Here is a 230,686-nt window from a genome sequence, read left to right on the forward strand (position 1 = left end):
GTTGTGAGAAACAGTTGTTGCGTAGTCACCACGGATTGTACCTGGGTTAGATTCTTCAGGTTTTGTTGCACCCATCATTGTACGAGCAAGCTTGATTACGTTCTCGCCTTCCCATACCATAGCGAATACAGGACCAGAAGTGATGAAATCAACTAATTCACCAAAGAATGGACGCTCAGCATGCTCAGCATAGTGCTTTTCAGCTAATTCTTTAGGAATTACCATTAATTTAGCACCTTTCATTACAAAACCGCGACGTTCAAAACGATCAACGATGTCTCCTACTACTTGACGTTCAACGCCGTCAGGCTTAACCATTAAAAAAGTTTGTTCAATTGCCATGTTTAAAACACTCCTTAAATTCGTCTAACAGGTTTTACACCTACCGATAAATATTAACAAAAAATGAGCCTTTGTACAACAAAAAGCTAGAATTTGCGCTTACCCATGAACAATGCAACATCACGTAATTTTTTCTTAACGGGATGTTTTGGTAAAGCATCAATTTCCTGTAAGGCTTTTTTCAAATATTTATCACTCATACGATTAGCTTGCTCAATTGCATGAGATTTACGCACATATTGCAACATATTTTGACGTTCCGATTCTGTTAACGTGCCTGCAAACACTTTAACTAAGTAAGGCTGCATCTCCGGATCATCTTTCAATAATAAAATCGGTAAAGTAATATTGCCCTGCAGTAAATCACTACCTGCTGGCTTCCCTAGTTCTTTATCGGTTGCCATAATATCTAAAACATCATCGATAATTTGGAAGCTCATGCCCACAAAGTAGCCGAAGCGCTTTAAATGCCGAACTGTTTTAGCATCAACCCCAGCTGCCACAGCCCCTAGCTCACAGCTTGAAGAAATAAGTAATGCTGTTTTGCGTTTGATTCTTCTAAAATAATCTTTTAAACCTTGATCTAATCTAAATTTATCTTCTATTTGAATGACTTCACCGTTACAAATCTCCACCATCGTACGGGCTAAAATTTGATGAACAAGTGGGTCTTCTAACTTTGTTATATATTCTAGCGCACGTGCGAAAATAAAATCGCCTGTGTACATCGCTACCCTGTTATTCCACTGTGATTTGACAGTCGGGCGCCCTCTTCGCATATTGGAGTCGTCAATGACATCATCATGTACAAGCGATGCCATATGAATGAGTTCTAAAGGTACTGCTACATCCTTCATCTTCTCAATGTCATAATCACCAAATTTTGCGCCTAGTAACACAAAAATTGGTCGTATCCGTTTGCCACCAGCTTGTAATAAATGGAGAGAAGCATCGTTGATCAAATATGAAGACGAGTCCACCGCTTTTTCTAACTCTCGTTCAATGATATCGATATCTGATTTCAAATCGGAATAGAGTAGTTTTAACTTCATCTTTTCCACGTGTGAAAACCTTCCCCCATTAACGTACCTTTTTAAAGCCCATATGCATTGCCGCAGCCCCGCCACTGTATGCTTTGTACGTTACTTTTTCTAATCCTGCCTGCTGAAACAATGCCGCTAACTTCTTCATACCTGGGAAATCATTCGCAGATTCCTGAAGCCAAGAATACTCCTTATAGCTTTTCGCAAATATTTTACCAAATATCGGCATTATATATTTAAAATAAAAACGGAACAGTTGACGATAACCAGGAATTTCAGATTGAGATGTTTCTAAACATACCACCATACCACCTGGTTTAACAACACGATGCATTTCCTTCAATACTTGTAAATAATCAGGTACATTACGAAGACCAAAGCCAATCGTCACATAATCAAACGTATCATCTGGGAAAGGTAATTCCATCGCATTTCCATGAATTAGTTCAATTTGTGGGTATGGCTCTACCTTTTTCTCGCCAACTTTTAGCATGTTTTGACTAAAGTCAAGCCCTTTTACTTCTCCACTTTCACCAACAGCCTCTGCCAATGCGATCGTCCAGTCTGCCGTGCCACAGCATACATCAAGTGCTTTTGATCCAGGTTTGACTGCCATGTGCTTCATCGTATCGTTACGCCAGCCAACATGCATCTGGAAACTAATTACACCATTCATTTTATCGTAGTTTTCCGAAATACTTTCAAATACTTCGTGAACGTGTTCTTCTTTCGTTTTAGCCATTTTGAAAAACCTCTCTTATCCGTTAGTAGAAGCAATGGATGCCTCTACATGTGCATGTAAAGCTTGTTTGATATCACTTTGTAAAAAGGTTGCCTGATTAATAATCTGTGATAGCTCTGTTTTTAAATGCACAATTTTCCTTTGGATGACGCTATTAAAGGTTGCGCCATTACGTCTGACACTTTCTTCTAGTGCCTTACCCATTAAAGACATTTGACCACGTTGATAAGCTGTCCATTCTTTTTCTAAACGCAAGATTAATAAGCTTTTTTCTACAAGCGGTATATATTTACCGAAAGAATAAAGATCAAAAAATTGAGCAATTAACCCAGATTCTATCGTACTCATCGATGCATACCACTGTTCGATTGTTCGTTGTTCATTTTCATAAACTTTAATTTGTTGTTCACAACGTACCACAATACCTTGTGACAGGTTTCGAATCAATGCGACATTCCCTGACATCGCTAATATTTCATAATAACGACCACTATAAAAATCCCCAGCTAAAACGGTAAGCTGCTGTTCTTTTGATGTTGCGTCTAATTCTTTTATATGATCGTGAGCCGCTAATGCTGCGTACACTATGCCAACAGTAATTGCAGCCTCTTGTTGCTCTTGTTGCCACTCTTCACCATTCAAAAACGGGATTAGCAAATAAAACAATTGATTTTCATCTAGCACAGGTACACCTGTGTATTTTTGCAAAGTTCTATGACGAACATCCATGAAAATCTCTGTTTTTAACTGTGCAATTGAATTTTGAATGTATGTTGCATTCATAGACCTTACTCCATTTCACTTTCAGATACGTTAGCCCTATACAAGGCTGAACGCTTGCTTACTGAGTCATTATAGCATACGCAACGATGCGGAATAAAAAAAATTTGCTTTCTTCATAGGACAGGCAGTAAAGCTTTCCCATAATTAAATGTAGGAATGCTAACTGCCCATAAACCTTATACTCAGTTTTTCACATCTAGTGTTTTTATATGTGCTTGTTGTACGCTAAACAAAATTAAAACTATCGTCAGAAACAAATTTTCTTATTTTTTCGCTTCGCTATTGATCACGCCATGTGCTGTATGAATTTGCGCTTTACCGCGTATTTTCATGGCAGACGTGTGTTCTGTAAATTGTGCAATCATTACTTCGCCGGCATCTAATTTCTCTGAATGATGGAATTTCGTATCTGTTCCACGTGTTAATCCAATGACATGTACACCATCTTCTTCTGCTTGTATAACAATATAATCTTGTGACATCTTTGTACACTCCTTAAATCCGACAAATTCTTAGTTCATCATAACATAATTAGACACGCAATTTAAGACATTTGAATAAATGACAGCACTTCTCTACGTTTCACTTCATCTTCCTCATAAATACCGCGTGCAACAGAGGTCACCGTTTTGGAACCAGGTTTTTTCAATCCACGCATTGTCATACACATATGCTCAGCCTCGATCACAACATAAACACCCTTTGGCGCAAGCATCTCCATAATCGTGTCCGCTACTGAAGAGGTAATACGCTCTTGTAGTTGTGGTCTGCGGGCAATCGTCTCCACTGCACGTCCTAATTTACTCAGCCCAGCAACAACACCGTCATTTGGTATGTATGCAACATGTGCTTTGCCATAGAAAGGAACTAGATGATGCTCACACATCGAATAAAATGGAATATCTTTGACAAGCACTAATTCTTCATGTTCCTCATGAAACACCGTTTTAAAATAATCCTTAGCATCCTCATGTAAGCCGCTGAACATTTCAGCATACATTTTTGCTACACGCTTCGGCGTATCCAATAAACCTTCACGATTTACATCTTCACCTACTGCTTCTAAAATCATTTTTACCGCTTCTTCTATTTTCAATAAATCAATATTCGACATTCAAAAAACCCTCCTGCGTATCAAAACATTACACATTTCCCTATGCATCGTAGCACATCCAAAAGGTAAGCGCAAAATGACTTACCTGATTCATCAGAAATTCGTTTCTAGATTAGCAAATCACTGTATATTATTATGTAAAATTTAAATTTGAAGTTAAAAAGAGCAGCCTTCATGTTCGTTAACATGAAGGCTGCTCTATGTAACTACTAGACGTGTATTATTTTACCGCGTCTTTAAGCGCTTTACCTGGTTTGAAAGCAGGCACCTTGCTAGCAGCGATTTCGATTTCTTTACCAGTTTGTGGGTTACGACCTTTACGAGCCGCACGTTCACGTACTTCAAAGTTACCAAAACCAATTAATTGTACTTTGTCACCCTTTGCAAGAGCATCTTGAATTGTATCAAATACAGCTTCAACTGCTTTAGAAGCGTCTTTTTTAGAAAGACCTGCAGCTTCAGCAACAGAGTTTACTAATTCTGTTTTATTCACACCATTCACCTCCTCTCAAAGGGTCATGAACCAATTCTGTAAAAAGAGTAACACATAGAAAACCGCTACGCAACTGTATTCATACATGATTATAACCAAAAAATCAGTTTTTCACCCAAAAAACAAAAATAAAAGGACTTTTCGCATAAAAACGAAAAGCCCTGCGTATATTTTTTGCATTTTTTCTGAATTTTATCACTATAAAATAAATGTTACTAAACCACGATCTCCTTCGTTGACCATACGTTCAATCGTCTGACGCATACGTTTTTTGGCAGTAGGTGGAACTGCATCCATTTTATAACGAATTCCTTCTTTTAATACTTCATGTAATGGTGTGCCAAAAAGTTGTGTATTCCAAAGGGCATCACGATCATGTAAATAAGCATGATTTAAATCTTTTAGAAGTTGCTGACTATGGAACTCTGAGCCAATTAACGGTGCAAATTCTGACTCCATGTCAACTCGAATAATATGATAGGATGGTGCTTTCGCCTTCATTCGTACGCCAAAGAAATTATTCTGTTTAATGAGCTCTGGGGCTGTTGGCTCAAATTCCTGCATCATTGGCAATGTCACACCATAGCCTGTCGTATCAGCATCGTGAATAGCACTTTTAAAGCGTTTTTGGGCCTCTTTTGCCTCTGCTGCCTCTTTGATAAAGAGTAACCAATCTTTTTTCGTTTCAATTGGTTCCTCTAGCCATTCATTACAAACTGATTTATACAGTTCACCCTGGAGGGATACCCGAATCACTGCCGTTCCAACACCTGCATCTACATGAACTACTTCACTTTGGTCAATAAAGTCAATGGCTTTAAAGGCATCCGATGCCTGTTGCACATCTCGAATTTTCATTACAGAGGAAAGGACTTCCTCCATTGAATCAATCAATGCAACATTTAATGGATGTGTGGCATCTAATACATCCAGCCAGTCTGGTTTCTCCACCTCAATTGTACGAATTGGGAATTCAAATAACGCCTCTTGTAAAATATATTGAATATCCGTTTCTCTCATTTGATCAATGGACATTGCAATAACAGGAACATTGTAACGTTCAAACAATTCATTACGAAGCTGAACTGTTTCTTCTCTTGCGGGCATTTGGCAATTGAGTAGGATGACAAATGGCTTGCCGATGTCTTTTAATTGCTCTACAATTTCCTCTTCTGCCTTTTCTGCTGCCCGGCGACTGATTCCGTTCACTGTACCATCAGTCGTCACGACAATACCAATATTCGCATGGTCGCGAATCACCTTATCTGTTCCAATTTTAGCGGCTTCCTGAAATGGAATAGGCTCCGTATGCCAAGGCGTATGAACAAATTTTGGTCCATTTTCGTCCTCATAGCCTTTTGTGCCATCAATAATATAACCAACACAATCTGCTAATCGAATTTGGAATGGCATTTCATCTTCACCGACCACAATACGGGTTGCTTGGGCAGGCACAAACTTCGGCTCAGCAGTCATAATGACTGGCCCCGGAGAACTTTGTGGCAACTCATCTTGTGCTCGCATTCTTTCCGTTTCATCCACAATGTTTGGTAACACGACTGATTCCATTACCTTTTTTACAAATGTTGATTTACCTACACGTACTGGACCGACAACACCAATATAAACATCGCCATTTGTGCGCTCTGCAATTTCTCTAAATACTGCTTCACTCAAGGTTTCTGCCTCCTTTATCTACGCTTTTTCACTATATGCGAGCCTGTAGACAAATATGAAAAAGCCCCTCACAAATGTAAGGAGCTTGTTTGCTATTTTTCTTTTTTCTCGGCGGCTTCTGCCTCTTGTTTTTGTCGTTCTTTCGCTTTTTTGACATCCGCATTATACGTTTCCATATCATAGATTGGCTCTCCATTCTCGTCCACTGTATATGGAATCGAATAGGCAGGTACTACAGGATATTTGTCGACAAGCAATTGGCGAATATCATCACCAGGCTTTACATTCGGCTTATCCTCTTTTAAAAGCTGGCCTAAATCCACAGCATAGTCTACATGTAATTCACCATCACCAGTCATGAAAAGCGGTAACTCGACGCCAGAATAGGGACTTTTTACAGTTACCTCTGTTTTATAACCCAAATCTTTATAGTTGATCTGATAAACATTATCCGAAATTGACCCTTTTATTGGTAAATACTGTGTAGATAGTTTACGAATACCTATTTCCCGTATACGCTCTGCCGCGTTTAAATCTACTAATTTGACTGATGCCTCATTTTCCGGATCCCAAATGATATATTGATATATTCCACCTTTTTCATAGGCATTCCCAGGAATTGTCGTCAAATACTTCGGCATAAGTTTTTCAAAATCGATTAAATATTTGATATAGATATCCGTATCTAGCTCACTATTTTTAATTGGTACTAGCCCACCTGTTGCTTCACGGTATTCGTCTACGGCACGTTGAACTGCCGCTAGTTGATCGACATCAGGCGTGACCTTAGCCCTTTTTTCGTCTTCTGGGTACGCACATCCTACTAGCAATATGGCGGTTGCAAATACCAACAGCAAAGCACTTAGTTTTTTCATGTTACTGACACCTCATTATTTTTTATGCTGGCCAAGTGGCAACTACAAGTACCATTAAAAATGTGCCAAGTCCAAACAGTATGTATGCACATAAATTTACGACTGTTCGTAAAAATACATTTGAAATCTTATTTCGAGCTAAATAAATTAAGCCGACTGATATAATCATAAATGCGATGCAATAAAACGACACCCACATTACATCAAGTGCAGGCATATGAGCTAACGGGCCCATTTCAAATAACCACCTTTCTTTGAATGTCAAGACACAATCAAAGTATATTATACTATGTGCTTTTGCTAAAAAGAAATAGTTGTCCCATAACTATCAAGAAATGGACAACTCTTTTAGCATGTATTTCTATTCAACTAGTTGCACACAATAAGGCGTCTCAACAGATTCGTTGAGACACCTTATTTATGTCCGTTTTATGACAAGTCTAATCAAAAAATTAATATTAATGCTTCATATCGTCTATTTCTCGTTTTTTCATACGCATCATTAAGGCATCTACTGCCACTTTCGGTTCAACATCATTAAATAGCACACTATAGAGCTCTGTTGAAATCGGCATGGCTACATCATATTTTTCTGCTAATTGATAGGCTGCCTTCGTGGTACGGACACCTTCTACGACCATGCCCATTTGATCCAGTACTTCTTGTAGCTTCATACCTTGCCCTAACATATTTCCTGCACGCCAGTTTCGTGAGTGGACACTTGTACAGGTTACAATTAAATCCCCCATACCTGTAAGCCCTGAGAACGTAAATGGATTACCACCCATTTTTACACCTAACCGTGAAATCTCTGCAAGACCTCGTGTAATAAGTGCCGCTTTCGCATTGTCTCCATAATTTAAGCCATCAGTAATACCTGCCGCTAAAGCAATGACGTTTTTCAACGCTCCCCCTATTTCCACACCAATGATATCCTCATTTGTATAGACGCGGAAGAACTGATTCATAAATAAATCCTGTACCTTTTCAGCAGCATCAATATTGGCACACGCTGCCGTAACCGTTGTAGGATGATGCAACACCACTTCTTCTGCATGACTTGGCCCAGAAAGAACAACAATTTCTTCCACATACATAGCAGGTAAGCTCTCTGCTATAATTTCAGATATTCGTTTTAAAGAGTCAGGCTCAATTCCTTTCGAAACATGGACAAACAACACTTTTTTTGTTAATTCAGCCGTTAGTTTCTCGCATACTTCACGAATCGCTTTTGTTGGAACAGCCACAACAATGGTCTCTGCATGAGAAGCTACCTTCGCCATATCACTCGTCGCATGTAAATTTACAGGTAGAATGGTTTCTGGTAAATATTTTTTATTCGTATGCAGTTGATTGATTTCTTCTGCCTGCTCAGCTCTATGTGTCCATACAAGCGTATCATGTCCATTTTCCGCTAGTACCATTGCCAGTGCAGTACCCCATGACCCTGCCCCTAACACACAAACTTTTTCCATAACAAAATCCTCCCTTTGTTGGGTTGTCTATAAGTAAGTTCTTTCTTGTAAAAAGACGCCACCCAACAATAATGTCGGGTTGGCGTATTGTATGTGTATAGCTATTGCCTTAAGCACGCGCACGTGTAATTAAACGAATTGGCGTTCCTTCAAAGTCAAATGTTTCGCGAATGCGATTTTCTAAGAAGCGTTCGTATGAGAAATGCATAAGCTCAGGTTCATTCACAAAAACAACGAATGTTGGTGGCTTAATTGCTACCTGCGTAGCATAGTAAATACGTAAACGACGCCCTTTATCTGTCGGTGCAGGATTACGTGCCACTGAGTCCTCAATCACTTCATTTAAAATAGAGGACTGAATACGCATCGCATGATTCTCGCTGACACGTTGGATAATCGGTAAAATTTGATGCACACGCTGTTTTGTATTCGCCGACACAAAAATAATTGGTGCATAGTCTAAAAATAGGAAGTGCTCACGAATTTGCTGTGTAAAGACATTCATTGTTTTTTCATCTTTTTCAATGGCATCCCATTTATTCACAACGATGATTACAGCTTTTCCAGCCTCGTGCGCATAGCCAGCAATTTTCTTATCTTGCTCCTGAATGCCTTCTTCTGCATTCAGTACCACTAAAACAACATCTGAGCGTTCAATGGCACGGAGCGCACGTAACACAGAATATTTCTCTGTTGTTTCATAGATCTTTCCTTTTTTACGCATACCCGCCGTATCAATAATGACATATTCCTGTCCATCATACGCATAAGGCGTATCAATTGCATCACGTGTTGTCCCAGCAATATTACTTACAATAACACGTTCCTGCCCTAAGAAAGCATTCACTAAAGAGGATTTCCCAACATTCGGACGACCAATTAAAGAGAATTTAATGACATCATCGCCATATTGCTCTTCATCTTCTTGCGGGAAATGTTTCGCACATTCGTCCAATAAATCCCCTAAGCCTAAGCCGTGGGAACCTGAGATTGGCCAAGGTTCACCGAAGCCAAGTGCATAAAAATCATAAATCATTTCACGCATATCAGGATTATCAATTTTATTGACCGCTAATACGACTGGTTTTTTAGTTTTGTATAAAATTTTAGCAACTTGCTCATCTGCTGCCGTTACTCCCTCACGACCATTTGTCATAAAAATAATAACGTCCGCTTCTTCAATGGCGATTTCAGCTTGTTGACGAATTTGCTCTAAAAACGGCTCGTCTCCAATTTCAATCCCACCTGTATCAATAATATTAAAATCATGTGTCAACCACTCTGCCGAACTATAAATACGATCACGTGTTACGCCTGGGATATCCTCCACAATCGAAACACGTTCTCCAACGATACGATTAAAAATCGTCGACTTACCTACGTTCGGACGACCTACGATGGCTACTACTGGTTTCGTCATCTGTACTTCATCCTTCCAACTTCTTGTCTTTCGCTATTATACACGAAAAATGCCATTATATCATATCATATCCATAATGTAGAACGCTATGTATGGCGATAAAAGGTGTTACCTCTTTTTTTGAGCGTGCTATCAGGTGTTCTAAAGGTTTTATCGCCTTTTTAATTACTATCCTCTATTTTGAGAATCTTATCCGCTACTTTTAGAGTTTTATCCTTCATTTCTAAGATTTTATCCTATTCTTAATTGCTATCCTTCAATTCGGGTATCTTATCCGCTACTTTTAAAGTTTTATCCTTCATTTCTGAAATCTTATCCGCTACTTTTAAAGTTGTATCCTTCAATTTAAAGATTTTATACTCTTCTAAATTGTTATCCTTCACTTCGGGTATCTTATCCACTACTTTTAAAGTTTTATCCTTCATTTCTGAAATCTTATCCGCTACTTTTAAAGTTTTAACCGTCATTTCAAAGACTTTATCCTCTCCTCAATCGCTATCCTTCACTTTCAAAATCCTATCAGCCATAAAAATAGCGAGGATACATTCATGCATCCTCGCTTTATACATTATTTAAAGTTTTTCAGTTTATCGCCAATGACATCACCGAATGAGAAGCCTGTGTTCTCTTCAGGTAATTCATAGTCGATTACTTCTTCTGCTTCTGGATTTTCTAGTAATTCTTTAATACTTAGGGCTAGACGGCCTTCTTCAGCATTGACATCAAGGACCTTCACCTGTACTTCTTGTCCCTCTTTTAATGCTTCATGTGGCGTGTTAATGTGCTTATGCGCAATTTGCGATATATGCACTAAACCTTCAACGCCTGGGAATACTTCCACAAATGCGCCGAATGAAGTAAGTCGCTTCACTCTGCCGTCTAAAATAGTGCCTTTTGCTGCACGTTCTTCAATATTTGACCATGGTCCAGGAATAGTTTCTTTAATAGATAAAGAAATACGTTCATTTTCTGGGTCCACTGACAGAACTTTTACTTTTACATCTTGTCCTTCAGCTAAAACCTCACTCACATCACTCACATGCTCATGTGATACCTGTGAGATGTGTACAAGGCCATCAATACCACCTAGGTCGATGAATGCACCAAATGACGCGAGACGCTGTACTTTACCATCCAATACATCGCCAGCTTTTATTTGATTAATAACATTTTTCTTTTGTGAAGCTTTCTCTGCTTCAACTACTGCACGATGAGATAAAATAAGGCGATTCTTGTCTTTATCAAGCTCAACAATTTTAAAGCTTAATGTTTGTCCCTTATAGCCTTCAAAATCATCGACAAAATAGTCCTCCACAAGCGATGCTGGTACAAAGCCACGTACACCTAAATCTACGACAAGACCACCTTTAACAATATCCTTAACTTCCGCTTCAAAAATTTCCTCAGCGGCAAATTGCTGCTCCAGTGTATCCCATGCTTTTAAAGCATCCACTTTACGTTTTGATAGGACAAAGTTTTCTTCTTCTACCTTTGTAATCATCAACTCTAATTCATCTCCAACTGAGATGACATCAGACGCTTTCTCAATGTGTAAGCTTGATAATTCACTAATCGGTACAATACCATCAAATGGAGCACCTGGAATTGATACAGATACTGCCTTTTCATCAACCTGCGCGGCAATGCCTTTGACGATATCACCCTCGTTAAACGTTTGTTCTGCATAGTTCATTTCTTCAGACATATGTAACCCTCCTTCGCATCTTCCCTTACTATTTTATTCGATATTGAAGACAAAGACAAAAATAAATCCTTTAAATTCAAAAAATGTCTGAAATTTTAGGATTTATAGCATTTTTTCTTCTGCTAATTTTAAAATAGCTTGTGCTGCATCATCAATGGACAATGCTGTTGTATCTAAAAATATAGCATCTTCAGCTTGAATCAGTGGCGATGCTTCACGCTCACTATCCTTTTTATCACGTAATGCAATTTCTTCCTGAAGTTTTTCAAGAGAGGAGTCAATTCCTCTTTTTTGATTATCAATCAAGCGTCGTCTAGCACGCTCCTCTACAGTTGCAGACATGAAAATCTTTAGCTCTGCATCCTTCAAGACATGTGTAGCAATATCGCGGCCATCCATGACAACACCACCATTAGCTGCAAGCTTTTGCTGTTGGGCAACTAATAGCTCACGAACCTTCGCATGGGCGGCTACTTGTGAGACTGATGAAGTGACCTCATTAGAGCGTATTTCCGCTGAGACGTTGTGACCATCTAAATAGACAAGCTGTCCTTGTGGGGATGGTTTTAATTCAATTGTGCTTACTTCAAGCATCTCTGCTAATTTTGCTTCATCATCTAAATGTATGTTTTGTTGCATCGCTTTATACGTAACTGCTCGATACATTGCACCTGTGTCAATGTAAGTAAATCCAAGTGCTTCAGCAACAATTTTCGCGATTGTACTTTTGCCTGCACCAGCTGGCCCGTCTATCGCAATTTGAATGTTTTTCTTCATATTCTTCCCTACTTTCTGCACCTCTTATTGTATCATATAACCTCAAAAAAGCCCTCTACTAGGAGAGGGCATCATCAAAATATTCGTAGGACATTAAACATGGAAAGGATTCATTTCTTTCCGTCGATTAACTAATTGACGTTCAAAGCAAAAACGGACAATATGCTGTTGATCGACATCATCTGTATCTGTTAATTGGATTGTCGCAATGCGCTTATCCTCTTTTTCAAAAATACGGACGATCAGCGCTTCTGTAATGACATATTTAACATCTCCATTGGCAAATGGCAATACAATCGTTAATTTTACTTCATCACCCTCATTGAAAGCTACCTGACCTTTCAACAAGACTGCGAGGCCTCCTGCACTAATATCCACAGTCACGAGCTGATATTTATAATCTTTCAACTGAATAGCCACATCTACTGGTGTCTCCACACGAACGTATTCTCGTCGTTGAATTTTTATAAACTCTTCTGGTGTTGGACAATGCAACATAATCATTGGGATATTACCTGCTTTACGGCCAACTACCTCTGTATTAAAGGCAAAGGATTGCTTATCCTCAGTGCGAAAAGTTGCTCTAAATTCTGAGCCATCTATTAAAAATGCCGTTTTCTTTGTTGCCATATTAACAGGATAATCAATATAGAGAATATTATCTTTTTGCTCTACAACTTTACAGCGGAATTTCTCCAAACGCTCTGTATAAGTTGGTTCAAGTTGTAATTGTGTACCAATTTTTATTTCCATGAGCATCTCCCCGTTGCGAAAAATATAGTTTAATTATCTCATGAGAAGCTGATTTTGGCTATAAAAATTGGTAGTATTTTCATGTCCAATTGATACAAAGCGGAGGTATCCTTGATTAAGTTAAATATTCCACTTTTAATACATTATGGTTTTCCGCATCAATGACAATTCTAAATGTTTCCTGCGTATTACCATCTCGCAATGCAATAACCTCATAGCAAAGACGTTGCTCAAACTGCCCATTATCTGTGTAGATATTTTTTACCTCTTGTACTTGAATGTCGTCTTGGAAGAATGTTTTCCAATCAATCGGCTTAGCTGTTTGCTTTTTAATATTCTCTTCTTGAATATACTCCATTGCATTTGCACCCAACAGCTCACCTGTATCTTTCGCTACTTTCAATTGAACACCATCGGCATAGATTAACGCATTATCTCCAGGATGGACACGAGCAAATGTCACATGCCAAGCCTGATGATTTTCACGTGATTCCACATAGGCTACATCTTTCATGCCTAATCTCTTCACATATTCCTGCGCTTTTTTCAAGACTTCCTCTTGTGATAACTTGGCTTCATCAACAGGACGTTCTACTAAATAGGATAATAAATGTCCGCCCTTTTCTGTTAAATCAACATAGCCTAATCGAATCCCTTGGTGGAATTGGATATGATAAAAAGGATATGGGGCTGTATCACTACTTTTTGTAACTGTAAATGTAGCATCTTTAATGACTGGGAATAAGTATTTCACTTTTTCTAGTGCTTCTTTTTCGGTAATAACCGCATCCTGTAAAGCCTTTAACTCAATTTTTTTCTGCCAATCAGATTCAGATAAAGTTAATGGGAAATCCTTTTCACCGTAGCCTTTTAATGTATCTTTTACAGTATCAAATTGGGTATTTGGATTTTTATTATCTACTTGCTGTAGCCAAACATCCATTTTCCCATCATGCTTATAAAAATCGACGGTTGCAGCAGTCCATTCATCGGAAAGGGATTGTAAATTCGTTGAAACCTGGGGCATTTTTTTACGCCAAGCCTCATAATCACCTGTTTTTGCTGTCCTTTTTGCTTCATCGCCTAGTCGCCCTAGATAGTTCATCCATTCACTTGATAGTTCTTGTCCAATTGGAATATTCGCAATAGAAGAACGAACTTCTGAGCTTAAACGCCAAACCGAGTCTAGTTCATTGTGAATCGCCTGCTCGTCTTGAAACAACAGGGATTGTGATACTGAGCGTTGAAGATGGGAAAGCTTCTCAGATGCATCCGTCAACTTATCTGTATATTGTGCTAGCACGGTACGTTGTAAATCTTCTTTATCTCCATGTAAATCAATGCTGTATGCCCCTAACCCAATAACGGCAATCGTTAAGACCACGAGCCAAGTTTTCATCTAGTTTCCTCCTTTCTATGAACAGAAAATATGCTCTCCAATTTGTTTGATTTGTGGACGTGACCAAATCCATTTGCTCGTTGCTGTTTTTGGATTGAAATAATACAATGCATTTTCAGAAGGGTCCCAGCCGTTCATTGCATCAATAACTGCCTCTTTTGCTCGTTCATTTGGCTCAAGCCAAATTTGTCCATCTGCAACGGCCGTAAATGCTAACGGTTGGAAAATGATACCTGAAATCGTATTTGGGAAATCTGGGCTTTCCAAACGATTCAAAATAACTGCAGCAACTGCTACTTGTCCTTCATAAGGTTCTCCCCTTGCCTCTCCATATACTGCATTCGCCATTAGCTGTAAATCACGTTCCGTATATTTAGGAGGAACTTGTGTCTGTGTTCCATTATTATTGCTACTTCCACTGCTATTGCTATTGCCACTGCCACCGCCACCACTAGTATTCTTTTTCACTTGTTGATCAAGTGGCTTACCACCATAATAAGTAAATTGATTTCCTGCATTTAATTGAGCTTTCACCCATTTTTCATCATAATCTGAAAAGCCTGCTAACGCTTTCTTTGTCTTAGCGCCTGCAATCCCGTCTACTGGTAACCCATAATTTTCTTGGAAATTACGTAAAGCCCAGTATGTGTTGTAGCCAAATTTGCCATCAATTTTACTCTTATAAAAACCTAAGTATTGTAGCCTTGCTTGCAATTCAATGACATCATCTCCATAGGCACCTCGAGTAATTTGCTGATCGCTAAATGCATTCGCATCATTTTGAGGAATCGCAATTATACTAATTCCTAATATCAAAGCAAAAAGTATGCTTACTAAACGCACTTTTATCACTCCTTTTTTTTATAGCTTGAAACAAAAGGATGAATTTATACATGGAAAAAAAGAAATAAAGCGTAGAAATCTTTGACGATTTCTACGCTTTATATTTTCTTTTGCATATGCAGATGTTGCACCAGATGATAATGTGCGAGCTTCACTTTGCGCAAGCCAAACCACCATAAAAACAACATAAAAGGAATCATTAAATAAACCCAGTGACCTTTGAATGATAATATTGTATTGTATAGAATGTGAAGTACGACTGGCGCACATAGTGCCATAGCAATCATTTCTTTTGTCTTCACAAGTTTCGAAAACTTAGCCCGTCCATAATAATAGCCCATTACGACACCGAACAAAGCATGACTTGATACGGGTAATAAGGCTCGCATAAATGCCGTGTCCAAGCCAAATGAAAGTAAATAAAGAACATTTTCAATCGTAGCAAACCCAAGTGAAATGCTTGCCCCATACAAGATCCCATCGTAAGGGTCATCAAATTCTATATGATTATAGATGGCAATTAATAGCACAAACCATTTAAAAAACTCTTCAATGACACTTGAAAATAGGACGTCTTGAAGATAAAGATATCGAAAAACCCCTTCCTCTGTTAATACATACTGTAAAAACATGATTGGGAACGTTAAAAATGCGCCGTATAAAAACGTTTGTAGTAAAGTTCTTCTTGGCTCCGTAGCCATCTGATTGCGCAAATAGAAATAACTAAAAAGCGCTAGACCGGGAGCAATGGCAGCAGATAATAAAATGATCATGATGCCGGCTCCTTTCAACAATAGACTGCTATTATTATACCATGTAATGACAAAAAATTTTTTTAAAAGGAGATTTATTTTTTATGAAAAAATCAATTTTATTAATTCATACTGGCGGCACAATCTCCATGGCAATGAGTGCTGAAGGAGCGGTCATGCCAAATAAGGAAAATCCTCTAATGAAGGAAAGTAATAAACTAGCTTCCCTAGCAAGCATTATCGAAATAGAAGCTTTTAACCTTCCTTCTCCACATATCACACCGAAAGAGATGCTTTTACTGCGTAACTTGATTTTGGAACAAATTGACGCACAGCCAATTGACGGTGTGGTCATCACACACGGTACGGATACATTGGAAGAAACCGCCTATTTCTTAGAGCTAACAACAAACTTAGCCATTCCTATTGTGCTAACAGGAGCAATGCGTTCATCTAACGAACTTGGAGCAGATGGGATTTATAATTTAGTGGAGGCAGTCCGAGTAGCTGTTGATGAAGAAGCACGTGATAAAGGTGTGCTTGTCGTGATGAATGATGAGGTTCATCTTGCTGTAAATACAACAAAAACAAGCACAAGTTCAGTAAATACTTTTCAATCTCCACAATATGGACCGATTGGACTTATTACAAAATCTCGAATCTTATTCCATCACGCACCAATTCGTCGACAATATGTAGATGTTAACAATTTATCCAAGCGTGTCGCAATGCTAAAAGTATATGCTGGTATGGAAGAAGATTTATTGGATGTCGTGCTTGCGTGCAAATATGATGGCGTTGTGCTAGAAGGACTAGGTCAAGGGAATGTCCCACCATCTGTTGTAAAGGGAATTGAAAGCCTTATACAGCGAGACATCCCAGTTGTACTTGTTTCCCGTTGCTTTAATGGTATCGCAGAAGGTGTTTATGGCTATGTGGGTGGTGGTAAAATGCTAGAAGACTTAGGCGCCATATTTGCCACAGGTATTAATGGCCAAAAGGCACGCTTAAAATTATTAATAGGCCTTAACACAACTGGCTCGCCTTTAAATTTAAAGGACTTTTTCCTGTAACGTTAAAGTAGCTTTCCTCATACCTCGATCACCTGTTCATAATAGCTCAGTATCTCACTAAGCCGAGCAAAAGCTTCATCAAAATCTGGTTGTATCACAGAAAATTGAATGAAATTCTTTTGGCGTAAATACTGGCTTTCACCATGAACGAATAGTCCGTTTAATGCTAAATCAATAAGTACGTTAGCATAAGTATGAGGCAATTGAACCGTTATCAGCATCGGATATTGAATTGTTGGATATTGAAATTGCATGATTGGTAGCTGCAGCAGTGATTGAAAGCGTTGCTGTAGCTGCTCATAACGTGCTGGATAGGCTTGCAATGCCGTCTCCACATTGCTCAGTAATACAGCAGGTAATGTAAATGGTATGGCACCTTGCTGATAATTTGCTAAATCAAGATAAGCGGGTAGAGTAGCAGATGAGGGTACCAGTGATTGCGAAAATACAAATGCTAGCCCACTTAATGCACCAATGGCCTTACCACTCACAGCCGTAGCTAAATAGCAGTCCTGTAAAGAAAACGGCATGGCACCGAACGAACTAATACAATCTATACATAACTTTACATTGTATTGTTTAGCAAGCTTTTTAAGAATGTCTAAGTTATTACAAGTTCCCGTGGAAGTCTCACCATGTACGGCCAACATCCACTGATAAGACCCCGTCTCAAGCTGTGAAGCCAGTTCTTTGTCATCAAATACCGTTCCCCACTCTTTTTCTACGACCTCAAAATGTAATGACCAACGAGCGGCTTGCTTCCGTAAACGCTCACCAAATTCTCCATTTGTTAGAATAAGCCCTATTCCTAATTGCTGTGCCTTTAGTTGCGCAAGCATCACTTCATTTGCTAGCGTTCCTGTCCCTACGATTACACCAACATGATTGGCATTCGATAGATGTAGCAACTTCTTCTGTACTCGTTCATAAAGCGCATTAAAAGGTAGTGAACGATGTGATAAATCTGAATGAGCGATTGTCTCTAATTGCTTCACTGGCCCAGGATAAAATGTAGAGGGTTCCGTCGTTAGTCTATGTTGTAAAGATTGCTCAAATTCATGTCTAGTGAGCACCATCGGTAAAAACATCGCACCCTCTTCCCCGACAGCTGGCGCAAACTGCTGAAAACCCATCTGCTTATATAGTTTTTCCTCTCTCGTTGTACCTGAAATCACTGCCGCAGAATAGCCTTTTTCGTAGGCAAATGTAGTTAAGGCTTGAGTAAGCTTCAATAGAACTCGACCCGTTCGATAACCTTTTTTCACAGAAAGCAAACGAATTTCACAAAGCTTCTCACAATTTTCCTTCGATAAATACTGTTCGACCTTACCAATCTTTTCATTAATAGAAAATGGTCGTTGATCTCTAAACGCCACCATGCCAATTAATTCTGTTTGCTTATAAACAACGACATAGGTATTCTCCTGATGAAATCGGTCAACTTTTTTTCGCGATGCATTCGCATCATGCTGAGGAATTTCTTCTACAAATGTTTCATAATTCAATCGAGCAATCGCCTCAAATTCTTCATCTGTCTTGGCAATTTTACACCAATACATTTCCTTCACTTCCCTCTTTTCAATGATTCCTGAATATTAGACATATGCTTTATAAGCATAAACACGATTGCCATGATTAAAAGTCCATATGACTCTACTTCCCCCGCTTGTATAATTGCGGCTATATAGAAAACAAAGCCCCCAACCATGCCAAGTGTCAGACTTCTAGTAAATGCAGATATAAGTGCAGTACCAAGGATCATCCATAAAAAAAGACTTGGCGATAAGGCGAGACCCACACCAATAAACGTAGCTACACCTTTCCCTCCATTCAATTTCAGCCACATCGGAAATAGATGCCCTATTATCACCCACGCAGCTCCGCCAATCACGACCCATTCATCCAATTGCCACATGCGTCCTAATCCAACAACAAGTACACCTTTTAATGAATCGCCAAGAAGAGTCAAAATAAACGCAGTTTTCCCAATCACACTTCCCGCATTACGTGCGCCTAAATTTTTACTACGCTCTTCCTGCAAATTGACACCGTATATCTTACCAACGAAATAAGCCGTCAAGATGTTTCCTATTAAATAACTTAAGAGCCAATACAAGCCAATCATTGAGTTGCCTCCTTGCTAAAAAGGCTGTATAAGCTACATGCCTATACAGCCTCGATCATTATTTTTTTCTCTGCTCAATAATTCGAGCGATACATTCGCCATGGAAACGACCATTTTCAATAAAAATTTCATTGGCATTATTTCCTGCTGCAATAACTCCTGCAATGAATAATCCTTCAACATTGGTTTCCATCGTTTCAGGTGTAACATAAGGACGACCTGTTGCTTCCTCTATCTGTACGCCCATTGCTTTGATAAAGGAGTGATCAGGATGATAACCCGTCATAGCAAAAACGAAATCATTTTTTACTACTTTCTCTTGGCCTTCTACTTCTAAAACAACTTCATGCTCTCGTATTTCTACTACATTTGTATTAAAAAGCATGTCAACTTCTCCAGTTTTGACTACCCCTTCAAATTCTGGCAATACCCATGGCTTGATGCTTGGAGAGTATTCGCTGCCACGATAGGCTACGGTTACACGAGCGCCGGCTTTATTTAATTCTAATGCGGCATCTATCGCTGAATTTTTGCCACCTATAACTAGAACATCCGTATCAAAAAATTCATGGCCCTCTTTAAAGTAATGGAATACTTTAGGTAACTGTTCACCTTGGATATTTAAATAATTTGGATGATCATAATATCCTGTTGCAATGACAACATAGGGCGTTATATACGTATCCTTATCAGATGTAACAGTGAATAAATCATTATTTTTTACAACACTTTGTACTTTTTCGAAGCGATTAACTTGTATATTCTTTAAACGGACGACCTCTCGATAATAGACAAGGGCTTGATTGCGTTTCGGCTTACGTCCTTCAATAATAAATGGTACATCACCAATGGCTAACCGTTCACTCGTACTAAAAAATGTTTGATGTGTAGGGTAATGATAGATGGCATTGACGATATTTCCTTTTTCAATCACGATAGGTTGTAAACCAATATTTTGCAAAGCTATTGCTGCTGCTAAGCCACATGGGCCTCCTCCAACAATAATTGCATCTGCTTGCTGCATTTCTTGACACTCCAATCGAATTTGAACAGCAAAAATTGCTGCTCCATGCTTTCACATTATCATAGAATAGACGATACCTTTTTATTATACGCCTTCTCACACGTTTTGGTTGTTTATTTACTCGAAATATCAATGTCAATTATATGACATTGGGGCTTTGCACCAAATCGAAAAGGCACTAATGTCGTCCCATAGCCATTGCTTACTAAAGTCATAACACCATCACGTCGACGATAGGAACCATTTGGATGGACACCATATGGGCCGAATCGGATTTGCCCTCCGTGTAAATGTCCCCCCATCATTAAATCCGCACGGAACTTTGTACGAACTTTCGCAAAAACCCCTGGATTATGGGCGATGAAAACAACTAAATCCTGATCTCCTATCTTTGCAAAAGCTTTTTCAAAACTATATTCTTTTACGGTTGTATCCTCAATAGCACTTAACCAAAAGCGATTTTTAAGCGGAAGTTGAACGGCATCATTGACAATGATTTGAACATGGTATGCCTGTAAAATGTCCTTCAGTCTTTCTTCCCCAATTTCTCTGTCATTATTGCCCCAAATAAAATAGGTTGGTCCAAGGGACGTTAATAATGTTAAATTTTCATGAATACGTTCAATCGGTGTACGGCTATCCGCAAAATCACCGCCAATAATTACTGCATCAAAATGATGTCCCTGTAACTGTGCAATCATTTTCTTACTTATTTTACGTAAATGAACATCTGAAATAAAAAATAATCGTACCTTCTCCTGTTCACCCTGTAATGAAAGCTGGTGAGACAATACATTATTTTCATGTGCCACCTTCCACATATAAAGTAGAAGGGCGATGACTACCAAAAGAAATAGCCCTAAATATAGCATTTTCTCACTTCTCCTTACGACAGCAAAAAGGCGATTCGTTTTTTAAGAAGAATCGCCTTTTTGCTAAATCAGACGTACGTTTTGGTGTGAACGTTTGTCTGTAATTTTATACTAGAAAAACTATATAACGATAAAAAAATTCTATTAAGGTAGCTTAATGACTTGCCCAACCATTACAGTATTAGAGGACATCCCATTAGCAGCACGAATTTTAGCTAAAGTCGCTTCACTGCCATCGCCATAGTGATTTAATGCAATTCGGTATAAGTTCTCATTTGCTTTTACAGTATGTGTCGTTGCTTTAGCATTCTGTTTTGCTTCTTCCGCTTTTCTAGCCTCTTCTGCTTTTCTTGCTGCCTCTGCTTGTTGTTGAGCTATTCTTGCTTCTTCAGCTTTTCGAGCTTCTTCGGCTTTTTTTGCTTCCTCTGCCTTTTTCGCCTCTTGAGCCTTTTTCGCTTCTTCAGCAGCTTTTTGCTCAGCTGCTAATTTTTCAGCATCTTTTTGAGACTGCTCCTGAGCCTTCTTATCCCCCTGAGCGTCTTGACCCTTATCTTCTTTATCCTTATCTTTATCTGACGCAGATGCTTCTGAAGGATCTAATTCGACAACCTGTTCAGCTGTATCCTTTTCTGCTTGTTCAATCGTTTTTCCTGGTTCATAAAATTTCCAAAAATAGATAAGAATCGTTAATGGTATCAGGATAAAAATAACAAAAAGAATCGTCATTAATGGTGTTTTACGTTTCGAATCTTTTGGCTTTTTGTTTTTATTACCGTTTTTATTCATTCTTGAAACTCTAGATAAGGATTGCTGTTCTTTTTGCTCATCTTCAAATGATTGACGATGCTCTTCTATTTTATCGCGATAATCTTCTTTATTCATTCGCCTTTCCCCCAACCTTACTACGCTTTCTATCATCTCTATTATGACGAATTTTACGAAAAAAGTAAATGACCGTCAGTTTTAGTCTAATTACCCATTAATAATTGTTGCAATCGACTTTCCCACGTTGCCATTTCTACTTTCTTTTTCTCTTTTAAGCGTACTTTCTTGATTACATCATAATGGATTCCACAATTTTCACAACAGTTTTCCGGTTTTTTCTGCAATTTTTGCCCAAAATACCCGACTAAATGTTCACGAATACAGTCTTTTGTCTGTATGATTTGAAGCATTTCATTCACTGCATTGTATTTCTCTAGTGCTAAATGATTTAATCGGACCTTCACTTGTTCCGAAGACTCTCGTTGTAGCCAATAATCTAACACACGGAAGGCTGTCTCACTTAACTCCCCATTTTTCAGCATTTGGATTGGCTGTATTTGCTGAGATAGCAGTTCCTGATAGCGGTCAACATGATGTAAAGTTGGTAAATCACCTGTCACAACAAATTTAGCCAGCTCCTCATCACCTTCAGCATACAGTAAAATAGCAAGTGCAGAGTGACCATCCCGCCCTGCTCGTCCAATCTCCTGCATATAATTCGCGATATTGGCTGGCATTGATTCATGAATAACCTGCCGTATATCAAGCTTATTAATGCCCATGCCAAAAGCATTTGTTGCAACGATCCAATCAAGTTCTCCAGCTATAAATTGCTGTTGAATAAATTGACGGTCCTCCGCCCCATAGCCAGCATGATAGGCAGCAACACGAACGCCAGCTTGTAATAAGGCTTCGCTATATTGTTGCGCACGTTTACGTGAGGAAACGTATAAAATACCAGGTCCTGCCGTTTCCGTAACATGGTGCAGGAGCCATCTAGCTTTATCAGTCTTATCCTCCACTACTACACGACCTAGATGAATATTCGGGCGGTCAACATTATACATAAACTCGAATGGAGCTTTGAGAGATAAAGTTTCCCGTATATCTCGAACAACCTTCTTTGTTGCCGTAGCAGATAATGCCAAAATTGGCGGACGATTTTCTCTCGATAGCCAGTCACCTATTCGTAAATAATCTGGTCGAAAATCAAAGCCCCATTGGGAGATACAATGTGCTTCATCTACTACGATTAAACCTAGCTTCATCTGTGCCAGTTTCTCTTGTACCTGTTGCTGGAGTAGCATCTCTGGGGAAGTAAAAATAAAACGATATTGCTCTAAATAATGTAATACATAACGTTTCTCTGTTAGTGATAAAAAGGAATTTAAAGCTACCACCCTCTTTTCCCCAAAACGCTTCAGCTCTTCAACTTGATCCTGCATTAATGACAGTAAAGGTGAAACAATTAGTACAGGTTTCTCTAATGTATAGGCTGGTAGCTGGTAGCAGAGTGATTTTCCCATTCCTGTTGGCAATAACGCAATAACATCTTGTTCTTGCAGTAAAGCCTCAATGACTTCTTTTTGTCCTGGTCGAAATGATGAATAACCAAAATGCTTATGCAATAATTGTTCAAGTTCCATTTATACTTCTCCTTTCGCAAGGACAAGCCTTAATTGAAAATAACTTATATCGTTTAAAGCTTCATGTAATATTTTCAATTTTTTTGTTTGATACTGCTTCGATGCCTGCCACACTTTTTGGGCTTCATCATAGGAGACGAATGGGCCAATAGAAAAGTTCGGTTCATACATGGCTAATTCTACAAAATGATCTTCAATTGTACTTTGTTTTAGTTTTCTCATTTGGACAATTTGCTCCATTGAATAACCTTGTTCATATAATTGTGCGGTTTGTTGTGCAGAATCTGTTAGCAATATTTTAACTTTTAATCCTTCTGCCACGTGCCCTAGTAATGGATAATCATCGATTTTTTGATGCACTTCATTTAATAATATATGTAGGGTTTCAATAAAAGCTAATTGACTATCTAGTACGGTTTCCTTCCGTTTATCTGCAAGTTGTTGCCATGTCCATCCTGGTAATTGATAACCACTTAAACGATACAGAACAAGCTGTTTGCTTGCATCTGACACAGGGAGAATAGTTAGCAAATGAGTACATTCTGTCAATAATTGCTGCTGTAAATGACCTTCCTTATAATGATGCTCCTGTAAAAATGATCGCACCCACGCTTGAATCATTGTATCTCTACTAATCGGTGAAAAGGTACGAATGGCTGCGGCTTGATGTGATAAACTTTGTACAATGAGAGAGAGTCTCGCAAAAAACACATGCTCATTTCCCCGATAGTGCCAACCATCAAAGAAAAAGGTTGGCGTTTGTTGTGCATGTTGTAATCCGAGCGTTTCCATGTAAAAATGACCAGATTCCTGCACGTTTAACCAACTATTCTGCATAAATAAGTTGACAGCCTCATCAAAAGTAGTACGAGATAGTTTTGGCAATAGGCCAAAATATTGATGCAATTGAAAAAGACCAATATCTTGAATTGTCTGGCCTGAACGCTTCCCTCTTAGGACATGATAGGCAGCCGAAATCGTCCGCTCTTTATTGAGTTTTTGAAAGATTTGCAATAGAATTTGATGAAACATTGACGCAAATTCCTCCAATTTAATAGTATTTAAGTTGAAATGTAAGATAAACATCTTTAAAATGAGTATGAAGCTTTGTAGGAACATCATTAAAGGAGAGAATAAAATGGCTAAATACACAATAGTTGATAAAGATACATGCATCGCTTGTGGCGCATGTGGAGCCGCAGCGCCAGACATTTATGATTATGATGATGAAGGCATTGCCTTCGTTATTTTAGATGATAACATGGGAACTGCTGAAGTTCCAGAAGATCTATTAGAAGATATGCAGGACGCTTTTGAAGGTTGTCCAACAGACTCTATCAAAGTAGCAGATGAAACATTCGATGGTGACTCATTAAAATTTGAATAGTCTTCAGTAGATGTATATCTTAAATGGCATCCTTCAGGGGATGCCTTCTTATTGATTAAAATATTGGCTAACTTTTGCATCAAGATAATAGGCATATGGTCCATTGCTATACATACCAATCTACTGGAGGAATGCGAATGTTTGAGCAGTTACAAGTTGAGCATAGTTTATTTTATATTGATCAAGACCATATGAATAGATTTAAAAGTCTTGCAGCAAAGTGGCAATCAATATTTCCAGATGTTTGTGCAAAATGTTTGAATACAGTGGACGCATGGGCAAACGTGTTAAATAACTGGGTTTTCTTAAAATCACAGCAGACCGATGAGCTCATTCTCAACCCTTCTAAGGCTATCTATTATTCCATCAATACATTCTTAATAGATGAGCTCCAAAAAGTTCAAATAATTCAAAAAATAAAAGAATGTGACAATGATGATTTTCAGTATTTTGCTGCCTTTCACTTAGGAAATGCCATCGATTTATGGGTGTACAATACACTTGAAAAAAGTGCAGAATCTGATTTATTACAGCCACAAAATCGAATACCTTATTATCTTGCCTTTTTAGACGATGATTTTCAAACTGACAATGCTTTATTCCATAAGAATCAAACAAGAGCAATCAAAATATTGGCACAGGTCATTCGGTCAAAGAATTGCTTTAGAATTACTGTCAGTAGTGCTGTTAATCGAGCAGTAGATATGTATGATCATTATGTAACACAATAAAATAGCACACTTTTCAATTCGTCTCTACTGTCAAGAGATGAATTTTTTTTTTCTCTCTAAACTACTTCTCTTATCATCTTGTTATTGCAACGATATTTTATGTATGATAAGATTTTAGTAGTTGGTACTAATAACAGATATTATCTCACAAAGGAGTTCTTCATAATGATGGATAATTTATTACAATTAAAAGATAAGAACATTGTTGTCATGGGCGTAGCAAATGATCGCAGTATTGCTTGGGGCATTGCAAAACGTTTATTTGACGTCGGGGCAAATGTCATCTTCACGTATCGTCAAGAACGCTCATTAAAAAAATTACAAAAACAATTAGAAAATATCGGACAATCTGATTCTCTTGTTGTTCAATGTGATGTGAATAGTGATGACAGCACAAAAGCAGCTTTTGATGAAATCGGCTCAAAGGTTGGCGTTATTCATGGAATTGTCCATTCAGTGGCTTTTGCACATGCAGAAGATTTACACAACCGCTTCCTTGAAACAACTCGAGAAGGCTATGCATTTGCACAAGATACAAGCGCCTATTCACTTATTTCGACGGCAAAAGCAGCTCATCCATACATGACAGAGGGTGGCTCTATCGTTACGATGAGTTACTTAGGTGCAGAACGAGTACTTGATGGCTACAATGTGATGGGCGTAGCAAAAGCTGCTTTAGAGGCTTCTATGCGCTATCTTGCTGCTGATATCGGCCAAGATAATATTCGCGTCAATGCTATTTCAGCTGGCGCTATTCGTACACTAGCTGCAAAAGGTGTCCCTTCCTTTAACACAATTTTACACAAAATCGAAGAAACAGCTCCTTTAAAACGGAATGTTCAACAAGACGAAGTAGCAGATATGACGATTGTCATGCTATCTCACCTATCCCGTGGTGTCACTGGTGAAACAATCTACATCGACGCTGGCTACAATATTATGGGTTAACAAATAAGAAGTATGGAGGATGTATCATCCCCCATACTTCTTTTTGTTGTTTATAGCATTGTCCATAAACTTTGGATCAACAAAATTAAGCCTGCTGCTACTAGTAGAATATAAATTAATGTTCTAAACAACTTTTGATTTAATCGAGTAAATAGCATTTGTCCAAAAATAAGCCCTAAGAAAACAATGGGCAAGGCGTACATACTATATACCCAAACCATTTTACTTGTACCCTCAAAAATAACTTGAGAAAGTAGGCTAATAAGATAGATAAAAATATAATAGGCTAGTGAAACAGCTCTAATGGTTTCTTTATCTCTATGTGTGCTCGCAAAATAGAGTAACAGTGGTGGTCCAGCCATCCCAATACTGGTTGTGAACATACCTGATATAAAACCAACGCCATAATCTCTACTCCCTGTTTGTTGAATAGAGAGATTTTTAATCAACAGAATCGTAAGCCCTATAAGAAGGATAGCGATGAGCAGCTTAAATGTCGTCACATCGACTAAGGCAAAGAGTAGACTACCAAATGGAGCACCCACAACACTACCGATCATCACCTTTTTAAGCAAAGCTACATCAATATCATGTCTCACCTTCCATACGAGAGAGAACGAAATAGCAAGGGACAGAATTATATTTATTTGCATCGCCTCTTGTGGAGTAAATAGCAACAGTAAAAAAGGCGTTGCCATAACAGAAAAACCAAATCCTGTACTTGTTTGTAAAATAGAAGCTGCTAGAATAATGAAAAAATAGAAAAGTAATTCCTGCAAAATGACACCTCATATCATGTTGTGATACGTTGTCTAACAATAAATCTTTTTAATAAAAATGATAGGACACAAGCAATGAATAAAAACAGCGCAATCATCGCTATAACACCCATCCACCCATATTTCATCCAAAAAAGGCCACCTACTGTTCCTCCAACACTTGAACCAAAATAATAGAAAAATAAATAGAGAGAAGATGCTTGTGCTTTATCGTGGGATGCTCGTTTGCTCACCCAGCCACTTGCGATTGAATGAGCTGCAAAAAAGCCAAAGGTAAAAACTGTTATCCCTATAATCTTTAAAGTAAGGAGCCCGTTGAGCGTTACTATAGCTCCTGCTAACATAATAGCAATGGCCAGTAAAAGCATTCGTTGGCGACCAAAACGATCGGCTAAACTGCCAAACCATGCTGAGCTAAATGTCCCAACTAAATAAATGACAAATATCCATCCTACAATTGTGGCACTTAAATTATAGGGAGGAGCCATTAATTTAAAGCCAATATAATTATAAAGCGTGACAAAGCTTCCCATTAAAAGAAACCCCATCCCATAAAGACACAGCATAGAAGGATCTCTTAAATGTTGCAGTAGGGTTTTGGTCAATGCTTTTAATTGTAAAGGTCGCGCGCTGAAATGTTTGGAGCTTGGTAACATCCAGACAAACAATAAACTAACTAGCAGGCTGATTCCTCCTAGTACTATCATACCTGTATGCCAGTTATAATGGTCCGTTAAGGTACCAATAATAACTCGTCCACTAAGTCCCCCAACTGAATTACCGCTAATATATAAGCCCATGGCAACCCCTAAGCTTGCTGGTTCCATCTCTTCTCCCAAATAAGCCATAGCGATTGCTGGTAAACCTGCAAAAACGATGCCTTGTACAACACGTAAAACTAAAATTGTTTCAAAGTTAGGTGAAAATGCAAGAGCTAGTGTCAGGACAGAAGCTGCAAAAATAGAAATCGTCATCAATGATTTTCTTCCCCATGCTTCTGATAACGAACTGACAATTATTAAACTCACCGCTAATGCAAAGGTAGTTACTGAAAGAGATAAACTTGCTACAGCTGGTGAGACGTGAAATGCTTCTGAAAATGTTGGTAGTAATGGCTGCGTTACATATAGGTTAGCAAACGTAATAAAGCCTGCTAAAAATAAGGCCCAATTCGCTTTATGAAACGCACTCGTTCCCTTTTGTATATAGTCCATGAAACTCTCTCCTTAACTTCTTCCCCATGCTACTATTATTCTAATACAATATTTCGCAAAACACACGTCTCCTCGTCAAAAATTAGACAAAAAAGCTATTATTTTCACCTATGAATCACAAAAAATAATTGACAAATAAAAGCATGTCAAATTTGTATAAACGTCTTTTAATAAAAAATAAATAGCTATTTTGACTTGGCAAATATTGTGCTACAGTAAAAGTAATCATCTAGAACCATTGTCACAATGATGACAGATGACACAACCATTTTCATTGACTAGACTTGGAGGAATTTTTATGAAAATTATTGAAGCATTAGCCCTTGCAACACCTTATATTCATCTAGCATTAAAGCAAGAAGCCATTGTAGCTGTTGTCGAAAAGGAAAGTGAGACAGTCGTTAAATATTTAGCAGGTAAACGTGTGGATTCCGGTTATCACGATGGACAAAAAGTTAATGCCAATGACCAGAATGTTTTCATCGCCTTTAATGGCCAAAATGCAGATGTGGTGATTCCAGAGGATGTTTACGGCGTAGCAATCAATGCTTTTTCATTCCCCATTCGTGAAAATGGTCAAGTAGTTGGTGCATTAGCTTTTGGCTTACCAATAGATAATGAGCTCAAACTTGAAGATTATATGGCTACGATGGATAAGATCGTCAACAGTCTACAGGATAAAGTACATACAATTGCTTCCCATTCCGAGGAGTTAGCGGCCACTAGTGAGGAAATTAATAAGCAAGCACAGCATGCCCTAGAGGATTCTGAAAAAACAAATGCCGTGACTGATTTAATTAAAAGTATTTCTCGCCAAACTAATTTACTAGGTTTAAATGCATCCATCGAGGCTGCACGTGCTGGACAGCATGGTGCAGGCTTTAATATTGTGGCACAGGAAGTTCGAAAATTGTCCTTCGAGACATCTAGCGCAACGGAAAATATAGAGTCATCCTTACGGAATATCAATAGAAATCTAGATAATTTAAAACAAAATATGGGACAAATCAATGATGCCACAAATGAGCAAGCACAGCTCGTCCAAGATTTCAGCGAAATTATAGAAGAATTAACCCTACTTAGCCGAGAAATGAAAGGCTTTATGCATGATGCGTTAAAATAATAATGAGGTGAACAACATGCAAATTACCATTAACCAAGATTTAGCTTTACGGATGATCGCACTTGAGGATGCAGAAAAGGTTTTTGCATTAACGGATGCCTCAAGGGAATACCTGAAAGAATGGCTACCATGGCTAGATAATACGAAAGAGCTCGCAGATACAAAAGCCTATATTGAGGGCTGTATGAAGGGGCATGAAGCGAACAGTAGCCTCTCCCTAGTCATTCTCTTTAAAAATGAAATTGTTGGCATTGCAGGCTTTAACGCGATTAACCCGAGCAATAAAATCGGCACTATTGGCTATTGGTTGAGCGAAGGAGCACAAGGACATGGCATCATGACGAAAACGGTAAAAGCTTTATTGCAATATGCCTTTGAAACATTGAAGCTTCATAAAGTTGAAATTCGTGTTGCGGAAGCCAATCACAAAAGTCGCGCAATCCCAGAACGTCTTGGATTCATGCAAGAAGGAACCATTCGAGCTGCAGAATGGCTCTACGATCATTATGTAAATCACGTGATTTATGGCATGCTTGTCAGTGAATGGCAGCAACAACAATAACAAAAGCGACCTGATGAAATATCTCATCAGGTCGCTTTTTGTTAGGATTGCTCTACCGCTTCTTTCGTTTCTTCAGGTGCTTGCTTTTTTTCAAGTCCTAAAGCAATCTGCTCTAATTCTGGACGCAATGTGTGCTTCCCAGCATAGCTTTCAATTAATTCCTTCACATCTATACCTGAAGTCTCTTTCAATGTCTCTTGTAGTGTAGACATTAAATTGGTAGCATAAGATGTCACTTTATTAGCACCACTGCCTTCTCCACCACCAGTATCGACCACAGTAATCTTATCGATATTGCCAAGTGGACTTGCAAGCTCTTTTGCATACTCTGGCATCATGCGTACAACCATATCTAGTACAGCTGCTTGACCATAGTATTCAAAGGCTTCGGCAATCTTACGTTTAGCTTCAGCTTCAGCCAGACCGCGAAGACGAATGATATCAGCCTCTGTCTCCCCTTGTGCCCGCTCTGCATCTGCTTTGGCAAGACCATCCAAACGAATTTTCTCTGCTTCTGCTTTTGCCAATGATTCAATACGATATTTCTCCGCATCAGCCTGTGCAAGCTCGCGCATCTTTTCAGCTGCGGCATTTTGCTCCACTGCATAGCGGTCTGCATCTGCTTTCTTTTTAACCTCAGAATCATATTGCTTTTCTCTACGTAAAATCTCTTTTTCTTCTAATTCAATTTGCTTTTGACGCTCGATAATGCGAATTTGCATTTCTTGCTCTGTTACTTCCTGCTTTGCACGAGCAGTTTCAAGCTCATACGCTTGGTCAGCACGGGCTTTCGCAATATCCTGCTCACGTCGGAACTCAGCTACTTTTAATTGATTTTCTTTTTCTGCTTCAGCAATTTCCGTCGCACGCTCTAGTTCTGCCTTTTGTGCTTCCTTAGACGCTTCTGCACGTTTAATACGTGTTTCTTTTTCTGCATCTGCTGTCGCAATATCAGCATCGCGTTTTACCTGTGCGATTCTCGGTTTCCCCAGTGAATCTAAATAGCCATTTTTATCTCGTACATCCTTAATCGTAAAGGATACAATGACAAGACCCATCTTCGCTAAATCTTGTGAAGCAACACGTTGAACTTCCTGGGAGAATTTATCACGATTTTTATAGATTTCTTCAACCGTCATGGATCCTAAAATCGAACGTAAATGACCTTCTAGCACCTCACGTGCTTCCCCTTCGCGCTCCGCCTTTTGCTTTCCTAAAAACTGCTCTGCTGCTGTCGCAATTTCTGAAATGGAACCGCCAATTTTAATAATAGCTGTACCATCTGCCATAACAGGAACACCTTGCTCTGTATACACCTCAGGCGTTGTCACTTCTAGTTTACTAGAAAGTAAGCTTAACGGCTGTGCTTGTTGGAAAATAGGGAAGACAAATGTACCGCCCCCACGAATGATTTTAATACGATTTCCCGACTCATCCTTATGTACATTTTTAGAGCCGAGATAGCTACCTGTCACAATCAGTGCTTCATCAGGACCCGCCGTACGATACTTTGTCACATATAAGCCAACTAGGGCAATTAAAACAAATGCTACAATTCCTAAAACAATTAAAATATCGGTTGACATAGACATATCTCTCCTTTAAACAAATTTTTTCTCGTACGTTCTAACAAAAAGTGTTCCGTCCTTCACATCCACAACAAGTACGGTTTCATCATAGTCAATGGCTTCATTATCATAGCCCGTTGCTCGTTTTGAAATCATACCACTTGTCGTTTCGATAACAACCTCGCCAAAACCATCTACTGGAATTGGCACAATAACTCTTCCTAATTGGCCGCCCAGCGATTCCTCTGTGTAAGCTAATGAAACATCAGCTGAACGTAGCGGAACGAGGACAAATAAATAAAAGATGGAACTTAAAATAGCGCCGATGATACATGCAGCAATGATGTTCCAAACGCTAGAGAACCAGGCTAGTTTTTCTAAGATAAAACCTGCTGCTGACATCAACGTAATGAAAGATAGAATGACACTCGGATTAAAAATGGGCAGTCCTTCCCCAATACCTTCGACTGCATCACCAAAAAACATAACCAATACTGTGGCAAGGCCGGCGAAAATCAAAACCACCAAAAAGATCTGCTCGAGTGAATAGCCAAATAGCGTCAAGTTGCTCACCCCTTTTCATCATATTACCTACTATACGGATGTACCTCAGGAAAAGTTTCAAAATTTTTCAAACTCTTCTTTAAAGTATTATTTTTTGCTTTCATTAGAACCATGTTACAATAGAAAAGTATTCTGACAACTAAGGAGAAATGGCATGAAGCTTTCGACATTCTTAAATTTTGTTATTCTATTATTTTTCACATTATTATTCGTTAATGATTTCTTCCCTGAAACAGCTATTGCTGCGATGCTGACTAAAAAAATAATATTGCTTATATTAGTTGGGCTTGTCATCATTCAGCTAGCCTTCGACAAGGGTAGATATAAAAGATTATCAAAAAAGGCTTATATCGGATTAACATTGTATACAGTTGGATTATGGATTGTTTTAACATTACTTGGCGGTCAGTCACAAATTGGCTTATCGTTCACAAGTCCTCTATTCTATATTATTGTTGTGCTGCTTGGATTGGATTTAATCCGCCTTTCACGCCAAACTAAGCGAGATCAAACAGAGGGGAAAGCGAAGTAAAGCATAGCTATCCGTCAATCTTACGAAGCTATCCACCACTTTCGCATTGCTAACCGCTACATTCACAGCACTATCCGTCACTTTTGTCCTTCTATCCGACAACAACATAAAAAGCATGTCTCCGATTTTGACAGAGACATGCTTTTCTTATGATTCTAATACATTTAAAATGGCATCCAGTTCATGGACAGCTAGATCTAAGCGTTCCTTCGCTTCGATATTTTGCTGTTTTAAGTGACTAAACTCTAGTAAATTTTTCTCATGCTTTAACTTAATAGAAGATAAACGTTCGATTCGTGCTTCTACTTTTTCTATTGCTTGCTCACAGACTGTTGTCCATAGCTTTTCTGATTGTTGCATTTCCGTAGTAGATGGGTTGTGCTGACGCATAATTCGTGCGTAAACCATTTCTATTTGTTCTATAAGTTCCGAATAAAAATGGCGCTCGACGCGTGTTGTTTGGAATGTTGGATGCTCTACCTCTTTGGCATACGGCGTTATTTGACGTAAGAGCTTTCCAGCATTTTCTCCAAAAGCATGGGATAAATTCAAGACATTCATTAATTGCAATAATAAGCGTATTTCTTCTAGATTAATAAGTTGTGAATCGATGCTTTCCTTTAACTTTAATGATTCCATATAGCGTCGATCAAAATGTTCAATTTCACCGTTGCGCTGCTCTACTAAATGGACACTTGCATTGTCTTTCAAGCTTTTAATATAGCGAATTGCATGGCTTTTTAGCTCCTCTTTTGACAGCAAGTTATCATTGTCTTGTTGTGGTTTTCCTCGTTGAACATACGCAAATGCATCCATTTTTTTGGGCCATTGTGCTGCTTGGGTTTCATCTGAGACATTATAGCGTATATAAATTCCGTGCATTTCATATCCTCCAAGTCCATTAAACAAGTATCTCTAAAGACAATAAATCGAATACGTCATTTTTTCAAGTAAAAAACTTTTAATAATTGAAAATCCTTCTTTTTAACAATAAAACAAAAATCGTGAATAGTCGATACTATTCACGATTTTACTAGTTTTCATTTATTCCTACTTATCCTTTAACACCTATCCACCTGCTCCAAAAACCCATGTATGGTTGCATCTCGCAAATTCATATCAAAACAATAGATGACAATGGATTAAAAACAATGCTGTTAACTGAGGCCTGAGGAATTTGATGTCGTAATGAGCAGCTATCGTGCTACAGGAGCAGGAAAATAATTTTTGCTGATTATATTTTAAAGCATCCCTTCATCAAAGCAACTTGTATCAATATTGGCAAGTACAGATCTAAAAAATCGCCAAATTCCTTGTAAGCACTACAGGAATTTGGCGAGCTTTATGTGTAGCTATTTAAGCCTGTTGGCGGATGTCTTGAATGCTTTTTCCTTCAGTAAACGCATGAATCGATGCAATGGAGCCCACCGATTTAAAATTCGCCTTCTCATAGACTTTGGCAACCTGTTCACTAATCGGTAATATCCAAAGATCGTCCAATCCCAGCTCGACCGATTGCTGTTGGATATGTTGCAGCATATAGCCGATTAAACCACGACCACGATAGCTTTCAGTTGTTGCAACACTTTCAATCCTTCCTTGATTTCCTGACACAAAAATAGATGCTGAGCAGCACGCCACCCCATCTAGTCTTAATAGATAATACGTAAAAAGTGGCGAATGATAGGTTTGCTCAAAGGCCTTTTTTATTAATGAAGGATCCCCAAATGCAGCAATGCTCATTTCTACTGCTAATGCTTCCTCCCTATTTGCATCCGTTACACGCTCAATTTGAATGGCAGGATTAGGTGGAAGTATCGCATATTCACCGTCCCAGTACTGAATTTCGTTGACAAAATGCTCATATTGAAAGCCGTGCGTCTCTAATGCCTCTATACATAGCTGGTTTTCTTCCAGATTATATAAATAAATCCGCGGAATCAGAGACTTTGATTGGTAGAAATCTTTGATGCCTTGTAAAAATAAATCAGGTTGTGCAATCTTTCTCCAAATCTGTGCATGATTTGCATCGTAATAGGTTGGGATAGCCTGATTGTAAAATAAGACCCCCTCCTTACAAACCTCCACTTCACTGAAACTCTTCACATACTCTATATCAAGTTGCATAATGCGTTCTAAATTAAACATGCTCTGTACCCCCTTCTAACCATCTTTCATATAAATGTTCTAATTGCAGTTCAAGCTTCTGCCGTTGTTCTTTAGCAAGCGATGGTTGTTGTAGTTTTGTCTCTAATTTTTCAATTTGTTGTTCAATCGGTAATTCTTTTTTAGGTGGCTGCGTTTTATTGACTGGTTGTTTTTCAATCATTTTCATTGCAAGTTCCTGTCGTTTTCCTCTAGCCCACTCGTAATCTCCCTCAAAAACCTGAATAGCCTGGTTTTCAATCCACGCCGTTTTCGTAAAAATTTTCTGTAAGAAATAGCGGTCATGCGACACCCCAATAATCGTGCCTTCAAAGGATTCTAGTGTCTCTTCCAATACTTCTCTTGCTTCAATATCTAAATGGTTCGTTGGCTCATCTAAAATTAAAACATTGATATCCTCATGCATTAATTGTGCTAAACGAAGACGCATTTTTTCTCCACCACTTAGGTCCTTCACTTTTTTAAAGACATCATAGCCATAGAACAAAAATCGTGCGAGTATATGGCGAGCTTCCGCCTCTGATACGGCGACACTTTCACGGAAGGCATCAATTAATCGTATAGCAGGATTTTGATGTTCAAATTGCTGGGAAAGGTAGCCAAATTTCACATTGCTTCCAATCTGACACACTCCCTGATTAGGAATGATTTCCCCTAACATCATTTTTAATAATGTTGATTTTCCACTACCATTGCTCCCAACAATTGCTAATCTTTCGCCAAAATAAACAGCTAGATTGCTGTCCTTCAATAAAGGCTTATCAAAGCCATGATCAATGGCTTGCAAGAGCACAACCTCTTTACCACTGCGTTCAGCCATCGTTAACGCTAAATTCATTTTCTTTTTAGCGAGAGGCTTCTTTACTCGCTCGATACGTGCTAATGCTTTTTCCATACTCTTAGCACGTCGATGCATCGATGCGTTTGGTGGATTCGCCTCATTTGCCCACTGCTTTAATCGTTTAATTGTTTCTTGCATCTTTTTAATTTTCTTTTGCTGCTCTTCATAATTTGCAAACTGTTGCTCAATTTTTGCTTCTTTTTGTGCTATATAAGCATCATAATGGCCGTTATACGTAAAAGCCTCCCCATCCTCGATTTCTATAATCTTCTGGGCTACTTGATTCATGAATTGACGATCATGGGATACGACAATGACAATCCCCTCAAAGTTTCGCACATAATGTTCAAGCCACTCAATGGCTTGCATATCCAGATGGTTCGTTGGTTCATCCAATAACAAAATAGTGGGCTTTTTCAATAAAATTTGTCCAAGCATAACCTTTGTTTTTTCCCCACCACTTAAACTACTAAATGGCTGCTCTAGCATATCTGAAATACCCAGTCCATTTGCAATCATTGCCAGCTGCGCATCTACTTCATAGCCCCCTAATAGCATAAATTGCTCCTGCAATTGCCCATATTGCAGTAATATTTTATCCGTGACCGTCGACTGCATCTCTTGCTCAAGTACCGTCATTTTTGCCTTTATTGCATAAATATCCGCAAATGCTTCCTCCAGCACTTCTTTCACAGCATGTAGTGGATAATGTGGAATTTGATGTAAATAGCCAATCGTCGCTTCTTTACTTTTAATAATTCGTCCCTTGTCTGGTATCTCTACCCCTGCAAGCAGTTGTAATAAAGTCGTTTTACCACTGCCATTTACACCAACAATCGCCACGTGTTCGCCACTATTTACCTCAAGCTGTAAGTTCTCGAATAATATATTCCCACCCATAATTTTTTGGATTTGTTCAGCTTTCATTTGCATCGTTTTTTCCTCCAATGAAACGTGCGAAAACATCTTTACAACACAAAAAAGACTGCTCATTAACAAGCAGTCCTCTTCTCAATTAAATGTGTGAAAAAGAATGGTTAATTCGCTACGTTTGTTATTTGATTTTGCTTAAAAATGGACAGACCTATCCCGTTGTTCGCAAAATCGAAAGTAATCACACGTGCAAAATACATAGCCGTATCCACTTTTACACATGTTTTCGTAGCGTTTTTATTCATTCCTTTTCACCTCCGTTCATAATAGTTATGACTATCATAGCATTATTCGAATTATTTGGAAAGGGAAAATTTAACGTTCATTTATCATTATTCCAAAGTTCTATTTGAAATTCGCACAAAGAAAAACATGAGAGGTTGATTCATAGCCCCTCATGTTTTCACTTTTTTCACAAATATTTTTACCACAGGCACCAGGAAAATCGAGACAACTAGGACACGAAAAAGCTGAAAGGCCGTGACAATCGTGACATTTGCATGGACTGAAGCGGCAATAATCCCCATTTGATCAAGACCACCAGGAACAATACTTAAAAAGCTTGTCCTAAAATCAAGGCTGTACAACGCTGCCATCACAAATGTTAAACCATAGGCTGCCCCTATAAAAATGCCCGCTGAAACAAACGCATAAAAGATATGCTTCTTCGATAAATGTAAATCCTCTTTTTTCAATAATAATCCGATATAAATTCCTAGCATGAGTTGAGCAATATGCAGAAGTGATAATGGTAATTTTGGTACTTCTATCCCTGCCATATTAACGCCCATTAGTAAAAACACGGGGCCTAGCATATAGCCTGTTGGAATTTTTAGCTTTTGTGCTAGCCACCCTGCGCCACCACATACCACAAGTATACCAACAAGGTTCCATGTGTATGTTCCATCAATCATAGAACTATTGCCACCCGCTCCTGCCACCATTAAAGGAACAAAGCCAACGATTAAAAGGACGCGGAGGATTTGAAAGAATGTGATGACCACCATATCCATCTCTTGTTGCTCTTCCGCAAATGCCACAACCTGCGACATGCCCCCAGGAACACAGCATGTTAAGGCAGTCGCAAAATCCAAATCTGTACGCTTGGCAACAAGGAAACTTACTGCAAAAAATAACAAAATAAATATGATATTTAACACGACCATGCTTCCTAAAAAAAGCTTGATGTCCTGTACTGCTTCTGGTGTAAAGGCATAGCCGATAGAATAACCCGCTACGACTAAACCAAAATTGCGGAAAGAATGATGCCATTTTAATTGGACGTTGGTGGATAGCTGCACGGTGAGCACCGCTGTAATCGCTCCTAACAGCCAAGGCATCGGTATATGTAAAAATTGAAAAACTACAGCACCTATTAATCCAATGCATAATGTGATGAACATATGCTTATCAAAAACAAACATGGTAGCAACCCCTTCAACTCGATAAACCTATTATGACCTTTATAATCCGCATTTTCTAGTGGACTGACTTTGAGCTGTATGCTATCGCTTAAAATGAACCTGTTATCCATCAAATAAAACCTCTTATCGAACAATTTATCCTTGTTAAAAACATCTATGCTACATTAGTAATACCTGATTCAGCGTTTTTAAAGGAGGCCTCCTATGAAAATTCATTTAACCATCAATCATGAGCTCGAAGAAACAGAGGTTCATATTCATGCCAAGGAGTATAATGAGCAAATTGAAAGATTGATGAAACAGCTTCAAGCAGCCCAAACGACGATGCTAGATGGGTATGATCAACAGGAAATTCATCTATTAAAAATTTCCGATATTTATTCCATTTACGCAGAGGATGCTAAAGTATTTTTGCAGACAGATGAGCAAGAGTTTGAGTCAAAGCGAAAATTATATGAGCTAGAGGCTCAGCTAGCCAAAGATTTTGTGCGCGTGAGTAAGTCTACACTCGTCAATATCCATAAAATATCCTCTATTCAAATGGGCAAAATTGGCACTACACAACTATTACTTGAAAATGACGTAGCCATTCATGTCAGCCGAAAATATTTAAAAGAATTAAAGAGACACTTAGGTATTGGGAGGGATTCATAGCATGAAGTATTTACGCATGATGATTATCGGTCTACTCATTTCTCTCAGCTCTTCTTATGTCTTAGTGACGTTAAGTGTACTATCAAACAATGGGGTTATGTCAGGAACAGAGTTATTGGAGCAAATTGTGATCGCAGCCATTCTTGGAATTGCTATTGGTTTGCTATCCTTCATTTTTGATATTGAGCCACTGCCTTTTACAGTTCAGCTTCTTTTACATTTCATGGCTGTAACAGCATGCGTGCTAACCGCAGGCTATTTTGGTAATTGGTTTGAACATTCAGGAGTGTCCTATGTGCTTATAAGTGAAGTTATTATTTATGCTATTGTTTGGTGTATTCTTTACGTATTTCAATTAAGGGATATTGAAAAAATCAATAAAGAAATTCAAAAGAGAAGGGATTAACCACTTATGACGTTTGCGATAAAAGTTGAAAATTTATGTAAACAGTATGGAGAACAGCAAGCTGTCAAAGGTATTTCTTTTACAGTCGAACAAGGCACCCTCTTCGCTTTTTTAGGTGAAAACGGTGCAGGTAAATCTACAACGATTGAAATACTATGTACTTTACTAAAAAAATCGAGTGGTCAAGTAACTATTAATGGTTTCACACTCGACGCAAGCAATGATAACGCGGATATCCGTAAATCTATTGGTGTCGTTTTCCAGCAAAGTCTATTAGATGAGCGATTAACTGTACGTGAAAATATCCTCCATCGAGGGAAAACATATGGTTTATCGAAAGCACAGCTTACCGATAACTATCAATTTGTTTCCACCTATTTGCATTTAGAGGATATTGAAAAGAAAAAATATGGAACATTATCAGGGGGACAAAAAAGGCGAGCAGATATTGCTCGTGCACTGATTCATCGTCCAAGTATTTTATTTCTGGATGAACCTACAACGGGTTTAGATCCACAAACACGTCAATTTGTTTGGCAGGCAATCAAGCAGCTTCAACTGGAAACTAATATGACTGTTTTTTTAACGACCCATTATATGGAGGAAGCGGCAGTCGCTCACCAAGTCACGGTCTTAAAGCAAGGTAAAATTGTCGCACAGGGAACGCCCGATGCACTAAAAACAAAATATGCCTATGATTCAATGGCTCTCGTTTTTCAAAATGCACAGGAGGGTGTGAAGTTTCTTGAGGAAAATGCGATCTCCTACACAGAGAATCAAGGGATATACACCATCCGTTTAACATCTACCTTACAAGCGCTTCCCCTTTTAAAAGAGGCTGAACCACTTATCGCCTCCTTCGAAGTCATTAAAGGATCAATGGATGATGTCTTTCTTCATATTATGGCAGAGGAGGAGGTTGCGTAGTGGAGGCATTAATTAGTTTAGTTCTGCGTAATAACAAAATATTTAGACGGGATAAAACACAGGTGTTCTTCTCCCTACTGTCTGTCATTATTGTCATTGTGCTGTACGCTGTCTTTCTCCAAAAAATGCAGGTAGATGCCATTGAACAACTAACAGAAGCTACTCCTGAATTGATCACCATGGTCAATGAGTGGCTTGTAGCAGGCTTACTATCCATGATTGCTGTTTCGACTACACTTGGTGCCTATGGTATCGCTGTTAAAGACCAAGAATCCAAGGTACAAGCCGACTTTTTAACAGCTCCTCTTTCTCGTGCAACCATTCAGTTGAGCTATGTACTCAATGCATTTATTATCGGCTGTATTTTTTCCTTTATCGCGCTCATTGGCTGTGAAATCTTTATTGTCACAACAGGAGGTAAGCTTCTAAGTTTTGGGGATTTTATTCAGGTATTGAGCATACTGTTTTTATCTGTCTTGCTTGCAAGTGTTTTTAATTTATTTCTTTCGTTATTTGTGTCGACCCAAAATGCTTTCTCAACACTCGGCACAATTGTTGGTACATTACTTGGATTTTTATGTGGTGTTTATGTACCTCTTGGGGCTCTACCAAGCTTTGCTCAACATGTAATCATGTACTTTCCAATTAGCCATACAACACTATTATTACGCAATGCTTTTATGGAGAGCTCTATTGCAAATGTTTTTGATGGTGTGCCCGTTTCTTATGTGGAAGATTATAAAATGAATTATGGCATTGTTTATGAACTAAATGGACATATACTTAGCTCCACAACAAGTCTAATTGTGATTGCCTGTACAATCGTAGTTCTTTCTCTAGCATCTATGATTCTATTTAAAAGAAAATATAATTAAATATTAGGTAACAATTATACACATCGTTTAGAAGACGATGTGTTTTTTATTGCATTCAAACAAACATTTTGTTATTTTAAATATAAAATAGCAAACAAAAATAAAATTCGTTTGTTTTAATAAGGAGAGGTTGCAATGGATGTAAATGAATTATTTTGGCAAGCTCCTATCGATGATCTTAAAAAGGGATATATTGATCAATCGACACACTTCACCTGTCTACTATGCGGAGAAAAAGTAGAAAAAGGCATTATTTATCCTCAAGAGGGCTTATTATATGAAGCAGAAAAAATGATGCAGCACCATATCATATTGTCTCACCAATCTGTTTTTCATTATTTAAACGGTCTCAATAAAAAAATGACAGGCTTAACAGAACATCAAAGCCATATTTTACGCTTATTTTACGAGGGAAAATCAGATCAGGAGATAAAAGAAGAATTAGAGATTGGCAGTGCCACAACGATTCGCCACCACCGTTTTGCTTTAAAAGAAAAGGAACGCCAAGCCAAAACATTGATGGTGATGATGGAGTTACTAAAAGAACAAGATCAGAAGGAGGAACCATTTGTGCCTATTCATAAAACAGCTACTATGGTCGACGATCGCTATAACGTAACCCTCACGGAAGAACAGCAATTATTAGCAAAATTATTTCCAAATGGCGTTGGAAAGGAACTGGTACGCTTTCCAAAGCGTGAAAAGCAGAAAATTGTAGTACTGCGTGCTATCGCAAATCTTTTTGACAAGGAAAAGCATTATACTGAAAAAGAATTAAATGAAGTGATCAAGCCGATGTATGAAGACTATGTTCATATACGTCGTTACTTAATTGAATACGGTTTTCTGGACCGCAAAGCAGATGGTAGTGCCTATTGGGTAAAAAATTAAGAAAGCAGGTTATTAAAATGGATCATAAAAAAGAGTTAAAAGAAATGTATAAAGAGATGAAAATTGAAGCTGGCGTTTTTACAATGACCAATACACAAACAGACAAAGTATTTGTGGGGAGCTTTAATAATTTAAAGCGTTTAAACGGCTTTCAATTTATGCTAAAAACCAATACACATACGAACAAGGAGCTTCAGGCAGATTACAATTTATATGGTCAAGAAGCCTTTGAGGTGGAAATCGTTGAGTATTTAAAGAAGAAGGAAGAGGGTTATTTCGATGCCAAAAAAGAGCTTGAAAAGCTAGAGCAAAAATGGCTCGACACGCTAAATCCTTATGGTGAGCGCGGTTATAATTAGTCATAATAGAATAGCGCATATGCCAAAAAGGTAAATGCGCTATTCATTACTTGTTTGATGCATTGCCAATCAATTGAATTTGAATTTCCTGCTGTGCTTTCTTCGTTAATTTATTGAAAACAAGCTCATAGGAATGTTGGATAAGATGCTCTACCAACTCCATCGGGACATCCTCAGCATCCATATAAATGGAATTCCAATGGGTTTTATTCATATAGTAACCAGGTATAATGCTTGCATAGGCTTCTCGTAATTCCTCCGCTCGAGAAGGCTCACATTTCAATGTAAGCACAGGCTTACCCGTTCTGTTTCCTCCAAGCATGGCATACATTTTTCCACCGATATGATAGCGATCTGCTTGCCACTCCTCTTGATAGTCATACGTTGTTCCATGAAGCTGTATACAGTAAGCATGAATTATTTCTTTTTCCATCTTTACGATCCCCTCCTCAAAATAAAAACACACGTTCGATTATGGTAAGTATAATCTAAAACGTGTGTAGAGAATAGCATTATTTAGTTGTACCACGATCAAACATCCCGATTACTTCCGTCGTCTGTAAAATATTCACAAACGACTTTGGATCAGTCTCCTTAATCGTGCTTTTCACATCAGCTAGCTGGTAACGCGTAATCACTGTAATTAATACTTTCCGACCCTCGCCTGAATACGCTCCCTTTGCATCGATAATTGTTACCCCACGATGTAGCTTTTCTAATAGCTGCTGTTTGACCTCTTCCCCTTTACTCGTAATAATCATTAGCGTTAATTTAATATGGCTTGTATGAATTGTATCCACTACTTTTCCAGTTGCATAAATGGACACAAGGGTTAACAATGCTGCATCCCAGCTAAAGACAAAGCCAGAAGCAGCCACTACAATTCCATTCATAGCGGCAATTAACGTACCGAGTGGAAAATCGCGTTTGCGACTAAGTAGCATAGCAATAATATCAAAGCCCCCTGAAGAGCCAGCTGCTCGGAAAATCATGCCCATTGCAAAGCCTACAATAACACCACCAAATAAGGACGCGAGGATCGGCTCTTGTGTCGCTTTGTGTATTGGAATAATATATAAACTCACTGACAACACAGCGACCGAAAGAATGGTGTAGCTAATAAATCGCTTGCCGAGCTTCATCACACCTAAAATCAGTAAAGGCAGGTTAAGCAGTAAATTTAACACGCCTGTATTCAAAGGGGTAATAATGCCAAGCATGATGGCAATACCACTCAAACCACCACTCAAGATTTCATGGGGAATCAATAAATAATTATAGGCAAAGGCCACTAAAATGGAAGAAAGTGTAATTATAATCACATTTCGCATAATGCTATCCCCTATCAATCAACGACCAAATTTTGATACATCTTTGTCATAGACTACCCAATTTCTCCTCATGAAAAACCTATCCTCTTACTTTTTCTTCTGTTCTTCCTTTAAAGGCATATTTTGTTTATGTTCCCCGGTATCCGCAACTTTATAGATTCGCTCTAGCATCGGTGGATGTGTATAACGGAACCACTTCACTAAGAGTGGCGGGTTCACTTCACTTAAGCCTGAAATCGTTAGCTTTTGAAAGGCTGTTACAGCCGCTTCTCGATCATTCATAAGGTTAATCGCATATTGGTCGGCTCTCGTTTCCTGATACCTTGATATAAAATTGGATACTGGATTGGAGGCAAATAGTAAAATAGAGGTAATGAGTAAAAATAATGGATAGGAACGAATGCTACTGATTTTATTAATTTTTAAAACCTGCCCATACCGTGAAATCAAGCGACGCATAATTTTCGCCGTGAGCCATAGCCCTATCAGTATTAGCAATAAATAGCCTGCAATGCCAAAATAAATATGCTTTTCTACATAATGTCCCATTTCATGTGCCATGATAAATAAAATTTCATTGTCCGTTAGCCTATTTAATGTAGTATCCCATAGCACAATTCTCGAATTGCTCCCAATTCCTGTCACATAAGCATTTAAGGCATTTGTCTTTTCTGCCATATTAACCTCATAAACATGCTCTGCCGGAATATTGGCCTGTGTAGCAAGTGAAAGTATCTTTGTTTCCAGCTCTTTATTTTTTAATGGATAAAAATCATTATACAAAGGATCAATGACAACTGGCTGAATGAACATCACAAAGATTGTAAAAGGGATGGTTAAAAGCCAAGCATAGAGCCACCACCTTTTTTCACTCTTTTTAATGAGCCAATAAATCACCGTAACAATAATCAAGCTAGTGCCAAAGTTCACCCAAAAATCAATGACACCATCCTTCATCCAAGATGCAAATGCTTGTGTACTGATACCATAGCTTTTGCTAAGATGATAGCGATAATAGTCAAGCGGGAATAGCACGATATAGAGTAATAAAGATAATAGGAATAAGTAGCCTGCATTTTGCAATAGCTTCCACTTCGTTTGGGAGGTCGTCACTTTTTCGAAATACCGGGAAACACCCATTAGTAAAATAAAGAAGTAAATAAGCCATTCTAAAGGGGTGGCTACAAAGAATAAAAAGTTCCGTATTTTTGAATATTCACCACTTAAAAAAAGCTCCTTGCCAGACATAAACATCACTGGATCTGCAGCCGTTCCTTGTAAGGCACTCGGTATTTTACCACCGCCGCTCTGGAATATATACCAGTACATACAAAGCACGTAAACACCGAAAAGTAGTAGTGTAACAATGCCCATTTTTTTCGCTATGTTATTTCCCCCTCATATCACCCAAAGTTTGTCCTATAGTAAGTGTAAGCGAAATTATCAAAGTTAGAACAAACATTGACCTACTTTTTTAATCTCTCTGTGGCCAAAGAAAAATTTCGCCTCATTTCTATATGAGGCGAAATCATTACCGTCCTATTCATTTATCCATAACAAATGCCGTTTTACCACGTTGATCCCCACTTAGATAGCCAGTGGATAATAGCTGCTCATACCATTGCTTTTCTATAGTAGCTGCTTGAGCCGCATCATCTACCTTCGTAGAAAGTTCAACCATAATGTCTCCTTTGTACTGCCATACCTCTATATCCGCTTCATGTCCTAAAAAGCTTCCTTTATAGGTCATAGCACTAGCAGGCCCATATACGACAACTTGAGACAACGTATTTTTATACCATGCTTCGGAGTTCCAATTTACAATTTTCTTTGGCGCATTTTCAAGAATGAGTTTTTTAGCAACATTTGTATCTACTGAATCATAAGAGACCTCAGCAGAAGTCTTCAAGGATTCCTTCCGGCTAATCGTAAATGTACGATGATCTCCCTTAATATCTAGCTCAAACTTATAATTTGACTCAGAACCAGTAAAACCATGATTCATAGTTTCTGCCATTGCTTCACTTAAAGGTGTGTTTAAAAAACGCTTTTTGTAGGTTACATCCATTTTATTACTACCCTTATATACACGTAAGCGATGTATATAATCATTATGGAGAAACGATTGGTCAAGCGTATCATAAAAATAAACTTTTACGTCATCCTTTTTAGTTGCTTGAAAAACCTGGACAATAGTTGATTCCTTAAAAATCTCAGGTTTAATATTGAATTTAATTTCATGGCCTGGCTCAATGGCTGCTTTCGCTTGTGTTGTATTCACACTCATCATACTCATCACTATCAAGCCCAAGACACATATATATAATGCCCAATTTTTTAGTTTAGTCATGCTTTAATTCCTCCTTCGGAAATGTTGTTGTTAAATTTGTATGTGTACTGTGAAAATAGATCGTTTGTCGTGCACGAAGACTCTGCGACAGTGCCACTACATCCCAATAGTCTGGATGTGTTTTATAGAAGAATTCCTCAGAGATATGCTTTAAGCTAGCTGGATTGTAAGCATGACGAGAATAACCTGTATGAACAAAAATTGCCGTCGGATAATCCTTTGCAAGCTCCTCCACTTGAGCCGCATCCTGCTCTGAGACAAAATACAATACATGGTCACTGTCCTGTTTTTGCTTGAGTCGTTCTAAAAGCATCACTTTATTCGGCCAAATATTTTCATGCTCTTCCTCATAATGCGCCAATAAAGATTGTAGCTTTGCATCTACACGAATGGCTCGAGTTGTATGTTCGGATAGATACGTCATAATATCAACTGTTTTGCCCGAAAAAGAGGAGGGGAATATAAATGAATGATTGGGATGAGCCTTTACATACATAGCCATTTGCTGTAACACCTCAAGATTTCGAATGCATTTTTCCGCATGTCCACTATCAATAAACGCTACATCATAAACCGTTCCATCCTCCTCTGGCAAGGTCGCCTTTAATAAATACGAATCGACTACATAATCACCAGAGAAAAAAATCATTTCATCAAAGAAACGAATTTTGTACCACACGCTTCCAATTAAATGCCCACTATATCCCCATTGAAAGGCAAGATATTCATTGACCTCTATCCATTTTCCAACCGTATCTGGATAGAAAGTTCGGACTTGTGGAAGAGGCAGTGGAAGCTGCTGAGCAGTTGTATGACTCATTAGTATCGGTCCCGTATAGCCCATGTTCTGTAGTAATGGCAATGCCCCTACATGATCAATATGCGAATGAGAAATAAAGACAGCAGCTAGCTTTTCAATATGATTAGATGTAATATTTGGTGGCGTTTTTTGTGTATCTTTCATAATGCCACAATCCAATAAAATGGCCTGCCTCTGATTTTCAATATAAAAACAATTGCGCCCATATTCGCCTACACCACCTAAAATTTCAACACTAAGCATTGGCCTGCCCTCCTCGTTTTTGCAGCCAACCTAATAGGAACATAAAAATAACTGTCATAAGGACGGTTATAACAGCTACTGCCATCCCAACCCCTACATTACCTTGCTCAAATTGGCTATAAATAAAGGTTGCCCCTGTCTCTACTGATGGTGGCAAAATTAAAAGGCCAGCTACAAGCTCTCGCATTGAAATAATAAAGGTCATCATCATTCCCGTTAAAATACCCTGCATCAAAAGTGGTAGGATGATACGACGATAAACAGCCATGTTACTACGTCCAAAAATAGCGGCTGATTGAAAGATAGAGGCATCTAATTGTGAAAAAGAAGACTTTATATACTGCACCGAATAAGGCAAAAACAATACACAGTATGTGACTACTACCATTGCCTTTGTGTTATAAATCGTTGCGGGAAGCCAAGGAGCATTCCAAAACATAATTAAACCTACAACAAAGACAATCCCCGGAATAATATTAGGCATTAAACTAAAGAAGTCTAATATTTGCTGCTTTCTCGTTTCACCTTTTTTAATATAAAGAGCGATGAATAATCCTATTATGGCGGTTATCAAGGCCGTCATGATAGAGAAAACGAGGCTATTTAAAAATGCTGTCAATCCTGCGCTTCCACTAGTGAAGACCTCTTGATAAGAAGCCAAACTGAAATTCCCTGCCTGTAAACCATCTCCCCGTACCTTTTGCAAAGAGGTCACGATAATAGAGAAATAAGGAATGCCGATAGATAGCAATACGACAAGCCCTACAAAAGTCCACGAAGCTGTTTTTATATACCATTTGTCTTTGATCTCACGTCTAGCAGGTGTTTTTCCTGATAGCACACCATATGTGTATTTGCGTCCAATGAGATTTTGGAAATACCAAATGACTAAGCAAACAGACAATAAGAATAAGGATAGCGAGGTTGCCATGCGAATATCGACTGGCCATCTTGATAAATAGGAATGAATTTCGGTTGTAAACACTTGAAACCCAATTCGACTGCCGAATGTAGCTGGCGTTCCAAATTCAGCAAGCGTCTTAATAAAAATAAGCAGACTTCCCAAAACATAGCTTGAAAATAAAAGGGGTAACACAACCTTTAGCCAATTTTGCGAAGAGCTTCGCCCAAAAATCAGCGCTGCATCTAAAAATGAGCCATTTATGCGAAGCAATGTATTTTTCAGCATTAAATACAAAAATGGAAACAGGTGTAAGCACATGATCACTACCATGCCAAATAAGGAAAAGAAGGAATCTGTCATCCAAGCAGCACTTGGAATAAGCTGCTGTAAAAAACCATTGTGCTGCATAAACAAAATCCAGCCCATTGAACCAATATAGGGAGGTGTCATAAATGGAATTGTTAACACTATATCGAGCCATTCATATTGAGATAAACTTGTTTTCGTGCGAATGAAAGCCATAGGTAATGCGATAATTGTTGTCCCAATAATAACGAAAACCCCTAAAACCATCGAATTCCCAAGTGTTTTCCATATTCTATCGTGTGCAAACATTCGACTAAACTGTGAAATATCAACATGTCCCTCTTTTATAAAGGTATAAAATAAAATGGCCATCAACGGTGCGATAGCAAATATGATGACAATTGTTAGTAAAAATCCAAAAGCTCGTCTTCCTTCCATTATCATGACGATTTCAACCCTTCTCTATGAAAACTAGAAGGAGGTATATTAACCTCCCTTTATTTAACGAAATAAATCCGTAAACTTTGTTAGTACTTCCAGCTGTTTCGCTTCCGCACCCATCCAATCAACTGTTAACTGTGGAATTTCATCTAATGCTGCACGATTTTTCACAGCAATATCTTTATTCCCTGGTAATAAGTAAGCATCTGCTACTAGCTTTTGCCCTTCATCTGACAATAAAAAATCAACATAGGCTTGTGCAGATTCTACATGTTGTGCATCCTTTAAAATACCTACTGCTCTTGGACTAACAACTGTCCCACTCGTCGGATAAATGATTTCCACTGGCTCACCGTCTGCTTTTGCTTTATAAGCCATATAGTCTACACCTGCAATCGTGGCATTTTTCTCGCCTGTAATAACCGCATCCAAGGCTTCTTTATTCGCACCATTGACTTGTAAGCCATTTTTCTTCCAACTATCAATCGTGCTCCAAGCTGTTTTTTCTGCTGCTGTGTAGCCAAATAAGAAATCAACAGCAGATCCTGACAGACTTGGATCGGGAATATTTATTTTATTTTGCCAATCAGCTTTTGCTAAATCAGACCAATCCGTAGGCGCCTGTGTCGTATTTTTCGTATTATAGGCAATACCTAAAGCAGAGGCACTGTAGCCATAAAAATATCCATCTTGATCCGACCAATCACTGTTGATTTTGTCCTTGTTTTTAGCCGCTTCGTAGCTTTGCAATTGATCTGTTGCTTTTAATCCATCCATTGAGGCGACAGAGGCAAGTACAACAATATCAGCTACAGGATTATTTTTTTCCGCTTCTAAACGAGAGAGAATTTTACCCGTAGTTCCTTGAAACATTTCCACTTTAATCCCTGTTTTTTCTTCAAATGCTTGCTGAATATTTGCAGCTAAACCATCTGGCCCAGCAGAATACACTGTCAGTACTTTCTCCTCCTGTGTCTTTGCACTTGCTTCATTCGTCTCTTTTGCCTCTTTATTACCACAGCCAGCTAATGCTAAGGTCAATAAAATGCCAGCAGTTGCCCATAATTTAAAATGTCGTTTCTTCAATGTAAACCCTCCAATTGATAGATTTGTTCTTCATCAATAAAAACTTGCAATCTTTTTCCTTGCTCTAATGGCTGCTTCTCATAAAAGCTCCAAGACTGTCCATCTACCTGTGCTTGTACTAAATAACGATCGCCAACAAATGTACTTTTCACAATCTGCGCTTGTTTGGCAATCGTACCAGGACGCGATACCCTCGAAACCCCTTCAGGTCGCACAATTGATTGTCGATTGTGAAGCCAATTCACTTTGCCAATAAAATCTGCCACATAGGGCGTTGCTGGTGCACGATAAATTTCCTCAGGCGAGCCAATTTGAGCAATCCTCCCTGCCTCCATAACAATAATTTGATCAGACATTGTCATGGCCTCTGTTTGATCATGTGTTACGAAAATGGCTTGGCAATTAAGCTCATGAATGAGGTGCATAATTTCATCTTGCATTTGCTCTCTTAAAACAGCATCGAGAGCGGATAAAGGCTCATCAAATAAAATTAATTGCGGTTTGGTCGCTAAAGCTCTAGCTAATGCCACTCGCTGCTGCTGTCCACCCGATAATTCACCTGGCTTTCGTTTCTCATAGCCTTGCATTTTTACCAATCGCATCACATGCTCGACTCGTTCAGGAATAGCTGATTTCGGAATAATGCCCTTTAAACCAAAGGCAATATTTTGGAAGATGGTCATATGTGGCCATAGAGCAAAATCTTGAAAAACCATGGCAATATTACGTTTATTTGGTTTGACATTTTTACGAGACGCCGAAGAATAAATGACGGTGTCATCAAATCGTATTTCTCCTTTTGTTGGCTGTTCAAGACCAGCTATCAACTTTAATAAGGTTGTTTTGCCACAGCCTGATTGTCCGAGAATCGTAATAAATTGCTGATCTAACTCCACATCGATCGGCCATAATGCTTGAGACTGCCCATATTTTTTCTCGATATTTTTTAATGAGATTTTCATAAATGTCCTCCTCGTTACTTACAACTATAAATTCCAGATATTTAGAAAATATTAATCTACTATTAATAACACGTTAAAAAAAATCTAATAAACTAAAGCAAATACAAGATTTTTTCTAATTTCCTTTAGGAGGATAAAATGAACAATAGTAAATTACAGGCATTTTGCTTACTTGTAGAATTAAAAAAATTAGCCCCTGTCGCCAAAGCACTTGGCATTACAGCCCCCACCGTATCCTTTCATATTCGCTCTATAGAGGAGGAATACGGTATTCGTTTATTTCGAACAAATGCTGGAGGATACCGTTTAACAGAAGCGGGCGAAGGTGTGTATCATTACGCTCGTCAAATGGTTCAACTTCAAAAGGATATGGATCGTTTTATTGAAAATCTTTTAGCTGGCCATATCGGTTCATTACGATTTGGGGCGAGTGGCTTACCTGCCCATATTTTTATGCCAGATTTAATTCATCAAGTTTCAACGACCTATCCTGAGATTCGCATTTCATTAGAAGTAAAAACAGCACCCGAAATTGAAAAAAAGGTAGCACTACAAGAATTAGATTTCGGGCTCATCATGGAGACTAAGCAGGAAAATCCTTTACTTCAATACGAAACGATCGGTGAAGATGCACTTGTATTGGCATTCAGCCCATCACACGAGCTAGCAGCACAAAAAGACATCACTAAAGAAGATATTCTTAAGTACAAGCTATTGTTGCATACATCCTCTAGCTCCACGAATCACTTCATTGAAAAGTGGATGGACCCTTTTCAGCCTTCTATTTACACAATTGAGTTGGATTCTGTGAGCACGATTAAAAAGATGCTGACCTTTGGCAAAAACTTGGCGTTTCTATCTGTTTCCTTAATAGAAGAAGAATTAAAATCAGGTGTACTGCTGAAGAAAGATCTACATGATGTAACACTAAATAGAAAAATTCAATTGATTTATCCGAAAACGCGCTTAGATCATAAAATGGATGAATTTGTAAAAATGTCGGTTTATGAAATAGCAAAGCAATTAAAAATGTCTTCTACGATGACATAATTCCACATACCGTCGTAATAACATGGAATGGGAAGATATTTTTATGAAAGGAGGGTTGTCCTTGCTAACCAAGCTGTTGACAAAAGATTGTATACAGCTTGCAAACTTTGTCCAATCATGGCAAGAAGCAATTCATTTAGCGGCTAGCCCATTAGTACAGCAACACAAAATTGAACAGCGCTATGTCGAAGCCATGATTCGATCTATTGAACACTATGGTCCTTATGTTGTCATCACACCCAAAGTAGCTATTCCTCATGCACGGCCATCTGATGGGGTTCATGAACTAGCCATAAGTTTGCTACGGTTACAAAAGCCTGTTTTTTTCAGCCCTAATCAGCCTGTCTACCTACTGATTGTGCTAGCTGCCGTTGACAATGCTTCACATCTACAGGTGTTGGCTGATTTGACATCAGTACTACAAGAACCCGATCAGATTGATGACCTAATCGCCTGTCAACATGCGGACACGATATGGGAGAAAATCAAACAATATACGACAAAGGAGTCAACAGAATGAAAATTTTAGTCGTGTGTGGGAGCGGTTTAGGAAGTAGCTTTATTTTAGAATTGAATGTTAAAAAAGCATTAGAAGGATTGGGGAAAGATGCAGAGGTAACGCATACAGATTTAGCGTCTGCCAAGGCGGAGAAAGCAGATATTTATTTAGGGGCAGCAGATATCGTGAATGAATTAGCGAAAGACAAAGGAATCATTGTGAGCATCGTTAATATGATGAGTATTGCAGAAATAAAAGAAAAGCTTGAACCATTGCTTTAGCATAAAAAAATTGGATAGGATGAGGTGTTGATATGTTAGATGTTATCATGCATGACATTTTAGGAACACCAGCTATATTAGTCGGCCTATTCGCTTTTATTGGTTTACTCATTCAAAAAAAATCAAGTTCCACTGTTCTGTCAGGTACATTAAAAACGATAATGGGCTTCGTCATCCTCGGAGCAGGGGCCACTGTCTTGATTGGCTCCTTAGATCATTTTAGTAAAATGTTTGATCATGCCTTTCAGGTACAGGGAGTCATTCCCAACAATGAGGCCATCGTGGCAGCTGCTCAGACTAATTTTGGTACAGCTACTGCATTAATCATGGTATTTGGTATGATTATGAATCTACTATTTGCGCGATTTACGCCATTAAAATATATCTTTTTAACTGGACATCATACATTATTTATGGCTTGTTTAATCGCTGCTTCATTGTCAGTTGGGGGGATGAATGGGACACCTCTTATTATTGTCGGGTCTATTATTCTTGGGCTTTGTATGGTCGTGTTCCCTGCCATTTTGCAGCCGACGGTTCGACAAATAACAGGTAGTGACGACTTTGCAGTTGGTCACTTTGGCAGTGTTGGCTATTATGTTTCTGCAAAGATTGGTAAGCTCTTTGGCAATAAAACGAAATCCACAGAGGATATACAGGTTCCGAAATCATTAGGCTTTTTACGAGATACCTCAGTGGCTATTTCTTTAACAATGAGTGTGTTCTTTGTGATTGTTGCCCTTTTTGCTGGCCCTTCCTATATTGAGACACAATTATCAGCTGGCTCAAATTTTATTATTTTCGCTATTATGCAAGCGATTACATTTGCAGCGGGTGTGTATATTATTTTAGCAGGTGTACGGATGTTAATTGCTGAAATTATTCCAGCCTTCAAAGGCATTGCAGATAAACTTGTTCCAAACACAAAACCAGCGCTTGATTGTCCAACCATTTTCCCCTTTGCCCCAAATGCTGTTATCATTGGTTTCATTTTTAGTTTTGTAGCAGGACTGATTTCCATGTTTATACTCCCCTTCATCGGACTTAAAGTGATCGTACCAGGTCTTGTTCCCCATTTCTTCACAGGTGCTGCAGCGGGTGTCTTTGGAAATGCTACTGGCGGTAGAATTGGTGCGATGTCCGGAGCCTTTGCCAATGGTTTATTAATTAGCTTTATTCCAGCCATACTCCTTATCTTTATGGGGGATATTGGTTATGAAGGCACAACATTCGGCGATTCAGACTTTGGCGTAATCGGCATTATTATTATTAATTTATTAAAATTATTCGGCGCTGTTTAGAACATGTAGTAAGCCTAACGCTATTTGCGTTAGGCTGTTCTTGAGCTGTACATTCAAGAAGTGCTACGGAAACCTTAATAAATCCATTACTTTATTAGTAATCTAGCTTTATATTTTTAACTTATTATGTATATTGAAATGAATCATTATTCTTAGATATCCTAAGAAATTTATTTTAACCGATGTCTGACATCAGACTAAAAATATTAATTTTTTGCCGATATATATTTTATACACAACAGGAGGTACACATAATTTGAAGAAATTAATCATTAGTTTTCTTTTGATTACGCTGTTGATAGCAGGCTGTTCCTCAGCACCAACAGAAACATCAACTGAAGGATATAAGATAGGAATTCTACTATCAGATGCAGGACTAGGTGATGAATCTTTTAATGATTCCGCTTTTAAAGGATTAGAAAAGGCGCGAGATGAGCTAGGTATTTTGTTTGATTACAAAGAGGCTCCTGATGGTAATTACGAGGAGAAGCTAAATGAGCTTGTAGCAGAAAAATATGATATCATCATTGGTCTCGGTTTTTCTGTACAAGAAGCACTAGAAAAAACAGCGAAGCAATATCCAAGCCAACAATTTATACTGATTGACGGACAATCTGAAATGGACAACATCATTTCGATTACCTTTAAAGAACAAGAAGGTAGCTTTTTAGTTGGAATGATTGCCGCTATGACAAGCAAAACAGGAAAAGTTGGCTTCATTGGTGGAGCAGATGCTCCTGTTATCCATCACTTTGAAAATGGTTTTATTGAAGGAGCTCGTTATGTACAGCCATCAATTGAAATTATGAGTGACTATGCTGGAACCTTTGACGATACCCAGGCTGGTGCAGCAATAGCAGAAAGGTATATCAAAAATAACGTTGATTTTATTTACCATGCAGCGGGCTTTACTGGCTTTGGAGCGATTAAAAAGGCCGAAGAAATGGGGATTTATGCAGCAGGTGTTGATATTGATCAGTTTTTCGTTGCGGAAAAAACAGTTGTCACATCCATGCTTAAAAATGTTGACCTCGCCGTCTACCAGCTTACTAAGACATTAGTGGAAAATGGGAAAATTGCTGAGAAATCATTTGCATTAGGTTTAGCGGATCAAGGCGTGGGACTAGCAGATATTCGGGTAATTCAACTGACAGCTGAGCAACAGGCTACCCTTGAAAAAGCCAAAGAAGCTATTATTTCAGGTACGATAAAAGTTACTGCAGAAAAGAGGAATGGCCAGTGACACTACGGAAGAAATTATTTATGAACACACTGATTCCAATCGTACTGGCTATGGCTATGATTGGCTTTATTATCATTCAAACATTCACGATCCAGACAACAGCACAGGACGATACTAAACTTTTACTTGCAGTGAAAGAACTAGAGCAAAGCTTAGTTGTTGCCAGTCAATCTTTAAATAATTTTACCTACTTAGATAGTGAAGCCAATAAAAACGAAGCGCTCGCTATTTTGCAAGAAACAAAAAGTAATATAGAGGCATTAGCCTCCCTAACGAGAATGCCTGAGCATCAGACAATCGTCGAAAAAATAGCTAGTAAATTTGAAAATCTAGAAAAAGCGACTGAAAGCGGCTTTCAAGAAAACAATCGCTCTGAAATTAAAAAGCAGTCCATCAGAATAAAAGGGATTTTAAACGATATGCATTTGCTCAAAAAAGAAACGAACGAATGGTATCAAGACATGATACAGGTAACAAAGCAAAAAATAGGTTTCATTACAACCACTACTATCATAGGTAGTGTGTTATTAATTATTGCTACGATACTTTATTCCTATGTGGCTGCGAAAAGAATTACCAAACCCATTAATCAGATTGTAGATTGTGCACAGGCCGCAGCAACAGGAAACTTAACCATTGATACATCTACCCTTTCCTATCAAGCAAACAGTCGATATGAGATTGATCAACTAACAAAAAGCTTTTCAGAGATGATGAATAATTTAAAAAGTACCGTACAATCCATCGATTATATTGGAAAGGATGTTAATTTGTTTACACAAGAAGTGACGAGCCATATGAATAATATTCATGAAAGTAGTAATCAAATCGCTACCTCAACAGACGAATTAGCAAAAGGCAGCTATACGATGTCTGAAGACATTCAATCAGTGGCAATGAAAATGAATAATATGGCAGATCAATTTAAGGATGTAATGCGTACAAGTGAGCAATCGGCTGACACTGGCAAACAAGCTCTGGAGGCTGTTCAAAATGGTCAGTATTCTTTAGAAAAACAATCTTCTATTGCAAAGGATATTTCAACTACCTCACTTGATATTAAAGAAGCTGTTACCCAATTCTCTCAATTTACTTCAGAGATTGAAGGAGCAGCCAATGCTGTCCATACGATTGCCAGCCAAACAAATTTATTAGCCCTAAATGCTGCCATCGAGGCTGCACGAGCTGGAGAAGCAGGCAAAGGGTTCGCCATTGTCGCCGAGGAGGTTAAAAAGCTCTCTTCTGAAACGGAGAATGCAACGAATTTAATCACTTCCATGGTCACGCATATTCAAGATGGCATTACGCACATCCTTACTACGGCTGAACGAGGTTATCAGCTATCAAATGAGCAATCACAGTCGATGGTAGAAACAGAACAATCATTTGCTGTTATTGCCATGCATATAACAGATATCCATCACGATTTACAAAACCTCACAAAGGAAATGGCGCAAACGAATGAAGTGAGCCAGCAAGTAAATAGTACCATTGAAAATATTTCAGCCATTACTGAAGAAACGGCTGCAGGTACAGAAGAAATATCCGCATCAACACAAGAACAGTTACTGTCCTTCCAAAAAATCAGTGCTAAAATAGACGAGCTTCAGGCTATGACGGATACGTTGATGAATGAGCTCAAAAAATTCACCCTATAGTGATTCGGTTCTTTACCGCAAGAAATCCAGTGAAATGATTCACTGGATTTCTTCTTAGGGTTGAAAAACAAAACAGTCAATTAAAAGGTAGAAATGGATTTCCGTTGCAGGCTACTTGCTTTATTGTGGGCGAGCACCGAGTCGTTTTACTCCGCTACCGCTCCGTTTAGTGGCTCCCCTGTTTCGCTATCCCACGGGAGTCAAGTAGCCTTCCATTTGAACCTCCAAAAATGTTACCTTTTTAGCGAAGGTGTTCACTACTCTTTATGAAGAGGTGTTGTCACGCATCACTTCTCCACATTGAATTGAAAATATGAGCTTATCCCCTCTAAGAATACGGATAATAGACTCTTTGATCGCTATGCTACTAGTTGATTGGAGTGGAGCGGCTCATCGGACGCCCCCTGGAAAGGACGCTGGCGGAACGGAAATCAACCTCTCACCTTGCAAAGTTTCTTCTGCCGTTGACATCATCTTTTTCAACAACAAGAAGAAATCCAATGAAAATGATTCACTGGATTTCTTCTTTCATTATAAAGTTAAGCCACCATCAACTAACACGATGGAGCCTGTCATATAGCTTGCTTTGTCCGATGCTAGGAACACAACCATTTCTGCTAATTCCTCTGGTTTCGCATAGCGTCCCATTCTCATGTTTGGAATTTCCTCTGGCACATAGCCACCTGTTTCAAACATGGCCGTTACACTGTTTGTTAATGCCGTTTCTACTCCACCTGGACAAATACCATTGATACGGATACCTTTTTTTACATACTCTAAAGAGGCAGATTTTGTTAAACCAACTACTGCATGCTTACTTGCTGAATAGACAGCCATACTATGCTCACTACGAACACCCGCTGTCGAAGCTGTATTAATAATAGAGCCGCTTCCTTGTCCCTCCATTTAAACATGTTTTAAGCCAAGGAATACACCCTTCACATTGATTGACATAATACGGTCATATTCTGCATCTTCAATCTCTGTTAGTGGAGAAATTTTCTGAATAACCCCAGCATTATTGAAAAATATATCAATGCGTCCATACGTATCAACAGCCGCATTGACATATTTCTGAACGTCTTCACTTTTTGAAACGTCAGCCTGAACGAAGATACCTTCTCCACCTTGTTCTTTAATCAAGCTTACTGTTTCTTCTCCTGTTTCTTTGTTGAAATCCACTACTACCACTTTTGCGCCATTGCTAGCAAGTTTCAAACTACTGGCTCTTCCAATACCGCTTCCTGCGCCCGTTACTACTGCAATTTTATTTAAAAGATCCATCTTCTCTTCCTCCCTAACATTTTGAAGTCACTATCTATTTTATTGCTACTTCCCCTTCATTTATTGTATTATTCTACACAAAATAGTACTTTCTCAATGTCTATCCAATAAAAATGTAAATGCTTTCATTTTGATAGCACCATTACGAACTGAGGTATAGGAACATGAAAATTACCACTATCGATCTTCAATACATAAGCCAATTAATCTATGAAACACACCATCTTCCAGTCACTTATATTAATTCATTGGGGGAAATAATTTTTGACTATTCATCAACAAATAATTCATCTTACATTTCTTTAAAGGAGCAGCTCAAAACATACCCTTACCATACAAATTCAAATGATTATCCAATTTTTTTCTCTTATGCTGAATTTAATTTCTTCTATATTAACTTGAAGACTGATGATCAATATTTAGGGGCAATTGTAGTTGGTCCTTCCTTTTCTGCAGAAGTGGAAGACATAAAGGCAAATGTTAATCAAGAGCTGATCCCTATTCTTCATTATCAGCAATGTTTAGCCATTAGTTTATTTGTGTATTACTCCATCTATCAAAAGAAATTAAATAAAACAGCTGTCATTTATCACAACCAAGCATTAAAACCTCTCATTCGTCATGAGGAAAATACGGCGCTTGAGCTCTCCCATGCTAGAAGAAATGATATTATTCATACAAATCTTTACTACGAAAAAATATTGTTAGACAATGTGAAAAATGGGCGTATGGAGAAATTAAATGAAGTTTTGAATTATTCCATTGTCGAGCAAGCAGAACTTGGAATACTTTCAAAACGTAATAATTTAAGAAGTATTCAATATTTAATGATTACAGGAATTGCACTTATTTGCCGTGCAGCGATTGAGGGTGGATTAAATGAAGAAACAGCCTTTACATTAAATGATTTTTACATTCAAAAGCTAGAGGATCAAAACAGCTTAATCGATATTCTTTCGTTAATGGAGGAGGCTATTTACGACTTTACAAGCCGAGTATCGCAAGCCAATAAAATGAAATATTCAGCACCCATTACAACCTGTATCCATTATATTGAAAATCAATTATATGGGGATCTAACACTCGACCAGCTTTCAGTTATTTGCCATCTAAGCCCCAACTATCTTTCATCTTTATTTAAAAAGGAAGTAGGGACTTCCTTTAGTGAATACATTCAGCAGCAAAGGATTGATGAGGCGAAAAAACTCTTAACATTTACCAACTATCCAATCCTAGATATCGGCTCATTACTTAATTTCACAGATCAAAGCTATTTCATTAAAGTTTTCAAAAAATTTACAGGGATCACTCCTAAACAATATAGAACTAAGTATTCTCATAAATAATTCGTTATAGAGGGAAAGTAAAAAGAAGGTAGGAATCAACTTTTACTTTCTCTTTCCTTTTTTGAAGTACTAACCATATCCTCTATGTCATACCCTGTATTAAAACGTAACCATTACACTTTAAGGAGGTCTATGTGGAACGTCTCCATTTTTCTAAATATGTATTGAATTTTTGGTTCCTTTTCATTTTATTCATAGGCATGCTACCACTACTGTTATTCAACGTCTCAGCACTAAACGACCTTAGTTCCTCTCTACTCAATTTAAATACGATATTTTTAAGTATTTTAATTGAAGCATTACCATTTGTCTTAATTGGAATACTGATTGCAGGCTTTATTCAGATTTTTATTACAGAGGAACATATCCAAAGGTGGATTCCTCGAAATCCTGTGATGGCTGTTATCATGAGTTGTTTTGTAGGTGCATTATTTCCAGCCTGTGAATGTGGGATTGTTCCGATTGTTAGAAGATTGATTGCCAAAGGCGTACCAATACATGCAGCTATGGGTTTTATGTTAACTGGTCCACTTATTAACCCTATTGTTATTCTTTCTACCTATATGGCATTTGGCAATGATTTAAGAATAGCGAGCCTTCGAATGCTCGTTGGCTTTGTCATTGCTATTGTAGTAGCATTACTTATCAGCTTTTTTTTCAAAGGCTCACAATTTAAGGTCTCCTTACAGTCCTACTCATTGACAACCACTAGTCAACAAACATCCTTCATCACTAAACTAGTAAATATGGTCAAGCATGCCATCGATGAATTTTTTGATATGGGCAAATACTTAATAATTGGGGCATTTTTAGCTGCCTTTGTACAAACCTATGTATCTACGAAAACACTCGTAGCCATTGGAGATGGTGATTCCTCCTCCATTCTAGTTATGATGGGCTTAGCCTTCATTCTGTCACTTTGTTCAGAGGCAGATGCCTTTATTGGCGCATCCTTTAGAGCTATTTTCTCCACTCCATCCATTCTGGCCTTTCTTATTTTTGGCCCTATGATCGATTTGAAAAATACCATTATGTTGATGAGCGTATTTCGCTTAAAATTTGTATTTTGGTTAATCGCCTTAGTGGCTACAGTCGTCTACATTAGTATATGGATTCTTTCAGCGTATCTCTAAGGGGGAAAACCATGAAATTTCATGTTCAACTAGCGATAAGAGCCTTACTGTTACTTGCCTTTTCAGCTATGATAGCCAACCTGCATTGGACCGGTGAACTAACAAAATTCATCAACCCGAAATATGAAGGGCTGAGTAAAACAGCCGCCATTTTGTTTTTTATACTATTTCTTGTTCAAGTGACAAGAGTAATATCTTTTTCAAAGGCTCCCCACTCATGTGATCAAGCAGGACAAGCTTGCTGCTCCCATCACGACCATGGTCACTCAGCCTTTACACGTAAAAAAATGATTGCCTACCTTATTATCATGACACCAATAATGACAGGCTTCTTCGTGCCAGCAAAAATTTTAGATGCTGCCATCGCTGATAAAAAAGGGGGTGCCTTTATTCTCACCCAGCAAAATCAATCAGCTAAAATAGAGGATTACCTCACTTCAAATGAAACGATTGATGAAAACATCTCTGATGAGCATGAAGCTGATCCCCGACTGACGGAGGAAAAACTGGAAATGACAAAAAAGCAATATGACAAATTAAAGCAACAGCTATCCCAACAATCTATGCTGAAAATGACCGATGAGGACTATACAATCTACTATGAGGAAATTAACCAAAATTTAGAAAACTATTTAGGGAAGAAAATACAGCTGAAGGGCTTTGTTTTAAAAGAAGAAAGTTTTACAGAAAACCAACTAGTTATTTCAAGATTTCTTATTACGCATTGTGTTGCCGATGCAAGTATCGTCGGCTTTCTGACAGAATTTCTGGAGGCTCCCATTCTCACAGAAGATACATGGATTGAAGTAGTTGGTACAATTAGTCAAACAACATATGAGGGTGCAAGCTTACCTGTTATCCATATTGATGATTGGGTAACAATTGAACAACCCGAATCCCCTTATCTTTATCCTATCAATATTCGAATGAGTTTCTAGCAATAAAAGGGCAAAGCTTATGGCTTGCCCTTTTTCAGCTATTAATGGGGGATCGCCCATCTAAGCCTAAATGGGAACGTAATGTGCTACCTTCATATTCTGCTCTGAATAACCCCCGCTTTACTAACAGGGGAATAACGTCGCTAAAGAACAAATCTAAAGATTTCGCAGGGCCACCTGGTACAGCAATAAAGCCATCCAATGCACCCTCTTCATAAAAAGTAACGATTTGATCGACAATATCCTGTGGTGTACCGATTGCTACAAGGTGGGCTGAGCCAATTACCTCTGGACGTGCTAACAATACCGCGACAGTTGGTTCATTATTTAAAATATAACGACGTACCAAATCTGCATGTGTTTTACTACGTACTTTTTGATCTTGTGGTGGTAGCATATCAACCGTTACCTTATCTTCAAGTGACAAATGACGAATATCCATACCAATCACAGATTCTAACGCACTGTAGCGTCGCTCAAGTGTTACATGTGCATGTGCTTGTCGGTGCATTTCGTTTGCTTCTTCATATGTATCACCTATAAAGAAATAGAGCCCCGGTAATACGCGAATATCGTCGGCTGAACGACCTACTTCTATAGCACGCTGACGCAAATCATTCCGCATCTCAATGCCCACCTCCATAGCTGGTGTAGCAGCGAAAATCGCATTGGAAACAGTAGCCGCAAATTGACGCCCAACATCCGACGCGCCTGCTTGGAAGAGCGGAATCTCTCCTGCTGGATGCATTGGGAGATTTAAGGGACCTTTTATATGGAAAAATTCGCCTTCATGCTCAATTGCCTTGACAAGCTCTTTTATTTTTTCTATATTCCCATCCGTTTCTACCACTTCATAGGGATGACTATGCCATAGCTGCTTGACCACCTCTGTACATTCTGCCGCTTTAGCATAACGCGCCTCTGAAGAAGGCATAGGCTCATTGCTGAAATTATGTGCTCCATCTATAGAGGTCACGATATTCCATCCCACTCGCCCATCACTAATCCAATTCAAAGACTGCAATTGACGTGCAATCAGATAAGGTGGCGTAAATGATGTGGAAATCGTTGTTACTAAGCCAATCTGTTTCGTTTCTCTTGCCACCATCGCCATTAAAAAGCTAGGATCTATGCCAACTGTACCTTTCATTTTAGCCATTAATTCTGGATGAGCTATTAAATAATCGGCCTTAAATACAAAATCTAATTTCGCTGCCTCAGCACGCTGTGCAAATGCGATATGATCATCTATTAACGCGCCCTTTTTGGCATGATTACTGTGAACAGCTAAATGCATTCCAATAATAAGATGTCTTTTCATTGCTACTCCCCTCCAATTGAAAATGATTATCATTTTCATAATAATCATTCGTGGCAGAGATTGCAATGAAATACTTTTTAAGTTTTGAAGGTCATTTACAAATGAAAAATAGGCACTCCATTTTAACGAGCACCCAAACTAATATTTGCCAGTAAGTTAGATAAAGGTATTATTGAGATAACTTAAAAATATTTAAGCGGAGGAACCATGAGAAAATTTGCCTCTTTTTTATATTTCCGCTTGATGAGCACCTTATATAGCTGATCATATAAACAGTTTGTCTATTCCGCCTACCCTAGCTGCTACTGCTGAAGAACCTCATTCTACTAACACAGCTGTCAAAGTGATGGAATGGATGATGGTTCTCCCATGCTTCTTTCAACACCTGCTACTCTTCCAACAGGTCAGGGTTCAATGAGCTTTAATTACAGTAGATATAACCCTTTAGCTTTTTTCTATTCAAATAGGTGATGCAAAAATTTGTTTTTCCGTTGGGTCCCAGAGAACAATTCCAACATCCTGCTTCTGATCGATTACCCGAATGGTAATGGGAATATAGTCAAATAAAATTGTATTTATTTTTGTACTAGTGAGCTGTAACAAGCCAATTAATTCAATATCATTAACCAGTGGAACATGTATTTCTAGATTAATATCTGTTAATTTACCATCTTCATAACGAAGTTTTCCCATGATTTTAGGATTTAAATGTTTAAATCCACCTTGAATATCCTCTTTAAAAATTAATAATTTATTATACATATTTTGGTCCAAACTATATAAAGCATCTGATGGGAATATATAATGCTTTTTATCTATATCAAACCATTTTGTTATGGTATCTGCATCTTTCGGAATAAAGGTTTCAGCTAAAAATATGCCTGGCATAATATCGTTTATATTAGATTCTTGATATAAAGCTAAATAAATAGGAACTCTCGGATACTTTTCATTTTTTCTAATATCCTCAAGAATCCTTTTAGCTGCTTCCTTCCCATAATTTTTAACATCGTTGATATCATCATTATTTTGGTCTACTTTCACTTGGCCTGTGTAAATTAAACCATTGGCATCGGAAACTCGTATATCATAAAATTCATTTAACGAGATCGCGATCGATAGTCCCTCTACTTTGTTATTTTCTTTATTAATAAAATTTTGTTCTAATACATGTGAGAGAATCAAAGGATACTTTTTTTCATCCTCTAGCACATTGTCACTGCTCGTTTCGATGGCTGGGTTTAACCCAATACCTTCATCTGTTTTTCTGCTTAACCATTGACTGATCGTTTTCTCTTCCAGATATTGACCTTCCTGCATATAAAACTTTTCTGTTGAAAAATGATTCACCGATAAATTCATGAGTCCTCTTTCAATTTCATTAATATTTAAAGCATTATTCATATTTTTGATGATTGAACCTCTAGCAATATTGACTTTTGCAGGCTGTTGAATCTCATAGACTTCCTTTTTCTGAATCGATGAAATATACTTTTTCTCATTAGCAGTAACATTTTCGTCCTCACTACTACAAGATGCTAAAATCAATATTGGTGCGAATAAAAATAACATAAGCCTACTTTTTTTCATTGCCATTTCTCCTTGAATGCTATGTATCGCTTGATAACTTCTCTATTTCAACCATACCAAATTTACCAAAATAAAACATTACATATTTACAATTCTCCCCATGTACCTATCAGGTGTTCAAAAAAGACCTATGCTCGCTTTCTCGAACATAGGTCTTTCTGCTTTCTAGTTTTTTCATCTGATTAAGAGCGGCTCTAACCTTATTAGGAGCGAATGCCCTTCCAGTCAAGGCGATTCACCCCTCAATACTATTTGGCATTTTTATCAGGCTGGTGAATACCAAATACATTGCCTTCTGTATCAATATAGTAGCCTTGCCATGCCATCCCTGGTAATGCATACTTAGGCATGGCTACTTTACCACCGTTTTCAAGAATTTTTGCTTCCGTTACATCATAGCTTTCAACACCCATTGTACAAGCAAAGCCATTCAATGCTTGGTTTGTTTCTGGTGGAGGACCCTGGCGTTGCATTAAAGCACCGTTAATGCCAAGTTCATCATCTTCACCTGTCACGGCACCGAAGTAAGGCATGCCTGCATATTCACTCCAGTCCTGAAATGACCATCCAAATACTTTCCTATAAAAATCCTTTGCCCGTTCCATATCACTTACATGAATTTCAAAATGAACTAATCTCCCCATAATATCCTCCTTAAAGATGAAAGTTTTGATCATATTTACTATATATCATTTTTCTGAAGATTAAAATTAATAAATTATTTTTGTAATACCAACAACACGTTGGTTTATAGAGAATTATATGGAATCTCCCAAATATTAATCAATTCTATTATTTCTATAAAAACAATAGAAATTTTCTATAATATAACTACAAAAATGCGTGATTAGAAAATGAAATATTCTCCAATCACACACTATTAGGGGCTAGCCATTTAGTAATGAAGTTATAATTGACTATATACCGACATAGCATCAGTAATATTATATTGCTCCGTTCTCGGGTTGCCGTCCGCTCCTACTGTCACTAACACATATTCTTGTCCATTTATAAGAGCTAAGCTTGCTAAACATAAGCCTGCATCTTCTGTATAGCCAGTTTTCCCACCTAAGATTTCTCCTCCTGGCAATATACTTGACGGCATATGTTGAAACATGCGACTTGTAAAAGTAATGCCTTCAGGATGAAGGTTTGTTGATTTTATAGAATATCTTTCTGCTGTATAAACATTTCGAAACTCATCGTTTGTTAAGGCGTATTGTAAAAGTAAAGACATATCCTTTACAGTTGTATAATGATCTGAATGGTGCAGTCCAGTTGTATTCACAAAGTGCGTATTTTTCATGCCTAGCTGCTGCGCCTTTTCGTTCATCAGTTTCACGAATCCACGTTCTGACCCCGCAACATATTCAGCTAAACCTAGTGATGCCTCTGCACCTGATGGCAACATGGAGCCATACAATAAATCTTCTAATGTCAGCTTTTCATTTGGGAGAAATCCAGCTACTGAAGCATTTTCCTCTATTAAATCCTGAAAGATATGTTTAGGTAAAATGATTTCTTCTTGTAAATTGGAGATCTGCTCAATCGCGACTAGTACCGTCATCATTTTTGTCAAAGAAGCCGGATAAATCTTTTCCTCACTTTTTTTATCTAAGAGAATTTGATTTTCATCCAAATTCACTAAAATTGCATTCGAACTGTATATATCAAGATCAAGCATATGCTGACTGGAAGTTTGTACTACTTTTGGTGCATGATCTATTTCCTGACGTAAAGCCATTGGCGATTCTTTCAATAGTAAATAAATAAATATCATCACGAATAAAAACAATAAACTCAATATACCTTTTCTCTTGAACATAAAAACAACTCCTTCTCTTTATGCTTTTATTCAACCATAAAAAAAGGAGCTTATTTTTAATTTACTATTAGTGAATTCTTAAGGTTTCTTAAGAATTGGTGGGAATCATCACGGTGAATACGGTTGTATCATTACTAGAAGTTGCGGTAATCGTTCCGCCATGGGCCTGTACAATTTCATTAGAAATGGCTAAACCAAGCCCAGCACCTCCTGTTTGGGTAGACCTTGCACTATCTAAGCGGTAAAACTTCTCAAATATCATTTTTAATTTTTCAGGAGGGATCGTCTTCCCTGTATTCGTAAACGAAATAAATGTCTGATTATTTTCGCTTTGCGCACTAATTTCAATTGTACTATTTGGATCACTGTAGGCAATTGCATTTTTTAAAATATTATTAAATACCCTTGCTAATTTATTACCGTCTGCATAGATAGTAATATCTTCATCTATTTTGACGATGGCTTTTTGCCCCTTTGGTGCCAGCAATGGATAAAACTCGTCGGCCACTTGCATTAACATATGATGTAAAGGAATAGGATCTTTCTCTAAAATGATAGATTGTAAATTAAATCGGGTTATTTCAAAAAATTCATTGATTAGTTGTTCCAGTCTATAAGATTTTTCTAATGTAATCGTCACATATTTTTCTTTCTGCTCTACAGGCATATCCCTCGCTTCATCTAAAAGACTTAAGTAGCCAATAATGGAGGTTAAGGGTGTTTTAATATCATGCGCTAAATAGACAACTAAATCATTCTTTCGTTGCTCCGCTTCTTGCGCATCCCTTGCACGCTTTTCTAATTTATATTTGACGTTATTTAATTTTTTCTCCAAAAAGTCGAGTTCAGCTGGGAGCTCAATTTCCTTCCCTGACTCATCTGCAAGCATCGTGATACTTGAACTAATTTGATGAAAATATCGGGTAAATCGAGACAAGGCGATATAAAAAATAATCAACAATAATAAAATAAATCCTATTGCTAGCCAAAGCGGTTTATTTTGTCGAAATAACACATGATAGGCACTACTTGCGGCATAATAATCAAGCTGCAAGACATTTTCACAAAAGGCAATAAAAGCATCTGCAAAGGGAGCTTGCAAGACCCCATCAATAAATGCAAAATTAATAAAAAAGCCTATGATGCTTGCGATGACAAGTATCGAAATAATTTGTAGAACCATTTTCCTTTTCAGTTTACCAAACTCATTTTTCAATGGTATACCCCACTCCCCAAACCGTTTTAATATACTTTGGGTTCTCCGCAGAATCTTTCATTTTTTCCCGTAAATGTCGAATATGAACCATTACCGTATTATTGCTGCTAAAGTACTTTTCCCCCCATATTTCTTGGAATAATTGCTCTGAGCTAATAACTGTTCCTCGATTTGCACATAAATACCAAAGAATAGCGAATTCCGTAGGTGTAAGGGATATAGGCCTTTCATTTAAAAAGACTTGCCGTGTGTTTTTGTTAATCACCAGGCCAGCAAAATCAATGATATCTTCATGTTGCTTCGAGCCCTGGTTGTACAAGGTAAATCTTCGTATTTGCGCCTTTACACGAGCAACCAACTCCAATGGACGAAACGGCTTTGTTATATAATCATCTGCTCCTAGAGAGAACCCATTAATTTTATCAATTTCTTCTTCCTTTGCCGTAAGCATTATCACTGGAAAATTCAATGTTTCTCGTATTTTTCTTAAAATAGTAAAGCCATCTATATCAGGCATCATAATATCAAGCACAGCTAGATCTACATTTTCATGCTCGATACAAGCCAAAGCCTCTTGCGCTGTATAATATTTAAATACATGATAGTTTTCATTTTTCAAGTAAAGTTCTATTAAATCTGCAATTTCCTTTTCATCGTCAACAACTAATATATTCAACTGTATTGCCCTCTCCTTCTCCCCACTTGTTTTCCAATGATTTTTCACAGGCATTATAGCACTTACGTATGACTATATCTATTAATAAGGTAGTACCTTTGAAAGCTAATGAAAAAAGTAGAGATGGAATACTTCTTTCCAACTCTACTTGCGATAGTTTATGTTAGCAAAGGGGCTACACGAAAAAAATATTCAAGTTATTTTCCTCAGGATACGCTATAGCTTAATAATGAACGATTACTACACAAACAATAGGCTTAGCCTTTCATGTTTCTCGTGATTCATTTGTTGGATTGATTGCTGTAGCAGTAGATTTTCTACTCATATCCTGTGTTACCACTCTGCCTGAGTAATATAGCATTTGTTTATTTAATTTATTCTCTTTTGCAGTTAAATTGGTTGGCTTCACTTTCAGAACAAGCGTTTTGCTCCCTAAAGATGATTGATATTTATCGATATGCTTTTTTGACAAAGGCGCTTGGTAATAATCTGGTACATATTTATCAAGCATGGCCTGCATAGCAGCAGTAGCTTCATTTAAATCTGTGACAATTTCCACCAAGCCATTTGCGATTATGCTCATATAAGCCGTATCAGTCTTAGCTGGAATGGGATCTACCATTGTTCCATAATTTTCACTTACTGTGATACATGCATTTTGATTGGTTGCTAGAATGTCTATTTTTCTTCCCTCGTTGGCACCGTGGAAATAAAAACTTCCGTCTTTGTAGACATAATTTAGCGGAATAACATATGGCATATGTTGTTCCACTAAACCAAGAAATGCAGTTTGGGCACCTTCTAAAAATTGCTTAATTTGTTTGTCGTCTGTACAAGCTCTATTGATCATCCGAATATTTGTTACCATGATCATTCCCCCCATCCTCTTCTAAAAAGGAGTCTACAGCAGTATTGCACACTAAAAAAGGGACAGTTTGATGAAAGGGAATGGGTACAAAGGTAAAAATACTAGTTTATCAGAAACCCATACTATTTCACTTAGAAGCTTTGCAAATCTCTAAGTGTTATATTTAATAGTTCATCGCAAATATCATTCAACAAATGAATGTCATATAGTGAATTATTATTTCTCCAAATTTTCACCTGCATCACGATAGAATAATTTAAGTTGTGCAACAATCATAATGCTAATGACTACAAGTAAAAACCATGAACTGATTTTACCGAAATGAACAATCGACCAAGACACCTCCTGATTCGGATATGACCATGCTCCAAAAAACGTTGCAATATTCTCCGCAATCCAAATGAAAAAGCCAATCAAAAAGAACGATACAACGATGGGCATTTTAAAGACTTTGTTCCGTACGGTAAATTTTACAATAGTACGATAAAACACAATAAATAGTAGTGCCATTAACAGCCATCTGAAATCATAAATAAAATGGTGTGTGAAAAAATTTAAGTAGATAACGGCTCCAAGTGGAATAGCTACATAACTTTTTGGCCAACTTACAATTTTTAAATCAAACCTACGCCAGGCTTGGCAAATATAACTTGCCACACTCGCATACATAAATCCACTATATAAAGGCACACCCCCTATTTTTGTCCACGCTTCTTCAGGATATGACCATGAATTGAAATTCACTTTATATAGTTCGAGCACGAGCCCAATAATGTGAAACAAGCAAATGACTTTTATTTCATCCTTTGTTTCTAAACCAAATTTATACATCAAGTACTGAGTCAATAGACAGATAACCAGAATAAAGTCATATCTTCCTACCCCAGGTATTTGAATGGCTTTAGAGAATGCAAGTGTAGCAAATATCACAACAGGAAAAATACAAGATAATGATTGATGATACGTAAAGACTCCTAAGTCTTTAATAAAATTCTTCAACATGAATCCACCTCAAATGAACTTGTTCATAATTTAATGCTTCTTGTATGAAGAATAAACGATAAATTATCTAATTTCAATATTTATTTATTGAAAAACGATAAATTTTTTCTTTTAATATCGAAACTATTTCTAGTTAAATACGTCTTTGTTGTTCTTTATTCATGAAGAAAAGAGTAGCCACATAAGCAGCTACTCTTTGAAATTAAAGATATATTTTTTGATTTAATTTTAATTGGACTTCTTGTTGGTTTATTTCTAAGTTCGTCACTTTTTTCACTTTTAAATAATAAACGATATAACATCCAATGAAGAATGCACCACCACAGTAGAGTGCTAAACGTTGTGCTGGATCAAAAGCCAAGCTTACCATTACAATACAGTTCGCTAATAAACCTAATATAGGGATCACTGGATACAATGGCGCTTTGAATTTTAAATCCTCTACTTTTCCTCCTTGACGTATATAGGAGCGTCTAAATGCAATTTGAGATGCTGTAATCGCAATCCAACCAATTTGTGCACCTAAGCCTGCTAGAGATAATAACCACACAAAGACTGTATTAGCAGCGAAGACACTTGACAGTAATGATAGACCTGCTACAGCGAGTGTGATTAGTAATGCATTCATTGGGATACCTCTTTTATTAACCTTCCCTAAAACGGGACTTGCCATCTTTTCGACAGATAGTGAGAACAGCATACGTGTTGCAGCATAAAGACCAGAGTTTGCGACAGATAATAAGGCTGTTAGGATAACAAAATTCATAATATCTGCTGCATATGGAATACCTATGCTATCTAATACAACTACAAATGGACTTTCCACAACCCCTGCTTTATCCATTGGTATCATAGCTGCAAGTACAAATACCGATAACACAAAGAAGAACAACGTACGCCAAACAGTTTGCTTAATAGATTTAGGGATAGTCTTTTCAGGATTTTCACTCTCCCCAGCAGCAATACCAATTAATTCTGTACCTTGGAATGAAAAATTCACGGTAATCATTGTAATAAGCAGTGCTGTTACGCCATTCGGAAATAGTCCACCCTCATAAAAATGAGTAAGGAAAGGTGCATTTGTTCCATCTTTCATATCGATTAGCCCAAACATAGCTGCTCCACCAACCGCAAGGAACATAATAATTGCTAATATCTTAATGCTGGAGAAAACAAATTCTGCTTCACCAAATGCTTTTGCTGATAAACCATTCAATACAAAGAGCAGTGCAGCAAATATTAGGCACCACATCCATACTGGTGAATCAGGGAACCATCTTTGCATAAGTTGTCCAGCTCCTAAAAATTCAAGAGCAACAGTTACTGCCCAACCTAGCCAGTATAGCCATCCAACGGCAAAACCAGTAGCAGGACCGATAAATTTCGTCGTGTACGTTTGGAACGAGCCTGATACCGGCATAGCAACAGACAATTCACCCAAACATAGCATTGTTAAATACATAACTGCTCCGCCTACTAAGTAAGCGAGGATGGCACCAGTTGGCCCAGCTTGGTTAATCGTGTAGCCTGATCCAAGAAAGAAACCAGTTCCAATACATCCGCCAAGTGAAATCATAAATAAGTGTCTTGCTTTCATACTTCTTTTTAATTCATATTGTTCTGCTGCCATAAAAAACTCCTTACATTCATTATCTTGTAAGCACTTTCTTTTTTTCGTGCAAAACAGATAACAATCTAAAATTTGAGTGATTAATAGATAAACTGTTTTATATATTTTATGAACTGTCAATTTTCTGACAAAATAAAGGCTATTGATTAGCTAAATTGTATTGTAAACTTAATATAGGGAGAGCTACTTTCTTATAGTTGGTTGTCGCGACCTAATTTTTTAAGAAAGTTCTTCCTTTTGGGATACAAAATGACTTCTATTCATGGCTTAAAGTAATGTATCGCCAAATAGTGAGCTGATTAAAGCTACTGCAGCAATAGCCGTTTTATTGTATTGATCTAATACTGGGTTAGTCTCAACAAATTCTGCTGAAGTAATAATATTTGCTTCTGACAGCATTTCCATAGCCAAATGACTTTCACGATAGCTAATACCACCTGCTACGGGCGTACCTACACCTGGTGCATCATTTGGATCAAGTCCATCTAAATCTAATGATAGGTGAACACCGTCTGTACGCTCCTTTAAATAGTCAATCGTTTCTGACATCACTTTCGTCATTCCTAAACGATCAATTTCATGCATCGTGTATACTTTAATACCAATTTCCTTAATAAGTTTTTTTTCTCCTGGATCTAAATCACGAGCACCAATAATAACAACGTTTTCAGGCTTTACCTTTGGAGCATAGCCTCCGATATTTGTAAGTGCTGGATGCCCAAGGCCTAAGCTTACAGCTAAAGACATGCCATGGATATTTCCTGAAGGAGATGTTTCACCAGTATTTAAATCGCCATGGGCATCATACCAAATGACCCCTAGATTCTCATAATGCTTGGAAACTCCTGCTAATGTTCCAATAGCAATACTATGATCTCCACCTAATACTAAAGGAAAACGGTTTAAAGAAATTTCATGGTCTACTTTTTGGCCTAGCTTCTCGTTACTTTCTGTGACAGTTTTTAAATTTTTTAAGTTTGTCTTTCCTTCTGCGTCTTTATCTTCGTGTACGAAGTCAATAGTTAAATCTCCTTCGTCATAAATCGAATAACCAAGGCCCTCAAGTCGTTCAGTTACCCCCGCATATCTGATAGCACTTGGTCCCATGTCTACGCCTCTTCTTGTTTGACCTAAATCCATGGGCACCCCAATAATTGTCACTTCTTTATTCATGATGTTTTCTCCTCTCCACTAATTACTTTCACAGTATAAAGAATTTGCAACATTGACTCAACTCGACATTTTTTTAAATTTTTATACAGTTTAAATTATTAAAAACATAGATTTATTCCTGTATAAACGAATGCATAAACGCTATTTCAATGCATACCAAAACATTTTTTTCCTTTTAAACGTGTTTTTTTGTAAGAAATTACTAAACAAAATATTAAAACTGTTCTTTTTTTATAGTTTTTTCCGAAAATTTCGTCGGTAATTTTATCTATAAATGCTATATATTAATAAATAATCTCTAAAACCATCCAATTTTTCTTCTTTTTTACGGCAAAAAAAGCCTTACTACAATAGTAATAAGGCTTTTCAATTGCCTATTTTAATAATCGCACAATACTATTCAAACAGGTTTCTTTATAAAATTTATGTTGTTCTTCTAAATCGCAGGTTAACCACTGAATTAATGAACCATCAATCATTGCCCTCATCATTTTTGCATAGGTTAAGGAATCAATGTCTGAACTAAAGACACCTTCTCTTTTTCCTAATTCAATAATTTCTTGTCCAATTCTCCAGCAATTCTCATAAAATTTTAAGTTAATTTTTTTGTACTCTTCATTGCTATTTGCCTGAGCTAAAAAATCTAAATAAACTCTGTAAAATTTTTTATTTTCTATAGGGGATACAAAAACAGCATTTAAGTAGGCCTGGAGCTTGTCTATAGCTGTTTGATGCTTGCCTATTTCTTGTATTTCATAGCTGTAGATTTTGCTCGTAGTGGATTCCAGTAATTCTAATAAAATGTTTTGTTTGCTTGTAAAGTAGTAGTGAACTACCCCTTTTGAGACACTGGCATGATTGGCTATGTCTTGTAGTGTAACCTTATCATACCCTAATTGTGAAACAGCGTTAAAGGCTGCTTTCATAATCTGTTTTTTACGTTCTTCCTCTTTCTTTTTCATAGGAGCCTCCGATGATTTGATAGAAGTTATTATACATGAAGAGTAGCAACAATCCAATTTTATGTTGACCGGTCAGAATAATTTTGTTACTGTTTAATGGAATAAAATTATAGGGGGACGTTTACGATGACGGTAGAAAATTTTAGTGCGTTAGTAGTCAATAAAGACGATGCATTTACAGTGAAAGTGAACGAGTTAACTTTAGAAGATCTACCAAAAGGTGAGGTTTTAATTAAAGTTAGTTATTCAGGTATTAATTATAAAGATAGTCTTGCCTCTATTCCTGATGGTAAAATCGTTACGTCTTATCCTTTTGTTCCTGGCATTGATTTAGCTGGGACTGTTGTTTCTTCTGAGGATCCTCGCTTTAAAATTGGTGACGAGGTCATCGCAACTAGCTATGAAATAGGTGTCTCTCATTTTGGTGGTTTTAGTGAATATGCTCGCATCCCAGCACAATGGATTGTACCGCTTCCAAAAGGACTTTCCCTCAAAGAGGCTATGGTAATTGGTACTGCAGGATTTACAGCTGCATTATCTGTTCAAAAGTTAGAGGAAAATGGTATTCCTCCTGAAAAGGGAAAAATTCTTGTGACAGGGGCTACAGGTGGTGTAGGTAGCTTTGCTGTCTCTATTCTTTCAACACTGGGTTATCAAGTTGAAGCGAGCACAGGAAAAGAATCTGAACATGAATATTTACAATCACTCGGAGCTACTACAATAGTAAATCGTGAAGAGGTTTATGATGGAAAGATTAGAGCATTAGGAAAACAAAAATGGGCTGCTGCTGTTGATTCTGTTGGTGGAGAGCCACTTGCCTCTTTATTAAGCCAAATTCAATATGGTGGGGCTGTTGCAAGTAGTGGTTTAACAGCAGGTACACAGCTTCCTACAAGTGTATTTCCCTTCATTTTAAGAGGCGTGAGTTTACTTGGAGTTGATTCTGTTTATTGCCCAATGGACATTCGATTGAACATTTGGCATCGATTAGCGACTGATTTCAAACCAGCAAACCTTAATGATTTCATTCAGCAAGAGGTAACACTACAACAACTTCCTGATGTTTTACCTATCTTACTAAAGGGTCAAGCAAGAGGCAGAATCCTTGTTGCATTATAAGGGGGTTCATCAAGCTTCCTTCTCCATTGTATTTCCCAGAAAATAATTCTAGTTGTCAAATAAGCTACTACGCATAGCGAGCGTGGTAGCTTTTTTTTATGGTTGACATCTCCCTGACATATAAGCACTTTATAGTAACTCATGAACGACCCACCTGTTTCCTTTAGACAAATTTAGGCACCTAAACTTGTCTAAATTAGTACTACCAAGCATACCAATAGAGTATGTAGACAGTGTTCTGGGAATTCAATACTATAATTAAAATTTTGGAGATGAGCGTATGAAGCGAGCACATATTAATGAATTAAATATTACACGAGCATTAGCCATTCTAGCTGTCCTTCTTATTCATTCTACTAGTACCCCTGTAACGGCTTTATCTAGTGACTCAAAACTATATCCATTTTATGTATTTTTTAATATTTCCCCTAAATTCGCTGTTCCTGTTTTTATTTTCTTAAGTGGATTTGTATTATTTTACAATTATATACAAAAGGATTTAACAAAGGAGCTTATTAAAAATTTTTATAAAAAAAGAGTGACACAAATTCTCATTCCTTACCTCTTTTTTTCTATCTTTTATTATGTAGCGATGCAATTTTATGTGACATATGATTTAGCAGAAACTTGGCGCTCCCTATTTAGTATCGAATTTCTGGAAAAACTATTATTAGGCAAAGCGTATACCCATCTATACTATATTTTTATTATTGTCCAATTCTATCTTTTGTTCCCATTACTCCTATATATTTTAAAGAAAAAACCAGCCCTATCTCCTCATTTAATTTTGATTGGCTTTGCTCTTCAATGGGTCTTTATTCTATTAAATGCGGAGTTTTGGCAGTATCCCTATAGAGGGAGTATCGCTTTCTCTTATCTCTTTTATTTCTTAACAGGGGCATTTTTAGGAATCTATTTTGAAAAATACAAAGGATGGCTTCAACTAAAAAAAGAAAATTTTCCTATCACGATACTTTTTTTGTGGTGTATATGGCTAAGTTCTACGATATATAATGTATATTTATATTACTATGTTTATTCATCACAAACCTATCTAGTGAACAGCACCATATTTGAGCTAGTTTTTCAGCTACAATCTTTTACAGCCTGTATTGTCTTATTACAGCTTTCTTTCTGGATCTATGATAAATGGAACCAAGCTATTGTAAATGGCTTAATCAATCTAGGAACAGTATCATTTGGCATCTATCTACTACATCCATTTTTCCTTTTCCTTTATAGACAATTAAGTACTGGCGGTAATAGTATTATCTATCACCTTTGGAGCATTGGGGGCTTTATCTTTTCTCTCTTCGTTCCATGGATGGTCGTACTATTGATGGGCAGATTCTTTAAGTACCATTGGATTGCCTTTGGTCTTATCCCAAGCAAATTCCCTTACAAATAGCCGTTCTATATACACAGCCAGTTGTCGATTAGTTTCCGTCAACCGGCTATGTATTTCTTTGAGAGCCTATTTACCCTTGCTATATTTTTTAAAAAAATTTGGGTTTCTTCAGGGGTACATTATTAATAAGAAGAAACTAATAAAAAAAGCCCTGTAGAGACCTCTCCACAGGGCATTTCAATGAACGATTTAATTATTTTGCAATTGAACCGTCTTTTACTTTGTTGTTATTAGCATCAACTAAGTTTGTAGATTTGAATTCAACTACAATACTATCCGTTAAAGCGTAATCCGCTTTAGTTGTCACAGTTAATTTACCATTAGCTACAGCAGCTGAAGCAACCTCTACAGTTGAACCAGCAATTTTAACTGTTAAACCTGTTGGTGCAACTTGGTCAGCAATACTTTCAGTGAAGTCAACAGTAAATGTTTTGCTATCTACTACCGTTACTTTAGATGCTACAGGCACAATATTTTCTTTAAGCGCTACTAGAATTGTAGCTTTTCCACCTTTAAGTGTATTACCTTTTGTATCTACTACATTTTTAGCTTCAAGTACATAACTACCATTAGCAGTGATAGAACCTTCTGGTAAAGTGAATCGTACTTTTTTAGTACCATCTACAAATTGAAGTTGAGTGCCAGCAGGTAGCTCTTTTCCTCCAATTGTGTAGTTAGCAGGATTTGTTGCTGTTGCAGTCACATCTTTAGCATACTCAACTGTGAATACGTTATTGTCAGTTACAACAACTGGAGTAGCTCCGAATACTAATGAATCTGTTGGTGTTTCAGGTGTAGCTTCAAATACGCCTGTTGTTACATTGAAAGTAACAGTATCAGCAGTTACATTGCCAGCTAAATCTGAAACTGCTTTAGCAGATAATTCAAATGTGTATGTTGAATTGCTATCTAAATCAATGTCCACTTTTACAGTGTTTTTCTCTGCACCCTCGATTTTACCGTTACCATCTACATCGAAACCAGCAACAGCTTTTACTGCTGTTTCTTTCCCAGTAGTGTAAGCAATACCATTTTGAGTTTTAACTGTTAATTTACCATCTACTTTTACTGGTTCACTAAAAGTAAGGTATAAAGCATCTACGTCTGTAGTAGCATTTACATCATCAGCCACTAACATTTTAGAAGAAGCAGCTACTAAAGAAGCAGGCGTTAAATCTTTAGAAAGAATAGCATTGAACTCAAATGCATCTCCAGCATTACCAGCTAAATCTTTTTGTCCTTCTACCTTAACATTTGTATTGATGAATGTAGCAGTACCTAATGCAGTTTTTGCATCAATTGTAAATACAGTTTTATCCTCTGTATCTTTAATATCAGCATCTGTTAAATAGAAAACAGTTGATCCAACAGTTACTTTTGCATACCCTTTAACTGTATTATCTTTATCAACAACAAAATCTTGTTTCTTTAATTCTTCTGAGAAATCGAAAGTGATTTCAGTACCGTTCACTGCTGTTGAAACAGTTGGTTTTGAGTTATCAACGTCTGCTTTAAGAACTGTGAAGTTAACAGCAATCGGATTTGCGATATTATTAGCAAAGTCAGTTGCGCCAACGATGTCTACTTTGTAAGTTTGTTCAGCAGTTAAACCATTGATTGTTAATGTTTTACCAGATAACGTGTAGCGATCCTTAGCAAGTTCAGCACCATTTAAGCTTACAGTTCCTTCACTTTGTACAAGCTCATCGAAAGTGATAACTGCTGTAGTACCTTTTGCTTCAACCGTATTTACACTTACAGGAGTAGTGTCTGCAAATGTGATCAATTTGTTAAACTCTTCTGTTAGAACTTTTGCATCTGCTTTTGTTTTGATTGGCTTTACAGTCACTTTGCCATTTGTTAATTTAATCTCTTTATCAGTTGTTAAAGTAACAGTCATTCCATCTTCAGATACTTTTGCATTCGTAATAGCTACACCTTCAATAGCATATTTCGCTGTCACTGCAGCATCTTTAGCATCAACAGCTGTATTGAACTTCACTTCCAATTCTTTTGCATTAAGTCCTTTTACTGAATCTACAGCTGGTGTTACCTCTTTAGTTGTTGCATCAATTGTACGTTTTACCATTGTAGCGAATTCTTCACGGCTGATTTTATCCTGTGGTGCTAATAATGCCCCTTTACCATTGATTACACCATTTTCTACAGCTGTTTCTAAGTAAGATACAGCCCATTTAGAAGCTTTAGAAGCATCTGCAAATTGGCTAAGATCTGCTTTACCTGTTAATTGGTAACCTTGAACGATCACTTTAGCAGCTTGTTCTCTTGTTAATTGAGCTTTAGGCTCAAATTTACCATTGCCCATACCATCAAATAATTCTGGTGAAGTTGCAAGTACTGCGTTATAGAACCAGTCATTTTCATTTACATCAGAAAAATCTTCTGTGCCTGTAGCTTTTAAATCTAATGCTTTAGATAAAATTTCAGCAGCTTCTGCACGTGTAAGTGTACCAGCTGGGTTGAAGTTTCCTTTTTCATCGCCTTGGATGTAGCCTTTATCAGTTAAAAATTGTACAGCTTCTTTTGCCCAAGATGAAATGCTAGCTGCATCTTGAAATTCAGCAGCTGATGCTACTGGTACGATTGCTGATGCTACAAGTGCTGCTGTAGCTGTAGTTGCGAAAAATTTACGACCCTTGTTTTGTTTTGTCATAGTATATTCCTCCAGAATTTAAATAAATTATATTATTCTGTGAGAACAATATTATCGCGCTATTTAATTATAAAATTATAAAAATATGTATAAATCGTTCCCACAAATAATAATTTAACCAATTATATGTAAAGCAATCTTCTAAATTTTCCATGATTAAATATCCCAATCAAACTGTAATTTGCTTTACAACACAATAATATAACTTCATTACCAATAAATAAACGCTAAAAATAAGGTAATATTAATACTACATTGGCTATGTAGGGAATCTTTTCATAAAAAATTTCTAAAATAAGGAAACATTATGCTGAAGTGCGACAAAACAATCCATTTGGATGAATTTTACAGACACCTATTTTTTTCTTCAATTTTGTTCTAGTATTTTTTTAATATAATAATAATAATTCCTTTAAACGCTTATTTTTATACTCCTTAAATTTCATCAGGATTCAAATATATGCAATTACTTATATAGATAAACTCATCTTTAGCGAAATTAGATTAAATGGATGGTATAGAAGAAAAATACTGATGCTTGAATAACCGAGGCTCAAGTTTGGGAACAACAAAAGGAGATCGTTTAGGGGCTCTCACTATCTCAAAATTATCGATAATTAGTGGAAAACTACGGATATTTATCTAGTAGAAGAATGAAAAGTGTGAGCTTTATCTTTGCTCAATCGTTTTTTAGGTTAGGGCAATTGTTTGTAATCAACACTTCGATGAATGTCGAAATATTTATCTTTTACAATGGGTTCTGATAGTGAAAATATTTTGCGGGAGGAACTTATAATGAAAATAATGAAACAAATACCAAATACAAAAATAATAAATCCTAAAATTCTATATTATGGATTTCCTGTAATTTTACTGAGTACGTTAAATGAGGATGGTACAGTGAATATTAGCCCTTTATCTTCTTCTTGGGTATTAGGAGACTGTATTGTCTTAGGCATTGGACTTGGTGGAAAAGCAATTGAAAATTTAGAGCGACATCCTGAATGTGTCATTAATATTCCTGACCCCTCTCTATGGGAGAACGTGGAACAGTTAGCTCCATACACAGGAAAAAATCCAGTTCCAGAATTTAAGAAACGGATTGGCTTTACATTCAGAAAAGAGAAACTTGATAGTAGTGGTTTAACACCTATTGGATCTACAACGGTTATTCCTACTCGAATTATGGAGTGTCCAATTCAAATCGAAGCCCAGGTAAAACATATTCGCATCCCAGATTATTCTCCTAATTTTGCTATTGTTGAGACCCAAACGATACATGTTCATGCCCATGAGGATATAATTATAGAAGAAAATCATATTGATCCAAATAAATGGAGTCCTCTCATTTATAATTTTCGTCATTATTTTGGTTTGGGTAGCAACCTTGGTAACAACTTCCGTTCTGAGATCTAAACATTGGCATTAAAACATATGGTTCACAAATAGTAAAAAAAGACCAGGTTCTCATTTAAGCGCCTGGTTAGTTGTTTCATTAACTAATTGTGGTCAAGATAAAATACTTGCTGTTCAGAGGGATATACTATCCAATGACAAAATGCTGATCAGGGCTATCGTTTGATAATTGGTCTTTTGCACTCAGTTGAGAATCACTTCAGTTTATTCTGTTCAAAAAAATTCTCTAAAGTTTTTAACGATTTCCTTTGCTTTTGTACGATATAAATAGTGATTAAGGATAGCTTATACAATGAAGGTGTACTGCCTATGACAACCATATGAACGGAGTATGAACAAAAAAATAGTACGTCGTTATATAAAATATAGAGAGGGCCCAAGGATCCATTTGTTATGGCACTACTTAATTGATATGAAAAAAAGGATCTTCAAATCGAAGATCCTTTGGCGAATTTTTTGCTGGATTTTTTGTATTTCGTTTTGACGTTTTTTAACAATCCATCTTTATCAAGCAATGTAGGTAAGCTGATGCCGATAACGATTGTTACGATACCTGCTATTTGCAAAGTTGTAACCGTTTCGCTTAAGAGAATAACGGATACCATCACCGCGATTGGCAATTCAACAGCACTCAATATGGATGACATACCTAATCCCACTTTAGGCACTGCAATTGTGAATAAGAAAACTGGTATAATCATGCCAAATAACCCTAATGCTAAACCATAAATCCACAGTCCCTCGTTAAACAAGGTGCCATTCCAAATAATTTCTGGAGACTGAAAAGCCGCCGTCGTCATGAATGCAAAGAAAGAAACCAAAACTAAACGGTTGGAGGTTGTCATACTTGCGGTTGTCTTTCCGTTTACATATAAAAATAAGGAGTAACAAAGAGCAGCTGCTAAACCCCATAACCACCCTTGAAAAGGTATTTGAGACAAATCAACATCAATTATACCAGCGGCTGGTATGGTTCCAGCTACTAATATAATTAAAGAGATGAATTCAATTCTGCTTGGAAATTGTCGTTTTGTGATACAAGAAATCAACATACCGATCCATGTAAATTGAAACAGTAATACTACTGCTAAGGACGCAGGCAAAAAGTTTAATGAATGACCATATAAAATATTTGTTAACCCTGTTAACAAGCCTGCAAATAAAAGGATTTTAACGCCTTTAAAGCTAAAGTTTGATCTATTTGTAACTAAGGAAATACATACTGCTATACAAAACCCGATAAAAAACTGACTTGTAACTGCCTCAGCTACAGAAAAGCCACTACGCATTGCCAGTTTTATAATAGTTGAAACGATACCAAAACTACTAGCTGCAATCACTACTAATAGGGGATAAAGATACATCTTGATTATTCACTTCCCTCTCAAAATTTGTCTTGATGAAATTTTGTTTATGATTTTGAGATGTCGAAAAAAATCATAATCTCCAATATATATCACTGATTGTTATTTTACAATCTTTTTTTTCGTTCATAAGGAATTCTCCCGTAGCGAAAATGACAAAAAAAGCCAAAACTCATATATATAAAGGGTTTGGCTTTTTTCTATGTATTTTTTATTAAAGTATGTTAAATTGAATGTTTTTTCTCAATTTTCTTCAGCATATTACAATCTTATTCTGTAATAATCCAATCAAAAAACACCTCCCTCTATAAAAAATATAGAAGTGAGATGTTTTTAATGTTCACTAATATTATTATTAATGAACGGCCGCAAAATGTTTAGCGTGACTCTTTTGGCGGTTGGCATACATCACATTTTCGTTGGTTTTTATTTTTAAATTTTGTAAATGTTTTTTCAAAGTTACTACCACATGCACATTTAAATAGTAGCTTTTGAGAAAAACCATGATATTCTGTCGTTAACAACTTACTTTCTGAATTGTTCTCAACAAATTTCTGAATATCACCAATCGTCCAACGTTTATTCATTCACTTACACCTCCATATTTGATCGTTCTGCGGAGGCTTTTCCTGGCATCCGTTATAAGTACCTTAAGTGCCTCATTATAACATGAGCTGACTCACAATAAAATAGATTTTGACAAGCCTTTGACTCGTGCTAGGAAGCGGAATTCTTGCCTGTTACGATTCGAGCAAGCCTCCCAGCACTTGGCATTCTAAGGAGCTTCCATCTTTAATCAATCTTTTTAAAATTCAAAGCTTTTGAATCTGCTCTTTAATATCCACCTTGCATAATCCACCGTGATAACAAATCACAGATTCAATGTCTAGGTCTGCATATTTCTTTAAAGATTGTTGAGCAACCTCTATATCCAAAGTGGTTGGAACATGAATCCCTCCCAGTGTACCATTTATACTATACATCGAATCGCCTGCAACAAGCGTTTTAATTTGCTTTAAATATAAACTGATATGGCCAGGCGTATGTCCTGGTGTATGGATAACTCGTATTCCCCCACAATATGGTAGTTCTTGACCGTCTTTCAAGATCTCATCTACTTTGCTCTTGGGTGGATTTGCTAGATGCCCGTCTTTCAACAATGGTAATTCCCCCTGAATATAAGGCTTATCTAATTCATGCGCATATACTTTTATATGACTTCCACAATATTGTAATATCTCAGGAAGACTGCCTATATGATCGATATCCTGATGTGTCAATATCACAACTTTTAGTTGGTCGAACGACACGCCTACCTTATCCATTGCTATACGTAGATCTTCCATTTGTCCTGAACATCCAGTATCAATTAAAACAGCCATCTCCTGATCCCATAATAGCGTTGGATGAATGAAGGCCCCATTAAATTCAAGCTCCAGAATCTCTACTCCATTAGAAATTTTCATTTTCTTCCCCTTTATAATTAGATTTTATTATTCAGGAACAAGTTAATTTTTCATATCCTGAAGAACAGTCCCCTTCCGCCAAAGTAACTCTCTCAACGTTTCGAAATTGACTAGAATCGTTCCAACAATAATTGTCATAGTACCTATTCCTGTTAGCCACGAAATATATTCATGATAGAAGGTAACACCTAATATAACTGCAATTGCTGGTGAGATATACAGCCATGTGGAGGGAAAAACAGGATTTGTTCGTGAAACAAGCCAATAATAAATAGTGTGACCGATCATTGAACCAAAAATAATCAAATAAAAAAGAGAACCCATTGAAGCTGGACTTAATAGATAATGAAGCTGAATGTTCTCAGTAAAAAGTGACAAAATGATTAATAAAATCCCTCCATGCATCATTTGTGCTGCATTTAAAGCAATTGGGGATGTTGTTGCGAATTTTTGGATAACATGCTTTGTATAAATCGTTCCAGATGCGTAAAATACTTCACCTAAAATAATAGCGAAACAACCAACCATCCAGAGAGGACTAATCTCAATTGCAAAACTAGGTAAGATTAAGCACGTAACACCAATGACTCCGACGACACAGCCAATGAATGATTTCCGATTTCCTTTTTGCTTCAATAGGAATGTCTGAATCACAATAATCATCATCGGACCTGTAGCAGATAAGACAGCCGCGATTCCAGATGTCACATACTGTTCTGCCCAGTATAATGTGGCAAACGTTCCAAAGGTTAAGCCCACTCCTGTAAAAAACATTTCTTTCCGAAATAATAACCGGATTGTCGTTTTTTTGCGCCAAACCATAAAACTAAATAGTAGTAAACCAGCAATGAGAAAACGAAGACCAGCTGATAAAAACGGAGGAACTCCTGCATCAACCCCAACTTTAATTGCTAAAAATGTTGTCCCAAAAATCAAACACATAAAGAAATAATTAAAAATTACCATATCATACTCCTCCTCTTTTTCTATCATAAAAGAAGGAGGATAGAACAGATTGAAAAGGATAGAACAGATTAGAGCAGTTCGTGGTACAATCGTTTTGAATAGGAGGGATCGATGTGGGCAAAGCAATTCAAAATGAAGATTATCTTTTTAAGAAAATCTATGATAATGTACTGCACAGAATAGAGCGTAAAGAATGGAAAGAAGATGAAAAGCTTCCCTCCGTCCGGCAATTAGCATCTGAAATGAATGTTCATCGGCTAACGGTTTTAAAGGCTTATCAATTATTGAAACAGCATGACAAAGTTTATGTAAAAGATAAATCAGGCTATTTTGTCCAATCAACTGTATCGAAAAATCTTGAATATCTAAATCAGGAGAATCCAATTATTTCAGCATACGTAAAAAAAAATCATTTATCCGAAATCCATCAACCATCTTTTTCTTATCACTTTTCTCAGGCATTGATTGATCCTAATCTTTTGCCAAATCATTATTTTTCTGATTACGTAAAGGAAGTGTTTGACCTTTATCCAAAAGTACTGGCAACCTACTCCACTGTGCAAGGTGATTTAGAGCTGCGTGAAACACTTACCCAATATTTTATCAACCAGTATAAAACTCATCTCAGTGCAGATGATCTGTTAATAACGTCTGGCTCACAGCAAGCCATTCACTTAGTTGCGCAAGCTTTTATTAAGCCAAGAGACGTCGTTTTATTGGAACGTCCAAGCTATAGTGCTGCGATTGATATTTTTAGCGCACAAGGAGCACAAATTGTAACCGTGGATATCCATCCTGAGGGCTACGATTTAGAACAGGTTGAATACTATATTAAACAATACAAACCTCGCCTATTTTATCTCAACCCCACCTTCCATAATCCTACTGGTTATACGGTTTCAATCGAGCAGCGCAAAAAGTTAGTAGAATTAGCTGAGCACTATCGGTTTCTATTAATTGAAGACGATGCCTATCACGACATTTATTTTGATGAAGCCCCACCTCCACCGATTTACACATATGATAGTGCTGGGACAGTCATTTATATCCGAAGCTTTTGCAAATACATCTCTCCTGGTTTGAGAATTGCGACTGTTATTTGTCCATCATCATTGATGAAATCACTATTAACAGAAAAATCGCTAGCTGATAATGGCTCACCACTTCTCAACCAAAAAATTTTTCTCCATTACTTCTCCTCACTAAGATTGCAGCAGCATTTGGAGAAAATTCGGATCGCCCTGCAGATTCGGAAGGAAATTATGGAGGAGGAGCTAGCTGTAACAGGCTGGCGTTGGATCAGCCCAAAAGGCGGTCTGAATTTATGGGTACAGCTCCCAGATGATGTTCCAACTGAATTATTATTATCTAAAAGTATCGAACAATCGATATCCTTTGTCCCAGGTCAAGTTTGTGATCCACTAAAACAGCTATCATCCTGGATACGTTTAAGCTATTCTTATGCTAATGAAAAACAGCTAAGTGAAGGAGTAAAAAAATTGGTTACAGTGGCGCAATCGCTTTCTAAGTGATCGGACCGTCGAATGAACTTTGGCTAATTCATGTTCCTTAACTTATTGTTGGAAACTGGGACTACCGATTATTTTATCTATAAACGATGGTTCATAGCTTTATCAACCATTTTTAATTATCCGTTCATAGTTGACGCGAATTGTAAAAAGCAGTGAACAAAGTAACTCAGGCAGTCACACAGACCTAACATATTTAGCTGTCAAGATGAATAATATGAAAAAAAGCTATACACCTAGCTCTTATCTGTATCAAAATCATTGCAACGAAGGACAGATCCTTCAGATTCGATGAACCCATATTGACGCTATACCCCCAGCAAAATAACAGTCAAATTAAAGCAGCCTCTGTTAAGGAGAATTACTTTTATTATTGAAGAGCGAGATTTAGAGAAATTTCTATTCTCATAACCTCCCTATAGAATGATAGAATGTTTTTATACAGTGATAGAAGGAGGAGAAAGATATTGTCTAATCAAAATGAGTCTTCATTAGATAAGGAAAAACAGCCTGATCCGAAAGTTAAAGTAGAAAGAAAAGAGGGAGAACCTACTGCTGCTTTCAAGGGGGCTTCCTGGGCAGCATTGTTAGTAGGTGTGACGGCTTATTTTATAGGCTTGTTTAATGCAACGATGCAACTAAACGAAAAAGGATATTACCTAGCTGTTTTAGTATTTGGACTCTATTCAGCAGTATCCTTACAAAAAGCTGTAAGAGATAAAGAAGAGGGAATACCAGTTACGAATATTTATTATGGTATTAGTTGGGTTGCACTTATTGTGTCGATTTCATTAATGGGCATTGGGCTATATAATGCTGGAAGTATTGTTTTAAGCGAAAAAGGGTTTTATGGTATGTCATTTGTTCTAAGTTTATTTGCATCCATCACGGTTCAAAAGAATATTAGAGACACACAGCAGGCAAGAGAAAGAGATTAAGTTCTGAAAGAGTCGAGAAGTTCATTCTCGATTCCTTTTGTCATTTTTTCTTAAGCTCCATGCTCCACCAGACTATAAAAAAGAGCATGGCTGTCATCAGCCATACTCCTCTCAATTTTATTAATTTTCTCCGCTTATCTCGACTAAAATTTTAGATTGCGTTTTGTCATTTGTTAACGTTTTGAATCCTTTTTCAACAATCTCATCTAATTCAATTTGACTTGTGATGATCCCTTGAGGATTTAGTTGACCAGCGCTCATTGCATCAATTGTTCGTTGGAAGATTGACGGTGTATAAACAATGGATGATAATACATTAACACCTGTGTTTGTAAGCTGCATTGGATTCCATTCGATTGGTCTTGCAAAAATCGAAACAATCATCATGTTACCACGAGGTTTTGTTACATCAATTGCTTGTTTAAAGGTTGGGGCAACCCCCGCAACCTCAAAGGATACATCAACCCCATCTGCAACAATCGCGCGAACTGCTTGTACAGGATTTTCTTTCCCTGAATTAATAGCATGGGTTGCACCTAATTCTTTTGCCTTTTCTAATCGATCATCGGATAAATCTAATACAATAACTTTACTAGCACCTGATGCTTTTGCAGCGATGACAGTTAATAATCCAATAGGTCCAGCCCCAAATACAGCAACAGAATCACCTAATGTAACCCCAGCATCTTTGACAGCTTGTACAGCAACAGCCATTGGTTCTACCAATGCACCATCTTGTAATGTTAAGTTATCTGCTAATCGATGTATATTCGTTACAGGGACATTAACATATTCCGCAAATCCACCGTTTCCATGTAAGCCAATGAAGTTAAATCCATCATAACGATCGACTTCTTCATGTTTTTTTCTATATGTTAATGTAGGATTGATGACAACTCGGTCCCCAGCCTTAAAGTCAGTAACCTTAGAGCCAACTTCTTCGATGATACCAGCAAATTCATGTCCCATTGTAAGTGGGGCAACTTCACCTGTTAAATCAGCTTTTTCATCAACTGGTACGAAAACCGGACCTTCTTCGTATTCATGCAAATCACTTCCGCAAATACCAGCCCACGCTACTTTTACTTTCACTTCTTCTTCTCTTAAAGCGCGTAATTCAACCTCTTCAACTCTAATATCTTTCACACCATGCCAAACTGCAGCTTTCATTTATGTTACCCCCATAAAATTATTTAAATTGGTACCATAAAATAACATCCTTAATAGCTACTCGTGCATGATCAAAATCCGACACTTCTATACACTTGATAAAAGTATTGATGGACATATGATAGGATTCAACTAGATTCATCTTCCATTTTGTTTGTGCAGCTACATTTGTAACAAATATTGTTTCTTTAAAGAATCGTAGCATCGCAATATTTCCTGTAACATCAAAAAACAATTGTAACAAGTGGGCAAACGAAACAACATATTCATAAATATTTTCAGCAGACTTTCTTTGTTTCATCGCTTCAAAACGATGTAATAGTTCATTTTGCAAATCAGCAGTCCATTTAGATTCACATTTGGTAAGTGCAATATCCAATAGATGATAAAGCGCTTCCAAATAATCCTTTAATTCCTGATCCGTTATAATCTTCACTCTTACACCTTTATGTTGTACTTTTTCAACTACACCATCTTTTTGTAAAAGATAAAGGGCCTCACGGACAGGTGCATGACTTACTTGTAACTCCTTTGCAATTTCCGCCTCTATTAAGCGCTGACCTTGTTCATAGTAACCAGAAAATATACGAAATAATAATCGTTCAGCTATTTGCTCAGAAATTGTTTTTTTTGAAATTGAATTTTCATCAAACCCCATTAAACCACTCCAATAAATTTATATCTTTTTATTTTAACATAGTTCAGTGTATAGGGTGATTAGCTAAAAGTGTTATATATTATGGATTATAGATTATCGATAATCTATAAAAGTATTCTAATCTATAAATTCATTTCTTTCAATTATCTTGTTTCGATTATAACTATTCCCAGAAAATTGGATATAAAATCACTATAGTCTTCAAGGTCAAAATTTTTCAAAATCATCACCATCTTTTTTTCTCTTCATATTCTATAGAATCAGAATATTGAGGGGGAAACGTATGGGGATTGAATTCACAGCTCTCCATTGGATTTACGTGGTTTTTATTGTGCTCATCATCGGATTTATGGTTAAACGTCGCGATACCACCCTCATTTGTGTAGTAGGCATCTTTATGCTAGCAATTGTTGCGACAGGTGATTTTACTTCGTCTATAAGTGGTGTGTTTAACAGCTTTATTTATGCCATAACTGAGCTGCTATCAACGATTCTTATTATTTCGATTATCGTAGCGATGAGTCGGGTCATGATGTCTTCAGGTATTAATGAGGTTATGGTGGCCCCTTTCACAAAGATCATTAAAACACCCGCACTCGCTTATTGGACAATTGGACTATTAATGATGCTTATTTCTTGGTTTTTCTGGCCATCACCTGCCGTTGCACTTTTAGGAGCTGTTCTTTTACCTGTAGCCATTCGAGCAGGTTTACCTGCATTGGGTGTTGCCATGGCGATGAATTTATTTGGGCACGGTATTGCGTTATCGAGTGATTTTGTCATTCAAGGGGCTCCAAAATTAACGGCTGATGCTGCGGGTATTCCTGTTGGAGATGTTGTTTCAGCTAGTATTCCACTTGTTATCACAATGGGTGTTGTAACGACAATTGTTGCTTATATTTTTTTACGACGTGATATGAAACGAGGAACGCTACTTTTAAATACTGGCAACAATGAGGAGATGGATGTTGAACAAGAAACTGCAGAAAACTTACTGTCAATTGGGCAAAAACGATTCTTCGCCGTACTTATTCCTATTGCCTTTATCTTAGACGTTATCGCTATGTCAGTATTCGATTTAACGGGCGGCGATGCAACGGCTTTAATCGGGGGAACCTCTGTTTTTATTTTATTGTTGCTTAGTATGGTTGCTCATAAATCAGCGGGTTTAGAAAAGACAACAAGTTATTTGATTCAAGGATTTCAATTCGGCTTTAAAGTCTTCGGACCCGTAATTCCAATTGCTGCTTTCTTCTATCTTGGAGATGCTGGCTTTACACAAATTCTTGGAGATCACCTCCCCGCTACTTCACACGGTATTGTCAATGATCTTGGTGTCGGTCTTGCAGCAATAGTTCCGTTAACAAAGGAAATTGCTGTTGTCACGCTAGCAGTTGTTGGTGCTATTACAGGATTAGATGGTTCTGGCTTCTCAGGCATTTCTCTTGCTGGCTCTGTCGGTAGTTTGTTCGGCAATGCCATTGGTGGAGGAACAGCCACTTTAACTGCTTTAGGGCAAATTACAGCCATTTGGGTTGGTGGTGGTACATTAATTCCATGGGCATTAATTCCAGCTGCTGCAATTTGTAATGTCAGCCCATTTGAGCTAGCACGACGAAACTTGATCCCTGTAGTCATTGGACTGATTGTGACGACAATTGTGGCGGTGTTTTTAATTTAGTTTCAACCACCAAAGGAAAAGAGATGGTCACTATATTAGTAACCATCTCCTTCGCTCTCTGTATAATACTTTTTTAAAATGTCATAAAACATTTCTTTTAGTTGGGATTTTTTCATTCCTAAAATATAAGCCTCTATTAATAGTTGCTCCATATTCATAGTTATTTGTTGAAATGAAATAGTCGTTGCTTTACTAGGATCTACGATAACAAATGCTCTAGAATGAGGTTTAATGGTGATGATCCCCTTTTTTTGAAGCTCTTTGTAGCTTTTATGAACCGTATGCAGATTGAGATTTGTTTGTGCCGCTAAATTGCGAATGGAAGGCAAATGGTCTCCCTTATTTAAATTTCCAGTCACTATTGCTAAAAGCACCTGCTGTGTGAGTTGCTGATAATATGGCGTTTTGCTTCTTCGATTTATTGTTACATTCATTTGTCGAGAATTTCCTCTATATTAAAATTTCTTTTTGGCAATAAAATGATGCATGTTAGCCATCATGAATAGTACAAGTAACAGTGTGATAACAATAGTGAAGCCATACCATGTTTCAACGTCACCTGTCATTAATATCGTTGTAGCATGCAAACTATTACTAGCAGGATTAATGACATCTAAGAATGGATGTAAGCCAGCACAGAAACGACTAATAAATAAGACACCAATACTGATTAATGCAATAAATGGTGCACTATTAAAAAATGTACTAATCATGGCAACAAATGTAATGACAAACAACAGCCAAATACAATAAAATGCTAAAGCTATCAATGCACGAGTTATCGGTACAGAGGTAAATAAATAAGATGTATAGCCAAAGGACATTGCATAGCCAAGCGTAATACATAGAACAGCTAAAACATAATGAGTAAGAAGCTTGCTATTTAAGTAGGATGAGATAGATACTGGCCTTGTTAAAATGAATGCCATCATCCCATTGGCTTTTTCTCCCTGAATAATACCCATCGTTGCAATGGCAAGTATGATTATACCTAATTGATCAAATTGCGAATTCAGTGTTGAGGCGAGCACTTCTTCTCCCCCTGGCTTTGCCATTGTAGGATCAATCATAATCCCTTCAATACCACCCATTAATTGTAAAATAGTAGGTAAGAAATACATCATGATTGGCTGAGTTAAGCCTAGTAGGATATAGACAATCGGTAGCCAAACGACTTTATATTCCTTTGTCATTTGATTCATTTCTTTTTTACTTAATGCTATAAACGTATTCACTCCAGGTTACACCACCAATTCTAAAAATATTTCTTCTAAGCTTTCCTGCATGCCTAGATCATACTTTGTAAATATTACGTTTGAATCCAATCCATACTGCAGCAATCGATGGGCATCCGCTTCCAAGTGATTGACATATACTTTAAAACCATCACCACAACTTTCGATTTTCTTTACATAAGGTAAATGTTCAATCGTTGTTAGCCACTTAACATCTTTCTTTTGAACCATTAAAAAGATAGCTGGATCCTGATAGCGATTAAGTAACTCTAATTTTGTTGCATCTTCTATTTTGTAACCATTTTTAATGACTACAAAGCGCTCACAAACTTCCTCCGCATCGCCTAATATATGCGTAGAAAGTAAAATGGTCGTTTCTTTTTTTATGTCTTTTAATAGATTCAGTACTTCACGCCTACCAATTGGATCTAGTGCTGATACTGGCTCATCCATAATGATGAAAGCTGGCTTGTGTAATAAAGCTTGTGCGATGCCAAGACGCTGTTTCATACCACCTGAAAATGTTCCAACATGAGCATGTGCTTCCTTCCCTAAGCCCACCTTTTCTAAAAGAAGTGGAACATCTTTTTGTAATTGGTTTTTCGAAATACCAGAAAGCGTCCCCATAAAGGATAAGGTTTGAGATGCTGTCATCCATGAGTAGAAATTAGGATACTGCGGTAAATAACCAATATGATTTTTCATCTTTGAAATTTTTTGTCCATCAAGGACAATGTCCCCTTCATCTGCATAAAGAATATCAGCAATGATCTGAATTAATGTGGATTTCCCTGCCCCGTTTGGTCCAATAAGCCCTACACATTCATTCGAATCTATAACCATTGAAAAACTACTTACGGCCGTTTTCTGATTAAATTTTTTCGTAATATTGTTAATTTCTAAGCGCACGTTTATTGACATCCTTTCTCCCCATCACGAAATATAGAACAGAACCAATTGTATTAAAGAACAAAATAATAATTGCCCACATTAGTATGTTTTCTCTGCTATCTCGATGTTTATATAAATCAATTAGTGCAACAGTGATAAGTAAAAAACCTACGAGTACAAATGGTAAAAGAATTGGCAGTATGCTTGCCCAATCAATTTGATTTAAGTCTTCAAAACCATAGTGTAATTTCATTGTAATAGCCTCCTTCATTATCATTATCAATAATGATAACAAAAAGATAAAAAAATTTCATTACCTTTTTACTGTACATCTATAAAAAAACGCTATAGTATATTTTTTGATAATGTTCTCAAATTGATAACATTTGAATGCTTCCCTTGATACTATCTCATTTTCTGGTAGGAGGATCGGTTTATGCGCAATAAAGCAGAGGTATTAATGCACCCTGTGAGAATGAAAATTTTACAAGCTCTGATGCACAATAAAGAAGAGGGTTTAAGCACATTAGAGATGATTTCTGTCATTAAGGATGTACCACAAGCCACTCTATATCGTCATATCCAAATTTTAGTCGATGAAAATATCATAAAAATTGTGAAAGAGCGAAAAGTTCGTTCTGTTACAGAGAAGTTTTATGCATTAAATGAAGGAGCAGCAAAACTTAGTAAGGAGGATTGGACTCAACTCACAACCAAGCAAAAATTAAATTATATTTCCTACTATCAATTGGCTTTACTATCTCAATATCAAAATTATTTGCATTCACTTGATGAAAAAGAAAGCACGACAGATTTAGCAACATTTTCTTTAATCGACCTAACATTAACGAACGATCAATTCAAGAATTTTGAAAATGAATTAAACGATTTATTTACTAAATACTATAATATGACCGACTCAAATAAAGGTTTTGAGACTAAAACAATTGCTCTAAATATTATTCCAAAACCTTAGGTACTATTGACGTAAAGAAATGGAGAAGATTTATGAAAAAAAGAAAGTCACTAGAAAATACACGAAAATTAATTATGATCATTATTGGCGCTGTTATTGCCGCTTACGGACTAGAGGCAGTACTAATTCCTAATGCTGTCATTGATGGCGGTGTAACGGGTCTTAGTATTATGGGAGCACACCTCTTTGGAATCCCGTTAGGCGTACTGCTCTTTGTATTAAACATTCCGTTCATTTATATCGGCTATAAGCAAGTTGGAAAAACGTTTGCCTTAATGAGTAGTGCTGGTATTGCAGCTTTATCGATCTCGACCGTTCTTTTACATGACGTCAAAACCATTTTAGGCCCAAATGATCCCCTCCTAATTGTTTTATCGGGTGGTATGCTGCTTGGTGTTGGGATTGGGATTGTCCTACGAAATGGTGGCGCTTTAGATGGCTCAGAGGTTTTAGCAGTATTATTATCACGTAAGATCCCATTTTCAGTCGGCGATATTATATTATTTATTAATGCCTTTATTTTCTTAGGGGCAAGCTTTATCTTTGGCTTAGAGAGTGCTCTTTACTCAGCGTTAACTTACTATATTGCCAAAAACGTTATTGATATTATCCAAGTTGGTTTAGAGAAATCAAAAGAAGTTCGTGTGGTTAGTGGAAAATCTGAGGAGATTGGAGACGCTATCCAAGCTCGCTTAGGACGTGGTGTTACCTATACACATGGACGTGGCGGTTTCTCCAATGAACCAACAGAAATCTTAAACTGTGTCATTAACCGTATGGAAGAAAATAAATTAGTTTCGATCATTAAGGACATCGACGAGGGCGCTTTTGTTGTCATTTCTGATGTGTCAGAAGTTCGTGGTGGTAACTTTAAGAAACGAGATATCCATTAATTTCAAAGTAAGTAAGGCGCACTATACCTTACTTACTTTTTTTAGTTGCTTCTATCATATTTTACGCCACCTATTAAACATAATCCTCCCAGCATTACGACGAAGGAAGCCCCGACTAAGGCATACTGATAGCTATTTGTATAATTTGCAAGTGTTCCCGCAATGGATGGACCAATCATTTGTCCGAGTGCATAGCCAGCCGTTAAATAGCCTATCATTTGATGACTATTCACTGGTGCAATTTCCCTTGCTAATGTTGTACAAACAGTCGTGATTCCCATAAAGGTTGCCCCAAAAATAAAGGCACTCGCATAAAGAGTCGCCGAATTTGTAGCTAGCGCAGGTAAAACAATGCCTATCGCTTGCAGTAGCATAGAGATGAGCAAAATTTTCACATAGCCATAACGCTGTGCTAGCTTAGACCATACGATACAGGAGGGAATTGCTGCAACACCCACAACAAACCATACAAAGGCGGCATCTCCATGAAAGCTTGTCGACTCCTGTGCAATCGATACTATAAATGTACCTGTGACAATATAGCCAAGCCCCTCTAAGCTATAAGCGATGATTAACCATTTCATCCAAGACCCAGGAAGCGTTTTCTGTGAAATAATTTTCTGGCTTTCTACTCGTTGTTTACTTTGTGGAATGGGTTTGATAAATAGCACTACCAAGACAAACATTACAATACAAAATAGAGCTAATACGACCCAAGTGCCATTCCAATGGAAAATTGCTTGGATTGGTGAAACAATCACCGCACTTAATGCAATCCCTATCCCCACCCCACTATAGAACAGCCCTGATAGATGCATATGACTACTGCTGGCTAATTGGTCTAATACAAGGCTTGTTATAACAACAAAAATAAAAGCACTCATAACACCTGAGATAAACCGTAATATGTACCAAATGATGATTGCATTTGTAAAGCCCATGAAGGCTGTTGTTAAAATGCTGACAACAAGTGTAATTTGCAAAAAGAGAATACGTTTATTCCCTATTGGTAAACGGCCTGCCACCCAGGCGCCAACCAAGTAGCCTAAGTAATTACTCGTTGCTAAGTAACCTGCTGTTGATCGGCTAAATTCAAGAGCTTCTTGCATATAAGGTAAAATAACCGTATACGAAAAACGGCCGATGCCCATAGCGATTACTAAAGCAAAAATGCCCCCGATTAAATATCGTACGGTTTGCTTGTGCATATTATCACTCCTTCAATTTCACTATATCGAATATCTAGGTATCATAAATAGACCCAATTCTTTATAATAAGTATCAATAAAATTGATAGCTGGAGGGCATATGAATATTAATGATTTAACGATTTTTCGAACAGTCGTCCAAACAGGTAGCTTTTCTAAAGCTGCCACAGCACTTAATTACACGCAATCCAACATCTCTATGAAAATACAAAGTCTTGAGGCACTCTACGAAACAACCTTTTTTTATCGTGGACATCGAGGGATACGGCTAACACCAAAAGGAGAACAATTTTATGAATTAGTCCTAAAAATGCTTCATCTCTATGAAAAGTCTTTTGAAGTCATGCAAGATACGGAGGAACAACGAGGCGTTTTACGAATTGGTTCGATGGAAACAACTGCTGCATTGCATTTACCAACTCTTTTAACAACATTTCATCAAGCACATGAACAGGTGGATATCACGATACTAACAGGCCCTTCTCTGCACAATATTGAACGGGTAGAAAACTATGAACTAGATGGTGCATTTGTTACAGGACCTGTTTATAAAGAAAATATAATGATGAAAGAGTTTGTCTGTGAAGAGCTTGTTATTCTCACTTCTAGCAAGCATAAATCTATTAAGCATCTACAGGATTTAGAGGGAAGCACCATGATTACATTCCGCCATGGCTGTTCCTATCGAGCCATCTTGGAACATTGGTTACATGAAGAAGGGGTTCGACCACAAAATCGCATGGAGCTTGGTACGCTTGACGGTATTATTGGCTGTGTTGCTGCTGGGTTAGGTATTACCTTGCTACCACGTGCCATTGCGGAAAAATATATGGCAACACAAGCATTAACATTGCACAAGATAAAGAACAAGCAAGCACATATTCCTACATGGTTTATTTATCGTAAGGATGAAGTACAATCTCCCATCCTAACGCATTTTTTAGAAGCCATAGAAGCTTATGACTATCCAACGGTTTGAGGGTTCTATCCGTCAGTTTTGAAATTCTATCCTTCAATTTTTGGAATCTATCCGTCAGTTTAATAAAACTATCCTTCCCCTAATAAAAAAGCTGTTCAGCAGATTCTCCACTGAACAGCTTTTTCTCTGTTTTCTTTTGACGACTGCATGCATTTCCATTAGGCTGTAATTAGACACTGAAGGGAGTTTTCTATGGATATTTTTATCGCCAGTAACCGCCAATTACCGATCCGCTACTATGTGCAGGAAGCAATTTGGATTCGACGTGGTGGCAGTATAAAGCTGCCAGATTTAACACTGCCATTTTTCGTTGAGGTAGAGATTAAAAACCAATATAATTTACATATCATTGCAGATTATATTATGGACTTTCAACGACAATACAAGCAGACAGAAATCCAATTATTAGTCCGAAACACAGCTACCCTAGCAACCCTACAAGATATGCTTTCACAACATGTACAAACACAACATGCCATTAGTATTGTTCCATTGTAGTCAGTTATGAAGCTGCTAATGGCAATGTGATAATAAAGTACAGTGTCTCGTTTTTGTATTTTGCGTGAATGGTTCCTCCGTGAAGCTCCACTATGCTTTTGGCTATCGCTAGTCCAAGCCCTGAACCCTCGGTTACATTTGTTCTCGATTGATCTTTTTTATAAAACCTCTCAAATAAACTAGCAAGCTCCACCGGTGTAAAGGCATCACTTTGATTCGCTACACAAATTCGCACATGGTTTGCTTGTCCTTCAAGGGAAACCATAATTTTTCCTTCAGCTGTACTATAATTGATCGCATTGATGAGTAGATTATCAAATACTCGTACAATCTTTTCCGAATCCAGTGCAGCAAAAATTCGTTTCTCTGGAAAATGTTTTATAAAAATACGTTGTTTCTCTTCTGCTAATGGTACTAATTCCTCCATTAGTTGTTCGAGCAGCTCATTTACACAAACTTGTTGTCGCATTAAAGTATTTTTATCATTCGTGAGCTTAGTATATTCAAATAAATCGTCTATTAAATTTTTTAATTGCTCGGATTTAGAGAAGGCTATTTTCAAGTATTCGTCATATTGCTCTTTCGTCTCATACTTCTCTTCTCTTAATAAACGCAAATAACCCATAATTGAGGTAAGAGGTGTTCTAAGGTCATGTGAAACATTTGTAATAAGCTCGTTTTTTTGTTGCTCAATTTTTCTCTCCATCTCGATACTTGTCATAATTTCTTCTGCCATTTGATTAACATTATCCGTTAGTAAAGCAATTTCATCCTGACCTTTTTTCTCAATACGAAAGGCTAAATTTCCTTTTGCGATTTCCATAACCCCCTCCGCTAATGCCTCAATTTGATTCATTTTCCGTTTTGTTATAGAGAAAAATGATACGATAAACAGCATAACCCCAATGAAAAAAGGTATGGGCCCTTCATTCGTACTTGTGATGGCTTCTCCTTGTGGAAGCCCACTAACAAAGAAATAATAATTTTTATCTTGTAAAGTTAGTGGCACTAATGTAGTAAATTCCTCCCGAGAAGTTTCGATTACATGATAGGCATTTTCAAAAGGTTGATTCATTGTAAAGCCCATGACATGTCTCATTTCTTCATGCAAATCGATTTGTTGCTCTTTTACCTGCTTTGTTTTATATAGGATCTTTCCTGCCTCATCTGTCACGACAATTTTTAATGCATTGTCCTCATTTTCTATTTTTTCATTTTCTTGATCAATCAATTCTCTCAATGCTTCAACACTATTTTCTTGGGTTGCCAATTCTGCTGTATCCTGTGCATGATAATACATCATCTTCATACTGCCACTATAATCCACAATCACTGTTTCATTGATACTCTCAAAAAATGGCACAACCGCACGTGCCACTAAAAAGCTGCCAAGCGCACATAATAAAAACGTTGTAAATAGTTGAATACGAATGCTCCGCTGAATATTATTTTTTATTTTCGCACCAATATGCTTTAGAAATCTTGGGAACTTTAAAAGCCTAAAGATCTTTTTCAACTTTATACCCTACTCCCCATACGGTTTTAATATATTGAGGATTTCTTGGATTTGTCTCAATTCGCTCTCGAATTTTTCGAATATGTACCATTACAGTATTTTCCGATTGAAATGCCCCCTCTTTCCAAACTTTTTCATAGATTTGCTCTGCACTCATGACGATGCCTGGATTACTAACAAGCAACTCCAATATAGCAAACTCTCTAGGTGTCAGCTTCACTCTTTCATTGTTAACAAAAACTTCATGTGTCGCTGTATTGATACGTAAATCACCCACTTCTTTCTCCTCATTATTAGTACTATTTATACCACTCATTTTCAAATAGCGACGAAGCTGTGATTTAATACGGGCAATTAGCTCTAACGGATTAAAGGGCTTTGTTACATAATCATCGGCACCTATCGTTAAACCAACAATCTTATCCATATCTTGAGATTTCGCAGTCAGCATAATAATTGGCATTTCTGCTATTTCTCTTACCTTCATACACATTTCAATGCCATCTACTTTAGGCATCATTAAATCCAATACAATTAAATGTACTTTATGCATCTTTACTAACTGTAAGCCCTCTTCTCCATCACATGCCTCTAACACATGAAAACCCTCATTTTTCAAATAAATGGAAATCAGATTTCTTATCTCTTTTTCATCATCTACAATTAAAATTGTTTCATTACTCATCTAATCCCACCATTAATCAAATATTTTCCATTCATAATGTTCCTCTATTTTATCTATTTTTTTATTTTCCGTATATAAAAATAATAAATACAGCTAATAGTGACGAGGAATAGCCCAAAGTAAATACCATATTTCGTTGCAATCATAGAAAAATATTCAATTTGACTGCCAAATAATAAACCTAGTGTAAAATAAATCAATGTCCAGACAAAGCCTGTTGTATAGGAAAATAAAGCATATGTTCTAAAAGGCATCTTATTCATTCCCACCAAGTAAGGGAGGATATGTCGAACAATTGGAATAAAGTAACTCAGGACTAATGCAAAGTGTCCATATTGATCTAACAATTCTTTTGACTTGGATAAGTACTTTGCCTTTTTCTTTTTCACAAGTTTATCGAGTACACGATGACCAAATAGTTTTCCAAGAATAAACCCTAGAGAAAGCCCTGAAACAACGCCTAAATAAGTAAGTAAGAAAGACTTCCATATGACCAATTTTCCTAGCGACGATAGAAAACCACCACTCATGACAATCATTTCATCTGGTAGCGGCATGCCTATGATTCCTAGCCATAAACTAAAAAACAAAGCAAAATAGCCATATTGTTCAATAAATAATAAAAGATCCTGTAGCTCCATTAGCTGACCCTCGTATCTCCTAGCCTACAGCTCAATACATAGGCTGGTGGCATATTGAGCCATACTTTCTCATGTGAAATATCCTGAAAATAGGTATGAAAAAATGACTTTTTCACAAGTGAATATTGGAAAGTAATGAATTTTCCATTGTCCAAACAATCCTTCACATTTCTTAAAACACAACATGATACTTCTGCCTTCAACGATGTAAATGGCAGTCCAGAAATAACATAATCTATTTTTTCGATATTCAAGTCCTTCAAATATTGCTTCAAATTTTCTGCTGAACCATGGATCACTACAACATTGGCTACATGAGCAAATTGCCTACGCAGTTTCTCACAAAAAATCGCATTATGTTCAATGAGAACAAGTAATGTAGCTGGCTTTTTTCTTTTCACAAGCTCCTTTGTAAAGGCCCCCATCCCAGGGCCAAGCTCTATAATGCATTGAGCCGTCTCAAAGCAAATAGGTTGCACCATTTTATGCGCTAATTTCTTAGAACTAGGTGATATGGCGCCTATTGTTTTTGGATGCTTTATAAATTCAGTAAGGAAGGTGATGAGCTGCATTTCGTTGTCTCCTCGCTTTGCTTTCATTATTGATGGTTTTAACTATAAAGAGACTTTCTTAAAGATTTGCAAGGAGAATTCTTAACTTTTTCTTAATAATTTACATTATTTAGCTAGTAGATCAACACGATCTCATATGGTGAAAAGCAAAATATTCTTTTATCTATAAAAAATAAATTGTAAAGGACGGTAATTCTTCTGTATTAACTTCCTCCTGAACATCAGTACAATTTCCCTTAAGATTCATAAAAGATTAAAAGGTACTTCGTTCTAATGACTATTTCCTACATAAAATAGGCATACAATTGCTGCCAATCGAATAGAAACCTATATAGGGAACATTTAGTCATGGGAAAAATAAAGTGGGGTGTGTAAGGATGCTTAAAGTAAATGATGCAAAAGAAATGGTACTTGAAATTGTGCAAGATGACCCATTGTTTGTGGCACTGCAACATACACCTTTAGAGGAAAACCTCTATAATGATGGGTATTTAGCAGAGATCGATGAATCGAAACACTATACAATTGCAGAAGTCGCGGGCTGGTTTGATATTACAGACGCCATGCTGCGCTACTATTTAAAACCGTTTGAACAGTATATTTTTGACAATGCTTCGCCCAATACAAATAGCAATATTCGTTTAAACCTACCTGCTATATTGAGATTGCGCATGATTTTATTATTGAAGGATGAGTATCGTGTAAGGGGGATTAAATTATTGCTAGGTATTGATGATAACGGTCAGTTGCTGAAACACCAAATTACCGCAACGACCATGGATTCTGAGGATTTATCACATAAAATCGATTTGCTTGGAAACGTCCTACAGCAGATGATTCAAACAGGTCTTTTTCAGATTTTGCCGAATGAAGAGCAAGGGACATTACAAGTTAACATTAATCAGGACTTTCTTGACAAAAACATTCAACGTCTTTCGACCGATTCTGTCCTTCAAGTGGAAGAAATTCAAAAAGAAACGTTGGAGCTAAAGCAGGAAAATGAGCATCTACAAAATCAAATTACCGAGCTGCAAGAAAATAGCGTGAAGGACATTGTCCAAAAGATTAGAGAGCGTCATATAGAAAATGAAATCGTCTCCACATTACGTACAGAAGCATTACAGCAATACTCCCAACAAAATAAAATCGGTTTTTTCACCAAATTTTTTAAGTCCGCACAAATTGAAATGGACAAAGAGCAATACGTTCTCAGCTATATTTCAAAGCATCTAGAAGAACGTCTAGAAATTGCATTGAACGATTATTATGATAAGTAAACTAGAGCAATGGAGAGCATGAGTGAGACTATTGGAAATGGTCACAATCATGTTCTTTTTTATTTTCCCAAATTACATTGACCACAGTAGTCAATTTCAATATAATGGCATAAAATATGACGAAAAGGAGTAAAAAATTGTACCAAGCTTTTATGAATTTAGCAGAAGATAAACGTCAAGCAATCATTAATGCTGCCTTAAAGGAATTTTCAATCAATCACTATGCTACCGCTTCAACAAATAGAATTGTGAGCAATGCCAGAATTTCAAAAGGCATTTTATATCACTATTTTGGTAGTAAAAAAAATTTGTATCTTTTCTTATATGACTATACAACTACTATATTTTCCGAGGCACTTAATCGCCAAATTGATTTAGCAGAGCCTGATATTTTTAAGCGTTATCAACAGATTATGAAAATTAAAGTTGATCTCATGAAGCAATATCATGCTCTGTTTGATTTTTTGAAAAAGACCTTTGCTGAAACAAGCTCTGAGGTACGAGATGAACTAAATCATTATAATGCCACTATTCAAAAAAATGCTTATGCAAAGGCGTTTGAAGGAATTGATATTAGTTTATTCCGAGAAAATTTGGATATAAAAAAGGCAATCGATACTATTCAATGGGTAACAGATGGCATCAGTCATCGTTATGAGGAAAGATTAAAAGCGCATGTAGATAATCAAGAGCTCTTTAACGAATTAATCGAGCAATGCATGGAAGAGGCTAGTGAATATTTTCTATTTTTGAAAACATTATTGTATCAATAAAATGGGGTGAGTGACATGTCCATGATTGAAGTAAACCATTTAACCAAAAAGTTTGGCGATTTTTATAGTATACAAAATGTTCATCTACAAATTCCAAAGGGAGAAGTGTTCGGTTTTTTAGGACCAAATGGGGCAGGAAAGTCCACAACCATTCGCCATTTAATGGGTTTTTTACAGCCAACTGAGGGCTCTTGCTTCATTAACGGTTTAAATTGTCGGGAAGCATCTGCAACCATTCAACAGTTTGTTGGCTATTTACCTGGAGAAATTGCGTTTATTGATAAAATGACCGGGAAGCAATTTATTCACTTTATTGCTCAGTTAAGAGGTATGAACGATTACACGCATGCTGAGAAATTAATGCATTTCTTTGAATTAGATGCTTCTAGGCTCATAAAGAAAATGTCGAAAGGTATGAAGCAGAAGGTTGGCTTAGTTTGTGCCTTCATGCATCATCCCGAAATTGTCATTTTAGATGAACCTACTAGTGGTTTAGACCCGCTCATGCAAACAAAATTTATTGAATTCATTTTAGCTGAAAAGGACAAAGGAACGACCATTTTCATGTCCTCCCATATGATTGAAGAAGTAGAGAAAACTTGTGATCGTGTAGCGATTATTAATGCAGGTAAAATCGTGGCGACTGAAACCATTACAGATTTAAAGAAACGTAAATCTAAAAAATACATGCTTGAGTTTCAAGATGAGCAAGAGCTCACTCGCTTCCTTGATGAGGAATATGTACTCGAACGAATCTCTTCTACCAAAGTTATGATTACTATAACTGGAGACCTTCAAGCATTTCTTCATACTCTATCTAACTATAAAATTATAGATTTAGACGTTATTTCCCAATCACTAGAAGATATTTTTATGCATTATTACGAAAATGGAGGTGCTCAATCATGAATTTTACCTTATTCAAGCATGAGCTATTTGCCTCTCTTAAACTATTTATCATTATTCTAGCTGTGCTAATGCTATATATTGTCAGTGTGATTTACATGTATAACCCAGAAATGACGGACACGCTAAAAAAATTAACGGAAACAATGCCTGAGATGATGGCAGCCTTTGGTATGACCAGCATTGGCGATACCTTGATAGAATTTCTCTCCACCTATTTATATGGATTTTTATTCATGATTCTACCTATGGTATTTTCTATCATGTTAGCCAATAAGCTCATCATGGGCTATATTGATAATGGTTCAATGGCATACTTAATCGCTACACCGAATACACGCTTTAAAATTGTCCTTACACAAGCACTATTTTTAATTATTAGTCTTTTTACATTACTTGCCGTTACTACGTTGGTCATGATTGTCTTTGCAGAAGTATTATTCCCTAATGAGCTGGACATAACGGCCCTACTGCTGTTAAATTTCGGGCTATTTTTATTGCACTTTGCCATTAGTGGATTCTGTTTTCTTATGTCTTGCAGCACGAAAGATTTAAGAACATCCTATGCCTATAGTGCTGGCATTCCCATTGCCTTTTATCTGATTGAGGCACTGAGCAATATGGGTGGTTCACTAGACAAATTACAATACATTACAATCTATTCATTGTTCGATTCCGTTCAATTAATCCAACAAAATAGCTCTTGCTGGTGGATGCTAGGTACACTTTTCTTCATTGGCTTGCTTTGCTATAGTCTAGCAATTCGTTTTTTTGTAAAACGAGATTTACATCTCTAATTTCTAGCCGCTACAGATCCAGTGCTGTAGCGGTTTTCATTAAATAGTACCTACTACATTTCCTAAAAAACGTATTAATCGAAAATGTAGAGCGACCATTTCTTCTACCGGTAAGTTCTCGTTCCCCTTGTCCAACCACTCCTGAATCACCCCTAAAATGGCAGATGCTATAAAGGCTTGTAAGTATTGTTGAAACTCTGGATCTTGTGCTTCCTTGCGTATAAGCGATAATCTGTCCAAAATATGACTCCCAAAGATCATTTTCACCTTTTGTGTAAAGCTAGGGCTCCCCTGCTCTCCTAATAACATACGAAAAGCTGGTGCATGCTCTTTTATACACGTTATTACCTTGATAAATGGCTGATAGAGTTGCCCCATTTTTAACGTTTGAAAAGCATCCAACGGCTGAACATGTTTGACATAGCGTTCTAACTCCATTAATAGCTCTTGCTGCAAATCCTCCATCACATCATATTTATCTGAATAATGTAAGTAAAACGTACCACGATTGATTTCAGCTACTAACGCTAAATTTTTTACAGTCACACGCTCAAAGCCTACCTCCTCTACTTGTTGGATAAAAGCATTTTTAATGGCTTGCTTCGTTTCAAAATTCATTTTCTCATGTACAGACACCTATTTCCCTCCATTTACTTAACACTTGCTGGCAAACTGTTGATTGTATTTGCTCACATGCTACCGTAAAATTTTTATCAAATCAACATTGTGTTCAGTGAAGGAGTGAGGACCATATGGGCAACCAGGCAATCTCTATTAAATCTCTCGAAAAACGATTTCAACATAAGCAAGTAATTGCCCCCCTATCTTTGGATGTTCCTAAGGGACAGTTAATGGGCTTACTCGGTCCGTCAGGCTGTGGTAAAACAACACTCATCAAAATGATTATGGGAATGCTGAAACCTGATAGTGGTACTATTCAAGTGTTAGATTTGACTGTTCCTCATAAGCAATTATTAAATGATATTGGCTATATGGCACAATCAGATGCACTTTATACAGATTTAACTGGGGAAGAAAATCTACATTTTTTTGCAAAGCTTTATTCATTATCCAAGGCGGAACGAATAGAAAGAGTAGCCTATGCGGCAAGACTCGTTCGTTTAACTGATGACTTACAACTTAAAGTGGAAAATTATTCAGGGGGAATGAAACGTCGCTTATCTCTTGCTATTGCCCTTATACAGAATCCTAAACTACTCATTTTGGATGAACCCACGGTGGGGATAGATCCTGTCTTAAAAAAGGAAATTTGGCAGGAACTTATTCGTTTAAAAGAGCAAGAACAAAAAACCATATTAGTGACGACGCATGCGATGGATGAAGCGGAAAGATGTGATCAATTGGCCATGCTGAGAAGTGGACATATTATTGCACAGGGTACCCCACAAGAGTTAAAAGAGCATTATCAAGCAAAAGACTTTGATGAAGTGTTTGTAAAAGCTGGAGGTGAGGTTCAATGAGAATAGGTGCTATCGTCACAAGAATCATCCAACAAATGAAAAGAGATAAACGGACTCTTGCTTTATTATTTTTAGCCCCACTTCTTGTCTTGTCCCTAATGTCTTTTATTTTCAATAGTAACGAGGCTTCTTCTGTTACACTTGTGATCTCTAATGCGCCCGCCCCATTGATCGACAAATTGAAAGAGACTGATTTTATAATTATCGAGGACAATGCTTTTTCTAAAAAACAGCTACATGATAAAGAGTATGATGGTTGGCTAGCAATAGAACAAAATGCTAGTAAGTTAACTTTATTAAATGATGATCCTTCCCTGGCAAAGACATTAGCAATGCAACTGGCACAAGTTTTACAACCTTCACAAGCTGCTATGGGCAGTTTTGAAACAGACTATGTTTATGGTGATGAAGATACAGCCATTTTCGATATTTTTAGTCCTATGCTAATTGGTTTCTTCGTGTTCTTCTTTGTCTTTTTAATTACGGGCATTGCCTTATTAAAGGAGCGTACTTCTGGAACATTGGAGCGTTTACTGGCGACACCGATTAAACGCTCAGAAATTGTAGCTGGCTATATGGTTGGCTATGGTTTATTTGCGTTCCTGCAAACAATTATTATCGTCCTGTTTGGTATTTATGTGCTCGATATTGTCCATGTAGGCTCCATCTGGCTTGTCCTACTTATTAATATGATGGTCGCTCTTGTATCGTTATCCTTAGGTGCGTTGCTATCTAGCTTTGCCGCTTCAGAATTTCAAATGATGCAATTTATTCCGCTTGTTATTGTTCCTCAAGTGTTCTTTTCGGGTATTTTCCCGCTCGATAGTATGGCGGAATGGCTTCAAAATATTGGGCGAATCATGCCTCTATACTATGCTGCGGACGCATTGAATGGTGTAATGTATAAAGGTTATTCACTTCCTGATATTATAGTGAATCTCAGCATTCTTGCTTGTTTCGCCATTGTTTTCATTACATTAAATATGATCAGTTTAAAAAAATATCGTTCTTTGTAATCAAACCTTAAAAGTTCTGCTATTTGAGAAGCAGAGCTTTTTTATGTAATTGAAATGACTAAAAACAGGAAATATAACCAATTTAATTGAAGTGAACGGTGGATTTTCATTATAATTATTTTGTGGTGAAGAATTAACCTAAAAGGTGTGTGAAGATGACAACTATTTTGGAAGTACAAAACATCTGTAAACAATATAATAGGAAAAAAATTTTAGAGAATGTATCGTTTTCAATTGCGTCCAATCAAATCATTGCTCTAGTGGGGAAAAATGGTTCTGGAAAAAGCACTTTACTCAAGATGATTTCATCATTCATGAAACCAGACAGTGGTTCTATTGTGAAGCATAAAACGTCTTTAAAAGTTGGCTATGTACCAGAAACAACTCCTTCTCATATTTTATTTACCCCTCAAGAATATCTTTATCACATGGGCTGTATACGAGGTATGGCTAAAAAGCAGCTTTTACAGAAGATAGAAGAATTACTTGAAATGTTTCAGCTAAAAGAGGAAAAAAATACAAGGATTATCCATTTCTCTAAAGGAATGAAGCAAAAGGTAATGATTATGCAGGCGATGCTAGAAGAAACTGATCTACTGATAATGGATGAACCATTGTCAGGACTTGATGCCAAGGCACAAAATGATTTCGAACAAATCTTAGCTAGAGTAAGAAGCAAAGGACTAAGTATCCTCTTAACCTGTCATGAAACCAAATTACTTGAAAACCTTGTAGACTCCGTTTTACTTATTCAAGAGAATACGGTCATTCAGATAAAAGAATTCGATAGTAGCCCAACTCATCGATTAATTTTTGAGATTGCTAGCCTATCATTACTCGATGAACTCATACCTTCTATGGATATTCAACAAAAACAACTTTTAGTGAATGGACATTATGAAATAGTGACGATTGTTCCAGCAAAGGATTCAGATCAAATTTTACTGAAATTATTACAACAAAATGCTTCAATTAAATATTTAGCTACTGTCCACCACAAAAAAGAACAATTCTCTTCTCATTTTTGAAAGGAGGAATCGAAAAAGATGAGCAGTTTATTGCGCTATCAATTGATAAATTATTTAAGAACCTATCACTACGTTCCACCTTTTACAATCTTCATTCTATGTCTTATCGTTAATTATACTTTTGTCCCTAATCCAATATTAGATAGCTATTCATTTACATCGCTTTTGCTCTTTTTTTTAATGGGCTGGTTTACTGTTACATTATTTCATGCTGAAGATGAAGGACAAAAAATGATTACTACCCTTCATACGAAAAAAACAATAGACTACAATTTAGGGATATTCATTATTTGTGGTCTACTCGCCTTTAGCCTAAGCTGTGTTTCTGTCATCTACCCAATTTTAATAGAGGCATTTTTTGAGAAGCCCAAACTATTACATATTTTACTAGGTTTCTTGTCTCATTTCAGTTTATCGTTACTTGCCATTGCACTCACTGCTTTATTTACTAGGGAACTCGTGAAAAATAGACGAAATACGTGGTGGGGTGTAATAGGCATCCTTATTATTTCTGTCGCTATCGCTACTTTAAAGGATTCTATTCTAACTGGACTACTTTGGTTACTTCCACCTCTTCATTTTTCATTAGAAATGATGAGTGTTGGCGATCAAATTGACGTTATACCCAACGTTTTTTACTGGCAATACGCATGGATTATAATTTATGCATTCCTTATCATTGTTTTGTTTTTTTTCCTAGTCAACCGAAGAAAATGATTGAGACATCTTACTGAGGAGAGATAGTATGTATGCGCAACAGGAACATCAAAGTACTAATTGTTGAAGACGAAAATGATATAGCTAATATTATAAAGGACTACTTAAGTGTTAATCAGTTCGATTCACATATTGTGCGAACAGGTCATGAGGCAATCCATTATTTGCAAGAATCTAAACCTGATTTCATTATCCTTGATCTTTCTCTACCAGATTGTGATGGCATTGAATTATGTCGTAAAATCCGTGAAAATAGCAATGTTGCCATTCTTATTTTAAGTGCTCGAGGAAGTGATACAGATAAAGTACTGGGATTAGGCTTTGGAGCAGATGATTATATGACAAAACCATTCTCTTTAAGTGAACTTGTCGCAAGAATAAACGCTCATTTACGAAGACAAGATAGATGGCTTCAGGATAATGGTGGTCATAGAGGCGTAGATGTAATTCATATAGATAATATGGTCATAAATAAACAGGAATATATTTTTTTACGCGATAGCAAGCCAATACCACTATCTGCCAAAGAGTTTGAACTACTATTTTTCCTAGCTAAAAATAGAAACCAAGTTTTCTCTAAAGGTCAGTTACTTGATGCCGTTTGGGGTTATGAGACCTATGGAGATGAAAATACAATTACGGTTTATATTAGAAGACTTCGTGAAAAAATTGAAGTCAACCCTTCTCATCCAGTTTATCTTCAAACGGTTTGGGGAGTTGGTTATAAATTCAGTACAACCAATCACTCATAGGAGAATCAAATGTACCTAAAAAATTGGATGAATAAATGGGTATGGGCCCTAGTAATCTGTGTTGTACTATTGTTTATCGGTGTTCTTTCACTATTTTTTGCAACAGAGACTTCTCAAAAAGAATCACAAGATAACTATGTTATTAATCAAATTCGTATATCAGTAAATCCATTATTATTGTACATAGAAGATCATTTTCCAAATTTAGCATTAGATTCAGCTATACGTAGCACGCTACAGCAAATGAGTAATGACAGGAATATTGATATTACAGTAGTTCAACTAGATGGAACAGTAAGTTACTCTTCAATTAAAAATGATGTTTCAACTACTATTCATCTTAAACATGCTATACATTATGATTTATTTACCTCACAACAAGAGCCTGGAAAGATTAAAATAGCCTTTCCGATTATGAATGGAGAAAGCAATGAACAGATAGGTAATGCTATTTTTTCCCTGAACAAAAACATTCTCTTTCCTTTAAAACAGACTAATTCCAGCTCGACTCTTTTATTAGTCTTTATTGGCTTCTTGAGCCTTTTGATCATTTGCCTTGCCCTATTCTTAGTAAGGAAAGTTCATAAAGATATTTTAAAGCCTTTACATGAGCTGAGGAGCAACACAGAGGAAATTGTAAAAGGAAATTACGAACAAATTACCATCCATTCGAAAAAGGATGAGATTGGTGAATTGTATGCAGTATTTGATCAAATGCGATTAGAGATTAAACAGTTAGCCATCCAGTACAATGAACAAGAGCAAACTCAAAAGAAGCTCATATCTAATATATCTCATGAAGTGAGGACTCCCTTAACCACAATCAAAGCATATTTAGACGCTATTTCAGAGGGAGTTTGTCGAGATGAAGATTCACTTATGGCCTATATTCAAATCATGCAGTCTAATACGGATAAGATGTCGAGGCTAGTTGATGATTTATTTATTCATACCTTAAAGGAGCTTGGTCATATCCCAATCCATTTAAAAGAACAATATAGCCAAGACGTTCTTACAAACATTCTGAAACCAATTCAATATTATGTCCAAACAACAAATATTCATTTTATAAGACCTACTAGGATTCCTAATGTCCTTATTCTAGTAGATGCTGATCGACTAGAGCAGGTGATCTCCAACCTTATTACCAATGCGTTAAAGCACTCTTCTAATGAAGATACCATCACCATTACTACTTATATCGAAAATCAATCACTCTATATCCAAGTAATAGATACTGGAAATGGGATGCTTCCCGAAGATATGCCTTTTATTTTTGAACGTTACTTTAGAGGGCGGCAACCTGGAAGTGAATCAGTCATTAAAAATGAAGGAGCAGGACTTGGCCTATCCATTTGTCAGCATATTATGGAAGCACACCATGGGTCCATTTCATTTCATAGTAAGCCCAATGAAGGCACTACCTTTACACTTATACTCCCAATCTCGTAAAAAGACTCCCATTTTAGGAAGTCTTTTTTTCCTTCAACGTTCTTTTCTTATATGCTAAAAAGAAAGAAAGTGTAAGTATACTACCAAAAAATGAATCGATAATACGGACAACCCATATTCCATAACTTCTTAAAGGAATGCCGTTAATAAGCTGCCATAGACATACATATCCAAGCGTTAAAACAGCTAGTAAACTCCAAAAAATGATCTTCTTTCGTGGCGATAGAGCTGGTGTTTTTTTATCTTTGCTTAAAGATGCTCTGTAGTATATATAGCCAAAGATTAACATAATACCAAACATTGTACTCCCGTGTTGTAGAAATTTATAAATCGGTATTTGATAGCCAAAGATAGTATATGTTTGAGTAAGAACTCGAAGTTTTGTCACCATCAGCCCGTTTTGATGAGTAAATGAATCCCATATGACATGCGTTAACATACCCAGCAATGCAGAGTAGCCAAAAACGAATATTTTCCACATGTTATTTCCTGCAATTTGATGGCTATCTGTATCTTGTAAAAACTCTGGTAAATGGCTCATGATTGGCTGTTGAATAAACCTTTGATAAATCAAGTAGATGAATAGAACGAGCGGGAGATTGAATAAAAAGAACCCTGCAAATGTATGGCCAATCTCCCCTATTGGCCTTCCTCTTAAAAAGTATTCAAAATCTGGAGCCATACTTCCTAAAACCAATGCAGAAAAATGAATATATTTACTTTTTCGAGAAAAAGGTAAGACTGCCGCTGGATGAGCAAATGTTAAGGGCATATCTCTAACCTCCTTATTTATTCCATCTATTAAATCGCATATTATAACGTTTACTATTAAGAAAGGTTACTCTGTCTGTAAGAATTTATTAATAATTTCATAAGAACTTACTAATAATTACATATTACACTAAAAAAAAATGAGTCTAGGAGGCCTTATCATGGAAAAAGAGATACTGATTCGAGCCCAAAATTTATGTAAAACCTATTCAACTGGCAGCGAACAATTCCATGCTATTAAGAATATGAATGTCGACATTTATAAAGGGGATTTCACCGTTATTATGGGGAATTCGGGTTCTGGTAAATCAACGCTTCTTTATCTTTTAAGTGGGCTTGATGCCCTTACAGCAGGTGAAGTTTATTTTCAAGGAGAAAAACTTGATACCTTTTCTGAACGAAAGTTAGCTACCTTTCGTTCACAGCAGGTTGGCTATATCTATCAAAGTAGTAATCTCATTCCAGATATGACGCTACTAGAGAATATTGCTCTTCCTGGATTCATCGCGAAAAAAAATAAAAAGGAAGTCATACAAAAAGCGGAGCAACTACTAAGTTTAATGGGACTTGAAAAGCAAAGAAATCGATTACCCTCTCAAACATCAGGTGGACAGCAACAAAGAGCTGCCATTGCTAGAGCGTTGGTCAACAATCCTGAAGTGTTATTTGCAGATGAACCTACTGGTAGTTTAAATTTTGATCAAGGTGTAGCAGTATTAGATACCTTAACGAATTTAAATAGAAATGGGCAATCCATTGTCATGATTACACATGATATGAAGGCAGCTTGTCGTGCGAATCGCCTAATCATCATTCAGGATGGAAAAATAGATGGGATCTTAAACTTTGAAAAATATGATCATACCAACATACAAGAACGGGAACACATTATCTTTTCTTATGTTGCCGGGAAGGAGTAAAAAATGTACGCGATTATAACCCTTTGTTCTTCCTATATAAGAAAACGGAAAATACAAAATGGACTGATGATTGTCCTTATTTTTCTATCAACACTTTTACTGGCGACTTCTGTCACTATACTGACTAATACAAACAATATTTTTGAAAAAGCCCATCATGATTCAAATGGTGCCCATCAAATTTTAACAATGGGTAACAATATTCATAACCCATTCGCTGTAAACGATTGGTGGCAGGAGCAACCAGGCGTAACTACTTCTAGTCTCATACCCTATAGAAATTTATCTAGATTTACCTTCAATGGGAAAGAAGTATCCAATATCTATTTATTTATGATGAATACGCCAAATACACCGTTTATGATTGATCAATTACTATTTTCTGAGGGTGAAAAGCAACTCTCTCCTCCTGAGGGTACGATTTGGATTCCCACATCATTGGCATCAAGCGCTACCATTTCGCTCGGTGATGCAATTGAATTTCATACAGGTGAGAGCACGTTTAACTTAACAGTGTCAGGTATTGTGGTTGATATGCCATACGGAGCCCTTTTACAACAAATGCTCGTATTTGGATGAACAATACTGACTATCAACAGCATTTAGCAACCATGACAGGTTCAGATCAGTACATGATGGCATTACGCTTTAATGACTATCAGCAAAACTCCAATTATTGGGGTGATTTTGAAAAATATCTGCAGGGACCTTATCTAGAATCTAAAATGGAATATGAAGAAATAGCTTCTTTTTATTTGATCATTAATAAAATCATTGGCTTTATTATGATCGCCTTTGGTATAGCTATGCTTCTGGTTTCCTTGTTTGTTATTGGTTTTAGCATTTCCGATGCCATTTTAACAAATTACAGAACAATAGGCGTTATAAAATCTTTGGGTCTTTCTTCTAGAGAGATAAGTATCACTTATGTATTACAATTCGGATTGTTATCCGCTGTCGCGATTATACCTGGTATCATCATTAGTAAGTTCCTTTCTAGAATAATTATAGAAAGCTCCTTATCCTATATGAAGGCAGGAAATCACTTAACCATACATCAAGATACTCTACTCAATATGGTGATTGCTCTCATCTTATTTGGCATTGTGCTACTCACTGCCTATTTCTACTCACACAAGGCGCGAAATGTAGAGCCTGTTCAAGCCATCAAATATGGGATGTCAGAAAGTGCAAATAGTAAAATGAATCGGCGCAGAAACAGCTCGAATAGATTATTTCGATTAAGTAGTCTACCGATTCAACTTCAAATTGGTCTTAAAAGTATCATAAAAAACATAAAAAGTTCCATTCTTGTTATGGCACTTACTTCCATTACGTCTGCCATACTAGTCTTTAGTGTAGTCATATTAAATAGTTTTACTTCCATCAAAGAAACATCTCCTTCATGGGGATATGATGCCTCACATGTAGTAGTAACGGTATCTAATAAAGAAACCTTTACAAAACAACAATTTGAAGATTTTTTAATGGCTGATGAACGGGTTAAAGATCATGCATGGCTTGATCAATTCACAGGAGTCCTCCCTAATGACAGCCATCCCCCTTTAAATATTAATGTCAATGTGATTGAGGGTAGTTTTGATGCCGCTGGCTATGTGACATTGTCTGGCCGTAATCCAAACAGTAAGAACGAAATTGCGATTGGGCTCAATGTTGCGCGCGCTTTAAATAAAAATATAGGCGATATTGTCGAAGTTTATCTTGAGGGGAAACCGCATTTTCTTATTGTGACCGGAATCTATCAATCGATAGCAAATATGTCGAATTCAGCAAGGATTACAGCAGATGCTATTAAAGTGAATAACACAACCTACACTACTTCAGAAGTAAGTATGATTAATCTATTAGATGAAACAGTCGCTACGCCATTCGTTGAGGATTTAAATACGCACTTTAAAAGTTCTGTATCAGCTGTCACACAGCAGCTATTATTAGATGCCGTCTTTAAAGAAGTCGTGGCAGTTTTAGTCATTCCGCTTTCAATCGTTGGTATTTTATTTATCATCGTAACCTGCATCATTATTTTTAGTGTATCACGAATTAATGTTAGAAAAGAAAGTAGCACGTATGGCATTTATAAATCCATTGGCATGACCTCTACAAATATTAGATGGTCGATTACAATAGGTATTTTCATTCTATCCATAATGGGTGCATTAGCAGGAATCTTTATCGGGATAAAATTAATTCCTCTAGCTCTTCAGTCGATTATTTTAGATTATGGCTTACGCGAACTACCGCTTGTTATAAACTGGCCAATAAGTATCGGTATAAGCTTTGTAAGTGTGATAGCTGCCATTTCTGGCGGCTGGATTTCGACCAACGTCATTGCTAAAACGTCACCTCGCATATTAATTGTTGAATAATTAAATTTGGCCCCTACTAGTTAGGGGCCTCTTCTTTAATGTTAGTATTAACTATTCAAAAAAATTCTCTTCAGATAGCACGACAATATTGTTTCTTCGCAGCAAAGCCGTAGTTACTCCTTCGCCAGCTAATTTTGTTCCATTAAACGCACCGTTATAAATCTTTGCACTGCCACAGGATGGGCTATATTCCTTTAAAATGACATGAGTTGCCCCTACCTCAAGCGCTTTTTGTAAAGTTGCATAGGCTCCCTTCAGATATAAATCTGTGACATCTCGTCCAGAACTTTCAACCACTGTTGCGTTGCCATCAAGTACATCTTGTCCATTGCCACCTATAATTTCAGCAGGTTCACGAGGCGTTGAAAAGCCTCCCATCAGCTCTGGGCAAACCGTGACAGCTTTTTTTTCTAACACAAGCTTTTGTATTTTTTCATCTAGACTGTTTGTGCCATTATAACGAACATTTAAACCTGCTAAGCAAGCACTTATTAAAATCATCGTTTTCTCACTCCCTCTACTATCTTTATTTCACTATAACACGCGTGCTACACTATTTTTATGAAGATTAAGGGAGGAGATAAAATGCCTGATCCTATTTTGATTTTACCTTATACAGATGAGTGGGCTAAGGAATTTCATAGCATAGGCTGTCAATTACGGGAGGCCTTAGGAAACATAGCGCTGAGAATTGATCATATTGGCTCAACCGCTGTAACAGGATTAGCAGCAAAGCCTGTAATTGATATACAAATATCCGTCACATCGTTTACACCATTAGCAGCATTTAAAGCTCCATTAGAATCTCTAGGTTTTAGTTATCGAGCAGAAAATCCAGACAAGTCTAAACGCTATTTTCGAGAGGCTCCAGGAGATAGACGAGTACATATTCATGTTCGACAGGCTGGTAGTTGGGCAGAGCAGCTAGCCTTATTATTTCGAGATTTTTTGCGCTGTCATCCAGATTACTGTCGTCGCTATGAGCAGGTAAAATATGAATTGGCTAAGAAATATCAACATAATCGTCAACTTTATACAAAATCTAAAGAATCAATCATATGGGAAATTTTAAAACAAGCAAATCATTGGAGTCAGCAGACTGGCTGGTCTCCTGCCAATTCAGATAACTAAAGAAAAAGGAGGAACAAACTTGGCTGAATTTACAATTTGTTTTCTGAAGAAGGGTGATTATATCCTTTTATTGAATAGAGATAAGCCTCAGTGGATGGGCGCATGGAATGGTGTTGGTGGCAAAATTGAACAGGATGAAACACCATTAGCTGGTGCCTTGCGAGAAATTAAAGAAGAAACAGGCATTACGGTTGAGGATATTACCTATAAGGGTAAGATTACCTGGACAGATGGCGTTGTGAACTATGGCTGTATGTATGCGTTTATAGCGGAACTACCTGAATCTTTTACATTTGAAACACCGATAAAGGTTGCTGAGGGCATTCTTGATTGGAAAGAGCTTACTTGGATTTTCCACCCTGAAAATGTAGGTATTGCGGACTTAAAATATTATTTACCTACCATGCTCAATGAAACAGCAAACTATGATTATATTTTTACATATCAAGACAAGAAATTAGTCAATATCTCTTCCGCACCAATTGAACAAACATCTACTGTCTAATAAAAAATAAGCCTCGTTCATGCAATAGGTGCATAACGAGGCTTGTTTTTAGAATCTTGGTTGTGCAAAGCGCATTCTGCACATTGACCAATTTAAGCTTGTATTTTGGATGTCATCATGTATTTCCCATAAGCTATCCACGATTCGCAATTCAACATTGCGCTCCAATAATGCTTTAGCTATATCATTGATCTCTGAGACATTGATGGGCATTTGTGTTATTTCACTCGTATAATAGCCCGCAATATCATCCTGTAAAGTGAATCCATTACTATCAAACTCATATAGGTAAAGACTTGTAGTTTTCAATACTTCCAACCACTTGTTTTCTATGACTACTACATGTGAAGCTTGAGGTAGATATTGCTGTCTGTCCTGCTCTGTTGTTTGATCTCCTGCATGGAAGCAAACACGCGGACAATCTCTAGGCGTTAAATAGTTTGGCAGGCATCTTTCGTTGATTGCCCATACTAGCCCTTTTTTGGCATCTAAATCTGGTCGCTCAGGCAGTCGAGGATGAAAAATCATAATAGTAGGGTCTTCACTGACATGAAATAAACGCATGTTACTTCTCCTTTATTTCTTTAATTTAAAAACAATAAAATCTGCACAATGCAAATCTTCCACAAATTGAGGATACTTCTTTAGCATGTCTTGTGATGGCTTGGGCTCTACAATAGTCTCAATAGTAAATCCAGCTTGCCTAATTGCTTGCACATAGCTTGTTAATGTTCGATGGTATAGAACGATCGGTGGGTCAGCATCTAGCTGGTGATACTCCCCTTCATAAAAATAACGTTGGACTTTCCAATACTGTTGATCTAGCTGCTCATGTCTCAACCATCCACTATTAGGTGTCACAAAGCATGGGTGTAAAATCGAAAAAATAAAAGTGCGATTAGGTTTTAATAATCGATACATCTCACATAGAGCAGTCTGATAATCCTCTAAATCTTGGAGAACCATATTTGAAACAATACCATCAAATTGTTCATCTGCTAAAAATGGTAAATTTTCACAATTGCCATGTAAAAATTGAATAGCTTCCTGCTGTTGTGTTCTTTCCATAGCAATGTCTAGCATTTTTTGTGAAAAATCAACGGCTGTTACTCTTGCACCCTTCTTTACTAGTAATCTGCTTAAATAGCCTTCTCCACATCCTGCATCTAATAGATGCTTTCCATCTACCTCTCCTAGCAAAGGAAAGATAGTGGGATTTAACAGTACAACACGATGAATGTCACCCTGCTCATCGTAGTTTGCTGTATACCTTTCCGCATATCGATTCCAGCGTTGAATGGCTTGTTCTGTGTTCATATAAAGTCCCCATTTCAAAGTAAAATCGTAACGTTACGTCCTTTGTGCACTTGTCTATTTTTCCATATAAAGAAAAAAATATATAGACTTTTATTTTATTTTTTAATATCATGTAGATAGAGGCACGGCTTCTTTAAGTAAATGATAAAGCCAGAAATCCAAATAGGATTTCTGGCTTTTATGCGTTATATAGAAAATGTCTGTTCAGCAACAGCTTCTTTTTTTACAGTGAGCCATCTACCAATTACCATAACAAGTAATGCAAGAAACACAACGACACCAGCAAATACAAGTGCTGCTTTATAGCTGCTATAAACTTCAACCAGTTTTCCTGCGACGATCGGTCCGATAATTTGTCCAAAAGCATAAAAGGTTGTTAATAAAGATACAACGAATCCACTCTGTGTCGGGAAAAGCTGTCGTGCATAGGAAGTAGTTAGCGTAACAATTCCTACAAAGGTTAGACCGAATAAAAACGATGCTAGTAAAACGCTCCATACCGTTTGTGCAAAAACAGGTAATAGGATACCAACCACTTGCAGTATGTACGCCACAAACAAAATTTTTATAGCTGAAAACTTTTCTAATAAGACCGTCCAAACAGGAGCTGATGGAATAGCCGCTAGCCCCACAATGACCCAGCTATAGGAGGAGTAAGCTTGAAGAGAAGGAATATTATGAATAATATCGACTAAAAAAGTACCTGTAATAATATAGCCTAACCCCTCTAAGCCATAGGATAAAATCAGCCATGGCATAAAACCCTTTGTCATTTTTGTATCAAGAGATTTCGTAACTTTTGTGCTGTCCGGCACTGCTAAACCTCTCCACAGATAATAGGTAATAAGTAAAAATACTGCTGATAAAATCCCTAAGCCTAACCATGTACCCTGCCAAGCAAATCTTGCTTCTATAGCAGGTACACATAAACCTGAAATAGCAATCCCTAAGCCTATTCCACTAAATACATAGCCAGACCATCGTGATAATGAATGCTTCGCCAAGTAATCCATAATAATACTCGATGTTAACACAAAAATAAGGCCCCCTGTAATGCCAGCAATTAAACGCAGAACTAGCCAGACACTATACACTTCTATTAAGCCCATTAATAGAACAGATAGGACATTGGTAACAACACTTGCCATTAAAACATTTTTACGTTGACGATAAATGAACCCTGCCCATAATGCGCCAATGAAATAACCAATATAATTGCTTGAAGCTAAAAAACCAGCCACTTCCAATGAAAATCCTACATCATGACGCATAAAGGGAAGAATTGGTGTGAAGGCAAATCGACTAATCCCCATTGCAACAACTAATAATAAAATTCCTCCTAAGACAATTCCTATATGTTGTCGATTCATGATGAACCCCCCTCTCATATTATTCTACTGTAATTAAAAGGATACAGAGCGCAAATTAATAAATCTAATATATAATGTATATAAAAGCATAAAAAAAATTTATGAAAGGTGTAACGACATGAATTTACATGCTCTACGTTTATTTACAAAGGTGGCTGAACTCAATAGTGTTTCCAAAGCGGCACAGACGCTTATGATTAGTCAGCCTGCTGTAACCATTCAAATTCGAAATTTAGAGAAAGAACTAGGTTTGACATTGCTAGAATCCAAAGGTAGGGGCATTTCGCTAACACAAAATGGTACTTTTTTATACAAACAGGCACAGCGCTTATTTGATCTAGAAACTGATATTGAAAATAAAGTTGAACAGCTTAAAAATACGGGCAATGAAGAATTGCAAATTGCCTCCACACATGTTCCCTCTCATTTTTTACTACCTAAATGGTTAGCTCAATTTAAACAAGTTTATCCAGCAACACATATTCATTTAAAGACCGCCAATTCCCAGCAAGTAATTGAGGATTTACTCCATTATAAAGCTGATTTAGCTTTTATCGTCAAAGAAGATGGACATCATGCTGATATTAATTATCAATTTCTAATGAATTTGGATTATTGGTTTATTGTGCCGTACAATCATCATCTGGCAGGTCAAACAGTATCCCTTGCAGAACTTATGCAGCAGCCCTTCGTCACAAGGGAGGATGGTAGTTCCACAAAAGAATACTTAAATGCCCTATGTAAAGTGCATAAAATTCCTCCACCGAAAGTAGGTTTACAACTAGATGGGATTAATGAATCCATACATGCCATTGCAGCAGGTTTTGGTACAATGCTAGCACCATCCATAGCAGCTTCTAGCTTTATTCTACAGCAGCAAGTTGCCCGCGTTTTTATTAAGGACATTGATATTCAACGTCCGATCTACCTTTGTACAAGAAAAAATGAATTGCATCACTCCACATCCTTTAATAATTTTCTTCACATCATCAATGAATCGATCATGTAGAAAGAAGGCACTCTCAAATAGGTGCCTTCTTTTGTTATCTATCAACGCTTGTCAAAGCTGTAAAAATGTAGTTAAAAAGGTGCATATATTTCTTTAGTCACCATACTAATATTCGTTTTTTTATAGACTTAATAGTTTTTATAGCCTATAATAATCCGTGTTATTATCAATAAACGAACATTAAGGTGGTTTTTATGTCTGAATATACGCATATTTTTAAAGGAACAGCTTTTACTAGTAAATCTGCTACTGACGTTCACATTTTAAAGGATTATTTATTTTTCATTAATGCTGACGGCATGATTGTTAAAACTGTCGCTCCTGAACAAGCTGATTACCAACAACTATTAATTACATATCAAGATCAAAATAACTTCCATGCATTAGCTGAAGGGCAATATTTCCTACCAGGATTTGTCGATTTGCATGTACATGCACCTCAATGGGCACAATCTGGGACAGCTTTAGACATTCCTCTTTACGATTGGTTAAATACATATACTTTCCCTATCGAATCAAAATTCTCCGATTTAGCATTTGCTCAAGAAGTTTATGAGGATTTAGTAAGCACACTTCTTGCCAATGGTACAACTACATCATTATATTTTGCGACGGTTCATAAGGACGCCAGTGTACTTTTAGCGAAAATCTGTGCTGAAAAGGGACAGCGAGGACTAGTCGGAAAAGTAGTCATGGATGACCCTGAGCAGAATCCTGATTTTTATCGAGATGAAAATACAAAAACCGCATTAGAAGATACGGAAGAATTTATTTTAGCTGTAAAAGATTTAGCCAAAACGACTAAACAGGGTGTTTATCCTGTTGTCACGCCTCGCTTTATTCCAAGCTGTACGGACGGTGCCTTAAAGGGCTTAGGTGAACTGGCTGCGAAATACGATACACATATTCAATCACATTGTAGTGAAAGTGACTGGGAGCACGGCTACGTCAAAGAACGATTCAACAAAAATGATGCCGTTGCCTTACATGACTTTGGTTTGTTAGGTGATAAATCTGTCATGGCTCATTGTAATTTCTTAAGTGATGAGGATGCCCGATTATTTGCTGAAACTGGCACTGCCATTGGCCATTGTCCAATCTCTAATGCCTATTTTGCAAACAGCGTGATTCCAATCGCCCGCTTCCATGCAATGGGCGTTGATATTGGATTGGGCTCAGATGTTTCAGGTGGATTTTCTCCTAGTCTTTTTGATAATGCAAGACAAGCTGTTATGTCATCGAGAATGTTAGAGGATGGTGTAGATACAGCTATTGTAGCTGAAAAGCGTGGTGTGCCAAATTCACGCATTACCATTAATGAGGCCTTCTATCTCGCGACAGCTGGTGGTGGAGAAAGCTTAAGTCTTCCAATTGGCCGTTTACAGGAAAACTATACATGGGATGTACAAATTATCGATACAAAAATCTCTACTGCTAAGCTTCCGATTTTTGATCAAAATGAAGATTTACACGATATATTCCAAAAAATCATGTATCTTGTACGCCCAGAAAATATCCGCGAGGTTTGGGTGCAAGGAAATAAAGTTCATACGAGAGACTAATCATTCTCTTATTCTCTACTAAAAATCTATCATTTTGAGGTGTACAACTTCGTGGAAACACAACATAGAAAACTAACTAATCAAACAAAACAAACACAATTAACCGTATTACCAGATGAAAAAATTTCGTTCGGTCAGTCTGCTCTACTCGGTTTACAGCATGTTATGGCTATGGATGTATACGTGGTGCCCTTTTTAATTGCCATGCTAATCGGCTTACAAACTGGTCAGGCAAGCGCATTGATTCAATCAACCTTTATTGCAGCTGGGATCGCGACGATTGTGCAAACACATTTTTGTATGAAATTACCGATGGCACAAGGTCCATCCTATGTTCCACTTGGTGCCATTATTGGGATCTATGCAGCAAGTGGTAGTGGTGATCTAGGTTGGAGTACTGTGCTAGGTGCTAGTTTAATTGGAGCCATTTTGGTTATCATTTTAGGCTATACAGGCATCTTCAATAAAATTGTCCAAACATTTATTCCACCAATTGTTGGTGGAACAATTATCTTTGTGGTAGGGCTGTCCTTAATGCCTGTTGGTTTAAGTGATAATATTTTTAATGGAGCAGGTGCATCTATTAATCAAAACATCTATTTAGCGCTGATCACAGCATTCGTGTTAATTATTTGTGTCATGTTAGGCACAGTCTTCCATCAAAAAGGACGTCTATTCCGAATAGCTTCTGTCATCATTGCCTTAATTGCTGGTAGTATTGCAGCAAATATAATGGGTGTTTTAGATTTATCTCCTATATCGCAAGCCAAATGGTTTAGTATGCCACAAATTCCATTTGCAGATTTTAGTTTTAGCTTTAATATTTCTGCTATTATCACAATGATCATTATATATATTGTCTTAATGGCAGAAACAACAGGAACTTGGTTTGCTATTAGCAATGTCATCGACCAACCTTTAACAAATAGACAAATTAATCGTGGGGTTATTGGTGAAGGAATAGGCTGCTTTATTGCTTCTTTACTTGGTTCCACTCCTGTTACTGGTTACTCCACAAATGCAGGTGTTATTTCTATTACTGGAATTGCGAGCCGTCGAGTATTTATAGCAGCAGGTATTTGGTTTATCGTCTTCGGCTTCTCTGGTAAATTAGCAGCACTTATTTCAGCGATTCCTTCAGCCGTTATTGGCGGTGTATTTGTGATCGTCTGCGGCATCATTGCCATTAGTGGCTTACAGGTCATGAAAAATGAACACATTGGTGAAAAGGAAATGTATGTTATTGCAATTCCTGTTATTTTAACGTTAGCTTTGACATTATTGCCTGATGATTTCCTCTATTCATTACCTACAACCGTTCAATATTTATTTGGTTCGCCTATTGCGACCGCCGCGCTCGTAGCGATTTTCCTTCATAAAATTCTACCAAGCTCAAAATAGTAGCTATCTACATCAAACAGCACCTCTAGTCCATTCGGGTTAGAGGTGCTGTGTCTATTTATTTTCTAAAATTTCTGTTTCCTTCTCTATAAATCTGTTATACTAGAGCAAAAAAGTAGGGATTAAAATGGACTATGATGTCATTATAGTTGGTGCTGGCTCCATGGGGATGGCGGCTGGTTATTATTTAGCAAAGGAAGGCAAAAATGTACTTATGCTAGACGCCTTTACTCCCCCACATGAAGAAGGTAGTCATCATGGGGATACAAGAATCATTCGCTTTGCTTATGGTGAAGGAGCTAGCTATGTACCTTTCGTAAAAAGAGCTGGCGAGCTTTGGCAAGAGCTAGAGTCTTTAGCAAATGAAAGCTTATTTTTACAAACTGGTGTAGTTAATATTGGAGAGCCAACATGTGCTTTTATTCAAAATGTGAAGGCGAGTGCTGTGCTCTATGATTTAGCGCTTGAACACTATTCAGCTGATGAAGCGATGAACAAATGGCCAGGGCTATCCTTGCCAAAAAATTTAGTTGCTTGCTTTGAACCAACAGCTGGTGTCCTTCGTGTTGAAGCATGTATCCAAGCCTATAAGAAATTAGCCTTAGAGGCGGGTGCAAGCCTTCGAACAAATGAAAAAGTATTGGCTATCCAGGCTGGTGAAATTGTACAGGTACAAACAGTACATAATAGCTATAAAGCAAAGCAATTAATAGTAACTGCAGGTGCATGGGCGACAGAGTTACTGCAAACAGTAGACGTGAGCATACCCGTCACACCAACGCGGAAAACCTTTGCATGGTTTGAGGCAGATGAGCAGCTGTATCGGGATGAAATTTTTCCAGCCTATTGCTTTGAATTTGCTGATTCAACCTACTACGGTTTTCCAAGTATTGATGGATCGGGGTTAAAACTTGGTCGACACGATGGTGGTGATGTGGTTAATCCAAACGACCCTCTACGTCCGTTTGATGCATCTGATGCTGTTGACTTACAAAACTTCATTGAGCAGTTTATGCCTCAGCATGGAGCACTTAAATATGGAAAAACATGTAAGTATTCGATGACACCAGATGAAGATTTCATTATCGACTTTTTACCTGAACATCAGAATATTGTGATTGCTGCAGGTTTTTCGGGTCATGGCTTTAAATTTAGTAGTGCCGTTGGGGAAGCTCTTGCAGATTTAATTGTAGAAGGAAAAAGTAAACAAGATTTATCTACCTTTAAGCTTAGTCGATTTTAGCAAAAAAGGATTGGTGCAACGACTAACCGTTGCACCAATCCTTTATTTTATTAACATCATTTGAAACTCTTGCCAATCATCTAAACGTGGAAGATTTACATGCTGGTTATAAGATTGATTCTTTAATATTACCTTAGTTGTCACATCATGAAGCGTTTCAAGTACTGCAGGTTTATCATCTACATAAATATCTAAAGCAAGCTCTTTTATAATGGCTACTTTTTCTGCATCTTGCATGCCACAGAAAAAATGACCGTCTGTTATTGGAAAGCCCTGTGCTTCCATCCAAGCTTTTGTTTGCGCACAATATTGTTTTGGACGAGATGTAATATAGTAAATGTCATGTCCCTGCTCCGCTAAAGTTTGGAGGGTTTTTAAAGCACCTTCAAAAGAAGGACAATCCGTAAAATAGATCTCTTCTAATACGCTATTCCACATGGCTGAACCTTCCTCATCTGTTAATCCAAATGGTTCATGAATTTCTACTCGTTGTATTGCTTGAAAGGTTTCAAAGGAAACATTTTTGCCAAGCTTTTTATTATAAAGTGAAAAGGCATGTGCGCGTAAATCAATTAATGTGTCATCTATATCAAAGCCAAACTTCATCTAGTTGTTCGTCCTTTCACGAAGCCTTGTTTATAAAATTAGAAGCAAATGTTTGCTCTTTTTCAATTTGTTTTGCTAATACTTCCTCAATGGCTTGCTCACGCATTTGTTGAAAATATTGTACGTTAAATTGTCCTAGCGTGTCTTTATTTAGCAATGCTGCAAGACAATCTGCATCTTTTAGTGCACTATTTAGCCCAAAAGCGCCTGTTGGTGTCATTGTGTGAACGGCGTCCCCTAGCAAGACAAGGCCCTTTGTCCCCCAACTATTACAATGGCTACTAAAGACATCAAGCAAAACAAAATCCTGCCAGGATGTTATTTGTGCCTGTACTGTTTTCGTTAATTGTGGAAATGCCTCCACAAGCTGCTGGATAAAGGGTGTAAATGCTAGTTTTCGAAGCTGAGGGAAACTACCTTGCTCAATATTCCAGCCTATTTGAATATAACCACCAACTTGTGTAAACAATGACAGCTGCTTATCATCGATGAGTGCCATTTTTATAGATGGCTCCCAATCAGCGGGTGCGGGAATTTTAGCCCACAGTAAATCAAAGCCATGCTTCTGTTTCTGAACATCAATTTGTGCTTGCTTACGAATAGTAGAATAACGACCATCCGCACCGATAATTAACTGACTATCGATTTTTATAGGGTCTCCATTTTTTATCGCCATAACGCCACTATAATGACCTGTAGCATCCACAATCAGCTTGGTAACCTTTGTATGTAGCAGGCATGTAAAGTTAGGGAACGGTTGTGCTTTTTGTAAAATTGCTTTTAATAAATTTGCCTGTGGTACATGAATGCCTAAATGTCCTATTGCTTCATCTGGAAGAATCGTTTTAAATGCTCTGCCACCAACATAATACTCAAGCTTCTCCATTCGTAATATACCGAGTGCCTCGACTGCTTCGAAAAGATGATGGCTTTTTAAAACAGCCTCCCCCTCCTCATTTAAATGCTCGCCACGAAATGCCTGACCAAGTGCTATGTTTTGCTCTAGTAGAATCACCGACAGCCCTTTTTTAGCAAGGAGGTAGGATAACAATACACCAGCAGGCCCTGCCCCTACTATACAGACATCTGCTTGATAGTTCACTTTTCTTCACCCTGCTTTGGATAAGCAATAATACGCAAATCCTCACCTATTTTATCAAATGAAGCAAATTCAACATTCCATGCCTCATGCATGAGAGAGGGGTTATAGCCAGCAAACGGTGTTAATGATAGATTTCCACCTAAAACTTTAGGCGCTATATATACCACATATTTATCGATTGCACCTTGCTGTAAAAAGGAAGCATTTATTTTACTTCCACCTTCTAGCAAAATATCTGTTATGCCATGTGTATAAAGTTTTTCCAGCATCTCATCAATCTGTAGTCCATATTCATTTTTTTGTACAGGTAAAACTGTAACGCCTTTTTCTGTAAATAAAGCAATCTTTTCTTGGCTTACATCATCACTACAAACAAGAATCGTTGGTGCATCCTCTGTATTTAATACATTTGCATTGTCGGGTGTACGTAGAGAACTATCCATAATAATACGTGTTGGGCTTTTTCCGTATCCTTCTTTTAATCTCGTTGTTAAAGAAGGATTGTCAGCAATGACTGTACCCACGCCAACTAGAATTCCATCCACTTCATGACGAAGATGGTGAACATCCTCACGTGCAGCCTCACCAGTTACCCATTTTGAATGCCCTGTATGCGTGGCAATTTTCCCATCTAAAGTCATAGCAAATTTTGAAATAACAAAAGGGCGTTGTGAAAGCATATTGTGAATAAAACGCTCATTTAAGCGGCGCGCTTGTTGCTCTAAAACACCAACTTCTACCACTATTCCCGCATCTTTCAGCAATTGAATACCACGACCTGCTACAGTTGGGTTCGGATCTTGCATAGCAACTACCACTCGACTGACACCAGATTCCTTCACTAAATTTGCACAAGGCGGTGTCTTACCATAATGTGAACAAGGCTCTAACGTTACATATAACGTAGCACCCTTTGCATGCTCTCCAGCCATTCGAAAAGCATGCACCTCAGCATGTGGTTCTCCTGCTTTTCTGTGTAAACCTGTGCCTACAATCATGTCATTCTTCACGATTACAGCCCCAACAAGTGGATTAGGGTTCGTATTTCCTTTGGCACTAGCAGCTAAATCTAATGCTAGTTGCATATACTTTTCATCTACATTCATCATCCTTGCAACCTCCACCTATTGCTTTTCACGTATATGTCCAGATTTTTCAACTTTCGTTTCTAAATAAAAACGATTCGTCTCTGTCAAACCGCCCCATAAAGGAACATGCCCTTCCGCAGCCATGCCACGAGCCTGTAATGCAGCCAGTTTCTTCGGATTATTTGTAATAAGTGTTACAGGTTTTGTACGCAGTGTAGCTAATACAGCAAGTGCTTCTTCATAAGATCGTGTGTCATCTGGGAAGCCAAGTGCATGGTTTGCTTCAACTGTATCTAGCCCCTCCTCTTGCAATAAGTAAGCAAGAGATTTTGAGAATAGTCCAATACCACGGCCTTCATGATCGGCTAAATAAAATATAGCACCACAGCCATGCTCAACAATCATTTTCATAGACTCATGCAACTGGTATCCACAATCACAACGCTGACTGCCAAATATGTCGCCCGTGTGACAAATACTATGCATTCGGATTAAAGCATCTTCTGAATGGGTAAAATCACCATATACAAGCACTGAAGATTGTTGCAAAAATGCTAAATTGGCAGTGGCTAATCCATCAATGATTTCTTCTTTTGTTAAATCTGCATCAATTTTAAGCCAGTTATACCATTGAAAAGTTGCAGAAAAATCACCTTGTTTTACAGGTAATTTCACTGGTCCAACTAGGCAAATATTCTCTGTATTTGTATGCTTTACTATCGTCATTTTATCTTTCACTATGTCCATCACTTTAGTCGTAATTGTCATATTAATCTCCAACCTTCTATAGAAACAGTTAGTGAAATTCACCAACTGAGCACATGTATTTTCACATCACTTACATAATGTAACTTAGTTTATAATAATAACTAAAAAGTGTCAAACAACAGCTATTACTCTAATAATTATAATTATAAGTGATGGGAATTTTATTATTACTTTTTCATCATATACTACTAGCTTATGGAGATGCTATTTTTTCTGTGCAGGCTAGTCTATAATAAGCTGTGGTACTGTAATGACGAAAGGAAGTTTAACATGAACTTAGAAAAAACTGTTCAACTAAAGCAACCAAAATATCAACAAATAGCCATTGATCTCGCCTCCAAGATTGTTGAAAGAAAATACCGCATTGGCGATAAAATATATGCAAGATCCTCTCTTGCCAGTCAATATAATGTTTCCGCTGAGACTGCAAGAAGAGCTATTGCCGTTTTGCAAGACTTAGAAATCGTGGAAGCTTCTAAAGGTAGCGGCGTAATTATAAAATCGTATGAAAAAGCGGCTCAATTCGTCAGACAGTTTCATGATGTACAATCGATTCATGAAATACAAAATGAACTTTTGACAAGTATTCAAAAGCAACATCATGAATTAATTAATTTACAAGATAAGGCAAAGCAACTAATTAGCCGCACGGAGCATTACCGATCAGTCAATCCGTTCATTCCCTATCAATTAGAAATGACAGCGGATAGTCCATGCATTCATCAAACTGTCCAAGCTTTAAATTTTTGGCAAAATACTTCTAGCACCATCGTTGGTATTAGACGCGGTAATGAATTATTACTATCCCCTGGTCCTTATGTCTCATTTGAAGAAGGTGACATAATTTATTTTGTTGGAAATGATGAAAGTTTCGCTAGAGTTCAAAGCTTTTTATACCCAAATTAAAATCCGTTTAAGCGCTGATATAACAGCGTTTAAGCGGGTTTTTTCTTATTTGTCGATTTGACAAAAGTAACAACCCTTTGCTACAGTAAGGTTGTTACTTGTTTATTTTTGGGTATCATTATCCTCACATAGTAATAATCTACGAAAGGAGTGCTTCTATGGAAAAAATTAAAATAGAACACGTATCGAAAGTGTTTGGCAAACATATTCCCCAAGCACTAGAACTCGTTAAGCAACAAAAAAGTAAGACTGATATCTTAAAAGAAACAGGTGCAACTGTTGGTGTATACGATGCAAGCTTTACTGTCAACGAAGGAGAAATCTTCGTTATCATGGGATTGTCAGGAAGTGGCAAATCCACGCTTATACGGCTTTTAAACCGCCTAATTGAACCAACGAGCGGAAATATATATATCGATGGAGAAAATATTTCTACCATGGGAAAAGAAAGTCTACGGTCTGTAAGAAGAAACAAAATGAGCATGGTTTTCCAAAACTTCGGTTTATTCCCCCATCGAACATTACTTCAAAACACCGAATATGGCCTTGAGATTCGAGGTATTTCAAAAGAAGAACGGCAAGCAAAAGCTGAACAGGCTTTAGAAAATGCTGGATTACTCGCTTATAAAGACCAGTATCCGAGTCAATTATCAGGTGGTATGCAACAGCGTGTTGGTTTAGCACGAGCCCTCGCTAATGATCCTGAAATATTGCTAATGGATGAAGCATTTTCTGCACTCGATCCATTGATTCGCAAGGAAATGCAAGATGAGCTACTCGATCTACAACAGACATTGAAAAAAACGATCTTATTTATCACACATGATTTAAATGAAGCATTACGCATTGGGGATCGCATTGCCATTATGAAGGATGGCTCTATCATTCAGATTGGTACGGGAGAAGAAATATTAACCAACCCAGCAAATGATTATGTCAAAACATTCGTGGAAGATGTGGATCGTTCTAAAGTATTGACAGCTGAAAATGTCATGGTACGACCAGTTTCTGTCAATACAGACCTAGATGGCCCTAAAGTGGCACTAAAACGTATGCGTCAGGAAGCTGTTAGTTTATTAATGGCTGTTGATAAAAATAGACATTTAAAAGGCTATATCACTGCAGACGATGCACTAGCTGCAGCAAAGAAACAAGAGCAAACCGTCCATTCTATTGTGCAATCAGAAGTATTAACAGTTCCACCAGATATGCTACTACAGGATATTTTAGGGATGATTTATAATTCTCCTACTCCTATTGCCGTTGTGAAAGATGGTCGCTTGCTTGGTGTACTAATTAGGGGCGTTGTCATCCAAGCACTGTCAACGAGCGATGAGGAGGCCGAAGCACATGAATAACTTTTTAGATAATATTCCAACATTACCACTAGCTCCGTGGGTAGAATCAGCTATGGACTGGTTGACGAGTAATTTTTCAGCGTTCTTTAACTCTAATCAGCAATTTGGAAAACTACTCATGAATCAGGTCACTGATTTATTAATTAGTATCCCAGCCATTATTCTTATACTTCTTGTCGTGATATTTGCCTTCTTCGTTTCAGGCAAAAAGTTAGGGCTTGCTGCATTCTCTTTAATTGGCTTGTTGTTTATCTATAACCAAGGATTATGGACTCATCTTATGGAAACAACCACGCTTGTGATCTTTTCCAGTATTATATCCATCATCATCGGTATTCCACTTGGTATTCTAATGTCAAAATCAACGGTAGCTGAAAACATTATTAAACCAATACTAGATTTCATGCAAACAATGCCTGGCTTTGTGTATTTAATTCCAGCTGTTGCCTTTTTTGGTATTGGTATTGTACCTGGTGTCTTTGCATCCGTTATCTTTGCTTTACCCCCAACTGTACGTATGACAAACCTTGGTATTCGTCAAGTACCAAAAGAATTAGTGGAAGCTGCTGACTCCTATGGTAGTACAGCTAGACAAAAATTATTTAAAGTAGAAATTCCCCTTGCTAAATCAACCATTATGGCAGGGATTAACCAAACCGTTATGCTGTCACTTTCTATGGTAGTTATTGCCTCTATGATCGGTGCTCCAGGTCTAGGACGTGAAGTATTAACAGCCCTACAACGTACCCAAGTTGGGAATGGCTTCGTTGCAGGTTTAGGTTTAGTTATTTTCGCGATCATTATTGACCGCTTAACACAAAGCTTTAATAAAAAGAAAGCACTATAATTGTCATCTTTCTTGCTACCTTCCATCCTCCGATGGATGCCGGCAGTTTGATATAAAATGATGAAGAGAAAGGGAGATTCGATGAAACTGAAAACACTTTCAAAGTTAGGAATGGCTCTAGGTCTAGGCTTCATGCTTGCTGCATGTAGTGGAGGAGACTCAGGCTCAAGTTCTGGAAAAAACAGTGATTCTAAGGAGGTAAACCTAGCCTATGTTGAGTGGGATACAGAAATTGCCTCAACGAATGTTGTTGGGCAGGTACTCGAAGATTTAGGATATGATGTAACATTAACTCCTTTGGATAATGCGATCATGTGGGAGGCTGTCTCAAAAGGAGAAGCTGATGGAATGGTTGCTGCGTGGCTACCACATACACATGCTTCACAATATGAAAAGTATAAAGCTGATTTAGATGAGCTAGGTGAAAACCTTGCTGGTGCAAAAATCGGTTTAGTTGTACCAAGCTATATGAATGTCAATTCTATTGAAGATTTATCTAATGAAGCAGATCATACAATCACTGGTATTGAGCCAGGTGCAGGCATTACTGCTGCTACAGAAAAAGCAATAGAAGAATATGATAATTTAGCAGATTGGAACTTCATTACTTCGTCTTCTGGCGCCATGACAACTGCATTATCAAAAGCGCTGAAAGATAAGGAAGAGATTATTGTCACAGGCTGGTCACCCCACTGGAAATTTGCGAAATATGATCTTAAATACTTAGAAGATCCAAAGGGTGTATATGGTGGAGAAGAAACGATTAATACATTCGTACGTAAAGGCCTAAAAGAAGATTTACCAGATGTATATTCAGTACTCGATAACTTCCACTGGACAGCAGAAGATTTAGAAAGTGTTATGTTACAAGTAATGGATGGTAAAGATCCAAAAGACGCTGCGAAAGAATGGGTTGATGCTAATCCAGATAAAGTGGCCGAATGGACAAAAGACGTAAAAAAATAATATAAAAACAGGCACTCCTGCATAAGGAGTGCCTGTTTAATTATGATAGCAATTTCAACATGATTGCTGCTCCTAATACAAGGACAATACAAACGATGCGTCGCCAGTCCTTAGATTCATTAAAAAACAGCATACCTAGCAGTGCTCCCCCAGCTGCACCAATCCCTGTCCAGATCGCATAGGCAGTACCCATTGGTAATGTTTCCATCGCATAGGCAAGGCCTGCAAAACTTAAGGTGAATGCACTAATCAACAGTCCTAAATTTTCCATACTCTTCGTCTTATTATATTTACTAATCATATATACGCCCATCATTTCACATAACCCTGCAACAACTAATGCCATCCATGCCATTATTCATTCACCTCTTGTTCCTTAGGCTCTCCCGTTACAAGCTTTAAGCCAACAACTCCTGCAAGCAACACAACAATACATATAATTTTTGCTAATTTCCACGGCTCTCCAAATAGCAAGCTATCGGCACATACAGTACCAGCTGTCCCTAATCCGACAAATATTGCATAGACGGTCCCAACTGGTAGATGCTCACCTGCTTTAATGAGTAAATAAAAACTAATAAAAATGGCAATTGCTGTACCAATCCATTCCAGTACACTTGTTGCATGCTTTAACCCAATGACCCAGCCAACTTCAAAGCAAGCCGCTATAATAACGCTGATCCATTGTTTATTCATGATAAATACCTCCATTTTATAAGACACGGCCGAATAACTAGCTAATTCAACTACTTTTTCAGCATTCGCCGAATGACTCGATTTTAGCCAAACAAAAAAAGCCTGAAGAAACTGTCTTTAAACAGTATCTCCCAGGCTTTTATCCTTCCGTGTCACAAAATCAATTTGTGGTTTTCTCTCGGACCAGACTAGCAAGCGCTACGGAACCCTAGAAAACTTTTATTCGATTATTACTCTTAGTATAGCAAACTATTTAATGATTTTCCACTGGTACATAGCCAACCTTTTCTACTATTGCCTGCCCTTCCTCAGAAAGTATCCAATCAATCAGTTTCTGTACATTTTGATTTTCTGTTCCTGCTGTGATGGCATAAAATTCAGACACTAAAGGATATGTCCCATTTTGAATATTCTCTTTTGTTGGTGCTACTCCGTCAATGGATAGTAATTTGATCTTTTTGTTACCTACCATCTCTGTAGAATAATATCTAAATGTAAAACCCAAGGCATTTTTATAATTTCGATATTGCGACACTTCACGAATGATTCCCCCCATTCCTGATGCAACATCTTCAGTGGGTGCCTCCATGATTGGCGTATTGCCCATCAGCTTTTCTAGTGTCGTTTGGCTTCCACTATCTGCTGGGCGTTGGAAAGCACGAATGGCCTCATCCTCCCCACCCACCTCACGCCAATTAGTTATTTCTCCAGCATATATTTTTTTGACCTGCTCAAGTGTTAAATTATCGATTTTATTTTTACGGTGCACAAAAAAGACAAATGCCTCTCGACCAATTGGCGTCATATCAAATGTAAGTCCTTCTTTTTCTGCTTGCCATTCTTGTGAGGTGGACGGGGCTGCCGCAAATATTAAATCAACATCTCCAGCAATTAAATTTTGATAGGCCTCTGGTGTACGACTTACTTGAACTCTACTATTATATGGAGGATATTCCCCTTTGGGATAAGTAGCTTCCACAAAAGCCGCATATAAAGGGTACATGGCTGTTGCACCATCTAATCGTGGTAATGACTCTGTCAATCGTAAGGAAGCTTTATTCTTCACTACTTTATTGCCAGGGACAAATGGCTGATAGACTGTTACATCAATTTCCGCATCAACAGTGGGAATACTCATTTTATAATAATGTTGAATCGGTTTGATGGCTGCAATCAACAGGGCAATTCCCATGACACCAAATAGCAAGCCCCTTCGTTTTTTTGTGTTGGTCCATTTAAACATGCTACAAACAATCCAGACAAATAAACAAACAGGTATAGTAAAGACCAAATAAATTAAATGCAGTCCACCACTCAATGTGATAATGAATGCCACCATTAATGTCACAAAGGATAAACCAATTAGTATAGATACTATTTGTATAAACTTAAGCATACAAAGACCTCCCTAGTGTAATTTTACACTCTTACACCAATGGTACCCGAAAGATACAGCATTCACAACTATATATTCTGAAAATTATGGTAAAATTAAATTTGTCTTGATTTAATGAATGCTTTTTGTGTGAATGTGGTATATCAAATATAGAAAACGCTCTCTATAGAAATGGGAGCTTTTCGATGTATCTCAAAAAATCTCGACAACCTATGCTAAGGCATAATTGATATTAGTAGGAGGATGTACATATGGCAATTGAAAAAGTACGCCGCCATTTAGCACAATGGCATGTAGAACACAAAATACAAGAATTAGAAGAAAGCTCCGCAACAGTTGAATTAGCAGCACAGGCGCTTGGCTGTGAGCCAGAGCGCATAGCCAAATCTTTATCTTTTCTTGTGAATGATGGAGCGATCTTAATTGTGGCTGCTGGTGACGCAAAAATCGATAATGCAAAATATAAAGCCGTATTTGGTACGAAGGCAAAGATGTTATCCAAAGATGATGTGGAGACGATGATCGGCCACGATGTCGGGGGTGTATGTCCTTTTGGTGTCAACGAGGGCGTAGCCATTTATTTAGATGAATCACTGAAACGTTTTACTACAGTATTTCCAGCGTGCGGTAGTAGTAATTCAGCCATCGAGGTAACCATTTCAGAGCTAGAAACGTATGCTCCCTATAAAGAATGGATCGATGTCTGTAAAGGCTGGAATGAATAAGGACCAAACGATTGGCGATACTTTAAAAAGTCTCGCCAATTCATGTTGTTGAAAAAAGATAATATCGCTAGGAGAAATAATACCTTTTGGCAAGGTAAGGGTTGATTTCCGTTCCGCCAGCGTCCTTTCCAGGGGGCGTCCAATGAGCCGCTTCTCTCACTTACGTTCGCTCCAGGGTCTCATCAGTGACGCTAAATCCTCTAGGAGTGACGCTGGCTCCTCTCCAATCAACCATTCTGCAAAGTGTCTTTACTTTTTTAATAGTAGCATAGTAATAAAATCGCCCATTATCTGTATTCATAGAGGGGATAAGCTCTTATTTTCAATTTGGAGAAGTGATGAGTGACAAGAAGTGAACACCTTCACTTTATTTGAAAACCTTTGCTAAAAAGATAACACTTTTGTAGGTTGGAGTGGAAGGCTACTTGACTCCCGTGGGATAGCGAGTCAGGCGAAACCCTGCACGGAGCGGAGCGAAGGAAGCGGTTCGGCGCTCGCCCACAGGAAAGCAAGTAGCCTGCAACGGCAATCCATTTTCACCTTATAAAAAAATTTTATGGGTGGTTTTGTTTTTCAGCACTATAGATTTGCTATTCCTTGTAACCAACGGCTAACCAATGTGAATCCCATTCTGTAATTTGATTGCCTACCCGACAGCTTAAACCACATGCTTGGTTATCCGCAACAAATGAGCCAATTAGCCACTTCTTAGCGTGATATCCTTCTTTTAACTGCACAGTTATACTAGGCATCTCCACATACTGTTGGTAAATAAACAAATTATCATTATAATGTTTGGATGTGGAAGCATTTACTCTCCGCCCACTTCCTGCGTAAATTTCTACTGTATTTCCCTCACGAGAATAAACAGGCTTCTTGACATAGGGTATATCACCTCGAATAAATGGCTCTGCTGTCAGGTATGTAGGAAGCATATATTGCAAAATAGCTGCTCGTTCCTCAGAAGTAAAGAGCAATGGATCATTTCTCCGCTCCCATATTAACCATAATAAGATTTTCGATTGTAATACATAGGCAGCAGGTGGATTAATAATTGCCAGCTGTCTTTTTTTGACAAGCTCTAAAAGATGCAAGCCAATGCGATCACCATCCGCTGCCACATCATCTATTAAAAACTCTACAGGGTGTGCAGGTCTAAATAAAATATCAATTTTCTCCATTGTGGGTGTATACAGACCTTGTGCTACCTCAGATGTATCACTAGAAAAGATAATAAGTTCTTGAATGGGCACATACTCAATGTCAAAAGGAATACAGGACTTGATAAACTGTACCTGACAATATTCTTCATAGTCCTCTTTCGCTGTTTTACCTGTGATGACAATCTTCGGCTTTTTGACATCATGTAAATAGTGGATGGCAGCAAAAAGAGCGCCCGACAATGCTTTTTGTAAGGCTGATACATCATTGGGATTTTTATAGCCAAAATGCTGACATAGAGCGTCATTCATCTTGAAGGTTTCTTGTACAAGAAAAGGTGTTTCTCCATTTAACTCTAAACATTTAATGTAGCCCTCCTCCGTACAAATAAAATCAAATCGTGCCAGAATGGATTGCTGCTGTAAATAATCTAACTGAATATATGGGATCATTTCTGGTCGAATACCTAAGGCTAAGAGCTGATCGACTGATAAATATTTAAATTGTTTCCCGACTTTTAAAAAGATGCGCCAAAGTATTTGTGTTGCATAATAAAGTTGATCAATTTGCTGCTTTGGTAATTCTAAAACATCATATAATGCATACTCTAAATCCTCAAAGTCAGGAAAGAAGTCAGGAAATTTTGAGTAAAATGCTTGTCGTTGCTGTGTGTGATTCATCATGTTCTTCACTCCTTACCCAAGCCTTACGAGGAGGACGAGCCGCCACGAGATGTCCCACCAGTACCAAAGCCTGATTTTCCTGTGCTTGTGGAAGAGCTATTGGAGTAGGAATTGGAACTCTTAGATGAACTATCCGTCGAATAGGAGCGTTGTCCACTCGAATAAGAATTTGATCCACTTGAAGTTGAGCTACCTGAAGTTGAACTAGCCTTATTTTGCGTACTGTTTGTTATACCATTTGTTGGTTTACTCTCATCCTTAGCGCTTGATGACGATCGTGGCACTGCTGAGCCGCCGCCATTGCTTTGCTCATCTCGCTCTGTACCATTTTTTAAATTGCGACTTTTATATATCGCACTTCCTATCATGGCTCCAGCCGTTGCATACATCAAACCATTAAAGAAATGCTGTGCATAGTAAGGTGAATTTTCATCGATACATTCAAAGGAACCATCATCACCTTCTTGCCATTCATCACAAGCTTCAGCCATTTCACTATTGTAAACACTTTCTATTTCATCACTTGTAATGGCTTGATTTTGATCTTCGGTTACCTGATTAGAAGTAGTTAAAGGGTATTCTTCTACTGTTTGAGTTTCACTATTTCCACATGCTGCTAGCTGTACAGCCATCAAAGATGCCGTTGTCACAGCCATATATTTTTTTATTTGCTTTGCCATATTATAAGCGCTCCTTTATTTCTGGTACCTAGTTTACGATTATCTCCCATTTTAGGTTTCGTTTTTTACAAAAACATACAATTTATTTTAGCAGAAAAAATCCCAAACAGTAGGATTGTTTGGGATTTACAGTGTTTTATGATTGTTTTGATACGACTTTTTTTCCATAAGTCATATAGCGCCATAATTTTTCAAATGGTCCTATTGTAAAGAACTTAAACCAAATCACGCTAAAAATTATTTGAATGATAAACGTAATACTCGCTATCACTACAATATCTGATGGTGAAACTACTTCTAGCCCCATGAATGAGATGATGGCTGTTCCAATAAAGCTTTGCGCCAAATAATTTGTAAAGGCCATTTGCCCCACACGTCCAATTGGCTGAAGTAGCTTCGCTATTGTTTTATGTTCTAATAGAATAAACAAACCACTTAAGTAAAAATAGGTTGTTGGAACAACCCCTAAGCCAATGATAGATTGGAGCTGTTGGTCATCTGCTTGTGAAGCAAACCAAATCCATAATGAGAATCCAATAAAGAATGGGAAAGTACTATAAAGCAACCATTTTATTTTTTGACTATGCGCTCCAATATGCCCAATCCAATCAGCTTTTGCTACTAAAAATCCACTTAAAAACATAATAAAGATAGCTACTGCATCATTGCCTAAAAAGCCAAAAATAGCTGACGAAACGGCATTAGACGGCATATACATTTGTCCTAATAGTGCCAGAATATGCAGTGTGATAATGGTAAATAACCATTTAGAAATGGTTGAAACCTTCGCAGAGTAAAATGGTAGCAATAAAAAACCAATTACTGCGTAAATGGATAGGATAGAGCCCCAAAAAATAAAAATATGAATAATACCAATAACGAATAAAGCAAATAAGCGTCTTGCAAAGCGCCATCTCGGTCTATCCCCACGCGCTTCTGCACGTGAAGCAAAAATATAAAAACCAACTCCAAATAGGAATGAAAAGATAGAGAAAAATTTCTTTTCTATAAAAATATCAATAAGTGAATCAATCACCCCATTGATTCCACTCATATCAGGCATTGGTGCACCCTCCATTAAGAGCTGATAGGCACCTACATTAATAAATAAAATACCAAATAACGCTAATCCTCGTATAATATCTAAGGAAATGATTCGTTCTTTTTGTGTAACGGATGGATTCATGTTGAAAAACTCCTTATCTTTTATGCTATAGCTAGCATAACGCACCATCCTTACAACTAATTATTTTTAAGCTTACAGGAACCTTACAAATCAAAAAGAATAGTCTTATAGTTTTTTATCCTCTTCTATGATGAAATATTACATATTTTATAGAAAAGACATCGAAAAGAGAGGTTAAGGAGATGAATAGAAATCGCAAGCTCGGTTTTTGTTATCCTGGCTACCGATACTGTGGCCCTGGCTGCTCAGGACCAGGTATGCCTACAAATGCAGTGGACGCTTGCTGTAAACTGCATGATGAATGCTATGAACGACACGGTAGAACAAAATACTGTGATGAATTGTTTCAACAATGCCTCCGTCCCCATATGAACGCACCAAATAAAATGGCTAGAGACGCTAGACTATTCTATCGAGTTTTTGAATTACGCAATCGTTTCTTTTAACAGCGCATAAAGCTCACGATGTTTATAATAACCTCGTGGGCTACTTTTTTGTATAGATAGCATATTTTTGCGGAGTCGTAAAACCAAGCTTTGTGCCTAGGTGAATGGAGCCTGTATTTGAAATATCACAATCCCAACAAGGCTTTAGCTGGTTGACTAGACAATGATCTATAAAGGCTTCTGCAATGCTACTTGCTAATCCTTGTCCTCTATAGTTTGGATCTGTTATAATATCAATTTCTGCATAGTCATTTGACTTAAATATAGAGACCGCTTCACTAATGATTTGTTCTTTATGTACGAAACAAAAGCCAAAGCCATTTTTGAAGAAATTAGAGGTAGAATCCCAATATTCCTCATAATATGTCTGATCAAATTCCAGTGAATTTTTAATCAGGGGTTCAGTAATAGATTTGACTTCGTATTCACGTTTCCCATGCTTCTCTCTATGATTATAAATATTTTCATCAAATGTAAATGTATAGCGTTCTCGCTTTCTCAGCTGATTATTTAACAATTGTTCGATTTTAGTATTCCACTGTTCAGAATAAGAAAATAAGGTAAACCTTTTCTGTTGTTCTATAGCCTGTTGAAAACAATCGGTAAGCTGATAATCAATCGAACTCTTACCTTCATCGCCATATACATAGTATATCCCTGATTTCGTATGGAATAATAATGTTTGAAAAGCAGCTGTATCGGAATAGACAGCTCCTTCTATCATTCGATCTAGTATACTATAAACAAATGTCGGGGCTCTTGAAATAAATTGTTTAATGATAGGATATCGTTCTTCCGAGACTTTTATCATGCGATTTCCTCCAGTATTTTGCAGTATGTATCCTTTCTATTATAATAAACTTATATCCATATGAAGGGACTGAATTATGCGCAGATAGCAATATTTTTCATCCAACATCATCATAATTTTGGAGGTAAAAGTATTGATTGAAAATATCGACACGGAAAGATTACGGTTACGAAAAATGGGGAAAGCTGATGCTAAAAGTTTATTAGCCATTTGGTCTGATCCTGATGTAACCAAGTATATGAATATTAATCAGTTTACACAAGAAGAGCAGGCTCTGGAAATGATTGAACTTCTAGAACAATTAGCTAAACAATACAAGGCAATCCGCTTCTCTATTTTTGAAAAGGCATCCAATCATATAATTGGGTCATGTGGCTTTAATATGCTTGATTATGACAATGCTCTAACAGAGATTGGCTATGATTTGGGCAAGGAATATTGGGGAAAAGGCTATGCAACAGAAGCTATAACTGCTTTAATTGATTATGCCTTTGAGCACTTAAAAATGGAAACAATTGTGGCAGAAGTTGATGCTGCCAACATCAATTCAATCAAGGTTTTAAAAAAATTGAACTTCATTTACCAAGAGAAGCACAATACTGAAGATACTCTACAACTTTACACTTTAACAAAATCATAAGAAGAAAAGGCTAAGCATGGTAGAATTCAACCAATACTTAGCCTTTTTGATTAATGATACATGCCGTGATTTATTTTCCCTGTCAGCTTTTCTATTTTTACTTCAAATAGTTCGATTTTCGGCATAATCGGATAGCCCTCTCTTTCAAATGTCCATTCAGGATTTCCATACTTATCCAGTAGCGCATCAAAGAACCATACTTTTTTTGATTCCTCTTCAATTCTTTCGATATGTCCAAACAGAACCACACTTTGATAAACTAGTGCGGATTGACAGGCATATTTTTTGCCTGGATGTAAATCACCCATATCGCAAACTTCTATACAAATTTTAGGATTTTGTTTGATATTTGACCAAAAGTGACTTTCTCGAAGATTACCAATATGCAAGTATAGTTTGTCCTCCCCTTCATATACATAGACAAACGGAATAACATAAGGAAAACCTTCCTCATCAACTGTTGCGACATGTGCCACTTTTCCCAACTTTAAGTATTGCTGTGCGTCCTCTTGTGAAATTTCCACACGTTTGTTTTGAATCGTACCTCTCATCATTTATTAGCCCCCTTATGAAATTATGTAACGATTAATAAACGCCGCTAAACCGTTTATTTTAAACATACATATATTTTACATCTTTAACAAAGCTAAAAAAAGGGTGAATTTTTTCAGTAGAATAATAAAAGCCAAGGATGCACTATTGCACCCTTGGCTTTCTTGTTATTTAATTGGAATCCAAATTTCTGAATACGAATCAGGGCTATAAGCATCCTCTTCAGGATAAACCTCCAACTCCGCTGTTCCTGCTGGTTCATATGGGTTGGATGGGAACCACTCTGAATAAATTTGTTTCCATGTATTTTGCATTGCATCAGGCATAGGTCCATGTACTTCAAAGATAACCCATTTAGATGCAGGTACTTCCATTGTTAAGAGATCTTCTCCTACTTCTCCTACATGGTCAGTAGCAATCCAATAATCAATGAAGCCCTTTTGTCCCTGTTCTGTATTTGGTACACAAACACCTAATACGCCATTGACCGTGCCATTATTTAATTGGTATAGCTGATGATCAAAGCCACTTTGGTTGACCTCTTGCCAAAATAGAGGTATTTCCGTTGTGTTCTCCCCATTTTGACAGTTGTATGTTCTTTTTACACCGACAATTTGAAACTTGTCTTTTTCAATAATTTTATACTTCATTGGTTCTGCTCCCTTCAAGCTTACCTGTATGACCAGGCGATTATATGATTGTAATGGTCCTTGCTTCTTTCTTGCTTCACTAGGCGTTACATGGTGTTGTTTACGAAACGCTTTAGTAAAGGCTTCAGGAGTTTCATAGCCGTATTTGTAGGCGAGATCGATTATTTTTTGTTCAGTACCCAGCAATTCTTGTGCAGCTAATGTTAATCTTCTTCGCCGTAGATAATCTGCAATAGACATATCTGTCAAAATGGCAAATGTTCGCTGAAAATGAAAGACAGATGAATTAACCTCCTGTGCAATCTGTTCAATCGTAATATCCTCTAATAAATGATCCTCCATATAATTAATGGCCTTTTGAATCGACTCAATCCAACTCATTGCTCTCACTCCTTGATTCCATCATAAAATAGATATGGCTGCTTAACCTGTCTTTTTATGCTAACTTTGGACAGGCTAAATAGAAAGAATTTTCTTTAAATTTTCTATTGAAATACATTAAACTCTGACCAATTTTTCAGGACAGATTTAACAAAATCAATTGAATTAAGAATTAGGAAGACCTAACCGTATTTTATTATCCCTCCTTTGCTTAACCAACATTAAAAAAAGATAAGTTTATTATATACAGAAATGAAATGGAGGTTTTTTCTTGGTCAAACGGCAAGATGTTGCTGCTTTTTGCTTAAACGAAAGATAATCAATTATTAATGGTTTTACAAGGAAATAAGGATGAAGCAAAAATACGGGCAGATCCATCAGGTGGTAAAGAGGCAGTAGAAGACTTTGAGACACGCTACATTCGGTAGGGTTTATGAAGAAACAGGCAATCTCATTAAGATTATTAAAGAAATTATTATAGACATAATGAAGTTGTGGAGGTTCATTATTTTGAAACGGTCCTGGTTAATCCAGATGAATTCATTTATGACATTGCATAAAAATCAAAGGAGGAAGTTACCCGAATACCTTTAACCTCCCCCAACACTCGAGTTTATCTTTTATTAAAAAAAGTCACGTCTCATCGACATGACCCCTCTTGTTAAATGGTGTAATCGCTTTGCTGATAAATAATTAAAGCAGAATGGATGACCGTCTGCTCTCCAATAAAGAGCGTATTGTATTTGATATCAAGTATGAAAAAGCCTTTTAAATCTACTAAAGCTCGGTTAATATCAAGTTCAAATTGCACAATATCATTGTTTTGAATTGTCACAACTTGAGTTATCTGTGTCATTGTCCACACTCCTTTAATCTTATGATAGAGCAAAAAGAAGTACATGTCACATAAAAAAGTTGGAGCTAAAACAGCCCCAACCTTTAGTACATCGTTAAATACTCCTCACGTTCCCAGTTATGGACACGTGTGCGATATTTATTCCATTCAATCTCTTTCGCAGCTGTGAATTTATCGTAAATATGGTCACCCAGTGCATCACGAACAATGGCATCCATCTCTAATTCGATTAACGCAAATTCTAATGAGGATGGTAAACTATCAATCCCATTCAACTCCCGATCCGCTGCTGTCATTTTATAAATGTTACGGTCTACTGCAGCTGGTGGCGTTAAATCTTTTCGTATACCATCCAGCCCAGATGCTAGAATAACAGTCATTGCTAAATAAGGGTTTGCTGCTGGATCCACTGAACGCAATTCAATTCGTGTAGATAGTCCACGAGCTGCTGGAATACGAATTAATGGTGAGCGGTTTTGAGCAGACCAAGCTACATAGCAAGGGGCTTCATAGCCAGGTACTAAACGTTTATAGGAATTGACAAGTGGATTTGTGATAGCCGTAAAGCCATGCACATGCTTCATGATTCCTGCCATAAAGCTACGTGCGGTTGCACTTAATTGCAAGTCTGCATGTTCATCGTAGAAGGCATTTTTATCACCTTCAAATAACGAGAGATTAAAATGCATTCCTGACCCATTGACCCCAAATAGTGGCTTTGGCATAAATGTTGCGTGGAGGCCATGCTGTGCAGCAATGGTTTTTACAACTAGTTTAAATGTTTGGATATTGTCACATGCCTCAATAGCACTCGCATACTTAAAGTCGATTTCATGCTGGCCTGGTGCTACTTCATGATGAGACGCTTCAATTTCGAAGCCCATTCCCTCTAGCTCTAAAACAATATCACGACGACAGTTCTCTCCCAAATCAGTTGGCGCTAAATCAAAATAGCCCCCACTATCATTTAATTCCAGTGTCGGACGCCCCTTTTCATCCAACTTGAATAGGAAAAATTCAGGCTCTGGCCCTAAATTAAACGAAGTAAAGCCTAGCTCCTCCATTTCCTTCAATACTCGTTTTAAATTGGAGCGTGGATCTCCTTCAAACGGTGTACCATCTGGTCTTGCAATATCACAGATAAAGCGAGCCACTTTCCCCTTTTCAGCAGTCCAAGGAAAAATCACGAAGGTATTGAAATCAGGCTTTAAATACATATCCGATTCTTCAATACGCACAAAACCTTCGATTGAAGAGCCGTCAAACATAACTTTATTATCTAGCGCTTTTTCTAATTGACTGACAGGCACTTCCACATTTTTGATTGTCCCTAATATATCTGTAAACTGTAGGCGAATAAATTTCACATTTTCTTCCTTCACTCGACGTATAATATCTTCTTTGGTATAATGTTTCATTTTTCACCACTCCAATGTAAATTTAATTAACATACTTTTTTTTATGACTGATCTAAAAATACATTAAAATTGAATAACAAGCAATATGTATGTAATGTTTTATAACATACATTTTATCGAATATATTAATCCCTTTTTTAGATTAATTTTTCTTACCACATTTCCATCTCCAATAGCGATCTTTCACCTTAAAAGAAGGGCAAAATTAATACTTTCTACAAAAGGCCTTTAGTCTTACAAAATCCTTCGTCACTCTAAAAATGTACAGTCAAGTATCATGACTAGAGACGAAGCATTCTCTACTTCCTCATGCATCAAATGCAGATATATCAAGAGCATCGTTAAAAAGTTAACCCGTGAACCCTATCCAAGAACCTAGATGTCAAAAATCCTATTGATTAAGTTTTACTTTATATCACAAAAGCCTTGTATAATGCGATATTTATTGGTAAATTTATAGCAAATTAGAATTTTCATTTATTCATATTATAAGTAAATACGGAGTATATAATTATGGTTAGAAATCATTATGTTGGCTTCCAGGAAATATTTAGTTATAGATACATAAGGCGGTGAATTTAGTAGGCATGTCAGTATTAATTATTGGCAGCGTAAGTAATGATGTGCTACGTCTGCAGAAATATTTTCATCGTATCAGCATCCCAAATATTCATTGCTTTTCAACAACGGAAGCAGCAATGAATTATTTAGTAGATTCATCTTTGAAAGATGAGCTGGAATTAATCGTCCTCGACACTAAAATGACACTCAGCAATTGCGAGGAAATTTGTCAGCACATTCATGTACTTAAAAATTGGATAGATGTCCCTATCCTTCTATCCACTACCTACGAAAAAAACATAACAATCGATAGGGTGTTTGAAGCAGGTATTTTCGACTTTATTTTAAAGCCGTTTGATTTTACTCATTTTAAAACTCGAATTCAAGTAGCCTTAAAATATCAGAAGGAAGCCACGCTTCGAAAGCAGCAAGAAAGTATGATTCAAAAAGATTTATTCGTTGCAAAAAAATTCCAAAAGAACGCACTATCTCCTCCATTAAATCTTGAGCAAATACAGATTGATGGTCTTTATGTAACATCTAATACACTAGGAGGTGACATGTACTGTTGGTTTAAGATTAATGACCATTTAACCGCCATTCTTCTGTACGATGCAATGGGGCATGGCATAGCTGCATCACTCGTTACGATGTCCATTAGATCATTATTAAAAGGAATGATTACTAAGTTAATTGATCCAGTAGCAGTAATCCAAGAACTTAACCGCCAAATATACGAGCTATTTTCTGATGAAGATATGGACCGTTTTTTAATGACGGCGATTTACATACTTCTAGATACGAAAAATGGAACATTGCACTATGTGAATGCGGCTCACCCTTCTGGTTTTTTATTTGGAAAATATGGAGAAACAGTCTTCCTCCCAGCGAATACACCTATCCTCGGACTATTCCCTACTATTCAAATAAATAAAAAAACAATACCTTTATCAGGCTGGCACCGTATTATTCTTTATACAGATGGATTATTAACATTGAACGAGCAAAATTCAATTGATATGGACTTTTTCTACGCTTATGCTTCACAGGATAATAGCTATGCACTACAAAAATTTTCTCAAAAATACAATTTAATTGACAATGATTACAGCGATGACATCACAGTCGTTTCAATAACAATTACATTAAAGGGTAGGTGATTGAAGATGGAATTCACACTCAATGTAAATCCTGATACACAAGCTATAGCCTTTATTGATCAAATTATGGAGAATTATACAAATTTATATAATCTACCTTATAAACGAGAAATAAGATTTGTTGTTCATGAATTAGTCATCAATGCCGTAGAGGCTATGGGGAAAATTAATATACCCACTCAAAAGGAAATTCAAATACATGTAACTCAATCAAACGAAGAAATAAAAATAACAGTCACTGACGAAGCAAAAGGTATTGACGAAAAGGACTGGGACAAAGTTCTTCAATTCGATTTAGACAAACTTGATTATGCTGATCGTGGACGCGGTTTATTTTTTGTCAAAAATATGGTAGACCATATTTGGTTCGAAAATATTTCTGAAACAAAATTTTTAGTAGGTATTTCCAAAAAGTTTCATCTATAAAGTAAACGTAAAATTGGGGGCGTTTTAATGAAGTTATCTATACGAAAGAAAATGAATCTGCTTATATTTGGTTGTATTATTTTACTTACTTCCCTTTTAGCAGGCGTCAATTTTTTTGTTGCCAAGAACAATCTATTAGAAAGTGCTGATACAAAGCTTTTATCAGATATACAATTGAGCTATGAATATTTAGATGCTAAATACCCTGGAGAATGGTCCATAAAAAACAATCAGCTCTATAAAGGCGATATCAATATGGTAGAAAACTTTGAGGTGGCTGATAAAGTTGGAGAACTTACAAACGGGAATGCTGTATCCATCTTTCAAAACGATACTCGTATCAGTACCAATATAGTGGATAATGGTGAGCGTGCTTTAAATACAAAGGTTTCTGACGAGGTTGCAACTGTTGTGCTCGGAGAAAAAAAGCGCTTTATCGGTTCTGCAAATGTCTTAGGAAGTTTGCATCAAGCAGCCTATGATCCTATCGTAAATAGTCAAGGCGAGGTGATCGGTGTATGGGCAACCGCTGTCCCTACCGCTCCTTATATAAGCATTGCAACAAAATCAGCACTGGAGAATGTAGCTATTTCCTTAGTGATTGCCATTGTAATGATCGGAGGAATTAGTTGGTTCTTACAAAAGCAAATTGTAAATCCTATTAACATTTTAAGTACCAATGCCAAGGAATTAGCAGAACTAAATTTAAATGTTAAACTGTTAAACCCTAAAGGCAAAGATGAAATCGCTGAATTAGCACGCGCATTTAGTAGTATGAAAAATCATTTAACAGAGACGATAAAGATTGTAGCTGGTAGTGCACACCAAATTGCAAAGTCGTCACACACTTTGGCAGAATCATCACATCAAACAAGTGAAGCATCTAATCAGATTGCACTAACAATGAATGAAATCGCCGTTGGTACTACCACTCAATCTGATCAGGCTGAACGAATAGTTTCAATGATGCAAAAAACGATTGAAGAAGTATCAAAGAGCTTACAAAAGGCTGAAATCACTTTAAATAGCGCTATCGAATCCACTCATATCGCACGTAAAGGAGAAGAAGCCATCAATGAAGCGATTATGCATCTAAGTGATGTTACAAAAACTGTGTCTTATGCAACTGATTCTATCCAAAAATTAGGCAAGCGCTCTGAAGAAATTGGTGGTATTATTACCGTTATCACTGGGATCGCAGAACAAACGAATCTGTTAGCACTCAATGCAGCCATTGAGGCAGCACGAGCAGGTGATCAAGGAAAAGGCTTTGCTGTCGTTGCATCAGAGGTTCGTCAACTTGCAGAGCAGTCAAGTTTAGCAGCAGGACAAATTACAAATCTTATTAATGATATCCAGGCTGAAACATCTGTAACCGTACGAACGATGGAAAGCAATTTACTGGCTGTCGAGGAGCAGGTTACGATCATCAATAAAGGTGGAAGTGCCCTTAAGGAAATCGTAGAGAAAGTTGTCGAAACTGAGGAAGGCGTCGAACAAATGAAAGTTGCATTTACACATGTTAACGACAACTCTTTAAGCGTACAACAAGCAATTCAAGATATTTCTCGTATCATTGAGGACGCTGCCGCAGCTACAGAGGAGATTGCAGCAACCTCAGAAGAGCAATATGCGACTGTTGCAGAAATTACACAAAGCTCAGATGAGTTATCATCAATTGCTGATAATTTACAAAATGAAGTGAATAAATTTAAGTTTGAATAAATCCCCAAACAAGAAAAGAATAATGGAGGCGCTATAGGATGAATCAGAAGAAAATTGCAATGAATATTGACACAAAGGCTGATTATATTGTAATTGCGTTTACAGGCGATTTAGAATACGGGATGATTGAAGAAATAAAGTCAGAGCTTCAAACACTTAGCTTAGACACAAAGCATGGATACATTATCGATATGCAAAAGGTAACAAATATTGATAGTACTGGATTCGGTATGATCGTTAATTTTGCTAAGAAAGTGTCTGTAAAAGATAAGAAAATCGCCATTATTGTCGTCGATGATTTCATTCGCAACTTATTCGCTATTTCACAGGTTGATAAAGTATTCCCTATTGCCAAAAGCGAAGAACAAGCAAGGAAGATTATTAAAGAAGATTGGCTAGGTGAGCTATCACTTAACGATTATTAATCTTTGTAACCATAATAAAAAGGTGTATTCCTATTAGACGGAATACACCTTTTCATGTTTAAAAAAAGAAGATGTCCACGGCAGAAAAAGCAACTTTGCAAGGTGAAAGGTATTTCCGTTCCGCCAGCGTCACAGATGAGCCGCTTTACTCACTTCCATTCGCTCCAGGGTCTCATCTTTGACCCCTGGCTCCACTCCAATCAACCATTTTTTCATATTAGCATAGCGATTTCAATGTGGAGAAGTGGTGATTGACAGCACCTCTACATAAAGAGTAATGAACACCTTCATTTTATTTGAAAACCTTTGCTAAATAGATTAGATTTTTTTGGTTAGATAGGAAAGCAAGTAGCCAAGCAACAGATATCCATTTCTACCTTTCAATTGACTGTTTTGTTTTTCTTTAATACTGCAGTAGCATATTAACAAACACAACGAGAATAATAATCGGTACAACAACTAACATTAACATACGATATGTAGAATAATAGCCTTGCCCCATTTGACTACCCGTTAGCAATTCTCTCTTCACAAATTCTTTATCCACTACATAGGCAATAAAAATAGCAATGAATAAATTCCCTAATGGAAGCATGATATTCGACACTAAAAAATCGGTTGCATCAAAGATACTTTTCTCAAAAATCATTATATCCGATAATACACTCGAAGAAAGTGCTGCTGGAATAGCTGCAATAAATACGACTATACCAAGTAAAAGCGTCCACATCGGTCGGGATTTCTGACTATGCTCCATAAATGCCGCGACGATAATCTCATATAAACTAAATGATGACGTTAATGTAGCAAATAAAAATAGCAATAAAAACATGGCTAAAAACACTTCACCAAATGGCATTTGACTAAAAGCTGTTGGCAGCACCATAAATAGCAAACCCGGACCCGCTGCTGGCTCTAAATCAAAGGCGAACACCACAGGGAAAATCGCTAAACCTGCTAAAAATGAAACAAGCACGGTTAACAACACTACAGAACCCGCTGAATTCGGAAGACTGACATCCTTTTTTAAATAAGAGCTATATGTAACTAGACAAGAAAAGCCTACTGCTAACCCAAAGAACGATTGTCCTAGGGCTTCTAATAATGCTTTACCTGTAATATTCGAGAAATCAGGCCATAAGAAGAATTTTACCCCTTCCATTGCCCCATCTAATGTAACTGCACGCACAACAAGGACAATGAACATTATGAAGAGTAACGGCATCATCCATTTATTGGCCTTTTCAATTCCATTTTGTACACCTAATGAAATCACAAGTACGTTGGCTAATGTAAACAACACTAGTCCAACAAGCGTAATCCAAGGCGTACCTATAATTTTTCCAAATAGTTCAGCTGGATCTACTGCTGGATCAATTACCGCGCCAGCTACACCTAGCCCGCTATAAATAAAGATCCAACCTCCAACTACGCTATAAAAAGTTAATAATAAAAAACAGCCTAGCACGCCCATTCGACCAATCCAAGCCCAGCCTGGCTTAGTTGGAGCAATTTTTTTATACGCTGTTACAGCCTCGGATTGTGTACCACGTCCTAAAACATACTCGGACAATAACATCGGTAGTCCTATTAACAAGGTAAATAACACAAAGATAAGGAAAAATGCTCCTCCACCACTTTGTCCTGTTACATAGGGAAGTTTCCAAATTGCCCCTAGTCCGATCGCCGCACCAGCTGATGCTAAAATAAAACCTAATTTACTAGACCACTGTCCTTTTTTTCCACTCATCTCTTCAAACTCCTCAAACATTCTAAACTCTTCTCTATTTTACATGAAAATATAGCTTTCGACTAGGTTGTAATTATAAAGGACTAGGTAGCTAGTTTATCCCATTACTTTTTTCTATAATTATCCGTTAGTTTGGCCTTTCTATCCTTCACTTTTAGTAAATTATCCGTCAGACCTTTCCCCTATCCTTCAATCCTTCCAACAAAAAACCTCAGGTATGTTTACCCGAGGTTAGTAAAAATTATTTTGTTATATAGATAGAACGCTGGCGGTCGATCCATTTGCGCATTGTTGTAAATAAAAACGCCATAATAGCCGTTAATAAAATACCTTTTACAATGTTAAATGGTAAAATCCCAGCGATGATCATTTTATAAAGCGAATCACCTACAACAGGCTCCATACCTAAGAAGTATGTGTACATCGGTAAAAATACTGCGTAGTTTAAAATACTCATGCCTACTGCCATTACAACTGTTCCAGTCGCTAAACCTCCAACAAGACCAGCAATTGTTTTAAAGCGATTAAAAATAAGGCTTACTGGTAAAATAAATAAAATACCTGTTGCAAAGTTGGCAATATGACCTACTGGCACACCTGTTGGCGTTCCCGAGAAAATCCAATCCAATACATTTTTAAATAATTCTACTAAAATACCAGCCACAGGCCCCATAGTGATGGCTGCTATTAATGCTGGCATATCACTAAAGTCGACTTCCAAAAATGCTGGGAATGGTGGAATTGGGAAATTAAAAAGCATTAATAAAAACGAAATACTGCTCAGCATGCCAATCGTAATAAACGATTGAAGTTTAACATTTTTCTTCATAGAAAACTCTCTCCTCTTTGCTGATTCAATCTCGCAAGAAGAAAGGTGACGATCTTTCAATTGTTAGCATGAAAAAACCCTTATGCATGAAAAGCACAAGGGAGAAAGGCATGACGAATAAGCGTCAACATAAACTATTTTTTAAGCACTGTTTAAAAAGTCATACAAAAAAAGCGCTCGGTCATAGTTCATTTCATAACAATGAATGACGATCGTACCTCCATCTTCTCCCATCCAGACTTTAACTGTCGGCCTTGGAATCACACCAAGTCAGCCATGCAAATAAATTTGCACAGGTCGCGGGCTGAAGAGCGAAGCATAAACCATTCGAGTTAATGAAAAACATTAACGGTTCACCACTCTATTACCGCCGGTCGGGATTTTCACCCTGCCCCGAAGATGAATCATATTATTTTATACTACAACCTTACTATAATTAATTATCAAGAAAAAGTAAATAGTTCTGCTTAAAAAAAATCCGATTAGATTTGTATGTATTGTAAAAATGGAGCATTCCATGTTACAGGAATGCTCCATTTTTGATTTTGACTAAGGCATATATTGTTTATTTGGCCCCACAGGCTTTGGCAAATACGTTTTTAAATCGAACCCTTCCCAGCTTTCTTGGACCACATTATCTAAGCGTAATTGTTGGTCAAAGCTAGCAGCAGTTAACATCATGGCCTCAATCAGTTGGGTAGCGCGAATTGGCTCCATCGATGCTAAATCTAAAGGGATATCGAATGTAACGACTACACCTTCTGCTTCCTCTTTCACCGTGTATGTCACATTTTCAGGAACAACTGTTACATAAACATCATCATTTTTGTTTTTCATTAATGTAAGTGCCTCTGTAACATTAGCAAATGTTTGACGGAAATCTGGTGATAGATATTCTGCCCCATTACCATCTTGGTATAAATAATAATTAAAATGTTTGGCGTTTGTTAATGACATGGCTTGGCTTGGCTCACCCTCTTGAGAAAACTCATAAGGTGTGCCATCTTCATTTTGAATCTCAACTTCCGTATATTCAGAATCCGAGAATGTATCCTCTAAAGTACCTTTGTATTCATTAACGGTAGCTGAAGCAACATCATAGTTATTGTCCTTTGGTAAAACGTGGACAAGCTTGTCATCTTTCTCCTTCAGTTCACCCTTAAAAGGATGATAATCCGTAAACCCTTTGGCTTCTTCATCAATTTGAGGAGCATATTTCTCATACATCTGTAAAGTAGAAGGTTTTTGCGTCCCAAAATCAGTTGCTACACGCTCATTTGGTATCACATATGTCATTGGTACACTTTCTGCATCACGTCCTGCCAAACCAATACGAAAAACGACAGCATCTTTCACATCTTCCTCATAGACTGATGACCGTAAAGATAACATACGCTCATGCTCCGCTACAATACTGGATTGAAGTGCCTCATCCTGGGTAGCGGCCTCTTTAGCAGAACGATCTTCCTGTAATGTAGAGTAATTAGCCGTTTCCGGTGTACTAGCTAGATCTTTTTGGCTAGTGTTATTATTCATGACCATGGAGCCAACGAGCACCGTTAACGCGAAAACAGCTGCTATACTCGTAAAAATCGACATTTTTCGGAACTTAAATCGTGATGGTTGTTCATCTTGAATCAAAGGTTTACTTTCTTGTTGTGCTTCTTCATTCTCTATAGGTTGTTGTATCGCTTCTTGAAGGTGACTATTATCCTGCAAGCGAGCATCTGCCATTAACCGATTTAATATTTCTTCTTTTGAACGGCGGTCAGAAAGCTTAGGGGCATTGTTCAATACATGTTCAAGCTGTTCATCATCAAATGGCTTATGCGTCATTGCCGTTTCGCCTCCTGTTCTCTAATCGGCTGTAGCTGTTGCCTTAAAAATTTAATGGCTCGATGCTGGGTGGTTTTTACCTTAGCTTCTGTCCAATCTAGTATTTGCGCTGTTTCTGCAATTGATAAGTCCTGAAAATAGCGCATAATAATGACCATTTTTTGGTCGCCTGTACAGTTTTCAAGTGCTGATTCTACCTGCATAAATTCATCACTGGCCTGTAGCATATCTTCCGGTGATGGTGTGGTTGAATGGAGCTGTTCCGTTTCCCAGTCAAAGAAATCATGTGAATGCTTTTGGCGTACAGCTTGCTTTCTAAAATGATCAATCGCTACATTTTTGGCAATAGCAAATAGCCAAGTTTTCTCACTACTATTCCCTGCAAATTGATCGTACGAGCGCAACACTCGTACATAAACTTCATGTGCTAAATCTTCGGCAAGTGTACGGTTTTTTACTAAATATATTAAAAACTGAAACACGTCTTGGTGATATGCATCGTATAGTCGATGGAACACGGAGTCATTCAAAGCACTCCACCCCCGTTCTATAATATTTGTCGTCTTACATTCATAGAAGTTACAGCCAATTAATAGCAATACATGTTATTAATCGAACGGTAAATAAAACGTGAAGGTCGTACCCTCTTTCAGCACACTGTCTACCATTATATTACCTGAGTGTGCCTTCACAATATTTCTAGCAATGGCTAAGCCGAGACCAGTTCCACCCTTGGAACGAGTACGTGCCTTATCGGCTTTATAAAAACGTTCAAAGACATAGGGTAAGTCCTCTTGAGGAATGCCATGTCCTGTATCTTGGACAGATATTTTAGCAAATGTCGGCTCCTGCTCTACTTTTACAGTCACAGACCCTTCATCTGTATGTCTAAGGGCATTGTCAACTAAATTTGTAAGCACTTGTTCAATGCGATCCTCATCTATATTAATCATAGCCTCGTCATTAAATTCACTGTCAAATTGCAGACGAACGTGCTTTTCTTTTGCTACCTGCGCAAATTTTTGTGTAATTCGTTCGAATGTAGAATTAATCGGTAATTCATCTTTATATAGCGTCATATGCCCTGATTCCATGCGTGCTAAATCTAATAGATCTGTCACAAGACGGCCCATTCGCTTCGATTCATCATAAATAATTTTGGTAATCTCATTACGCTCTTCCTGATCCTGAATAAAATCATCATCCATCAATGCTTCCGAGTAACCTTGAAGCATGGCAATTGGTGTCCGTAGCTCATGAGAGACATTGGCTATAAAATCGGATCTAAGTTTTTCTAAGCGATGTTGTTCAGTCATATCACGAATAACAGCCACAGCGCCACGTATCATTTCACCACTATAAAGGGGACTAATAGTAAACGTATAATAGCTGCCGTCCATTTCAATTTCCTCTTCTAGTTTATCCTCAAACATCAGCACATGATCAAGCATATGATACAGCTCTGGCGGGATAGGTTTAGCACTTTGTGAGCCTTTATTCACAAACCACTTTTGCATTAGCCGTTCTGCTGGTGGATTACTTAATAATATTGTACGATCACGGTTAAATGTAATCACAGCATCTGTCATAGATGTCAAAATATTAGAAAGCTGTTCGTTTTCTTGATTGATGACCTCTAAATTATGCTTTAATTGACGGCCCATTTGGTTAAAGGCAACGGCAAGCTGACCAATTTCGTCATTTTGGGTAGTAGGCATTTTCGCTTCAAAATTCCCTTTCGCGATTTCAAAAGCCAATTCACGCATTTTTCTCAATGGCGAAGTAATACGTGAAGAAAGGAAAAATGCGAAGAATGTCGTCAACACAAATGCTATGAAGGCTGCTAAAAAGACAATTTTCGTTGTTTCCTTAGACGTTTTATGTAGCGCATCAGGGCTTTGATAGATGAAGACAGCTCCATGTACTGCATTTTCAACATTTAGCGGAAAACCAAGTACGACATAAGATTCCATCTTTTCTTGATCAGTTGAAGAAGGCATCATCATTTCTTTAATAATCGGTTCATCTGATTGAAACACTTCATGAAAAGATTTATTGGCTAAAATGGTATCTTGTATTTCTTTTTTATTGACACCCTCTTGCATTGCAAAGGACACTTCAACATGACTGATAGCGATCAATGCATTGGTCCCTGTAGGTAAAATATCTTTTAATAATTCCGAGGTAGATTCGGCTGTTTCATTGTCATCTACTATACTTGCTACCGTTGCAGCTGTTTGCCGCAATGAAATTTCTGCTTGCTGCATATGGTAATTTTGAAGAAATTCAAGCATTAACACCGTGAAAACAAATAATACAAATGAAACGAGAAGCAATATGGTTACCCATAGCTTCCCGACAACACTATTCCATATTCTATTCATTGACAACCTCAAATTTGTATCCAACGCCCCAAACCGTCACAATCATTTTAGCAGCGTTTTCAGAAACTCGGTTGAGCTTTTCACGTAAACGTTTTACATGTGTGTCCACTGTACGTAAATCACCAAAGAAGTCATAATGCCATACCTCTTTTAGTAGTTGTTCACGGTCAAATACTTTGTCTGGCGATTTCGCTAAAAAGTATAGCAATTCATACTCTTTCGGTGTTAAATTAACCTCAATGCCCTCTGCAGTCACACGGTGTGCATCATGATCAATCATTAAATGTTGGAACACCACTAAATCTTTTGAAGAAGACGCATTTGTCGTTGGTGAGAAAGCCTGTGAACGGCGTAAAATAGCCTTCACACGTAGCACAACCTCACGAGGACTAAATGGTTTTACAATATAGTCATCTGCACCAAGCTCAAACCCTTGTACACGGTTCGCTTCTTCGCCTTTGGCAGTTAATAAAATAATCGGTGTTGCTGCGCGCTCTCGAATTTCCGCACACACTTCTAGCCCATCTTTTTCAGGCATCATAATATCAAGTAAAATACAGTGATACTCTTTTTCTAAAGATTTCTCGATCGCTTGTTCACCATTTTCGGCCTCGTCAACAAGGTATCCTTCACGCTCAAGATACATTTTTAATAAGCGGCGAATACGATCCTCGTCATCTACTACTAATACTGAAATATTTTCTGACACTTTCACGATCCCTCTCTTCCAATCTTTCTCTAACTTCTATTGTACATGGTGTGACACATATTGAAAAGAAAAGAAAGCCTCTTCGCTACAGCGAAAAGGCTTGTTGCTTCACAGGTTACGCGTAGGAGTGTAAACCTGCTAGAATTAAGTTAACAGCAATTAGGTTGAATAAAATAATCCCGAAACCAATTAATGCTAACCAAGCAGATTTTCGACCTTCCCAGCCTTTTGATAGACGTAAATGCAGGAATGCTGCATAGAATAACCATGTAATAAGAGCCCATACTTCTTTTGGATCCCAACCCCAGAAACGACTCCAAGCAATTTGTGCCCAAATCATCGCAAAGATTAAAGCACCAAGGGAGAATACAGGGAAACCAATCAGCACTGAACGATAACCAATTTCATCAAGTAATTGTAAATTGACACGTTTAACAAGTGGTTGGAAAATGGCACTAATTCGACGGCGAGCAATTAAACGAATTAATAAATACAACACAGATCCTACCATTAATGACCAAACAACAGTTGTTAATTTTTTCGCATTAATTAATGCTGGCATTTCTACTAATGGCGACATGCCATGTTCTTCTATCACTTCATATTCATTCATACCGAATACTGGAGGTAAATTGTAAATAATTTTACGAGTAGTTCCTTCTTTATCCACATAATTATAACTAGACTCATAATCCATCGCACTAAATGTAGATGTAACTGCAACAAACCCAACAACTACTACAAGACAGTACATAACGGCCTCTAACCAAAAACGTTGTTTAGAAGGCTTTGTTAAATCAACTACTTTTAATAAGTAAATAAGTCCTGCCACAGCACTTATCGCTAAAATAGATTGTCCTAATGCAGCTGTAATAACGTGAATTGTTAACCAATGACTTTGTAAAGAAGGCACTAAAGGGCTTACTTCTTTTGGGAACATTGCTGCATAAGCGATGATCAAAAGCGCAACTGGCAATGCCACTAATCCAAGTGCAGTCAAACGATAAATAAAATAAATTAAGATAAACGCGCCGACAATGAACATACCAAAGGCAGTTGTAAATTCGAACATGTTACTTACTGGCGCATGTCCTGTATAGATCCAACGCGTAATAAAATAGCTAAGCTGTGATAGGAAACCAATAATGGTAACCACAATGGCAAGCTTGCCCCATTTATCAGTATTTTTACCAGTAGCATTCGCTTGCTTAATTGAACCACCAAATAATAATGTCGCTACTAGATAAGCAATAAATGCTACAAATAGTAAGTTTCCACTTATGTCAATCAAACTCATAAGGTGTTGTCACCTTCCTTTTCTTTAATGCCACCATTTGTGGACTCTTCGCTAGCCTCATCTTTCTCTAACTGATCTATATATGGAGGCAATGCAGCAAATGTTGTAACAGCATCTAAATCCTTTTTCATGCTGAACATATTTTTGTTGACATGGGCAGCCATTAACACACGGCCGTCTGGTTCCACTTGAAGCCATAGACGACGATGATTCCAGTAAGAGCCAATCGCAACACCGATCATAAAGATGACACCACCAACAAACAGAATAGGGATGGTACTATCTTTACGTACTGTAATACCTGACATATCACGCATTTCTGCACTAGCAAATTTCATTCTATATTTATTTTCACCAAGTGGTTCTAAAGGAGGCTGCATAATTTCAACAAAGCTTACTTCTCCTTCAGGTGTTTCTGGTGTAGTCATTTTAAATAAAAATGCAGGATTATTTGGAATAGACGTTTTAGTCTGAGGTTCACCATTTTCAAATCCATCAAAATCAGGTGTATAGACAAGAATTTGAACGGATGAACCATTCCCTAAATCATATTCCTTTTTAGGATTTGTTAAATCAATCTCTACCTTACCTAATGATTTCTCTGTCGTCTTATTAATTAATTCAAAGTTCATTTGTTTTAATTCATTAAGACGATAATCCATCTGGTAAAGCGCAAAGCCATCTTCTTTCAAAGGATGGTTTACACGAATGGAATAGTCTTTTACTTTTTCTAGATTTTCCGTATCACCTGGTAATGCATCTTCAGGTTGCTTGTATAGTGTAATATCGGTCTGGAAGTTTTTAGCCACTACATTCACACCCTGTTTAACTTGCTCGCCTTGAGGTGTATTATCATGTGTTTCTAAAATAAAATCACGGTTTTCAATGAAATAGCCTTCCATTCCAGTGATAGCTCGTGTTTCACCTTCACGCACCCATATCGATTCATCAACATAGAATCCTGGGACTAGACGTAGCATGACCCCACCTAAAAAAATGATGAGACCTACATGGTTTATGTACGGACCGTAACGAGAAAAGCGTCCTTTTTCAGCTAAGAGAGCGCTACCATCTCGACGAACAGAATACTTCATCTCAGTCATTTTTTGAGCCACTTTATCAAGCGTTTCCTCCGCACTGGCTGACACTTGTCCTTCTGCAACAATGCGCTGACGCTTCATAAAGCTTTCATGTCTTTTAACACGTTGATTCTTTAATGATTTATAAAGTGGAATGCCTCGGTCAAGACTTGCCACTATAATTGATACCGCTAGCATACCAACCAAAATCTGGAACCACCATGAGCTATATAAATCCGAAAGCCCCAACGTATAATAGATTTTACCGAATGTACCATATACGTCTGCGTAGTAAGCCCCCTTCTCCATATCAGAAGCTTTTACGTAAAACTCTTGTGGTAGTAATGTTCCGACTGAAGCAGCAATTAATGTGATTATAATTAAGGATATACCAACTTTAACACTTGAGAAGAAATTCCATATTTTATCAACAAATGATTTGTTATATGTTTTGGAGCGAATGGCCATACCATCATAGCGCATATCAACAACCTTATTTTGTTTTTCTTCCTCGGTTAAAGGACGACCACATTTCTCACAAAGCTTCGTGCCGTATGGATTACTATGACCACAAGCACAAATGATTTTTTCCATCGTCATTTACTCCTTATTTGGCTTCACTAATTCCATGTACGAAGCAATATCCTTCTCCGTCATTTCACCTGTAATAATTTTGGCCACTTTGCCTTCTGGATCGATTAGCACTGTTGCAGGTAATTGACCTACATTATAAGCAGTCATAACACTTTTTGTTTTATCGATAACTACTGGAAATGACAACCCATATCGATCGACAAAATTCTGTACTTCAAAATCTGTTTGAGCAATATTGACAGCTAATGTTTGTACACCATGATCTTTAAATTCTTGATACTGATTGTCCATCGCAGGCATTTCCTTCTCGCAAGGCTTACACCAAGTTCCCCAGAAATTTAAAAATACCCCTTGCCCTTTATAATCCGACAATTTATGTTTTTCACCGTTTAAATCTACTAACGTGAAGTCAGGTGCCTCAGAGCCTACTGCTACTAACTCTACTTTTTCCTTTGTTGCTGTTCCATATACTGTGTACCCGATTGCCAACGCTAACACAGCTAAAATGACAGTTCGCAGTACAAGACGTTTTTTCTTTTTCTCCAAGTTAATAAACCCCCTATCAATTACGGCTTGCGTTTGCTTTTACATAAGGAAGAGACAAATAGAACTTTTTCATGCTCTATACGTCTATAAGTATGTAAAAGCTTCTTTCACATTGACGTCAACAATACCGGATTAAATGTGTTACAGCTTTTTTGAACAAACTGCTACTAGGTGTACTATTCTCACCTATTATAGCAAAAGGATACAAAAACACTTAGCTATTAATTATGAATGATTTATGAACGATTTCACCACAAAGAAAGTGTAAACATCCAAATACCTCTTGTGGTATCCACACTTTCTTCTGGCAAAATTGCATTAATCAAGCTTTCCTGTTTCTGCTAACACACGTAGTTGCTTTACTTCATGCTTTGATAATTCACGGTATTCTCCTGGAGCAAGGCCAAATAAATCTAAGAAAGCAAAGCGTTCGCGTTTTAATTTGACAACGGGTGTTCCAATCGCTTCAAACATACGACGAACTTGACGATTGCGCCCTTCATGAATCGTGATTTCACAAATAGCTTTGCCCGCTTTTTCATCGAAAGATGTCATACTTACCTTAGCAGGTGCTGTCTTACCATCCTCTAATTTGATCCCTCGTTGAAGCTTTTTAAGCCCTTCAATTGTCGGCACACCTTTGACACGAGCGATATAGGTTTTGTCAATTTTAAATTTCGGATGTGTCAACATATAGGAAAATTCTCCATCATTTGTCAATAGCAATAATCCAGATGTATCATAATCAAGACGACCAACTGGGAAAATACGTTGCGGAATATGATGAAATAAATCTGTGACAGTTTTGCGTCCTTTATCATCTGTTACTGCAGAAATTGTTCCGCGTGGTTTGTAAAGTAAGAAATATACCTTATCTTCTTTTTCTAGTTTTACGCCTTCTACTTCAATTGTATCGGAATTAGATACCTTTGTTCCTAACTCACGAATCACTACACCATTTACTTTAACTTTACCTTCTAAAATCAATTGCTCTGCCTTGCGCCTTGACGCAACGCCTGCATAGGCAATGACCTTTTGTAATCTTTCCATTTTTTTCACCTCTAGTTTTCTTTCACATTGACACGTTCGTCATCATTCGATTTCGATCCAATGAATAGGGTTATTTTTCCCGCTAATCTGTGAAAATTATGTCATACTTTTAGACATTATTAAAGAAAAACAAATTTCACATTTTTTATTTGAGTATTCCAAATAATTTCTCATTCGCTAATTTCTTAACATTTGAACCGAGATTTTGTTTTGTTTACTAGCAGTATACTCATTTGGTAATCATGCGAATCGATTGTATAATGTTTATTTTGACAGAAAAAAAGCTACCATTCGGCAGCTTTTATTTGTATACATTTTCAATTGTTTGGCCACGTTGCTTTAACTCATTGGCTATATAGTTTTTAGCCAGCATCATGTTGCCTGCCAAAGGTTCCTCAATTGTTGAACCGTCTTGAAATGTAAAAACCAGATGATCAGGCTTTGTCACTCCACTTTTTTCTAGATTAACCTGCTCAACTTTCACTATTTCTTCCCACTCGACAAAATTTACTTTTAAACTAAAAAATGGATTCATATGAATACCTCTCGAATCTATCCATTTATAAGTATTAAAGCTTAATGCGATGAAACCTAAGGCAATTAATAAGGAAGCAGACACTAGACCACGTTGAATATTCTTTCTTTTTTTCGTTTTAGGTATGATCAAATAATTGATTAGTAGTACGAGGGCCATGACAAATAAAGAGACCATAAAGATAATATAAGCATTAAAATAAGGTGCAAAATAATAAAATTCTTTTGGTCGATATAGCATCTCTTGAATTGGATATAGTAGAATGACAGGGACAATTAAACTTGAAAAGAATAAGACAATTATTAGTCCAAATTGAATTTGTCTACCTTTACTTTCCATAGAAGCATTCCTCAATTTCCTCACCCCTTTTTCGAAAATTAAGAATTCTATCTTCATTATCATTCTACCAAATTTAACACTAATTAATCAAATAATGTAAAAAATCAGCAAATCGTTTTTAACGATCCGCTGATTCAACTTTTACTGGCGTTGCATAAATACGTTCTTCCCCTAAAAAGATCGACAGGACTGCTTCTTGACGTTTCCTTGAAACATGTAATACTTGCCTCACTTGTTCTTTTTCCTCTTTATTTAATTGTAGTCGAATAGGCTCTTGTAAACGAATAGCCAACTTTTTATTGACATTGTATTTACCCTTCTTCACTACTGTTTCAAGACTATAATCTTGCCATACTTTATTGGATAAGCCTCGATGTACATTCCAATCATCTGATTCATTTAATGTGACGACAATGCAGGTTTGCCCATCCTTTTGAAAGGCCGTTGCAAGTGTTCGTCCAGCAACTTTAGTAAAGCCTGTTTTTCCAGCAAATGCAGTACCAGTGGCGGACTTTAAGGAACTAACAGGCTGCTCTGTCTCATCATCTATATCTGCTGCTATTCCTGAACCTTCTCTTAATAGACGGTGTTTATTTTCCCATAGCATTCCGTTTACTGTATTTGCCCGATAAAGTACCGTTGAAGCAATTTTCTCAAATGTTTTATTTTGCAAAGCAAGTCTTAACATCTCAGCAGTATCTCTTGCAGACGATAAATGCTCATCATGATGAAGACCAGAAGGATTCATAAAGACGGTATTAGTAAGACCTGCAATAACGGCTCTTTCATTCATTAATTTGACAAAGCCCTCGACAGATCCCCCTACATGTTCGGCTAAAGCTGTTGCAGCATCATTGCCTGAACGTAGCATTAAGCCATACAATAACGTTTCAACTGTCACCGTTTCACCAGCCTGTAAGTAAATAGAACTCCCCTCAGCCATAGCAGCCTTCGGAGATATGACGACTTCTTCCTGCAAGTCACTATTTTCAATTGCCACAAGTGCTGTCCAAATTTTCGTTAGACTAGCAATAGGTAATCGTTCATCGCTATTGGACCCTATTAAAATCCGTCCTGTATCGCCATCTAAGACAGCATAGCCGCTTCCTCCTCTTGCTAAACTAGTTTGAGGAAGCATGGCCATTAACACAATAATCATGATCAGTGTTAAACGAAATAACCGAAGCAACGAGCCACTCCTTATTCAATGTGATAGGAATTTATAGATTTATATTTATGTTGAAGGCAACGCATTATACCTAACCATTATTTTGCCCCGCTAAATGTCTCTTGGAATTTTGTCATAAATAAATCTGTTTCTTGTTCTGTTTCAGCAAGGTCCTCTTCAGGTAGAGGAGGCATTTCTTCTATACTATTTAAGCCAAAATAATGTAAAAATTCTTTTGTTGTTCCATATAAGATGGCACGTCCAGTCCCTTCTGACCGACCTACCTCTTTAATTAATCCTCGTGAAACTAACGTCTGGATTGGGCGTTCACACTTGACACCGCGCAAATCTTCTATCGCTACACGTGTAATGGGCTGTTTGTATGCCACTATTGCCAACACTTCGAGGGAGGCTTGAGATAAGGATTGTGCCGTTGGATTTTCTACTAATCTTTGAATCGTATCGGCAAACTCAGATTTTGTAATGAGCTGATAGACGCCTGCAATTTCTTTCACCGTAATTCCTCTTGCTAAATCTTCTTCATAGGCTTCTCTCAATGTATTCATTGTTTGAAGGATCAGCTCTTCCTGTTCTCCTAAAAGTTGTGAGAGTTGTTTAATCGTTAAGCCATCATCTCCCACAACAAACAATAAGGCTTCAATTTTACTCTGTAACATCAATGTTTTCGTCATCTTCCCATTCCTCCTTCTGTAAGGTAACCATTAATTCTTCAAAGTTACCATCTTGCTCTACGATGACGACCTGACGCTTCATCAGTTCAAGAAGGGATACAAACGTTAGAATAAGTGTTGGCTTATCTTCATAGGGAAAAAGCTCGAAAAACGATGCACGTCCACCTGTTAATCGTAAAGAATCCACAACAGAACGCATTTGATCTTTTACTGATCGTTCCTGCCTTGCTACAGTTGTTTTTAATGGTTTCTTTAATTTTTTGCGACGCATCAATTTTTGAAATGCTCCAAGCATATCATAGATATTCACATTCAAATCAAATAAAGCCATCTGTTCTTCTGAGGCTAATCCTGTTAAATCAGCAGGTGGCCTCGTAAATACCTGAGCTCGGTCTGTTTCAAGCTCTTGCAAATTACTTGCTGCTTCCTTGTACTTTTTATATTCGATTAAGCGTTGCACCAATTCTTCACGAGGGTCAGGGCCGTCCACTTCTAATTCTGCGTCCTCCATCTCTCCTTCGTGAATTGGCAATAACATGCGGCTTTTAATTGCCAGCAACGTTGCTGCCATTACTAAATATTCACTTGCTTCATTTAACTCCAGTACTTGCATTGCATGTATATGGTCGATATATTGTTGTGTAATTTCAGCCATTGGGATATCATAGATATCAATTTCCAATCTGTGAATTAAATGCAATAATAAATCAAGAGGCCCTGAAAAGGCTTCTAATTTTACTTCATAAGACATTATTTTACCACCCTGAGATTCTATGTTCTTTTAGTATAGTGGAAAGGAGTCCAAAATGCATCCACAGCATCATACTTTATTTATAGATTACTGTGCTTATTTTAATGGCAATCAAGATTTTTTTGAATGCCATGAAGTGCTAGAGGAATATTGGAAGGAAATTGCTCCTGGTGATAAAACGCATCCGCTTGTCGGCTATGTACAGCTGGCAACAGGCTTCTATCATTGGCGACGTGGTAACAATACTGGTGCTAAACGAATTTTAGAAAAAGCACTTCATAATTTTCAAGTAAATGAAGGGCATGTTTTTTTCCAAGAAATTGATTATCCTGAACTCCTAACACAAATAGCAAAAGCTATCACTTTGATTAAAACGGGCAAGTCCTTTCAAACTTTCCAGCTCCCTCTCTCACCTCACTTGCTGGATTTAGCGCTAGCACGTATAAAGCTTTTGCCATCAAGTAGCTCAAATTATCTTCTTCATAAACATATGCTTCGAGATCGCTCACATATTCTTGCAGAGCGACAAGAAAGCAAACAAAGAAAAAGCAGACGTTGTTAATCGTCTGCTTTTTCATCGATACAATGAATACATTTTTGAACAAAACTGCGTGTTTCATCTGTAGCACGCACACTTTCATATTGGCCAATTTCTGCCACTTCTTGAAGCATCTCAGTTGCTACTCCCTCTCCCCTATAGGAAGGGATCACCGACACGTGCTGGATTGTGGCTATATTATGCTCATCAACAACAAGCCCTACAATGCCAACATATTCATCATTCTTTTTCCATAAGTATAAAACCCAATTATCGTCATTTTCATAGGAGTGGATGGTTTCTGTAAGCTTTTTTACGTCTTTTTCGTTAGGCATAAATGAAAGTAGCCCCATTGCTATTTTCTCTAAAGCTTTTTTATATCGAATTAACATATTTGTCTATTCCCTCTTTTTCTAGCTGTACATAATCTTTGACTATCCTACACGATTTGTACTTTTACCGCAAGCCAATTTCTGTCTTACGAACCAGGTCCGAGAATACCTTTCGACGCCAACACCCAATAGACTACGCCCCATAATAAAATAAATGTTGTAATGGACGCTAGTAATACCCACTTATTTTTCCTCAAATTTACTCACCCTTTTTTAAAGTTAGCGGGAGATCGTTTTGCACAATATCTTCATAACTTTCGCGGCGAATAGCTAGTTGATGCTGTCCATCCTCTACAAAAACAACTGCAGGTCTTGGCACACGATTATAGTTACTAGCCATCGAATACCCATACGCACCTGTACAGAAGATGGCTAACACATCACCTGAAGCAGCATCTTGTAGTTTAGCATCAATAATTAATTTATCGCCAGATTCACATAATTTACCAGCAACTGTATAGAGTTCATCTTTCGGCTCGTTCGCCTTACTTGCGATGATTGCCTCATATTTAGCGTCGTATAATGCGGGACGGATATTATCACTCATACCGCCATCAACAGCAATATATTTTCGCACATCTGGCACTGTTTTTTGTGAACCGATTGTATAAAGAGATGTTCCTGCATCACCTACAAGTGATCGACCTGGTTCAATCCAAATTTCCGGCATCTTCAGTCCAAGAACAGTTGCTTTATTTTTGACAACTGTAATCATATCCTCTACATATACTTGTGGTTCAAGCGGTGCATCTTCTTCAGTATAACGAATACCAAAGCCCCCACCTAAGTTTAACACAGTACATGTAAATCCGTGAGTCTTGTTCCAATCAGAAATTTTGTCAATCAATTTTTCTCCAGCCAAGCCAAAACCAGCAGTATCAAAAATTTGTGAGCCAATATGGCAATGTAAGCCAAGTAGCTCTAGGAATTCATGGTTAAATGTCTGTTGGAATGCTTCATCTGCTTGACCATTGTTTAAGTCAAAGCCGAATTTTGAATCTGCTTGACCTGTCGTGATGAAATCATGCGTATGTGCTTCAACACCTGGTGTAACACGTAATAATATACGCATTTTTTGCTGACGGCGCTCCGAAATATCTTTCAAAAGCTGTATTTCATAGAAATTATCTACAACAATACATCCAATCTTGGAGTCAAAAGCTAGCTCTATTTCTGCATTGCTTTTATTGTTACCATGAAAATGAATGCGCTCTGCAGGGAAACCTGCCTTTAATGCAGTAAATAATTCTCCACCAGATACAACATCCAATGATAAATTTTCTTCTGCTGCTAATTGATACACCGCTACACATGCAAATGCTTTTGAAGCATAAGCTACTTCTGCTTTTACGCCTAGTTTTTTAAACGTATCGATAAAGCTACGCGCACGCTTACGAATAAGTGCAGTATCATACACGAAAAGTGGTGTACCATACTCTTTTGCTAGCTCTAGTGTGTCTACCTGTCCAATTGTTAAATGACCATTTTCAGAAATCGCTTGTGTTCCATATAAATGCATGTGCATCTCTCCCTTTTCACATCGTTCCATCTTGTTATTTTTACGGCTTGATAGGGGATTGTTCTTTACTGTTTAGAGCCATCCCATCTAGAAATTATTTCCATCAAATATAAAAAAACAAATATATAGTACTTGCTTTTTCTTGAATGAAAATAATTTTTGCAAAAATCACAAAATACTATATGTGAACTTTATCACATGAAAAAAACGAGTGCAACGGCTCCTATGATCTTTTTCGCTGTTTGGAAGCGACTACATAAGGTCTTAGTGCGTCCGAAGTCATTGGGAAACGAATGATGACACGAAGCATCGCTGTTGGAAAGAATGGAACAAGCGGCCATAAATAAGGTGCCTGCATTGGTCGCAATGAACATAAATACGTAAACAATAAAAATAAACCAATAAATAACCCATTGACACCCCAGAGACCCGTCATTAGAAGTAACAGTAACCTAAAAATTTTAATGGAGATACTGAGCTCATAGGATGGAATAATGAAAATAAGAATGGCTGCAACTGCTGTATAGAGGACCACCTCTGATGAGAATAATCCAACATCAATTGCAATTTGACCAATGATTACCCCCGCAACCAATCCCATCGCTGTGGATAATGGTGACGGAGTATGAATGGCGGCCATCCTCAAAAATTCAATGCCAATATCTGCAATCAAAATTTGTAGTAATAAAGGTACATGCGATTTCTCCTCCGTACCTAAAAAGGAGAGGGCATCTGGAAGTAGGGATTCATTCGTTGCAAATACATACCACAACGGCAATAAAAGTAAACCCATAACAGAGCCAAAATATCGCATAAAACGTACAAACGTCCCTACTGTAGGTGCCTGACGATATTCCTCTGCATGCTGTAATAAATGAAACACCGTAACAGGCACTAAAATAACGGATGGAGAAGTGTCGACTAATATAGCTATATGCCCTTCAAGTAGATGAGCTGCAGCAATATCGGGCCTCTCCGTATAACGTACAAATGGCACTGGGTGGAACTTTTGTTTAAAAAGCCATTCTTCTAATGATTTATCAGCCATCGTCAAGCCATCATGATTGATTTGTCCAAGACGCTGTCGTAAACTTTCGAGCATATCTTCATTGGCAACATCCTTCATAAACGCGATCGCCACGTCGGTTTGACCGATTTTGGATATTTTATGTAGCTCGAAACGTAAATTACTATTGCGAATTCGTCTACGTATTAAAGCCGTATTTTGAGAAATTCCTTCTGTAAAGCCATCCCTTGAGCCACGAATAACTTTTTCATTATCTGGCTCTTCAGGAGAACGTCCTGGATAGTTTCTAAGCTCTGCAACATAGCAATAGCCACTTTTAGTAATAAAGGTGACTTGTCCACTCAAAATGGATAGTAAATAGGCCTTACGCTCTGTTTCCTCTGAACGTCCATGGAAATTAAAATAGGACTCAAAATATTCCTTCTCATCCTCTACATCAATCTCAATGTCCTCATCTGGAAGCATGCTAGACAGTAATTGTGTTAAAGCTTCTCCATCTACAAGCCCACTAATATATGCACAAAGGACCGGCAAATCCTTGACAAATAAGTGTTTAATACCAACGTCAAACGATTCGCCGTCACCAAATTGTTCTATAAGAAAATCTTCGGCTTCTTCTAAGCTGTTAAATAATTTATTTGTCATGCTGTCACCATTTTCTTAGATGTCTTTTTTTATTACTTCCTGCTCCACTGTTGCGCTTGTTGCCATCCAACTTTTCAGCTGGGCAAGGATTTTTTTCTCTAATCGGGATACTTGTACCTGCGATATACCTAACCTATTTGCAATTTCAGTTTGCGTGCAATCTGAAAAATAGCGAAGATATATGATAGACTGTTCTCTTGGCTCAAGTCTCGTTAGTACTTCTTTCAACGGGATATAGTCAAAGGGTTGCTCCGATTTTTCATCCTTCATTTGATCCATTAGTGTAATGGAATCCCCCTCACTCTCATACAATTGCTCATGAAGAGAGGCTGGGTCTCTCAATGCATCGGATGCGGTAACAATTTCCTCTGTTGTCACACCAAGCACCTGAGCAAGCTCTTGAATGGTTGGTGGATGTTCGTTCTTTTTAATAAATTCATCTGTAGCATGGCGGATTTTAAAATTGAGCTCACGAATAGAGCGGCTCACCTTCACCATGCCATCATCCCTTAAAAAGCGTTGAATTTCTCCAATGATCATCGGTACGGCATAGGTTGAAAATTTCACATCATAGGTTAAATCGAATTTATCCACAGATTTCATGAGCCCAATGCAGCCAATCTGGAATAAATCCTCAAGCTCAACACCTCTCGTTGTAAAACGTTGAACAATGGACCACACAAGTCTCGTATTGCCTTCTACCATTCGTTTACGAGCCTCATGATCGCCCTGCTGTGCACGTGCAATTAAATCACGCATTTCCTCCTGAGACAATAGCTTATCGGACGACTGTTCTAACGGCTTCACGGGCTTAACCTCACATTACCGCTGTGCGAACTGTGTAGAATTTCTTCGTGAATGTTACAGTTGTTCCTTCTTGCCATTTTGATATAACTGTTAGCTGATCTGAAAAGCTATCCATAATCGTGAAGCCCATACCTGAACGCTCCATCATACCTTTTGTTGTAAATAATGGCTCCATTGCTCGACTAACATCTTCAATTCCTATCCCTTTATCCATGACAGATACTGTCACAATATCATCCTCACGTTTAGCATGAACTGTCACAATACCCTTACCATCTTCTTCATAGCCATGAATAATAGCATTGGAAACCGCTTCTGAGACAACTGTTTTAAATTCTGATAGCTCATCAATAGTTGGGTCTAATTGTGCAATAAAGCCTGTAACAGCAACACGCGCTAAAGCTTCATTTTCACTAAGTGCCAAAAAAGTTAATGTCATTTCGTTATCCATTTACAATCCCCCTAACGCGATCAATCGCTTGTTCCTCTGTTGCATCCATCATCCACGGTCCTAACCCTGAAAATTGAAATACTTTTCGCATTGTTGGCGATGGATTCAATAATATAGTTCGCCCAGCAACTGCCTCTAGCTCTCGCATACGACCAAGCACTAAACCAACTCCTGAACTATCCATAAAAGATAGTCCTTCCAAGTTCCAAATGATGGTCGTCACAGTGCCTTGAAAAATTGCTGCAGAAATTTTCGCTCGAATTTGTTCCACTGCATGATGATCGAGCTCCCCAAACAAACGTATAACGACTGTCTCTCTTGTGACCATTTCTAATTGATAATGCATGAACATCGCCTCCTCCTCGTGCAATTCCACATTCATTAGGGTGAATCCTTGTGGCTGACAGAACTAGTGCAAAGTCTTCCGAAATAGTGTCTAATCGACATACTTATAGCTTTTTAGGTTAAGTGCAGTATGGGATAAATCAACAATTTCTAAACGCCATATTTCTCTAAATTTTGGTGATTGATGGAACACAAAAAAGCGAGAGCCCTCTTGAAGTGAGGGCTCTCGCTAATAATCTTTAGGCAATTGTATAAGCTTGCTGAATTTTATTAATTGTCTCTTCGTCAATCGGCTGATTTGAATACAAATAAGCAATCGTATCGCCATTAGTGACATGATCACCTTTTTTGGCGATTAGCTGAATACCTGCATCATAATCTAGCTTTGATTCTTTCGTTAAACGTCCAGCGCCTAGACTAACACTTGCTTCACCAACTAATAAAGCATTTATAGTTTCCACAGTGCCTTCTGAAACCGCTGTCACTGCTACTTTATGAGCTGTGTCATTTTGAACAATATCAGAGACTACTCCGCCTTGCGCCACAATAAACTCCTCGAATTTTGCAGCGGCAGAGCCATCTGCTAGCACTCCCTTAACCGCAGCTGTCGCTTCCGCTTCATTCACACCAGCCGCAATTTGGTACATCAAGGAAGCGATGACAACACATTCATCAACTAAATCTTCATGCGTTTCTTCCAAACGTCCACTTAATAGGGCATAAGCCTCTACTACCTCAAGCTTATTACCAATCATTTTCCCTAATGGATTATCCATATCACTAATATGTGCGATGACTTTACGGCCAAGTTTTTCACCAATGGCCGTCATTGTATCTGCTAAACGCTGTGCTTCTTCCTGCGTCTTCATAAACGCACCAGAGCCACATTTTACATCCAATACAATACCATCGGCACCACTAGCAATTTTTTTACTCATAATCGATGCGGCGATTAGTGGAATAGAATCGACAGTACCTGTCACATCACGCAATGCATATAATTTTTTGTCGGCGGGTACAAGATTACCTGTTTGTCCAGCAACTGCAATTTTATGCTGATTGACATTATCAATGAATTCCTGGGATGAAAGCTCTGTTTTAAAGCCCTGAATGGATTCAAGTTTATCAATTGTTCCCCCAGTAATCCCTAAGCCTTTACCACTAAATTTCGCAACAGGAATTCCGAGAGCAGCAATAATTGGCGTAACAACAAGCGTGACCTTGTCACCAACTCCCCCTGTTGAGTGTTTATCAATTTTAAAGCCTTCAATAGATGTTAAATCAATAACATCGCCTGATTCGATCATTGCCTTTGTTAAATAAAATGTCTCATCATCTGACATACCTAGTAAACGTATCGCCATTAATAAAGAGCTTGCTTGATAATCTGGGATTGAGCCTGTCGTATAGCCTTCAACAAAATACTGAATTTCAGCTTGAGAAAGCTCTAATCCTTGTTTTTTCTTTTCAAACAATTGAACCATATTCATACAAAAAAACCCCCTTATTTCAAATCATGTAAGAAACTTTTACCGAATGGTGGTGCTTCTACATGAAAGTTTTCTGCAACCGTTGCTGCAATATCAGCAAAAGTTTCACGTAGCGGAAGTTCTGCCCCACCTTTGAAACGTGGTGAATAGACAATTAGTGGTACATATTCACGTGTATGATCTGTCCCTGGGAAGGTTGGATCATTGCCATGATCTGCTGTAATAATTAATAAATCGTCCTCTGACATTGCCTCTAGAATTTCTGGTAGACGTGCATCAAATTCCTGTAATGCCTGTCCATAGCCTAGTGGATCACGACGATGGCCGAAATTGGCGTCAAAGTCCACTAAATTTAAGAAGCTCAGACCGTGGAAGTCACGACGTACAACTTCTGCAAATTGATCCATACCATCTCTATTATTTTTTGTACGTACAGAATCTGTCACACCTTCACCATTGAAAATATCCGAGATTTTTCCAATAGCAATGACATCTAATCCCGCATCCTTCAAAACATTCATCGTTGTTCGACCAAATGGCTTTAACGCATAATCATGACGATTGGATGTACGAGTAAAGTTTCCAGGTGTCCCCACAAATGGTCGAGCGATGACGCGACCTACTAAATATTCAGGCTGTAATGTTAATTCACGAGCAATTTCGCAAATTTTATATAGCTCTTCTAGTGGGATGATTTCCTCATGAGCAGCAATTTGTAAAACAGGATCGGCTGATGTATAGACAATAATCGCACCTGTTTCCATATGCTCCTTCCCGAAGTCTTCAATTACTTGGGTACCACTTGCTGGTTGATTGCATAGCACTTTACGACCTGTACGTTTCTCTAGCTCATCAATTAGCTCCGCTGGAAACCCATCTGGATACACTTTAAATGGTTTATCAATATTTAGTCCCATGATTTCCCAATGGCCTGTCATCGTATCTTTACCAACTGATGCTTCTTGCATTTTACCGTAGTATGCTTTTGGGTCAGTAGTTGCATGCATCCCATGCAATGGTTCAATATTCGCTAAACCAAATGACTCCATTACTGGCATTGTAAGCCCATTCATTTTTTCAGCGATATGTCCTAGTGTATGTGCGCCAACATCCCCAAAATTTGCAGCGTCTGGCGCTTCACCAATACCTACGGAATCCATGACAACAACATGGATTTTGTTAAATGGTTTATTCATAATGGTTGCCTCCTAATCTCATGACTCTATTTTACCAAAAAAATGCGAAAAATAAAGGTCAGACATCCGACTGAAATATAATTTTTTCCTATTAACTTTTAAGCACGTGGATGGAATTGCTTATAAACCTCAGATAATCTTGTTTTGCTAATATGTGTATAAATCTGCGTAGTAGATATATCTGCATGACCAAGCATCTCCTGTACCGCTCGTAAATCAGCTCCATTTTCAACCAAATGAGTGGCAAAGGAATGACGCAATGTATGTGGTGTTAATTCATGTTGGATGCCTGCCTTTAAGGCATGCTCCTTCATTAATTTCCAACAACCCTGCCTTGTTAAACGTTTCCCTCTTTGATTAATAAAAAACGCATCTGTTTTGGGGTACTTTCCCTGTAATTGACCCCGAGCACCATTTAAATAGGCATTTATTGCCGAAAGTGCGCTTTTGCCGAGTGGTATGATTCGCTCCTTGCCACCCTTCCCAAATACACGTACAAAGCCCATAGTTAAATGAATATCAGCTAAATCCAGTGCAATAAGTTCACTGATGCGCATACCAGATCCATATAATAACTCTAGCATAGCAAGATCACGTATACCTTGTGGCTTACTTCGATTCGGAGCTGTTAGTAAAGCTTCAATCTCTTCGATCGATAAGATATTAGGCAACTTTTGCTCAATTGTCGGCATTTCCAAATGGACTGTCGGATCGGTTTCTGCCCGCTTTTCTCGTAATAAAAATTGGTGGAAACTCCGAATAGATGAAATATGACGGGCAACGGTACGACTTGTCTTCCCCTGTGCCCGCAATTGCTCTAAATGGCGTAATATAGTTGTCCGTTCCACCACACTAAAATCAGACATACCTTCTACTTCCTTTAAAAAATGCACATAGCTTTCTAAATCTCGGCGATAGGATGCTAATGTATTAACAGATAACTGCCTTTCCACTTGAATAAAATGGATATAGTCCTCTACTGCATATTGAAATTCATTCATCACAACGCCCCCTCACTGTCAATTATTCTCTATTTTAGCATGGCCTTAAGAAATGTGCTAAAAGCCCCTCCATTCGACATAAACCACCAACTATTATGGCGTTCTATACTCCAATAAAAAAACAAAAAACTGTCCGATTCAATCTATACCAAAGATTAAAACAGACAGCTTTTTGTTAATTTTCTTCATTCGATTCGTCGTTTTTATCATGACAGCGCCAGCATATGCCGTGGAAAGTTAGTCGGTGATCTTTTATGATAAAGTTCCAACGTTTTTCAACAACGGCTTCCACATCTTCAAGCAAATCTTCTTGAATTTCATCAACAGCACCACATTCGATACAAACAAGATGATGGTGGAAATGGGCAGCTCCCTCTTGGCGTAAATCATAGCGCGATACGCCATCGCCAAAGTTGATTTTGTCGACAATTTTGAGCTCAGTTAATAATTCTAACGTTCTATAAACAGTCGCTAGACCAATCTCAGGTGCTTTTTCTTTTACTAAAAGATAAACATCTTCAGCACTTAAGTGATCCTCTTCGTGCTCAAGCAAAACAGCAACTGTTGCTTCTCGCTGCGGCGTCAGCTTGTAACTAGCACTATGCAACTGTTTTTTTATACGATCAATTCGGCTCTCCATGTGACGCCCCCCTAAACTCTTTCCATTATACCAAAGGAGTAAATCCTATTACAAGATAGTGAATAGATTTCTAACATGCTTCTACTTTTTTATCTGATCACAATTTTGGTCCATTCAATCCATCATTTTAACACATAAGAAATAACAATAAACTCAGCAACTATTATGATGAAAAATGAGATAAAATTCAACAAAATTGTCCGACCAGATACTTGTTTCCCGATTTTTCGCTTTGACCAAGCAGGTACAAGTAAATTGCATAGGACTAGCAACAATATACAATAGATAAGCTGAAATGGAAACCACCAAATCGTATAAAGCCAAAAAGCTTCAAGTTTTTGTAATAAAAAAACCGAACTAAAGCCAAAAAAAGTGGCACGCATGGCTACAGTCACACGCACTAACACCTTTAAGACGCTATGAGTTGCTAGTAATAATATAAGACCTATGGAAATAGCAACAGGCAGTACTAAACGAAAAATGGATTGCCTGTCCCCATCTGCTAAACGAGGCTCTATAAATAATATAAAGGGTTCCGCTTTCGGTCCACCAATAATATGAAAGAAAATAACGCCACAAACAAAACTTACTGCAATGATGGAAGCGTGATAAAAAATAGACACCGTACGAGACATAAACATGCTCCTTTTCTATCAAGGTTTGTACAGCTTATGCTCGTCCGTCTCTATTATGCTAAAAGATTATTTTCTAAATTTGCAGCTAGCCATAGTACTGCAAATGCTGTTTTAGCATCATATATACGTTGGTCAGCCACCATTACTTGTGCTTCTTCCAACGAAACTTCTAATAGTTCGACAAATTCATCCTCATCTAAATCTGCTTTATTATCTATTGTATATAATCCCTTCGCCACAAACAAATGAATAACTTCATCCGCAAAGCCTGGTGATGTTGCAAATGTTTGTAAAAAAGTAAGTTGATGCGCGCCATAGCCTGTCTCTTCTTCTAATTCTCGGCGTGCTGTCACTACTGGCTCCTCACCTGGCTCAAGCTTTCCAGCCGGTATTTCAATAATAGAACGCTCCAGCGCTTTGCGATATTGTTCTACTAACACTAGTTTACCCTCGTCCGTAACAGCAATCACTGCTACGGCACCTGGATGCTTAATTATTTCACGTTTTGCAACCTGTCCATTTGGTAAAGTGACATCATCAATTTGTAATTTTATTATTCTTCCGTCATAGATCGGTGTCGTTTTCGTTGTTTTTTCCTCGAACTTTTTCATTGACGATAACCTCGCTTGTTCTTCAGATATGTTCATTGTACCATTACAAGTAGAGAAATCGAAGGAGGTCATTCGTATGAAAAAAAGACAGCTTGGTACAAGTGAATTGTTTATTTCAGAGATTAGTTTAGGAGGCATGTCTCTTTCGACAGATAAAACACAAGCAGCTACCATTGTCGATATGGCATTAGATGCTGGCATTAACTATATAGATACAGCTGATTTATATGATTATGGTGCAAATGAAGAGATTATTGGCGCAACGTTAGGTAAGCGTCGTCATGATATCATCCTAGCAACAAAGGTAGGTAATCGGTGGGCAAAAGGGGTAGATGGCTGGCATTGGGATGCATCACCATCCTATATAAAAGAAGCTGTCCATGCTAGCTTACGACGTTTAGGAACGGACTATATTGATGTATACCAATTACACGGTGGCACAATCGAAGATAATTGGGATGGGATAATTGACACATTTGAAGGGCTTAAAAAAGAAGGGCTCATTCGTGAATACGGTATATCCTCAATTCGCCCTAATGTATTGCAGCAATTTTTACCTGCAAGCTCAGCTAAAAGCGTTATGATGCAATACAGTGCTCTCGATCGCCGCCCTGAAGAATGGTTTGATTTTATTGCGAATCAAGGTGCATCTGTTGTAACACGTGGCACAGTGGCAAAGGGCTTATTAACGAATAGCTGGCAACAACGTCTACAACATGTTAATGGTTTTAACACCTATACTGCTGAGGAGTTAACAACAACGTTAACAGACCTAGCCTCACACTATGATGATTTGCATGCTTTGGCTATCGCTTTTAATCTGAAAGAGCCGACAATCGCTTCTACGGTCATTGGCGCAAGCTCACAACAACAACTAGCACAAACGCTTGCTTCCTACGAGAAAATTAATTCAATAACAGATTTCAAGGTAGCTAATGAGCTAACAAAAAATGAGAACTATCAAGAACATCGATGAAAAAATGGCTAATTTTTATCATTTGTCTAGTTGTACTAGTAATTTCCTCTAGTATGACCTATGAACAACAGAGTATTCTACCAGAATTAGAAGATTTGCTTGCCAATAAACCTTTGGAAAAACAACTTTCTATTTTAAAAATTCCCTATTGGGGAACCATCGTTTCAGTGGAAGAACGAGGTTATTTTCCATTTGTAGAGTTTTTAATTCGTAAATTGACACACTTCATGGGATTTGGATGCATCGCACTTGGCCTTTACTTCGCCTGGGGAAAAAGACGTTTTGCAGCAGGTATTGCTATCGGTGGAACGGCTACAATCGCGGTGCTTGATGAATTTCGTCAAAGCTTTACGCCAGGTCGTACAATGAGTGCCCAAGATGTGCTTGTCGACACAGCTGGAGCCATTGTTTTTGTTAGTCTCGTTGTTGCAGTAAGAAAAATACTCAAAAATAAAAGACAAAAGGCACAATTATAGCCTTTTGTCTTTTATTTTAAAGTTGAAACCGCCAAAAATAGAGGGACTTCGTTACTTTATACAAGTCAGCCCCTGCTTTTTCTAAAACTCGATGGGAAGCCATATTATCTGTTTCGGTATCTGCAATAACGTATTTTACATTTGGCTGATGAAGTAACCAGTTTTTAAGAGCTATGATTGATTCTGTCATATAGCCCTGCCCCATATAAGGAGGCAAAGTATAATACCCGATCACAACTTCCTCTTGCTCACTTGGTATTCCTTTTAGCATTATGCCACCAATAGCACAATTTTTTTCTTTTAATACAAGTAACCAATTTGTATGCCATAAATAGTTTTGCTCATCTTCCAATACTTTGGAAAGTCTAAAATACAATGCTTGTTTAAGCTCGTTATCTAAACTCCCTTCACCTTTTCTTAAGAGCAACTCCTCCGCCATTTGTTCCTCATGCTCTATTAGTAAATTTAGATACTTAGCGTTTAAAGGAATTAATCTTATTCTTTCTGTCTGTAATTCTACCATGTTGTTCTCCTAACATAATTTAATCGATACTAAACTACAATTAGGTATATGTTATTGGCAGCGTCTCCCGTTCGTTTAAATTCAAAAACCTCTCCCTCTATATCGACCACAGCCATATAAATTTTATGCTGTAAAATACAAAACAGTGAACCCACTTATGTGAATTCACTGTTCTCTCTTAATATTTTGTACCTTTATCGCCGTATTCGTTTAAAAGTTCTTCAAACGATTTGTTTTTTTCTCGTTGTTTACGTTCAAAAGCTAGTTTTGCCTGACGCTCTTCTTCTGCCGCCTGCTCTTTAGCAGTTAAATCTTGCTTCGCTGCTTTTAATTTTGCTAGCACATCGCCACCTAGCTGATCTGCTAATGTGACGGCCTCTTGCTTAGGTAGACTAGCTGTTACGCTATTGTCAGTATGCTGTTGCTGTTTTCGTTTCTTTCCCATTTCTATTCACCTTCTTATTGACATCAAGGGCGCTTCACAACTGTTGCTACGCCTTGTCCACCACCGATACATAATGTGGCTAAGCCCGTTTTCACATCACGCTTTTCCATCTCATGTAATAGCGTTACCAAAATCCGAGCACCACTTGCACCGATTGGATGACCAAGAGCAATAGCACCCCCGTTAACATTTAGTTTATCATGATTAAAGCTTAATTCACGATCTACAGCAATTGATTGTGCTGCAAATGCTTCATTTGCTTCAATTAAATCGATATCGTTTAAAGTAATATCAGCCTTTGTCAGCGCTTTTTGTACTGCTTTTACAGGACCTGTCCCCATAATTGCAGGATCTACACCAGCACTAGCATTCGCTGTAATGATCGCCATTGGTTGAATGCCTAGCTCTTGTGCTTTTTCCTTTGACATCACCACTACCGCTGCCGCACCATCATTTATACCAGACGCGTTCGCTGCTGTGACAGAGCCATCCTTTTTAAATGCTGGTCGTAGCTTACCTAAGGATTCCGCTGTCACACCTGCTCGTGGAAATTCATCTTTATTGAAAAGAAGTGGCTCTCCCTTACGCTGTGGAATCTCGACAGCAACGATTTCATTTTCAAACTTGCCAGCTGCAATCGCTGCCTCTGCGCGTTGCTGAGAACGAGCTGCAAAAGCATCCTGCTCTTCTCGAGAAATTTGATACATATCACATAAATTTTCAGCTGTAATGCCCATATGATAATCGTTAAAAGCACACCATAGGCCATCATGAATCATTGTATCTACTACCTTTTGGTCGCCCATTCGGAAGCCTTCACGAGCATTTTTTAATACGTATGGAGCCTGGCTCATATTTTCAAATCCACCTGCAACAACAATCTCTGCATCTCCCGCTAAAATCGCCTGTGTTGCTAAATGAACAGCCTTTAAACCTGATCCACATACTTTATTAATTGTTAAAGCTGATACCTCTTGAGGTAACCCCGCTTTAATTGCCGCTTGACGCGCTGGATTTTGTCCAAGCCCAGCCGATAAAACATTCCCCATAATGACCTCATCAACCTGTTCTCCTGCTACGCCAGCACGCACTAATGCCTCTTTAATGACAATGCTACCTAACGTTGTCGCTGGTACGTCTTTTAATGTCCCCTGAAATGAGCCGATTGCTGTACGCACCGCACTCACGATTACTACCTCGTTTGTCATAATCATTCTCCCCTTTTCCCCGTTCAAGAATCAACACTGCATGCATATGCTACTAGCAGATATGTATATTTTAACAAATATTTTGACGATTTTCGATAATAGAAATAATCGCAGTTTTGCCAAAGATATTGTAAAATGTTGACGTGTTTTAAACAATCTTAGTTGGGAACATTACAAATAAGAAACAGCATGTGGAGGTGTTTTATGATGAAAAAGAAGATGCTTTTATTCTCTGGTATTACAACAACGCTAGCCGCCGCTGCAACAGGTCTGTTCGGCTTCGCGCTTTCCAATAAATTAATGTATATCCAACAAAAAGACCCTGAATTTATACGGGAACGAGAAACGACCGCAAAGCGCTTTGATGAGGCTTGGTACAATAAAAACTTGAAATGTGAACTAAATATTGATTCTCCAAATGGCTATACAATTCGAGGCATTATGTTTCAGCCATTGCAAACAAATAACACGATCATCATTTGCCACGGTGTTACCGAAAATAAAATAAATTCCGTGAAATATGCTCGCCTTTTTGAAAGACTTGGCTATAATTCCGTTATATTTGACCACCGCCGCCATGGTGAATCTGGAGGCAAGACAACAAGCTATGGCTACTATGAGAAAAACGATCTTGATGCTGTGGTGAAAACAGTAAAAGCCATGATTGGAGAGGATGCTATACTTGGCATTCACGGTGAATCGATGGGTGCAGCAACCATGCTCCTCTATGCAGGAACAGTCGAGGATGGCGCTGATTTTTATATCTCAGATTGTGCGTTCTCTGACTTTTCTATGTTGCTCAAACAAATTGCAAAAACTGAATTTAAATATGGCTCCATTATTCCTATTCGTTTTGCTGACTTTTTTGTTCGCCTCAGAGATGGTTACTCATTTAAAAGTGTAACACCTGCCGAAGCCGTCACACATATTGAAAAACCTGTGCTCTTTATCCATAGTATTCCTGATACGTTTATTCCAGCTTCCATGTCACTCGATCTCTACAATAAAAAAACCGGTCCAAAAAAATTAAAACTTTTTGATACGGGGGCACATGCACAATCCTTTAATGAAAATATGGATGAATATGAGGATTTAATTCATGATTTTCTAGACAATTTTATTTATCAAAAAATCAATCGGGATTCTTCTTCTTCGAATGTCATTCCATTCCATTTTTAGGGCAATGAAAAACCTTGCGTCATTTTACTCGCAAGGTTTTTATTTTATTTAATCTTCAAAAATAATATGCCATTCATCACGTTTCGCTAAAAACTCTTTCGCTAATGCTTGAGCCCCTTCTAAACTATGGCTAGCAGCCCAGCCACATTGCACTTCATTGCAGGCAGGCACTGCGGTTGCCTTTGTCACATCTGTAAATGTGTTCTCTAAAATAGTTAATAAATCCTCATAATCATTATGATTGATCAATGATACATAGAAGCCTGTTTGACAACCCATTGGACTGAAATCAACAATATGATCAGAGTAATTACGGATAATGTCAGCAGATAAATGCTCTAAAGAATGTAATGCAGGCATTTCCATATGCTCCTTATTTGGCTGTTTAAAGCGAATATCGTATTTATATACTTCATCGCCATTTTTGCCCGTTTTCACACCTGCTAAACGAACATAAGGTGCCTTCACTTTTGTATGATCTAGATCAAAACTTTCTACATTTGTTTTTTCTTTTTGCAAAATACACAACTCCCTTCCGTATAGTAACTCCATTATACATAGTTTACCGATAGAGTTGTATGATTTTTAAGAATTATTTAAATACTATTAAAAATAAAAAAACAACTAGTTAAGCTTGAACTAGTTGCTCTGAACATTCCAAATTACTTCTGGAATTTATTCATTTGCGCCATCATTTGACGTACTTGCTTTTCAGACGGCGTACGACCCATTTGCGCCATCATCATACGAATCATTTGCTCATTAATAGGTGGGTTTTCTTTCAAATATTTCATCATAGCTTGACGAGCGAAATAGAAACCAAGTGCTGCGCCCGCTGCTAATGCGATAATTACGATAATAATCCAGCCCCATGTAGGCATACAACCAACCTCCTCCACTACAATATACCGAGAAAAAACTCTCCACGCTCCATTATACACCAAATAATAGCGTGTTACTATATATTGTAGTGAATTTTCCTAGTGCATTGTATACTTCATCGGCTTTAACCACCCACACTCATTATCCTGTTTATTAAAAGCAATAAAACGTTCACTCATTTTAGCAAGCATTTGAAATAAATCTAAATCTAGCATTCGCGAACCTTCACAATAAACACAAATTTTACGATCTACTAAATAAATAGCCATTTTACCTTTTATCGGATGTTCTAAAAACAAAGCATTACGAGCTCTTTCTAGGTGTGCATATTTGGAATCAAGTTGATGCTCTAACATGGCTGCAATCTCCTCAAAACGAACGGATTCACATATATATGCAAGCTCTTTTAAGGATTTCTCATTGGCATCTTCACAACCTTGCATCATCTCTAACAACTTACGCTCTCTGCCAAAAATAAACGTTAAATGCTCTTCTTTTATCTTATATATAGAATAGGTTCTCACCAGAAATCCTCCTTCGCTCAGTTTCTTTTTCATAAGTATAGCTCATTCAATCTTGTTTATTTGTCAAACGAGGGAGGGATCTCTCTTCTATTTTTGTCGAAAAAATTCTAGTTTCGGGTCTATAAATGACTTTATGACAAATGGTATTTCCAACCAAAAATAATTAACATTTTTCCAAAAACAAGAAAAAGTCTTATTAAACACGGCCAAAAACCTTCTATTTTGGCTGCTTAGATGAATCTCAGCCTCAAGACCTAGTTCAAAATCAATTTCGAGTCCGTTTTAGACAATCTTGTAAATAGGTAACATAAAGGTACAAACGAAAGGAGCTAAAACAAATGAAAAAATTTCTTTTATTAACTGGAGGCGTCATTGCTGCATGTGTTGCACTAGCGTTAATTGGACCACTGGCAGGGTTATTATTCTCTGGACTCTTTGTAGCACTGGGCATGCACTTCTACATTGCTAGTAAGTCAACATTCGGTAAAATCTTCTGGTTTACAGTTGGTCTAATCGGTGTCCTATCAGCAATATCTAACATTCCAGCAATGGTTGGTCTTGCAGCAATCGCCATTATCTATGTTATCTATAAAAAATGGAATGGCGAAGATGTAAAAATCCCAACAATCGAAGGGAAAAAAGAAGAAGATCCGTTTACAAACTTTGAAAAAGAATGGTCAAACTTAACAAAATAAAAGGAGCGAATTTAAATGAACTTATTTCAACGTTTTAGATATACAGTAGAGGCAGACTTACACCACTTATTTGATAAGAAGGAACAAAAAAATCCGATTGCGATGTTAAATCAATACATTCGTGAAGCAGAAAAGCAAACGGAACAAACAGGCAAATTATTAGAGCGACAAGGGCAATTAAAAGAAAAGCTAGAGCAAGAATATAAAGAGAACGCAGATTTACTAGCGAAACGTGAATCTCAATTGGCATTAGCAAAATCTAGCGGAGAGCAGGACTTAATTGATTTCGCTACGGATGAAGTAACAGCTTATTCAGCTCGTAACCTTACATTACAAGCGAGCATTGAAGCAAGTACTCGTGAATACTTCGAGCTTGAGCGTAAATTTGAAACAATGAAGCATAAAATTAAAGATATGAAAGTGCGTCAATTACAGCTGATGGGAAAAGAAAATGTAACTCGTGCCCATCATCAAATGGATGGAATGATTGCCAAAAATAATAAAACAAACTTTGAAGATTTAGAAGCATATATCGATAAATTAGCTTATCAAATCGATAAAGACCATGAGCTTACAACTTTTGAGGCAAGACTGGCAGAATTAGAAAAAAAAGCAGTAGAAGAAAGCTCACCACTGCTAATTGAAAATAAATAACATGGTATAATGAAAGCAATGCGCCAACATTAAAGGGCGCATTCTTTCACGTTTAAGAATAGAGGGTCCCATTCCCTCTCTTATACTATTAGTAGAAGGAAGGGTGACCCTCTTGCAAAATTTCACAACAAATAAGCTCACATTTTGGGTACTTTGCTTCTTTTTACTCGTCTTTGTGGAGCTAACTATTTTTAATAATGGTGGCGCCTTCTGTTTATTGATTGGGGCTGTACTTCTTTATTTAAGTTTTTCCAAAAAAGTTCGATTTTTTAAATGGACAGGAATTTTCTTTATTGCCATTGCTTTGTTCACGATGTGGAGCTTACGTTTATTTATCGTCATCATGCTCTTATATATGCTCTATCAATACTTGCAAAGAGAAAACGAGCCAAAAGTAGTTGGTGCTGAGCTTTTTGAAAAGCTTCCTGCAATTAAAAATGACCTAATTGGCACAATGCAAGCGCCTACAGAAGCATATAAATGGCAAGATGTACAAATTCAGCGTCTTGCAGGAGATATTACCATCGATACAACGCAAACGATTTTACCTGCTGGTACTAGTCTAATTACAATTCGACAAGGTATCGGTAAAGTTCAAATTTATATTCCTTATGAAATTCCATTCCGTTTACAATATACGACGTTATTTGGTGAGCTCTCCTGCTTACATGTAGGGCCACAACGTATATTAAATGAAAGTATTACTTTCTCCGACGGCAACCCTGAGGATGCTAAACGTGTACTGATTATTCATGTCGCAACCTGGCTTGGAGATTTGGAGGTGCTACGAAAATGATTGCCTTTATCTCAAGATTATTTACATTATTTTTTATTTTAATGAGTGCTGTTTTCGGTCTTCTTGTTGCACTATGGGGCAATCCTGATGAAAAAACATGGGAGCCCCTATGGCAGCAGAATTACGATAATATCCCTCTAGGTGGCATCATCATAGTTAGCCTGTTTATACTTAGCTTCCTGTTTGCCAGCTGGATCAGTATGACTGCAAGGGCACGAGAAGCGCAGGCAACACGAATAGTGAAACAATTAATCGAGCCTGATTTTGTTTTTCCTAAAAAACAAGCGCTTCCGAAATCGTTAAAAAAGGCAATTGTCCAAACAAGTGAATTAATTGATACGCAACGTAAAAGTTTACAGCGTTTGTCCAATGAACGTGCTGAGGCCAATGATAAAATTATACAGGAGCGTATTATTGCTGAACGTCAACGACTAGCTAGAGAACTACATGATTCTGTGTCACAGCAACTATTTGCTGCCTCTATGTTACTCTCCGCATTAACTGAAAATGACGAACATGCTACTAGCTTAAAACAGGTAGAGAAAATCGTTCAACAGGCACAGCTAGAAATGCGTGCATTACTGCTACACTTACGACCTGTAGCTTTACACAATAAAACATTGGCACAAGGCTTAGAGGAATTGATTATTGAGCTTCAGCAAAAAGTTTATTTCCATATAGAATATGAATTAGAAGAAATGGCCTTAACTAAAGCAGAGGAAGATCATTTATTTCGTATTGCACAGGAGGCACTCTCCAATACACTGCGTCATGCCAAAGCAAGTGAGGTGGAATTACTTCTTGTGGCACGAGACGACTTAGCTATTTTACGAATTCAAGATAATGGTTTAGGCTTTGATGTAGAGGAAGATAAATCCACATCGTATGGTTTACAAAATATAGCTGAACGAGCAGTTGAAATTGGCTGCACCTATAAAATTGTATCAGTGCCTGGTGAAGGAACAATTGTAGAGGTTAAAATTCCTTTACAAAAGGAGGAGGTCAATGTCGATGATACAAGTGCTCATAGTGGATGATCATGAAATGGTACGGATTGGTGTGTCAGCCTATCTTTCAGCACAGCCAGATATTACGGTTGTAGGTGAGGCTGAGAACGGTAAAGAGGCTGTGGAACGTGCCCTAGCGCTAAGGCCAGATATTATTTTAATGGATAATGTGATGCCTGTTATGACAGGGGCAGAGGCAACAGTGGAAATATTAGCAGCATGGCCTGAGGCAAAAATCATGATGGTGACTAGTTTTTTAGATGATGATAAAGTCTACCCTGCCTTAGAGGCTGGCGCGGTAAGCTATATTTTGAAAACATCTAATGCGAAACAGATTGCAGATGCTATTCGTAAAACGATGGGTGGCGAAACGGTATTAGAGCCAGAGGTCACTTCCAAAATGATGCACCGCATGCGCCACGGCAATAGTACACCACTATACGAACAATTGACTGAACGTGAAATGGAAGTATTATTGCTAATGGCCCAGGGTAAAGCCAATCAGGAAATTGCTGATGAGCTATATATTGCCCTAAAAACTGTGAAAACACATGTTAGTAATATTTTAGCAAAGCTAGAAGTTCAAGATCGTACACAAGCCGTCGTCTACGCATTCCAAAACGGACTTGCTAAATAATCCTACATAAAAAAACTGCATGCTGACATGCAGTTTTTCGTGTTTTTAAAGGTGTTTTAGGAGATCATTTACATGGTCCACAATATATGTAGGCTCTTCATTTTTTAATTCTTCTAGTGACCCAAAACCATATGTCACACCGATAGCATCGATTTGATTTTCACGAGCGCCAATCAAATCATATTTTCGATCCCCAATCATAATAAATTGCTCTTTTGGATAGCAATCAAACTGTTGAAGTACCTCTGCAATAATCTCACCTTTGGCAGAACGCGAACCATCTAAGTGACTTCCTACGACAAGATCGAAATAGGACTCTAGCTGAAAATACTTTACGATTTGTTCCGCAAAGACAGTTGGTTTTGAAGTTGCAATAGTCAGTATGTACCCTTGTTGCTTTAAATGAGCTAACAAAGCTGGAATATCTTCATATAGTTTATTTTCAAACATTCCCCTTTCCGTAAATCGTTCTCGGTAATCACTAATTGCTTGCGTTATTTGTGCATCATTGAATCCATAGATTTCTTGAAAAGATACTTGTAATGGTGGTCCGATGAATGGTTCCAGTTCATCCAAATCATTCACCATGACGCCTGCCTTCTGTAAAGCATGTTGTACTGATTTAGTGATTCCTATTTTGGGATCAGATAACGTTCCATCTAAGTCAAATAACACAACGCTATAGTTTTTCATTCGCTCACCCTTTTTATTGAGTTTTTACATGACTATGTTTGCCGCTAAAAAAAGTACCACAACACATAGCTGATGTTTATTCCGCTGAGTGTTGTGGTATTTGTTGTAAATTATAGTGCTTTCACTTTTGCTACTACGTTTTCAACAGTGAAGCCGTATTTTTCCATTACTAATTCACCTGGAGCAGATGCACCGAACTTATCAATTGCTAGAACATCGCCTTCAAAGCCAGTATATTTATGCCAGCCGAATGATGCACCCATTTCAATTGCAAGACGTTTTGTAACAGCTTTTGGTAGAACAGATTCTTTATAAGCTGCGTCTTGTTTTTCGAAGCGATCCATAGATGGCATAGAAACAACTGCTACATCTATACCGTCTGCTTTTAATGCTTTTTGTGCTTCGACAGCAAGCGAAACCTCAGAGCCTGTTGCAATTAAAATAGCATCTGCCACTTCTTTTGTAGCTGGAGACACTGTGTAAGCACCCTTTGCTACGCCCTCACGTACTGTTTCAATAGAAGCGTCAAGAACAGGTAAGTTTTGACGAGATAATACAAGAACAGTTGGTGTTTTTTCTGCTGCTACTGCAAGCTCCCATGCAACTGCTGATTCATTTGCATCCGCAGGACGAATAACAGATAGGTTTGGCATTGCACGTAATGATGCAAGGTGTTCGATTGGTTCATGTGTTGGACCATCTTCCCCTACTGCAATCGAATCATGTGTGAATACATATGTTACAGGAAGACCCATTAATGCAGATAGACGAATTGCTGGACGAACGTAATCAGAGAATACGAAGAATGTACCACCGAATACATTTAAACCACCGTGAAGAGCCATTCCGTTCATAGCAGCACCCATTGCAAATTCACGAACACCGAACCAGATGTTACGTCCAGCATAGTCGTCTGCTGAGAAATCTCCTGCACCCTTCATCGTTGTTTTATTGGAGCCAGCAAGGTCAGCTGAACCCCCAAAGAATGAAGGTGTTTTCTTCGCAATAGCATTAATTGCATCGCCTGAAGAAGAACGAGTTGCTACAGATTTACCTGCTTCATATACTGGTAACTCAGAAGCAAAGTCTTCTGGTAATTCACCATTCATCGCTTTCTCGAATTGAGCTGCTAACTCTGGGAATTCTTCTTTGTATGCTGCAAATTTTGCATTCCAAGCTTCCTCTGGTTGTGCGCCTTGCACTTCAGCAGCCGCATTAAATGTATCGTAAACTTCTGCAGGAATTTGGAATGGTTCATGTGCCCACTCATAGGCAGCCTTCGTTAAGACAACTTCATCTGTACCAAGTGGTGCACCGTGAGAATCTGCTTTACCAGATTTATTTGGAGAACCAAAACCAATCACTGTTTTCACTTCAATTAATGTTGGTTTGCCAGTAGATTTTTTGGCTTCTTCAATGGCTGCATTAATAGCATCTACATCCGTACCATCTGCCACTTTTAAATAATTCCAACCATAAGATTCAAAGCGTTTTTGAACGTTTTCTGAAAATGACTTTTCTAAGTCACCATCTAAAGAAATATCATTAGAATCGTAAAGCACGATTAATTTTTCAAGTTTTAAGTGACCAGCTAATGAAATCGCCTCTGCTGCTACGCCTTCCATTAAGTCACCATCGCCACATAACGCAAATGTGTAGTGGTCAACGATATCATGACCTGGTTTATTGTAAGTAGCAGCTAAATGACGCTCAGCCATTGCCATACCAACAGTCATAGCGATTCCTTGTCCAAGAGGACCAGTTGTTGCCTCTACCCCTACTGTATGACCATATTCAGGATGTCCTGGTGTTAATGAATCCCATTGGCGGAAGTTTTGAATTTCTTCCATTGGTAAACCATAGCCTCCAAGGTGAAGTAAGCTGTATAAAAGCATTGAACCATGACCTGCTGATAGTACAAAACGATCACGGTTAAACCATTTTGGATTTGCTGGATTATGGCGTAATTGTTTTGTCCATAGCGTATAAGCCATTGGCGCTGCTCCCATTGGTAAACCTGGGTGACCAGAATTTGCTTTTTCAATAGCATCGATTGACAAAGTTCGGATAGCATTAATTGCTAAAAGATCCGCGTGTTGAGTCATTATATTGTGACATCCTTTCTCGTCCTATATATTGTTCTTTTACAGTTTAGTCAACATTGCTTTAGAAAACAATGCTTTTGTTATACTATTTGCGTTTTCATACATACTTTATTGAATTGTGTCACATTAATTTAGAAATTTATTTTTTTGCGCTTGTTTTACCTTCTCAGGAGTTACATCATTGCCTTCTGCATCGACCACTTTAACGTTTTCAATCGTATCTCGCATCGTTGCTCTAAACGTATCTAAATACTCCTTGCGAAGCGCTGTTCGCTCCTTTGCTTCTTCCTCTGTTAATTGTCCGCTTTTTGCTTTAGCAGATAATTCATTAATTCGGTTAATTTTTTCCTTTGATAACATCGTTACACACCTTTCAGTACCTAGCTTAATGACCTCAGTATGCAAAGTATAGCACGGTTTCCCTTAAAATGCAGTTATACCAACCCTTAAAAACACTTCTTAGCCATTATTTACATGACTTCCAGATGTTAGAGGTGTATAACTAATAATAAAAGGAAAAATTTGATAGCTAATAGGAGGAACTATCATGAAGATCACAACACCTAGACTACTTATTCGAACATTTGAAGCCCAAGATTGGCAGGCTGTTTATAGCTATATGTCCGACAAAACAGTCATGCACTATATGCCAGATGGTGTGTTAAATGAAGATCAGGTTCAAAATTTCATAACAGAGAATAGCAACGAGCATGCAAAACATTTCGCCATTGTTTTACGTGAACAACAGCGAGTCATTGGTCATCTTGTTTTCCACAAATACTTTGGCGACCATACGTATGAAATTGGATGGGTTATGAATCCTGCCTATCATAAACATGGCTATGCTTCTGAAGCTGCTCAGGCCCTATTAGACTATGGCTTTAATAAAATGAAACTTCATCGAATTATTGCCACATGCCAGCCAGAAAATATCGCTTCTTACCGAGTCATGGAAAAGATCGGTATGCGCCAAGAAGGATTTTTTAAAAAATGCATACCTCATGGAGAGACTTGGTGGGATGAATACTATTACGCTATTTTAGAGGAAGAATGGAACAATCTAAAGGTAAGAGGTGTATGAAATGAAGAAAACTGCGGTGTTATTATACCCACAATTTAGTGAATATGAATTGAGTGTTGCTTTGTCCATATTAATGCAAGGAGGGAAACCCATCGTCACACTAGGATCGAATACCGAACCTATCAGAGGAGAATCTGGTTTAAATTGCATAGCTGATTTACCCGTGAATGAAGTATAGCTTGACGATATTGATAGTCTACTATTACCAGGCTGTATGGATATTTCAACATTACAACTTGAAGAGAGCTTACTAGATTTCATTCGTCATCTATCTGCAAAAGGAGGATTGCTTGCAAGTATTTCTAGCTCCCCTTACCTATTGGCAAAAGCAGGTGTCTTACAAAACAAAAAATATACAGTAGGGCTACCTTTAGATGGCATGAAGCAGCTAGGGTGCTTTGAGCTTCATAACTATTCAGATGAACTAGTGGTACAAGATGGCAATATCATTACAGCAAAAGGAAGAGGCTTTATTCCTTTCGGTATTTGTTTTGGTCATGCGTTAAAGCTAAAATTTGATGAAAATTGGTATTAAGTGATATTTAAAACCTGCATGTCCAATTAATCGGACATTTCATGTTGTTAAAAAAAGATTATGTCATTAGTAGATTGAGACCTTTTAACAAGACGGGGTGATTTCAGCTCCGCCAGCGTCTTTTCCTTATCAGTAGTATCGATCATATACCCCATTATTTGAATTAGGGCTTTTATTTTCAATGTAGAAAAGTGATGTCTGACAACACGCCTCCATAAAGAGTAAAACACCTTTACTTTTTCTGAAAATCTTTGCTAAAAAGTTAAATATTTATGGGTTAGAGCGGAGGGCTACTTGACTCCCGTGGGATAGCGAGACAGGCGAAATTCTAAACGGAGCGGTAGCGGAGGAAGCGATTTGGTGCTCGCCCAGAGGAAAGCAAGTAGCCTGCAACGGAAATCCATCTCTACCCTTCAATTGACTGTTTTGTTTTTCAACACTCATAAATGTCTAATTAGTTGGACATTTTTTGATTCTTATTTTACGATATATCTAATACTTTAGACAAAATGGAGGGATAATTCTGAAGAACATCATCAAAATTTTGAGAAAAAAATTAGGTATAACACAAGCTGCACTTGCAAAAGAATGTGGGGTTGTGAGGCAGACCATTAATAGTATTGAAAATGATAAATATGATCCGACCCTTGAATTAGCTTTTAAGATTGCTAAGGTTCTCAATAGCCGTGTTGATGAGGTGTTTATCTATGACTAAATTTCACCCAGATTATATGATTACAATGAAGGATTTCGTGAAAGAACACTCGGCAATTTTAAGAAAACGGACTCAAGAAGTGGCGATACCTGTGACCAATGAGGACCGAAATACCCTCCTAGCCATGCTACAATATCTGAAAAATAGCCAAAATCCAACTCTAGCAAAAAAATATAAGCTTCGCCCTGGAAGTGGACTCTCTGCTAATCAAATTGGTGTAGATAAACGAATGTTTGCTGTACTCTTTGATGACCAAGAAATGATGCTGATAAACCCTAAAATAATGAGTCATTCCATCAATATGATTTATCTACCGGAGGGAGAAGGCTGTCTATCTGTAAATCGACCTGTTCCTGGTTTTGTGCCGAGATATGAGAGGATTAAAGTCAAAGCTTACGACATTGATGGACATGAAATCATTGTACAGTTACAGGGCTATGGGGCCGTCGTTGTACAACATGAAATCGACCATTTAAATGGCATCATGTTTTATGACCGAATAAATAAAGAGCACCCTTTCCAACTGCCTAAAAATGTTATTATCGAGAGCTTTTCTTCCTCTCAGTAGTTTTTTACAAAAAAAATTAGCAGGAATATTATTTTCCTGCTAATCTTTCTTGGTGCTCTTGGAAACGACGATGGACAGTCGCCTTACTTACCTCAAAGCCTAACCCTCTAAGCGTTATAGAAATTTCTTCAAAGGTAAATCCACGTTTGCGTAGCTTTACAATTTCATCTACAGGTAGATCTTTACGCTCCTGCCCCTGCGGATTACCTCGGTTCGATAAATTATTTTCAGGACGATAGCCGTTTTCTACAGCACGTCGCATACCTCGTCGTATTTTAGCATTATGAATTCTACGCTGATATTCCTCTACAATCGCTAAAATTTCTAGCAGCATCGTGTCCATTTCATTTAATTGAACTGGGCCAGCATCGCGCATAGAAAAAACATCCGTTGCTGATTTTTGTAATAAATGCAATACAGCCATTCTTGCATTGCCTCGTCCTAAACGAGTTTCATCTTGTACAAAAAGGGCATTAATGTTTTTATCTTTTATGAAATCAAGCATTTCTAGTAAGCCTTCACGTTCTACATCATAACCACTATGCTGATCTTTAAACATGCCCTTCACCGCATAGCCTTGCTCCTTAGCATAGCGCAGCAACTCTTCCTGTTGACGCTCTAATGAGGAGCTTTGTGTTTCTTTTTCAGTACTTACGCGACAATAGACAACAGCCGACAGTTGATTATTCATCATTGTTCATTTCTCGCAATTTCGATAGTATTGATGGGACTGGCTTGATCACTCACTACAGGAATAACTAGAGATTTTCCCGCTACAATTTTAATATCTGCTAGTTCATTTTCTGTTTTTACAAGCTTTATCCAATCATCAGTACTCATTTTACCACGATATTGCTCCGCTAACGACCACAAGCTATCCCCATGTTCGATTTGGATTTCTGCGTAACTAACTTTTCCTGGATCAGTAATGTAAAGGTATGCTGCAAATAGTAGGCAAGCTCCTAATAAAATTGAGATATGTGTGTTTTTCTTAAACCATGTCATAATCATTACCCCTTTTTGAGAATGTTTGTTCGGAATGTATGTTCTCATAATAAAGCGAACAAACGTTTTTGTCAAACACTTTTCGAACCTATGTTTGCATACATGTTCGCATTCTGTTATACTATCAAATAAGAAGATTGATTTTAGAAAAAAGAGGTGAGCACTCATGAAAAAAGTTTCGAAAAGACAAGAGGACATTTTAGCTTTCATTAAGGAAGAGGTACGAGCTAAGGGATATCCGCCATCAGTACGTGAAATTGGTGAAGCAGTTGGACTTGCTTCCAGTTCAACTGTTCATGGACATTTAGCTCGATTAGAACAAAAAGGCTTTATTCGTCGAGATCCAACAAAGCCACGCGCAATTGAAATTTTAGAGCCTGAAGAATCCATCCAAAAGCAACAGGTGATCCATGTCCCACTTGTCGGGAAGGTTACAGCTGGTTCTCCAATTACAGCAATTGAAAACATTGAAGAATACTTCCCATTACCCGATACGTACGGCACAAGTGAAGATCAATTGTTCATGCTAGAAATTATGGGGGAATCAATGATTGAAGCCGGAATTTTAGATGGAGATTTAGTCATTGTAAAACAAAAGGCAACAGCTAATAACGGGGATATTGTTGTAGCTATGACAGCTGAGGATGAAGCAACTGTAAAACGCTTCTTTAAAGAGAAAAATCATTTCCGTTTACAGCCTGAAAATTCTTCTATGGAACCTATTATTGTCGATCAAGTTTCTATTTTAGGACAAGTTGTAGGTCTTTACAGACGAGTACATTAACTATTAAAACAGGTTTTGAGGATTATGTTCCTTCTAAGAGCATGTATCCTCTTTTTTACGCAAAAAAAAGAATCCACAGACGATTGGATTCTTTGTACAATGCCCACTAAGCTTCCTTCTTAAATTTTAAGCTAGCTTCAACAAAGGCTGAAAATAGCATTTGAGCACTCTCATCTCCTGCTATGGCTAGTTCCTCAGGATGCCACTGAACAGCCAAGCAAAATGGCATTTCCTCATGAACTACAGCTTCGATAATACCGTCATTTGATTTTGCCGCTACTTTTAATTTTTCTGCTAATACATTCACCGCTTGATGATGAAATGAATTCACTGCTATCTTCTCTTGTTCAACGATAGTCGCTAATAAATTGTCAGCAATAATCTGTACAGTGTGGGTAGCTACAGCTCTACCTGATTGCTGCATATGCTGGAGTAATTTAGTGCTAAAATGATCACTATCAATATCTTGATATAAGGTACCACCTAATGCAACATTTAGTATTTGAATCCCTCGACAAATCCCGAAAATAGGCATCTTTCGTTGGAATGCGGCTTCAATTATTGCTAACTCCACTGTATCTCGCGCGGGATGAATTTTTCCAAGTTTTAATGAAGGCTCAGCCCCGAACAGAAATGGGTGCACGTCATGACCCCCGGATAATAATAAACCATCTGTAAGGGCTAAAATCTGGGCTGCCTCTTCTTCTACTCCAATTGGAATAATCAGTGGAATTCCACCAGCATCAATAATACTTTTGCTGTAAGCAGCATTTAATCGAGAAGATAAATCATCCTCCACAAAGGCTGTAATACCAATAATCGGTTTCACTTGCTTCCCTCCACATTCTTGAAGATTGAACAATTACCAAAAGCCTAAATACCAATTGATTAATAGATCGCCATAGAAATAAACAATGACTGCGGCCAATGCAATAGATGGCCCAAATGGAATGGGTGTTTTTCTCCCTTGTTTGTTCTTCGATAACACGATAATCCCGACAATCATACCAATCACTGCAGCTAGAAAAAGCGTTAATAGTGTATCAATCGTACCCAGAACGAGACCAATTAAAAAGAATAATTTAATATCGCCTCCACCCATGCCACCGTTAGATAGCACAGCAATGATATATAATATGCCAAAACCGACGACAGCACCCACAAGAGAGTCCCACCACGGTGTTAATGGTGACAGAACTTGTCCAATAGCTAGCAAAGGTAAAAAGAATATTAATACCTTATCAGGAATTAGCATATAGGCCAAATCTGACACAACGATAATAACTAATAAGGAAATAAAAAAGAACGCTACTATCAATTCTATGCCCCAGCCTAGCTGCCAATAAGCAAAGGCAAATAATACACCTGTCATTAATTCTATGAATGGGTAAACCCAAGAAATTTTATTGCCACAACTCCGACATTTTCCTCCTAAAAATACATAGGACAAAACGGGTACTAAATCAAGCACCGTTAGTCGTCTCTGGCATTTCGGACAATGTGAAGGAGGATGTACAATCGATTCCTTCTGTGGTACACGTAAGCCAACTACATTATAAAAAGAGCCAAAGATAAGTCCAAATAAAAAAATAAAGATCGTATAAGCCATTTCCAATTTCATGTCCTCCTAAACCAATAGGCGCCCATACAAATGAAGTATGGGGCGCCTATCAATAAAGTTTATTGTTGTTCTTCGTAATAGAACGTCGTCACTTGCACTGTTGCCTTTAACGTAAGATCTGCATCTTTCTCTAGCTGTGCCTGCTCTCCAGGCAATTTAAATTCAATCTTATCGGTTTTCATGACACGCTCTAATTGTTCAACCTCCTGTAAAAAGCTTTCAAGAGAATTAAAATCAAGCGCACCCACCTCTAATATAAAAGTAATAAGCTTTAAATTTGCTGGTAAAGAGTCTTTCGAAAGAGAAGCAATCGGTGTCGTTGTCTCCTTGTTCTCCTGATTACCATTGACCTCTGCTTCAGCCTGCTCCAACATATTGGGATCATTCGATACATCTGAATTTGTTACAGTGCCGTCCTCACCTTGAACAGTTAAAGACTGTATACGAGTTCCTGTCACCTCTTCAATCTCAGCTAAATCAAGAATAATCTTTTCAACGGCTCTTGTTGCAGGTAGCTTTTGTCTTAAGGCTAATATATTGATTGTAGGCTGTCCCTGCTCCTTGTCTAATTGAGCTAGTTGTTCTTTGACACTAGCTAATTCTTGCTTCACCTGCAACACATTACTCTCTTTTTCATTCACTTCATTCAATTTTGGTGAAAGCAAATAATAATACAGCGCAAATAAAATAGCAGCTATTAGCGCAAGTAACAAGATCATAGATGAATTTTTACTACTCGTTAATTTATTCATGAGCGTCGTCCTCCAGCTAAATACATAAAATCGATTGTCGCTGTAATGGACACTGAATAGCGCGGTACTTCTTTAAATTTTTGTTGGGGTGTTAACTCCCTTTGTTCACCTAGCTCTATATCAAAGTTTGAGACAGTGTTAATTTGAGCGTCTGTAAAATAGCTACTCATTAAAAGCCGCTCCACATATTTCGATATATCTGTCATCGTTTCAAAATCCACTTCAATATTCACCGTATTCTCTCCGAAAACGTAGCTACGTAAATAGGAATGGGTTGGTAATAAAGTTTTCGTTTCATCAATCAACGGTGTTACAGGATAAGAAACACCTTGAATAAATGTCACAGACTCTTCCAACGAACCCTGATCGACACTTTGTCGTGCATCTAACTCTTGCTGCAATTGATCAAGCTGTGTTGTTAATGCCAGTTCCTCTGCAGTCAATCGTGACAATTCACTTTTGGATGTAAAAAATAAAAAAAGTAAATAAGCTACAATAAGTCCCACAATGACAATTACCAAGCTATAAAAAAGCTTGGGGGAGGCTGTTCTTTTTTCAAGTTGTGGTAAGAGGTTTATATCTGGAACCATTAATGAACCTCCTTCAAAGCTAAGCCAAGCAACGTTGAAAATTCTCGCTTAAAGCGAGGAAATGATTTCTCAATCTTTTTCCCATCGACAACTCTTAGCGGTGGTTCTAAATTAGAAGCAAGTAAGTTTCCAATTGATTTCAATAACGGGTTATCGCCAAGCATAATAATTTCATCCACTGCTTTTTCACCTTTATGTAAAGAAAACTTAAAGAAATTCATCATCCGATCAATCTCTAGAACCTGATCCATTACGACCATTTGATAATTCTCTGCTTCGCCATTATAGATAAATTGATAGTTAAACTCATTCTCTTTCTTCCCCTGCCATTGAGTCATATCTACTTCTATGGATTGATAGCGCAAAAACTCCACTTGGCCATTGGAAAAAATACTGATAGAGAGCTCATTAATCGACCATTCCGCAATCAAATACGTTTTATTAGGCACTAATAATGACATATGCTCTAATAAGCGTATATTGCAAAGCGCACGAATATCGGCAGCTTCAGGTTCTAATGAAACATCTAGCAGCATCCCTACCATTTTCGTTATCTCTTCAGAAGGCGCAGCAAATAAGATAGCCTTGCCATCCTCGGCATCAGCATCATAAACATCAATTAAAGGGTCTTGAAATGGTAAATGAATGGAATGTCCCAATTCCATTTCAGCATATCCTCGTAATTCCTGAGGCTTGACATCTTTAGGGTGCTCAAAGTTTTTTAATAGAACCGTCGTATCAGGGACAAACATACGGACAGCCTGTTTTTTCCCTGTCCATTTCATTACTTGCTCTTTAATCACCTCAAAAAGAGCTACCTCATCGACGATTGTTCCATTTTCAACGATTCCAGCTGCTAAAGGGTATTCATAGCCTTGCCACTGATTAGGCTCTGGTCCTTTCGCCACAATCGCACGCAGCACATAATCCTTCAGTTCAATCGAAACATGCGACTTTCTTTTTCTCTTAAACATGTGAAAAGACCTCCTTATCCTATTCAGTATAAATGATTTTTTCAATTAGTCATCCATTTCCCAGCCAGAAACGCAAATTTTCTAGCGCTTCTGAGTGGGTTGGGAGGACTGATTATTCCTTACCTTTTGTATCTTTATTATCTTCCTATTTTTCCTCGCCGGCCTTTACCAATCTGTCATTAATCTCTTTTTCAGTTGCTTTATTATCTTTAACTTGAAATTCTGTTAACTTAATATCCTTTAATCTAGGGTACGTAACTTCCCAACCAGTTGTTGTATTTAATTCAACAACAGTACCAGCTAAATCTACACCATCTACATACGGTTCTAATGATTCATCATCACATTTATTTTCTTTACATGCCCCATCAATATAAGCAATTTTAGCCCCCGCTAGAATATTTGATGCTTCCGCTAAAATTGCACGGTCTTTCGACTTATTAATAATATTACCAATTGCAGGTACAGCGATTGCTGCGATAATTGCTAGGATAACAACTACAGCTAATAGTTCAACTAATGTTAAACCTTTCTCATTTTTCAATAGTTTTTTATTTTTCCATTTTTTAATCATTGGTAATTCCTCCTTAATAGTTTTATATGAAGTGTGAAAAACACGATCTTCTAATTTAATTCCCCAAACCTTAATTTTTTAGCAAATCTGCAAATTACATATTTTCATATAGTTGGAACATTGGTAAGAATATAGCCGCTACAATGACTCCTACAACTAGAGCCAGTACCACAATCATTAAAGGCTCAATTAGTGACTTCATGGTATCGACGGCACGGTTTACTTCCTCTTCATAAAAATCAGCTATCTTTTCAAGCATGTAATCCAAGGACCCTGTTTTCTCGCCAATTGAGGTCATTTGTGTTACAAGCGGTGGAAATAGCCAGCTTTTTTCAAGTGGCTCTGATAATGTGCCACCCTTTTCTAAATTATCGCGAGCTTCCAGTACTACTTTACCCATTACCGGATTACCACCAACCTTTTCGACAATTGTTAGAGCTTGTAAGATTGGTACGGAGCTGCTAAAGAGTGTTGACAAGGTTCTTGTCATTCTCGCGATAATATCCTTTTGCAAAAGCTGTCCAAAGATTGGCATACGAAGTAAAAATACATTGACGGCATAATGAAACTCTTTATTATTTTTATAGAAATAGTGTAGGCCCACTACTAATACCAATAGCCCTAAAATCACAAGGTACCAAAACTGTATGAGCCAATCACTAATACCCACTACAATGACCGTTATTAACGGCATTTCCAAATTCATTTCCTTAAATGCATCCATAAAGGTTGGCACAATGAATACCATTAAAAACATACCAACCACTAGAGTTAAAAGCGACAAAATCGCTGGATAGGTCATAGCAGATTGAATTTTTTTCTTAATGTTATATTGCTTCTCTAGTGTGCTTGCAAGACGATCTAATGTATCGTCAACGTTTCCTGTAGCCTCACCAGCACGCATCATATTGACAAATAGCAATGGGAACACTTTTGGGTGTTTACCTGCTGCATCTGAAAATGCCATCCCATTTCGAATATCCTCTTCAACCTGCATCAATGCTCGCTTCAGTGGTTTACTCCGTGTTTGCTCACCCAAAATATGGGTTGCTTCAACGACAGGAACGCCAGCACGAATTAATGTCGCATATTGCCGACAATAAATAACGAATTCCTGGTGCTTCACTTTTGTACCAAAAGCAATATCTTTATGTAAAATGCTATTTGATTCTTGAAGTTCTCTTGCATTAATTCCTTGTGCTCGAAGCTTTTCCATGGCTACCTTTTTATTCGGTGCCTCGATAATGCCCTTTTTAGGTGCTCCTGTTTTGGTACGACCACTATAACGAAATATCGTCAACTATAATCACCAGCGTTCATATATGGTCTTGCATCCTCTAGTGAAATCTTACCTGTCGTAATTAGGTGCTGCATCGAATATTCCAATGTGTGCATACCCAAAGCTTTACTTGTCTGCATCACACTTGGAATTTGATGAATTTTTTCATTACGAATTAAATTTGAAATTGCAGGTGCCTGTACTAAAATTTCTGTCGCAGCAATACGCCCTTTTACATCCTTACGTACAAATAAACGCTGAGAAACAATACCTTGTAGTACATTCGCAAGCTGCACACGAATTTGACTCTGCTGATGCGGTGGAAATACATCGATAATACGGTCGATCGTCGTTGGTGCACTACTTGTATGAAGTGTTGCCATGACTAAATGCCCTGTTTCAGCAGCCGTAATAGCCGTTGAGATGGTTTCATAGTCTCGCATTTCCCCAACTAAAATAATATCTGGGTCCTGACGTAATGATGCACGTAAGCCATTGGCAAAGCTCATTGTATCGACACCAATCTCACGTTGGTTGATGACAGACTTCTTATGTGTATGCAAATATTCAATTGGATCCTCTAACGTAATAATATGTTTAGATCTTGTTTCATTGATATGATCTATCATTGCTGCTAAGGTAGTTGATTTCCCTGAGCCTGTTGGGCCTGTCACTAATATTAAGCCTTGTGGTTTTTCTGCAAGCTTATATAACACCTGTGGCATATTGAGCGCTTCAATAGAAGGAATTTTAGCCTCAATTAAACGAGCTGCAATCGTTACTTCATTTCGTTGATGGTAAGCATTGACACGGAATCGACATTTCCCAGGCAATGAAAAGTTAAAGTCCGTTTCTCCCTTGTCCTCAAATTCCTGTTGTTTATGGACAGGAAGAATGACCTTTACCATTTCCTTTAAATCCTCTGTTTCAAGTGGGACTGTGCCATAATGCTCCAGTTGCCCATGGATACGATATACCGGTGGAATACCTTTTGTTAAATGAAGATCAGATGCTTTCTCTTCAAATGCACGTGTTAATAATTCGACGATTGAATATGCTGTCATTTTTTCACCCCTAGTCTGCACTTGCAACACGTAATATTTCTGATGTGGTTGTTTGGCCTGCTACAACCTTTTGTAATCCATCCACTAATAGGGTATGGTAACCCTTTTCGTTCATATAATCACGGAGGACGCGATCACCAACACGATTTAAAATCATATCCTTTATTTGGCGATCAACAGGGAGGATTTCATGAATCGCCATACGTCCTCTGTAGCCTGTATGATTGCAGGCAGGACACCCACGCCCTTTTTTACCATGCGTTACGCCTTCAACCCCATTGTCCTCAAGTATTTCAAGCTCACGAGAAGTAAATATATATGGTTCAGCACAATCACGACAAACTTTACGTACAAGGCGTTGCGCCATGATTCCTACAAGGGAAGAGGATAATAGAAATGGCTCGATTCCCATGTCATGTAGTCTTGATATAGATTCGATGGCACTATTAGTATGTAGTGTACTTAATACTAAATGGCCTGTTAGTGAAGCACGTATAGCAATTTGAGCTGTTTCAAGATCACGAATTTCCCCTACCATCACAATGTCAGGGTCCTGTCGTAAAATCGATCGTAACCCTACTGCGAATGTTAAACCAACTTCTTCTTTTACTTGGATCTGGTTGATACCATCTAACTGATATTCCACAGGGTCCTCAACCGTAATAATATTGACGCCTTCTTCATTTAAATGAGAAAGTGCTGCATATAACGTAGAGGACTTACCTGAGCCTGTTGGACCAGTAATCAGCATCATACCATTTGGATGGGCAATCATTTTCCTGAAAAGTGCTTCATTACTTGCACTAAAGCCTAATTTATCAATATCATTGGCTGAATTGGTTAAATCTAAAATACGCATCACTACCTTTTCACCGTAAACTGTTGGTAGTGTCGCTAAACGGATATCGACAGGTCTAAAATTAACATTGGTTTTAATTCGTCCGTCTTGTGGAATACGATTTTCTGTAATATTTAAATTACCCATAATTTTAATACGAGCCAATACGACATTTTGCATGTGCTTTGGCAAGGATCGCTCAGTACGTAGCACACCATCAACTCGATAGCGGACACGAAGCTCTGTTTCTTGTGGATCAAAATGGATATCACTTGCGCGCTGTGCGACACCATTGGCTATGATTTGATTCACTAAACGAACAATAGGTGAATCCTCATTCTCGATTTCCTCTTGTGTTTCCGTACTAGTCGCAGCCAAATCCAACATTGCCGCATCCATTGATTCCTGTAAATCATAGTACTTTGTTATCGTCCGATATAAATCATCTTTTGCTGCAATACTTGTCTCGATTTGACAGCCTGTCGTCATACGAACTTCCTCAATGGCGAAATAATCCATGGGATCTTCCATTGCAATAAACAATTTATTTTTTTCTTTACGAATCGGCATAATATTTGTCCGCTTTGCCAGCTCCGCGGGAATGAGCTGTAATAATTCGGGACTAATTGAAAACTGATTCAGGCTGATATGAGGGATACCAAGCTGGAATTCTAAAACCTCAATAAGCTGCTGCTCTGTTAGGAAATTTTCTTTAATAAGGAAATCTCCAAGCTTCTCATTTTTCATTTTAGTAGTTAATGCGTACTCTAGCTGGTCAGCAGTGATAACACCTGATTCCACCAATAAATCCCCTAAACGTTTACGCCCTGGCTTCATTGCCATAAACATACCTCCAATCGTTATGGACTTGTTTGTACAAAATTACCACCCTTGTCATAGTAGCCATAGACAATTTCTGGTCCATCTTCTTGCTTTGTTTCCTCTGGTGTTGAAGGTTTCACGTCAGGCAAGCCATTGCCATCTAAATCCACTTCTAAATCAGGATCAGATGCACCTGCGCCTACATTTTGAGTAGGTGTTGTGATCGTAACGGGCGCCTGCGAAGAACGCGTAACAATTCGATTTTGAGGTGCATAATAATCCCTACTGATGAATTGTTCTTCTGTTGCTCCGTTCTCTACAATGGAACGATAAACCTCCACTCTTGAACCCTCTTTACCCTCTTGTTCCACTCGTTCTTGTCCAGCCTTTAAATCCTCCGAATAGCGATAAATAATGCGTGGCTTCACAATTTTATCCTTGCTAACACGTACTGTTATGTCCTTGTTTTTCGCGGCTGCAAAAACTTCTATCTTTAATTGATTACCCTCTATAGATGCTTTCAGTTTACCGAGCTGTTCAGACCGATTAATAAATTGTAAGTCCTTTGCTAATGCTGCATTGATATCTGCCTCAATCCCCTGCTGTAAATAGCTTGGATTTACTTCCTGCGAATGTCTTTCAAGAATTTCGTAATCCGTTTGAAGAATTACACTATATAGCATTGATGCCACAAAATCTAAACCTGCATCATTGACAACCCCAGCCTGTTCTCCTAAGAGTGAAAGCAACGAGATGGATTGATTTGGAACTAGATTTACATCATTTAATAACGGAATGATTTTCGCTACTCCTTGACTATTTGCTGGTAGCTCGGCAATCTGAAAGGCAATCCTTTCCCCGGTTTGCATGGAACCTTCATTGATAACGGCTTCGACCTTATGCTCCTTCAAATAGCTGGCTTGTAAGATTAGTTTCTGGAGTGTTTTATCTGTATCCCAAACACCTGCTTCATCTATTTGCTGCGTAATCGCTTCATTGACGGTAACAGGAATGGGAATATGAACTACTTTTTCTTTTTGCCAAAAAGCATACCAAGGCTTTTTTGTTAGCATTTCAAACTGAGAAATCGCTGTAGCTATATCAAAATTAAATTGTTTCGGGTCAATGGTTCTAGAAATTCCATCACTAACAATTTCTACTTCCGAGCCTTGCCATTCTGAGATTGCATTTTGTAGCGTAGTTGCTAAATCTGCTGTTTTCACATCATTGATCTCCATCCCTCCAATGGTTGAAGATTTGGGATCTTCTTTAGCAAAAACTGTGTCTTTTAGCACAAATGATGGAACAAAAAATCCCACAATTAGAACAATTACCAAAAACAAGCTAATTATTTTTATGTATATTTTCATCCACATCATCCTTTATTTAACTTAGTGGTTTTTCTATTTATATACAAATGATACTACAACTATGGTATTCTGACACTACCAAAATGCAACTTTGTTCCGATTTAATTTTAAAAAAACCTTAACAATTTCAAAAAAATTTAAGAAATTAGTTCATTCGAAGTACAACATATTAAAAATTCCATAGATATAGAGTAATAATTTCGTTATAATATCCATAACAGTAATAATTATCTACATTGAGTTAACTGCCCCTTAGGATAGTTAACTCAATGTAGATAATTATCGGGGAACATATAAAAAATTATTACTATTAGATGTTAATTCAAGTTATAAAAACATTTAAACACTATTACCTAATCACTCATAGAATGGAAGTGAACCTTTATGATTGTTAAGGACAATCAAACCGGAATTACACTTGTAGAAGTTATTGCCTCTATTGTTATTATTACTATTATCCTCACAAGCTTTTTATCTTTTTTTATAAGTACAGCTAAAACTACTAGTACATCAAATGATATTTTTGATGCTACTTATTATGCTCAAAAAGAGATGGAACATATTTATCAACTTTCTCAAACTACTAAATACGATGATAGAGTCTCAGAAATTACACATATTCCTCCAGATACTAAAGAAGAGAACAAGAAATATTATTATCAAGGCTCAAATACAAGCTTTGAGAAATTAGGGAATTTAGAAGCAGATCCGAACAATCAATATTACTACTCCTTAACATGTATTCCAAAATCGTATACCTTAACAACGATTGTTATTAAGGTATACGACAAAAAAGGAGGCGTTCTAAAAGCTCAAATGGAGAATGCTTTGGAATGGAGGGATAATAAATGGAACGTTCCAACCAAGCAGGAATAACACTTATTGAAACAGTTGCTGTAACCGTTATCATAGCAATAGTAAGCTTATTAATTTATTCCATTATCCATCAAAGTCAAACAAACTTTCATGAGCAAAACAATATAAATAAAGACATTAATGACGCTGCTTATGCTTTAAAGGTAATAACAAAAGAAATACGAAAAAATCCAACTAAAGTATCTATGGACTCGTTATCTGAATCTGAATTAACTATTAATAAAGGTGTTACAGGGAAGGAATTACACTTTGTTTTTGACAAGGATAAAAAAACTATAAATAAAAATAACGTTATTTTCGCTACAGGTATTCAAGATTTCAAAATCACGCTTAAAGAACAGATCGTTACCATTAAAATTACTAGTGAACATGGTAAAACGATATCAACAGAGTTGTATCTCAGAAGGGTAGGAACATAATGAAACGTAAATATTTACAAAAAAATAGCCATGGTTACACTTTTATGATTGCCCTCTTTGTTATCGTTTTGATTGCTGTACTTGGACTTGGACTAATGTTAACAACATCAAATACATTAAATATTACTAAACACGAGCGAAACGATCAGTCAATTTTTTATATTGCGGAGGCTGGGTTAAACGTAGAAAAGAAAGCTGTCTATACCCTTGTAAATAACGCTTATGATTTTACAAGAAACAAGCACAAGCAAACAAAAAAAGAAGATAGAGATAAAATTGATTTTGTCAGAATATTTATTGAACAAATAAATGACGGCTTACCTGATCAGCCTGTTTCTAATAGCAGCTTCGAACCTCAATTTAATCATCAGCCAGAAGCTTGTGTTAGAGTGACAATGGAAAGTGAATCGCCTTTAGCCATTAAAATTGAATCTACGGGATTCTTAAACTCTTCCGAAAAACCCATAGAAATTGATAAAGAATGTACAGAACGGATTTCCAAACATCATCGTGTGGTGGAACAAATCCTTGAAGTAGATGTAAATTTAAAGTTTTTAACTGATACTGATAATGGTGATGGAGATAAACCTGTTTTTGAATTACCAAACCTTGCTGTACAAACATCTGGGGATATTTCCTTAATTGGAAGCGCAGCAATCTATGGTAGCGTAGCAACAAGTAACGGATCTGTATTTCTTAATAACGGAAATGGAAACATTACAGAAAAAATAGGAGTAGATGCTAATAAGCTTTATACACCTGATTGGGGACCAGGTCCAAATAAATGGACAACAATTAAGAATAATGTTGTCCCTGTTAAAGTAACTGAAATTCCATTACCGCCATTTCCCATTGACGAATTCAATTCTTCATCAGCATTACCTGAACCCGCACCATTAAATATGAGAAACAAACAAATCATTTCAAATGGAAATTTCACTTTAGTAGATGGATCTAAGGATGGGAATAAAAGCAATGTTTATCCCTTAAACTTTACTCAGGAAATAAAGTTTAAATCCTTTAAAGTTTCAAACGACAATCTGCTTGAGTTAAATATAGGTAGCAACAATGTCAATTTATTTGTTGACACATTTACACTGGCGCAAGGACATTTAAATATTGTAGGAAGTGGTACTTTAAATATTTTCGTTAAAAACTCATTAGAAATAACAAATGGCAGTAAAGTAAATTTAACTGGTAATACTAATCAACTTAATTTTTATTATGCTGGAAGTAACCCAATAAATTTAACAAATAGTGATGTTAAGATAAACGGCTCCCTAAATGTGCAATCAGCTAACCTTAGTTTAGGAGGCAGTCTTGGCTTTCAAGGTAATATTATTTCAGGTGGCTCGGAAATTGTAATTAACGGCCATTCTAATTCAAATTCACAATTTATACTTGCTCCCAATGCTAATGTAATTGTGGGTAATAGTGGATCAATTAAAGGTGTTATTATAGGAAAAAGCTTGAGTGGCTCAGGTAATGCAAAAATTTATTATAATGATGATTTCGTTGTACCTCCGCCTTTCCCACCTTCTACCTCAAAACCTGATTACAGTGATCCTGAACATTTAATAACTGAAGAAAGTATGGTTGAAAAATAAAAATATAGAGGTTGGGACAAAAGTGTTTCAGCCAACAAAAAACCGAACTCTCCACTAAAACGCTTACGAAATGTTTCGGAATAGTTCGGTTTTTCTAGTTATCATGTTTTGTTAATTTAGATATTATACGACATTATGAAGGTCCCAGTCTCATTTTATACTCTATTTCCTCAACAACCTACCCGACAACAGCATGCCAATACCACCAATGGTAATAAATAGAACAGCTCTAATTAATAAATCAAGGGCAGATAAGTCAAAGAAAATGAGCTTAATAAATGCGATAACTAAAATAATAAAGCCTGTTGTGCGCAATGTTTTTAAATGATGTGTGGAACTAATCCATAGTGAAACACTGGCTGTTAAGAATAATGTAATAGTTGTAAGGGCGATGCTCAGCTTCCAATCGAGGGCGTTGTTATATGTGAACTGATGGATTAGCCCCCATATGGAAATCATCGTGAGCACGATACCACCGCTTACAATGGCGTCTACATATTTCCCTAGACGCTCCTCGTACAATCGATAAATAATTCCTTTTACAAGCACATCCGCGACAATCGCTACAATCACTGCTATATAAATTAATCTTGTAATACTGTTTAAGCTTTCTAACATTGACACTCTAGTGCTGATCATCAAGGAGACTAGTAGGAAAAATGCGCCAAGTACTGGCGTTAAAGCGCGTCCTTTGTAAGTTTCCTCTACAAATAGAGAGCCAGTAAATAAGGCAGCTAATGCGATACACATCATATATGGCATGCCATTTGTTGCTGCAAAATATACGGTATCTAGCTTGCCAATATAGGCTAAGAAATAGCCAGCTGTGACCACTGCTAAAATATCGATTACATATAAATCCTTCATGACCTTTTCAAAAGGTGTGAGTGTCTCTTTTGGACGTCTTGCATATAAGTAAATAATGATGAAATAGATGACTGGCATAAATAAGCTTAAATGATCGATACTGAAAAATGGACTTGGTTCATGGAAAACAAAGTTTAGTGTAAATGTCATCACAAGGGAAAGTGAAGTAACAACCTTCATTATACTTGCACGTATTCGTAAGCTCATCATCACGCCTGCAAATGCAATCAAAGGATACAATAAATCATCCACTTTATTCGGAATATTCAATAGCAGTATCATATTACAGAAGGATATAAACACGAGTGTCACAGCACTATCCACTACTTCCTGCCATTTTTGGCGATAGCTATAAAACGCTACAGCGCCCAATAAAACCATTAAGATAAGAAGTAGCATTTCTCCATTTTCAAGAGAACGGATAATCAGGTTCAGCAGTAATAAACTAAATGAGCCTAAAGAAAATTGGAGTCCGATGTGAAGTGGCTTCCATTTGGATTGAGCGTTATAGAGTAAACACCATATGGCATAAAAGATTGCTAGAATCACAAGTAAGCCAAGTGCAAAAACTACTTGCTGATCACTATTCATAAATGCTACAACACTCACTGCTAGCACTGAAAAGAATGTGGCAATATAAAGGGCTAGCTTTTGCTTGTGCTGGTAAATAACTAATTGCAATGCAGCAAACAATACGACCACAAATAATAAAATAATGACAGCACTAAAATCCATATATTCTAGTAAGTAAGGTAGTAATAATGATGTAAAGGCAACAAAAACAGTTAGTGCTTCATTTTTCTTTAAATAGCTAATGGCAATACCATAGCCAATATAAAGTAGCGTAATGCCTAGTGCTAGAATAAGACCAATGATTTCATATAATATGGCACTCGCTGCGGTTGTTAAAATACCGACAATAAATGCCCCACCATATAAAGAAATCGTTATAGCCGATGAGCCTACTTTCCTACGCTCTAGTCCATAGGCAATAACCGCCAATCCTACCGATAGTACATAGGCAAGGATGATTTTTACGCCATCCGATAAATAGCCATAGTCACTGACAAGTTTTAGACCCCAAAGTACGCCCATTACTAAAATAACCATGAATACTTTTGGAAGTGCCCACATAACACGTTCCTCCATCGATGGCTGTGGTTGCACTTCTTTTTCCGCTACTTTAGTCGGGATAGGCTTCGACTCCAGTACTGGTTTTGGTTTAATTGGTTCTGATTGCTTGATCATCGACTGTCTGGCATCAAGAGTATTCATTTTTTCAGTGCTTTGCGAACCTTTTAATACTGACAACTCCTGACGTAAATCTGCCATTTCCTCCTCGAGCTTCGCAATTCTGCGCTCCAATTCAAGGGACATTCAATCATCCTCCCCACTTTATCAATTTTCTAACATTATAACATATTTATCCTTATTGTAAAATTACACTTTTTGTTTATTTTATCTCGGTCTCCGATACATTAAGGCACGTTCACTATCACTGGTGCCCCGTGTGGTTGGATCAACAATGACCCCCATTAACACAAGAATGGATAAAACTGTATTTAATATAGATGACATTTGCTCACTCATCACACCTGTAAAATCATAGCCAAAAATTGCAGCCACTTGTTGTGCGAGTAAGAGCAACAATGAAAATAGCCCTAGTAGAAATGGAATATGTTGAAGACGAACCTTCCAATTAATTCTCATAAAAGCTCACCTCCCCCCCTCTTGCCACAGTATATGCATAGTGGTTATGTGACACATATGCAAAAATGGAACTCTTGCCAAGTTACTAGGATTTTTTGATAATATTTTGCGATGCAAGCTATTTTCAAAAAATAGAAGGCATGGGGAGGTTTATCATGAGTAACATATTCATATATTTTGTAAGGTTGCCTCGATTTCGAGAAGAATAATGGAAAAGGAGTAAGTGAAACGTCCCTACCAATACCAGCTACCTTCCCATTTTTTATGGTGTCAAAAAATTTTCTACCGTTGATATTACCTTTTTTAACAACATGAAAAATGCCAAGTCTATTTAAGACTTGGCATTTTAGTTAGAAGAGTAGATGACCAACCAATGCTGCAATTGGAAGAGAAATAAGCGTACGTAGGATAAATAAGACGACTAAATCCAAAAACTTCAATGGAATTTTTGTACCTAAAATAAGTCCACCTACCTCAGACATATAGATCAGTTGTGACACAGAAACAACGGCAATAACAAATCTAGTAACATCCGATTCAATCCCTGCACCTAAAATAGAAGGTAGAAACATATCGGCAAAGCCTACGACCATTGTTTGTGCTGCTTCAGCCGCTTCAGGTAAGCCAAGGACGGTTAAAATTGGCTCGAACGGTTTTCCTAAAATCGCAAAAATACTTGTAAATTCAGCAAGCATTAAGGCAATTGTCCCAAAAGCCATAACGATAGGGGCCACACCCACCCATAAATCAATTACATTTCTAGAGCCGTCTTTGAAAAATTGTCGAGGATCACGATTTGCATGCGCAACAGCAAGTGCATTTTCTAAGCCATGTGAGACAGAATTATAGCCCTCAGGTAATTTCTCACGTGAATAATCTACTGGTGTCCCATCTATATACGTATCCTCCTTTTTCGCAAGTGGATAGATTCGAGGCATAATAATGGCTAATACAATTCCACAAAGTACTACTGTCAAATAATAAGGAATAAAATAGCGTGCCAAATGGACAGTATCCAATACAACGATACAGAATGTGATGGACACTACTGAGAAACTTGTGGCAATAATCGCAGCTTCTTTTTTTGTGTAGTTCCCCATCTCATATTGTTTACTGGTCATTAACACACCTATTGTGCCATCACCAACCCATGACGTAAGAGCATCGATTGAAGAACGACCTGGACTTTTAAATAGTGGCCGCATAATTTTCACCATCATTGTCCCGAAAAATTCAAGTAAGCCGAAGTTTGTTAAAAATGGTAAAAGGAAACCCGCAAACAAAAAAATGGTAAATAAAAACGTCACAAGTCCCTCATTTGGATCCATGAGGAGTCCACCCGTATTTTCATTATTGATGGCAGAAGGTCCAAAATTGAAGACTACCATTGAAGCAAAGGCTAAACCGATAAAACGCGTAATTGTCCAAAACCAATTCACATAAAACAATGTATCTAAAATACGAGGTTCTTTAGCATTTTTACGAGGTATAAACTTCGCTATAAGTGCACCAATTGCGGAGATGGCAAACATTATAATTGTAAAATAACTAATGACTGGAGCCACAATCCCTGCTAAAACATTAGCTAATATGGCAATGGGTACTTTCCAGCCCTCTTCCGTTAAAATGGGGGTCATAAATAGAAAGATACCAATTAAAGACGGAATAATGAAGTAAAAATATGTAGCAACAGAATACTTTTTCATTTTTTTTATAAAACCTCATCTCTTTTAATCTCAATAATTTATGTATTTTGCATTCCAACAATTAAAATAGTGTTTATTTAAAGCATTTATTTATCAATCGCTGTACTACTATGTAGTTTTCATTCAATATCTCATCCCTCCTTCTGTTATAGAACGTTTTTAAAAACTTTGAAGTTTGAGCATTAAACAGAAAAATACTCAAATTATTCATGTTTTTATAACATAAACCTGTTATAAAACTATTGTAAACTCTACAATACATTTGGTTCAACCTCACAATATTCTGAATATTTATACATCCATAAATATATAAAAAGCCTAACTTCTAAATTAGAAATTAGACTCCTTGAATTAGCCGGTAATTCTATTATGCTTTAGCGATTATTTAGTTGTTTTACTGGACCTTTAGTGATTTCAGTCAGTTTTGAATTGATAGCAAAGATTTTTGCGTTGATAGTAGTGATTCCAAATTCAGCTAGCCTTTTTGAATGCATTTCTATATATTGTTCAGCTGTGCGTTTCGATTCGAATAGATAGATTCCGCCTGCTTCATTTGTTTCAGGGCTCTCTGTCCAAATTTTCCAAAAAAGTCCTTCCTCTTCCTGAATACTTTTTGCTAAATCAGAAAACGCTCCTGCCATCTCATCACCAAATGGTCCATCCATTTTAAAATCTACCTGTAATACGTACGTCATTGCCATTCTCCTCATTATTTAGTAGTAATATAACATTCACCGAGTATTTCCTTCATTTCATATTGATCTGAGGAAAGCTCTTTTTTCACATAAGATGTAATCTCTGACTTTTCCAGATCATACATGACTTCCATTTCTTTCGAAAATAGAAGCTTTTCTTTTTCAAGCAAGCTTAAAAGAGATGGCTGTTGTTTTGGTTGCAGCTCTTCAAAATTGAGAACCTGCTTTAGTCCTTCCACATAGTTTACAAATGGACGCCCACCAACAATTTTCAGCCCTTTATTATCCTCATTCATCATAATAATAGTTGGGAATCCTCTTACGCCTAAATTTCTTGCAAGGTCAAAATCTTCATTTAATAACTGTTGCCCGTTTGTTTGTTCTGATTCGTTTACAATAGCCGCTCCATCAAGCCCCAATTTATTTACAATGTCAATCATCACGGATTTATCAGCAATATTTTGATTAAATACAAATAGCGCTTCTCTTGCTCGACGCAAATATTCAAATGCTCTAGCATCATGATGATTTTTTTGAATTACTTTAAATACACGAGACGGTGGATAGGATGATTGCACTGGATTGTTCATCATCACTGTTCCATCTATTGGCATACGATAATATTCTCCAACTTCTCTCCAGTGTCCTACAACATCCGCAGGTCCTGATATTCCATTTGCAGGGTCTACTGGACCATCACCCCATTTTTCTAGTAGCCCTCCCATAATCGTATGAAAGTTAAAATAGTGTCCATACTGCTCGATAAAACGTCGAAGAACGGGTTCGAGTGCCCAACAATGAGAACATATTGGATCAGTTACATAGTATACTTCAATGGATTTCTTTGGTTGATTAAAATCAATCATCCCCAATTCATCCTCGTCAGCTACTCCACATATACCTGTCTCTAAATCACAAAGCATTGGATGATTCTTCAATTGACTATCCCCTTTTCTTCTTTTTAAGAATAAGTATATAACTCTCTTATTTGCCTTACAGTTGTATTTTATTCATAATAAAATCATCAATAAACCAATAATCTATTTGAATTGTTGTTTATACAACACTTTGAAGAAATTGTTTAAAAAGGAGTGTAAGTAATGACCTCATCTAAGACAGATCTTCGTGTTATACGGACTCGTAAATTAATCATGGATGCTTTCATTGCACTTTCTAGTAAAAAAGAATTTAAGGATATAACGGTTAAGGATATTACGACAGAGGCCATGATTAATCGTGCGACTTTTTATTATCACTTTGAAGATATATATGATTTATTAGAGAAGGTACTATCAGAAGTATTATTAATTAATTTGAATGATGACTTTCTACATCATAACGAACTAAATGAAGGAGCTTTCCTTATTCTCTTTAAAGCGATAACTAATTTTCAAAAGTCATTGTCTAATCGTTGTCATAGAGGCTATGAAGAGACAATTGCTCGTATTATTAGAGAGCAGCTTGAAATTATCTTTTACAAAATGTTAGTGAAACAAAATGCAGCGTCAGAGAACGGAGCGCTAAAAATGACTGCTGTAATATTAAGCTGGGGAATCTATGGCGCTTCTATAGAATGGAGAACTAGCAATCAAGAGATGCAGCCCGAGGAATTTATCAAACCTGTTATTCCTTATTTATTGGCAGGTATTGATGGTCAACATAAAAATGAGTAAACACTTATGAAATCATTTAAGTGTTTACTCACTTTTGGTGGAAGAAATTTTGTTGTTATGGTCATCTTTTTATTTTTGGACAAGAGATACAATAATCATTTGCTTCATCAGAGGTATGATAATAGAAACAACATGTTTTTCTCAAGCGTACAGGTTGCTCCGATTCCATAATTGTCACTTTAGGACCACAATAGTCCGTCAAAGGATTTTTCCTTTCTCCAAAAATGGAGCCTGGTGCTAGGTTTACAATATAGTGATAATCCTCTTGTATACGAGCCTTTTCTTGCACACTGGCCCCTTCCCCTAATTTCGTTTCATAGAGCCAATTCACATAAATAGCTGTGTTTTCCCATAAGATTGCTTTTGGAATTTTACTTATTTTCGCTAATGACTGCCAAACTTTCGCTAAATTATTCGCAAAGATTTCTCTAAGAATCTCATCACGCCATTTTTCACGGTCTTTAGTAGGTATCGACACTGTGCGATCGATTAGCCGAATAGTAGGAAGCCAAGGTTTTGTATATTCCGCTTCTACCCACAAATTTTCAATTCTGCAATGTAGTCCTTTATCGTATCTGGACATAGCATAGAATGCTGAAGCCATCGTTAAGACGCTATAGCGCTTCGCAAATAATGATGCCGTAACTAGAATAGAGGGCGATTGAAAGAAATGGGCAATTTTTTGTAAATAATCTAGAGCTTGAGCATTGTCCAATAAATTTTTGGCATATAAAGAGTAAGTAGCATCCACTGCTGGCTCTATCGTCAATCGATAGTCTCTTAGTAGCACTGATGATTCTTCTGCTGACAGTGTTAGACTCAACTGATCCCTACCTCCTCAAATTCCACTGTTTGAACTGTTCGCCCCTTGCCTGGCGTACCAAATAGCGGGTCTTTAATGGTACAGTCCATGCGAAAAACAGCCTGGACCATATCTCTGCTGTCACCGCTTGTCTTGAGCATAACCTGTTTATTACGCACCATCCCAATATGAAAGAAATAATCGATAACGATAATCATTATTAATTAAAGAGTATACTTTACGATTGTTTTATTGACAATATTTAATTTTAAAAAACATACTTTTATAAGAAATTATTTTTAAACTTATGGATGGTGTTGAAACGGAAGTCACCCCTTCGCCCTGCAAAATTGCTTTTTCTGTCGTTGATATCATCTTTTCAACAATTTGTCATGCTTCCATTTCACTCAAAGACGTAGGCAAGTTGATGATCGATTTTCTACTATTTTAGTTACCTGTTAGATTTACCTATGCATTAATAGGCAAATAAATAGACCCTATCAACGTATATCTCATATCTTAATAATGAACCACAACTTATCAAAACAGGAGGTAATAACATGTTTCAACGAAGACGCCATCCGGCAAAGGGTCCACACTGCTGTCCACCACAAATGATGCCAATGCAATATGATCCACCACAATTTTTACCACCAGAGCAATATGTACGCACAAATTATATCCATACAGTTGTTCCACACGTACAACCTGCACATGTCACTACAGTGAACAAACATATGATTGATCATCAGTACTATTTCCCATGCACAGAATCTGTCGTAAATGAATGCTGTGAAACACATACTATGTGCGGTATGCCACCTAACCCTTGCCATATGCCACACCATCATAAACATATGCGCTAATACTAAAATAACGATGGGGTTGTCACATGACCCCACCGTTCCTAATATATTCATAAAAAAACCGAGTACCTTTTATCAGGCACTCGGTATCTTTATGATTAATACATTTTTAAATATTGATCGCGTTCCCATTGATGTACTGTTGTACGATACATATCGAACTCGATTTCTTTTGCTTCTTTAAAGTTTGCATAAATATGCTCACCTAATGCTTCCTGTGCTACTTTATCTTTAGCAAGTAATGTTAATGCATCATCAAGTGCCGCAGGTAGGTTTTCAATACCATTTGCTTGACGCTCTTCTTCCGACATCACATAGATGTTGCGGTTAATAGCAGCAGGTGGTGTTAGCCCCTGACGAATACCTTCAAGACCTGCTTCTAAAATAACAGCCATCGCTAAATATGGGTTTGCAGAAGGGTCTACAGAGCGTACTTCAACACGAGTTGAAAGTCCACGTGCAGATGGTATACGAATTAATGGTGAACGGTTTTGTGCAGACCATGCAACATAACATGGTGCTTCATAACCTGGTACTAGACGTTTATAAGAGTTAACTGTTGGATTTGTTACAGCTGTGAAACCTTGTACGTGTGCAAGAACACCTGCCATGAATTGCATAGCTGTGTCAGAAAGACCTAATTCTGTAGATTCATCATAGAACGCATTTTCTTTGCCTTTAAATAGTGACACGTTAAAGTGCATACCAGAGCCTGCTTCACCAAATAGTGGTTTAGGCATAAATGTAGCGTGTAAGCCATGTTTACGAGCGATTGTTTTAACAACCAATTTGAATGTTTGGATGTTATCACACGCAGTAACAGCATCAGCATATTTAAAGTCGATTTCGTGTTGTCCTGGAGCTACCTCATGGTGTGATGCTTCAATTTCAAAGCCCATTTCTTCTAGCTCTAATACGATATCACGACGGCAGTTTTCACCAAGATCTGTTGGCGCTAAGTCGAAATAACCACCATGGTCATTTACTTCTAACGTTGGCTCTCCTTTTGCATCCAATTTGAATAAGAAGAATTCTGGCTCAGGCCCTAAATTGAAGCTTGAGAAGCCCATTTCTTCCATTTTTCTAAGAATACGTTTTAGGTTGTTACGTGGGTCACCAGCAAACGGTTCGCCTTTCGCAGTGTATACATCACAGATAAAACGTGCTACTTTCCCTTTTTCAGAAGTCCAAGGGAAAACTACGAAAGTATCAAGATCAGGATATAAATACATATCAGATTCTTCGATTCGAACGAAGCCTTCAATAGATGAGCCATCAAACATCATTTTATTTTCAAGTGCTTTGTCTAATTGACTTACAGGAATCTCAACATTTTTGATTGTGCCAAGAATATCTGTAAATTGTAAACGAATAAAGCTTACGTTTTTTTCTTCGATGAGACGTTTAATGTCCTCTTTTGTGTATTTACCCACAGTTTTCCACACTCCTATAATTTGTCTAGCTTTTATGTTTACCCTACCCTATTTATTAATAGAATCGAGATAAATCCCCACGTCGGATGGATGATTTTTGCATGCGCTGTGCTTGACGCATTTCTTCGCGCATAATTTGGCGTAATTCTGAATCACTTAAATCTTGTTCATCAGTTGTAGCAACAGGATTTTTCTTTTTAGCAAATATTTTTTTAATCTTCGCCATATTCATACCCTGTTCTAAGTAGTCTTTAACCTCAAGCAATGTATCGACATCATTTAGTGAAAACATACGTCGATTGCCTTCTGTTCGGTGCGGCTCAATTAAATGGTGTTCTTCATAATAACGAATTTGTCTTGCCGAAAGCTCTGTTAATTGCATCACAATACTCATCGATAATAACGGCATAGTTCGTCTAATTTCACGACTCATTTAAGTCCTCCTCCAATACCCGCTTATCATATAACGAAATTTTTTTACTGTCAACCAACCATGTAAGGTAACCTAACATGGTTGGTACTATTTTTTTCAATCCGAGTGAAAATTGTAAAAAACTATTCATATTTAGGCTTTATCTATTGTCTTATTATGATTTTTGAATAGCTTGAACTGCACTGCAAATAGCAAATTTAACGTGTTCATATGTTAGTCCGCCCTGGATAAAGGCTGTATAGGGTGGTCGTATTGGGCCATCCGCTGTCAGCTCAATGCTGGACCCTTGAATAAATGTTCCAGCCGCCATGATGACATCATCTTCATAGCCTGGCATATAGGCTGGTTCAGGAGCATAATGGGCATTTATCGGTGAGTTCGCTTGTATTTCGCGACAAAAGGCTATCATTTGCTGTGCTGTTTGAAAAGATACTGATTGAATTAAATCTGTACGCTTCGCATGATAGCTCGGAGAAGTGCTCATACCGATTTCCTCTAACATTGCAGCTGTAAAAATTGCACCTTTTAATGCTTGCGATACTACATGTGGTGCCAGGAAAAACCCTTGATAAAAGTCACCTAGTGTATTTAATGTGGCTCCCGCTTCGGCACCAATACCTGGAGAAGTCATGCGATAGGCACATTTCTCCACTAGATCTGCTCGGCCAGCAATATAGCCCCCAATTTTAGCCAAGCCTCCGCCAGGATTTTTAATGAGCGAGCCTGCCATTAAATCAGCACCGACCTCTGTAGGTTCCTGTGCCTCTACGAACTCGCCATAGCAGTTATCTACAAAAATAACAGCTTCTGGAGCCAATTTACGTACCTTTGCACACATAGTAGCAATTTCTTCAATTGTAAAGGATGGACGTGTTGCATAGCCTTTTGAACGTTGAATCGCAATCATTTTGGTTTGTGCTGTAATGGCTGCTTCAACACCTGCCCAATCAATGGCCTGATTATCTAGCAAATCCACATGTTGATAACCGATTTTATAATCCTTCAGTGAACCTGTATCTTTATCACCACCATCGACAATGGATTGCAATGTATCATATGGCTGACCAGAAATATAAAGCAGCTCATCACCAGGACGCAAAACACCGAATAGACTAAGCGTGATTGCATGTGTGCCTGAAATAATTTGTGGTCGAACTATGGCTGCCTCTGCACCAAATACTTCTGCATAAACACGCTCTAGATTATCCCGTCCCTCATCATCATAGCCATAGCCGTTTGATGGATGTAAATGATAATCACTTACTTGATGCTTTCTGAACGCTGCTAGCACCTTCTGCTGATTATAAAACGCCATTTCTTCTACCTTGGCATGATAAGGCCGAACTTGCTCCTCAATTTTTGCCGCTAACGATAGCGTTTGTATTGATAAATTTGATGTAAACGTCATTCTTTCTTCTCCATTTCACAATGTCTCGCATTTCAATCAGTAACATTTATTGACTATCTAAATTGACTTCAATCACTCTAGAATTACCTAACCAACTACTGGTATATGAACGCTTTTGACGAATGTTTTCTTTATTTTAATCACATTTTATCAATTTGTATGTGCACCTGTAAAACTTGCCTATTGTTTCTAAGAGCATTTTACGCTAAGCTAATGTGCGGACTTATTTCGAGAAGCGTATTTAATGACCGTTTTTGGCTATTAAATTCATAGATTCTGTTACGTAAAATAGTCTTTTAACTTTAAAAAAGTTTATTTATTGATAGAAGGGGTGAAAGGGATGGCTTGGGAGGTTTTTAGTATCATAGGAACAATTGCCTTTGCTATTTCTGGGGCAATTATTGCCATGGAAGAAGAATACGATTTATTTGGTGTATATATACTTGGTATTGTCACTGCTTTTGGTGGAGGAGCCATTCGAAATTTACTCATCGGGCTACCTGTCACAACCCTATGGGGACAGGATATGATGTTTCAAATCGCGCTGGCTGCGATTACGATATTTTTTATTTTTCCGCATCATCTGATTCAACATTGGCATCGTTGGGGTAACTTCACAGATGCGATTGGCTTATCAGCGTTCGCTATTCAAGGCGCACTTTATGCTGTCAAGCTGGATATGCCTGTTAGTGCTGTGGTTGTAGCTGCTGTGTTAACAGGTTCAGGTGGTGGCATTGTGCGTGATTTATTAGCTAGAAGAAAACCATTAGTTCTCCGTGATGAAGTTTATGGTGTTTGGGCAGCTCTTGCTGGACTACTAATCGGCTTCGAGGTTTTTACAGGGGACATTTTCCTTTATATTTTATTCGCGGTAATTACTGCGTTACGTATTCTTTCCTATACGATGAAGTGGCGCTTGCCATTACGTAAGTTAAATCGTGCATAAATACTATTCAGCCAATGACCAAAAATTAAGTCATTGGCTGTTTTATTTTTTGGCTAATAATAATCTTTTATGGGTTTCATTCCTTATATGATTGAAGAAGACATTAACTTAGCTTATCTTTTTAACAACTGCATTGCTTCTTCTAATGTCACCATGTTTTTCATCATTGAACAAGCTGCATCTAAAATAGGAAAGGCTAAGGCTGCTCCAGAACCTTCGCCTAAACGCATATTCATGTGCAACATCGGTTCAATACCTAGTAATGCAGCGGCAATTTTTGCCCCTGGCTCCTCTGATGCATGGGAAGGAACAATATAATCGATTACTTTTGGTTCGAGCTTATAAGCAATGAGGGCAGCTATAGTCGAAATAAATCCATCAATAACCACTGGTTTACGATGAACTGCAGCCCCAAGAATAATACCTGTCATCGCCCCTATCTCTAATCCTCCTACCTTAGCCAGAACATCAATAGCATCTTTTGGATTAGGCTTATTTAAGGTAATTGCTTTTTCAATAATCGCCGCTTTATAGGCAATGCCTCCTTGGCCAACTCCTGCCCCAAACCCTGTTACTTCTATAGGGTCACATCCAGTCAGAACAGCTAATATCGCAGCACTTGGTGTTGTATTGCCAATACCCATTTCCCCTGTACCTAGTACATCAGCACCTTGTATGATTTCCTCAGTGGCCACACGGATTCCTACTTCTATCGATTGAATGGCTTCTTGTTTGGACATAGCTGGACCTTGTGCCATGTTATCTGTACCGTATTTAATTTTATGAATAATAACACCAGCATCAAGTGGAATATCTGCTTTTACCCCAACATCTACTGTGACCACCTTTGCATTGGTAATGCCCGCAATCGCACAAACGCCTGTCCCCCCCTTAGGAAAATTTAATGTTTGAAAGACTGTAACATCTTGCGGATTCGTGGTTACACCTTCCTCACATACACCATGATCTGCAGCACAAACAATCATCACCTTTTTGTCAACCGTCGGATATAATTGTCCTGTTATACCAGAGAGCTGTACGGCAAGTGATTCTAGTTTACCCAAGCTACCTGGGGGCTTACAAAGCGCATCAATCCGCTTTCTAGCTTGCTCCATACCTTTCATATCAACCCCTTGAATGTTTTCAATCGTGTCTTGTAATAATGGCATAATTATTTCTCCTCTCGTTCTCATTAAGACAAAATAAAAAGTCTGTAGTTTATTGTCATAACAAATAAACTACAGACTTTTCCATCATCTATATCTTCTAAAGCAAGTAGGCAGGTCTCCTGGCTCAAGTTCAACATCTCATAGTACCTTCCCAGCAATTCGCTAGTGGCATACACTATGAAACTTCCTTATACAGTGGCGGGTCCGCTAAAGCTTTTCACTTTATTCCCTATTCTCCCTAGTGGGCACCTATTGCTTTTATGTAATTATGTTAAATCTACTTTACAACTTTTTTAGTGTCAATAGATAAAAATTTTTTGAGTGTTAACTTAGTACCACCACCTATTCAAACAATATAGGCTTATCAAGAACCTGTCACAACAAATGAATCCCTCTCGTTCACCTGATTCCTATCAACTTCAAATATTTTATCTGCTTCATTTATTAAAGCAGGGTGATGAGTAACCAATATAACAGTCTTTTGTTTTTCTTTATTTAAATATAAAAGTAATGATTCTATATTTATTTGGTTGTCTTTATCAAGCGCAGAAGTAATCTCGTCAAACAAATAGATATCCGCATCTCTTAGAAGCGATCTTGCTATTGAAAGTCTTTGCTGTTGCCCAGTAGATAATTCAAGCCCATTATGCCCTATAAGCGTTTCAAATTTATAGTCTAACGTTTCTATATGTGAATAAATGTTAACCATTTTACAAATTTGAATTAATTCTTCGTCTGTTGCATTCGGCTTTGCTAATAACAAATTTTCCCTTATTGTCCCTGTCATTATAAAATGCTCTTGCGTTACCAAACATACCCTTTTTCTATAAACATCAATAGGAATATATCTAATATTCTGATTGGATAGAAATATTTCACCCTGATAATTAATGTATAAACCTGATAATATATTCAATAATGTCGATTTACCTGATCCGCTTTCTCCCTTAATCAATACAATTTTCTTCAAAGGTATTTGGAAATTTATATTTTCTAAAACTGGAGAAAATGCATTAGTATAGGTAAAGCTTACATTCCGTAATACTATTTTATCTTTATTAAAATGATGCGATGAATTTACATAGTCTGGTACTTCTAATTTCCTTAGCTGATATTTATTGTCTTCCATTAAGTTTTTCACTCTATTTACAGACACAATTGCTTCTTGTAAAAATGAATTTAGTTGGGAAAATCTTAAAAATGACTGACTAAAGTTATTGGCATAGGTTGTGAATGCTATTAATACTCCTAAAGTGAGGCTTCCTTTATAAATAAAGTAGGCACCTATAATAAGGATAATCAAATAACTTGTAAAGTTTATTAATTCTATTATTGATCCTGATTTTATGCTTAAACGCATTTTATCAAGAGTATTTTTGTATAATAAGGTAATTTTCTTTTGATAGTTATCTATGGCGTTTATCTCATTATTAAATATCTTAAATAATTTAAATGATGACAGTAATTCTCCCAGATAGGTTAAATAAGAATCTAAATCTTTTTTGATGGCAGTATCCATCATCCTTATTTTTTTTCCATAATATTTAAAAATGATAAGTGCTAAAGGACAAGCTATGAATAAAATACTAGCTAAAATAAAATTTAGATTGATCAATATTATTAACACAATTATTATACTGATAAAGTCTACAACAATATTTAAAAACTCTGATACTACTTCAGAAAATGCCTTTGTATCATTTTCTATTTTATTCATCAGTTCACCTTTTGCTTTTAATTGATACTCATCCATGTCCATAGCCATAATTCTTTTTATTATCTTTAATTTAATATCCATTTGTAGATAGCAAGCAAATTTCGTTAAATAATATTTTTGGATTACTTTAAAAAATAAATTAAACAGAAACAAAAAAGCCATAAACACTATAATGAGGAATGCTGAATTGAGATCTTTTACTGTTATAGAATCAATAAATTTACCAAATAAAAGGGGGTGTACTATACTTAAAATCATTGAAATACCCATCAAAATATTTACTTGAAATAATTTTGCTTTGTATGGCTTTGTATACTTAAATACCTCACCTAATATTTTCATGAAATAATACTCTATCTCCCTGATTTAGTTAAGGTTTTCTTATAACCTTTTGATATACAGATAAGCATTTTTCGGCTCTTCCTGTAATATATGTAGAAACTTTTCCATATAAGGATCTTTTTCATTACTAATGAGCAAGTTTTCTACTGACTTCTTTTTCGCCTCACTAAAGAGCATGCTTTTGTTGGTGTATATAACCTTTTGCTCGATCGTTCTTTTTAAAACCTCATAGCAATTAGTTTGTTCCTTGGTTTCCCACTGTTCGCCCATTAATATATTTATCATGTCTTCCGTAATATTATAGCCATAATTAAATTCAAAAAATTTATTAGAATACGGGCGTATTTCAATGATGTCGCCAGAACTACTAATAATATTTTCTAAACTATTGTTATCTGGAAGGCTAAAAACTCTCGTTACTTTCAGCGTGTGATACGGAATGTTGTTGACACCGAAGCTCTCCATTATTTGAGTAATGTCTTTATAAACATTCGCATAATTCTCCACTTTTTCTATACTCACACCTTTATATTGGACAGTTAGCCCGTTATATTGATAATTTTGATAAGGTTTATTTAACAGCTCCTCTTCTTTATATCCATTATAAAAATGTAAGCTTAATAGAACGAAAAGCATCATACTGGTCATAATTCCAGCAACCCACTTTTCCGTTTTATTTGTGGCCCTCCTGCTGAATAAAATCGCGCACGATATAGAACACAAACAAATGGATAAAACACCTATAACATTTAAATAATGAATGAAATCTGGATACATAAAGTTAAGAGTAGGAGCTATATATTGAATCGATTCTAGTCTATAACCATGCATTAACATTAGTAAAAAATAAATGATGACAATTAAAATTATAGACACGGCTTGATTTTTAAAAATTGTTGCCATTAAAAATGGAATGGATATAGTAAATAGCTGAAAAACAAAAACGATAAGTAGAATTTTATATATTGGTGTCTCTACATATACAAACTTTACAAAACCAACTAATAACATAATGGCAGGGGTGGTCAGAATAAAGCTAAAAACCCATTGCCATAATAAAAGCTTTCCATTTGATATTGGGGAAATCATTAAAATTTTCTCTACATGATATCTTTGATGCAAAGTTATAATTTGAATCGTTAATACACTTGAGAAAATCCCATATAAAGGAATCAATGCTTGCGCATCACTGACTGTAAAGAAGTACTGAGAGATACATAATAGAATGACGATAGCATAATAAGTCAACAAATAATCACTTCGTAAGACCACTTTCGACCAAAATAAAAAGATATCTCTCATTTGTCATTCACCCTTCTTTTAAATAGCAACACATTTCCAAACATAAATAGTATGCCAATACTTAGAAAAATACCTCTCTTTACATTAAATAGCAGATCAGTCATTTGATGTTGTAGATAATCAGGATTAAACCATATAGAAAAATAAGGAGAATTTAAATAAATACTGAATACCAAATATACTATTAGTAAAATGTGTAGATATACAGTACGTTTCAAATAAAAGGAAATGAAAAAGCTAAAGGTAATGCTGTAGAAAATAGAAAGGAAGACTTGAAACAATGTAATTAATAAAATGCTAATAGGAATTTTATTTGCATAAAAAATAAAAAAAATTACATAGAAGAAAAATAGATAAACTGAAACAAAAAGAAGAACTGCTACGATTTTTCCAACTATATACATCGCTCTATTTGTCAATTTTAGTAGGATGACTGCTCTTTCAAATGATTGAAGATACCCTTTCCAAACATATGAAACCATACTCGGTATTAAAATAAGTAAAAATACCATTTGTAACTGAAGTGTTCCATACCATTTCTCAATAATCGTTTCCTGAGTATCTAAGTTATTCATTATAATTGGAAGAACCAACATTATAAGTATAAGAAAGACGGAAATAGCTCTACTCTTTATGAGTCTTTTTAATTCAAAGTTTATTAAAAAAGGTAATTCTCTCATACGGTTAACTCTTTTCTATTTATATAAATATATGCATCCTCTAAAGTAGGCTCTGTCGATATACTTCCTTGTAACGGATTATCTGCAATGTAACGAATCTCAATACTGCTGCCTTTATCTTGTAAAGATACAAATAAATCCACATGAGGTATTTCATCATCTAAAATATTATAAAGCCATACCTTCCCTCGAACTTTATTAATAAGGTCTATTGTACTACCGAAGTAATTCACTTTTCCTTTTTGTAGCACCATCAAATTTTTACATGTAGAAGCAATATCCTGTACAATATGTGTTGAAAGCAGAATGATTTTATCTCGACTAATCCGAGTAATTAAATTTCGAAAGGAAATGCGCTCATGAGGGTCTAAACCTACTGTTGGTTCATCAATGAGTATTATTTTGGGATTACCAATTAAAGCTTGAGCAATGCCAAATCTTTGTTTCATACCACCCGAAAGTTCTTGAATATATTTTTTTTGTTCGCTTAATAGCCCCACCTCTTGAAGTCTTAAGTTTATTTCCTGTTTTCGGCTTTCGCTATTATTCATTCCTTTTAATTTACATAAATAATCAAATGACTCTTCTAAAGTAACCTTTGGAAAAAAATCAAACTTCTGGGGGAGATAACCCAATATTTCACAAACCTTAAGTGGTTCTTTTTTTACATTTAGCCCTGCAACTTCAATTTCTCCGTCATCAAATGGAAGTAATGTAGAGATTATTTCCATCAATGTTGTTTTTCCTGCTCCGTTTTCCCCTAATAAACCAAATACACCATTATGAATTTCTAAGGAGACATTATCTAGTACCTTTATATTTTTATAAATTTTTGTTAAATTTTTAATTTTGATTTCCATTTTTAACAAACTCTCTTGTATTTTTCTTTTCTAATAATAATTCTCTTTGTTCATCTGATAAACGTAAATATAAATGCAAGGTAGCTTCTAATTGCTTTTGTGTTAAAATGCAATAATGTAAAGGTGGTGTCGTTACTTTACCTGTTGATTCTAAATTTTCATGGTGACACCCACCCCCACATAAATTTTTTGCCCAGCATTTGTTACAATTTAATCTATTTGAAACATGTGCTTCTTCTAAAAATTTTGACCTAGCAATTGAATAGGTTCCTTCAAAAATATTTCCTTGTTTATACTCTTTATTATTGACAAAACGATGACAAGGATATAAATCACCATTAATATCAACTGCTAAAAAATTAACCTCTGCACCACAAAAATATGTTGATTCGTGTCCAATATGAATACGTTCTAAATTCTTCATTATATTATTGAGTTTGACTGCTTTAGAATATTCTCTTCTATTAACTAAATACTCGAAATAATAAATTAATTCATTATAACTTTTAGACAATTCAATGAATTGATCTTCTGTAAACATCTGCATAGCTGGGGCAGCATATATACTTCTAAAATTCAAATCGAATAAATGCTCATATATATTTACCAAATCAACATTATTCGGAGTAATGGTTGCCCTAACTCCTAATTGTTTTTGCTCCCTTAATTCTTTTGTTCTGTTTAAAATAACATCATAACTTCCCTTTTTATTTCCATAAAAGCGATTTATGTCATGCTCGCTTTTAGTCCCATCAACACTTACTTGAACAGCGATGTTATTGTCTAAAATAAATTTTGTGATTTCTTTATTTATTAGCGTTCCATTACATGTCATACTAAAGCCTATTTTTTTATTATGTAATTTTACTTTGTGATTTGCATATTCTACTACTTGCTTAATTACTGGAAAATTTAATAAAGGTTCACCCCCAAAAAATACAATGGATAGATCATCACGATCACCTGACTGTTCTAGCAAATAGTCAATTGCTGATTTTGCTGTCATTATAGACATTCTGCCTTTTTCGTTATATTCTCCGTCACCAGCGTAACAATATTTACATCGTAAATTACATTCTTGCACCATCATTAATGTGAGTGCACTTATGTTTTTAACATTTTCTTCGTTAACAGCATTACTTTCAGTAGTATCATTGATAATCCTATTTTCTATTAGTGATTGAATAATATTATTAAATTCATTTTCAGCTATTTTTTCTTTTAATTGATTAAAAACTTCCACTATGCTTTTGTTGTCACTTGATAAAATAGAATAAACAATATCATCTATTTCAAATAAACCATTAGTATTCGGTACATAAATATATTTTTTATGATTAACTTCTAACTCTTTAAAACTTGATACTTTAATTTTTTTCTCCATAGATTCAATCATAAATACCCTCCATTTCTTTGATACAATGTAGAGTAAATAATGATTTTACTCTACATTGCAAAATAAAAAATTAAGCACTTGTTTTAACCGTCTGTATCTTTTCTAAAACAAGTTTCCCAGCCTCCAGCACATCCCCAATCCATAGCATCACACTTATTGCAATAATCTTTTGCATCACAAAAAACACACCATTTAGATCTAGAACTAGCACTATTAAAACCATGATTAATTCTCTTGAGCATTTTTTCACCTCCTCAAACCGCTTATAACTACAACAAAACAATTAATTATTAGGTACTAATATGTAAATATTAATTTGTTTTGTAGTTCAAATTTAACAAAATTTCTCAAATGAGGTATCCGTATTTTCCGCAATCATAGTGAAATTTTAATTATTATTTTGAAAAATTGTCACTTTTTACATTTGATTAAACGGTATTTTTTATCCAGAATATAGAATAAAATGGAATTTGTTGATACGATATCTTCTGAAAATAAATAGGGGGGAGTATTACATATGATAAAGTTAACACCTAAAGAATATGAGATTTTAGAGCGTATTGCTGAGGACAAAACCAATAATGAGATTAGTTTAGAATTAGGTATGAGTAGGAGAACAGTGGAATATCATATATCTTCTATTATTCGCAAATTAAATGCTGAAACTCGTTTAGGTGCTGTTGTAACAGCTATTAAACTAGGCTTACTAAGTATCAAATAAATTTTCAACTCATGAAAGATTTAATTTTGGAGAAATCCCTTTATATGACACTCCATTAAACTGCTCTGTTAGTTAAGAACGAACAAAACAAAAAAATAGACCAAACATATTTATGTGTATAATATGTCTGGTCTATTAATTTTAATCGAGTTGGAAGTTGTCATTCCAAGATAAGGAACTCTTTCTTTTTTACTCACACTTTATTTAAATTCTAATTCTCCATCATAAGCCAGCATGCCGCCTTCAAGGTTGGTTACATCAAATCCTTGTGCTTCTAAGTAAGCACACGCATTGGCAGAACGAGCTCCAGCCTTACATACAATAATATATGGCTTTTCTATATCTAATTCCTCTAAACGTTCAGGGATTGTTCCAAGTGCAATATGCTGAGCGCCTGGGATCATACCATGTGCTACTTCATCCTCTTCACGAACATCGATAATATATAGGTCCTCATTTGCATCTAAAAGATCTAATAATTCTGTTGTTTCCATTGTTTTCATTAACTTCGTCCTCCAAAATATCAAATTCCACTATCATTATAGCTTGTAGCAAAAAAAACAGCCAGTGTGGAGAACACTAACTGTTTTACAATCTTTTTATACGTCTGTCTCTAAAAACTCTATTTGTTTTGCTGGAACGAATGTAGAAATGGCATGCTTGTAGATTAGGTGCTGCTTATTTTCAGCATCTAATAGTAATACTGTAAAATTATCATATGATTTCACGGTCCCTTTTAACTGAAATCCGTTTAATAGAAATACAGTTACAAAAACACTGTTTTTACGTAGTTGGTTCAAGAACGTATCTTGCAAATTGATTGATTTCATCAAATAGCCTCCCTACTAACTTTCTACCTCTTCATTCCTATAGTAGCACGTTCTACCAATTTATCAATTAGTAATTTTTAGAAATTTTTCTTTATTCTTATAATCGGTCATCTGGCGTAATAAAATGAACATCCATTTTATTGCGGAAATAAGTAAGTTGTCTTTTTGCATAGCGACGGGAATTTTGTTTTAAGCTATCAATGGCTTCCTCTAAGGTACATTTGCCATCTAAATAATCATACAATTCCTTGTACCCAATAGCTTGTATAGATTGCACACCTCGGATATTTTGCTGCCATAATCCCTTCACCTCTTGCAGAAGACCATTTTCCATCATTAAATCAACCCGACGATTAATACGGTCATATAGCACGTCACGGGACATGTTTTGACCTAGACCTAAAATAACATGGTTGTAAAGAGGCATTTCCCCTCGATTTTGCGCTTCTGCTGCTTTCGATACACCACTTAATTCCAGCATTTCTAAAGCACGAATAACACGTCGTGTATTGTTTGGGTGGATTGTCTCCGCTGTTTGAGGGTCGAGTTGTTTTAATTTATCATGCATTGCCTCAGGGCCAAGCTTTGCTAATTCCTCATAATAGGCTTTACGTGCTTCTTCATCTACTTTTTCATCAGTAAATTGGAAATCATAGAGGACAGCTTGTACATATAAGCCAGAGCCTCCTACTATTATAGGTAATTTTTGACGAGCTTGAATTTCCGCGATCTTCGCACGTACTAATTTTTGATAATCTGCTACTGAAAAAGATTCTGTCGGCTCTAAAAAGCTTAGTAAATGATGTGGAACGCCCTCCATCTCTTCTTCAGTAATTTTAGCTGTCCCAATATCGAGCCCTTTATAAATTTGCATGGAGTCACCATTAATGACTTCACCGTTATATTTTTTTGCCAGTTCAATGCTTAAAGCCGTTTTACCAGAGGCAGTCGGTCCTACTATTGCTACGACCTCTGCCTGCTGCAATTTAGTTTCTATCATATTTTTCTAACCACCGTAATAAAACTTGAAAGACTGCTTCTTGATTGTCTTCATTTAAAATTTCATGTCGTTTTTCCTCGAATAAATAAACCGTTACATCCTCTACACCTACCGCTACCAATTGCTCAGCAACTTTATAAACACCTAGCCCCTGTTCACCGACTGGATCTTTACTGCCACTTATCAAGAGAATAGGAAGATCTTTTCTTACTTTTGCTAATTCTTTTTTACGATTTAGCGTAGCAAAGCCGGTTGTCAAATCAACGAAAAATTGATTCGTTGGAATGAAGCCACAATAGGGATCGTCTATATACTTTTGCACCTCTTGTTGTACTGAACATAACCAATCATAGGCAGTCTTTGGATTCGGAAATTGCTTATTAAAGCTACCAAAGCTCAGTTGATTTAACAGCTTACTTTCAGTTTCTTTCCCTAGTCCCTTAGCTAAAGCTTTGGCTACTAGATTTCCTACAGCATGCAAGGCTGTCACATTCCCAGTGCCACAGAGAATAACATTGTCTACTTGCTCTCCGTATAATTGGATATAGCGTCTAGTAATAAAAGAACCCATACTATGGCCAAAGACAATAAAAGGTACATTAGGATATGGTGCGTGGAGTTGTGTAATCACTTCATGAGCATCTTTTACAACACGCTCAAAGCCGTTTTCTTCAGCAAAAAAGCCCAATGTCCCATTATATGCTGCCGTTTCACCATGCCCGCGGTGATCGTGCATCGTCACAACATAGCCTGCTGCGTTGAGTGTTTTCGCAAATGTTAAATAGCGACCGCTGTGCTCTGCCATGCCATGCAAAATGTGAATATGTCCAATACATGGCGTTGAAGGCTCCAATGTTCGAGTGAAGACAAATTGTTCATCCGACATTTGTATATAACGCTCCATCCCTTACTCCCCTTCTTTCACAAAATTTGTTGCATCGTTAATGGCTTGCTCTAATTCAGCAATATACCTATTTTTTTGCTCCTCCGTATAATTCAAGCGTTGTTGCATCACCTGAATCACTTGCTGTTTATAAAGCTTTACTGCTTCAATATCGAAGTATAATAAACCAGTTCGACGAATAAAGAAGTCGCTTGGTGTATAGACCATTTCGGCCTCAATGCCATACAGTAGCATCGCATGTAAGGCAAGAGGCATTGTACTACCATGTTCATGTAAAAATTTCACGCGATCAAATAAGGCATCTACATTCGTGCCATACTTTTGTACAAGCTGCTTGGCTTCATCATAATTTAAGCCATACTGTACGCCTTCTCGTGCTTTATAGGCAATATAGTCAGGGAAATTTATAGCGTTAATTCCCTTTGCACCGGAAAGTGCTAGCTCACGTGTTAAACAGGCACTTGCATGCTTGTAACGACGGGCCTTCACAATTTTATCGACAATCGTTTCAGCCATTTGGCGATAGCCCGTAAGCTTGCCACCAGCGATTGTCATTAAACCACTTGGCGCTGTCCAAATTTCATCTTTCCTTGAAATTTCTGATGGATCCTTGCCTTTTTCATAAATCAGTGGTCTTACGCCTGCCCAAGAGGATTCTATTGTGTCTCTTGTAATAGTAGCTGTTGGAAAGACCTTTTTTGCAGCATCAATTAGATAATCCACATCTTGCTGAGTCGCCACAGGGTGTACAGGATTACCCTCAAAGACAGTATCCGTCGTCCCTACATAGGCTTTGCCATCTCGTGGAATAGCAAAGGCCATGCGACCATCAGCAATATCAAAATAAACGGCTTGCTTTAGTGGAAAATCCTTTTGTTTGATGACAATATGAACGCCCTTTGTTAGACGTAATTGCTTGTTATCTGCTACTTTATCTTTTTGTCGTACGTCATCAACCCATGGGCCTGTCGCATTCACAATTTGTGCAGCATGGACATCCAGCATTCTCCCCGTGACATGATCCTTCACTTTAATGCCAACAAGCTTTTTCTTTTCGTAGATAAATTCCGTCATTTCCGCATAATTGAGGCAAAGTGCTCCATATTCTGCAGCCTTTTTTAATACTTCAATTGTTAGACGGGCATCATCTGTACGGTACTCTACATAATAGCCACCACCAACTAAGCCATCTTGATTGAGTAAAGGCTCTAATGCCAGGGTTTCCTGCGCGTTTAACATCGTTCGACGTTCATGTTTTTTGACACCTGCTAAGCGGTCATAGACCTTTAAAGCCATAGATGTTGTGAACGGACCGAGTGAACCCTTTTTATATAAAGGTAATAGCATTTTTTCAGGCGTTGTGACATGTACCGCATTATCATAAACAATTTCACGCTCTCTCCCTACTTCTGCTACAACTCCCACATCAAATTGCTTTAAATAACGTAGACCGCCGTGAATCAGTTTGGTTGAACGACTTGACGTACCAGCTGAAAAATCCTGCATATCAATTAATGCGACAGAAAGGCCTCTTGATGCGGCATCTAATGCAATTCCT

General features: G+C 37.3%; 242 protein-coding genes, 2 pseudogenes and 3 riboswitches (1 of these 247 cut by a window edge). Of the genes and pseudogenes, 84 read left to right on the forward strand and 160 right to left on the reverse strand.

What is annotated here, in order from left to right:
• The 19 genes from ndk to prsW form a co-directional block, all read right to left on the reverse strand.
• A partial coding sequence (ndk, locus tag CD31_RS18410; protein ID WP_036079850.1) for a nucleoside-diphosphate kinase occupies window positions 1-342 on the reverse strand: 342 nt, incomplete at its 3' end.
• Between the two features lie 86 nt (window positions 343-428).
• Complete coding sequence (hepT, locus tag CD31_RS18415; RefSeq protein ID WP_016994416.1) at window positions 429-1,403, reverse strand: heptaprenyl diphosphate synthase component II; 975 nt, start codon at window positions 1,401-1,403, stop codon at window positions 429-431.
• A 19-nt stretch (window positions 1,404-1,422) separates the two neighbouring features.
• Entirely contained in the window at window positions 1,423-2,127 is a 705-nt protein-coding gene (locus CD31_RS18420) for a demethylmenaquinone methyltransferase (RefSeq protein WP_036079853.1), read from the reverse strand.
• A 15-nt stretch (window positions 2,128-2,142) separates the two neighbouring features.
• Window positions 2,143-2,910: a heptaprenyl diphosphate synthase component 1 gene (locus CD31_RS18425; RefSeq protein WP_016994418.1), complete on the reverse strand. Its 768-nt coding sequence runs from the start codon at window positions 2,908-2,910 to the stop codon at window positions 2,143-2,145.
• A gap of 263 nt (window positions 2,911-3,173) precedes the next feature.
• A complete protein-coding gene (mtrB, locus tag CD31_RS18430; protein WP_004232621.1) occupies window positions 3,174-3,392 on the reverse strand; it encodes a trp RNA-binding attenuation protein MtrB in 219 nt (72 codons plus the stop codon).
• Window positions 3,393-3,454: 62 nt separating this feature from the next.
• Window positions 3,455-4,024 carry a GTP cyclohydrolase I FolE gene (gene folE, locus CD31_RS18435; protein ID WP_036079855.1) on the reverse strand — a complete coding sequence of 190 codons (570 nt, stop codon included), beginning with the start codon at window positions 4,022-4,024 and terminating at the stop codon, window positions 3,455-3,457.
• Window positions 4,025-4,244: 220 nt separating this feature from the next.
• Complete coding sequence (locus tag CD31_RS18440) at window positions 4,245-4,517, reverse strand: HU family DNA-binding protein (RefSeq protein WP_004232618.1); 273 nt, start codon at window positions 4,515-4,517, stop codon at window positions 4,245-4,247.
• Window positions 4,518-4,715: 198 nt separating this feature from the next.
• The gene (gene spoIVA / locus CD31_RS18445; RefSeq protein ID WP_016993351.1) at window positions 4,716-6,194 is read right to left on the reverse strand and encodes a stage IV sporulation protein A; all 1,479 of its coding nucleotides are present in this window, start codon (window positions 6,192-6,194) and stop codon (window positions 4,716-4,718) included.
• Between the two features lie 92 nt (window positions 6,195-6,286).
• Window positions 6,287-7,069: a hypothetical protein gene (locus CD31_RS18450; RefSeq protein ID WP_036079857.1), complete on the reverse strand. Its 783-nt coding sequence runs from the start codon at window positions 7,067-7,069 to the stop codon at window positions 6,287-6,289.
• 22 nt (window positions 7,070-7,091) lie between these two features.
• The gene (locus tag CD31_RS18455) at window positions 7,092-7,304 is read right to left on the reverse strand and encodes a DUF2768 domain-containing protein (RefSeq protein ID WP_004232605.1); all 213 of its coding nucleotides are present in this window, start codon (window positions 7,302-7,304) and stop codon (window positions 7,092-7,094) included.
• A gap of 223 nt (window positions 7,305-7,527) precedes the next feature.
• Complete coding sequence (locus tag CD31_RS18460; protein ID WP_036079859.1) at window positions 7,528-8,544, reverse strand: NAD(P)H-dependent glycerol-3-phosphate dehydrogenase; 1,017 nt, start codon at window positions 8,542-8,544, stop codon at window positions 7,528-7,530.
• 109 nt (window positions 8,545-8,653) lie between these two features.
• Window positions 8,654-9,964, reverse strand: coding sequence for a ribosome biogenesis GTPase Der (der, locus tag CD31_RS18465; protein WP_036079862.1), 1,311 nt, complete (start codon window positions 9,962-9,964; stop codon window positions 8,654-8,656).
• Between the two features lie 242 nt (window positions 9,965-10,206).
• Complete coding sequence (locus CD31_RS18470; protein ID WP_036079864.1) at window positions 10,207-10,431, reverse strand: hypothetical protein; 225 nt, start codon at window positions 10,429-10,431, stop codon at window positions 10,207-10,209.
• 101 nt (window positions 10,432-10,532) lie between these two features.
• On the reverse strand, window positions 10,533-11,669 hold the full coding sequence (rpsA, locus tag CD31_RS18475; RefSeq protein WP_016993346.1) for a 30S ribosomal protein S1: 1,137 nt from the start codon (window positions 11,667-11,669) through the stop codon (window positions 10,533-10,535).
• A 102-nt stretch (window positions 11,670-11,771) separates the two neighbouring features.
• Window positions 11,772-12,446, reverse strand: coding sequence for a (d)CMP kinase (cmk, locus tag CD31_RS18480; RefSeq protein WP_036079867.1), 675 nt, complete (start codon window positions 12,444-12,446; stop codon window positions 11,772-11,774).
• 93 nt (window positions 12,447-12,539) lie between these two features.
• A complete protein-coding gene (locus CD31_RS18485) occupies window positions 12,540-13,199 on the reverse strand; it encodes a flagellar brake protein (protein ID WP_036079870.1) in 660 nt (219 codons plus the stop codon).
• Window positions 13,200-13,314: 115 nt separating this feature from the next.
• Complete coding sequence (locus tag CD31_RS18490) at window positions 13,315-14,598, reverse strand: PepSY1/2 domain-containing protein (protein ID WP_016993344.1); 1,284 nt, start codon at window positions 14,596-14,598, stop codon at window positions 13,315-13,317.
• Window positions 14,599-14,613: 15 nt separating this feature from the next.
• A complete protein-coding gene (gene sleB, locus CD31_RS18495) occupies window positions 14,614-15,441 on the reverse strand; it encodes a spore cortex-lytic enzyme (RefSeq protein WP_016993343.1) in 828 nt (275 codons plus the stop codon).
• 98 nt (window positions 15,442-15,539) lie between these two features.
• Window positions 15,540-16,214: a glutamic-type intramembrane protease PrsW gene (gene prsW / locus CD31_RS18500; protein WP_004232588.1), complete on the reverse strand. Its 675-nt coding sequence runs from the start codon at window positions 16,212-16,214 to the stop codon at window positions 15,540-15,542.
• Between the two features lie 83 nt (window positions 16,215-16,297).
• Here prsW and CD31_RS18505 point away from each other — a divergent pair, with 83 nt between their 5' ends.
• A complete protein-coding gene (locus tag CD31_RS18505) occupies window positions 16,298-17,266 on the forward strand; it encodes an asparaginase (protein ID WP_016993341.1) in 969 nt (322 codons plus the stop codon).
• Window positions 17,267-17,283: 17 nt separating this feature from the next.
• On the opposite strand, the gene CD31_RS18510 is transcribed toward CD31_RS18505, so the two are convergent.
• The 7 genes from CD31_RS18510 to CD31_RS18540 all read right to left on the reverse strand — a co-directional run bounded on the left by CD31_RS18510 (window position 17,284) and on the right by CD31_RS18540 (window position 24,730).
• Window positions 17,284-18,825, reverse strand: a complete 1,542-nt coding sequence (locus CD31_RS18510) for an aminotransferase class V-fold PLP-dependent enzyme (protein WP_036079874.1) — start codon at window positions 18,823-18,825, stop codon at window positions 17,284-17,286.
• 5 nt (window positions 18,826-18,830) lie between these two features.
• Window positions 18,831-19,391, reverse strand: coding sequence for a glycerol-3-phosphate acyltransferase (locus CD31_RS18515; RefSeq protein WP_036079876.1), 561 nt, complete (start codon window positions 19,389-19,391; stop codon window positions 18,831-18,833).
• Between the two features lie 58 nt (window positions 19,392-19,449).
• Window positions 19,450-20,415, reverse strand: coding sequence for a YpdA family putative bacillithiol disulfide reductase (locus CD31_RS18520; protein WP_036079879.1), 966 nt, complete (start codon window positions 20,413-20,415; stop codon window positions 19,450-19,452).
• 113 nt (window positions 20,416-20,528) lie between these two features.
• The gene (locus CD31_RS18525) at window positions 20,529-21,287 is read right to left on the reverse strand and encodes a metallophosphoesterase (RefSeq protein ID WP_016993338.1); all 759 of its coding nucleotides are present in this window, start codon (window positions 21,285-21,287) and stop codon (window positions 20,529-20,531) included.
• 144 nt (window positions 21,288-21,431) lie between these two features.
• Entirely contained in the window at window positions 21,432-22,169 is a 738-nt protein-coding gene (locus tag CD31_RS18530; protein WP_036079881.1) for a LysM peptidoglycan-binding domain-containing protein, read from the reverse strand.
• 86 nt (window positions 22,170-22,255) lie between these two features.
• The gene (locus CD31_RS18535) at window positions 22,256-23,698 is read right to left on the reverse strand and encodes a RecQ family ATP-dependent DNA helicase (protein WP_016993336.1); all 1,443 of its coding nucleotides are present in this window, start codon (window positions 23,696-23,698) and stop codon (window positions 22,256-22,258) included.
• Window positions 23,699-24,730, reverse strand: coding sequence for a YpbB family protein (locus CD31_RS18540; protein ID WP_036079884.1), 1,032 nt, complete (start codon window positions 24,728-24,730; stop codon window positions 23,699-23,701).
• Between the two features lie 106 nt (window positions 24,731-24,836).
• Here CD31_RS18540 and CD31_RS18545 point away from each other — a divergent pair, with 106 nt between their 5' ends.
• The 3 genes from CD31_RS18545 (at window position 24,837) to CD31_RS18555 (ending at window position 26,764) form a co-directional block, all read left to right on the forward strand.
• Window positions 24,837-25,085 (forward strand): ferredoxin, encoded by a 249-nt coding sequence (locus CD31_RS18545; RefSeq protein WP_004232564.1) that lies wholly within the window; start codon window positions 24,837-24,839, stop codon window positions 25,083-25,085.
• A gap of 137 nt (window positions 25,086-25,222) precedes the next feature.
• Entirely contained in the window at window positions 25,223-25,816 is a 594-nt protein-coding gene (locus tag CD31_RS18550; RefSeq protein WP_036079888.1) for a hypothetical protein, read from the forward strand.
• A gap of 165 nt (window positions 25,817-25,981) precedes the next feature.
• Window positions 25,982-26,764: an enoyl-ACP reductase FabI gene (locus CD31_RS18555; protein WP_016993332.1), complete on the forward strand. Its 783-nt coding sequence runs from the start codon at window positions 25,982-25,984 to the stop codon at window positions 26,762-26,764.
• 50 nt (window positions 26,765-26,814) lie between these two features.
• Here CD31_RS18555 and CD31_RS18560 read toward each other — a convergent pair whose 3' ends face one another.
• Both CD31_RS18560 and CD31_RS18565 read right to left on the reverse strand, forming a co-directional pair.
• Complete coding sequence (locus CD31_RS18560; RefSeq protein ID WP_036079891.1) at window positions 26,815-27,543, reverse strand: sulfite exporter TauE/SafE family protein; 729 nt, start codon at window positions 27,541-27,543, stop codon at window positions 26,815-26,817.
• Between the two features lie 14 nt (window positions 27,544-27,557).
• Window positions 27,558-28,757 (reverse strand): MFS transporter, encoded by a 1,200-nt coding sequence (locus CD31_RS18565; protein WP_036079894.1) that lies wholly within the window; start codon window positions 28,755-28,757, stop codon window positions 27,558-27,560.
• A gap of 298 nt (window positions 28,758-29,055) precedes the next feature.
• Here CD31_RS18565 and CD31_RS18570 point away from each other — a divergent pair, with 298 nt between their 5' ends.
• Together CD31_RS18570 and CD31_RS18575 are read left to right on the forward strand one after the other, a co-directional pair.
• Window positions 29,056-29,880 carry a methyl-accepting chemotaxis protein gene (locus CD31_RS18570; protein WP_036079898.1) on the forward strand — a complete coding sequence of 275 codons (825 nt, stop codon included), beginning with the start codon at window positions 29,056-29,058 and terminating at the stop codon, window positions 29,878-29,880.
• Between the two features lie 16 nt (window positions 29,881-29,896).
• The gene (locus tag CD31_RS18575; protein ID WP_036079901.1) at window positions 29,897-30,442 is read left to right on the forward strand and encodes a GNAT family N-acetyltransferase; all 546 of its coding nucleotides are present in this window, start codon (window positions 29,897-29,899) and stop codon (window positions 30,440-30,442) included.
• Between the two features lie 41 nt (window positions 30,443-30,483).
• Here CD31_RS18575 and CD31_RS18580 read toward each other — a convergent pair whose 3' ends face one another.
• The gene (locus tag CD31_RS18580; protein WP_036079904.1) at window positions 30,484-32,028 is read right to left on the reverse strand and encodes a flotillin lipid rafts scaffold protein FloT; all 1,545 of its coding nucleotides are present in this window, start codon (window positions 32,026-32,028) and stop codon (window positions 30,484-30,486) included.
• A gap of 15 nt (window positions 32,029-32,043) precedes the next feature.
• On the reverse strand, window positions 32,044-32,574 hold the full coding sequence (locus CD31_RS18585) for an NfeD family membrane protein (protein WP_004232545.1): 531 nt from the start codon (window positions 32,572-32,574) through the stop codon (window positions 32,044-32,046).
• 154 nt (window positions 32,575-32,728) lie between these two features.
• On the opposite strand from CD31_RS18585, the gene CD31_RS18590 reads away from it, so the two are divergent.
• Entirely contained in the window at window positions 32,729-33,106 is a 378-nt protein-coding gene (locus CD31_RS18590; protein ID WP_036079907.1) for a hypothetical protein, read from the forward strand.
• A gap of 147 nt (window positions 33,107-33,253) precedes the next feature.
• On the opposite strand, the gene CD31_RS18595 is transcribed toward CD31_RS18590, so the two are convergent.
• The 5 genes from CD31_RS18595 to CD31_RS18610 all read right to left on the reverse strand — a co-directional run bounded on the left by CD31_RS18595 (window position 33,254) and on the right by CD31_RS18610 (window position 38,470).
• Window positions 33,254-33,988 (reverse strand): hypothetical protein, encoded by a 735-nt coding sequence (locus tag CD31_RS18595; protein ID WP_016995241.1) that lies wholly within the window; start codon window positions 33,986-33,988, stop codon window positions 33,254-33,256.
• Window positions 33,989-34,462: 474 nt separating this feature from the next.
• Window positions 34,463-35,254 carry a GNAT family N-acetyltransferase gene (locus tag CD31_RS18600; protein WP_036079910.1) on the reverse strand — a complete coding sequence of 264 codons (792 nt, stop codon included), beginning with the start codon at window positions 35,252-35,254 and terminating at the stop codon, window positions 34,463-34,465.
• Complete coding sequence (gene abc-f / locus CD31_RS18605; protein ID WP_036079913.1) at window positions 35,247-37,046, reverse strand: ribosomal protection-like ABC-F family protein; 1,800 nt, start codon at window positions 37,044-37,046, stop codon at window positions 35,247-35,249. Before abc-f ends, CD31_RS18600 begins: the two co-directional genes overlap by 8 nt.
• A 104-nt stretch (window positions 37,047-37,150) precedes the next feature.
• Window positions 37,151-37,291: an RAxF-45 family protein gene (locus CD31_RS23610; protein WP_004232534.1), complete on the reverse strand. Its 141-nt coding sequence runs from the start codon at window positions 37,289-37,291 to the stop codon at window positions 37,151-37,153.
• A gap of 150 nt (window positions 37,292-37,441) precedes the next feature.
• Window positions 37,442-38,470, reverse strand: coding sequence for an AbrB family transcriptional regulator (locus tag CD31_RS18610; RefSeq protein ID WP_036079916.1), 1,029 nt, complete (start codon window positions 38,468-38,470; stop codon window positions 37,442-37,444).
• Between the two features lie 204 nt (window positions 38,471-38,674).
• Here CD31_RS18610 and CD31_RS18615 point away from each other — a divergent pair, with 204 nt between their 5' ends.
• The 6 genes from CD31_RS18615 to CD31_RS18640 all read left to right on the forward strand — a co-directional run bounded on the left by CD31_RS18615 (window position 38,675) and on the right by CD31_RS18640 (window position 42,582).
• Complete coding sequence (locus CD31_RS18615; protein WP_016995496.1) at window positions 38,675-39,124, forward strand: LytTR family DNA-binding domain-containing protein; 450 nt, start codon at window positions 38,675-38,677, stop codon at window positions 39,122-39,124.
• A 1-nt stretch (window position 39,125) separates the two neighbouring features.
• Complete coding sequence (locus CD31_RS18620) at window positions 39,126-39,530, forward strand: DUF3021 domain-containing protein (RefSeq protein ID WP_016995495.1); 405 nt, start codon at window positions 39,126-39,128, stop codon at window positions 39,528-39,530.
• 6 nt (window positions 39,531-39,536) lie between these two features.
• A complete protein-coding gene (locus CD31_RS18625; RefSeq protein ID WP_036079918.1) occupies window positions 39,537-40,457 on the forward strand; it encodes an ABC transporter ATP-binding protein in 921 nt (306 codons plus the stop codon).
• Window positions 40,457-41,332, forward strand: coding sequence for an ABC transporter permease (locus CD31_RS18630; protein WP_036079921.1), 876 nt, complete (start codon window positions 40,457-40,459; stop codon window positions 41,330-41,332). Before CD31_RS18625 ends, CD31_RS18630 begins: the two co-directional genes overlap by 1 nt.
• A gap of 135 nt (window positions 41,333-41,467) precedes the next feature.
• Entirely contained in the window at window positions 41,468-42,223 is a 756-nt protein-coding gene (locus CD31_RS18635; protein WP_036079924.1) for a DUF2087 domain-containing protein, read from the forward strand.
• A 17-nt stretch (window positions 42,224-42,240) separates the two neighbouring features.
• Window positions 42,241-42,582 (forward strand): GIY-YIG nuclease family protein, encoded by a 342-nt coding sequence (locus CD31_RS18640; protein WP_036080537.1) that lies wholly within the window; start codon window positions 42,241-42,243, stop codon window positions 42,580-42,582.
• Window positions 42,583-42,628: 46 nt separating this feature from the next.
• On the opposite strand, the gene CD31_RS18645 is transcribed toward CD31_RS18640, so the two are convergent.
• The 8 genes from CD31_RS18645 to CD31_RS18680 form a co-directional block, all read right to left on the reverse strand.
• The gene (locus CD31_RS18645) at window positions 42,629-43,015 is read right to left on the reverse strand and encodes an MmcQ/YjbR family DNA-binding protein (RefSeq protein ID WP_036079927.1); all 387 of its coding nucleotides are present in this window, start codon (window positions 43,013-43,015) and stop codon (window positions 42,629-42,631) included.
• Between the two features lie 79 nt (window positions 43,016-43,094).
• The gene (locus tag CD31_RS18650; RefSeq protein ID WP_016995490.1) at window positions 43,095-43,913 is read right to left on the reverse strand and encodes a YitT family protein; all 819 of its coding nucleotides are present in this window, start codon (window positions 43,911-43,913) and stop codon (window positions 43,095-43,097) included.
• An 87-nt stretch (window positions 43,914-44,000) separates the two neighbouring features.
• On the reverse strand, window positions 44,001-45,299 hold the full coding sequence (locus CD31_RS18655; RefSeq protein ID WP_036079930.1) for a M48 family metallopeptidase: 1,299 nt from the start codon (window positions 45,297-45,299) through the stop codon (window positions 44,001-44,003).
• Window positions 45,300-45,456: 157 nt separating this feature from the next.
• On the reverse strand, window positions 45,457-46,263 hold the full coding sequence (locus tag CD31_RS18660) for a hypothetical protein (protein ID WP_036079933.1): 807 nt from the start codon (window positions 46,261-46,263) through the stop codon (window positions 45,457-45,459).
• Window positions 46,256-47,326 carry an MBL fold metallo-hydrolase gene (locus CD31_RS18665; protein ID WP_036079936.1) on the reverse strand — a complete coding sequence of 357 codons (1,071 nt, stop codon included), beginning with the start codon at window positions 47,324-47,326 and terminating at the stop codon, window positions 46,256-46,258. Before CD31_RS18665 ends, CD31_RS18660 begins: the two co-directional genes overlap by 8 nt.
• Window positions 47,319-48,980 carry an ABC transporter permease gene (locus tag CD31_RS18670; RefSeq protein ID WP_036079939.1) on the reverse strand — a complete coding sequence of 554 codons (1,662 nt, stop codon included), beginning with the start codon at window positions 48,978-48,980 and terminating at the stop codon, window positions 47,319-47,321. Before CD31_RS18670 ends, CD31_RS18665 begins: the two co-directional genes overlap by 8 nt.
• A 57-nt stretch (window positions 48,981-49,037) precedes the next feature.
• Window positions 49,038-50,063 carry an ABC transporter substrate-binding protein gene (locus CD31_RS18675; RefSeq protein ID WP_016994692.1) on the reverse strand — a complete coding sequence of 342 codons (1,026 nt, stop codon included), beginning with the start codon at window positions 50,061-50,063 and terminating at the stop codon, window positions 49,038-49,040.
• Complete coding sequence (locus tag CD31_RS18680; protein ID WP_036079942.1) at window positions 50,060-51,025, reverse strand: ABC transporter ATP-binding protein; 966 nt, start codon at window positions 51,023-51,025, stop codon at window positions 50,060-50,062. The genes CD31_RS18675 and CD31_RS18680 overlap by 4 nt, the downstream gene beginning before the upstream one ends.
• Before the next feature lie 138 nt (window positions 51,026-51,163).
• On the opposite strand from CD31_RS18680, the gene CD31_RS18685 reads away from it, so the two are divergent.
• The 6 genes from CD31_RS18685 (at window position 51,164) to CD31_RS18710 (ending at window position 57,057) form a co-directional block, all read left to right on the forward strand.
• On the forward strand, window positions 51,164-52,075 hold the full coding sequence (locus tag CD31_RS18685; RefSeq protein ID WP_036079945.1) for a LysR family transcriptional regulator: 912 nt from the start codon (window positions 51,164-51,166) through the stop codon (window positions 52,073-52,075).
• A gap of 61 nt (window positions 52,076-52,136) precedes the next feature.
• Window positions 52,137-52,595, forward strand: a complete 459-nt coding sequence (locus tag CD31_RS18690; protein WP_036079950.1) for a PTS sugar transporter subunit IIA — start codon at window positions 52,137-52,139, stop codon at window positions 52,593-52,595.
• Window positions 52,592-52,855 carry a PTS sugar transporter subunit IIB gene (locus CD31_RS18695; RefSeq protein ID WP_036079954.1) on the forward strand — a complete coding sequence of 88 codons (264 nt, stop codon included), beginning with the start codon at window positions 52,592-52,594 and terminating at the stop codon, window positions 52,853-52,855. The genes CD31_RS18690 and CD31_RS18695 overlap by 4 nt, the downstream gene beginning before the upstream one ends.
• 32 nt (window positions 52,856-52,887) lie before the next feature.
• Window positions 52,888-54,156 (forward strand): PTS ascorbate transporter subunit IIC, encoded by a 1,269-nt coding sequence (locus CD31_RS18700; RefSeq protein WP_036079956.1) that lies wholly within the window; start codon window positions 52,888-52,890, stop codon window positions 54,154-54,156.
• A 256-nt stretch (window positions 54,157-54,412) separates the two neighbouring features.
• The gene (locus CD31_RS18705) at window positions 54,413-55,399 is read left to right on the forward strand and encodes a BMP family lipoprotein (RefSeq protein WP_036079961.1); all 987 of its coding nucleotides are present in this window, start codon (window positions 54,413-54,415) and stop codon (window positions 55,397-55,399) included.
• Window positions 55,396-57,057, forward strand: coding sequence for a methyl-accepting chemotaxis protein (locus tag CD31_RS18710; protein WP_036079965.1), 1,662 nt, complete (start codon window positions 55,396-55,398; stop codon window positions 57,055-57,057). Before CD31_RS18705 ends, CD31_RS18710 begins: the two co-directional genes overlap by 4 nt.
• A gap of 531 nt (window positions 57,058-57,588) precedes the next feature.
• Here CD31_RS18710 and CD31_RS18715 read toward each other — a convergent pair.
• Window positions 57,589-58,341, reverse strand: a pseudogene (locus tag CD31_RS18715) (SDR family NAD(P)-dependent oxidoreductase).
• 164 nt (window positions 58,342-58,505) lie between these two features.
• Between CD31_RS18715 and CD31_RS18720 the strand changes: the two are divergent.
• The 3 genes from CD31_RS18720 (at window position 58,506) to CD31_RS18730 (ending at window position 61,758) form a co-directional block, all read left to right on the forward strand.
• Window positions 58,506-59,687: an AraC family transcriptional regulator gene (locus CD31_RS18720; RefSeq protein ID WP_036079968.1), complete on the forward strand. Its 1,182-nt coding sequence runs from the start codon at window positions 58,506-58,508 to the stop codon at window positions 59,685-59,687.
• 134 nt (window positions 59,688-59,821) lie between these two features.
• Window positions 59,822-60,820, forward strand: a complete 999-nt coding sequence (locus CD31_RS18725; RefSeq protein ID WP_052125410.1) for a permease — start codon at window positions 59,822-59,824, stop codon at window positions 60,818-60,820.
• Window positions 60,821-60,831: 11 nt separating this feature from the next.
• On the forward strand, window positions 60,832-61,758 hold the full coding sequence (locus CD31_RS18730) for a TIGR03943 family putative permease subunit (RefSeq protein WP_036079971.1): 927 nt from the start codon (window positions 60,832-60,834) through the stop codon (window positions 61,756-61,758).
• 34 nt (window positions 61,759-61,792) lie between these two features.
• Here CD31_RS18730 and CD31_RS18735 read toward each other — a convergent pair whose 3' ends face one another.
• The 11 genes from CD31_RS18735 to CD31_RS18785 form a co-directional block, all read right to left on the reverse strand.
• Window positions 61,793-63,079 (reverse strand): NtaA/DmoA family FMN-dependent monooxygenase, encoded by a 1,287-nt coding sequence (locus CD31_RS18735; RefSeq protein ID WP_036079974.1) that lies wholly within the window; start codon window positions 63,077-63,079, stop codon window positions 61,793-61,795.
• 459 nt (window positions 63,080-63,538) lie between these two features.
• Window positions 63,539-64,669 (reverse strand): CamS family sex pheromone protein, encoded by a 1,131-nt coding sequence (locus CD31_RS18740; RefSeq protein ID WP_036079975.1) that lies wholly within the window; start codon window positions 64,667-64,669, stop codon window positions 63,539-63,541.
• Between the two features lie 248 nt (window positions 64,670-64,917).
• Entirely contained in the window at window positions 64,918-65,313 is a 396-nt protein-coding gene (locus CD31_RS18745) for a VOC family protein (protein ID WP_036079977.1), read from the reverse strand.
• A gap of 263 nt (window positions 65,314-65,576) precedes the next feature.
• Window positions 65,577-66,494 (reverse strand): D-alanyl-D-alanine carboxypeptidase family protein, encoded by a 918-nt coding sequence (locus CD31_RS18750; protein WP_016995500.1) that lies wholly within the window; start codon window positions 66,492-66,494, stop codon window positions 65,577-65,579.
• An 88-nt stretch (window positions 66,495-66,582) separates the two neighbouring features.
• Complete coding sequence (locus tag CD31_RS18755) at window positions 66,583-67,677, reverse strand: sensor histidine kinase (RefSeq protein WP_052125414.1); 1,095 nt, start codon at window positions 67,675-67,677, stop codon at window positions 66,583-66,585.
• A 22-nt stretch (window positions 67,678-67,699) separates the two neighbouring features.
• Window positions 67,700-68,392, reverse strand: coding sequence for a VanR-ABDEGLN family response regulator transcription factor (gene vanR / locus CD31_RS18760; RefSeq protein ID WP_164835479.1), 693 nt, complete (start codon window positions 68,390-68,392; stop codon window positions 67,700-67,702).
• A gap of 259 nt (window positions 68,393-68,651) precedes the next feature.
• Window positions 68,652-69,254 (reverse strand): pyridoxamine 5'-phosphate oxidase family protein, encoded by a 603-nt coding sequence (locus CD31_RS18765; protein WP_016995498.1) that lies wholly within the window; start codon window positions 69,252-69,254, stop codon window positions 68,652-68,654.
• 216 nt (window positions 69,255-69,470) lie between these two features.
• Window positions 69,471-70,256, reverse strand: coding sequence for a DUF817 domain-containing protein (locus CD31_RS18770; RefSeq protein ID WP_026023510.1), 786 nt, complete (start codon window positions 70,254-70,256; stop codon window positions 69,471-69,473).
• Between the two features lie 202 nt (window positions 70,257-70,458).
• Entirely contained in the window at window positions 70,459-71,886 is a 1,428-nt protein-coding gene (locus CD31_RS18775; protein WP_016994824.1) for an amino acid permease, read from the reverse strand.
• A gap of 267 nt (window positions 71,887-72,153) precedes the next feature.
• On the reverse strand, window positions 72,154-73,059 hold the full coding sequence (gene rocF / locus CD31_RS18780; protein ID WP_036079979.1) for an arginase: 906 nt from the start codon (window positions 73,057-73,059) through the stop codon (window positions 72,154-72,156).
• 374 nt (window positions 73,060-73,433) lie between these two features.
• Window positions 73,434-74,021, reverse strand: a complete 588-nt coding sequence (locus tag CD31_RS18785; RefSeq protein WP_036079981.1) for a TetR/AcrR family transcriptional regulator — start codon at window positions 74,019-74,021, stop codon at window positions 73,434-73,436.
• 126 nt (window positions 74,022-74,147) lie between these two features.
• On the opposite strand from CD31_RS18785, the gene CD31_RS18790 reads away from it, so the two are divergent.
• Both CD31_RS18790 and CD31_RS18795 read left to right on the forward strand, forming a co-directional pair.
• Window positions 74,148-75,140, forward strand: coding sequence for an NADPH:quinone oxidoreductase family protein (locus CD31_RS18790; RefSeq protein WP_036079983.1), 993 nt, complete (start codon window positions 74,148-74,150; stop codon window positions 75,138-75,140).
• Window positions 75,141-75,420: 280 nt separating this feature from the next.
• Window positions 75,421-76,548: an acyltransferase gene (locus CD31_RS18795; RefSeq protein ID WP_036079986.1), complete on the forward strand. Its 1,128-nt coding sequence runs from the start codon at window positions 75,421-75,423 to the stop codon at window positions 76,546-76,548.
• 193 nt (window positions 76,549-76,741) lie between these two features.
• Here the strand turns inward: CD31_RS18795 and CD31_RS18800 are convergent, their stop codons facing one another.
• A complete protein-coding gene (locus tag CD31_RS18800; protein WP_036079989.1) occupies window positions 76,742-79,222 on the reverse strand; it encodes an S-layer homology domain-containing protein in 2,481 nt (826 codons plus the stop codon).
• Between the two features lie 795 nt (window positions 79,223-80,017).
• Here CD31_RS18800 and CD31_RS18805 point away from each other — a divergent pair.
• Entirely contained in the window at window positions 80,018-80,638 is a 621-nt protein-coding gene (locus tag CD31_RS18805; RefSeq protein WP_036079992.1) for a flavin reductase family protein, read from the forward strand.
• Window positions 80,639-81,066: 428 nt separating this feature from the next.
• On the opposite strand, the gene CD31_RS18810 is transcribed toward CD31_RS18805, so the two are convergent.
• The 4 genes from CD31_RS18810 to CD31_RS18825 form a co-directional block, all read right to left on the reverse strand.
• Window positions 81,067-82,002, reverse strand: a complete 936-nt coding sequence (locus tag CD31_RS18810) for an EamA family transporter (protein WP_036079994.1) — start codon at window positions 82,000-82,002, stop codon at window positions 81,067-81,069.
• 377 nt (window positions 82,003-82,379) lie between these two features.
• Entirely contained in the window at window positions 82,380-82,589 is a 210-nt protein-coding gene (locus tag CD31_RS18815; RefSeq protein ID WP_016994831.1) for a hypothetical protein, read from the reverse strand.
• Between the two features lie 225 nt (window positions 82,590-82,814).
• Window positions 82,815-83,468: an MBL fold metallo-hydrolase gene (locus tag CD31_RS18820; protein WP_036079998.1), complete on the reverse strand. Its 654-nt coding sequence runs from the start codon at window positions 83,466-83,468 to the stop codon at window positions 82,815-82,817.
• Between the two features lie 42 nt (window positions 83,469-83,510).
• On the reverse strand, window positions 83,511-84,434 hold the full coding sequence (locus tag CD31_RS18825) for a DMT family transporter (RefSeq protein ID WP_036080001.1): 924 nt from the start codon (window positions 84,432-84,434) through the stop codon (window positions 83,511-83,513).
• A 113-nt stretch (window positions 84,435-84,547) separates the two neighbouring features.
• Here CD31_RS18825 and CD31_RS18830 point away from each other — a divergent pair, with 113 nt between their 5' ends.
• Both CD31_RS18830 and yiaA read left to right on the forward strand, forming a co-directional pair.
• Window positions 84,548-85,966 carry an aminotransferase-like domain-containing protein gene (locus CD31_RS18830; protein ID WP_036080004.1) on the forward strand — a complete coding sequence of 473 codons (1,419 nt, stop codon included), beginning with the start codon at window positions 84,548-84,550 and terminating at the stop codon, window positions 85,964-85,966.
• A gap of 464 nt (window positions 85,967-86,430) precedes the next feature.
• Complete coding sequence (yiaA, locus tag CD31_RS18835; protein ID WP_036080007.1) at window positions 86,431-86,901, forward strand: inner membrane protein YiaA; 471 nt, start codon at window positions 86,431-86,433, stop codon at window positions 86,899-86,901.
• Window positions 86,902-87,021: 120 nt separating this feature from the next.
• Here yiaA and CD31_RS18840 read toward each other — a convergent pair whose 3' ends face one another.
• Complete coding sequence (locus CD31_RS18840; RefSeq protein WP_036080010.1) at window positions 87,022-88,071, reverse strand: 2,3-butanediol dehydrogenase; 1,050 nt, start codon at window positions 88,069-88,071, stop codon at window positions 87,022-87,024.
• 19 nt (window positions 88,072-88,090) lie between these two features.
• Window positions 88,091-88,729, reverse strand: coding sequence for a GntR family transcriptional regulator (locus tag CD31_RS18845; protein ID WP_036080013.1), 639 nt, complete (start codon window positions 88,727-88,729; stop codon window positions 88,091-88,093).
• 283 nt (window positions 88,730-89,012) lie between these two features.
• Between CD31_RS18845 and CD31_RS18850 the strand changes: the two genes are divergently transcribed.
• Window positions 89,013-90,410, forward strand: a complete 1,398-nt coding sequence (locus CD31_RS18850) for a hypothetical protein (RefSeq protein WP_016994839.1) — start codon at window positions 89,013-89,015, stop codon at window positions 90,408-90,410.
• A 35-nt stretch (window positions 90,411-90,445) separates the two neighbouring features.
• Here the strand turns inward: CD31_RS18850 and CD31_RS18855 are convergent, their stop codons facing one another.
• The 4 genes from CD31_RS18855 to CD31_RS18870 are packed head-to-tail and all read right to left on the reverse strand — an operon-like array spanning window position 90,446 to window position 92,789.
• Window positions 90,446-90,844, reverse strand: a complete 399-nt coding sequence (locus CD31_RS18855; RefSeq protein ID WP_016994840.1) for a GntR family transcriptional regulator — start codon at window positions 90,842-90,844, stop codon at window positions 90,446-90,448.
• Window positions 90,845-90,865: 21 nt separating this feature from the next.
• On the reverse strand, window positions 90,866-91,645 hold the full coding sequence (locus tag CD31_RS18860) for an ABC transporter permease (RefSeq protein ID WP_036080016.1): 780 nt from the start codon (window positions 91,643-91,645) through the stop codon (window positions 90,866-90,868).
• A gap of 6 nt (window positions 91,646-91,651) precedes the next feature.
• The gene (locus tag CD31_RS18865) at window positions 91,652-92,554 is read right to left on the reverse strand and encodes an ABC transporter ATP-binding protein (protein WP_036080018.1); all 903 of its coding nucleotides are present in this window, start codon (window positions 92,552-92,554) and stop codon (window positions 91,652-91,654) included.
• Window positions 92,538-92,789: a PLD nuclease N-terminal domain-containing protein gene (locus CD31_RS18870; protein ID WP_016994843.1), complete on the reverse strand. Its 252-nt coding sequence runs from the start codon at window positions 92,787-92,789 to the stop codon at window positions 92,538-92,540. Before CD31_RS18870 ends, CD31_RS18865 begins: the two co-directional genes overlap by 17 nt.
• 183 nt (window positions 92,790-92,972) lie before the next feature.
• Between CD31_RS18870 and CD31_RS18875 the strand changes: the two genes are divergently transcribed.
• Both CD31_RS18875 and CD31_RS18880 read left to right on the forward strand, forming a co-directional pair.
• Window positions 92,973-93,512 (forward strand): transcriptional regulator, encoded by a 540-nt coding sequence (locus CD31_RS18875; RefSeq protein WP_036080020.1) that lies wholly within the window; start codon window positions 92,973-92,975, stop codon window positions 93,510-93,512.
• Window positions 93,513-93,544: 32 nt separating this feature from the next.
• Complete coding sequence (locus CD31_RS18880) at window positions 93,545-94,405, forward strand: YitT family protein (RefSeq protein ID WP_036080023.1); 861 nt, start codon at window positions 93,545-93,547, stop codon at window positions 94,403-94,405.
• 41 nt (window positions 94,406-94,446) lie between these two features.
• On the opposite strand, the gene CD31_RS18885 is transcribed toward CD31_RS18880, so the two are convergent.
• The gene (locus CD31_RS18885) at window positions 94,447-95,613 is read right to left on the reverse strand and encodes a YbfB/YjiJ family MFS transporter (RefSeq protein ID WP_036080026.1); all 1,167 of its coding nucleotides are present in this window, start codon (window positions 95,611-95,613) and stop codon (window positions 94,447-94,449) included.
• 100 nt (window positions 95,614-95,713) lie between these two features.
• Between CD31_RS18885 and CD31_RS18890 the strand changes: the two genes are divergently transcribed.
• Together CD31_RS18890 and CD31_RS18895 are read left to right on the forward strand one after the other, a co-directional pair.
• Window positions 95,714-96,592, forward strand: a complete 879-nt coding sequence (locus CD31_RS18890) for a LysR family transcriptional regulator (RefSeq protein ID WP_036080029.1) — start codon at window positions 95,714-95,716, stop codon at window positions 96,590-96,592.
• 192 nt (window positions 96,593-96,784) lie between these two features.
• Window positions 96,785-97,090: a hypothetical protein gene (locus tag CD31_RS18895; RefSeq protein ID WP_036080032.1), complete on the forward strand. Its 306-nt coding sequence runs from the start codon at window positions 96,785-96,787 to the stop codon at window positions 97,088-97,090.
• A gap of 4 nt (window positions 97,091-97,094) precedes the next feature.
• Here the strand turns inward: CD31_RS18895 and CD31_RS18900 are convergent, their stop codons facing one another.
• The 4 genes from CD31_RS18900 to CD31_RS18915 are packed head-to-tail and all read right to left on the reverse strand — an operon-like array spanning window position 97,095 to window position 100,504.
• Window positions 97,095-98,606 carry a HAMP domain-containing sensor histidine kinase gene (locus CD31_RS18900; RefSeq protein ID WP_036080035.1) on the reverse strand — a complete coding sequence of 504 codons (1,512 nt, stop codon included), beginning with the start codon at window positions 98,604-98,606 and terminating at the stop codon, window positions 97,095-97,097.
• A complete protein-coding gene (locus CD31_RS18905) occupies window positions 98,590-99,291 on the reverse strand; it encodes a response regulator transcription factor (RefSeq protein ID WP_016994848.1) in 702 nt (233 codons plus the stop codon). The genes CD31_RS18900 and CD31_RS18905 overlap by 17 nt, the downstream gene beginning before the upstream one ends.
• Window positions 99,292-99,344: 53 nt before the next feature.
• Window positions 99,345-99,932, reverse strand: coding sequence for a DedA family protein (locus tag CD31_RS18910; protein ID WP_036080038.1), 588 nt, complete (start codon window positions 99,930-99,932; stop codon window positions 99,345-99,347).
• Complete coding sequence (locus CD31_RS18915; RefSeq protein ID WP_036080041.1) at window positions 99,932-100,504, reverse strand: class I SAM-dependent methyltransferase; 573 nt, start codon at window positions 100,502-100,504, stop codon at window positions 99,932-99,934. Before CD31_RS18915 ends, CD31_RS18910 begins: the two co-directional genes overlap by 1 nt.
• Window positions 100,505-100,881: 377 nt before the next feature.
• Here CD31_RS18915 and CD31_RS18920 point away from each other — a divergent pair, with 377 nt between their 5' ends.
• From CD31_RS18920 to CD31_RS18935, 4 genes are all read left to right on the forward strand, one after another.
• On the forward strand, window positions 100,882-101,781 hold the full coding sequence (locus tag CD31_RS18920) for a hypothetical protein (RefSeq protein ID WP_036080043.1): 900 nt from the start codon (window positions 100,882-100,884) through the stop codon (window positions 101,779-101,781).
• Between the two features lie 137 nt (window positions 101,782-101,918).
• A complete protein-coding gene (locus CD31_RS18925) occupies window positions 101,919-102,554 on the forward strand; it encodes a TetR/AcrR family transcriptional regulator (RefSeq protein WP_244905006.1) in 636 nt (211 codons plus the stop codon).
• A gap of 15 nt (window positions 102,555-102,569) precedes the next feature.
• Window positions 102,570-103,463, forward strand: a complete 894-nt coding sequence (locus CD31_RS18930) for an ABC transporter ATP-binding protein (protein WP_016993231.1) — start codon at window positions 102,570-102,572, stop codon at window positions 103,461-103,463.
• On the forward strand, window positions 103,460-104,257 hold the full coding sequence (locus CD31_RS18935; protein ID WP_081977521.1) for an ABC transporter permease subunit: 798 nt from the start codon (window positions 103,460-103,462) through the stop codon (window positions 104,255-104,257). The genes CD31_RS18930 and CD31_RS18935 overlap by 4 nt, the downstream gene beginning before the upstream one ends.
• Before the next feature lie 39 nt (window positions 104,258-104,296).
• On the opposite strand, the gene CD31_RS18940 is transcribed toward CD31_RS18935, so the two are convergent.
• On the reverse strand, window positions 104,297-104,893 hold the full coding sequence (locus CD31_RS18940; RefSeq protein WP_036080048.1) for a TetR/AcrR family transcriptional regulator: 597 nt from the start codon (window positions 104,891-104,893) through the stop codon (window positions 104,297-104,299).
• Between the two features lie 116 nt (window positions 104,894-105,009).
• Between CD31_RS18940 and CD31_RS18945 the strand changes: the two genes are divergently transcribed.
• The 6 genes from CD31_RS18945 to CD31_RS18970 all read left to right on the forward strand — a co-directional run bounded on the left by CD31_RS18945 (window position 105,010) and on the right by CD31_RS18970 (window position 110,703).
• Window positions 105,010-105,738, forward strand: coding sequence for an ABC transporter ATP-binding protein (locus CD31_RS18945; RefSeq protein ID WP_036080050.1), 729 nt, complete (start codon window positions 105,010-105,012; stop codon window positions 105,736-105,738).
• Window positions 105,735-106,754, forward strand: coding sequence for an ABC transporter permease (locus CD31_RS18950; RefSeq protein WP_036080053.1), 1,020 nt, complete (start codon window positions 105,735-105,737; stop codon window positions 106,752-106,754). Before CD31_RS18945 ends, CD31_RS18950 begins: the two co-directional genes overlap by 4 nt.
• A 155-nt stretch (window positions 106,755-106,909) precedes the next feature.
• Window positions 106,910-107,782 (forward strand): ABC transporter ATP-binding protein, encoded by an 873-nt coding sequence (locus tag CD31_RS18955; protein WP_036080055.1) that lies wholly within the window; start codon window positions 106,910-106,912, stop codon window positions 107,780-107,782.
• Window positions 107,783-107,800: 18 nt separating this feature from the next.
• A complete protein-coding gene (locus tag CD31_RS18960; RefSeq protein ID WP_036080058.1) occupies window positions 107,801-108,499 on the forward strand; it encodes an ABC transporter permease in 699 nt (232 codons plus the stop codon).
• Window positions 108,500-108,531: 32 nt separating this feature from the next.
• Complete coding sequence (locus CD31_RS18965; RefSeq protein WP_036080062.1) at window positions 108,532-109,251, forward strand: response regulator transcription factor; 720 nt, start codon at window positions 108,532-108,534, stop codon at window positions 109,249-109,251.
• A gap of 9 nt (window positions 109,252-109,260) precedes the next feature.
• Window positions 109,261-110,703, forward strand: a complete 1,443-nt coding sequence (locus CD31_RS18970; protein WP_036080065.1) for a sensor histidine kinase — start codon at window positions 109,261-109,263, stop codon at window positions 110,701-110,703.
• 13 nt (window positions 110,704-110,716) lie between these two features.
• On the opposite strand, the gene CD31_RS18975 is transcribed toward CD31_RS18970, so the two are convergent.
• Complete coding sequence (locus CD31_RS18975; protein ID WP_036080068.1) at window positions 110,717-111,475, reverse strand: DUF4184 family protein; 759 nt, start codon at window positions 111,473-111,475, stop codon at window positions 110,717-110,719.
• A gap of 160 nt (window positions 111,476-111,635) precedes the next feature.
• On the opposite strand from CD31_RS18975, the gene CD31_RS18980 reads away from it, so the two are divergent.
• The 3 genes from CD31_RS18980 to CD31_RS18985 are packed head-to-tail and all read left to right on the forward strand — an operon-like array spanning window position 111,636 to window position 114,781.
• Complete coding sequence (locus CD31_RS18980) at window positions 111,636-112,394, forward strand: ABC transporter ATP-binding protein (RefSeq protein WP_036080070.1); 759 nt, start codon at window positions 111,636-111,638, stop codon at window positions 112,392-112,394.
• Window positions 112,395-112,397: 3 nt separating this feature from the next.
• Window positions 112,398-112,973 carry a hypothetical protein gene (locus CD31_RS23885; RefSeq protein WP_244905007.1) on the forward strand — a complete coding sequence of 192 codons (576 nt, stop codon included), beginning with the start codon at window positions 112,398-112,400 and terminating at the stop codon, window positions 112,971-112,973.
• Window positions 112,970-114,781, forward strand: a complete 1,812-nt coding sequence (locus tag CD31_RS18985) for an ABC transporter permease (protein WP_244905008.1) — start codon at window positions 112,970-112,972, stop codon at window positions 114,779-114,781. Before CD31_RS23885 ends, CD31_RS18985 begins: the two co-directional genes overlap by 4 nt.
• Before the next feature lie 51 nt (window positions 114,782-114,832).
• Here CD31_RS18985 and CD31_RS18990 read toward each other — a convergent pair whose 3' ends face one another.
• A complete protein-coding gene (locus CD31_RS18990; RefSeq protein WP_036080071.1) occupies window positions 114,833-115,282 on the reverse strand; it encodes a 2-thiouracil desulfurase family protein in 450 nt (149 codons plus the stop codon).
• Window positions 115,283-115,366: 84 nt separating this feature from the next.
• Between CD31_RS18990 and CD31_RS18995 the strand changes: the two genes are divergently transcribed.
• Window positions 115,367-115,912, forward strand: coding sequence for a GrpB family protein (locus tag CD31_RS18995; protein ID WP_036080072.1), 546 nt, complete (start codon window positions 115,367-115,369; stop codon window positions 115,910-115,912).
• Window positions 115,913-115,931: 19 nt separating this feature from the next.
• Window positions 115,932-116,417, forward strand: coding sequence for an NUDIX hydrolase (locus tag CD31_RS19000; protein ID WP_016993221.1), 486 nt, complete (start codon window positions 115,932-115,934; stop codon window positions 116,415-116,417).
• Between the two features lie 48 nt (window positions 116,418-116,465).
• On the opposite strand, the gene CD31_RS19005 is transcribed toward CD31_RS19000, so the two are convergent.
• The 3 genes from CD31_RS19005 to CD31_RS19015 all read right to left on the reverse strand — a co-directional run bounded on the left by CD31_RS19005 (window position 116,466) and on the right by CD31_RS19015 (window position 119,104).
• Entirely contained in the window at window positions 116,466-116,981 is a 516-nt protein-coding gene (locus CD31_RS19005; RefSeq protein WP_036080074.1) for a DUF6886 family protein, read from the reverse strand.
• A gap of 12 nt (window positions 116,982-116,993) precedes the next feature.
• A complete protein-coding gene (locus CD31_RS19010) occupies window positions 116,994-117,734 on the reverse strand; it encodes a class I SAM-dependent methyltransferase (RefSeq protein WP_036080075.1) in 741 nt (246 codons plus the stop codon).
• A gap of 185 nt (window positions 117,735-117,919) precedes the next feature.
• The gene (locus CD31_RS19015) at window positions 117,920-119,104 is read right to left on the reverse strand and encodes a YbfB/YjiJ family MFS transporter (protein WP_036080078.1); all 1,185 of its coding nucleotides are present in this window, start codon (window positions 119,102-119,104) and stop codon (window positions 117,920-117,922) included.
• Window positions 119,105-119,222: 118 nt separating this feature from the next.
• Between CD31_RS19015 and CD31_RS19020 the strand changes: the two genes are divergently transcribed.
• The 4 genes from CD31_RS19020 to solA all read left to right on the forward strand — a co-directional run bounded on the left by CD31_RS19020 (window position 119,223) and on the right by solA (window position 124,319).
• A complete protein-coding gene (locus tag CD31_RS19020; protein WP_036080081.1) occupies window positions 119,223-120,113 on the forward strand; it encodes a LysR family transcriptional regulator in 891 nt (296 codons plus the stop codon).
• A gap of 194 nt (window positions 120,114-120,307) precedes the next feature.
• Window positions 120,308-121,675 carry a guanine deaminase gene (gene guaD / locus CD31_RS19025; RefSeq protein ID WP_016993217.1) on the forward strand — a complete coding sequence of 456 codons (1,368 nt, stop codon included), beginning with the start codon at window positions 120,308-120,310 and terminating at the stop codon, window positions 121,673-121,675.
• 51 nt (window positions 121,676-121,726) lie between these two features.
• The gene (locus CD31_RS19030) at window positions 121,727-123,076 is read left to right on the forward strand and encodes a uracil-xanthine permease family protein (RefSeq protein ID WP_036080084.1); all 1,350 of its coding nucleotides are present in this window, start codon (window positions 121,727-121,729) and stop codon (window positions 123,074-123,076) included.
• A 127-nt stretch (window positions 123,077-123,203) separates the two neighbouring features.
• Window positions 123,204-124,319 (forward strand): N-methyl-L-tryptophan oxidase, encoded by a 1,116-nt coding sequence (gene solA, locus CD31_RS19035; RefSeq protein WP_036080087.1) that lies wholly within the window; start codon window positions 123,204-123,206, stop codon window positions 124,317-124,319.
• A gap of 42 nt (window positions 124,320-124,361) precedes the next feature.
• Here the strand turns inward: solA and CD31_RS19040 are convergent, their stop codons facing one another.
• Genes CD31_RS19040 through CD31_RS19055 form a run of 4 tightly spaced genes read right to left on the reverse strand, consistent with a single transcriptional unit; the run spans window position 124,362 to window position 127,883 of the window.
• Window positions 124,362-124,925, reverse strand: a complete 564-nt coding sequence (locus tag CD31_RS19040) for a 5' nucleotidase, NT5C type (protein ID WP_016991846.1) — start codon at window positions 124,923-124,925, stop codon at window positions 124,362-124,364.
• Between the two features lie 16 nt (window positions 124,926-124,941).
• Window positions 124,942-126,027, reverse strand: a complete 1,086-nt coding sequence (locus CD31_RS19045) for an FAD-dependent monooxygenase (RefSeq protein ID WP_036080090.1) — start codon at window positions 126,025-126,027, stop codon at window positions 124,942-124,944.
• Complete coding sequence (gene ribD, locus CD31_RS19050) at window positions 126,024-127,136, reverse strand: bifunctional diaminohydroxyphosphoribosylaminopyrimidine deaminase/5-amino-6-(5-phosphoribosylamino)uracil reductase RibD (RefSeq protein WP_081977522.1); 1,113 nt, start codon at window positions 127,134-127,136, stop codon at window positions 126,024-126,026. The genes CD31_RS19045 and ribD overlap by 4 nt, the downstream gene beginning before the upstream one ends.
• 15 nt (window positions 127,137-127,151) lie before the next feature.
• Window positions 127,152-127,883, reverse strand: a complete 732-nt coding sequence (locus CD31_RS19055) for a GTP cyclohydrolase II (RefSeq protein ID WP_016991843.1) — start codon at window positions 127,881-127,883, stop codon at window positions 127,152-127,154.
• A gap of 270 nt (window positions 127,884-128,153) precedes the next feature.
• Here CD31_RS19055 and CD31_RS19060 point away from each other — a divergent pair, with 270 nt between their 5' ends.
• From CD31_RS19060 to CD31_RS19075, 4 genes are all read left to right on the forward strand, one after another.
• Window positions 128,154-128,789 (forward strand): GntR family transcriptional regulator, encoded by a 636-nt coding sequence (locus tag CD31_RS19060; protein ID WP_036080093.1) that lies wholly within the window; start codon window positions 128,154-128,156, stop codon window positions 128,787-128,789.
• A 158-nt stretch (window positions 128,790-128,947) separates the two neighbouring features.
• Window positions 128,948-130,147: a quaternary amine ABC transporter ATP-binding protein gene (locus tag CD31_RS19065; protein ID WP_016991841.1), complete on the forward strand. Its 1,200-nt coding sequence runs from the start codon at window positions 128,948-128,950 to the stop codon at window positions 130,145-130,147.
• Window positions 130,140-130,994 (forward strand): ABC transporter permease, encoded by an 855-nt coding sequence (locus CD31_RS19070; protein ID WP_036080094.1) that lies wholly within the window; start codon window positions 130,140-130,142, stop codon window positions 130,992-130,994. The genes CD31_RS19065 and CD31_RS19070 overlap by 8 nt, the downstream gene beginning before the upstream one ends.
• A gap of 81 nt (window positions 130,995-131,075) precedes the next feature.
• On the forward strand, window positions 131,076-131,960 hold the full coding sequence (locus tag CD31_RS19075) for a glycine betaine ABC transporter substrate-binding protein (protein ID WP_016991839.1): 885 nt from the start codon (window positions 131,076-131,078) through the stop codon (window positions 131,958-131,960).
• A gap of 40 nt (window positions 131,961-132,000) precedes the next feature.
• On the opposite strand, the gene CD31_RS19080 is transcribed toward CD31_RS19075, so the two are convergent.
• The 3 genes from CD31_RS19080 to CD31_RS19090 all read right to left on the reverse strand — a co-directional run bounded on the left by CD31_RS19080 (window position 132,001) and on the right by CD31_RS19090 (window position 134,052).
• Window positions 132,001-132,315, reverse strand: a complete 315-nt coding sequence (locus tag CD31_RS19080) for a DMT family transporter (protein ID WP_036080095.1) — start codon at window positions 132,313-132,315, stop codon at window positions 132,001-132,003.
• Window positions 132,315-132,656 (reverse strand): DMT family transporter, encoded by a 342-nt coding sequence (locus tag CD31_RS19085; RefSeq protein WP_036080098.1) that lies wholly within the window; start codon window positions 132,654-132,656, stop codon window positions 132,315-132,317. Before CD31_RS19085 ends, CD31_RS19080 begins: the two co-directional genes overlap by 1 nt.
• 126 nt (window positions 132,657-132,782) lie before the next feature.
• Window positions 132,783-132,879: riboswitch (guanidine-I (ykkC/yxkD leader) on the reverse strand.
• 30 nt (window positions 132,880-132,909) lie between these two features.
• On the reverse strand, window positions 132,910-134,052 hold the full coding sequence (locus CD31_RS19090) for a PstS family phosphate ABC transporter substrate-binding protein (RefSeq protein ID WP_036080105.1): 1,143 nt from the start codon (window positions 134,050-134,052) through the stop codon (window positions 132,910-132,912).
• Window positions 134,053-134,303: 251 nt separating this feature from the next.
• Between CD31_RS19090 and CD31_RS19095 the strand changes: the two genes are divergently transcribed.
• Window positions 134,304-134,777: a YbaK/EbsC family protein gene (locus CD31_RS19095; RefSeq protein WP_004232289.1), complete on the forward strand. Its 474-nt coding sequence runs from the start codon at window positions 134,304-134,306 to the stop codon at window positions 134,775-134,777.
• 590 nt (window positions 134,778-135,367) lie between these two features.
• On the opposite strand, the gene CD31_RS19100 is transcribed toward CD31_RS19095, so the two are convergent.
• The 3 genes from CD31_RS19100 to CD31_RS19110 all read right to left on the reverse strand — a co-directional run bounded on the left by CD31_RS19100 (window position 135,368) and on the right by CD31_RS19110 (window position 138,487).
• Window positions 135,368-136,621, reverse strand: coding sequence for a glutathionylspermidine synthase family protein (locus tag CD31_RS19100; protein WP_036080108.1), 1,254 nt, complete (start codon window positions 136,619-136,621; stop codon window positions 135,368-135,370).
• Window positions 136,622-136,644: 23 nt separating this feature from the next.
• Entirely contained in the window at window positions 136,645-137,301 is a 657-nt protein-coding gene (locus CD31_RS19105; protein WP_036080111.1) for a hypothetical protein, read from the reverse strand.
• Window positions 137,302-137,437: 136 nt separating this feature from the next.
• The gene (locus tag CD31_RS19110) at window positions 137,438-138,487 is read right to left on the reverse strand and encodes a DUF418 domain-containing protein (protein WP_036080113.1); all 1,050 of its coding nucleotides are present in this window, start codon (window positions 138,485-138,487) and stop codon (window positions 137,438-137,440) included.
• A 182-nt stretch (window positions 138,488-138,669) separates the two neighbouring features.
• Between CD31_RS19110 and CD31_RS23095 the strand changes: the two genes are divergently transcribed.
• Window positions 138,670-138,933, forward strand: a complete 264-nt coding sequence (locus tag CD31_RS23095) for a Parvovirus coat protein VP1-like protein (RefSeq protein WP_081977523.1) — start codon at window positions 138,670-138,672, stop codon at window positions 138,931-138,933.
• A gap of 40 nt (window positions 138,934-138,973) precedes the next feature.
• Here CD31_RS23095 and CD31_RS19115 read toward each other — a convergent pair whose 3' ends face one another.
• A complete protein-coding gene (locus CD31_RS19115; protein WP_036080116.1) occupies window positions 138,974-139,744 on the reverse strand; it encodes a GNAT family N-acetyltransferase in 771 nt (256 codons plus the stop codon).
• A 133-nt stretch (window positions 139,745-139,877) separates the two neighbouring features.
• Between CD31_RS19115 and CD31_RS19120 the strand changes: the two genes are divergently transcribed.
• Window positions 139,878-140,384, forward strand: coding sequence for a GNAT family N-acetyltransferase (locus CD31_RS19120; RefSeq protein ID WP_036080119.1), 507 nt, complete (start codon window positions 139,878-139,880; stop codon window positions 140,382-140,384).
• Window positions 140,385-140,434: 50 nt separating this feature from the next.
• Here the strand turns inward: CD31_RS19120 and CD31_RS19125 are convergent, their stop codons facing one another.
• The 4 genes from CD31_RS19125 to glnA (CD31_RS19145) all read right to left on the reverse strand — a co-directional run bounded on the left by CD31_RS19125 (window position 140,435) and on the right by glnA (CD31_RS19145) (window position 144,241).
• Window positions 140,435-140,938, reverse strand: a complete 504-nt coding sequence (locus CD31_RS19125; RefSeq protein ID WP_244905009.1) for a pyridoxamine 5'-phosphate oxidase family protein — start codon at window positions 140,936-140,938, stop codon at window positions 140,435-140,437.
• A 165-nt stretch (window positions 140,939-141,103) separates the two neighbouring features.
• Window positions 141,104-141,967 (reverse strand): AraC family transcriptional regulator, encoded by an 864-nt coding sequence (locus tag CD31_RS19130; RefSeq protein WP_036080121.1) that lies wholly within the window; start codon window positions 141,965-141,967, stop codon window positions 141,104-141,106.
• A 661-nt stretch (window positions 141,968-142,628) separates the two neighbouring features.
• On the reverse strand, window positions 142,629-142,823 hold the full coding sequence (locus CD31_RS19140) for a hypothetical protein (RefSeq protein WP_016991830.1): 195 nt from the start codon (window positions 142,821-142,823) through the stop codon (window positions 142,629-142,631).
• Window positions 142,824-142,906: 83 nt separating this feature from the next.
• The gene (glnA, locus tag CD31_RS19145) at window positions 142,907-144,241 is read right to left on the reverse strand and encodes a type I glutamate--ammonia ligase (RefSeq protein WP_036080124.1); all 1,335 of its coding nucleotides are present in this window, start codon (window positions 144,239-144,241) and stop codon (window positions 142,907-142,909) included.
• A gap of 587 nt (window positions 144,242-144,828) precedes the next feature.
• Here glnA (CD31_RS19145) and CD31_RS19150 point away from each other — a divergent pair.
• Genes CD31_RS19150 through CD31_RS19165 form a run of 4 tightly spaced genes read left to right on the forward strand, consistent with a single transcriptional unit; the run spans window position 144,829 to window position 148,538 of the window.
• Window positions 144,829-145,962: a response regulator gene (locus CD31_RS19150; RefSeq protein WP_036080127.1), complete on the forward strand. Its 1,134-nt coding sequence runs from the start codon at window positions 144,829-144,831 to the stop codon at window positions 145,960-145,962.
• 6 nt (window positions 145,963-145,968) lie between these two features.
• On the forward strand, window positions 145,969-146,388 hold the full coding sequence (locus tag CD31_RS19155) for an ATP-binding protein (protein WP_036080129.1): 420 nt from the start codon (window positions 145,969-145,971) through the stop codon (window positions 146,386-146,388).
• A gap of 27 nt (window positions 146,389-146,415) precedes the next feature.
• Window positions 146,416-148,113 carry a methyl-accepting chemotaxis protein gene (locus tag CD31_RS19160; RefSeq protein WP_036080132.1) on the forward strand — a complete coding sequence of 566 codons (1,698 nt, stop codon included), beginning with the start codon at window positions 146,416-146,418 and terminating at the stop codon, window positions 148,111-148,113.
• A gap of 38 nt (window positions 148,114-148,151) precedes the next feature.
• Window positions 148,152-148,538 (forward strand): STAS domain-containing protein, encoded by a 387-nt coding sequence (locus CD31_RS19165; protein WP_016991824.1) that lies wholly within the window; start codon window positions 148,152-148,154, stop codon window positions 148,536-148,538.
• 403 nt (window positions 148,539-148,941) lie between these two features.
• Here the strand turns inward: CD31_RS19165 and CD31_RS19170 are convergent, their stop codons facing one another.
• The 14 genes from CD31_RS19170 to CD31_RS19235 form a co-directional block, all read right to left on the reverse strand.
• A complete protein-coding gene (locus CD31_RS19170; RefSeq protein WP_036080548.1) occupies window positions 148,942-150,288 on the reverse strand; it encodes a sodium-dependent transporter in 1,347 nt (448 codons plus the stop codon).
• 241 nt (window positions 150,289-150,529) lie between these two features.
• Window positions 150,530-151,117, reverse strand: coding sequence for an ECF transporter S component (locus CD31_RS19175; protein WP_036080135.1), 588 nt, complete (start codon window positions 151,115-151,117; stop codon window positions 150,530-150,532).
• A 218-nt stretch (window positions 151,118-151,335) separates the two neighbouring features.
• A riboswitch (FMN riboswitch) is annotated at window positions 151,336-151,522 on the reverse strand.
• A 144-nt stretch (window positions 151,523-151,666) separates the two neighbouring features.
• The gene (locus tag CD31_RS19180) at window positions 151,667-152,953 is read right to left on the reverse strand and encodes a hypothetical protein (protein ID WP_036080138.1); all 1,287 of its coding nucleotides are present in this window, start codon (window positions 152,951-152,953) and stop codon (window positions 151,667-151,669) included.
• Entirely contained in the window at window positions 152,950-153,483 is a 534-nt protein-coding gene (sigX, locus tag CD31_RS19185) for an RNA polymerase sigma factor SigX (RefSeq protein ID WP_009370717.1), read from the reverse strand. Before sigX ends, CD31_RS19180 begins: the two co-directional genes overlap by 4 nt.
• A gap of 78 nt (window positions 153,484-153,561) precedes the next feature.
• Window positions 153,562-155,337: an ATP-binding protein gene (locus CD31_RS19190; protein ID WP_016995169.1), complete on the reverse strand. Its 1,776-nt coding sequence runs from the start codon at window positions 155,335-155,337 to the stop codon at window positions 153,562-153,564.
• Entirely contained in the window at window positions 155,330-156,046 is a 717-nt protein-coding gene (locus CD31_RS19195; RefSeq protein WP_004232215.1) for a response regulator transcription factor, read from the reverse strand. Before CD31_RS19195 ends, CD31_RS19190 begins: the two co-directional genes overlap by 8 nt.
• A 115-nt stretch (window positions 156,047-156,161) precedes the next feature.
• Window positions 156,162-157,343 carry a c-type cytochrome biogenesis protein CcsB gene (gene ccsB / locus CD31_RS19200; RefSeq protein ID WP_016995170.1) on the reverse strand — a complete coding sequence of 394 codons (1,182 nt, stop codon included), beginning with the start codon at window positions 157,341-157,343 and terminating at the stop codon, window positions 156,162-156,164.
• On the reverse strand, window positions 157,340-159,016 hold the full coding sequence (gene resB / locus CD31_RS19205; protein ID WP_016995171.1) for a cytochrome c biogenesis protein ResB: 1,677 nt from the start codon (window positions 159,014-159,016) through the stop codon (window positions 157,340-157,342). The genes ccsB and resB overlap by 4 nt, the downstream gene beginning before the upstream one ends.
• Window positions 159,017-159,022: 6 nt before the next feature.
• Entirely contained in the window at window positions 159,023-159,562 is a 540-nt protein-coding gene (resA, locus tag CD31_RS19210) for a thiol-disulfide oxidoreductase ResA (protein ID WP_004232210.1), read from the reverse strand.
• A 318-nt stretch (window positions 159,563-159,880) separates the two neighbouring features.
• Window positions 159,881-160,612 carry a pseudouridine synthase gene (locus CD31_RS19215; RefSeq protein WP_036080144.1) on the reverse strand — a complete coding sequence of 244 codons (732 nt, stop codon included), beginning with the start codon at window positions 160,610-160,612 and terminating at the stop codon, window positions 159,881-159,883.
• 301 nt (window positions 160,613-160,913) lie between these two features.
• Entirely contained in the window at window positions 160,914-161,501 is a 588-nt protein-coding gene (locus CD31_RS19220; RefSeq protein ID WP_244905010.1) for a hypothetical protein, read from the reverse strand.
• A gap of 103 nt (window positions 161,502-161,604) precedes the next feature.
• Entirely contained in the window at window positions 161,605-162,675 is a 1,071-nt protein-coding gene (locus CD31_RS19225; RefSeq protein ID WP_036080147.1) for a D-alanyl-D-alanine carboxypeptidase family protein, read from the reverse strand.
• Window positions 162,676-162,752: 77 nt separating this feature from the next.
• The gene (scpB, locus tag CD31_RS19230) at window positions 162,753-163,346 is read right to left on the reverse strand and encodes an SMC-Scp complex subunit ScpB (protein WP_016992995.1); all 594 of its coding nucleotides are present in this window, start codon (window positions 163,344-163,346) and stop codon (window positions 162,753-162,755) included.
• A complete protein-coding gene (locus tag CD31_RS19235; protein ID WP_016992993.1) occupies window positions 163,318-164,097 on the reverse strand; it encodes a segregation/condensation protein A in 780 nt (259 codons plus the stop codon). The genes scpB and CD31_RS19235 overlap by 29 nt, the downstream gene beginning before the upstream one ends.
• 55 nt (window positions 164,098-164,152) lie before the next feature.
• Between CD31_RS19235 and CD31_RS19240 the strand changes: the two genes are divergently transcribed.
• Entirely contained in the window at window positions 164,153-164,659 is a 507-nt protein-coding gene (locus CD31_RS19240) for a DUF309 domain-containing protein (protein WP_036080150.1), read from the forward strand.
• Here CD31_RS19240 and CD31_RS19245 read toward each other — a convergent pair.
• The 12 genes from CD31_RS19245 to CD31_RS19300 form a co-directional block, all read right to left on the reverse strand.
• Window positions 164,656-165,027: a GNAT family N-acetyltransferase gene (locus CD31_RS19245; protein ID WP_016992990.1), complete on the reverse strand. Its 372-nt coding sequence runs from the start codon at window positions 165,025-165,027 to the stop codon at window positions 164,656-164,658. The two genes, CD31_RS19240 and CD31_RS19245, sit on opposite strands and share 4 nt — an antisense overlap.
• 199 nt (window positions 165,028-165,226) lie before the next feature.
• On the reverse strand, window positions 165,227-166,546 hold the full coding sequence (lysA, locus tag CD31_RS19250; protein ID WP_036080153.1) for a diaminopimelate decarboxylase: 1,320 nt from the start codon (window positions 166,544-166,546) through the stop codon (window positions 165,227-165,229).
• 223 nt (window positions 166,547-166,769) lie between these two features.
• Window positions 166,770-168,218: a spore germination protein gene (locus tag CD31_RS19255; RefSeq protein WP_036080156.1), complete on the reverse strand. Its 1,449-nt coding sequence runs from the start codon at window positions 168,216-168,218 to the stop codon at window positions 166,770-166,772.
• Between the two features lie 15 nt (window positions 168,219-168,233).
• Window positions 168,234-169,025, reverse strand: a complete 792-nt coding sequence (sigF, locus tag CD31_RS19260; RefSeq protein ID WP_009370709.1) for an RNA polymerase sporulation sigma factor SigF — start codon at window positions 169,023-169,025, stop codon at window positions 168,234-168,236.
• A gap of 10 nt (window positions 169,026-169,035) precedes the next feature.
• The gene (spoIIAB, locus tag CD31_RS19265) at window positions 169,036-169,476 is read right to left on the reverse strand and encodes an anti-sigma F factor (RefSeq protein WP_016992986.1); all 441 of its coding nucleotides are present in this window, start codon (window positions 169,474-169,476) and stop codon (window positions 169,036-169,038) included.
• The gene (gene spoIIAA / locus CD31_RS19270) at window positions 169,469-169,822 is read right to left on the reverse strand and encodes an anti-sigma F factor antagonist (protein ID WP_004232181.1); all 354 of its coding nucleotides are present in this window, start codon (window positions 169,820-169,822) and stop codon (window positions 169,469-169,471) included. Before spoIIAA ends, spoIIAB begins: the two co-directional genes overlap by 8 nt.
• 238 nt (window positions 169,823-170,060) lie before the next feature.
• On the reverse strand, window positions 170,061-171,311 hold the full coding sequence (locus tag CD31_RS19275; RefSeq protein ID WP_036080159.1) for a thymidine phosphorylase: 1,251 nt from the start codon (window positions 171,309-171,311) through the stop codon (window positions 170,061-170,063).
• Between the two features lie 14 nt (window positions 171,312-171,325).
• On the reverse strand, window positions 171,326-172,507 hold the full coding sequence (deoB, locus tag CD31_RS19280; RefSeq protein ID WP_016992981.1) for a phosphopentomutase: 1,182 nt from the start codon (window positions 172,505-172,507) through the stop codon (window positions 171,326-171,328).
• A gap of 98 nt (window positions 172,508-172,605) precedes the next feature.
• Entirely contained in the window at window positions 172,606-173,508 is a 903-nt protein-coding gene (xerD, locus tag CD31_RS19285) for a site-specific tyrosine recombinase XerD (protein WP_016992979.1), read from the reverse strand.
• 175 nt (window positions 173,509-173,683) lie between these two features.
• Window positions 173,684-174,148, reverse strand: coding sequence for a ferric iron uptake transcriptional regulator (gene fur / locus CD31_RS19290; RefSeq protein ID WP_008174639.1), 465 nt, complete (start codon window positions 174,146-174,148; stop codon window positions 173,684-173,686).
• Between the two features lie 122 nt (window positions 174,149-174,270).
• Entirely contained in the window at window positions 174,271-174,783 is a 513-nt protein-coding gene (locus tag CD31_RS19295) for a hypothetical protein (protein WP_036080164.1), read from the reverse strand.
• A 53-nt stretch (window positions 174,784-174,836) separates the two neighbouring features.
• Window positions 174,837-175,394 carry an NUDIX domain-containing protein gene (locus CD31_RS19300; protein WP_036080167.1) on the reverse strand — a complete coding sequence of 186 codons (558 nt, stop codon included), beginning with the start codon at window positions 175,392-175,394 and terminating at the stop codon, window positions 174,837-174,839.
• Between the two features lie 76 nt (window positions 175,395-175,470).
• Between CD31_RS19300 and CD31_RS19305 the strand changes: the two genes are divergently transcribed.
• Together CD31_RS19305 and CD31_RS19310 are read left to right on the forward strand one after the other, a co-directional pair.
• A complete protein-coding gene (locus CD31_RS19305; protein WP_016992970.1) occupies window positions 175,471-176,370 on the forward strand; it encodes an aldo/keto reductase in 900 nt (299 codons plus the stop codon).
• Window positions 176,367-176,846: a VanZ family protein gene (locus CD31_RS19310; protein ID WP_016992968.1), complete on the forward strand. Its 480-nt coding sequence runs from the start codon at window positions 176,367-176,369 to the stop codon at window positions 176,844-176,846. The genes CD31_RS19305 and CD31_RS19310 overlap by 4 nt, the downstream gene beginning before the upstream one ends.
• A gap of 16 nt (window positions 176,847-176,862) precedes the next feature.
• On the opposite strand, the gene CD31_RS19315 is transcribed toward CD31_RS19310, so the two are convergent.
• From CD31_RS19315 to CD31_RS19325, 3 genes are all read right to left on the reverse strand, one after another.
• Entirely contained in the window at window positions 176,863-177,369 is a 507-nt protein-coding gene (locus CD31_RS19315; protein ID WP_036080170.1) for a GNAT family N-acetyltransferase, read from the reverse strand.
• Window positions 177,370-177,547: 178 nt separating this feature from the next.
• Window positions 177,548-177,814 carry a YqkE family protein gene (locus CD31_RS19320; protein ID WP_036080173.1) on the reverse strand — a complete coding sequence of 89 codons (267 nt, stop codon included), beginning with the start codon at window positions 177,812-177,814 and terminating at the stop codon, window positions 177,548-177,550.
• Between the two features lie 23 nt (window positions 177,815-177,837).
• Window positions 177,838-179,022 (reverse strand): acetyl-CoA C-acetyltransferase, encoded by a 1,185-nt coding sequence (locus CD31_RS19325; RefSeq protein WP_081977524.1) that lies wholly within the window; start codon window positions 179,020-179,022, stop codon window positions 177,838-177,840.
• 207 nt (window positions 179,023-179,229) lie between these two features.
• Between CD31_RS19325 and CD31_RS19330 the strand changes: the two genes are divergently transcribed.
• Complete coding sequence (locus CD31_RS19330) at window positions 179,230-180,201, forward strand: alpha/beta hydrolase (RefSeq protein WP_036080551.1); 972 nt, start codon at window positions 179,230-179,232, stop codon at window positions 180,199-180,201.
• Between the two features lie 48 nt (window positions 180,202-180,249).
• On the opposite strand, the gene CD31_RS19335 is transcribed toward CD31_RS19330, so the two are convergent.
• From CD31_RS19335 to sirA, 3 genes are all read right to left on the reverse strand, one after another.
• A complete protein-coding gene (locus CD31_RS19335; protein WP_052125412.1) occupies window positions 180,250-180,753 on the reverse strand; it encodes an S-ribosylhomocysteine lyase in 504 nt (167 codons plus the stop codon).
• Window positions 180,754-180,863: 110 nt separating this feature from the next.
• Entirely contained in the window at window positions 180,864-181,082 is a 219-nt protein-coding gene (locus CD31_RS19340; protein ID WP_004232154.1) for a YneF family protein, read from the reverse strand.
• A 99-nt stretch (window positions 181,083-181,181) separates the two neighbouring features.
• Entirely contained in the window at window positions 181,182-181,607 is a 426-nt protein-coding gene (sirA, locus tag CD31_RS19345) for a sporulation inhibitor of replication protein SirA (RefSeq protein ID WP_004232148.1), read from the reverse strand.
• Window positions 181,608-181,945: 338 nt separating this feature from the next.
• On the opposite strand from sirA, the gene CD31_RS19350 reads away from it, so the two are divergent.
• The 5 genes from CD31_RS19350 (at window position 181,946) to CD31_RS19370 (ending at window position 185,396) form a co-directional block, all read left to right on the forward strand.
• The gene (locus CD31_RS19350; RefSeq protein ID WP_036080176.1) at window positions 181,946-182,302 is read left to right on the forward strand and encodes a lmo0954 family membrane protein; all 357 of its coding nucleotides are present in this window, start codon (window positions 181,946-181,948) and stop codon (window positions 182,300-182,302) included.
• A 15-nt stretch (window positions 182,303-182,317) separates the two neighbouring features.
• Window positions 182,318-182,956: a PspA/IM30 family protein gene (locus tag CD31_RS19355; RefSeq protein ID WP_036080180.1), complete on the forward strand. Its 639-nt coding sequence runs from the start codon at window positions 182,318-182,320 to the stop codon at window positions 182,954-182,956.
• A 103-nt stretch (window positions 182,957-183,059) separates the two neighbouring features.
• Complete coding sequence (gene liaF / locus CD31_RS19360) at window positions 183,060-183,752, forward strand: cell wall-active antibiotics response protein LiaF (RefSeq protein ID WP_244905011.1); 693 nt, start codon at window positions 183,060-183,062, stop codon at window positions 183,750-183,752.
• Complete coding sequence (locus tag CD31_RS19365; RefSeq protein ID WP_036080185.1) at window positions 183,749-184,789, forward strand: sensor histidine kinase; 1,041 nt, start codon at window positions 183,749-183,751, stop codon at window positions 184,787-184,789. The genes liaF and CD31_RS19365 overlap by 4 nt, the downstream gene beginning before the upstream one ends.
• Window positions 184,764-185,396: a response regulator transcription factor gene (locus tag CD31_RS19370; protein ID WP_009370700.1), complete on the forward strand. Its 633-nt coding sequence runs from the start codon at window positions 184,764-184,766 to the stop codon at window positions 185,394-185,396. Before CD31_RS19365 ends, CD31_RS19370 begins: the two co-directional genes overlap by 26 nt.
• Before the next feature lie 45 nt (window positions 185,397-185,441).
• Here the strand turns inward: CD31_RS19370 and CD31_RS19375 are convergent, their stop codons facing one another.
• The 3 genes from CD31_RS19375 to CD31_RS19385 all read right to left on the reverse strand — a co-directional run bounded on the left by CD31_RS19375 (window position 185,442) and on the right by CD31_RS19385 (window position 188,554).
• Window positions 185,442-186,089, reverse strand: coding sequence for an HAD family hydrolase (locus CD31_RS19375; protein WP_036080188.1), 648 nt, complete (start codon window positions 186,087-186,089; stop codon window positions 185,442-185,444).
• A gap of 110 nt (window positions 186,090-186,199) precedes the next feature.
• On the reverse strand, window positions 186,200-188,194 hold the full coding sequence (tkt, locus tag CD31_RS19380; protein ID WP_036080190.1) for a transketolase: 1,995 nt from the start codon (window positions 188,192-188,194) through the stop codon (window positions 186,200-186,202).
• A gap of 126 nt (window positions 188,195-188,320) precedes the next feature.
• Window positions 188,321-188,554, reverse strand: a complete 234-nt coding sequence (locus tag CD31_RS19385) for a DUF896 domain-containing protein (protein WP_004232132.1) — start codon at window positions 188,552-188,554, stop codon at window positions 188,321-188,323.
• Window positions 188,555-188,741: 187 nt separating this feature from the next.
• Between CD31_RS19385 and CD31_RS19390 the strand changes: the two genes are divergently transcribed.
• From CD31_RS19390 to def, 5 genes are all read left to right on the forward strand, one after another.
• Entirely contained in the window at window positions 188,742-189,275 is a 534-nt protein-coding gene (locus tag CD31_RS19390) for a GNAT family N-acetyltransferase (RefSeq protein WP_036080193.1), read from the forward strand.
• Window position 189,276: 1 nt separating this feature from the next.
• Window positions 189,277-189,453 (forward strand): DJ-1/PfpI family protein, encoded by a 177-nt coding sequence (locus tag CD31_RS23890; protein ID WP_244905012.1) that lies wholly within the window; start codon window positions 189,277-189,279, stop codon window positions 189,451-189,453.
• Window positions 189,454-189,462: 9 nt separating this feature from the next.
• Window positions 189,463-189,810: a DJ-1/PfpI family protein gene (locus tag CD31_RS23895; protein WP_280522760.1), complete on the forward strand. Its 348-nt coding sequence runs from the start codon at window positions 189,463-189,465 to the stop codon at window positions 189,808-189,810.
• 523 nt (window positions 189,811-190,333) lie between these two features.
• The gene (locus CD31_RS19400) at window positions 190,334-190,525 is read left to right on the forward strand and encodes a helix-turn-helix transcriptional regulator (RefSeq protein WP_036080196.1); all 192 of its coding nucleotides are present in this window, start codon (window positions 190,334-190,336) and stop codon (window positions 190,523-190,525) included.
• Entirely contained in the window at window positions 190,518-191,093 is a 576-nt protein-coding gene (gene def, locus CD31_RS19405) for a peptide deformylase (RefSeq protein ID WP_036080199.1), read from the forward strand. The genes CD31_RS19400 and def overlap by 8 nt, the downstream gene beginning before the upstream one ends.
• A 28-nt stretch (window positions 191,094-191,121) precedes the next feature.
• On the opposite strand, the gene CD31_RS19410 is transcribed toward def, so the two are convergent.
• Window positions 191,122-191,787: a YneB family resolvase-like protein gene (locus CD31_RS19410; protein ID WP_036080202.1), complete on the reverse strand. Its 666-nt coding sequence runs from the start codon at window positions 191,785-191,787 to the stop codon at window positions 191,122-191,124.
• Window positions 191,784-192,098, reverse strand: coding sequence for a cell division suppressor protein YneA (yneA, locus tag CD31_RS19415; RefSeq protein ID WP_016992001.1), 315 nt, complete (start codon window positions 192,096-192,098; stop codon window positions 191,784-191,786). Before yneA ends, CD31_RS19410 begins: the two co-directional genes overlap by 4 nt.
• Window positions 192,099-192,264: 166 nt before the next feature.
• Here yneA and lexA point away from each other — a divergent pair, with 166 nt between their 5' ends.
• Window positions 192,265-192,882: a transcriptional repressor LexA gene (gene lexA, locus CD31_RS19420; RefSeq protein ID WP_004232118.1), complete on the forward strand. Its 618-nt coding sequence runs from the start codon at window positions 192,265-192,267 to the stop codon at window positions 192,880-192,882.
• 106 nt (window positions 192,883-192,988) lie between these two features.
• Here the strand turns inward: lexA and CD31_RS19425 are convergent, their stop codons facing one another.
• The 10 genes from CD31_RS19425 to CD31_RS19470 all read right to left on the reverse strand — a co-directional run bounded on the left by CD31_RS19425 (window position 192,989) and on the right by CD31_RS19470 (window position 202,766).
• Entirely contained in the window at window positions 192,989-193,711 is a 723-nt protein-coding gene (locus CD31_RS19425) for a gamma-glutamyl-gamma-aminobutyrate hydrolase family protein (RefSeq protein ID WP_036080205.1), read from the reverse strand.
• 33 nt (window positions 193,712-193,744) lie between these two features.
• Window positions 193,745-194,497 carry a prepilin peptidase gene (locus tag CD31_RS19430; RefSeq protein WP_036080208.1) on the reverse strand — a complete coding sequence of 251 codons (753 nt, stop codon included), beginning with the start codon at window positions 194,495-194,497 and terminating at the stop codon, window positions 193,745-193,747.
• Window positions 194,498-194,562: 65 nt separating this feature from the next.
• Window positions 194,563-195,255, reverse strand: a complete 693-nt coding sequence (locus CD31_RS19435; protein ID WP_016991999.1) for a hypothetical protein — start codon at window positions 195,253-195,255, stop codon at window positions 194,563-194,565.
• Complete coding sequence (locus tag CD31_RS19440; RefSeq protein WP_036080211.1) at window positions 195,252-195,845, reverse strand: PilN domain-containing protein; 594 nt, start codon at window positions 195,843-195,845, stop codon at window positions 195,252-195,254. Before CD31_RS19440 ends, CD31_RS19435 begins: the two co-directional genes overlap by 4 nt.
• Window positions 195,845-196,819 carry a type IV pilus biogenesis protein PilM gene (gene pilM, locus CD31_RS19445; protein WP_016991996.1) on the reverse strand — a complete coding sequence of 325 codons (975 nt, stop codon included), beginning with the start codon at window positions 196,817-196,819 and terminating at the stop codon, window positions 195,845-195,847. The genes CD31_RS19440 and pilM overlap by 1 nt, the downstream gene beginning before the upstream one ends.
• 145 nt (window positions 196,820-196,964) lie before the next feature.
• Window positions 196,965-197,393 carry a prepilin-type N-terminal cleavage/methylation domain-containing protein gene (locus tag CD31_RS19450; protein WP_036080214.1) on the reverse strand — a complete coding sequence of 143 codons (429 nt, stop codon included), beginning with the start codon at window positions 197,391-197,393 and terminating at the stop codon, window positions 196,965-196,967.
• Window positions 197,394-197,487: 94 nt separating this feature from the next.
• Window positions 197,488-198,693, reverse strand: coding sequence for a type II secretion system F family protein (locus CD31_RS19455; protein WP_036080216.1), 1,206 nt, complete (start codon window positions 198,691-198,693; stop codon window positions 197,488-197,490).
• Window positions 198,690-199,736: a type IV pilus twitching motility protein PilT gene (locus CD31_RS19460; protein WP_016991992.1), complete on the reverse strand. Its 1,047-nt coding sequence runs from the start codon at window positions 199,734-199,736 to the stop codon at window positions 198,690-198,692. The genes CD31_RS19455 and CD31_RS19460 overlap by 4 nt, the downstream gene beginning before the upstream one ends.
• Window positions 199,737-199,746: 10 nt before the next feature.
• Window positions 199,747-201,417 carry a GspE/PulE family protein gene (locus CD31_RS19465; protein ID WP_425319307.1) on the reverse strand — a complete coding sequence of 557 codons (1,671 nt, stop codon included), beginning with the start codon at window positions 201,415-201,417 and terminating at the stop codon, window positions 199,747-199,749.
• Window positions 201,418-201,434: 17 nt separating this feature from the next.
• A complete protein-coding gene (locus tag CD31_RS19470; RefSeq protein ID WP_036080218.1) occupies window positions 201,435-202,766 on the reverse strand; it encodes a G5 domain-containing protein in 1,332 nt (443 codons plus the stop codon).
• Window positions 202,767-203,150: 384 nt separating this feature from the next.
• Between CD31_RS19470 and CD31_RS22750 the strand changes: the two genes are divergently transcribed.
• The 3 genes from CD31_RS22750 to CD31_RS19485 are packed head-to-tail and all read left to right on the forward strand — an operon-like array spanning window position 203,151 to window position 205,668.
• The gene (locus CD31_RS22750; RefSeq protein WP_052125413.1) at window positions 203,151-203,642 is read left to right on the forward strand and encodes a prepilin-type N-terminal cleavage/methylation domain-containing protein; all 492 of its coding nucleotides are present in this window, start codon (window positions 203,151-203,153) and stop codon (window positions 203,640-203,642) included.
• Window positions 203,615-204,061, forward strand: coding sequence for a prepilin-type N-terminal cleavage/methylation domain-containing protein (locus CD31_RS19480; protein ID WP_036080220.1), 447 nt, complete (start codon window positions 203,615-203,617; stop codon window positions 204,059-204,061). Before CD31_RS22750 ends, CD31_RS19480 begins: the two co-directional genes overlap by 28 nt.
• A complete protein-coding gene (locus CD31_RS19485; RefSeq protein WP_036080222.1) occupies window positions 204,061-205,668 on the forward strand; it encodes a head GIN domain-containing protein in 1,608 nt (535 codons plus the stop codon). Before CD31_RS19480 ends, CD31_RS19485 begins: the two co-directional genes overlap by 1 nt.
• 162 nt (window positions 205,669-205,830) lie before the next feature.
• Here the strand turns inward: CD31_RS19485 and CD31_RS19490 are convergent, their stop codons facing one another.
• From CD31_RS19490 to CD31_RS19510, 5 genes are all read right to left on the reverse strand, one after another.
• Window positions 205,831-207,912 (reverse strand): DUF2339 domain-containing protein, encoded by a 2,082-nt coding sequence (locus CD31_RS19490; protein WP_036080223.1) that lies wholly within the window; start codon window positions 207,910-207,912, stop codon window positions 205,831-205,833.
• Window positions 207,913-207,993: 81 nt separating this feature from the next.
• Complete coding sequence (locus CD31_RS19495) at window positions 207,994-208,245, reverse strand: phage holin (RefSeq protein WP_016991985.1); 252 nt, start codon at window positions 208,243-208,245, stop codon at window positions 207,994-207,996.
• 350 nt (window positions 208,246-208,595) lie between these two features.
• On the reverse strand, window positions 208,596-209,951 hold the full coding sequence (locus CD31_RS19500; protein WP_036080225.1) for a YjiH family protein: 1,356 nt from the start codon (window positions 209,949-209,951) through the stop codon (window positions 208,596-208,598).
• Window positions 209,952-210,325: 374 nt separating this feature from the next.
• Entirely contained in the window at window positions 210,326-210,646 is a 321-nt protein-coding gene (locus tag CD31_RS19505) for a monooxygenase (RefSeq protein ID WP_036080227.1), read from the reverse strand.
• Between the two features lie 14 nt (window positions 210,647-210,660).
• The gene (locus CD31_RS19510) at window positions 210,661-211,584 is read right to left on the reverse strand and encodes a DsbA family protein (RefSeq protein WP_036080229.1); all 924 of its coding nucleotides are present in this window, start codon (window positions 211,582-211,584) and stop codon (window positions 210,661-210,663) included.
• 162 nt (window positions 211,585-211,746) lie between these two features.
• On the opposite strand from CD31_RS19510, the gene CD31_RS19515 reads away from it, so the two are divergent.
• The gene (locus CD31_RS19515; RefSeq protein ID WP_036080232.1) at window positions 211,747-212,319 is read left to right on the forward strand and encodes a TetR/AcrR family transcriptional regulator; all 573 of its coding nucleotides are present in this window, start codon (window positions 211,747-211,749) and stop codon (window positions 212,317-212,319) included.
• A 61-nt stretch (window positions 212,320-212,380) separates the two neighbouring features.
• Here the strand turns inward: CD31_RS19515 and CD31_RS19520 are convergent, their stop codons facing one another.
• Complete coding sequence (locus CD31_RS19520) at window positions 212,381-213,142, reverse strand: IucA/IucC family C-terminal-domain containing protein (protein ID WP_036080234.1); 762 nt, start codon at window positions 213,140-213,142, stop codon at window positions 212,381-212,383.
• Between the two features lie 539 nt (window positions 213,143-213,681).
• Between CD31_RS19520 and CD31_RS19525 the strand changes: the two genes are divergently transcribed.
• Window positions 213,682-213,987 (forward strand): CotD family spore coat protein, encoded by a 306-nt coding sequence (locus CD31_RS19525; protein WP_016991980.1) that lies wholly within the window; start codon window positions 213,682-213,684, stop codon window positions 213,985-213,987.
• A 98-nt stretch (window positions 213,988-214,085) separates the two neighbouring features.
• Here CD31_RS19525 and glnA (CD31_RS19530) read toward each other — a convergent pair whose 3' ends face one another.
• The 3 genes from glnA (CD31_RS19530) to CD31_RS19540 form a co-directional block, all read right to left on the reverse strand.
• Window positions 214,086-215,420 carry a type I glutamate--ammonia ligase gene (gene glnA, locus CD31_RS19530; protein ID WP_036080236.1) on the reverse strand — a complete coding sequence of 445 codons (1,335 nt, stop codon included), beginning with the start codon at window positions 215,418-215,420 and terminating at the stop codon, window positions 214,086-214,088.
• Between the two features lie 55 nt (window positions 215,421-215,475).
• Entirely contained in the window at window positions 215,476-215,853 is a 378-nt protein-coding gene (locus CD31_RS19535; protein ID WP_004225812.1) for a MerR family transcriptional regulator, read from the reverse strand.
• 154 nt (window positions 215,854-216,007) lie between these two features.
• The gene (locus CD31_RS19540) at window positions 216,008-217,261 is read right to left on the reverse strand and encodes a methionine gamma-lyase family protein (RefSeq protein WP_036080239.1); all 1,254 of its coding nucleotides are present in this window, start codon (window positions 217,259-217,261) and stop codon (window positions 216,008-216,010) included.
• Window positions 217,262-217,601: 340 nt separating this feature from the next.
• Here CD31_RS19540 and CD31_RS19545 point away from each other — a divergent pair, with 340 nt between their 5' ends.
• Window positions 217,602-218,207 (forward strand): trimeric intracellular cation channel family protein, encoded by a 606-nt coding sequence (locus tag CD31_RS19545; RefSeq protein WP_016991976.1) that lies wholly within the window; start codon window positions 217,602-217,604, stop codon window positions 218,205-218,207.
• A 113-nt stretch (window positions 218,208-218,320) separates the two neighbouring features.
• Here CD31_RS19545 and cobT read toward each other — a convergent pair whose 3' ends face one another.
• The 7 genes from cobT to papA all read right to left on the reverse strand — a co-directional run bounded on the left by cobT (window position 218,321) and on the right by papA (window position 225,915).
• Window positions 218,321-219,376 (reverse strand): nicotinate-nucleotide--dimethylbenzimidazole phosphoribosyltransferase, encoded by a 1,056-nt coding sequence (gene cobT / locus CD31_RS19550; RefSeq protein WP_036080241.1) that lies wholly within the window; start codon window positions 219,374-219,376, stop codon window positions 218,321-218,323.
• Window positions 219,377-219,468: 92 nt separating this feature from the next.
• Window positions 219,469-219,644, reverse strand: a riboswitch (cobalamin riboswitch).
• A gap of 96 nt (window positions 219,645-219,740) precedes the next feature.
• Entirely contained in the window at window positions 219,741-221,435 is a 1,695-nt protein-coding gene (locus tag CD31_RS19555) for an ABC transporter ATP-binding protein (RefSeq protein ID WP_036080243.1), read from the reverse strand.
• A gap of 39 nt (window positions 221,436-221,474) precedes the next feature.
• Complete coding sequence (locus CD31_RS19560; protein WP_140423001.1) at window positions 221,475-222,683, reverse strand: ABC transporter A family member; 1,209 nt, start codon at window positions 222,681-222,683, stop codon at window positions 221,475-221,477.
• A 50-nt stretch (window positions 222,684-222,733) separates the two neighbouring features.
• The gene (locus CD31_RS19565; RefSeq protein WP_036080249.1) at window positions 222,734-223,417 is read right to left on the reverse strand and encodes a hypothetical protein; all 684 of its coding nucleotides are present in this window, start codon (window positions 223,415-223,417) and stop codon (window positions 222,734-222,736) included.
• Window positions 223,414-224,277 carry an ATP-binding cassette domain-containing protein gene (locus CD31_RS19570; protein WP_036080252.1) on the reverse strand — a complete coding sequence of 288 codons (864 nt, stop codon included), beginning with the start codon at window positions 224,275-224,277 and terminating at the stop codon, window positions 223,414-223,416. Before CD31_RS19570 ends, CD31_RS19565 begins: the two co-directional genes overlap by 4 nt.
• Window positions 224,261-225,673: a PapB family radical SAM/SPASM ranthipeptide maturase gene (papB, locus tag CD31_RS19575; RefSeq protein WP_036080255.1), complete on the reverse strand. Its 1,413-nt coding sequence runs from the start codon at window positions 225,671-225,673 to the stop codon at window positions 224,261-224,263. Before papB ends, CD31_RS19570 begins: the two co-directional genes overlap by 17 nt.
• A gap of 83 nt (window positions 225,674-225,756) precedes the next feature.
• Complete coding sequence (gene papA / locus CD31_RS23375) at window positions 225,757-225,915, reverse strand: freyrasin family ranthipeptide (RefSeq protein WP_156113266.1); 159 nt, start codon at window positions 225,913-225,915, stop codon at window positions 225,757-225,759.
• A 284-nt stretch (window positions 225,916-226,199) separates the two neighbouring features.
• On the opposite strand from papA, the pseudogene CD31_RS19580 reads away from it, so the two are divergent.
• Window positions 226,200-226,394: pseudogene (locus tag CD31_RS19580) on the forward strand (response regulator transcription factor); the annotation flags it as partial.
• A 200-nt stretch (window positions 226,395-226,594) separates the two neighbouring features.
• Here the strand turns inward: CD31_RS19580 and CD31_RS19585 are convergent.
• The 5 genes from CD31_RS19585 to CD31_RS19605 form a co-directional block, all read right to left on the reverse strand.
• Window positions 226,595-226,897 (reverse strand): rhodanese-like domain-containing protein, encoded by a 303-nt coding sequence (locus CD31_RS19585; protein ID WP_036080258.1) that lies wholly within the window; start codon window positions 226,895-226,897, stop codon window positions 226,595-226,597.
• A 96-nt stretch (window positions 226,898-226,993) separates the two neighbouring features.
• A complete protein-coding gene (gene hfq, locus CD31_RS19590) occupies window positions 226,994-227,224 on the reverse strand; it encodes an RNA chaperone Hfq (protein WP_036080261.1) in 231 nt (76 codons plus the stop codon).
• Window positions 227,225-227,321: 97 nt separating this feature from the next.
• Window positions 227,322-228,224, reverse strand: coding sequence for a tRNA (adenosine(37)-N6)-dimethylallyltransferase MiaA (miaA, locus tag CD31_RS19595; RefSeq protein WP_036080264.1), 903 nt, complete (start codon window positions 228,222-228,224; stop codon window positions 227,322-227,324).
• Window positions 228,211-229,128 carry an alpha/beta hydrolase gene (locus tag CD31_RS19600; RefSeq protein ID WP_036080266.1) on the reverse strand — a complete coding sequence of 306 codons (918 nt, stop codon included), beginning with the start codon at window positions 229,126-229,128 and terminating at the stop codon, window positions 228,211-228,213. The genes miaA and CD31_RS19600 overlap by 14 nt, the downstream gene beginning before the upstream one ends.
• A gap of 3 nt (window positions 229,129-229,131) precedes the next feature.
• Window positions 229,132-230,686, reverse strand: partial view of a glycerol-3-phosphate dehydrogenase/oxidase gene (locus CD31_RS19605; RefSeq protein ID WP_036080268.1) — the 3' portion only. It continues 92 nt past the right edge of the window; the window shows 1,555 of its 1,647 coding nt (coding positions 93-1,647); its start codon lies off the right edge, out of view — the gene reads right to left on this strand; it ends in the stop codon at window positions 229,132-229,134.

It is taken from the genome of Lysinibacillus boronitolerans JCM 21713 = 10a = NBRC 103108 (genome assembly GCF_000772935.1).
Classification (GTDB): Bacteria; Bacillota; Bacilli; order Bacillales_A; family Planococcaceae; genus Lysinibacillus; species Lysinibacillus boronitolerans.

Coding starts and splice junctions, on each gene's coding strand:
- CD31_RS18420 (WP_036079853.1), bottom strand. CDS start 2,127: ATGGCTAAAACGAAAGAAGAACACGTTCACGAAGTATTTGAAAGTATT.
- CD31_RS18425 (WP_016994418.1), bottom strand. CDS start 2,910: ATGAATGCAACATACATTCAAAATTCAATTGCACAGTTAAAAACAGAG.
- mtrB (WP_004232621.1), bottom strand. CDS start 3,392: ATGTCACAAGATTATATTGTTATACAAGCAGAAGAAGATGGTGTACAT.
- folE (WP_036079855.1), bottom strand. CDS start 4,024: ATGTCGAATATTGATTTATTGAAAATAGAAGAAGCGGTAAAAATGATT.
- CD31_RS18450 (WP_036079857.1), bottom strand. CDS start 7,069: ATGAAAAAACTAAGTGCTTTGCTGTTGGTATTTGCAACCGCCATATTG.
- CD31_RS18455 (WP_004232605.1), bottom strand. CDS start 7,304: ATGGGCCCGTTAGCTCATATGCCTGCACTTGATGTAATGTGGGTGTCG.
- CD31_RS18460 (WP_036079859.1), bottom strand. CDS start 8,544: ATGGAAAAAGTTTGTGTGTTAGGGGCAGGGTCATGGGGTACTGCACTG.
- der (WP_036079862.1), bottom strand. CDS start 9,964: ATGACGAAACCAGTAGTAGCCATCGTAGGTCGTCCGAACGTAGGTAAG.
- CD31_RS18470 (WP_036079864.1), bottom strand. CDS start 10,431: ATGACGGTTAAAACTTTAAAAGTAGCGGATAAGATTTCAGAAATGAAG.
- rpsA (WP_016993346.1), bottom strand. CDS start 11,669: ATGTCTGAAGAAATGAACTATGCAGAACAAACGTTTAACGAGGGTGAT.
- cmk (WP_036079867.1), bottom strand. CDS start 12,446: ATGAAGAAAAACATTCAAATTGCGATAGACGGGCCAGCTGGTGCAGGC.
- CD31_RS18485 (WP_036079870.1), bottom strand. CDS start 13,199: ATGGAAATAAAAATTGGTACACAATTACAACTTGAACCAACTTATACA.
- CD31_RS18490 (WP_016993344.1), bottom strand. CDS start 14,598: ATGAAAACTTGGCTCGTGGTCTTAACGATTGCCGTTATTGGGTTAGGG.
- prsW (WP_004232588.1), bottom strand. CDS start 16,214: ATGATCATTTTATTATCTGCTGCCATTGCTCCCGGTCTAGCGCTTTTT.
- CD31_RS18505 (WP_016993341.1), top strand. CDS start 16,298: ATGAAAAAATCAATTTTATTAATTCATACTGGCGGCACAATCTCCATG.
- CD31_RS18510 (WP_036079874.1), bottom strand. CDS start 18,825: ATGTATTGGTGTAAAATTGCCAAGACAGATGAAGAATTTGAGGCGATT.
- CD31_RS18515 (WP_036079876.1), bottom strand. CDS start 19,391: ATGATTGGCTTGTATTGGCTCTTAAGTTATTTAATAGGAAACATCTTG.
- CD31_RS18520 (WP_036079879.1), bottom strand. CDS start 20,415: ATGCAGCAAGCAGATGCAATTATTGTTGGAGGAGGCCCATGTGGCTTA.
- CD31_RS18525 (WP_016993338.1), bottom strand. CDS start 21,287: ATGCTATATTTAGGGCTATTTCTTTTGGTAGTCATCGCCCTTCTACTT.
- CD31_RS18530 (WP_036079881.1), bottom strand. CDS start 22,169: ATGAATAAAGAAGATTATCGCGATAAAATAGAAGAGCATCGTCAATCA.
- CD31_RS18535 (WP_016993336.1), bottom strand. CDS start 23,698: ATGGAACTTGAACAATTATTGCATAAGCATTTTGGTTATTCATCATTT.
- CD31_RS18540 (WP_036079884.1), bottom strand. CDS start 24,730: ATGTTTCATCAAATTCTATTGCAAATCTTTCAAAAACTCAATAAAGAG.
- CD31_RS18545 (WP_004232564.1), top strand. CDS start 24,837: ATGGCTAAATACACAATAGTTGATAAAGATACATGCATCGCTTGTGGC.
- CD31_RS18550 (WP_036079888.1), top strand. CDS start 25,223: ATGTTTGAGCAGTTACAAGTTGAGCATAGTTTATTTTATATTGATCAA.
- CD31_RS18555 (WP_016993332.1), top strand. CDS start 25,982: ATGATGGATAATTTATTACAATTAAAAGATAAGAACATTGTTGTCATG.
- CD31_RS18565 (WP_036079894.1), bottom strand. CDS start 28,757: ATGGACTATATACAAAAGGGAACGAGTGCGTTTCATAAAGCGAATTGG.
- CD31_RS18570 (WP_036079898.1), top strand. CDS start 29,056: ATGAAAATTATTGAAGCATTAGCCCTTGCAACACCTTATATTCATCTA.
- CD31_RS18575 (WP_036079901.1), top strand. CDS start 29,897: ATGCAAATTACCATTAACCAAGATTTAGCTTTACGGATGATCGCACTT.
- CD31_RS18580 (WP_036079904.1), bottom strand. CDS start 32,028: ATGTCAACCGATATTTTAATTGTTTTAGGAATTGTAGCATTTGTTTTA.
- CD31_RS18590 (WP_036079907.1), top strand. CDS start 32,729: ATGAAGCTTTCGACATTCTTAAATTTTGTTATTCTATTATTTTTCACA.
- CD31_RS18595 (WP_016995241.1), bottom strand. CDS start 33,988: ATGCACGGAATTTATATACGCTATAATGTCTCAGATGAAACCCAAGCA.
- CD31_RS18600 (WP_036079910.1), bottom strand. CDS start 35,254: ATGTTTAATTTAGAACGCATTATGCAACTTGATATAGAGTATGTGAAG.
- abc-f (WP_036079913.1), bottom strand. CDS start 37,046: ATGCAAATGAAAGCTGAACAAATCCAAAAAATTATGGGTGGGAATATA.
- CD31_RS23610 (WP_004232534.1), bottom strand. CDS start 37,291: ATGAATAAAAACGCTACGAAAACATGTGTAAAAGTGGATACGGCTATG.
- CD31_RS18610 (WP_036079916.1), bottom strand. CDS start 38,470: ATGTTTGTTTTTGATAAGCATATGTTCATCACATTATGCATTGGATTA.
- CD31_RS18615 (WP_016995496.1), top strand. CDS start 38,675: ATGAAAATTCATTTAACCATCAATCATGAGCTCGAAGAAACAGAGGTT.
- CD31_RS18620 (WP_016995495.1), top strand. CDS start 39,126: ATGAAGTATTTACGCATGATGATTATCGGTCTACTCATTTCTCTCAGC.
- CD31_RS18625 (WP_036079918.1), top strand. CDS start 39,537: ATGACGTTTGCGATAAAAGTTGAAAATTTATGTAAACAGTATGGAGAA.
- CD31_RS18635 (WP_036079924.1), top strand. CDS start 41,468: ATGGATGTAAATGAATTATTTTGGCAAGCTCCTATCGATGATCTTAAA.
- CD31_RS18640 (WP_036080537.1), top strand. CDS start 42,241: ATGGATCATAAAAAAGAGTTAAAAGAAATGTATAAAGAGATGAAAATT.
- CD31_RS18645 (WP_036079927.1), bottom strand. CDS start 43,015: ATGGAAAAAGAAATAATTCATGCTTACTGTATACAGCTTCATGGAACA.
- CD31_RS18650 (WP_016995490.1), bottom strand. CDS start 43,913: ATGCGAAATGTGATTATAATTACACTTTCTTCCATTTTAGTGGCCTTT.
- CD31_RS18660 (WP_036079933.1), bottom strand. CDS start 46,263: ATGACTAAACTAAAAAATTGGGCATTATATATATGTGTCTTGGGCTTG.
- CD31_RS18665 (WP_036079936.1), bottom strand. CDS start 47,326: ATGCTTAGTGTTGAAATTTTAGGTGGTGTAGGCGAATATGGGCGCAAT.
- CD31_RS18670 (WP_036079939.1), bottom strand. CDS start 48,980: ATGATAATGGAAGGAAGACGAGCTTTTGGATTTTTACTAACAATTGTC.
- CD31_RS18680 (WP_036079942.1), bottom strand. CDS start 51,025: ATGAAAATCTCATTAAAAAATATCGAGAAAAAATATGGGCAGTCTCAA.
- CD31_RS18685 (WP_036079945.1), top strand. CDS start 51,164: ATGAACAATAGTAAATTACAGGCATTTTGCTTACTTGTAGAATTAAAA.
- CD31_RS18695 (WP_036079954.1), top strand. CDS start 52,592: ATGAAAATTTTAGTCGTGTGTGGGAGCGGTTTAGGAAGTAGCTTTATT.
- CD31_RS18700 (WP_036079956.1), top strand. CDS start 52,888: ATGTTAGATGTTATCATGCATGACATTTTAGGAACACCAGCTATATTA.
- CD31_RS18720 (WP_036079968.1), top strand. CDS start 58,506: ATGAAAATTACCACTATCGATCTTCAATACATAAGCCAATTAATCTAT.
- CD31_RS18730 (WP_036079971.1), top strand. CDS start 60,832: ATGAAATTTCATGTTCAACTAGCGATAAGAGCCTTACTGTTACTTGCC.
- CD31_RS18735 (WP_036079974.1), bottom strand. CDS start 63,079: ATGAAAAGACATCTTATTATTGGAATGCATTTAGCTGTTCACAGTAAT.
- CD31_RS18740 (WP_036079975.1), bottom strand. CDS start 64,669: ATGAAAAAAAGTAGGCTTATGTTATTTTTATTCGCACCAATATTGATT.
- CD31_RS18745 (WP_036079977.1), bottom strand. CDS start 65,313: ATGGGGAGATTAGTTCATTTTGAAATTCATGTAAGTGATATGGAACGG.
- CD31_RS18750 (WP_016995500.1), bottom strand. CDS start 66,494: ATGTTCAAGAGAAAAGGTATATTGAGTTTATTGTTTTTATTCGTGATG.
- CD31_RS18755 (WP_052125414.1), bottom strand. CDS start 67,677: ATGGTTCTACAAATTATTTCGATACTTGTCATCGCAAGCATCATAGGC.
- CD31_RS18765 (WP_016995498.1), bottom strand. CDS start 69,254: ATGGTAACAAATATTCGGATGATCAATAGAGCTTGTACAGACGACAAA.
- CD31_RS18770 (WP_026023510.1), bottom strand. CDS start 70,256: ATGTTGAAGAATTTTATTAAAGACTTAGGAGTCTTTACGTATCATCAA.
- CD31_RS18775 (WP_016994824.1), bottom strand. CDS start 71,886: ATGGCAGCAGAACAATATGAATTAAAAAGAAGTATGAAAGCAAGACAC.
- rocF (WP_036079979.1), bottom strand. CDS start 73,059: ATGAATAAAGAAGTGACAATTATTGGGGTGCCCATGGATTTAGGTCAA.
- CD31_RS18785 (WP_036079981.1), bottom strand. CDS start 74,021: ATGAAAAAGAAAGAGGAAGAACGTAAAAAACAGATTATGAAAGCAGCC.
- CD31_RS18790 (WP_036079983.1), top strand. CDS start 74,148: ATGACGGTAGAAAATTTTAGTGCGTTAGTAGTCAATAAAGACGATGCA.
- CD31_RS18795 (WP_036079986.1), top strand. CDS start 75,421: ATGAAGCGAGCACATATTAATGAATTAAATATTACACGAGCATTAGCC.
- CD31_RS18800 (WP_036079989.1), bottom strand. CDS start 79,222: ATGACAAAACAAAACAAGGGTCGTAAATTTTTCGCAACTACAGCTACA.
- CD31_RS18805 (WP_036079992.1), top strand. CDS start 80,018: ATGAAAATAATGAAACAAATACCAAATACAAAAATAATAAATCCTAAA.
- CD31_RS18810 (WP_036079994.1), bottom strand. CDS start 82,002: ATGTATCTTTATCCCCTATTAGTAGTGATTGCAGCTAGTAGTTTTGGT.
- CD31_RS18815 (WP_016994831.1), bottom strand. CDS start 82,589: ATGAATAAACGTTGGACGATTGGTGATATTCAGAAATTTGTTGAGAAC.
- CD31_RS18820 (WP_036079998.1), bottom strand. CDS start 83,468: ATGAAAATTTCTAATGGAGTAGAGATTCTGGAGCTTGAATTTAATGGG.
- CD31_RS18825 (WP_036080001.1), bottom strand. CDS start 84,434: ATGGTAATTTTTAATTATTTCTTTATGTGTTTGATTTTTGGGACAACA.
- CD31_RS18840 (WP_036080010.1), bottom strand. CDS start 88,071: ATGAAAGCTGCAGTTTGGCATGGTGTGAAAGATATTAGAGTTGAAGAG.
- CD31_RS18845 (WP_036080013.1), bottom strand. CDS start 88,729: ATGGGGTTTGATGAAAATTCAATTTCAAAAAAAACAATTTCTGAGCAA.
- CD31_RS18850 (WP_016994839.1), top strand. CDS start 89,013: ATGGGGATTGAATTCACAGCTCTCCATTGGATTTACGTGGTTTTTATT.
- CD31_RS18855 (WP_016994840.1), bottom strand. CDS start 90,844: ATGAATGTAACAATAAATCGAAGAAGCAAAACGCCATATTATCAGCAA.
- CD31_RS18870 (WP_016994843.1), bottom strand. CDS start 92,789: ATGAAATTACACTATGGTTTTGAAGACTTAAATCAAATTGATTGGGCA.
- CD31_RS18875 (WP_036080020.1), top strand. CDS start 92,973: ATGCGCAATAAAGCAGAGGTATTAATGCACCCTGTGAGAATGAAAATT.
- CD31_RS18880 (WP_036080023.1), top strand. CDS start 93,545: ATGAAAAAAAGAAAGTCACTAGAAAATACACGAAAATTAATTATGATC.
- CD31_RS18885 (WP_036080026.1), bottom strand. CDS start 95,613: ATGCACAAGCAAACCGTACGATATTTAATCGGGGGCATTTTTGCTTTA.
- CD31_RS18890 (WP_036080029.1), top strand. CDS start 95,714: ATGAATATTAATGATTTAACGATTTTTCGAACAGTCGTCCAAACAGGT.
- CD31_RS18895 (WP_036080032.1), top strand. CDS start 96,785: ATGGATATTTTTATCGCCAGTAACCGCCAATTACCGATCCGCTACTAT.
- CD31_RS18905 (WP_016994848.1), bottom strand. CDS start 99,291: ATGAGTAATGAAACAATTTTAATTGTAGATGATGAAAAAGAGATAAGA.
- CD31_RS18910 (WP_036080038.1), bottom strand. CDS start 99,932: ATGGAGCTACAGGATCTTTTATTATTTATTGAACAATATGGCTATTTT.
- CD31_RS18915 (WP_036080041.1), bottom strand. CDS start 100,504: ATGCAGCTCATCACCTTCCTTACTGAATTTATAAAGCATCCAAAAACA.
- CD31_RS18920 (WP_036080043.1), top strand. CDS start 100,882: ATGCTTAAAGTAAATGATGCAAAAGAAATGGTACTTGAAATTGTGCAA.
- CD31_RS18930 (WP_016993231.1), top strand. CDS start 102,570: ATGTCCATGATTGAAGTAAACCATTTAACCAAAAAGTTTGGCGATTTT.
- CD31_RS18935 (WP_081977521.1), top strand. CDS start 103,460: ATGAATTTTACCTTATTCAAGCATGAGCTATTTGCCTCTCTTAAACTA.
- CD31_RS18945 (WP_036080050.1), top strand. CDS start 105,010: ATGGGCAACCAGGCAATCTCTATTAAATCTCTCGAAAAACGATTTCAA.
- CD31_RS18950 (WP_036080053.1), top strand. CDS start 105,735: ATGAGAATAGGTGCTATCGTCACAAGAATCATCCAACAAATGAAAAGA.
- CD31_RS18955 (WP_036080055.1), top strand. CDS start 106,910: ATGACAACTATTTTGGAAGTACAAAACATCTGTAAACAATATAATAGG.
- CD31_RS18960 (WP_036080058.1), top strand. CDS start 107,801: ATGAGCAGTTTATTGCGCTATCAATTGATAAATTATTTAAGAACCTAT.
- CD31_RS18965 (WP_036080062.1), top strand. CDS start 108,532: ATGCGCAACAGGAACATCAAAGTACTAATTGTTGAAGACGAAAATGAT.
- CD31_RS18970 (WP_036080065.1), top strand. CDS start 109,261: ATGTACCTAAAAAATTGGATGAATAAATGGGTATGGGCCCTAGTAATC.
- CD31_RS18975 (WP_036080068.1), bottom strand. CDS start 111,475: ATGCCCTTAACATTTGCTCATCCAGCGGCAGTCTTACCTTTTTCTCGA.
- CD31_RS18980 (WP_036080070.1), top strand. CDS start 111,636: ATGGAAAAAGAGATACTGATTCGAGCCCAAAATTTATGTAAAACCTAT.
- CD31_RS23885 (WP_244905007.1), top strand. CDS start 112,398: ATGTACGCGATTATAACCCTTTGTTCTTCCTATATAAGAAAACGGAAA.
- CD31_RS18985 (WP_244905008.1), top strand. CDS start 112,970: ATGAACAATACTGACTATCAACAGCATTTAGCAACCATGACAGGTTCA.
- CD31_RS18990 (WP_036080071.1), bottom strand. CDS start 115,282: ATGATTTTAATAAGTGCTTGCTTAGCAGGTTTAAATGTTCGTTATAAT.
- CD31_RS18995 (WP_036080072.1), top strand. CDS start 115,367: ATGCCTGATCCTATTTTGATTTTACCTTATACAGATGAGTGGGCTAAG.
- CD31_RS19005 (WP_036080074.1), bottom strand. CDS start 116,981: ATGCGTTTATTTCATGTCAGTGAAGACCCTACTATTATGATTTTTCAT.
- CD31_RS19010 (WP_036080075.1), bottom strand. CDS start 117,734: ATGAACACAGAACAAGCCATTCAACGCTGGAATCGATATGCGGAAAGG.
- CD31_RS19015 (WP_036080078.1), bottom strand. CDS start 119,104: ATGAATCGACAACATATAGGAATTGTCTTAGGAGGAATTTTATTATTA.
- CD31_RS19020 (WP_036080081.1), top strand. CDS start 119,223: ATGAATTTACATGCTCTACGTTTATTTACAAAGGTGGCTGAACTCAAT.
- guaD (WP_016993217.1), top strand. CDS start 120,308: ATGTCTGAATATACGCATATTTTTAAAGGAACAGCTTTTACTAGTAAA.
- solA (WP_036080087.1), top strand. CDS start 123,204: ATGGACTATGATGTCATTATAGTTGGTGCTGGCTCCATGGGGATGGCG.
- CD31_RS19040 (WP_016991846.1), bottom strand. CDS start 124,925: ATGAAGTTTGGCTTTGATATAGATGACACATTAATTGATTTACGCGCA.
- ribD (WP_081977522.1), bottom strand. CDS start 127,136: ATGATGAATGTAGATGAAAAGTATATGCAACTAGCATTAGATTTAGCT.
- CD31_RS19055 (WP_016991843.1), bottom strand. CDS start 127,883: ATGACAATTACGACTAAAGTGATGGACATAGTGAAAGATAAAATGACG.
- CD31_RS19060 (WP_036080093.1), top strand. CDS start 128,154: ATGAACTTAGAAAAAACTGTTCAACTAAAGCAACCAAAATATCAACAA.
- CD31_RS19065 (WP_016991841.1), top strand. CDS start 128,948: ATGGAAAAAATTAAAATAGAACACGTATCGAAAGTGTTTGGCAAACAT.
- CD31_RS19070 (WP_036080094.1), top strand. CDS start 130,140: ATGAATAACTTTTTAGATAATATTCCAACATTACCACTAGCTCCGTGG.
- CD31_RS19075 (WP_016991839.1), top strand. CDS start 131,076: ATGAAACTGAAAACACTTTCAAAGTTAGGAATGGCTCTAGGTCTAGGC.
- CD31_RS19080 (WP_036080095.1), bottom strand. CDS start 132,315: ATGGCATGGATGGCATTAGTTGTTGCAGGGTTATGTGAAATGATGGGC.
- CD31_RS19085 (WP_036080098.1), bottom strand. CDS start 132,656: ATGAATAAACAATGGATCAGCGTTATTATAGCGGCTTGCTTTGAAGTT.
- CD31_RS19090 (WP_036080105.1), bottom strand. CDS start 134,052: ATGCTTAAGTTTATACAAATAGTATCTATACTAATTGGTTTATCCTTT.
- CD31_RS19095 (WP_004232289.1), top strand. CDS start 134,304: ATGGCAATTGAAAAAGTACGCCGCCATTTAGCACAATGGCATGTAGAA.
- CD31_RS19100 (WP_036080108.1), bottom strand. CDS start 136,621: ATGATGAATCACACACAGCAACGACAAGCATTTTACTCAAAATTTCCT.
- CD31_RS19105 (WP_036080111.1), bottom strand. CDS start 137,301: ATGGCAAAGCAAATAAAAAAATATATGGCTGTGACAACGGCATCTTTG.
- CD31_RS19110 (WP_036080113.1), bottom strand. CDS start 138,487: ATGAATCCATCCGTTACACAAAAAGAACGAATCATTTCCTTAGATATT.
- CD31_RS23095 (WP_081977523.1), top strand. CDS start 138,670: ATGAATAGAAATCGCAAGCTCGGTTTTTGTTATCCTGGCTACCGATAC.
- CD31_RS19115 (WP_036080116.1), bottom strand. CDS start 139,744: ATGATAAAAGTCTCGGAAGAACGATATCCTATCATTAAACAATTTATT.
- CD31_RS19125 (WP_244905009.1), bottom strand. CDS start 140,938: ATGATGAGAGGTACGATTCAAAACAAACGTGTGGAAATTTCACAAGAG.
- CD31_RS19130 (WP_036080121.1), bottom strand. CDS start 141,967: ATGAGTTGGATTGAGTCGATTCAAAAGGCCATTAATTATATGGAGGAT.
- CD31_RS19140 (WP_016991830.1), bottom strand. CDS start 142,823: ATGACACAGATAACTCAAGTTGTGACAATTCAAAACAATGATATTGTG.
- glnA (WP_036080124.1), bottom strand. CDS start 144,241: ATGAAACATTATACCAAAGAAGATATTATACGTCGAGTGAAGGAAGAA.
- CD31_RS19150 (WP_036080127.1), top strand. CDS start 144,829: ATGTCAGTATTAATTATTGGCAGCGTAAGTAATGATGTGCTACGTCTG.
- CD31_RS19155 (WP_036080129.1), top strand. CDS start 145,969: ATGGAATTCACACTCAATGTAAATCCTGATACACAAGCTATAGCCTTT.
- CD31_RS19160 (WP_036080132.1), top strand. CDS start 146,416: ATGAAGTTATCTATACGAAAGAAAATGAATCTGCTTATATTTGGTTGT.
- CD31_RS19165 (WP_016991824.1), top strand. CDS start 148,152: ATGAATCAGAAGAAAATTGCAATGAATATTGACACAAAGGCTGATTAT.
- CD31_RS19170 (WP_036080548.1), bottom strand. CDS start 150,288: ATGAGTGGAAAAAAAGGACAGTGGTCTAGTAAATTAGGTTTTATTTTA.
- CD31_RS19175 (WP_036080135.1), bottom strand. CDS start 151,117: ATGAAGAAAAATGTTAAACTTCAATCGTTTATTACGATTGGCATGCTG.
- CD31_RS19180 (WP_036080138.1), bottom strand. CDS start 152,953: ATGACGCATAAGCCATTTGATGATGAACAGCTTGAACATGTATTGAAC.
- CD31_RS19190 (WP_016995169.1), bottom strand. CDS start 155,337: ATGAATAGAATATGGAATAGTGTTGTCGGGAAGCTATGGGTAACCATA.
- ccsB (WP_016995170.1), bottom strand. CDS start 157,343: ATGAGTTTGATTGACATAAGTGGAAACTTACTATTTGTAGCATTTATT.
- resB (WP_016995171.1), bottom strand. CDS start 159,016: ATGGAAAAAATCATTTGTGCTTGTGGTCATAGTAATCCATACGGCACG.
- CD31_RS19215 (WP_036080144.1), bottom strand. CDS start 160,612: ATGGAAAGATTACAAAAGGTCATTGCCTATGCAGGCGTTGCGTCAAGG.
- scpB (WP_016992995.1), bottom strand. CDS start 163,346: ATGACGAAAACATTGATGTTACAGAGTAAAATTGAAGCCTTATTGTTT.
- CD31_RS19235 (WP_016992993.1), bottom strand. CDS start 164,097: ATGTCTTATGAAGTAAAATTAGAAGCCTTTTCAGGGCCTCTTGATTTA.
- CD31_RS19240 (WP_036080150.1), top strand. CDS start 164,153: ATGCATCCACAGCATCATACTTTATTTATAGATTACTGTGCTTATTTT.
- CD31_RS19245 (WP_016992990.1), bottom strand. CDS start 165,027: ATGTTAATTCGATATAAAAAAGCTTTAGAGAAAATAGCAATGGGGCTA.
- lysA (WP_036080153.1), bottom strand. CDS start 166,546: ATGCATTTATATGGAACACAAGCGATTTCTGAAAATGGTCATTTAACA.
- CD31_RS19255 (WP_036080156.1), bottom strand. CDS start 168,218: ATGACAAATAAATTATTTAACAGCTTAGAAGAAGCCGAAGATTTTCTT.
- spoIIAB (WP_016992986.1), bottom strand. CDS start 169,476: ATGGATAACGAAATGACATTAACTTTTTTGGCACTTAGTGAAAATGAA.
- spoIIAA (WP_004232181.1), bottom strand. CDS start 169,822: ATGCATTATCAATTAGAAATGGTCACAAGAGAGACAGTCGTTATACGT.
- CD31_RS19275 (WP_036080159.1), bottom strand. CDS start 171,311: ATGAATATGGTTCAATTGTTTGAAAAGAAAAAACAAGGATTAGAGCTT.
- deoB (WP_016992981.1), bottom strand. CDS start 172,507: ATGAATAAACCATTTAACAAAATCCATGTTGTTGTCATGGATTCCGTA.
- xerD (WP_016992979.1), bottom strand. CDS start 173,508: ATGAATGAATTTCAATATGCAGTAGAGGACTATATCCATTTTATTCAA.
- fur (WP_008174639.1), bottom strand. CDS start 174,148: ATGGAGAGCCGAATTGATCGTATAAAAAAACAGTTGCATAGTGCTAGT.
- CD31_RS19295 (WP_036080164.1), bottom strand. CDS start 174,783: ATGTCTCGTACGGTGTCTATTTTTTATCACGCTTCCATCATTGCAGTA.
- CD31_RS19300 (WP_036080167.1), bottom strand. CDS start 175,394: ATGAAAAAGTTCGAGGAAAAAACAACGAAAACGACACCGATCTATGAC.
- CD31_RS19305 (WP_016992970.1), top strand. CDS start 175,471: ATGAAAAAAAGACAGCTTGGTACAAGTGAATTGTTTATTTCAGAGATT.
- CD31_RS19310 (WP_016992968.1), top strand. CDS start 176,367: ATGAAAAAATGGCTAATTTTTATCATTTGTCTAGTTGTACTAGTAATT.
- CD31_RS19315 (WP_036080170.1), bottom strand. CDS start 177,369: ATGGTAGAATTACAGACAGAAAGAATAAGATTAATTCCTTTAAACGCT.
- CD31_RS19320 (WP_036080173.1), bottom strand. CDS start 177,814: ATGGGAAAGAAACGAAAACAGCAACAGCATACTGACAATAGCGTAACA.
- CD31_RS19325 (WP_081977524.1), bottom strand. CDS start 179,022: ATGACAAACGAGGTAGTAATCGTGAGTGCGGTGCGTACAGCAATCGGC.
- CD31_RS19330 (WP_036080551.1), top strand. CDS start 179,230: ATGAAAAAGAAGATGCTTTTATTCTCTGGTATTACAACAACGCTAGCC.
- CD31_RS19335 (WP_052125412.1), bottom strand. CDS start 180,753: ATGGAGTTACTATACGGAAGGGAGTTGTGTATTTTGCAAAAAGAAAAA.
- CD31_RS19340 (WP_004232154.1), bottom strand. CDS start 181,082: ATGCCTACATGGGGCTGGATTATTATCGTAATTATCGCATTAGCAGCG.
- CD31_RS19350 (WP_036080176.1), top strand. CDS start 181,946: ATGAAAAAATTTCTTTTATTAACTGGAGGCGTCATTGCTGCATGTGTT.
- CD31_RS19355 (WP_036080180.1), top strand. CDS start 182,318: ATGAACTTATTTCAACGTTTTAGATATACAGTAGAGGCAGACTTACAC.
- CD31_RS19365 (WP_036080185.1), top strand. CDS start 183,749: ATGATTGCCTTTATCTCAAGATTATTTACATTATTTTTTATTTTAATG.
- CD31_RS19370 (WP_009370700.1), top strand. CDS start 184,764: ATGATACAAGTGCTCATAGTGGATGATCATGAAATGGTACGGATTGGT.
- CD31_RS19375 (WP_036080188.1), bottom strand. CDS start 186,089: ATGAAAAACTATAGCGTTGTGTTATTTGACTTAGATGGAACGTTATCT.
- tkt (WP_036080190.1), bottom strand. CDS start 188,194: ATGACTCAACACGCGGATCTTTTAGCAATTAATGCTATCCGAACTTTG.
- CD31_RS19385 (WP_004232132.1), bottom strand. CDS start 188,554: ATGTTATCAAAGGAAAAAATTAACCGAATTAATGAATTATCTGCTAAA.
- CD31_RS19390 (WP_036080193.1), top strand. CDS start 188,742: ATGAAGATCACAACACCTAGACTACTTATTCGAACATTTGAAGCCCAA.
- CD31_RS23890 (WP_244905012.1), top strand. CDS start 189,277: ATGAAGAAAACTGCGGTGTTATTATACCCACAATTTAGTGAATATGAA.
- def (WP_036080199.1), top strand. CDS start 190,518: ATGACTAAATTTCACCCAGATTATATGATTACAATGAAGGATTTCGTG.
- CD31_RS19410 (WP_036080202.1), bottom strand. CDS start 191,787: ATGATGAATAATCAACTGTCGGCTGTTGTCTATTGTCGCGTAAGTACT.
- yneA (WP_016992001.1), bottom strand. CDS start 192,098: ATGACATGGTTTAAGAAAAACACACATATCTCAATTTTATTAGGAGCT.
- lexA (WP_004232118.1), top strand. CDS start 192,265: ATGAAAAAAGTTTCGAAAAGACAAGAGGACATTTTAGCTTTCATTAAG.
- CD31_RS19435 (WP_016991999.1), bottom strand. CDS start 195,255: ATGAATAAATTAACGAGTAGTAAAAATTCATCTATGATCTTGTTACTT.
- CD31_RS19440 (WP_036080211.1), bottom strand. CDS start 195,845: ATGGTTCCAGATATAAACCTCTTACCACAACTTGAAAAAAGAACAGCC.
- pilM (WP_016991996.1), bottom strand. CDS start 196,819: ATGTTTAAGAGAAAAAGAAAGTCGCATGTTTCGATTGAACTGAAGGAT.
- CD31_RS19450 (WP_036080214.1), bottom strand. CDS start 197,393: ATGATTAAAAAATGGAAAAATAAAAAACTATTGAAAAATGAGAAAGGT.
- CD31_RS19460 (WP_016991992.1), bottom strand. CDS start 199,736: ATGACAGCATATTCAATCGTCGAATTATTAACACGTGCATTTGAAGAG.
- CD31_RS19465 (WP_425319307.1), bottom strand. CDS start 201,417: ATGGCAATGAAGCCAGGGCGTAAACGTTTAGGGGATTTATTGGTGGAA.
- CD31_RS19470 (WP_036080218.1), bottom strand. CDS start 202,766: ATGAAAATATACATAAAAATAATTAGCTTGTTTTTGGTAATTGTTCTA.
- CD31_RS22750 (WP_052125413.1), top strand. CDS start 203,151: ATGATTGTTAAGGACAATCAAACCGGAATTACACTTGTAGAAGTTATT.
- CD31_RS19480 (WP_036080220.1), top strand. CDS start 203,615: ATGGAACGTTCCAACCAAGCAGGAATAACACTTATTGAAACAGTTGCT.
- CD31_RS19485 (WP_036080222.1), top strand. CDS start 204,061: ATGAAACGTAAATATTTACAAAAAAATAGCCATGGTTACACTTTTATG.
- CD31_RS19490 (WP_036080223.1), bottom strand. CDS start 207,912: ATGTCCCTTGAATTGGAGCGCAGAATTGCGAAGCTCGAGGAGGAAATG.
- CD31_RS19495 (WP_016991985.1), bottom strand. CDS start 208,245: ATGAGAATTAATTGGAAGGTTCGTCTTCAACATATTCCATTTCTACTA.
- CD31_RS19500 (WP_036080225.1), bottom strand. CDS start 209,951: ATGAAAAAGTATTCTGTTGCTACATATTTTTACTTCATTATTCCGTCT.
- CD31_RS19505 (WP_036080227.1), bottom strand. CDS start 210,646: ATGACGTACGTATTACAGGTAGATTTTAAAATGGATGGACCATTTGGT.
- CD31_RS19515 (WP_036080232.1), top strand. CDS start 211,747: ATGACCTCATCTAAGACAGATCTTCGTGTTATACGGACTCGTAAATTA.
- CD31_RS19525 (WP_016991980.1), top strand. CDS start 213,682: ATGTTTCAACGAAGACGCCATCCGGCAAAGGGTCCACACTGCTGTCCA.
- CD31_RS19535 (WP_004225812.1), bottom strand. CDS start 215,853: ATGAGTCGTGAAATTAGACGAACTATGCCGTTATTATCGATGAGTATT.
- CD31_RS19540 (WP_036080239.1), bottom strand. CDS start 217,261: ATGACGTTTACATCAAATTTATCAATACAAACGCTATCGTTAGCGGCA.
- CD31_RS19545 (WP_016991976.1), top strand. CDS start 217,602: ATGGCTTGGGAGGTTTTTAGTATCATAGGAACAATTGCCTTTGCTATT.
- cobT (WP_036080241.1), bottom strand. CDS start 219,376: ATGCCATTATTACAAGACACGATTGAAAACATTCAAGGGGTTGATATG.
- CD31_RS19555 (WP_036080243.1), bottom strand. CDS start 221,435: ATGAAAATATTAGGTGAGGTATTTAAGTATACAAAGCCATACAAAGCA.
- CD31_RS19565 (WP_036080249.1), bottom strand. CDS start 223,417: ATGAGAGAATTACCTTTTTTAATAAACTTTGAATTAAAAAGACTCATA.
- CD31_RS19570 (WP_036080252.1), bottom strand. CDS start 224,277: ATGGAAATCAAAATTAAAAATTTAACAAAAATTTATAAAAATATAAAG.
- papB (WP_036080255.1), bottom strand. CDS start 225,673: ATGATTGAATCTATGGAGAAAAAAATTAAAGTATCAAGTTTTAAAGAG.
- papA (WP_156113266.1), bottom strand. CDS start 225,915: ATGCTCAAGAGAATTAATCATGGTTTTAATAGTGCTAGTTCTAGATCT.
- CD31_RS19585 (WP_036080258.1), bottom strand. CDS start 226,897: ATGAAAACAATGGAAACAACAGAATTATTAGATCTTTTAGATGCAAAT.
- hfq (WP_036080261.1), bottom strand. CDS start 227,224: ATGAAATCAATCAATTTGCAAGATACGTTCTTGAACCAACTACGTAAA.
- miaA (WP_036080264.1), bottom strand. CDS start 228,224: ATGATAGAAACTAAATTGCAGCAGGCAGAGGTCGTAGCAATAGTAGGA.
- CD31_RS19600 (WP_036080266.1), bottom strand. CDS start 229,128: ATGGAGCGTTATATACAAATGTCGGATGAACAATTTGTCTTCACTCGA.